This is a genomic window from Neisseria sp. 23W00296, assembly GCF_044772855.1.
In the GTDB taxonomy this organism is placed as follows: domain Bacteria; phylum Pseudomonadota; class Gammaproteobacteria; order Burkholderiales; family Neisseriaceae; genus Neisseria.
The window spans coordinates 1004969-1230716 of record NZ_CP173024.1; the positions used below are offsets into that span (position 1 = coordinate 1004969).

205 protein-coding genes, 8 tRNA genes, 4 pseudogenes and 1 riboswitch (2 of these 218 cut by a window edge) are annotated in these 225748 nt (G+C 60.0%); of the genes and pseudogenes, 109 read left to right on the forward strand and 108 right to left on the reverse strand.

All coding sequences use genetic code 11. The features are described from left to right. Together ACG2K1_RS05055 and ACG2K1_RS05060 are read left to right on the forward strand one after the other, a co-directional pair. On the forward strand, positions 1–219 hold the 3' portion of the coding sequence (locus ACG2K1_RS05055; RefSeq protein WP_395428411.1) for a U32 family peptidase. It extends 714 nt beyond the left edge of the window; the window shows 219 of its 933 coding nt (coding positions 715–933); the start codon falls outside the window, past its left edge; the stop codon is at positions 217–219. Further along, positions 206–646 carry an SCP2 domain-containing protein gene (locus ACG2K1_RS05060; protein ID WP_395428412.1) on the forward strand — a complete coding sequence of 147 codons (441 nt, stop codon included), beginning with the start codon at positions 206–208 and terminating at the stop codon, positions 644–646. Before ACG2K1_RS05055 ends, ACG2K1_RS05060 begins: the two co-directional genes overlap by 14 nt. Positions 647–886: 240 nt before the next feature. On the opposite strand, the gene ACG2K1_RS05065 is transcribed toward ACG2K1_RS05060, so the two are convergent. The 4 genes from ACG2K1_RS05065 to ACG2K1_RS05080 form a co-directional block, all read right to left on the reverse strand. After that, positions 887–1030, reverse strand: a complete 144-nt coding sequence (locus ACG2K1_RS05065; RefSeq protein WP_402838943.1) for a hypothetical protein — start codon at positions 1028–1030, stop codon at positions 887–889. A 215-nt stretch (positions 1031–1245) separates the two neighbouring features. Beyond that, positions 1246–3768, reverse strand: coding sequence for a prolyl oligopeptidase family serine peptidase (locus tag ACG2K1_RS05070; RefSeq protein WP_395428413.1), 2523 nt, complete (start codon positions 3766–3768; stop codon positions 1246–1248). A 123-nt stretch (positions 3769–3891) separates the two neighbouring features. Then, positions 3892–5082: a porin gene (locus ACG2K1_RS05075; protein ID WP_395428414.1), complete on the reverse strand. Its 1191-nt coding sequence runs from the start codon at positions 5080–5082 to the stop codon at positions 3892–3894. Between the two features lie 378 nt (positions 5083–5460). After that, a complete protein-coding gene (locus tag ACG2K1_RS05080; RefSeq protein ID WP_009426911.1) occupies positions 5461–6282 on the reverse strand; it encodes a CoA ester lyase in 822 nt (273 codons plus the stop codon). A gap of 185 nt (positions 6283–6467) precedes the next feature. On the opposite strand from ACG2K1_RS05080, the gene ACG2K1_RS05085 reads away from it, so the two are divergent. Next, positions 6468–6854: a RidA family protein gene (locus ACG2K1_RS05085; RefSeq protein WP_395428415.1), complete on the forward strand. Its 387-nt coding sequence runs from the start codon at positions 6468–6470 to the stop codon at positions 6852–6854. 49 nt (positions 6855–6903) lie between these two features. Here the strand turns inward: ACG2K1_RS05085 and ACG2K1_RS05090 are convergent, their stop codons facing one another. Further along, a complete protein-coding gene (locus tag ACG2K1_RS05090) occupies positions 6904–7662 on the reverse strand; it encodes a TatD family hydrolase (RefSeq protein WP_009426913.1) in 759 nt (252 codons plus the stop codon). 325 nt (positions 7663–7987) lie between these two features. On the opposite strand from ACG2K1_RS05090, the gene ACG2K1_RS05095 reads away from it, so the two are divergent. Further along, a complete protein-coding gene (locus ACG2K1_RS05095; RefSeq protein ID WP_009426914.1) occupies positions 7988–8623 on the forward strand; it encodes a glutathione S-transferase family protein in 636 nt (211 codons plus the stop codon). A gap of 202 nt (positions 8624–8825) precedes the next feature. On the opposite strand, the gene ACG2K1_RS05100 is transcribed toward ACG2K1_RS05095, so the two are convergent. From ACG2K1_RS05100 to ACG2K1_RS05115, 4 genes are all read right to left on the reverse strand, one after another. Then, entirely contained in the window at positions 8826–9728 is a 903-nt protein-coding gene (locus ACG2K1_RS05100; protein ID WP_009426915.1) for a Dyp-type peroxidase, read from the reverse strand. A 134-nt stretch (positions 9729–9862) separates the two neighbouring features. Further along, positions 9863–11554, reverse strand: a complete 1692-nt coding sequence (gene dld, locus ACG2K1_RS05105) for a D-lactate dehydrogenase (RefSeq protein ID WP_009426916.1) — start codon at positions 11552–11554, stop codon at positions 9863–9865. 86 nt (positions 11555–11640) lie between these two features. After that, positions 11641–13623, reverse strand: a complete 1983-nt coding sequence (tkt, locus tag ACG2K1_RS05110) for a transketolase (protein ID WP_009426917.1) — start codon at positions 13621–13623, stop codon at positions 11641–11643. A gap of 139 nt (positions 13624–13762) precedes the next feature. After that, positions 13763–14209, reverse strand: coding sequence for a c-type cytochrome (locus tag ACG2K1_RS05115; protein WP_395428416.1), 447 nt, complete (start codon positions 14207–14209; stop codon positions 13763–13765). Between the two features lie 86 nt (positions 14210–14295). Here ACG2K1_RS05115 and ACG2K1_RS05120 point away from each other — a divergent pair, with 86 nt between their 5' ends. Together ACG2K1_RS05120 and ACG2K1_RS05125 are read left to right on the forward strand one after the other, a co-directional pair. Then, positions 14296–15045, forward strand: coding sequence for an SDR family oxidoreductase (locus ACG2K1_RS05120; protein ID WP_395428417.1), 750 nt, complete (start codon positions 14296–14298; stop codon positions 15043–15045). A gap of 166 nt (positions 15046–15211) precedes the next feature. Beyond that, on the forward strand, positions 15212–15499 hold the full coding sequence (locus ACG2K1_RS05125) for a hypothetical protein (protein ID WP_009426921.1): 288 nt from the start codon (positions 15212–15214) through the stop codon (positions 15497–15499). A gap of 64 nt (positions 15500–15563) precedes the next feature. Here ACG2K1_RS05125 and ACG2K1_RS05130 read toward each other — a convergent pair whose 3' ends face one another. Further along, complete coding sequence (locus ACG2K1_RS05130) at positions 15564–16220, reverse strand: MarC family protein (protein WP_395428418.1); 657 nt, start codon at positions 16218–16220, stop codon at positions 15564–15566. On the opposite strand from ACG2K1_RS05130, the gene ACG2K1_RS05135 reads away from it, so the two are divergent. From ACG2K1_RS05135 to ACG2K1_RS05160, 6 genes are all read left to right on the forward strand, one after another. Continuing rightward, positions 16200–16376, forward strand: a complete 177-nt coding sequence (locus ACG2K1_RS05135) for a hypothetical protein (RefSeq protein WP_157058145.1) — start codon at positions 16200–16202, stop codon at positions 16374–16376. The genes ACG2K1_RS05130 and ACG2K1_RS05135 overlap by 21 nt on opposite strands. Before the next feature lie 9 nt (positions 16377–16385). Continuing rightward, positions 16386–17021: an alpha/beta hydrolase gene (locus ACG2K1_RS05140; RefSeq protein WP_009426924.1), complete on the forward strand. Its 636-nt coding sequence runs from the start codon at positions 16386–16388 to the stop codon at positions 17019–17021. Between the two features lie 373 nt (positions 17022–17394). After that, positions 17395–19026, forward strand: coding sequence for a Pycsar system effector family protein (locus tag ACG2K1_RS05145; protein ID WP_232304406.1), 1632 nt, complete (start codon positions 17395–17397; stop codon positions 19024–19026). Between the two features lie 88 nt (positions 19027–19114). Continuing rightward, positions 19115–20854: a bifunctional alpha/beta hydrolase/class I SAM-dependent methyltransferase gene (locus ACG2K1_RS05150; protein WP_395428419.1), complete on the forward strand. Its 1740-nt coding sequence runs from the start codon at positions 19115–19117 to the stop codon at positions 20852–20854. A 76-nt stretch (positions 20855–20930) separates the two neighbouring features. Beyond that, positions 20931–22232, forward strand: a complete 1302-nt coding sequence (locus tag ACG2K1_RS05155) for a phosphatase PAP2/dual specificity phosphatase family protein (protein ID WP_395428420.1) — start codon at positions 20931–20933, stop codon at positions 22230–22232. A 39-nt stretch (positions 22233–22271) separates the two neighbouring features. Then, a complete protein-coding gene (locus tag ACG2K1_RS05160; protein WP_009426930.1) occupies positions 22272–22652 on the forward strand; it encodes a hypothetical protein in 381 nt (126 codons plus the stop codon). A 337-nt stretch (positions 22653–22989) separates the two neighbouring features. On the opposite strand, the gene ACG2K1_RS05165 is transcribed toward ACG2K1_RS05160, so the two are convergent. Then, positions 22990–24018 carry an HlyD family secretion protein gene (locus ACG2K1_RS05165; RefSeq protein ID WP_395428519.1) on the reverse strand — a complete coding sequence of 343 codons (1029 nt, stop codon included), beginning with the start codon at positions 24016–24018 and terminating at the stop codon, positions 22990–22992. Between the two features lie 226 nt (positions 24019–24244). Here ACG2K1_RS05165 and ACG2K1_RS05170 point away from each other — a divergent pair, with 226 nt between their 5' ends. The 8 genes from ACG2K1_RS05170 to ACG2K1_RS05205 all read left to right on the forward strand — a co-directional run bounded on the left by ACG2K1_RS05170 (position 24245) and on the right by ACG2K1_RS05205 (position 32594). Further along, positions 24245–24841, forward strand: coding sequence for a phospholipid-binding protein MlaC (locus ACG2K1_RS05170; RefSeq protein ID WP_395428421.1), 597 nt, complete (start codon positions 24245–24247; stop codon positions 24839–24841). A gap of 154 nt (positions 24842–24995) precedes the next feature. Further along, entirely contained in the window at positions 24996–25610 is a 615-nt protein-coding gene (locus ACG2K1_RS05175; protein WP_036496534.1) for a bacteriohemerythrin, read from the forward strand. Between the two features lie 382 nt (positions 25611–25992). Beyond that, positions 25993–27111, forward strand: coding sequence for an ABC transporter ATP-binding protein (locus ACG2K1_RS05180; RefSeq protein WP_395428422.1), 1119 nt, complete (start codon positions 25993–25995; stop codon positions 27109–27111). Positions 27112–27124: 13 nt separating this feature from the next. After that, positions 27125–28099, forward strand: a complete 975-nt coding sequence (locus tag ACG2K1_RS05185) for an ABC transporter permease subunit (RefSeq protein ID WP_094031134.1) — start codon at positions 27125–27127, stop codon at positions 28097–28099. After that, positions 28092–28985: an ABC transporter permease subunit gene (locus ACG2K1_RS05190; RefSeq protein WP_009426942.1), complete on the forward strand. Its 894-nt coding sequence runs from the start codon at positions 28092–28094 to the stop codon at positions 28983–28985. The genes ACG2K1_RS05185 and ACG2K1_RS05190 overlap by 8 nt, the downstream gene beginning before the upstream one ends. Before the next feature lie 416 nt (positions 28986–29401). Then, positions 29402–30247 (forward strand): polyphosphate kinase 2, encoded by an 846-nt coding sequence (ppk2, locus tag ACG2K1_RS05195; protein ID WP_051040459.1) that lies wholly within the window; start codon positions 29402–29404, stop codon positions 30245–30247. Between the two features lie 121 nt (positions 30248–30368). Then, positions 30369–30983 (forward strand): hypothetical protein, encoded by a 615-nt coding sequence (locus ACG2K1_RS05200; protein ID WP_036496509.1) that lies wholly within the window; start codon positions 30369–30371, stop codon positions 30981–30983. A gap of 168 nt (positions 30984–31151) precedes the next feature. Beyond that, the gene (locus ACG2K1_RS05205; protein ID WP_009426947.1) at positions 31152–32594 is read left to right on the forward strand and encodes an efflux transporter outer membrane subunit; all 1443 of its coding nucleotides are present in this window, start codon (positions 31152–31154) and stop codon (positions 32592–32594) included. Positions 32595–33159: 565 nt separating this feature from the next. Here ACG2K1_RS05205 and ACG2K1_RS05210 read toward each other — a convergent pair. Continuing rightward, a complete protein-coding gene (locus tag ACG2K1_RS05210) occupies positions 33160–34230 on the reverse strand; it encodes a serine endopeptidase (protein ID WP_395428423.1) in 1071 nt (356 codons plus the stop codon). A 294-nt stretch (positions 34231–34524) separates the two neighbouring features. Between ACG2K1_RS05210 and dsbD the strand changes: the two genes are divergently transcribed. Further along, positions 34525–36318 carry a protein-disulfide reductase DsbD gene (gene dsbD / locus ACG2K1_RS05215; protein WP_395428424.1) on the forward strand — a complete coding sequence of 598 codons (1794 nt, stop codon included), beginning with the start codon at positions 34525–34527 and terminating at the stop codon, positions 36316–36318. A 199-nt stretch (positions 36319–36517) separates the two neighbouring features. Here dsbD and nusB read toward each other — a convergent pair whose 3' ends face one another. From nusB to ACG2K1_RS05235, 4 genes are all read right to left on the reverse strand, one after another. Then, positions 36518–36949 carry a transcription antitermination factor NusB gene (nusB, locus tag ACG2K1_RS05220; RefSeq protein ID WP_395428425.1) on the reverse strand — a complete coding sequence of 144 codons (432 nt, stop codon included), beginning with the start codon at positions 36947–36949 and terminating at the stop codon, positions 36518–36520. A 42-nt stretch (positions 36950–36991) separates the two neighbouring features. After that, a complete protein-coding gene (gene ribH, locus ACG2K1_RS05225) occupies positions 36992–37459 on the reverse strand; it encodes a 6,7-dimethyl-8-ribityllumazine synthase (protein WP_395428426.1) in 468 nt (155 codons plus the stop codon). A gap of 72 nt (positions 37460–37531) precedes the next feature. Then, on the reverse strand, positions 37532–37849 hold the full coding sequence (locus tag ACG2K1_RS05230; RefSeq protein WP_036496511.1) for a DUF2185 domain-containing protein: 318 nt from the start codon (positions 37847–37849) through the stop codon (positions 37532–37534). Positions 37850–37925: 76 nt separating this feature from the next. After that, positions 37926–38816, reverse strand: a complete 891-nt coding sequence (locus tag ACG2K1_RS05235) for a DMT family transporter (protein ID WP_395428427.1) — start codon at positions 38814–38816, stop codon at positions 37926–37928. Positions 38817–38969: 153 nt separating this feature from the next. On the opposite strand from ACG2K1_RS05235, the gene ACG2K1_RS05240 reads away from it, so the two are divergent. From ACG2K1_RS05240 to ACG2K1_RS05250, 3 genes are read left to right on the forward strand one after another with little or no spacing between them, the layout of a single operon-like run. Beyond that, a complete protein-coding gene (locus ACG2K1_RS05240) occupies positions 38970–39689 on the forward strand; it encodes an S-methyl-5'-thioinosine phosphorylase (protein WP_395428428.1) in 720 nt (239 codons plus the stop codon). Continuing rightward, the gene (locus ACG2K1_RS05245; RefSeq protein WP_395428429.1) at positions 39686–40513 is read left to right on the forward strand and encodes a segregation and condensation protein A; all 828 of its coding nucleotides are present in this window, start codon (positions 39686–39688) and stop codon (positions 40511–40513) included. Before ACG2K1_RS05240 ends, ACG2K1_RS05245 begins: the two co-directional genes overlap by 4 nt. Before the next feature lie 53 nt (positions 40514–40566). Next, positions 40567–40899 (forward strand): hypothetical protein, encoded by a 333-nt coding sequence (locus tag ACG2K1_RS05250; protein WP_009426959.1) that lies wholly within the window; start codon positions 40567–40569, stop codon positions 40897–40899. Between the two features lie 137 nt (positions 40900–41036). On the opposite strand, the pseudogene ACG2K1_RS05255 reads toward ACG2K1_RS05250, so the two are convergent. The 8 genes and pseudogenes from ACG2K1_RS05255 to ACG2K1_RS05290 all read right to left on the reverse strand — a co-directional run. After that, positions 41037–41810 (reverse strand): annotated as a pseudogene (locus ACG2K1_RS05255) (IS110 family transposase); the annotation flags it as partial. Position 41811: 1 nt separating this feature from the next. Further along, positions 41812–42198: a bleomycin resistance protein gene (locus tag ACG2K1_RS05260; protein ID WP_395428430.1), complete on the reverse strand. Its 387-nt coding sequence runs from the start codon at positions 42196–42198 to the stop codon at positions 41812–41814. An 11-nt stretch (positions 42199–42209) separates the two neighbouring features. Beyond that, on the reverse strand, positions 42210–42854 hold the full coding sequence (locus tag ACG2K1_RS05265) for an exodeoxyribonuclease III (RefSeq protein WP_395428520.1): 645 nt from the start codon (positions 42852–42854) through the stop codon (positions 42210–42212). Continuing rightward, a pseudogene (locus ACG2K1_RS05270) lies at positions 42772–42969 on the reverse strand (IS110 family transposase); the annotation flags it as partial. The gene ACG2K1_RS05265 and the pseudogene ACG2K1_RS05270, both read right to left, overlap by 83 nt. A gap of 567 nt (positions 42970–43536) precedes the next feature. Beyond that, positions 43537–44262 (reverse strand): hypothetical protein, encoded by a 726-nt coding sequence (locus ACG2K1_RS05275; protein WP_094031136.1) that lies wholly within the window; start codon positions 44260–44262, stop codon positions 43537–43539. Further along, complete coding sequence (locus ACG2K1_RS05280) at positions 44259–44837, reverse strand: hypothetical protein (RefSeq protein ID WP_395428432.1); 579 nt, start codon at positions 44835–44837, stop codon at positions 44259–44261. Before ACG2K1_RS05280 ends, ACG2K1_RS05275 begins: the two co-directional genes overlap by 4 nt. Continuing rightward, positions 44834–45871 carry a Rieske 2Fe-2S domain-containing protein gene (locus tag ACG2K1_RS05285; RefSeq protein ID WP_094031137.1) on the reverse strand — a complete coding sequence of 346 codons (1038 nt, stop codon included), beginning with the start codon at positions 45869–45871 and terminating at the stop codon, positions 44834–44836. Before ACG2K1_RS05285 ends, ACG2K1_RS05280 begins: the two co-directional genes overlap by 4 nt. Positions 45872–45936: 65 nt before the next feature. Beyond that, positions 45937–47499 carry a GH3 auxin-responsive promoter family protein gene (locus tag ACG2K1_RS05290; protein WP_395428433.1) on the reverse strand — a complete coding sequence of 521 codons (1563 nt, stop codon included), beginning with the start codon at positions 47497–47499 and terminating at the stop codon, positions 45937–45939. 173 nt (positions 47500–47672) lie between these two features. Here ACG2K1_RS05290 and ACG2K1_RS05295 point away from each other — a divergent pair. The 7 genes from ACG2K1_RS05295 to ACG2K1_RS05325 all read left to right on the forward strand — a co-directional run bounded on the left by ACG2K1_RS05295 (position 47673) and on the right by ACG2K1_RS05325 (position 53226). Then, a tRNA-Val gene (locus ACG2K1_RS05295) sits at positions 47673–47748 on the forward strand. Positions 47749–47783: 35 nt separating this feature from the next. Beyond that, positions 47784–47860 (forward strand) — tRNA-Asp (locus ACG2K1_RS05300). Positions 47861–47868: 8 nt separating this feature from the next. Further along, positions 47869–47944, forward strand: a tRNA-Val gene (locus tag ACG2K1_RS05305). 33 nt (positions 47945–47977) lie between these two features. Further along, positions 47978–48054 (forward strand) — tRNA-Asp (locus ACG2K1_RS05310). 208 nt (positions 48055–48262) lie between these two features. Further along, a complete protein-coding gene (locus ACG2K1_RS05315; protein ID WP_395428434.1) occupies positions 48263–50974 on the forward strand; it encodes an FG-GAP-like repeat-containing protein in 2712 nt (903 codons plus the stop codon). 320 nt (positions 50975–51294) lie between these two features. Continuing rightward, positions 51295–52350: a hypothetical protein gene (locus ACG2K1_RS05320; protein WP_395428435.1), complete on the forward strand. Its 1056-nt coding sequence runs from the start codon at positions 51295–51297 to the stop codon at positions 52348–52350. Between the two features lie 9 nt (positions 52351–52359). Next, positions 52360–53226, forward strand: a complete 867-nt coding sequence (locus ACG2K1_RS05325) for a hypothetical protein (RefSeq protein WP_395428436.1) — start codon at positions 52360–52362, stop codon at positions 53224–53226. Between the two features lie 441 nt (positions 53227–53667). Here the strand turns inward: ACG2K1_RS05325 and ACG2K1_RS05330 are convergent, their stop codons facing one another. The 4 genes from ACG2K1_RS05330 to ACG2K1_RS05345 form a co-directional block, all read right to left on the reverse strand. Next, positions 53668–54096, reverse strand: a complete 429-nt coding sequence (locus ACG2K1_RS05330; RefSeq protein ID WP_009426586.1) for a type II toxin-antitoxin system VapC family toxin — start codon at positions 54094–54096, stop codon at positions 53668–53670. After that, complete coding sequence (locus ACG2K1_RS05335; protein ID WP_036496308.1) at positions 54096–54350, reverse strand: type II toxin-antitoxin system prevent-host-death family antitoxin; 255 nt, start codon at positions 54348–54350, stop codon at positions 54096–54098. Before ACG2K1_RS05335 ends, ACG2K1_RS05330 begins: the two co-directional genes overlap by 1 nt. Positions 54351–54514: 164 nt before the next feature. Beyond that, positions 54515–56080: a glutamine-hydrolyzing GMP synthase gene (gene guaA / locus ACG2K1_RS05340; protein WP_009426584.1), complete on the reverse strand. Its 1566-nt coding sequence runs from the start codon at positions 56078–56080 to the stop codon at positions 54515–54517. A gap of 116 nt (positions 56081–56196) precedes the next feature. After that, entirely contained in the window at positions 56197–57720 is a 1524-nt protein-coding gene (locus ACG2K1_RS05345; protein ID WP_009426583.1) for an acetyl-CoA hydrolase/transferase family protein, read from the reverse strand. 278 nt (positions 57721–57998) lie between these two features. Here ACG2K1_RS05345 and ACG2K1_RS05350 point away from each other — a divergent pair, with 278 nt between their 5' ends. From ACG2K1_RS05350 to ACG2K1_RS05360, 3 genes are all read left to right on the forward strand, one after another. Next, positions 57999–58817: an FKBP-type peptidyl-prolyl cis-trans isomerase gene (locus ACG2K1_RS05350; RefSeq protein WP_009426581.1), complete on the forward strand. Its 819-nt coding sequence runs from the start codon at positions 57999–58001 to the stop codon at positions 58815–58817. 109 nt (positions 58818–58926) lie between these two features. Next, the gene (locus ACG2K1_RS05355) at positions 58927–59964 is read left to right on the forward strand and encodes a 2Fe-2S iron-sulfur cluster-binding protein (protein WP_009426580.1); all 1038 of its coding nucleotides are present in this window, start codon (positions 58927–58929) and stop codon (positions 59962–59964) included. Positions 59965–60243: 279 nt separating this feature from the next. After that, the gene (locus ACG2K1_RS05360; protein ID WP_395428437.1) at positions 60244–67926 is read left to right on the forward strand and encodes a YadA-like family protein; all 7683 of its coding nucleotides are present in this window, start codon (positions 60244–60246) and stop codon (positions 67924–67926) included. A gap of 372 nt (positions 67927–68298) precedes the next feature. Here ACG2K1_RS05360 and ACG2K1_RS05365 read toward each other — a convergent pair. The 10 genes from ACG2K1_RS05365 to rfbD all read right to left on the reverse strand — a co-directional run bounded on the left by ACG2K1_RS05365 (position 68299) and on the right by rfbD (position 74565). Continuing rightward, positions 68299–68388: transfer RNA gene (locus tag ACG2K1_RS05365), tRNA-Ser, on the reverse strand. 27 nt (positions 68389–68415) lie between these two features. Continuing rightward, positions 68416–68506, reverse strand: a tRNA-Ser gene (locus ACG2K1_RS05370). 59 nt (positions 68507–68565) lie between these two features. After that, positions 68566–69342, reverse strand: a complete 777-nt coding sequence (gene yaaA / locus ACG2K1_RS05375; RefSeq protein WP_395428438.1) for a peroxide stress protein YaaA — start codon at positions 69340–69342, stop codon at positions 68566–68568. A gap of 165 nt (positions 69343–69507) precedes the next feature. After that, positions 69508–70074: a dCTP deaminase gene (gene dcd, locus ACG2K1_RS05380; protein WP_395428439.1), complete on the reverse strand. Its 567-nt coding sequence runs from the start codon at positions 70072–70074 to the stop codon at positions 69508–69510. A 90-nt stretch (positions 70075–70164) separates the two neighbouring features. After that, on the reverse strand, positions 70165–70578 hold the full coding sequence (locus ACG2K1_RS05385) for a hypothetical protein (RefSeq protein WP_395428440.1): 414 nt from the start codon (positions 70576–70578) through the stop codon (positions 70165–70167). A 73-nt stretch (positions 70579–70651) separates the two neighbouring features. Next, positions 70652–71551 carry a recombination-associated protein RdgC gene (locus ACG2K1_RS05390; protein ID WP_036496303.1) on the reverse strand — a complete coding sequence of 300 codons (900 nt, stop codon included), beginning with the start codon at positions 71549–71551 and terminating at the stop codon, positions 70652–70654. Positions 71552–71891: 340 nt separating this feature from the next. After that, a tRNA-Glu gene (locus tag ACG2K1_RS05395) sits at positions 71892–71966 on the reverse strand. Between the two features lie 16 nt (positions 71967–71982). Further along, positions 71983–72059: transfer RNA gene (locus tag ACG2K1_RS05400), tRNA-Arg, on the reverse strand. 193 nt (positions 72060–72252) lie between these two features. Then, positions 72253–73596 (reverse strand): deoxyguanosinetriphosphate triphosphohydrolase, encoded by a 1344-nt coding sequence (locus tag ACG2K1_RS05405; protein ID WP_395428521.1) that lies wholly within the window; start codon positions 73594–73596, stop codon positions 72253–72255. A gap of 102 nt (positions 73597–73698) precedes the next feature. Beyond that, complete coding sequence (gene rfbD, locus ACG2K1_RS05410; protein WP_094031075.1) at positions 73699–74565, reverse strand: dTDP-4-dehydrorhamnose reductase; 867 nt, start codon at positions 74563–74565, stop codon at positions 73699–73701. Positions 74566–74799: 234 nt separating this feature from the next. On the opposite strand from rfbD, the gene ACG2K1_RS05415 reads away from it, so the two are divergent. The 5 genes from ACG2K1_RS05415 to ACG2K1_RS05435 all read left to right on the forward strand — a co-directional run bounded on the left by ACG2K1_RS05415 (position 74800) and on the right by ACG2K1_RS05435 (position 78308). Beyond that, positions 74800–75030 (forward strand): YdcH family protein, encoded by a 231-nt coding sequence (locus tag ACG2K1_RS05415; RefSeq protein WP_009426567.1) that lies wholly within the window; start codon positions 74800–74802, stop codon positions 75028–75030. 125 nt (positions 75031–75155) lie between these two features. After that, positions 75156–76007: a diaminopimelate epimerase gene (gene dapF, locus ACG2K1_RS05420; RefSeq protein WP_395428441.1), complete on the forward strand. Its 852-nt coding sequence runs from the start codon at positions 75156–75158 to the stop codon at positions 76005–76007. Positions 76008–76018: 11 nt separating this feature from the next. Further along, positions 76019–76609, forward strand: coding sequence for a hypothetical protein (locus ACG2K1_RS05425; protein WP_395428442.1), 591 nt, complete (start codon positions 76019–76021; stop codon positions 76607–76609). A 123-nt stretch (positions 76610–76732) separates the two neighbouring features. Next, positions 76733–77665, forward strand: a complete 933-nt coding sequence (cysK, locus tag ACG2K1_RS05430; RefSeq protein WP_009426564.1) for a cysteine synthase A — start codon at positions 76733–76735, stop codon at positions 77663–77665. A gap of 166 nt (positions 77666–77831) precedes the next feature. Further along, positions 77832–78308, forward strand: a complete 477-nt coding sequence (locus tag ACG2K1_RS05435) for a hypothetical protein (protein WP_009426563.1) — start codon at positions 77832–77834, stop codon at positions 78306–78308. Between the two features lie 349 nt (positions 78309–78657). On the opposite strand, the gene ACG2K1_RS05440 is transcribed toward ACG2K1_RS05435, so the two are convergent. Together ACG2K1_RS05440 and yccS are read right to left on the reverse strand one after the other, a co-directional pair. After that, the gene (locus tag ACG2K1_RS05440; protein WP_395428443.1) at positions 78658–79653 is read right to left on the reverse strand and encodes a pentapeptide repeat-containing protein; all 996 of its coding nucleotides are present in this window, start codon (positions 79651–79653) and stop codon (positions 78658–78660) included. A gap of 260 nt (positions 79654–79913) precedes the next feature. After that, positions 79914–82124 carry a YccS family putative transporter gene (yccS, locus tag ACG2K1_RS05445; protein WP_395428444.1) on the reverse strand — a complete coding sequence of 737 codons (2211 nt, stop codon included), beginning with the start codon at positions 82122–82124 and terminating at the stop codon, positions 79914–79916. 291 nt (positions 82125–82415) lie between these two features. Between yccS and pyrB the strand changes: the two genes are divergently transcribed. Next, positions 82416–83336 (forward strand): aspartate carbamoyltransferase, encoded by a 921-nt coding sequence (gene pyrB / locus ACG2K1_RS05450; RefSeq protein ID WP_395428445.1) that lies wholly within the window; start codon positions 82416–82418, stop codon positions 83334–83336. Positions 83337–83345: 9 nt separating this feature from the next. Beyond that, entirely contained in the window at positions 83346–83804 is a 459-nt protein-coding gene (pyrI, locus tag ACG2K1_RS05455; RefSeq protein WP_009426558.1) for an aspartate carbamoyltransferase regulatory subunit, read from the forward strand. A gap of 754 nt (positions 83805–84558) precedes the next feature. Here pyrI and ACG2K1_RS05460 read toward each other — a convergent pair. Together ACG2K1_RS05460 and ACG2K1_RS05465 are read right to left on the reverse strand one after the other, a co-directional pair. Further along, entirely contained in the window at positions 84559–84786 is a 228-nt protein-coding gene (locus tag ACG2K1_RS05460; RefSeq protein ID WP_009426554.1) for a CsbD family protein, read from the reverse strand. 169 nt (positions 84787–84955) lie between these two features. Beyond that, positions 84956–86749 carry a Na/Pi cotransporter family protein gene (locus ACG2K1_RS05465; protein ID WP_395428446.1) on the reverse strand — a complete coding sequence of 598 codons (1794 nt, stop codon included), beginning with the start codon at positions 86747–86749 and terminating at the stop codon, positions 84956–84958. 204 nt (positions 86750–86953) lie between these two features. Here ACG2K1_RS05465 and ACG2K1_RS05470 point away from each other — a divergent pair, with 204 nt between their 5' ends. Continuing rightward, the gene (locus tag ACG2K1_RS05470) at positions 86954–87400 is read left to right on the forward strand and encodes a four-helix bundle copper-binding protein (RefSeq protein ID WP_395428447.1); all 447 of its coding nucleotides are present in this window, start codon (positions 86954–86956) and stop codon (positions 87398–87400) included. Between the two features lie 121 nt (positions 87401–87521). On the opposite strand, the gene ACG2K1_RS05475 is transcribed toward ACG2K1_RS05470, so the two are convergent. The 3 genes from ACG2K1_RS05475 to ACG2K1_RS05485 form a co-directional block, all read right to left on the reverse strand. Beyond that, on the reverse strand, positions 87522–87785 hold the full coding sequence (locus tag ACG2K1_RS05475) for a YhjD/YihY/BrkB family envelope integrity protein (protein ID WP_395428448.1): 264 nt from the start codon (positions 87783–87785) through the stop codon (positions 87522–87524). A 135-nt stretch (positions 87786–87920) separates the two neighbouring features. Next, the gene (locus tag ACG2K1_RS05480; RefSeq protein ID WP_009426549.1) at positions 87921–88079 is read right to left on the reverse strand and encodes a DUF1328 domain-containing protein; all 159 of its coding nucleotides are present in this window, start codon (positions 88077–88079) and stop codon (positions 87921–87923) included. A 72-nt stretch (positions 88080–88151) separates the two neighbouring features. Further along, positions 88152–88346: a CsbD family protein gene (locus ACG2K1_RS05485; RefSeq protein ID WP_009426548.1), complete on the reverse strand. Its 195-nt coding sequence runs from the start codon at positions 88344–88346 to the stop codon at positions 88152–88154. A gap of 541 nt (positions 88347–88887) precedes the next feature. Here ACG2K1_RS05485 and ACG2K1_RS05490 point away from each other — a divergent pair. Next, positions 88888–90102, forward strand: a complete 1215-nt coding sequence (locus ACG2K1_RS05490) for a uracil-xanthine permease family protein (protein WP_395428449.1) — start codon at positions 88888–88890, stop codon at positions 90100–90102. Positions 90103–90162: 60 nt separating this feature from the next. On the opposite strand, the gene hflX is transcribed toward ACG2K1_RS05490, so the two are convergent. From hflX to ACG2K1_RS05515, 5 genes are all read right to left on the reverse strand, one after another. Then, on the reverse strand, positions 90163–91323 hold the full coding sequence (hflX, locus tag ACG2K1_RS05495) for a GTPase HflX (RefSeq protein ID WP_395428450.1): 1161 nt from the start codon (positions 91321–91323) through the stop codon (positions 90163–90165). Positions 91324–91374: 51 nt separating this feature from the next. After that, positions 91375–91524 carry a hypothetical protein gene (locus tag ACG2K1_RS05500; protein ID WP_395428451.1) on the reverse strand — a complete coding sequence of 50 codons (150 nt, stop codon included), beginning with the start codon at positions 91522–91524 and terminating at the stop codon, positions 91375–91377. Between the two features lie 222 nt (positions 91525–91746). Continuing rightward, positions 91747–93102, reverse strand: a complete 1356-nt coding sequence (yegQ, locus tag ACG2K1_RS05505; RefSeq protein WP_395428452.1) for a tRNA 5-hydroxyuridine modification protein YegQ — start codon at positions 93100–93102, stop codon at positions 91747–91749. A gap of 208 nt (positions 93103–93310) precedes the next feature. Continuing rightward, positions 93311–93688 carry a hypothetical protein gene (locus ACG2K1_RS05510; RefSeq protein WP_009426542.1) on the reverse strand — a complete coding sequence of 126 codons (378 nt, stop codon included), beginning with the start codon at positions 93686–93688 and terminating at the stop codon, positions 93311–93313. Positions 93689–93827: 139 nt separating this feature from the next. Continuing rightward, on the reverse strand, positions 93828–94595 hold the full coding sequence (locus tag ACG2K1_RS05515; RefSeq protein WP_094031077.1) for a ThiF family adenylyltransferase: 768 nt from the start codon (positions 94593–94595) through the stop codon (positions 93828–93830). 119 nt (positions 94596–94714) lie between these two features. Here ACG2K1_RS05515 and ACG2K1_RS05520 point away from each other — a divergent pair, with 119 nt between their 5' ends. Further along, positions 94715–95188, forward strand: a complete 474-nt coding sequence (locus ACG2K1_RS05520; protein ID WP_009426538.1) for a universal stress protein — start codon at positions 94715–94717, stop codon at positions 95186–95188. A gap of 335 nt (positions 95189–95523) precedes the next feature. After that, positions 95524–96339 (forward strand): undecaprenyl-diphosphate phosphatase, encoded by an 816-nt coding sequence (locus ACG2K1_RS05525; protein WP_009426535.1) that lies wholly within the window; start codon positions 95524–95526, stop codon positions 96337–96339. A gap of 229 nt (positions 96340–96568) precedes the next feature. On the opposite strand, the gene ACG2K1_RS05530 is transcribed toward ACG2K1_RS05525, so the two are convergent. The 7 genes from ACG2K1_RS05530 to rpe all read right to left on the reverse strand — a co-directional run bounded on the left by ACG2K1_RS05530 (position 96569) and on the right by rpe (position 104632). Next, on the reverse strand, positions 96569–97546 hold the full coding sequence (locus ACG2K1_RS05530) for a tRNA-dihydrouridine synthase (RefSeq protein WP_036496293.1): 978 nt from the start codon (positions 97544–97546) through the stop codon (positions 96569–96571). A gap of 426 nt (positions 97547–97972) precedes the next feature. Continuing rightward, complete coding sequence (locus tag ACG2K1_RS05535; protein WP_009426530.1) at positions 97973–98581, reverse strand: hypothetical protein; 609 nt, start codon at positions 98579–98581, stop codon at positions 97973–97975. A 120-nt stretch (positions 98582–98701) separates the two neighbouring features. Next, a complete protein-coding gene (purF, locus tag ACG2K1_RS05540; protein WP_395428453.1) occupies positions 98702–100240 on the reverse strand; it encodes an amidophosphoribosyltransferase in 1539 nt (512 codons plus the stop codon). 18 nt (positions 100241–100258) lie between these two features. Further along, on the reverse strand, positions 100259–100747 hold the full coding sequence (locus ACG2K1_RS05545) for a CvpA family protein (protein WP_395428454.1): 489 nt from the start codon (positions 100745–100747) through the stop codon (positions 100259–100261). A gap of 70 nt (positions 100748–100817) precedes the next feature. Then, positions 100818–102554, reverse strand: a complete 1737-nt coding sequence (locus ACG2K1_RS05550; RefSeq protein ID WP_395428455.1) for an SPOR domain-containing protein — start codon at positions 102552–102554, stop codon at positions 100818–100820. 18 nt (positions 102555–102572) lie between these two features. Beyond that, on the reverse strand, positions 102573–103889 hold the full coding sequence (gene folC, locus ACG2K1_RS05555) for a bifunctional tetrahydrofolate synthase/dihydrofolate synthase (RefSeq protein WP_009426673.1): 1317 nt from the start codon (positions 103887–103889) through the stop codon (positions 102573–102575). Between the two features lie 62 nt (positions 103890–103951). Next, positions 103952–104632 (reverse strand): ribulose-phosphate 3-epimerase, encoded by a 681-nt coding sequence (rpe, locus tag ACG2K1_RS05560; RefSeq protein ID WP_036496385.1) that lies wholly within the window; start codon positions 104630–104632, stop codon positions 103952–103954. A gap of 246 nt (positions 104633–104878) precedes the next feature. Here rpe and ACG2K1_RS05565 point away from each other — a divergent pair, with 246 nt between their 5' ends. Further along, positions 104879–105298, forward strand: a complete 420-nt coding sequence (locus ACG2K1_RS05565; RefSeq protein ID WP_009426675.1) for a Spy/CpxP family protein refolding chaperone — start codon at positions 104879–104881, stop codon at positions 105296–105298. Between the two features lie 82 nt (positions 105299–105380). Here the strand turns inward: ACG2K1_RS05565 and lipA are convergent, their stop codons facing one another. From lipA to ACG2K1_RS05580, 3 genes are read right to left on the reverse strand one after another with little or no spacing between them, the layout of a single operon-like run. Continuing rightward, positions 105381–106379 carry a lipoyl synthase gene (gene lipA / locus ACG2K1_RS05570; RefSeq protein WP_009426676.1) on the reverse strand — a complete coding sequence of 333 codons (999 nt, stop codon included), beginning with the start codon at positions 106377–106379 and terminating at the stop codon, positions 105381–105383. 24 nt (positions 106380–106403) lie between these two features. Continuing rightward, positions 106404–107018, reverse strand: a complete 615-nt coding sequence (gene lipB, locus ACG2K1_RS05575) for a lipoyl(octanoyl) transferase LipB (protein ID WP_395428456.1) — start codon at positions 107016–107018, stop codon at positions 106404–106406. Further along, entirely contained in the window at positions 107018–107287 is a 270-nt protein-coding gene (locus ACG2K1_RS05580; RefSeq protein ID WP_395428457.1) for a YbeD family protein, read from the reverse strand. Before ACG2K1_RS05580 ends, lipB begins: the two co-directional genes overlap by 1 nt. A 195-nt stretch (positions 107288–107482) precedes the next feature. Between ACG2K1_RS05580 and lon the strand changes: the two genes are divergently transcribed. Further along, positions 107483–109915, forward strand: a complete 2433-nt coding sequence (lon, locus tag ACG2K1_RS05585) for an endopeptidase La (protein WP_395428458.1) — start codon at positions 107483–107485, stop codon at positions 109913–109915. A gap of 191 nt (positions 109916–110106) precedes the next feature. Continuing rightward, positions 110107–110376: an HU family DNA-binding protein gene (locus tag ACG2K1_RS05590; RefSeq protein WP_036496375.1), complete on the forward strand. Its 270-nt coding sequence runs from the start codon at positions 110107–110109 to the stop codon at positions 110374–110376. Positions 110377–110543: 167 nt separating this feature from the next. Here the strand turns inward: ACG2K1_RS05590 and ACG2K1_RS05595 are convergent, their stop codons facing one another. Continuing rightward, positions 110544–110786 (reverse strand): glutaredoxin family protein, encoded by a 243-nt coding sequence (locus ACG2K1_RS05595; protein ID WP_395428459.1) that lies wholly within the window; start codon positions 110784–110786, stop codon positions 110544–110546. 144 nt (positions 110787–110930) lie between these two features. Here ACG2K1_RS05595 and ACG2K1_RS05600 point away from each other — a divergent pair, with 144 nt between their 5' ends. The 7 genes from ACG2K1_RS05600 to ACG2K1_RS05630 all read left to right on the forward strand — a co-directional run bounded on the left by ACG2K1_RS05600 (position 110931) and on the right by ACG2K1_RS05630 (position 117361). After that, positions 110931–112061 (forward strand): M14-type cytosolic carboxypeptidase, encoded by a 1131-nt coding sequence (locus ACG2K1_RS05600; RefSeq protein WP_395428460.1) that lies wholly within the window; start codon positions 110931–110933, stop codon positions 112059–112061. A gap of 99 nt (positions 112062–112160) precedes the next feature. Next, complete coding sequence (locus ACG2K1_RS05605; RefSeq protein ID WP_009426683.1) at positions 112161–113033, forward strand: DMT family transporter; 873 nt, start codon at positions 112161–112163, stop codon at positions 113031–113033. 494 nt (positions 113034–113527) lie between these two features. Further along, positions 113528–113959 (forward strand): ester cyclase, encoded by a 432-nt coding sequence (locus ACG2K1_RS05610; protein WP_009426685.1) that lies wholly within the window; start codon positions 113528–113530, stop codon positions 113957–113959. A gap of 155 nt (positions 113960–114114) precedes the next feature. After that, positions 114115–115197, forward strand: a complete 1083-nt coding sequence (gene pheA, locus ACG2K1_RS05615; protein ID WP_009426687.1) for a prephenate dehydratase — start codon at positions 114115–114117, stop codon at positions 115195–115197. 57 nt (positions 115198–115254) lie between these two features. Continuing rightward, entirely contained in the window at positions 115255–115893 is a 639-nt protein-coding gene (locus ACG2K1_RS05620; protein WP_395428522.1) for a TIGR00730 family Rossman fold protein, read from the forward strand. Then, positions 115890–116684 carry a GDP-L-fucose synthase gene (locus ACG2K1_RS05625; protein WP_395428461.1) on the forward strand — a complete coding sequence of 265 codons (795 nt, stop codon included), beginning with the start codon at positions 115890–115892 and terminating at the stop codon, positions 116682–116684. The genes ACG2K1_RS05620 and ACG2K1_RS05625 overlap by 4 nt, the downstream gene beginning before the upstream one ends. 146 nt (positions 116685–116830) lie before the next feature. Continuing rightward, positions 116831–117361: an SCP2 domain-containing protein gene (locus ACG2K1_RS05630; RefSeq protein WP_395428462.1), complete on the forward strand. Its 531-nt coding sequence runs from the start codon at positions 116831–116833 to the stop codon at positions 117359–117361. 240 nt (positions 117362–117601) lie between these two features. Here ACG2K1_RS05630 and ACG2K1_RS05635 read toward each other — a convergent pair whose 3' ends face one another. Together ACG2K1_RS05635 and ACG2K1_RS05640 are read right to left on the reverse strand one after the other, a co-directional pair. After that, entirely contained in the window at positions 117602–118924 is a 1323-nt protein-coding gene (locus tag ACG2K1_RS05635) for a paraquat-inducible protein A (protein WP_036496377.1), read from the reverse strand. A 139-nt stretch (positions 118925–119063) separates the two neighbouring features. After that, entirely contained in the window at positions 119064–119450 is a 387-nt protein-coding gene (locus ACG2K1_RS05640) for an MAPEG family protein (protein WP_009426693.1), read from the reverse strand. Positions 119451–119667: 217 nt separating this feature from the next. Between ACG2K1_RS05640 and ACG2K1_RS05645 the strand changes: the two genes are divergently transcribed. Beyond that, positions 119668–120627, forward strand: a complete 960-nt coding sequence (locus tag ACG2K1_RS05645) for a phosphatidate cytidylyltransferase (RefSeq protein ID WP_009426695.1) — start codon at positions 119668–119670, stop codon at positions 120625–120627. An 82-nt stretch (positions 120628–120709) separates the two neighbouring features. Here the strand turns inward: ACG2K1_RS05645 and recB are convergent, their stop codons facing one another. Together recB and serS are read right to left on the reverse strand one after the other, a co-directional pair. Then, positions 120710–124276, reverse strand: coding sequence for an exodeoxyribonuclease V subunit beta (gene recB, locus ACG2K1_RS05650; RefSeq protein ID WP_395428463.1), 3567 nt, complete (start codon positions 124274–124276; stop codon positions 120710–120712). A 438-nt stretch (positions 124277–124714) separates the two neighbouring features. Further along, the gene (gene serS, locus ACG2K1_RS05655) at positions 124715–126007 is read right to left on the reverse strand and encodes a serine--tRNA ligase (protein ID WP_009426157.1); all 1293 of its coding nucleotides are present in this window, start codon (positions 126005–126007) and stop codon (positions 124715–124717) included. Positions 126008–126224: 217 nt separating this feature from the next. On the opposite strand from serS, the gene ACG2K1_RS05660 reads away from it, so the two are divergent. Then, a complete protein-coding gene (locus ACG2K1_RS05660; protein ID WP_395428464.1) occupies positions 126225–126806 on the forward strand; it encodes a superoxide dismutase in 582 nt (193 codons plus the stop codon). A gap of 248 nt (positions 126807–127054) precedes the next feature. Here ACG2K1_RS05660 and ACG2K1_RS05665 read toward each other — a convergent pair whose 3' ends face one another. Beyond that, entirely contained in the window at positions 127055–127753 is a 699-nt protein-coding gene (locus ACG2K1_RS05665; protein WP_009426153.1) for a 7-cyano-7-deazaguanine/7-aminomethyl-7-deazaguanine transporter, read from the reverse strand. 10 nt (positions 127754–127763) lie between these two features. Beyond that, on the reverse strand, positions 127764–128237 hold the full coding sequence (gene queF, locus ACG2K1_RS05670) for a preQ(1) synthase (RefSeq protein WP_009426152.1): 474 nt from the start codon (positions 128235–128237) through the stop codon (positions 127764–127766). Positions 128238–128242: 5 nt separating this feature from the next. After that, positions 128243–128287: riboswitch (PreQ1 riboswitch) on the reverse strand. A 318-nt stretch (positions 128288–128605) separates the two neighbouring features. On the opposite strand from queF, the gene ACG2K1_RS05675 reads away from it, so the two are divergent. The 3 genes from ACG2K1_RS05675 to trxA all read left to right on the forward strand — a co-directional run bounded on the left by ACG2K1_RS05675 (position 128606) and on the right by trxA (position 131054). Then, positions 128606–128761: a hypothetical protein gene (locus tag ACG2K1_RS05675; protein WP_157058129.1), complete on the forward strand. Its 156-nt coding sequence runs from the start codon at positions 128606–128608 to the stop codon at positions 128759–128761. Next, on the forward strand, positions 128754–130352 hold the full coding sequence (locus ACG2K1_RS05680) for an isocitrate lyase (RefSeq protein WP_395428465.1): 1599 nt from the start codon (positions 128754–128756) through the stop codon (positions 130350–130352). The genes ACG2K1_RS05675 and ACG2K1_RS05680 overlap by 8 nt, the downstream gene beginning before the upstream one ends. A gap of 372 nt (positions 130353–130724) precedes the next feature. Next, positions 130725–131054 carry a thioredoxin TrxA gene (trxA, locus tag ACG2K1_RS05685; protein ID WP_395428466.1) on the forward strand — a complete coding sequence of 110 codons (330 nt, stop codon included), beginning with the start codon at positions 130725–130727 and terminating at the stop codon, positions 131052–131054. 103 nt (positions 131055–131157) lie between these two features. Here the strand turns inward: trxA and fabB are convergent, their stop codons facing one another. From fabB to ACG2K1_RS05735, 10 genes are all read right to left on the reverse strand, one after another. Beyond that, positions 131158–132372, reverse strand: coding sequence for a beta-ketoacyl-ACP synthase I (gene fabB / locus ACG2K1_RS05690; protein WP_395428467.1), 1215 nt, complete (start codon positions 132370–132372; stop codon positions 131158–131160). Between the two features lie 179 nt (positions 132373–132551). Beyond that, complete coding sequence (gene fabA, locus ACG2K1_RS05695; RefSeq protein ID WP_238747427.1) at positions 132552–133076, reverse strand: 3-hydroxyacyl-[acyl-carrier-protein] dehydratase FabA; 525 nt, start codon at positions 133074–133076, stop codon at positions 132552–132554. 269 nt (positions 133077–133345) lie between these two features. Beyond that, positions 133346–134206: a phosphoribosylaminoimidazolesuccinocarboxamide synthase gene (locus ACG2K1_RS05700; RefSeq protein ID WP_395428468.1), complete on the reverse strand. Its 861-nt coding sequence runs from the start codon at positions 134204–134206 to the stop codon at positions 133346–133348. Positions 134207–134278: 72 nt separating this feature from the next. Continuing rightward, positions 134279–134779 carry a DUF1841 family protein gene (locus tag ACG2K1_RS05705; protein WP_009426143.1) on the reverse strand — a complete coding sequence of 167 codons (501 nt, stop codon included), beginning with the start codon at positions 134777–134779 and terminating at the stop codon, positions 134279–134281. Positions 134780–134852: 73 nt separating this feature from the next. Further along, on the reverse strand, positions 134853–135311 hold the full coding sequence (locus ACG2K1_RS05710) for a hypothetical protein (protein ID WP_009426142.1): 459 nt from the start codon (positions 135309–135311) through the stop codon (positions 134853–134855). A gap of 147 nt (positions 135312–135458) precedes the next feature. Continuing rightward, positions 135459–136460 (reverse strand): DNA polymerase III subunit delta, encoded by a 1002-nt coding sequence (gene holA / locus ACG2K1_RS05715; RefSeq protein WP_395428469.1) that lies wholly within the window; start codon positions 136458–136460, stop codon positions 135459–135461. Positions 136461–136539: 79 nt separating this feature from the next. Then, the gene (gene lptE / locus ACG2K1_RS05720; protein WP_395428470.1) at positions 136540–137007 is read right to left on the reverse strand and encodes an LPS assembly lipoprotein LptE; all 468 of its coding nucleotides are present in this window, start codon (positions 137005–137007) and stop codon (positions 136540–136542) included. 299 nt (positions 137008–137306) lie between these two features. Beyond that, on the reverse strand, positions 137307–137897 hold the full coding sequence (gene scpB / locus ACG2K1_RS05725) for an SMC-Scp complex subunit ScpB (RefSeq protein ID WP_395428471.1): 591 nt from the start codon (positions 137895–137897) through the stop codon (positions 137307–137309). Continuing rightward, positions 137894–138700, reverse strand: a complete 807-nt coding sequence (gene recO / locus ACG2K1_RS05730) for a DNA repair protein RecO (RefSeq protein ID WP_395428472.1) — start codon at positions 138698–138700, stop codon at positions 137894–137896. Before recO ends, scpB begins: the two co-directional genes overlap by 4 nt. Positions 138701–138775: 75 nt before the next feature. After that, positions 138776–139483 (reverse strand): hypothetical protein, encoded by a 708-nt coding sequence (locus ACG2K1_RS05735; protein WP_395428473.1) that lies wholly within the window; start codon positions 139481–139483, stop codon positions 138776–138778. Between the two features lie 67 nt (positions 139484–139550). Here ACG2K1_RS05735 and ACG2K1_RS05740 point away from each other — a divergent pair, with 67 nt between their 5' ends. Further along, complete coding sequence (locus tag ACG2K1_RS05740; RefSeq protein ID WP_036495453.1) at positions 139551–139799, forward strand: NGO1151 family protein; 249 nt, start codon at positions 139551–139553, stop codon at positions 139797–139799. A 60-nt stretch (positions 139800–139859) separates the two neighbouring features. Continuing rightward, positions 139860–140666, forward strand: coding sequence for a basic amino acid ABC transporter substrate-binding protein (locus tag ACG2K1_RS05745; RefSeq protein ID WP_009425094.1), 807 nt, complete (start codon positions 139860–139862; stop codon positions 140664–140666). A gap of 137 nt (positions 140667–140803) precedes the next feature. Here the strand turns inward: ACG2K1_RS05745 and ACG2K1_RS05750 are convergent, their stop codons facing one another. Next, complete coding sequence (locus tag ACG2K1_RS05750) at positions 140804–141013, reverse strand: hypothetical protein (RefSeq protein ID WP_036495452.1); 210 nt, start codon at positions 141011–141013, stop codon at positions 140804–140806. 194 nt (positions 141014–141207) lie between these two features. Between ACG2K1_RS05750 and nrdG the strand changes: the two genes are divergently transcribed. Together nrdG and nrdD are read left to right on the forward strand one after the other, a co-directional pair. Next, positions 141208–141774, forward strand: a complete 567-nt coding sequence (gene nrdG / locus ACG2K1_RS05755; RefSeq protein ID WP_009425092.1) for an anaerobic ribonucleoside-triphosphate reductase activating protein — start codon at positions 141208–141210, stop codon at positions 141772–141774. 91 nt (positions 141775–141865) lie between these two features. Then, complete coding sequence (nrdD, locus tag ACG2K1_RS05760; RefSeq protein ID WP_395428474.1) at positions 141866–143647, forward strand: anaerobic ribonucleoside-triphosphate reductase; 1782 nt, start codon at positions 141866–141868, stop codon at positions 143645–143647. Between the two features lie 237 nt (positions 143648–143884). Here the strand turns inward: nrdD and ACG2K1_RS05765 are convergent, their stop codons facing one another. The 5 genes from ACG2K1_RS05765 to ACG2K1_RS05785 all read right to left on the reverse strand — a co-directional run bounded on the left by ACG2K1_RS05765 (position 143885) and on the right by ACG2K1_RS05785 (position 149826). Beyond that, positions 143885–144997: an ABC transporter permease gene (locus tag ACG2K1_RS05765; protein WP_395428475.1), complete on the reverse strand. Its 1113-nt coding sequence runs from the start codon at positions 144995–144997 to the stop codon at positions 143885–143887. 51 nt (positions 144998–145048) lie between these two features. Beyond that, positions 145049–146506: a TrkH family potassium uptake protein gene (locus ACG2K1_RS05770; RefSeq protein WP_009425089.1), complete on the reverse strand. Its 1458-nt coding sequence runs from the start codon at positions 146504–146506 to the stop codon at positions 145049–145051. A gap of 196 nt (positions 146507–146702) precedes the next feature. After that, a complete protein-coding gene (locus tag ACG2K1_RS05775; protein ID WP_395428476.1) occupies positions 146703–147227 on the reverse strand; it encodes a hypothetical protein in 525 nt (174 codons plus the stop codon). Positions 147228–147394: 167 nt separating this feature from the next. Continuing rightward, entirely contained in the window at positions 147395–148789 is a 1395-nt protein-coding gene (gene trkA, locus ACG2K1_RS05780; protein WP_395428477.1) for a Trk system potassium transporter TrkA, read from the reverse strand. Between the two features lie 164 nt (positions 148790–148953). Continuing rightward, on the reverse strand, positions 148954–149826 hold the full coding sequence (locus tag ACG2K1_RS05785; protein ID WP_395428478.1) for a YicC/YloC family endoribonuclease: 873 nt from the start codon (positions 149824–149826) through the stop codon (positions 148954–148956). Between the two features lie 95 nt (positions 149827–149921). Between ACG2K1_RS05785 and rph the strand changes: the two genes are divergently transcribed. Continuing rightward, a complete protein-coding gene (rph, locus tag ACG2K1_RS05790; protein WP_009425085.1) occupies positions 149922–150650 on the forward strand; it encodes a ribonuclease PH in 729 nt (242 codons plus the stop codon). A gap of 353 nt (positions 150651–151003) precedes the next feature. Here the strand turns inward: rph and argC are convergent, their stop codons facing one another. Together argC and adhP are read right to left on the reverse strand one after the other, a co-directional pair. Beyond that, positions 151004–152062 (reverse strand): N-acetyl-gamma-glutamyl-phosphate reductase, encoded by a 1059-nt coding sequence (gene argC / locus ACG2K1_RS05795; RefSeq protein WP_395428479.1) that lies wholly within the window; start codon positions 152060–152062, stop codon positions 151004–151006. Positions 152063–152191: 129 nt separating this feature from the next. Then, positions 152192–153229, reverse strand: a complete 1038-nt coding sequence (gene adhP / locus ACG2K1_RS05800) for an alcohol dehydrogenase AdhP (RefSeq protein ID WP_009425082.1) — start codon at positions 153227–153229, stop codon at positions 152192–152194. Positions 153230–153594: 365 nt separating this feature from the next. Here adhP and dut point away from each other — a divergent pair, with 365 nt between their 5' ends. Next, on the forward strand, positions 153595–154047 hold the full coding sequence (dut, locus tag ACG2K1_RS05805; protein ID WP_395428480.1) for a dUTP diphosphatase: 453 nt from the start codon (positions 153595–153597) through the stop codon (positions 154045–154047). 63 nt (positions 154048–154110) lie between these two features. Further along, entirely contained in the window at positions 154111–155187 is a 1077-nt protein-coding gene (locus ACG2K1_RS05810; RefSeq protein ID WP_009425079.1) for an AI-2E family transporter, read from the forward strand. Positions 155188–155265: 78 nt separating this feature from the next. Here ACG2K1_RS05810 and mltB read toward each other — a convergent pair whose 3' ends face one another. The 4 genes from mltB to ilvE all read right to left on the reverse strand — a co-directional run bounded on the left by mltB (position 155266) and on the right by ilvE (position 158286). Further along, complete coding sequence (gene mltB / locus ACG2K1_RS05815; RefSeq protein ID WP_395428481.1) at positions 155266–156345, reverse strand: lytic murein transglycosylase B; 1080 nt, start codon at positions 156343–156345, stop codon at positions 155266–155268. After that, positions 156342–156764: a protein YgfX gene (locus tag ACG2K1_RS05820; RefSeq protein WP_395428482.1), complete on the reverse strand. Its 423-nt coding sequence runs from the start codon at positions 156762–156764 to the stop codon at positions 156342–156344. The genes mltB and ACG2K1_RS05820 overlap by 4 nt, the downstream gene beginning before the upstream one ends. Positions 156765–156768: 4 nt before the next feature. Beyond that, entirely contained in the window at positions 156769–157128 is a 360-nt protein-coding gene (locus ACG2K1_RS05825) for a hypothetical protein (RefSeq protein WP_395428483.1), read from the reverse strand. Positions 157129–157287: 159 nt separating this feature from the next. Beyond that, the gene (gene ilvE, locus ACG2K1_RS05830; RefSeq protein ID WP_395428484.1) at positions 157288–158286 is read right to left on the reverse strand and encodes a branched-chain-amino-acid transaminase; all 999 of its coding nucleotides are present in this window, start codon (positions 158284–158286) and stop codon (positions 157288–157290) included. Between the two features lie 231 nt (positions 158287–158517). On the opposite strand from ilvE, the gene ACG2K1_RS05835 reads away from it, so the two are divergent. The 13 genes from ACG2K1_RS05835 (at position 158518) to ylqF (ending at position 169177) form a co-directional block, all read left to right on the forward strand. Then, complete coding sequence (locus ACG2K1_RS05835; protein ID WP_009425074.1) at positions 158518–158859, forward strand: lipopolysaccharide assembly LapA domain-containing protein; 342 nt, start codon at positions 158518–158520, stop codon at positions 158857–158859. Positions 158860–158866: 7 nt separating this feature from the next. Further along, a complete protein-coding gene (gene lapB, locus ACG2K1_RS05840; RefSeq protein ID WP_009425073.1) occupies positions 158867–160039 on the forward strand; it encodes a lipopolysaccharide assembly protein LapB in 1173 nt (390 codons plus the stop codon). A 110-nt stretch (positions 160040–160149) separates the two neighbouring features. After that, a complete protein-coding gene (locus ACG2K1_RS05845; RefSeq protein WP_009425072.1) occupies positions 160150–160635 on the forward strand; it encodes a DMP19 family protein in 486 nt (161 codons plus the stop codon). A gap of 67 nt (positions 160636–160702) precedes the next feature. Next, positions 160703–161326, forward strand: a complete 624-nt coding sequence (locus tag ACG2K1_RS05850; RefSeq protein ID WP_395428485.1) for an SgcJ/EcaC family oxidoreductase — start codon at positions 160703–160705, stop codon at positions 161324–161326. 205 nt (positions 161327–161531) lie between these two features. After that, complete coding sequence (gene pyrF / locus ACG2K1_RS05855; protein WP_009425070.1) at positions 161532–162269, forward strand: orotidine-5'-phosphate decarboxylase; 738 nt, start codon at positions 161532–161534, stop codon at positions 162267–162269. Between the two features lie 95 nt (positions 162270–162364). Then, positions 162365–163348 (forward strand): hypothetical protein, encoded by a 984-nt coding sequence (locus tag ACG2K1_RS05860; RefSeq protein WP_036495450.1) that lies wholly within the window; start codon positions 162365–162367, stop codon positions 163346–163348. Then, positions 163345–164094: a hypothetical protein gene (locus ACG2K1_RS05865; protein ID WP_395428486.1), complete on the forward strand. Its 750-nt coding sequence runs from the start codon at positions 163345–163347 to the stop codon at positions 164092–164094. The genes ACG2K1_RS05860 and ACG2K1_RS05865 overlap by 4 nt, the downstream gene beginning before the upstream one ends. Before the next feature lie 139 nt (positions 164095–164233). Continuing rightward, a complete protein-coding gene (gene rfaE1, locus ACG2K1_RS05870) occupies positions 164234–165175 on the forward strand; it encodes a D-glycero-beta-D-manno-heptose-7-phosphate kinase (RefSeq protein ID WP_094031086.1) in 942 nt (313 codons plus the stop codon). Positions 165176–165318: 143 nt separating this feature from the next. After that, the gene (locus ACG2K1_RS05875; protein WP_232304365.1) at positions 165319–165708 is read left to right on the forward strand and encodes a hypothetical protein; all 390 of its coding nucleotides are present in this window, start codon (positions 165319–165321) and stop codon (positions 165706–165708) included. Positions 165709–165889: 181 nt separating this feature from the next. Then, entirely contained in the window at positions 165890–166339 is a 450-nt protein-coding gene (ptsN, locus tag ACG2K1_RS05880) for a PTS IIA-like nitrogen regulatory protein PtsN (protein ID WP_009425064.1), read from the forward strand. Further along, a complete protein-coding gene (gene hprK, locus ACG2K1_RS05885) occupies positions 166339–167301 on the forward strand; it encodes an HPr(Ser) kinase/phosphatase (RefSeq protein WP_036495449.1) in 963 nt (320 codons plus the stop codon). Before ptsN ends, hprK begins: the two co-directional genes overlap by 1 nt. Then, a complete protein-coding gene (rapZ, locus tag ACG2K1_RS05890) occupies positions 167282–168127 on the forward strand; it encodes an RNase adapter RapZ (protein ID WP_009425062.1) in 846 nt (281 codons plus the stop codon). The genes hprK and rapZ overlap by 20 nt, the downstream gene beginning before the upstream one ends. Before the next feature lie 117 nt (positions 168128–168244). Then, complete coding sequence (gene ylqF, locus ACG2K1_RS05895) at positions 168245–169177, forward strand: ribosome biogenesis GTPase YlqF (protein ID WP_395428487.1); 933 nt, start codon at positions 168245–168247, stop codon at positions 169175–169177. 267 nt (positions 169178–169444) lie between these two features. Here the strand turns inward: ylqF and ACG2K1_RS05900 are convergent, their stop codons facing one another. After that, complete coding sequence (locus ACG2K1_RS05900; protein WP_395428488.1) at positions 169445–170764, reverse strand: murein hydrolase activator EnvC family protein; 1320 nt, start codon at positions 170762–170764, stop codon at positions 169445–169447. 158 nt (positions 170765–170922) lie between these two features. Continuing rightward, on the reverse strand, positions 170923–174132 hold the full coding sequence (gene recC, locus ACG2K1_RS05905; protein ID WP_395428489.1) for an exodeoxyribonuclease V subunit gamma: 3210 nt from the start codon (positions 174130–174132) through the stop codon (positions 170923–170925). A gap of 216 nt (positions 174133–174348) precedes the next feature. Between recC and ACG2K1_RS05910 the strand changes: the two genes are divergently transcribed. Both ACG2K1_RS05910 and ACG2K1_RS05915 read left to right on the forward strand, forming a co-directional pair. Then, positions 174349–174651 (forward strand): TM2 domain-containing protein, encoded by a 303-nt coding sequence (locus tag ACG2K1_RS05910; protein WP_009425056.1) that lies wholly within the window; start codon positions 174349–174351, stop codon positions 174649–174651. A 76-nt stretch (positions 174652–174727) separates the two neighbouring features. After that, positions 174728–175402, forward strand: a complete 675-nt coding sequence (locus ACG2K1_RS05915; protein ID WP_395428490.1) for a cytochrome b/b6 domain-containing protein — start codon at positions 174728–174730, stop codon at positions 175400–175402. Positions 175403–175658: 256 nt separating this feature from the next. Here the strand turns inward: ACG2K1_RS05915 and ACG2K1_RS05920 are convergent, their stop codons facing one another. Next, complete coding sequence (locus ACG2K1_RS05920) at positions 175659–176750, reverse strand: hypothetical protein (RefSeq protein WP_395428491.1); 1092 nt, start codon at positions 176748–176750, stop codon at positions 175659–175661. Between the two features lie 167 nt (positions 176751–176917). Here ACG2K1_RS05920 and ACG2K1_RS05925 point away from each other — a divergent pair, with 167 nt between their 5' ends. Next, positions 176918–178657, forward strand: coding sequence for a potassium/proton antiporter (locus ACG2K1_RS05925; RefSeq protein ID WP_395428492.1), 1740 nt, complete (start codon positions 176918–176920; stop codon positions 178655–178657). 322 nt (positions 178658–178979) lie between these two features. Here ACG2K1_RS05925 and ACG2K1_RS05930 read toward each other — a convergent pair whose 3' ends face one another. Together ACG2K1_RS05930 and ppx are read right to left on the reverse strand one after the other, a co-directional pair. Beyond that, the gene (locus ACG2K1_RS05930) at positions 178980–179666 is read right to left on the reverse strand and encodes a DUF6348 family protein (protein WP_009425051.1); all 687 of its coding nucleotides are present in this window, start codon (positions 179664–179666) and stop codon (positions 178980–178982) included. A gap of 42 nt (positions 179667–179708) precedes the next feature. Then, positions 179709–181214: an exopolyphosphatase gene (ppx, locus tag ACG2K1_RS05935; RefSeq protein WP_009425050.1), complete on the reverse strand. Its 1506-nt coding sequence runs from the start codon at positions 181212–181214 to the stop codon at positions 179709–179711. 341 nt (positions 181215–181555) lie between these two features. On the opposite strand from ppx, the gene ACG2K1_RS05940 reads away from it, so the two are divergent. The 9 genes from ACG2K1_RS05940 (at position 181556) to leuB (ending at position 188901) form a co-directional block, all read left to right on the forward strand. After that, the gene (locus ACG2K1_RS05940) at positions 181556–182452 is read left to right on the forward strand and encodes a BPSS1780 family membrane protein (protein WP_395428493.1); all 897 of its coding nucleotides are present in this window, start codon (positions 181556–181558) and stop codon (positions 182450–182452) included. Positions 182453–182684: 232 nt separating this feature from the next. Next, entirely contained in the window at positions 182685–184100 is a 1416-nt protein-coding gene (leuC, locus tag ACG2K1_RS05945) for a 3-isopropylmalate dehydratase large subunit (RefSeq protein WP_395428494.1), read from the forward strand. A 102-nt stretch (positions 184101–184202) separates the two neighbouring features. Next, entirely contained in the window at positions 184203–185000 is a 798-nt protein-coding gene (locus tag ACG2K1_RS05950) for a GIY-YIG nuclease family protein (protein WP_395428495.1), read from the forward strand. 106 nt (positions 185001–185106) lie between these two features. After that, entirely contained in the window at positions 185107–185469 is a 363-nt protein-coding gene (locus tag ACG2K1_RS05955) for a VOC family protein (protein WP_395428496.1), read from the forward strand. A gap of 125 nt (positions 185470–185594) precedes the next feature. After that, positions 185595–185816 (forward strand): hypothetical protein, encoded by a 222-nt coding sequence (locus ACG2K1_RS05960; RefSeq protein WP_009425043.1) that lies wholly within the window; start codon positions 185595–185597, stop codon positions 185814–185816. Positions 185817–185892: 76 nt separating this feature from the next. Then, the gene (gene leuD / locus ACG2K1_RS05965; RefSeq protein ID WP_009425042.1) at positions 185893–186534 is read left to right on the forward strand and encodes a 3-isopropylmalate dehydratase small subunit; all 642 of its coding nucleotides are present in this window, start codon (positions 185893–185895) and stop codon (positions 186532–186534) included. 256 nt (positions 186535–186790) lie between these two features. Then, positions 186791–187237: a YhcH/YjgK/YiaL family protein gene (locus ACG2K1_RS05970; RefSeq protein ID WP_009425040.1), complete on the forward strand. Its 447-nt coding sequence runs from the start codon at positions 186791–186793 to the stop codon at positions 187235–187237. A 71-nt stretch (positions 187238–187308) separates the two neighbouring features. Next, on the forward strand, positions 187309–187779 hold the full coding sequence (locus tag ACG2K1_RS05975) for a hypothetical protein (RefSeq protein WP_395428497.1): 471 nt from the start codon (positions 187309–187311) through the stop codon (positions 187777–187779). 51 nt (positions 187780–187830) lie between these two features. Beyond that, positions 187831–188901 carry a 3-isopropylmalate dehydrogenase gene (gene leuB / locus ACG2K1_RS05980; protein ID WP_395428498.1) on the forward strand — a complete coding sequence of 357 codons (1071 nt, stop codon included), beginning with the start codon at positions 187831–187833 and terminating at the stop codon, positions 188899–188901. Positions 188902–189028: 127 nt separating this feature from the next. Here the strand turns inward: leuB and ACG2K1_RS05985 are convergent, their stop codons facing one another. Then, positions 189029–189496: a type IV pilin protein gene (locus ACG2K1_RS05985; RefSeq protein ID WP_395428499.1), complete on the reverse strand. Its 468-nt coding sequence runs from the start codon at positions 189494–189496 to the stop codon at positions 189029–189031. 73 nt (positions 189497–189569) lie between these two features. Next, the gene (locus ACG2K1_RS05990; RefSeq protein ID WP_395428500.1) at positions 189570–189989 is read right to left on the reverse strand and encodes a type IV pilin protein; all 420 of its coding nucleotides are present in this window, start codon (positions 189987–189989) and stop codon (positions 189570–189572) included. 297 nt (positions 189990–190286) lie between these two features. Here ACG2K1_RS05990 and ACG2K1_RS05995 point away from each other — a divergent pair, with 297 nt between their 5' ends. From ACG2K1_RS05995 to ACG2K1_RS06005, 3 genes are all read left to right on the forward strand, one after another. Then, a complete protein-coding gene (locus ACG2K1_RS05995; RefSeq protein ID WP_395428501.1) occupies positions 190287–191462 on the forward strand; it encodes an efflux RND transporter periplasmic adaptor subunit in 1176 nt (391 codons plus the stop codon). Between the two features lie 73 nt (positions 191463–191535). Beyond that, positions 191536–193473 (forward strand): MacB family efflux pump subunit, encoded by a 1938-nt coding sequence (locus ACG2K1_RS06000; RefSeq protein ID WP_395428502.1) that lies wholly within the window; start codon positions 191536–191538, stop codon positions 193471–193473. A gap of 67 nt (positions 193474–193540) precedes the next feature. Beyond that, complete coding sequence (locus ACG2K1_RS06005; protein WP_395428503.1) at positions 193541–194923, forward strand: TolC family protein; 1383 nt, start codon at positions 193541–193543, stop codon at positions 194921–194923. A 522-nt stretch (positions 194924–195445) separates the two neighbouring features. Here the strand turns inward: ACG2K1_RS06005 and murB are convergent. From murB to glnD, 3 genes are all read right to left on the reverse strand, one after another. Then, a complete protein-coding gene (murB, locus tag ACG2K1_RS06010; protein ID WP_395428504.1) occupies positions 195446–196465 on the reverse strand; it encodes a UDP-N-acetylmuramate dehydrogenase in 1020 nt (339 codons plus the stop codon). After that, a complete protein-coding gene (locus tag ACG2K1_RS06015; RefSeq protein ID WP_395428505.1) occupies positions 196462–197844 on the reverse strand; it encodes an MATE family efflux transporter in 1383 nt (460 codons plus the stop codon). The genes murB and ACG2K1_RS06015 overlap by 4 nt, the downstream gene beginning before the upstream one ends. A 356-nt stretch (positions 197845–198200) precedes the next feature. Next, positions 198201–200732, reverse strand: a complete 2532-nt coding sequence (gene glnD, locus ACG2K1_RS06020; protein ID WP_395428523.1) for a [protein-PII] uridylyltransferase — start codon at positions 200730–200732, stop codon at positions 198201–198203. Between glnD and ACG2K1_RS06025 the strand changes: the two genes are divergently transcribed. After that, the gene (locus ACG2K1_RS06025; RefSeq protein ID WP_395428525.1) at positions 200616–200930 is read left to right on the forward strand and encodes a hypothetical protein; all 315 of its coding nucleotides are present in this window, start codon (positions 200616–200618) and stop codon (positions 200928–200930) included. The genes glnD and ACG2K1_RS06025 overlap by 117 nt on opposite strands. 129 nt (positions 200931–201059) lie before the next feature. Here the strand turns inward: ACG2K1_RS06025 and ubiE are convergent, their stop codons facing one another. From ubiE to ACG2K1_RS06045, 4 genes are all read right to left on the reverse strand, one after another. Continuing rightward, the gene (gene ubiE, locus ACG2K1_RS06030) at positions 201060–201797 is read right to left on the reverse strand and encodes a bifunctional demethylmenaquinone methyltransferase/2-methoxy-6-polyprenyl-1,4-benzoquinol methylase UbiE (RefSeq protein WP_009425028.1); all 738 of its coding nucleotides are present in this window, start codon (positions 201795–201797) and stop codon (positions 201060–201062) included. A 39-nt stretch (positions 201798–201836) separates the two neighbouring features. Further along, on the reverse strand, positions 201837–202265 hold the full coding sequence (locus tag ACG2K1_RS06035; RefSeq protein ID WP_009425027.1) for a gamma-butyrobetaine hydroxylase-like domain-containing protein: 429 nt from the start codon (positions 202263–202265) through the stop codon (positions 201837–201839). Positions 202266–202290: 25 nt separating this feature from the next. Continuing rightward, a complete protein-coding gene (locus tag ACG2K1_RS06040; RefSeq protein ID WP_395428506.1) occupies positions 202291–203214 on the reverse strand; it encodes an AEC family transporter in 924 nt (307 codons plus the stop codon). Positions 203215–203377: 163 nt separating this feature from the next. Further along, the gene (locus ACG2K1_RS06045; protein WP_395428507.1) at positions 203378–203551 is read right to left on the reverse strand and encodes a hypothetical protein; all 174 of its coding nucleotides are present in this window, start codon (positions 203549–203551) and stop codon (positions 203378–203380) included. On the opposite strand from ACG2K1_RS06045, the gene nadE reads away from it, so the two are divergent. From nadE to rep, 4 genes are all read left to right on the forward strand, one after another. Continuing rightward, complete coding sequence (gene nadE / locus ACG2K1_RS06050; protein ID WP_395428508.1) at positions 203550–204344, forward strand: NAD(+) synthase; 795 nt, start codon at positions 203550–203552, stop codon at positions 204342–204344. The two genes, ACG2K1_RS06045 and nadE, sit on opposite strands and share 2 nt — an antisense overlap. 174 nt (positions 204345–204518) lie before the next feature. Next, complete coding sequence (gshA, locus tag ACG2K1_RS06055) at positions 204519–205868, forward strand: glutamate--cysteine ligase (protein ID WP_395428509.1); 1350 nt, start codon at positions 204519–204521, stop codon at positions 205866–205868. 197 nt (positions 205869–206065) lie between these two features. Beyond that, positions 206066–209065, forward strand: coding sequence for a ribosome-associated ATPase/putative transporter RbbA (gene rbbA / locus ACG2K1_RS06060; RefSeq protein WP_395428510.1), 3000 nt, complete (start codon positions 206066–206068; stop codon positions 209063–209065). A gap of 133 nt (positions 209066–209198) precedes the next feature. After that, a complete protein-coding gene (gene rep / locus ACG2K1_RS06065) occupies positions 209199–211211 on the forward strand; it encodes a DNA helicase Rep (protein WP_395428511.1) in 2013 nt (670 codons plus the stop codon). 186 nt (positions 211212–211397) lie between these two features. Here the strand turns inward: rep and ACG2K1_RS06070 are convergent, their stop codons facing one another. After that, positions 211398–211595, reverse strand: a complete 198-nt coding sequence (locus tag ACG2K1_RS06070; protein ID WP_036495456.1) for a zinc-finger domain-containing protein — start codon at positions 211593–211595, stop codon at positions 211398–211400. A gap of 138 nt (positions 211596–211733) precedes the next feature. On the opposite strand from ACG2K1_RS06070, the gene queA reads away from it, so the two are divergent. From queA to ACG2K1_RS06085, 3 genes are read left to right on the forward strand one after another with little or no spacing between them, the layout of a single operon-like run. After that, positions 211734–212774 carry a tRNA preQ1(34) S-adenosylmethionine ribosyltransferase-isomerase QueA gene (gene queA, locus ACG2K1_RS06075; protein ID WP_395428512.1) on the forward strand — a complete coding sequence of 347 codons (1041 nt, stop codon included), beginning with the start codon at positions 211734–211736 and terminating at the stop codon, positions 212772–212774. Between the two features lie 57 nt (positions 212775–212831). Next, positions 212832–213710 (forward strand): DMT family transporter, encoded by an 879-nt coding sequence (locus ACG2K1_RS06080; RefSeq protein WP_395428513.1) that lies wholly within the window; start codon positions 212832–212834, stop codon positions 213708–213710. Positions 213711–213743: 33 nt separating this feature from the next. After that, on the forward strand, positions 213744–214103 hold the full coding sequence (locus ACG2K1_RS06085) for an STAS/SEC14 domain-containing protein (RefSeq protein WP_009425015.1): 360 nt from the start codon (positions 213744–213746) through the stop codon (positions 214101–214103). A gap of 79 nt (positions 214104–214182) precedes the next feature. On the opposite strand, the gene ACG2K1_RS06090 is transcribed toward ACG2K1_RS06085, so the two are convergent. Further along, positions 214183–214935 carry an endonuclease/exonuclease/phosphatase family protein gene (locus ACG2K1_RS06090; protein ID WP_009425014.1) on the reverse strand — a complete coding sequence of 251 codons (753 nt, stop codon included), beginning with the start codon at positions 214933–214935 and terminating at the stop codon, positions 214183–214185. A 170-nt stretch (positions 214936–215105) separates the two neighbouring features. On the opposite strand from ACG2K1_RS06090, the gene tsaD reads away from it, so the two are divergent. After that, the gene (gene tsaD, locus ACG2K1_RS06095) at positions 215106–216173 is read left to right on the forward strand and encodes a tRNA (adenosine(37)-N6)-threonylcarbamoyltransferase complex transferase subunit TsaD (protein WP_395428514.1); all 1068 of its coding nucleotides are present in this window, start codon (positions 215106–215108) and stop codon (positions 216171–216173) included. A 505-nt stretch (positions 216174–216678) separates the two neighbouring features. Here the strand turns inward: tsaD and ACG2K1_RS06100 are convergent. Then, positions 216679–217551, reverse strand: coding sequence for a DDE-type integrase/transposase/recombinase (locus ACG2K1_RS06100; RefSeq protein WP_402837154.1), 873 nt, complete (start codon positions 217549–217551; stop codon positions 216679–216681). 344 nt (positions 217552–217895) lie between these two features. Here ACG2K1_RS06100 and recN point away from each other — a divergent pair, with 344 nt between their 5' ends. From recN to ACG2K1_RS06120, 4 genes are all read left to right on the forward strand, one after another. After that, a complete protein-coding gene (gene recN, locus ACG2K1_RS06105; RefSeq protein WP_395429605.1) occupies positions 217896–219584 on the forward strand; it encodes a DNA repair protein RecN in 1689 nt (562 codons plus the stop codon). Positions 219585–219712: 128 nt separating this feature from the next. Beyond that, the gene (locus ACG2K1_RS06110) at positions 219713–220168 is read left to right on the forward strand and encodes a ProQ/FINO family protein (protein ID WP_009425174.1); all 456 of its coding nucleotides are present in this window, start codon (positions 219713–219715) and stop codon (positions 220166–220168) included. Between the two features lie 127 nt (positions 220169–220295). Then, entirely contained in the window at positions 220296–221066 is a 771-nt protein-coding gene (pssA, locus tag ACG2K1_RS06115) for a CDP-diacylglycerol--serine O-phosphatidyltransferase (protein ID WP_051040400.1), read from the forward strand. 61 nt (positions 221067–221127) lie between these two features. Then, positions 221128–221835, forward strand: coding sequence for an epoxyqueuosine reductase QueH (locus tag ACG2K1_RS06120; protein ID WP_395429604.1), 708 nt, complete (start codon positions 221128–221130; stop codon positions 221833–221835). Between the two features lie 69 nt (positions 221836–221904). Here ACG2K1_RS06120 and ACG2K1_RS06125 read toward each other — a convergent pair. Further along, positions 221905–224688: pseudogene (locus ACG2K1_RS06125) on the reverse strand (HsdR family type I site-specific deoxyribonuclease); the annotation flags it as partial. 40 nt (positions 224689–224728) lie between these two features. Here ACG2K1_RS06125 and ACG2K1_RS06130 point away from each other — a divergent pair. Beyond that, positions 224729–225381, forward strand: a pseudogene (locus ACG2K1_RS06130) (IS1595 family transposase). Between the two features lie 36 nt (positions 225382–225417). Here ACG2K1_RS06130 and ACG2K1_RS06135 read toward each other — a convergent pair. Further along, positions 225418–225748: the end of a class I SAM-dependent DNA methyltransferase gene (locus tag ACG2K1_RS06135; protein ID WP_395429603.1), read on the reverse strand. Its footprint extends 1271 nt past the window's final position; only the last 331 of its 1602 coding nucleotides appear in the window; its start codon lies off the right edge, out of view; its stop codon occupies positions 225418–225420.

Sequence of the window (225748 nt, forward strand, 5' to 3'; positions counted from 1 at the left end):
ATCGGCATCGACATCCTGCGCCTGTCGCCGCAGATGCACGGCATGGCCGACATCATCCGCCTGCACCGCGACGTGCTCGACGGCCAAACCGACCTGGCCGACGCCATGAAAGAACTCGACGCCCTGTCCACCGGCACACTGGTCGACGGCTACTGGCGCGGCCAGGCCGGCATCGCCGCCGTACAGAGCATCATGGAGGAAAACCATGCCGTTGCCTGACATCACCCTGCCCGTGTGGGCGGGGAAAATCGGCGGCATCCTGCCCGCAGCCCCGCCCCGCTTCGCCCTCGTCGCCACCCTCAACATCATGCTGAAAAAAGGACTGCTGCCCGCCGACATGAGCCTGTTTGACGGGCGCAAATTCGAAATCGACGTACTCGACGCGGGCGTCAAAGTCCGTTTCAGCGCCAACGGCGAAAAATTCACCGCCGGCGGCTTCGACGGCACACCCGACCTGCGCCTGGCCGCCAACGGCATCGACTTCATGCGCATGATGCTGCGCGAAGAAGACCCCGACACCCTGTTCTTCAACCGCAAACTGCAAATCGAAGGCGACACCGAACTCGGCCTGATTACCAAAAACCTGCTCGACAGCATCGAATGGCCGTTCGGCGAATGGTTTTTGCAACGGGGAACGGGGGCTTAGATTTCCGGCCGCCGTTTGACATAAAGGCCGTCTGAAAGCCTGTTTGGTGCTTTCAGACGGCCTTATTCCGTTTTCCGACAACGCGCACCTGCCGCCTTTCAGACGGCCTGCAACCGCAGCAAACGGTTTGAAGCCGTCTGAAAGGCGGAATTTGTACCGCGCATTTTTGCTGCCGCTTCGGTTTCCGTATCGGGAGCGGGCGGATAGGTTTTTTGGCTGCCGTCCGTCATTGTCCGCAGCTTAAAGAGGCCGTCTGAAAGCCTGTTTGGTGCTTTCAGACGGCCTTATTGCGTGTTCCGTCAACGTGCGCCTGATGCTTTTCAGACGGCCTGCAAGCGAGGCAAACGGGTTCAGGCCGTCTGAAAGGCGGAATTTGTGCCGCACATTTTTGCCGCCGCTTCGGTTTCTGTGTCGGGAGCGGGCGGATAGGTTTTTTGGCTGCCGTCCGTCATTGTCCGCAGCTTAAAGAGGCCGTCTGAAAGCCTGTTTGGTGCTTTCAGACGGCCTTATTGCATTTTCCGGCCATGCGTTCCGACGCCTACAAAAACGGCCTGAAACCGTTTGCTGCGGTTTCAGGCCGTCTGAAAGCAAGGGATACTTTATTTCTTTTCCTGCGCCTGAGGCTCTTTGTCGGGAACGGGCGGCAGTGACTTCACGCCCATTTCGTGCAGGATAAAGGCGAATTTTTCCTTCATCTCGCGCTTGGTTTCCGCACGGGTGTTGTCACCGTGGCCGTGGCGCTCGGCGGCATTCAGGAATACCGGCCGCATGCACGACTGCTTCTCCTGCAGGATGGCGGCGAATTTGTAGGAATGCGACGGTACCACGCGGTCGTCGCGTTTGGACGTCATTACCATGGTGGAGGGGTAGCAGACGCCGTCGCGCACGTTGTGATACGGCGAGTAGGACAGCAGTTTCTGGTACATCGCTTTGCTGTCTTCAGCCATACCGTATTCGTTGATCCAGTAGTCGGTGCGGTACATTTTGTCGTGGCGCAGCATATCGAGCACGCCGACTTCGGGAATGGCGACACGGAACAGGTCGGGACGCTGAACCATGGTCGCGCCGACCAGCAGGCCACCGTTGGAACCGCCGGAAATCGACAGGTAGTCTTTGGAGGTATAGCCTTCCTTAATCAGGAATTCACCGGCGGCGATAAAGTCGTCAAAAACGTTTTGCTTGTTGAGCTGCTTGCCCGCGTCGTGCCATTTGGAACCGTACTCCTTGCCGCCGCGCAGGCCGGCGGTGGCGTAAACGCCGCCGTTCTGCATCCAGGCTGCGGCTGCGGTGGTGAAGTTGCCCTGGTAGGCATCGACGTTGAAACCGCCGTAACCGTAGAGAATGGTCGGGTTTTTGCCGTCGAGTTTCAGCCCTTTTTTGTGGCTGATCACGATGGGCACCATGGTGCCGTCTTTGGACGGATAGGATACGGTGCGCATTTCGTATTTGTCGGCATCGAAAGGAATGGTATCGCGGCGTTTGACGCCGAAGAATTTGTCTTCTTCAACGTTGTAGCGGTAGGTGGTGGCCGGCGTTACCTTGTTTTGGTAGTAGAACCACACATAGCGCTTGTAGTCTTTTTCGTTGGCCGCGAGCGTGCCTTTGGGGCGGTTGTCTTCGGCGTCTTTGTCGCCGGAGTCGTAGGCGGTCAGGCTGCTGATGTTGCCGCCGGCAACCGGGGTGATGTCGCGGACGAATTTGCCGTTTTCGTCAAACAGTGCCAGCGAATCGTAACCGGCAGAGTAATACTGCATCAGATAGTGGCCGCTTTGGTACACGCCGGCAGTCAGACGGTGGTTCTCGCGCGCGGGAATCACCACTTCGCGTTTTCTCTGCGGGCTGCGGATGTCGATTTTCAGAAGTTCGCCAAACTCGGAATTATCTTCGGAAATCACATAGATATAATTGCCATCCAGGCGGACGAACTTGGCGGCGGTATAGTTGGTAAACGCATCCGCTTTGTTGATTTTGTCGTACATCTTGCGGTTGTGGATCTGAATCCAGCGGCCGGTTTTCAAATCCTTCAGCAGCAGGGTGTTGCTGATGCTGCCCAAAGAGCCCTGCACCATCAGATAGCGGTCGTCTTCAATCCAGAAGCTGTCGGGCGTCATGTCGTAGTCCGACGCCTTCATAATAATCGGGTCGTTGAACTCGTTTTTGTCCATCCGGTGCAGCATCAGATCCGTCCAGCCGCCGTGGGAGCGGACATAATACAGATTGTTGTTGTCTTTCCACTCCAGCGGGTAGCCATACGTGCCGCCGGCATCCACCACATGGATATTGGTGGTGATGTGGCGGGTTTTCAGGGTTTCGGTATCGAGCACATACAGCTCTTTGTGGTCGGTATCCGAAGCGCCGTCGCGGGTGGCGTAGGCGAAATATTTGCCGTTGCTGTTGAGTGCGTAGTTGGCAATCTGGGTGTAGCCGTCTTTGGAGAGTTCTTTTTCGTCGAGAATGACTTGGGATTTGCCGTCGGCGCCTTTTTTGCTCAGGCGGAAATAGCCGTCGGGGTAGCGGGCGTAATGGAGCTTGCCGTATTCGCGGTCGTAGTCGAAATACAGGTATTCGTAGTCCATCAGCTTGTCGATGCGTTTGCCGATTTCTTGGATATAGGGGATTTTGTTCAGATAGTTGTGGGTGGCTTCGTTTTGCGCGTTCACCCATTTATCCACTTCGCCCTGCTCGTTGCGCACGGTTTCCATGCCGGTGCGGCGTTTGTCGAGTTCGGGGTCTTCCCAGTTGGTGCCGAAGAGGTTGCGCTTGCGGTCTTCGCTGGTTTCGTAGCGGTGTTCGGGTTCGATGCGGTCAACATCTTCCAACCAGCGGTATTTGTCGACGTGGGTGTCGCCGTAGTAGCGGTCGATGCCGTCGTCGCGTTTGAGCTTGCGGATTTCGGGGTCGACGGTTTCGTTGCGGCTGTTGGTGCGCAGGCCGGGATCGCCGTATTCGCCGGTTTCAAAGCGGTCGGTTTCATCTTGGCTGACGCGGGTTGCGGGATAGCCGTATTCTGCGGCATAGGGGTTGGCGGGGCGCTCGCTGCTTTCGGCGGCTGAGGCCGTCTGAACAATCTGCGGGGCGGTCAGCGCCAGCGCCAGCAGCAGGGACAGTTTTGTTTTTTTCATGGTGTTCTCCGGTGTTCCTATCGCAGGCTGCGGGCGTGCGCCACAGTGTGCAAACAGGCCGTCTTGATGGTGTTCAGACGGCCTGCCTGCGTTTGCAGCCGGTGCGGGTGTATGCGGTGGCGGTTAGAAAGTCAGGGAAATGCCGCCGGTGAATTCGTTGCGGCGGCGTTTGGAGAACTCGCCGTCGTCGACGTAGTTTTTCACCGTTTCCACATCGGCGCGGCCGTAGAGGGTGACGTTTTCGCGCAGGTCGTAGTCGGCTTTCAGGTAGGCTTTGCGGCGTTTGATTTTCGGGAAGACGTATTCTTCGTTGGCGGCGATGAAGTCGGGCTGGTTCCATGCGGCGTTGGTGTTGAACGCGCCCAGCGAGCCTGCGGTTTTCTTGGTGTTTTTCACGCCGTAGCCTGCCGCCATTTTGAAGCGCGGTGTGAAGGCGTATTCGGCTTTCAGGCCGTAATAGCGCGAGCGGGCTTGTCCCAGTGTAGCGATGTCGATTTTCTCTTTTTCATAGCCGATGTCGCCGGCGATGGTGAAATCGCGGTATTTGTATTCGATCGAACCTGCGGCGGCGTGTTTCTTTTTCGATGCCCATTTGACGTTGTCGGCGGAATTGCGTTTGCTTTGGGTGTAGCCCGCGCCGAAGCGGATGCTGTGGTCGGGAGCGATGCGCAGGCGGTAGGTGGCGGAAATGCCGTTGCCTTGGATTTCGTTGACGTTGTCGGTTTTGCGCACGTCGTCCTGCGAGGGGAAGAGGTGGTAGGCGCTGACCTGCAACTCGGGCACGCCGGTGTAGTCGGCGCGGATGGAGGAGTTGCCGAAGTATTCGAGCGGGTAGTAGGTGCCGGTGCGGGTGACGTAGCCCGAGTGCAGGAACTGTTTGCCGAAGGAGATGCTGCCGACGTTGCGCAGGTCGAGGGCGACGTTGGCGGCGGTGAGGTTCAGGTCGTCTTTATAGTAGCCCAGCTGTACCGTGCCGGTGGCGCGCCAGTCCTGGTTGATGCGCTGCTGGCCACGGAACTGCAGCCAGGATGAACCGCGCTCGAAGCCGAGGCGGGAACGGCGGTCGGATGTTTCGATGTCGTGGTTGGTTTGGGCGTTTTCCCATTGCCTCAGGTCGTAGTTGTAGTAGTAGCGCGAAGAATCGTGCGTGTAAGTGAAACGGTTGTGCCGTTTGCTGAATTGGGCGGTGACGTTGCCGCCGATGTCGAGTGTCAGGCCGTCTTTGCTGTACACGTTGTAGGCGGCGTGTGCGGACAAAGGTGCGGTAACCGCTGCAGCGGCGATGAGGCAGGCATAAAGTTTGGTATGTTTCATCAAGATAATCCTCTGGTTTGTGATTCCGATTCACTTGTACTGTTAAGGTATTGCCGTTTTTTGCAAACCCGGCGCAAATATATCCGCAAGATTTGGTAAAACACAATAAGAAATTGCAAAATTTACATAGAAAACCGGCGTATATTGCCGCATGATAACTTTTATTAATCGGTATTAATAAAACAGGCAATTATGAATGGTTTATGGAATTTTATGTAAAACATGGTCTTAATCCGTCTGTGTATGAAAAAAGCCGTCTGAAAAACCGGTGCGCCGTGCGGCGGCGGGTTTTTCCAGACGGCCTTTGGCGTTGTGTTTTTCAGACGGCCTTGGGCGTTGTGTTTTTCAGACGGCCTCAGGGTTGATTGCCAACAGCCCCTACATCCTGCCGAGCAGCTTTTTCGCCCGCGCGATAACGGGCGCGTCCACCATCCGTCCGTCTACCTGAAACACCGCCGACGGGTTGCGTTCGGCTTCGGCCAGCACTTTTTCGGCGAAGGCGGTTTCCTCTGGCGCGGGCAGCATCATCAGCTTGGTAACGGCCACCTGCCTGGGGTGGACGCACAGCATGCCGCCGAAGCCCATGTCGCGCCAGAAACGGGTAAAGGTGCGCAGGCCGTCGTTGTCGGCAAGATCGGGGAATACGGTTTCTATCGGCGGGTGCAGGCCGTTGAGGCGGCTGTGCAGCAGAAGCTCGATGCGCAGATGGTTGAAAAAGGTGTCGGCGGCGGGGGTGCCGTGCGTCAGCCCCAATTCGCCGCACAAATCGAGGCAGCCGTAGGAAAGCGCGTGCAGCCCCTGCGCGAAGGCCAGCTGCGGCAGGTTGAGCATGCCTTTGGCCGTTTCGATGGCGGCGATAACCGGTTTGCCGCATTCGTGGTGCACCGCCGTGATGTCGGCGGGGCGCTCGGTTTTCGGCAGCACCACGCCCTTTACCGCGTCCAGCTGCGAGAGCGCGGCCAAATCGGCGGCAAAGCGGGGAGAGGAGGGCGCGTTGATACGCAGCCACACCGGACGGGCGGCGGGGTCGGCGCAATAGGCTTCCATATGGCGCACGGCATCGGCTTTTTCGTTTTCGGCCACCGCGTCTTCCCAGTCCACCACCACCTCGTCCGCACCGATGCCGAAGGCTTTGGGTATCCGCTCGGGCTTGTTGCCGGGAACGAACAGAAAGATTTTCGGTAGGGGCTGGTCCAGCATGGGCTTTCCTTTGTTGCGCGGAGCGTGCCGCCGCGTTTTGGCTTGGTTGGGGCTTTGTTTTCAGAAACGTCGTTCCCGCGTTGATGCCCGAAAGGGGTGCAGGCGGGAGCGGCCTGACGGCCGCTGTCTCGGTTTCGGTTAAAAAATGTTACTATACGCTACTTTTATGCGAAAGGATTTTAACGATGGCCAAACAAATCATCCACACCGACCAAGCCCCCGCCGCTATCGGCGCATACAGCCAGGCCGTGCGCGCGGGCGACACCGTTTACCTGAGCGGCCAGATTCCGCTCAATCCCGCCACCATGACCGTCACCGGCGGCGGCGATTTCCGCGCCGAGGCGCATCAGGTGTTCAAAAACCTGCGTGCCGTGGCCGAAGCGGCGGGCGGCTCGCTCGACCAAATCGTCAAACTCAACGCCTACCTCACCGACTTGGACAATTTTGCCGTGTTCAACGAAGTGATGGCCGAATATTTCGCCCAACCCTTCCCCGCCCGCGCCGCCGTCGGCGTGGCCGCGCTGCCCAAGGGCGTACAGGTGGAGGCCGAAGCGGTGCTGGTGCTGGCGTAAACAGCTGCCCGCAAGGATCGGAGGCCGTCTGAAAGCCCGTTTGGCAGTTTCAGACGGCCTTTGGGTTTTCCAGCAGCTGCGACGCATTGTTTTCCGCAGCCTCGGCAAGTTCCGTCAGGCCGATGCCGCGCAGGGTGCAGACGGTTTGGGCGATGGTGCGGATGTTGGCGGGGGTGTTGGCGGCGTCTTTGAGCATAAACGGGCTGTCGGTTTCCAAAACCAGCGAGGAGAGGGGCAGTTCGGCGGCGGCGCGGCGGGCTTTTTTGGCCGAAGGATTTAGCAGCAGCGAGCCGATGCCGATTTTCAAGCCTTGGCGGATAAAGGCGTGCGCTTCTTCGAGGCTGCCGGAAAAGGCGTGGACGGCGCCACGCCGTATGCCGTGTTTTTGCAACAGGCACAGCAGATCCGCGCCCGCGCGGACGTTGTGCAGCAGCACGGCGCGGCCGTGTTGCGCGGCCAGATCGAGTTGGGCGGACAGGATGGCGCGCTGCGTCTGCCGTGCGGCATCGTCGGCTGCGTGCCGGTAGTCCAAACCCGCTTCGCCGACGAGGGCGTGCGCGTGGCGGCTCAGCAGGGCGTCGAGCTGCGATATGTCCGCCGCGCCGTGGCTGTCGGCAAACCAGGGATGGATGCCGATGGCGGGGACGATGGCGGGTGCGGCCAGCGCGAGCACGCTCTGCCAGTCGCCACGGCCGGTGGCGGGCACGAAAAAGCGCGTGACGCCCGCCGCGGCGGCCTGCGCCAGCACGGCGGGAAGCCTGGCGGCCAGTCGGGAATCGGCAAGGTGGGCGTGGGTGTCGGTGAACATGGTTTCGCTATGGGTTGGCGGAGGCCGTCTGAACTGAGGAACGGAGCTTTCAGACGGCTTCTTGCATCTGAATAAGGCCGTCTGAAAACAGGCGGGTCGGCTGGGCATATTTGTCCTGCGCTTGGGAAAGGGCAGGGCAACGGTATGCGGAGGCCGTCTGAAAACAAATGGGGCGGCTTGGGCGCATTTGCCCGCTGTTTGAAGCCGATGCCTGTGTGTAAAAAGGCGGTGTGGCGGAACGGTATTTTCCCGAAAACGAAATCTGCGGGCAATGCCGACGTCCTGTCTGCTATCATCGCCGCTTTCCCACCACACACAGGAGCGCATGATGCCTAACCCCGAACTCACCCTTTACACCACTCCCTTTTCGCGCGGCACCTATGCCGTGTGGATGCTCAAAGAATGCGCCGCGCCGTGCACTATTGTGCCGCTGTCCTCCGCCAAGCTGCACGAAGCGGACTATCTGGCCGTCAATCCCTTGGGCAAAGTACCCGCACTCAAAGCCGGCGGCACCATACTCACCGAAACCATTGCCATCATCACCTATCTGGCCGAGCAGTTTCCCGAGAAAAACCTGATTCCCGCCGCCGGAAGCATCGAGCGCGGCGAATACTACCGCTGGCTGTGCTTCAGCATCCAGCTCGAATACGCCTGCATGGACAAATTCTTCGACCGCCCGTCGGACCATCCGAGATTCCACACCGGCATCGGCTACGGCAGCTTCGAGGAAGCCTTCGGCGTGCTGCGCAAGCATTTGTCCGAACACGACTATATTGTCGGCGGCCGCTTTAGCGCACTCGATTTGTACTATGCCGCCCTCCTGCTGCACTTTTCCCGCAACATGCAGGTGCTCGATGCCGATCCGGTGTTCGCCGCCTATATCGAACGCCACACCGCACGTCCCGCTTTCGCCGAAACCATGGCCTGGGCGCAGCAGACGGCGGCACAGTTGGGCGAATAGGCAGCCCGAATACCCTAAAGCAGCCTGAAAAGCGGTTTTACCGCGTTCGGGCTGCTTTTTATGTTTTCAGACGGCCTTATCCAAAACAAAAGGCCGTCTGAAAAGCGGAAGCGGCTTTCAGACGGCCTTCTGTATCTGAATGAGGCCGTCTGAAAACCCGTTTTGATGTTTTTCAGACGGCCTTTCGGGCTTTTTGCGCGTTTTACAAATCGGCCAGCCGCTCGATGCTCGGGGCGTAGTAGTAGGCGCTGCGTACGGCTGCGGACATGTGTTTCAGCAGCAGGTCGATTTTGCCGTCTTTGTCGCCGAACATGAATTTGAGCTGTTCGTCGATGTTGTGCAGGGTGGCGCAGTAGGCGATGAATTGCAGGCCGTGTTCGCCGCTGATGTAGCCGAAGGGCAGGCTGCGGCGGACGATTTTGAGGCCGGCGCCGTTTTCTTTGATGTTGGTGCGGCCGAGGTGGGAGTCGGGCAGGCGGTCGGCGCGGGCAAATTCGATGTTGTCGGCTTTGCTGCGGCCGACGGCCTGCTCTTGTTCGGCGACGCTGATGCCGCTCCATTTTTTGAGATCGTGCAGGTATTTTTGCAGGACGATGTAGCTGCCGCCCGCGTCGGGTTGGTCTTGGGCGATGGTGCCGATAGCGGCGATTTTTTCTTCGCCGTGCGGGTTTTCCGTGCCGTCGACAAAGCCGTCGAGGCCGCGCTCTTCGGGCATGCGGAAGCCGTGGGTTTCGTTTTCGATGCGGATGCTGTTGCCGAATGCGGCGGCAACCTGTTCGGCCAGCAGGTAGTTGAGGCCGGTGTGTTCGGACTGGATGTGGATCATGAGGTCGCACTGGGTGGCGGGACAGAGGCCGTTACCCAGGGGCATGAATGGGCGGATTTCGCGGCCTTCGTTTTCGTGGCCGAGGCTGTGCCAGAAATCGGCGCCGAAGGCGATGGTCATGCCGAGTTTGTGGTCGGGGAAGCGGCTGCGGCAGTCGTCGAGGGCGGCGAGGGCTTGGCGGCAGGCGGCTTTGGTCTGTTCTTTGTCGAGCACGTCCGCTTCTATATAGATGGCGGCGGTGATGGTGTCGGGGATGATGGCGGTTTGCGGGGTGCCCATATTGGTTTCCTTTTGCTTGGGTTTGTGGAAGCGGCGGCCGTCCCCGCCTTCGCGGGGATGACGTTTCTGAAAAAGGGGTTTTCCGTTTTCAGACGGCCTTTGGTTTGGCGGTGGAAAAAGGCCGTCTGAAAGCCTTACTCTGCCCAGTTTTTCTTTTTCGAGGTGTGGCCGATGCCGGGGTTGAAGCTGTTGGTGGGGTCGAGTTTGCGGTAGAAGGCTTTGAGTTCGGGCTTGGCTTCGTAGAGGTGGCCGACGTTGTGTTCGGCGGGGTATTGCGCGCCGCGTTTGTCCAAGAGGTGCAGCATTTCGTGTTCCAGTGCCATGCAGTCGTGGCCTTTTTTGACGATGTAGTCTTGATGGAAAACGTGGCACATAAAGTGGCCGTAGTAGAGCTTGTGGCTGATTTTGCTGTTGATTTCGTCGGGCAGGGTTTCAAACCAGTCTCTGTCGTCGCGGCGCAGGGCGATGTCGAGGGCGACGATGTCTTCGACTTCTTTATCGTGTACGGCTCGGTAGCGCACGGCGGCGGAGGCGGCGGCAAAGCGGTGCAGCATGGCGGCTTGGGTTTCTTCGGCGTTGCACTCGAAATATGCGCCGCTGTGGTTGGCGAAGTAATTTTTCAGAAACGCGCGGGCTTCTTCCACGCCTGCACCGCCCATTTTGAGAATCAGGTGGTGCTCATAGCGGTCGCGGTAGTCGCGCAGGGATTGCGGCAGGTGCTGCGGCATGAAGCGGCTGGCAAACTGCATGGCTTTGTCGGTGAAGTGTTTGGGCAGAAACGGGATTTTTTTGCCGATGCGGTCGGCGCGGGCTTTGAGGTCGAACAGTTTGGGCAGTTGGTGGGTGCCGAATTTTTTGATGGCGTAGAAGGTGTCTTTGCCATATACGGCGGCGATGTCGAACGCGTCGCGGTGGATGTATTCGCCGGAAACGGGCAGGCTCTGGAACTCGGAGAGTGCGGCGCGGCGGATGTCGGTGAGTTCGTTGATGTCGTTGGTGCCGATGTAGAACACGGCGGTATGGTTTTCCTGCGGGAAGGTGTCGAGGCGCACGGCAAACACCATCAGTTTGCCCGCGCAGCCGCTGGCTTCGTAGTGGCGGGCGGGGTCGGCGTTGAAGCGGGCGGCGGTGGGCGCGTCCACTTGGCGCACATGGTCGCAATAGGCGTGGTCGTGGCCTTTGCCGGCGTTGGGGTCGATGTCTTTTTGCTGGTAGTGCCAGCCTTGCAGGTTGTTTAAAATTTCTTCGGGCGTGCTGCCCAAATCGATGCCGAGGTGGTTGACGAGGTTCAGACGGCCTTCGCTGTCGATTTCGGCAAACAGTGCCATTTCGGTGTAGGCCGGGCCGCGCTGCACCAATGCGCCGCCGGAGTTGTTGCACACGCCGCCGAGTACCGATGCGCCGATGCACGACGAGCCGATAACGGAATGCGGCTCGCGCCCGAGCGGCTTGAGCAGCATCTCAAGCCGGTTGAGCGTGGCGCCGGGCAGGCAGACGACTTGTTCGTTGCCGTTAATCGGCTGGATGATGTCGATGCGCATGGTGTTGACGATGACGATGTCGCGGTCGTAATCGTGGCCGCTGGGAGTCGAGCCGCCGGTGAGGCCGGTGTTGGCAGCCTGGGTGATGACTATCACGTCGGCGGCGACGCATTCCTGCAAAATCTGCCACATTTCCAGCAGCGTGCCCGGCCGCACCACCGCCAGCGCCTGCCCTTCGCCGAAGCGGTAGCCCTGGCGGTATTGTTCGGTTTTGGCAGGGTCGGTGATGATGTGTTTTTGGCCGACGATGCGGGTGAGGTTTTCGATTAACTGCGTGGCGTTCATGATTTTTCCTGTGTTGAGGCCGTCTGAAAAGGTTCAGACGGCCTGTTGCTGCTTTGTTTAAACGGATTCGGACGTTTCAGACGGCCTCAGAGAACGGATTTCACCGTAGCAACCAGGTTTTCCGTGGTAAAGCCGAACAGTTTGAACAACTCGTCGGCAGGGGCGGATTCGCCGAAGCGGTCGAGGCCGAGTACTGCGCCGTTGGTGCCGACGTATTTGTACCAGCCGTCGGACACGCCTGCTTCTACGGCGACTTTGGGCAGGTTGTCGGGCAATACGGCGGCGCGGTAAGCCGCGTCTTGGCGGTCGAACACATTGGTTGAGGGCATGGACACCACGCGCACGGCGATGCCTTCGGCGGCGAGGGTGGCTTGCGCGTTCAGGGCCAATTCAACTTCCGAGCCGGTGGCGATAATCACGGCTTTGGCTTCGCCTGCCGCTTCGGAAACGACATAGCCGCCGCGTTTGATGTTTTCAAGCTGTTCGCTGCTGCGCGGCAGGAATTTCAGGTTTTGGCGGCTGAAAACCAGCGTGCTGGGGCGGTCGGCGGCTTTGGCGGCTTCGGCCCAGGCTACCAGCGATTCGGCGGTGTCGCACGGCCGCCATACGTCCATGTTGGGAATCAGGCGCAGGGTGGCGGTTTGCTCGATTGGCTGGTGGGTCGGGCCGTCTTCGCCTAGGCCGATGGAGTCGTGGGTGAACACGAAGATGGGGTTGATTCTCATCAGCGCGGCCATACGCAGGGCGTTGCGCTGGTATTCGCTGAACATGAGGAAGGTCGCGCCGAAGGGGCGCACGCCGCCGTGCAGCGACAGGCCGTTCATGATCGCGCCCATGCCGAACTCGCGCACGCCGTAGTGGATGTAGTTGCCGCCGCCGTTGCGGGTTACGGATACGCTGTTTGACCAGTCGGTGAGGTTGGACGGGGTCAAGTCGGCCGAGCCGCCCACCAGTTCGGGCAGCTCTTTGGCAAGGATTTCGATGCTGTTTTGGCTGGCTTTGCGCGTGGCGATGGTTTCGCCTTTGGCGCAGACTTCCTGCAAGGCCGTCTGAACGTAGGCATCGAAGTTGTCGGGCAGTTTGCGCTCCATACGGCGCACGAACTCGGCGGCCTCGGCGGGGAATTTGGCTTGGTATTGTGCAAACAATTCGTTCCACGCGGCTTCGAGTTTCGCGCCTTTTTCTTTGGCGCTCCAAGCATCGTAGATTTCCTGCGGGATTTCAAACGCGCCGTAGTTCCAGCCCAAATGTCGGCGCGTGGCTTCGATTTCGTCCGCACCCAAAGGCGCGCCGTGGGTTTTGTGGCTGCCTTCTTTGTTGGCACTGCCCTTACCAATCAGGGTTTTGCAGCAAATCAGCGAGGGCTTGCCGCTTTCGGCGCGGGCGGCTTCGATGGCCGTCTGAATCGCGGCAGTGTCGTGGCCGTTGACGTTGGGCACGACGTGCCAGCCGTAGCTCTCGAAACGCGCAGGGATGTTTTCGGTGAACCAGCCGTCGACTTTGCCGTCGATGGAGATGTTGTTGTCGTCGTAAAGCACAATCAGTTTGCCCAAGCCGAGCGTGCCGGCCAGCGAACAGGCTTCGTGCGACACACCCTCCATCATGCAGCCGTCGCCCATGAAGACATAAGTGTAGTGGTCGACGATGTTCAGGCCGTCTTTATTGAACTCGGCGGCGAGGATTTTTTCTGCCAAAGCCATGCCCACGGCGTTGGCAATGCCTTGTCCGAGCGGGCCGGTGGTGGTTTCCACGCCGTCGGTGTAGCCGTATTCGGGGTGGCCGGGGGTTTTGCTGTGCAGCTGGCGGAAGTTTTTCAAATCGTCGATGCCGAGGTTGTAGCCGGTAAGGTGCAGCAGGCTGTAAAGCAGCATCGAGGCGTGGCCGTTGGAGAGGATAAAGCGGTCGCGGTTATAGAATTTGGGATTGGCCGGGTTGTGGTTGAGAAACTGCGTCCACAATACTTCGGCCATTTCGGCCATGCCCATCGGCGCGCCCGGATGGCCTGAATTGGCTTTTTGAACTGCGTCGGCAGAGAGGAAACGGATTGCGTTTGCCAGAGGGGAAGTCATCGGAATACCTTTGTTTTTGCGGCGTGGAAAGGGCGCGATTATCCGCGTTTTCAGACGGCCTTTCAAGGATAGGAGGCCGTCTGAAAACGCAGCTCCAACGAAGTGAAAACGGCTTTCAGACGGCCTCTGTTTCGGATTTTTATTTCGGACGGCGGTAGCTGTCGTGGCAGGATTTGCAGCTTGCGCCGGCGGCGGAATAGGCGGCTTTGATATCGTCCAGACTGCCGCCCTGCGCTTTGGCGTTCAACTCGGCCACGGCGGCGAGAAAGGCATCCTGCTCGCGCTTGAAGGCCTCGGGCTGCTGCCACACGGCGGGCAGGGCGTCGCCGTTGCCCTGCGGGTCGTTTTGGAAGTGCTCGAAAGGTTTTTGCGCGGCATCGGCGAAGGCGGCGGCATCGGCTTGGAATTTGGCGGCGTTGTAGGTTTCGTCGCCCTTCACCATTTTGCCCATGGCCGAGAATTCGGGCATCATCCGTTTGAAGGCGGCGCTGCGCTCCTGCGAGGCCGGCCCTTTCGGTTCGCCCGCAGGCTGTCCGCCGCAGGCGGCGAGCAGGAGCAGCAGGGCGGCCGCTTTGAGTGGGTTCATGTTTGTTCCTTAATTATTTGATGTTTTTAGGGGCGCGCATGATACCTGAAAATCCGATTTAAATTGTTTATGAAGGAGTTGGGAAAATGGCGGTTTTGATTACCGGCGCGTCGGCCGGATTCGGCGAGGCGATGTGCGCGGCGTTTGTGCGCGCGGGTTATAAAGTGATCGGGGCGGCGCGACGTTTGGAGCGTTTGCAGGCGATACGGGAGAGTTTGGGCGCGGATTTTTATCCGCTGCAAATGGATTTGGCCGACAGATCTTCGATAGCCGCCGCGCTGGCGCAGCTGCCGCCGGAGTTTGCCGAAATCGACTGCCTGATTAACAACGGCGGCCTTGCCCTCGGCCTCGACGCCGCGCACGAAGCGGATTTTGCCGACTGGGAAACCATGGTTGAAACCAACATCCTCGGCCTGGCCTATCTGACGCGGCAGGTGCTGCCGCAGATGGTGGCACGGCGCGGCGGCTACGTCATCAATATCGGCTCGATTGCGGGCACGTATCCCTATCCCGGCGGCAATGTCTACGGCGCGACCAAGGCTTTCGTGCGCCAGTTTTCGCTGAACCTGCGGGCGGATTTGCAGGGCACGGGCGTGCGCGTGAGCAATATCGAACCGGGGCTGTGCGGCGGTACGGAGTTTTCCAATGTGCGCTTCAAGGGCGATAACGTGCGGGCAGAGCAGGTGTACGCGGGCACGCAGTATGTCAACGCGCAGGACATCGCCGACACGGCGCTCTGGCTCTACACGCGCCCGCCGCACATGAATGTGAACGCCATCGAAATCATGCCGACGGCGCAGGCTTTCGGTGCGCTGCCGGTGTGGCGGGAGAAGTAGGACATCAGGCCGTCTGAAAAGCCGTTTCGCGCTTTCAGACGGCCTCTTTGGTTCGGAAGCGCAAACGTTTACGCGCGGGCATGACAAGGCCGTCTGAAAAAAGCCGCGCTTTGGCCGCGTCTGCCGCTGCCGTATAATCGCGCTTTTTTCAGACGGCCTCAGCAATATGAGCAAAGAACTTCTCGGACTGTTTTTCCTGCCTGCGGGCGTGTTTGCCATGTGTGCCGCCGGTTTGTGGCAGATGTATGTGGTGATGAACGAGAGCTACACGCTCAACCGCTTCCAAGACCGCAGGCTGGTGTGGGTGGTGGCGGCGATGTTTTTCAGCTTCAGCCTTGCCGTTTATGTGTTCTGCCCGAACGCGCGCAAAAAGGGCATTGTGTTTTTCCTGCTCGGCGGCATCGGGCTGGCGATGTATGTGCTGGCGCGGCTGTGGCTGCCGTGGAAGGCATGAAGCATGGTGTGCAAAAAGGCCGTCTGAACGTTTTCAGACGGCCTTTTCCTTTGCGGATGCGCGTTCAGTTGAGCAGGGGAAACGCGCCTTTCAAGCCTGCAATCAGCATCTGCGTGCCGATAACGGCCAGTATCAGACCCATCATCCGCGTCACCACGTTCATCACGTTTTTGCCCAAGAGGCGGGTGATTTTCGGCGCGAAGACAAAAAGGGTGTAGGTAATCAGGCACAGCAGCGAGAAGGCGGCCACCACCACCACGGTGCCCGAGAGCGAGTCGCCCGCCGAGAGGTTCATGGAGGTGGCAATCGTGCCCGGCCCGGCCAAAAGCGGCGTACCCAGCGGCGAAATGGCTACGTTCATTTTGTCTTCGTAGCGCGTGTCCGCCGCAGGCGCGGGGTCGGCCGAGGCGGGCTGGCGGTGCATCGGCGAGCGGTTGCCCTGCACCATATGAAAGCCGATCAGAAAGACGAGGATGCCGCCGGCGATACGCAGCGCGGGCAGGGTGATGCCGAACATTTCGAAGATAAAGCGTCCGGCAAAGGCGAATACGGCCACGATGGTAAAGGCAATCAGCAGCCCTTTGCGTGCCACAGCCCGCGCCGTGCGGCGGTCGTCGCCGTCGGTGAGGCTGAGGTAGACCGGCAGGCTGGACACGGGGTTCATGATGGCGAAAAAGGCCATAAAGGAAAGGCCGAACTGATGCAGATAGTTTTCAAACATGGCAGACGGGTGTGCGTGAAAAAAACGGCGGATTATACCGTTTATCCGCCGCAGCGGGCGCGCGGCAAAACGGCGGCAGGCCGTCTGAAAGCCGCCGCCGCGCCCGATGGACAAACCCGCGCCGCCGCCCGTACAATCCCGCGCCCCGAACGATAAGGAACAGACATGACCCCTCCCGAAACCATCGCCATCCCCGGCCCGGCCGGCGTTCTCGAAACCATCTACCTGCCCGCGCAGGGGGCGGAGCAGGGCGTGGCCGTGATCAACCATCCCAATCCCCTGCAGGGCGGCACGAATACCAACAAAGTGATTCAGACGGCCGCCAAGGCGCTGGCGAAGCTGGGTTTCCACTGCTACCTGCCCAATCTGCGCGGCGTCGGCGGCAGCGGCGGCGGACACGATTACGGGCGCGGCGAAACCGACGACTGCTGCGCCGTTGTCTCGTTTGCCCGCAGCCGCCATCCGCAGGCGGCCAAGCTGGCGATTGCCGGTTTTTCCTTCGGCGGCTATGTCGCCCTGTTTGCCGCGCAAAAATGCCCGCCCGACCTGCTGCTGCTGATGGGGCCGGCCGTGCGCCATTACGAGCGCGAACGCGAACCCGACGCGCCGCATCCCGAACGCACGCTGCTGATACACGGCGAAACCGACGAAGTCGTCGCCCTGCAACAGTCGCTCGACTGGGCGGCGCCGCAGGACATTCCCGTGGTCGTGCTGCCGCAGGCCGGACATTTTTTCCACGGCAAACTGATCCAGCTGCGCGATGCCGTGCTGCGCTTCGCACCTGCCGTGTTAAGCCGCTGAACAGGAGTTGGGTGCATCAGAAGCCGTCTGAAAGGCATAAAGCCTTTTTCAGACGGCCTTTTTTGCGCCTGCTCCTTTTGAGGCCGTCTGAAAGGGCGTCTTTGCTTTTTGCCTACACTGTCCTGCAATAAGTAAATTATTCCCAACAAAGCCGGGAGTAATGTCGCAATCATTTAGAATCGGCCGCGCAGTTATGTTGTTACAGCCCCAAATTATTTCCCACAAATCATTTTGGAGAATCTGTATGAATACCGAATATCAGGACAACGCATTCCCCGCAGACAACGCCGTCAGCCCGTCCGGCGCAACAGTCGAAACCCCCGCCGCCGACATTCCCGAAACGGCGGATCTGCCGCCGCCCGCGCAGGATGAGATGCAGGAAGAGCCGTCTGAAAAGGCGGCCAAGCGCAAAAAAAGCAGGAAAAAAGCCAAAGCCGCCGACAATCCCGAAGCGCTTATGGGCACCAATAAAGGCGTGGAAACCATGTTCCGCAACGCCGTGCGTTCGGAAATGGAGCTTCTGGCGCTGGCGGCCACCAAAGCCAATATCATGATTTCCCTCAATGGTTTTATCGTTTCCGCGCTGATGATTTCCGGCGCGTTCATCTTCTCGTCTTCCCCCGAATTTCTGATTCCCGCCAGCACCTTTATGGTAACCGCCGCCGCGTCGATCGTGTTTGCGCTCTTGTCGGCCTCGCCCGAGCGCATCGGCCGTTTGCGCGCCATGCGCGAGTGGGTGAAAGACCTGTTCCGCCGCCGCGCGTCGCTGCGCGATTTCAAAACGCGCGTGTGGCGCGCCGAAACGCGTTTTTTCAGCGGCGAACCCAACGTGCTGATTTACGAAGACCGCGTGAAAATCCCGCGTGAAGAGCACTGGCAGAAAATGCAGGACGTGATGAACGACCGCAAACAGGTTTACCAAAAAATGAGCGACCACCTTTACTGGCTCGGCCTCTTGGCGGACAAACAGTTCAAATACATCAATCTCTCCTACGCCGTATTCCGCTGGGGGCTGCTCGCTTCGCTGGCGGCGTTTATCGGCGTGAAAACCATCCCTTCGCTCTCCGCCGCGCAGCAGAACGATTTGGCCGAACTGCGCACCATGGGCATCAATATGTTCAACGGCGTGTACGAGCCTTCCGCCGCCCAGCAGCTGCCCGACGGCCGCATCATGGTGGCCGAAGACGAACCCAACCACGCTTTCAGCATCTTAAGTATCGACAAAAACGGCAATTTCGTCGAAGACGAAGCGCTGGACACCCGCATCGTCAAAGGCTTCAAACGCAAGCTCAACGACCTCGAAGCCATGACCCGCGACGACGAAGGCTTTATGTACGCCATGACCTCGCACTCGCGCAACCGCAAAGGCCAGCGCTCGCCCGACCGCGAACACCTGATGCGCTTCAAAGTGCAGGGCGGCGAGATTGTCGGCCTCACCAGCTACGACGGCTTAACCGACGTGCTGGAGCAAGACCGCAATCTGCACGATTTGATCCGCGAACGCACCAGCGCGGAAATTTCCTTCGACGAAATCAACATCGAAGGCTTGGCGTTCGACCCCGTGAAAAAACGGCTGGTGTTGGGCTTCCGCGATCCCGAGTTCAACAACATGGCCTTGATCGCCTTTATCGCCAATCCGAAGGAAGTGATGGAGAAAAACGCCAAACCCGAGTTTGACGAAGTGGCCGTTCTCGATATCGACGGCGGCGGCATCCGCTCGCTCAACTACGATCCCGTGCTCAAAGCCTTTATCATCGCCAACGAAGTCAAAGGCGACACCGGCGAAAAATCCTCGACATTGTGGAAATGGAGCGGCAAACCGACGGACGAACCGCAGAAAATCAACCTGCCCAACCTGCACCACATGACCAACGTCGAAGCCGTCGATTCGGTGAACATCAACGGCCAGCAGCGTCTCCTGCTGATGTCCGACGAGGGCGACGCCAAGAAAAAAATGACCGCCAAATACATGCTGGTCGATTACAACCAGATCGGCCGCGACTGATGCGGCAGAAAGGCCGTCTGAAACTTCGCTTTCAGACGGCTTCCGTATGCCCGTATACTCTTTCTTTTCCGACAGGAGCCTTATTGCCATGGAACAGCACAACACCTTCACCACCCAAGACGGCACAGAGCTTTTCTACCGCTACCGCCCCGCCAAAAACGGCAGCAGCGGCAAAGCCGTCGTTTTGTTCCACAGAGGACACGAACACTCCGGCCGCATGATGTTTCTGGCCGACGAATTGGGTTTGGACGACTTTGCCTTTTTCGCCTGGGACGCGCGCGGCCATGGCCAAAGCCCCGGCGAACGCGGCGACAGCCCGGGCATCGGCACATCGGTAGCCGACGTTGACGACTTCATCCGCCACATCGGCACGCAATACGGCATCGCACCCGAAAACATCTGCATCATTGCCCAAAGCGTGGGCGCGGTGCTCGTGTCGGCCTGGCTGCACGACTACGCACCGAAAATCCGCTGCGCCGTGCTCGCCTCGCCCGCGTTCAAAGTCAAGCTTTATGTTCCCCTCGCCCGCAGCGGCCTCAAACTCATGCACAAATGGCGCGGCAATTTCTTTGTCAACAGCTACGTCAAATCGCATTACCTCACCCACAACAAAGCACGACAGCAAAGTTACGACAGCGACCCCCTCATTGCCCGCGCCATCTCCGTACGTATTCTGTTGGGGCTTTACGAAGCGTCCGAGCGCGTCGTTGCCGACGCACAGGCCGTTACCACGCCGGTACAGCTTCTGATTTCCGGCAGCGATTGGGTGGTGCACCACAAGCCGCAGCACGATTTTTACAACCGCCTCGGCAGCCGCATCAAAGAACGCCACATCCTCAAAGGCTTCTACCACGACACACTAGGCGAAAAAAACCGCGAAACCGCGTTTAAAGAAATCCGCCGCTTTATCCGCGAACGCTTCGACGCACCGCCCGACATCCCCGACCGCACCCGCGACCACCTGTACAGCGAAAGCCGCCGCGAAGCCGACGAACTGTCCACACCGCTGCCCGCCCTCTCGCTGCGCGGCCTCTACTGGCGCGCCTACCGCGCCATGCTCGATTTGGGCGCGCGCTGGAGCGAAGGGCTTAAAATCGGCAAAGCCACCGGCTACGACTCCGGCAGCACGCTCGACTACGTTTACCGCAACAGCCCGCAAGGCAGCAACATCATCGGCATCACGGCCGACAAACACTACCTTAACGCCGTAGGCTGGCGGGGCATCCGCCAACGCAAAACCAACATCGGCAAAGCCGTTCAGACGGCCTTTGCCATCTTGCGCGGCGCAGGCAAACCCGTACACGTACTCGACATTGCTTCCGGCCACGGCCGCTATGTGCTCGATGCACTCTCCGCCGATGCCCTGCCCGACTCCGTGCGCTTGCGCGACTACAGCCTGCTCAATGTCGAAGCCGGCCGCCGCCTTATCGCCGAACGCGGCCTGCAAGACACCGTCAGCTTCGATCAGCTCGACGCGTTCGACCGCGCCAACTACCAAAACCTCACGCCGCGCCCCACGCTGGGCATCGTCTCCGGCCTGCACGAGCTTTTCCCCGACAACGACCTCGTTATGCGCTCGCTGCGCGGTTTCGGCGACGCACTCGAAGACGGCGGCTGCCTCATCTACACCGGCCAGCCCTGGCACCCGCAGCTCGAAATGATCGCCCGCGCCCTCACCAGCCACAAAGACGGCAGCCCCAACTGGGTGATGCGCCGCCGCAGCCAGCAGGAAACGGATCAGCTTGTCGAAGCCGCCGGTTTTGAAAAAATCCGCCAATGGACTGACGACGACGGCATCTTCACCGTCAGCCTCGCCGTGAAAAAATAAGCCGCGCCGCCCGCGCAAAAAGGCCGTCTGAAAACCCCGTTTGTCCTTTCAGACGGCCTCAAACCTCGAAATCATCATGAAACCCGCCTTCCAAACCTCCGCCGCCAAACTCGCCCTCGCCGGCATTCTGTTTTACACCGGCTACGGCCTGGCAAACTTTCTCGCCTCGCGCCGCGCGTTTGTGCCCGAAATCGTGTTTGACTGGGAGCGGGGCATTCCGTTTTGGGCGTGGACGATTGTGCCGTATTGGTCGCTCAACCTGATGTATGCGGCGGCGTTTTTCCTGTGCCGCACCACGCGGGAGCAAAACCGCTATCTCGCGCAATTGGCGGTGGCGCAGATTGCGGCGGTAGGCTGTTTTTTACTGTTTCCCCTGCGGTTTTCATGGCCGAAGCCGCCTTCAGACGGCCTTTTCGGTGTTCTGTTTGCCTCGCTGGCCTCGTTTGACCAACCCTACAACCAAGCCCCGTCGCTGCACATCGCGCTTACCCTGATTGTCGGCGCATTTTATTGGCACAGGTTTCCCAAAATCCGCCTGCCGCTGGCGTGCTGGCAGAGCCTGATTGCGCTGTCGGTACTCGCCACCTACCAGCACCATTTCATCGACATCCCCACCGGCGCGCTGCTGGGTACGCTGGTGTTGTGGGCATGGCCGTATCGGGGGCAAAGCCCGTTCAGACGGCCTGATGCCGCAGGCCGTCTGAGAGACCGCCGCATCCGCGAACGGCAGCTCGGCGGCCTCTATCTCATTGGCGCTGCTGCCGCCGCCCTGCCCGCCTTATCCGGCGGCGCGTGGCTGTGGACGCTGTGGATAAGCGCGGCACTGCTGTTGTGCGCTTTCGCCTATTTTTCAGGCAATCCCGCCGCGTTGCAAAAACAGCCCTCCGGCAAATTTTCGCCCGCCGCCGCATGGCTGCTTCTGCCCTATCTTATCGGCGTGCGGCTCAACATGGCCTTCTGGCTGCGCGGCCGGGCGCGTTCGACGGAAATTTCAGACGGCATCCATATCGGCAGCCTGCTCGACGCACCGCATTTTCCCGCCGTACTCGACCTTTGCGCCGAATATCCCGCCCGCCACCGCGCCGCTTATCTCACGCTGCCGCTGTCAGACCTTGTTACGCCGTCTGAATCCGAACTCGTCCAAGCTGCCGAAACCGTCGAAAGCCTGCGCCGCCAACACGGCCGCGTATTGGTCTGCTGCGCGTTAGGCTACGGCCGCAGTGCCGCCGCCGCGCTGACCTGGCTCACCGCCTACGGCGGCCGCACACCCGAACAGGCCGCCGCGCTGCTGCAGGCTGCCCGCCCCCAAGCCCTTATCCGCCCCGATGCCGTTCAAGCCGCCGCAGCGGCCGCAGGCCGTCTGAAAAAGGCCGTCTGAACCGTTTTCAGACGGCCTCAATCCGGAGAAAGAACCGATATGCACGACGATAGCGCCGTTTCCCTCATTACCGCCCGCCTGCTCGCCACCGCTTCCTACACCGCCGCCGCCAACGCGCTGATTGCGGCGCTGTCCGCCTTTTACGGCGGCGGCTGGTTTGCCGTGCAGGCCGCTTTGGCCGCGGCGCTGGTCTTCTGCCATGTCCGCACCGCCTTTGACTGCCGCGTGTTTGCAGATTTCGCGCAAGGCCGCTACACGCCCGAAACCTTCGACCAAACCCTGCGCGAAACCGGCCTGCGCCGCCGCGTTTCAGACGGCCGCAGCATGGCGCACCGCGCGGCGGGCGCATTGTCGCTGTGGCGCACAACCCTGTACCTCACGGCAGCGCAGCTGGCCGTTCTGGCGGTACAGGCCGTCTGAAACCTGTCGGAACAACAGAGTCCCCTCTCCCGCTTGTACCCCTTCGGGGCATAAACGAAACGGCGAGGGCTGGGGTAGGGAGTTGCGCCGCTGCGGCAACTTCTGCGGAGCGGCGGAATAAAAGCAGTTCTGCGAACTGCCACCCCCACCCCAACCCTCCCCCGCGCTTGGGGCGCAGGGGAGGGAGTCAGGTATGCAGTGGGATTTTCGGTTTCAGACGGCCTTTTGCTTGCCTGCACGGTTTCCCGCGCGGCACACGCCTGATAAAACGGTAGAGGCCGTCTGAAAGCTCCGCTGCGGGGTTTCAGACGGCCTCAACGCGCAGGCGCGTGCAGTTTTATTGCGGCAGTTTCACGGCCAGATCCTGCGGCCAGGCGGCGGTTTCGTCGGTTTTGACGAAGCCGTTGCCGGTCATGCCGCCTTTGAGCAGGCGGTTGTGGCGCAGGGCGGTGTCGGCGGGGATTTTCAGTTTCACTTTGAACATCAGTTTGGCGCGTTCGTTTTCGGTTTCCACCGACTTGGGCGTGAACTGGGCTTCGGCGGCGATGAATGAGATTTTGGCGGGGAAGACGGCGTCGATGCCGTCGAGGCGGATACGTGCTTCGCCGCCGACTTTCAGGCGGCTCATGGCAGCGGCGGGCAGGAAGATGTTCATCGAGACGTCGGCGGGGTCGAGCAGGCTGGCGATTTTCGAGCCGGCGGCAACGACGCTGCCGACTTCGGCGATTCTGTATTCCAGCCGTCCGTCTATCGGTGCGCGGATGTTCATGTCGTCGTTGGCCGAACCGGCGGCCTTCACGGCGGCGGCGGCCTGTTGCGCGGCGGCCTGTGCTTCGCTTTCGGCAGCACGGCTTTGGGCGACGGCGGCCTGTGCTTCGGCGCGGGCGGCTTCGGCGGCTTTGACGGCGGCCGAAGCGCGTTCGTAATCAGCATGGCGGCGTTCGGTTTCGGCGGGGGAGACGAGTCCGTCGGCCTGCATTTTGCGCGCGTTGTCCCATTCCATTTTGGCGACGCGCTGCTGTTGGCGGGCGGCTTCGCTGTTGGCTTCGGCTTTGGTTACGGTGCGCAGGGTTTGTTCTTGGGCGGCGCGGGCGCGGCGGACGCTGCCTTGGCGCAGTCGTTCGGCGGCCTGTGCTTCTTCGAGGCGGCTGCTGCTGGTTTCGGAGGAGAGTTCGGCGAGGATGTCGCCCGCTTTGATGTCGGCGCCTTCGTCAAAGGGCATGGCACGGACGCGGCCGGGGTAGAGGGTGGCGACGTCGAGGCGGTTGAGTTCGAGGCGGCCGTTGGATTGGGCGATGCCTTGGGGCAGGGCGTCGCTCTGCCGGTGGTAATAGAGATAGGCGCCTGCGGCGAGGGCGGCGGCCAGGGCGGTCAGTAGGGCGGTTTTTTTCACGGGATGCGTCCATGCGCGGCAAAGGAAGCGCCGATAATATAACCGCCGCCGCAGCGGGGCAAGGCCGTCTGAAAGGCGGGATTGCCGTTTTTAACTTCGTTGAAGCTGCGTTTTCAGACGGCCTTTGCGCGGCGCGGCGCGGGCTGGTAGAGTATGCGGCGTTCCGGGTGTGCCCGGAAAACGGAAGAAAGGATAGCTTATGTTTGCATACCGTTATGCAGTATGCGCCGTTCTGGCCGCGGCGCCCGCCGTGCAGGCGGCGGAAAACCATCCCGCGCAGCAGCAGGTGCGCCGCAATATCGAGGATGTGTTGGGCATTGTGAAAAACGCGTCGCTGGACGAGCAGCAGAGAATCCGCAGCGTGGAGCAGTATGCCGACCGCTTTTTGGATTACGAGCGGCTCTCGGCAATGGCCGTCGGCCAGCCGTGGCGGCAGTTTGACGCGCGGCAGAAGCAGGAGTTTGTCCGTGCGTTTAAAGACATGCTGATCAGGATGTATGCCCGTTCGGCGATGATGGGCGCGCGCCGCGCCGAGGTGAAGGTGCTGCCGAAAATAACGGAACGCGGCGGCAAAACCGACGTTTATTCCGAAATCCGCACGCCCGAGGGCAAAAGATACGAGGTGGCCTACCAGCTCTATCCGAGCGGCGGGGTGTACAAACTCTACAATATCCAGGTGGACGGCGTGGGCATCGTCACCGTCTACCGCAACCAGTTCGGCGAGCTGATCGCGCAAAAGGGCATCGACGGCATGATCGAAACGGTGAAAAACAAGGGTTTGAAACGGGCGGATTAGCCGTGTTTCCCAAGAGGCCGTCTGAAATCCGGAAACCGGGTTTCAGACGGCCTCTTTAATTGCGCGGACGCATTGTTTGACCTGGATTAAGGGCGTTTTGCGCCATGCCGCTAGAATGGCGCGTTTTGAAAAACAACAACAACGGGAAAACGCCATGAACTTTTTCGACTGGACGTCGGATTTGGACACCGGCATCGGACAGGTGGACGAGCAGCACAAAATCCTTGTGCGCTGCCTGAACGAACTTTACGAAGCCAACCAAAACAAAGACACCGCCGCCGAAGGGCGGATTATCGGCGACCTGATACGCTACACCGTCGAACATTTCGCCGACGAAGAAAAACTGATGGACGACGCGGGTTACCCATTGAGCCGCCAGCACAAGCAGATACACCGCCGCTTCGTCGACAAAGTGGGCGAAATGCAGACCGCACACAGCCGCGGCGGAGACATCGGGCAGGAGCTGCTCGATCTGCTGCAATCCTGGCTGTTCACCCACATCAGCCACCACGACCGCGGCTTTATCCCCGTCGTGCAGAAATATCTGGCGCAGCGGCAGAAGGAGCAGGACGAATTGGCCGCCGAACGTGCCGTCAACGCCGCATTCGCCCAACCGCGCCGCCACGCCCATGCCGCGTTCGCCACCCTCGCCGACGACGCGCCCGCGCCCGATAAGGCTGCCGCCGCAGAAGGGCAGGGCGGCCGCGAAGACACCGACCTGTTCGCCAAAGCGCGCCGGAACATTCAGAACCTGAAAATCTGGCGCTGAAAACGGATGCAAGAGGCCGTCTGAAAGCGGGTAAACCGGCTTTCAGACGGCCTCAGTCTGCCGCGCTGTTGCTTTTCGGCTCACAAGGCGGCAATATCCGCAGCTTTGGCCGAATCCGTTTGCCCCCGCGCAAGGCCGCCCATATAATACGCCGCTTTTTTATAGCGAAACAAAACAGAAAATCTACGGCGTTGCTGCGCCTTGCCGTACTACTTGTACTGTCTGCGGCTTGCTGCCTTGTATCTTTCCCATTTTGTTTCACTATATTTCCGCAGCCGGACAATGCCGAACGGACAACCGCTTCACCCCCGCATTGCCGGTTTACACATCCACCTTTCGAGTTCCGTTCCAGCCGGTATCGAGTTTCTTTGGAGCATTCAAGATGACCACAGAATCCGCCGCCCAGCCTTATCTGCAAATCAGGGGGCTGGTGAAAAAATTCGGTGAAAACTTCGCCGTCAACCACATCAGCCTCAACATCGAACAGCACGAAATCTTCGCCCTGCTCGGCAGCTCCGGCTCGGGCAAATCCACCCTGCTGCGCATGCTGGCCGGCATGGAAACGCCCTCGGAGGGCAGCATCATCCTCGACGGACAGGACATCACCGCGCTCACCCCCTACGAGCGCCCCATCAATATGATGTTCCAAAGTTACGCCCTGTTCCCGCACATGACCGTGGAGCAGAACATCGCCTTCGGCCTGAAACAGGACAAAGTGCCGCCCGCCGAAATCCAAGAGCGCGTCGACGAAATGCTGCGCCTCGTGCAGATGACGAAATACGCCAAACGCAAGCCGCACCAGCTCTCCGGCGGCCAGCAGCAGCGCGTCGCCCTGGCGCGCTCGCTGGCCAAACGCCCCAAACTGCTGCTGCTGGACGAACCGCTGGGCGCACTCGACAAAAAACTGCGCCAGCAAACCCAGCTCGAACTGGTGAACACGCTGGAAAAAGTGGGCGTAACCTGCATCATGGTAACGCACGACCAGGAAGAAGCCATGACCATGGCCACCCGCGTGGCGATTATGTCCGACGGCGAACTGCAACAGGTCGACACGCCCAGCAATATCTACGACTACCCCAACAGCCGCTTCACCGCCGAATTCATCGGCGAAACCAACATTTTCGAGGGCAAAGTGGCGCACAAAGACGACGCGCATGCCCTGATCGACTGCCCCGAGCTGCCGAGCAAGGTCTACACCGACCAGAAATTCGAGGCCGAAACGGGGCAGACCATCTGGGTGAGCATCCGCCCCGAAGACATCGACCTGCACAAGGAAAAACCGGCGCACCGCGACACGCACAACTGGGCGAAGGGCACGGTGAAAGACATCGCCTACCTCGGCAGCTACGCCATCTACCACGTGCAGACCGACAGCGGCCGCATCGTCAAAAGCCAGGTGCCCGCGCCCTACTGGTATGTGCGCAACCTCACGCCGCCGACCTGGGGCGACGAGGTGTATCTCGACTGGCCGGAAAACCAGCCCACCCCGCTGACCCGCTAGGAGGCCGTCTGAAATGTCCGTCAATATCAAACGCCGCCTGCGCCCGGGGGGCAAATTCGTCATCGGCGTGCCCTATGTCTGGCTGCTGCTGCTGTTTCTCGTGCCCTTCTTTATTGTCCTGAAAATCAGCTTTGCCGAGCAGGACATCAAGATTCCGCCCTATACCGACCTGTTTGTCACCGACCCCGAAACCGGCAAACAAGCCCTGCACATCGTCACGCAGAACTACAAGGAAATCTTCCAAAACTTCGGCGGCACGCTGTCGCAGATGTTCGGCCTCTCGTCCGCCGACGGCAACAGCAATATGTATCTGCGCACTTATTGGTCGTCGGTGAAAACCGCCTGCCTCACCACGCTGATCTGCCTGCTTGTCGGCTATCCGATGGCCTACGCCATTTCGCGCGCCAAACCGGCCTACCGCAACGGCCTGCTTCTGGCCATCATGCTGCCGTTTTGGACGTCTTTCCTGCTGCGCGTCTACGCCTGGATGGGGCTGCTCAGCTCCAACGGCATCATCAACCACCTGCTGATGAAATACGGCATCATCAGCGAGCCGCTCGATATGTTTTACAACGCCTTCTCGCTGCAACTGGTGATGGTATACGCCTATCTGCCCTTTATGATTCTGCCGCTCTACACCCAGCTCATCAAACTCGACCACCGCCTGCTCGAAGCCGCATCCGATTTGGGCGCGGGGCCGGTGAAGGCGTTTTTCTCGATCACCCTGCCGCTGTCGAAAGCGGGCATTATCGCCGGTTCGATGCTGGTGTTCGTGCCCGCCGTCGGTGAGTTCGTCATCCCCGATCTGGTCGGCGGATCGGACAACCTGATGATAGGCAAAGTGCTGTGGATGACCTTCTTCGAGCAGAACAACTGGCCGCTGGCTTCCGCGCTGGCCGTCGTCATGGTATTGCTGCTGGTCTTCCCCATCACGCTCTACCACCGCTACGAAACCCGCCAGCTGGAAGAAGGAGGCAAAAATGGCTAAACGGCAAAACACCTCTTGGTTTCTGCGTGCCATGCTCTTCCTCGGCCTGGCCTTCCTCTACATCCCCCTGATTGTGTTGGTGGTGTATTCCTTCAACGAATCCAAGCTGGTCACCATTTGGGGCGGCTTCTCCACCAAATGGTACGCCAAGCTGCTGGACAACGACCAAATCCTCGAAGCCGCCTGGCTGTCGCTGCGCATCGCCGTCGCCTCCTCGCTGGCCGCCGTCGTCCTCGGCACGCTGGCGGGCTACGCACTCGCCCGCATCAAGCGTTTTCGCGGCAGCACCCTGTTTGCCGGCATGGTGTCCGCACCGATGGTGATGCCCGACGTCATCACCGGCCTGTCCATGCTGCTGCTCATCATCCAAGTGCAGGGCATGATTCAGGAAATATTCGGCCGCCAAGACTGGCTGGGCAACGGCTTCTTCACCATCTTCCTCGGCCACACCACCCTGTGCATGGCCTACATCACCGTCCTCATCCGCGCCCGCCTGAGCGAACTCGACCAGTCGCTGGAAGAAGCGGCGATGGACTTGGGCGCGCGGCCGCTGAAAATCTTCTTTGTCATCACCCTGCCGCTGATCGCCCCCGCCATCGCCTCGGGCTTTTTGCTCGGCATCACCCTGTCGCTCGATGATTTGGTGATTACCTCCTTCCTGTCCGGCCCCGGCTCGTCTACCCTGCCGCAGGTCATCTTCTCGCGCATCAAACTCGGCCTCGACCCGCAGATGAACGTTTTGGCCACCATCATCATCGGCGTTGTCGGCACACTCGTCATCGTCCTCAATTGGTACATGATGCGCCACGCCACCCGCCGCGAACGCGAGGCCGCCGAAGCCGAGAGGCAGGAAAAACTGGCACTCGAACAGGCCATCCACCACTAAACCTCCTTGGCGGCACGCCGCCGCAAACGGCACAGAGGCCGTCTGAAAGCCCGATAAGGACTTTTCAGACGGCCTCTTTTTGCAACGGAGTCCGCGCCCAAACGCCGCTTAACCTGTGCCCCAAGTTCGCCTGTACCGGCAAATATAGTGAGTCAAAATAAAAAAGATACAAGGCAGCAAGCCGAAGACAGTACAGATAGTACGGCAAAGCGCAGCAACGCCGTAGAGATAGTACGGCAAGGCGCAGCAACGCCGTAGATTTTTTATTTTGGCTCACTATAAAGGCCGTCTGAAACCCCGTCCCCATCTTTCAGACGGCCTCCTGCCGCTTGGGAGCAAAGCGCGGATATGCTATCTTCCGCCCCTTCCGGCGCAACCGCATACCCGCCGCAACCACCCGACAAAGGAGCATAAACATGAACGGCAAAACCAAGAAAAAAGCAAAAATCAGCCTGAAAAAATACCTGAAAGAACTCAAACACCTGCACGGCGAACTCGTCGCTCTGCAACGCTGGGTGCAGCACGAAGGACTCAAAGTCTGCATCATCTTCGAAGGCCGCGACGGCGCGGGCAAAGGCGGCACCATCAAAGCCCTCACCGAACGCGTCAGCCCCCGCATCTTCCGCACTGTTGCCCTGCCCACCCCCACCGAGCGCGAAAAAAGCCAAATCTACCTGCAACGCTACGTCCCCCACCTGCCTGCCGCCGGCGAAGTCGTCATCTTCGACCGCAGCTGGTACAACAGAGCCGGCGTCGAGCGCGTGATGGGCTTTTGCAGCGAAGACGACTGCCGCCAATTCCTCGCCATCATGCCCTTCTTTGAAAAAGCCCTCACCGACAGCGGCATCATCCTCCTCAAATACTGGCTGGAAATCGACATGGCCGAGCAGGAACGCCGTCTGAAAAACCGCATCGCCGACCCGCGCAAAATCTGGAAACTCTCACCGATGGACATCGAATCCTACCACCGCTGGTACGACTACTCGCAGGCGCGCGACGACATGCTCGCCGCCACCGACACCTCCTGGGCACCATGGTTCGTCGCCGACAGCAACGACAAACGCACCGCCCGCCTCAACATCATCCGCCACCTCCTCGCGCAAATACCCTACCGCCACCTGCCCGCCCCCGACGTCTCCTTCCCCCCGCGCGACAAAGCGGGAGACTACCGCGAACCCGAACGCAGCTGCCGCATGGTCGACGACTACTACGGCACACAGGCGCAGCGCGCCGCCGCGCAGGAAGACGGAGAGGCCGTCTGAAACAGCGTGAGAAGATTTCAGACGGCCTCCCAAATGCTAAAGAACACGTGCGTGGCAGAGCCACACACCTTACGGCATACGGGCTACGCTTGTTCCATTTAGGCAAATGCAAGGAGAAGTCATGCTAAAAAGAATTCAAAAGATTGAAGACCGAGTTTATTCAGTAAAACTGCGTGACAACCTTTATTCATTAGTGCAGCACAGACGCGAATATTTTTACGAGTTTTTTGATATATTTTTTACCGAACCAGAAAAAAATATATTTTTACCTACTGATTTAAATAATTTAAATATTTTAATGACACTCTGCTGCGCTCACAGCAGGCTAAAGGACTTCTTCTTGCGGGTAGAGAAAAATGTCATTCCTAATCGCAGACCTATGCAAGATAAATTTTTGAGTTCTACCCATATGATGATGGTTCATTTGGCTAACGGTACAAAAGGGAAAAAACCTTCGGAAGTTTCTTTGATAAAAGTTCCAGATGTATTGAAATTTCTTTCATATGAAGTAATCATTCAAGAGTTGGACGAAGACAGGGATAAAGAAGCCATATGCCTGTACGAATTTTCTGGCATGTGGGGTAATTCTGAAAAGCTAAAAAATAAACTTATCCGTTATGTGGAAACCGGAGTTCTTTGGGGAGAAGATAAAGAATTTTTCTTTCCAAACTCTGAACCTTTTAAAAAGGAGAAGCCTGTTATTTATCCGTTTTCAGAGTTGATGGGAATACGGTAATTGAAATAGATAGCAAGCGTAGCTTGGGTTGTTAAACCCAATACCTTTCAACAAGCGCAGCCCGCATACCGCAGGGCATACTGTCCCTAAACACACGCGTTCTTCAAGCCGAAAGGCCGTCTGAAACCTGTTCGGACGGCCTCCCCGATATTCGAAAGGAAACCCGCCATGCCCACGTTTAAATCCCAACCGTTTGCCGCCGCGCTCTGCACCGCTCTTCTGCTTTGCGCCTGCCGCAATACCGATATCGCTGCCGACAGCGGCATCCGTCTGCCCGAGCAATTCGGCCAAAACCAAGCCGCGCGCGGCAGCGCCGACATTGGCGCTTGGTGGCGGCAGTGGCGCGATCCCGTGCTCGACAGTCTGATAGAGCGTGCGTTGGCGCAGAATTTCGACATCAAAATCGCGCAAAGCCGTCTGAAAGAAGCGCGCGCCCAAGCCCGTTTGGCGCAGGCCGACTTGGGGCCTGCGGCGGGCTTGTCCGCCCAAGCAGCCGCAAGCCGTGGCCGCGTTGACAACCCGCTCGATAATCCTCTGCGCGCGCGTCTGCCGCAGCAGGCAGCAGACGACAGCTTCAAAACGCAAAGCAGCCTTGCGGCGGCAGGCTTCTCCGCTTCGTGGGAACCCGACATCTTCGGCCAAAAGCGCAGCGATGCCGATGCCGCCCGCCATGCCGCCGACGGATACCGCGAAGCCGTCTACGGCGCACGTCTTCTGGCTGCCGCCGACACTGCCGACCATTACTTCCAAGCCCGCGCCGCACAAGGCCGTCTGAAAACCGCCGAGCGCAGCACCGCCGCCCTGCAAAAACTGCTCCGATACGTCAGCGCCCGCTTCGCTGCAGGCCACGTCAGCGCCTACGAAGTCGAGCAAACCCGCGCCGCCCTCGCTTCGGCGCAGGCCAAACAAAGCACCATCGCCGCCGAATACGCCGCCCATGTCCGCGCCATCGCCGTGCTTACCGGACAAGTGCCGCAGAATTTCGTTTTGCCCGACAGCAGCGCCGACGTGCTGGCCGACCAACCCGACGCCCCGTCCGGCCAAACCCCCCAGGGGCTGCTCGAACGCCGTCCCGACCTGCGCGCCGCCGCCGCCGAAGTGCGCGCCTACGCGGCAAAACTTGCCTCTGCCAAAGCCGACCTGCTGCCGCGTTTTTCCATCCGCTTCCTCGGCCAAAGCGGCCGCATCGACCTCGACAGCACCGATCTCAAAGGCTGGAACAGCCTCGTTTCCGTCGGCATCCGACTGCCCCTGTTCACCAACGGCCGAATCAGTGCCAACATACAGGCCGCCGACGCCCGCCTGCAAAGCGCCCTGCTGCGCTACGACCGAACCCTCCTTACCGCGCTGGGCGAAGTCGACACCGCCTATCAGGGACAATCCGCCCTGACGCGGCAGAACGCCCTCCTGCAAACCGCCCTCGGCCGCTCCGAACAACAGGCCGCCGATGCGCAACGGCTGTTCCGCTACGGCAACATCACCCTCGACAGCGCCCTAAAAGCCGAACTGGCCGCGCAGGAAGCGCGCGAAAACCTGATCCGCTCGCAACTGGCACGCGCACAAGCCGCCCTCGGCCTCTACAAATCCCTCGGCGGCGGCTGGTCGGAGTAGGGCGTAGGCCGGGGGAATGTATACGGGGCGGTAACGATTTATCTGCGGCCGTCTGAAAACGGCTTGAAAGCTTCATGCAGCCGAAATGTAAAAGGCCGTCTGAAAAATGTTTTCAGACGGCCTTTTTATCGTTTTTCAGACGGCTCCGCGGTTTGGAAATAATGTCTGTCTGCGCGGTTTGGCGGAGCAGGGTAGGCATATAGAGGCTGTCTGAAAGCGGAACGGGGTTTTATAGTGAGCCAAAATAGAAAAGATACAAGGCAGCAAGCCGCAGACAGTATGGGTAATACGGCAAGGCGCAGCAACGCCGTATATTTTTTATTTTGGCTCACTATAGCTGAGCGAACCTGCGCCTTCAGGCAACCTTTTCGTCTTGACTGGCGTGTGGGACAAGTCGGAAGACGCGAAACCGAAAGCCTGATTTTGTAAGGCTGTAAGACAAATCAAAGACATCATTTGAGCACGGGAAATAGGGTTAAATCGCAAATGTAATTGCAACTTTCCAAGTATCGAAAAATAAAAAGGTTATCTGAAATTTTTCAGACAGCCTTAGCTGTAGAAAACCTTAGCACTTGTCCTGATCCGCATCTGCTCCGGCGGCGGGGGCGCCGCAGTGGAAGCAGTAGCGGTTGAAGACGCTTTTGCGGGTTTCGCATTGTTTGCAGCGGTCGAAGATATCGATGCCGCAATGCGGGCAGAAGTCCATTTCGGGGTGTTGGAAATCCAGCGTGCGCTCGCAGCCGGGGCAGATGCTTTTGGCGATGCGCTGTTGGGCGAGGTCGTAGTCGAGACGGCGGCTGCGTTCGGGTGCGGGTTGGGCTTCTTCGGTGCGTTTGCGTTCGAGGTAGCGGCTCATGGCGGTGATGGCGTAGCGGCCGATCAGGACGGTGGCAAAGATGCCGACGGCGTAGCGCACGTAGCCGCCGTAGCTGGGCAGGTAGGGGACGAGTTCGACGAAGAAGGCGAAGAGGGCGAAGTAGATGAAGCCCCAGACAAACGGCCACCAGCGAGACCGGCGTTTTTTGGCAAACAGCCAGCCGGCGGCCAGGAGCAGTGGCAGGGTGAGGACGAGGCGGTAGAGGAAGACGGTGAGTTCGGTGCGGCGGTCGTCGGCGTCTTTGGTTTTCTGCGCCCGCTCTTCCAATTCGTTCAGACGGCCTTCGTTGCGCGCGGCCTGTTGTTCGTTGTCGAGCAGGCGGCGGCGCAGGGTGTTGTGCTGTTGTTCCAGCTTCTGCTCTTTGGCTTTGAGGCCGTCGATTTTGCGCGTGCGCGCGAGCACTTCGGGATTTTGTTCGGACTGTTCGGTGGCGGAGCGGGTAGCCAGCCAGTTATCGAGGCTCTGCTGCTCGGCGGCGGTTTGTGCCCGCTGTTTGTCGAGCTCCAGCGCGACTTGGCCGATTTCGTCGTCGAGTTTGCCGTTTCCCGCCGCCAGCCGGTCTTTTTCCTCGCGCAGGGGGCGGGCACCGATGTCGTCCATGTAGTTTTCCAGCGTGCGGCTTTCGACGGTCATCGGCAAATCGCCGATGATTTTGCCGCCCAGGCCGATGAGGAAGGAGGCGAAAATCAGGGCAATCAGCCACAAGCCGCGGCGGAACCATTTTTCGGGCAGGCGGCTGCCCGCGGATTTGCTGCTCATGGTGCTTTCCTTTGTGGGACGGGGAGGGCGGCAGTATAGCCGCGCTTTCAGACGGCCTCAAAGGGCTTGGCGCAAAAGCGTTGGCGAAAGGCCGTCTGAAACGTTTGCCGCGCCGCGCCGCCGTGTGCCGTTTCCACCTGAAAATGCGGTTTTTATGCGGGTTGGCACGCAAACCGCGGCGGATAATGCCCGGCTTCTGCGCCTGCGCAAACTTTTCTGCCGCAGCGTTTGACAGCGTGGCGGGAAATGTCTATAAACCGCCCGCCGTTTCCGTTTCACCGAAAGCCATATCTTATGAAAAAACTGTTTTTCTTTTTTGCCGCCCTGTTTTCGCTCGGCAGCGCGTTTGCCGTCGACCCGTCGCAGCTGCTGCCGCCTGAGGAAGCCTTTGTGCCGCAGGTGCAGGCCACGGACAAGGGTGTGGAAATCGGCTTCAAAATCGCCGACGGCTACTATCTCTACCGCGACAAAATCAATATCGCCGCCGAACCGCAAACAGCCTTCGCCGCGCCCGTTTATTCGCCGGGCAAGGAGAAGGAAGACGAATTTTTCGGCAAACAGACGGTTTACTACCATCAGGCCGCCGTTTCCTATGCCTACACCGCCAAACCGCAGGACGGCTATAAGCTGACCGTGATGTATCAGGGCTGCGCCGACGCGGGCGTGTGCTATCCGCCGACGGAAACCTCGTTCGACATCAAAGGAGCGGGGCTGTATCAGGTGAACGCGCCCGCAGCGGAAAAACCGTCCGCCCGCTTCACCGAGCCTGCGGCCGCAACGCAGACGGAGGGACAGTCCGCCCCCGCCAAAATGCCCGACAGCAGCCGCTTCAAACTTTCGTGGGACACTTTGAACGCCAATCTGTTGGCGTTTTTTCTCGCGGGTCTCGGCCTGAGCTTCACCGCCTGCATGTATCCGCTGATTCCCATCGTGTCCAGCATCGTCGTCGGCGACAAAAACGCTTCCAAAGGCCGCGCCCTCGCGCTGACGCTGGTGTACACGCAGGGCTTGGCGCTGACCTACACGCTGGTCGGCGTGATTGCGGGCACGACGGGCGCGCTGCTGACCGTGTGGCTGCAACAGCCCGCTGTCGTCCTCGCCGCCGCCGCGCTGATGGTGGTGCTGGCGCTGTCGATGTTCGGCCTCTTCAACATCCAACTGCCTAATGCCGTGCAGAGCTATTTCCAAAACCAGAGCAACAAGCTCTCGGGCGGCAAAATCGCCGGCGTGTTCGGCATGGGCATGCTCTCCGCCCTGATTGTCGGCCCCTGCGTCGCGCCGCCGCTGGCCTTTGCGCTGGGCTATATCGGCCAGACGGGCGACGCGGTGCTCGGCGGCCTCGCCCTTTATGCCCTCGCGCTGGGCACGGGCGTGCCGCTGGTAATCATCGGCACCTTCGGCGGCCACGTCCTGCCCAAGGCGGGCGACTGGATGAACGGCGTCAAATACGCCTTCGGCTTTATCCTGCTGGCCGTTGCCGTCTACCTTGCCTCGTCCTTCCTGCCCTATGCCGCCGCAGCCGCGCTGTACACCGCGCTGCTGCTCGCGCCCGCGCTGCTGATGCTGGCGAAGCTGGGCGGCATGAGCGGCCGTCTGAAAACCTTTGCCGCCGTTTTGTCCGCCCTCCTGCTGGCGGGCGGCGCATGGTTCGGCCTGCAAAGCTGGCGCGGCGAAAGCACCGCCCTGCACGCCTTTTTAACCCTGCATCCCGCCGCCGTTTCAGACGGCCTCCACCGCAAATACGCCGATGCGGACGAGCTGAAAGCCGCGCTGGCCGACGCGCTGGCTGCCGACCCGTCCACACCCGTCATTCTCGATTTCTATGCCGACTGGTGCGTGTCGTGCAAGGAAATGGAGGCACACACGCTGAACACCGAACAGGTGCGCGCCGCCGTGCCGATGGAGCGTTTTTTCCAGGCCGACGTCACCGCCAACAATCCCGGCCATCAGGCGTTGCTGAAAGAATACGGCCTGTTCGGCCCGCCGGGCGTGTTCGTCGTCAAGGCTGACGGCAGCCGCAGCGAGGCGCTGTTGGGCTTCGCCAAGCCCGACGAGTTTGTCGCCTGGTATCGCAAACACGCACAGTAGGCGCGGGATTCATAAAAGGCCGTCTGAAAGTCCTGTTTCGGGGTTTTCAGACGGCCTTACGGTTGGAAAACCGCGTGCGTTGCCGCGTACCCTGCCTGTTATCCGATGGGGCTTATCCGCCGCAACCGTATCGGCAGACAAAAAGGCCGTCTGAAAGCCCGATGGGTTTTTCAGACGGCCTTTTGTGCCGCTTGCGGCGTCAGTTGCGTTTCGGATCGTTTGGCCGCAGCTGGGCGGCGAGTTTGTCGAGGATGCCGTTGACGAATTTGTGGCTGTCGGTGCCGCCGTAGGTTTTGGTGACTTCGATGGCTTCGTTGATGATCACGGGGTAGGGCGTTTCCGGCATGGCGGAAAGCTCGTGGCAGGCCATCAGCAAAACGGCGCGTTCGACGGGGTTGACGTCTTTTTCGTCGCGGTCGAGCAGGGGGCGGATGATCTGCATATATTCGCCGCTGTTGGCGTGCGCGCCGAAGAAGAGGGCGGTGAAGAGTTCGCCGTCGGCGCGGCGGAAGTCGGAGGCTTCGCGGATGTTTTGCGCGACTTCGGGCGCGGACGTGCCGTTGACGGCGGCCTGGTAAAGCGCCTGCACGGTGAATTCGCGGGCGCGGCGGCGGGGGCTGCTGGGTTTCATGGGTATCCTTTGCGGGCGGGATTCGGACGGTTTCAGACGGCCTCAGTCGTCCTGTTCGCCGAGGAAGAAGTTGATGAGGTTGCCGCATTCGACGGCAACGACGGCGGCGTCTTCGGCTTTTTCGACGATTCGCGCGTGCGCCTGTTCGTCGTTTTCGGTGGTGAGCACGGCGTTGGCAACGGGGATGCTGTAATCGAGGGTGGTGCGGGTGATGCCGGCGGCCGATTCGTTGGACACCAGCTCGAAGTGGTAGGTTTCGCCGCGGATAACGCAGCCCAGGGCGATGAGGGCGTCAAACTGCTGCGTGCCGGCCATCGATTGCAGCACCAGCGGGATTTCCAGCACGCCGGGCACGGTGGTTACGGTGATGTTGTCGTCGCGCACGCCGAGGGTTTTGAGTTTGGCCACGGCGGCCGCAAGCATGGCGGAGCCGACTTCGTTGGTGAAACGGGCTTGGACGATGCCGATGCGCAGTTGGCTGCCGTCGAGATTCGGTTCGATGATGTTCATGGGTTTTCCTTTTTAAAAAAACGGTTTCAGACGGCCTGATGAAGCACAGAGGCCGTCTGAAAAACGGGGATTTCAGTTTTGCGGCTGCCAGCCTTCGGCGGGAACGTAGGCCTCGCCGTCCCATTCCCACGCACCTTCGCGTTCTGCGGGCAGGGGTCGGATTTCGGGGCAGGCGGCGAGGATGTCGGCAAGCGGGCAGACGGCGAAATTTTCGGGGTCGGCGGCGTATTCGTCGCTTTCGTCGCCGCTGAAAAAGCGCCAGCCGCTGTCGTTGTCGAAAACGGGCGCTTCGCGGTAGAAGAAACCGGCGCTGCCGCCGTTTTCGGTGATTTCTTTCGAGGCGACGCACAACTCGAGCGCGGCGGACAGGGCTTGGGCAAAGGGGTTCATCGGGATGCTGCGGCTTTCAGACGGCCTTGAAAAAGGCGCGATTCTACACGAAACGGGCGGCACGCGCCCGCCGCGTTTAGCGCGCCGTTTTCAGCGAGCCGAGGTAGATGGAAAAGAGGGTGAGAGCGGCGCCGCACCACTGCACGGCGGCTATCGGTTTGCCCAGCAAAAAACAGTCGATCAGCAGCGCGGCCACGGGTTCGGAGAGCAGCAGCAGGCCGGTGAGCGAGAGCGACAGAAGCGGGATGGCGTAGGCAATCAGCCCCCAGGCGAAACACTGCATTACCACGCCGTAAACCAATACCAGCAGGATGTCGCGCGGCGTTTCGGGATAGAGCCGCCCCCAGTCGAACACCAGCGCGGGCAGGGTGAGCGCCAGCATGCCGCCCGCGCTCACCAGCATCATCACGGGAAACAGCGGCGCGGCTTCGGTCTGCTGGGTTTTGCGCACGAACACCATCGACAGCGCCAGCATTGCGCCCGAAACAATGCCGCTGACAAAGCCCCAGGCCGCTTTGGCGTTGCTGCCCGATTCGGGCGCGGCAATCATCGCCACGCCGCACACGGCCAACAGCAGCCCGGCCGTCTGAATGCGGCCGAGGCGCTCGTTGAAAAAGAAAAAGCCGATGGCGGTGAGGAAAAAGATTTGCAGGCTGTTGAGCAGGGTGGAGATGCCCGGGCCGACGGCGTAGATGCTTTCGTGCCACAGCGCCAGATCGAAACCCAGCGCCGCGCCGGAAATCAGGGCATGGCGTACCGCCGCGCGGCTTTGCGGCAGCTTCTGGCCGAAGCGGCGAGCGAGCAGCCAAAATACGAAGCCCGCCACCAAGAGCCGCCACCAGGCCACGGCATACGCGCCCACGGGCACGAAGCGGACAATCAGGCTGCCCAGTCCGAAAACCACGCAGCCGAGCACCAAAAGCGGCGCGGCGTGTCCGTTATCGTGATTGGAAAGAGACGGTGTCATGGCTAAGCTCCGCAGGATTGTTGTGGCGCGGGAGTATAGCGGAAAAGGCAGACGCAGTTGGCGGCCGTCTGAAAACCCGCCGGCCGCGTTTTTCAGACGGCCTTTGCGCTCTTCGTTTACAATGCCGCCTTTTTTATTCCGACGGACTTTGCCATGTTAGCCGTTATCGGAGGCAGCGGCCTCTCACGCATTCCCGAACTCGAAACCGCAGGGCGGCGCATCGTGCGCACGCCCTACGGCCTGCCTTCCGCGCCGCTGCTTATCGGCCGCGCACTCGGGCGCGACATCGTCTTTCTCGCCCGCCACGGCCTCAACCACACCCTCGCGCCGCACGAAATCAACTATCGTGCCAACATCTGGGCGCTGCACTCGCTCGGCGTTTCCGGCATCGTTGCCGTGTCCGCCGTCACCTCGCTTCATCCCGATCTGCCCGCAGGCACGCTGGTTCTGCCCCACGATCTGATCGACTACACCTGCGGCCGCGCCGCCACCTTTTTTGAAAACGACGCGTGCGGCGTGGTGCACACCGATTTCACCGAACCCTACGATGCCGCCCTGCGCGCCACCCTGCTCGATTTGGCCGCCGAAAGCGGCGAAGACATCGTGCCGCAGGCCGTGTACGGCTGCCTGCAAGGGCCGCGCACGCCCACCCGCGCCGAGATGCGCCGTCTGAAAAACGACGGCGTCGACGTGTTCGGCATGACCGGCATGCCCGAAGCCGTGCTCTCGCGCGAACTCGGCCTGCCCTACGCCCATTTGTGCGGCGCGGTGTCCTGTGCGGACGGCGCCTCCGACGAAACGCGCAACGCCGCCTCGCGCCAAACCATCGCCAAAATCCGCCGCCTGCTGGCCGGCGGCGGAGAGCGGCCGTGAACGCCGAAGCCGTGCAGAGGCCGTCTGAAAGCGCCGTCGCCTGGATATTCGGCCAGCCAGTCAGCGACGTGCCGCAGGATTTGTTCATCCCGCCCGACGCGCTGAAAATCGTCCTCGGCAGCTTCCAGGGGCCGCTCGATCTGCTGCTCTACCTTATCCGCAAACAAAACATCGACGTGCTCGACATCCCGATGGTGCGGATTACCGAGCAATACCTGCGCTACATCGCGCAAATCGAAGCGCAGCGTTTCGATTTGGCCGCCGAATACCTGCTGATGGCCGCCGTGCTCATCGAAATCAAATCGCGCCTGCTCCTGCCCGCGCCGCCTGAGGCCGAAGACGAAGAAGCCGCCGACCCCCGCGCCGAACTCGTCCGCCGCCTCTTGGCCTACGAACAAATGAAACTCGCCGCCCAGGGCTTGGACGCGCTGCCGCGTGCCGGACGCGATTTTGCCTGGGCGTATCTGCCGCTGGAAATCGCCGTCGAAACCCGTCTGCCCGAAGTTCAGACGGCCGACCTTACCCAAGCCTGGCTCGCCATCCTCTCCCGCGCCAGCCACAACAAAAGCCATCAGGTCGTGCGCGAAGCCCTGTCCGTGCGCGCGCAGATGAGCGACATCCTGCGCCGCCTGCAACACGCCCCCTGCCGCTTCTCCGAGATGCTGCGCCCCGAACAAGGCGCGGCCTACGTCGTCGTCAGCTTCATCGCCCTGCTCGAACTGGCCAAAGAAGGGCTGGTGCGCCTCAGCCAGCCGCAGGACTACGGCGAAATCGAAATCGCCCTGAACGACGGCGCAGGCGAAGAAGGCTTTCAGACCGACTAGGAGGCCGTCTGAAAGCCCGTTTGACAAACCGTATAGATAGAAAAGACATCACCATGAACACACTCCCCTTCCAAACCGACATCGCCGAACGCATGCTTGCGGGCACGGAGGGCGAAACCATCCACCCCGACGCCCGCTTTTTTCAGACGGCCAACGGCTACTGGATCGCCTGGCACGACGGCCAAGCCGCCGTCCTGCCGCCCGACGCAGCCGAGGGCGAACCCTGCTTCTGGGTCGAAGGCGCGCAGGATTTGGCCGAAGTCGCCGCGCTGGCGGAAAACGGAGATTTCGACGCAGCCGAAGACTTCGACGGCAGCGAAGACGAATGGCACGAAGCCCACGCCTGCGGCTGCGGCTGCGCCCACGGCGGGCACGAACACGGCTGACGCGGAGTCTGCTCCCGCCTACGCAGAAAGGCCGTCTGAAAAAACCGAAACAGGGTTTTCAGACGGCCTTTAACAAGCAACGCACACCGTAGCAACTGTATTTTTCACCCCGTCGGGCAAAAATACCAAAACTCAAATCAAGCCGTTTGGATACCGTTTTCGGTGGTACCGTTTTCGGCAAAATAATCACGCATCCGGGCATTCAATATCGTCAGCAGTTTGCGCATACATGCCGTAACGGCAACCTTATACGGCTTACCCTTGGACAGCAGGCGCTGATAGAAATCCCGAATAAGCGGTTCAAAACGTGTCGCCACCACGGTAGCCATATACAGCGCCTTACGCACCGCAGACCTTCCGCCGAAGCAGCGGCTTTTGAATTTGGTTTCCCCGCTCTCCCTCGGGTGCGGGGCAATACCGACCAGACTCGCTATCCGTTTGTGGCTCAGCCGTCCCAATTCGGGCAGCATCGCCATCAGCGTAGCCGTCGTTATCGAACCGATGCCTTTGATTTGTTCCGCCACTTGGGCTTTGCCGTCAAAATGCGTGTGGGTGTGGTCATCGATTTGTTTGTCCAAGTCGTCAATCAGCCGGTCAAAATGGGCAATCAGTTGTTTGACGCTTTTAACTTGCGTTTCGTGAACCTGATGCAGTCGGTTTTTCTCGGCAGTCCGCATCTCCACCAGCTGGTTGCGGCGGTTAACCAATGCTTCCAACACTTCTTCCGCTTCGGTGGGCGGCTGGTAGAGCATGGTTTGCCAACCTTCTTTCTGTGCCGTCATCTGTGCGAAGAAGGCGAGCATTTGGGCATCTTTGGCATCGGTTTTGGTCAGCGACTGCGATTGGACAAACTGATGCGTCTGACGCGGGTTGGCGATGATTACGGCTATGCCTGCGCGGTGGTTCGCTTTCTTATTCACTAAATCTTAAAAAATAACCATCTGGATCCAAAATCGAAAATTCATGGGGATATATAAAGCTATCTCCTACTCGAAATTCTCTTTTTGTCAGGGGACGATGGATAGGATAGTCAGCTTCCAGCAGTTTTTGGTGGAGCTGAGGAACATCCGCAATGCCAAAGGAAATATTGACACCGCGCCCGAAAGGATAGGTCAGCTGAGCTAATTCTTCTGCGCTGCCTTCTTCTAGCATAAGTTGGCAGTCTTCAAGCGAGAGAAAGAGAAATTTCTCCTCTCGACGCTCGTATTCGACAGAGAATCCTAGCAGGTCGCAGTAGAAGTGGCGTGATTTTTCGATGTCAGATACTACAAATTCAGGAATGACAGCTTGATAGTCCATTCGTTTTCTCCTTAGAGTTCAATCTCCATGACAATGGGTGTGTGGTCTTGGCGCGCACCGGAGTCAATCATATCAGACTTAGTCACCTTGTCAGCCACTCGGTTGCTGGTCAGCCAGTAGTCGATTCTCCAGCCTGTATTGTTGATTTTAGAAGTCTTGCTGCGCTGCGCCCACCAAGTGTATTGGTTGGGGATATCGCCGTGTAAGTGGCGGAAGGTGTCGGTGAAGCCTTTAGCCAGCAGGTTGGTGAAGCCAACACGTTCTTCGTCGGTAAAGCCTGGTGAACGGCGGTTGCTGGCTGGATTGGCTAAGTCGATTTCCTTGTGGGCCACATTATAGTCACCAGTTGCAAGTACTGGTTTTTGTTCATCTAGTGTTGCCAAGTATTCAGCGTATTTGGCATCCCAGACTTGACGGTCATCCAAACGTTTGAGGCCATCGCCAGCATTAGGCGTATAGACCTGTGTAACAAAGAAACCGTCAAATTCCAGCGTAATGATGCGACCTTCAACATCCATGGTTGACGGAGCGCCGATTTCTGGGAAGGTTACGGTTGGCGTCAGTTCTTTATGGCTTTGGCGGCGGAACTTTGAGACCGCCGGTGCTTTCCATGACGACGAGGGCGACCTTGTGTTTTTTAAGGTATTCGACGGTATGGGCGATACCTTTGGGGTTGTTGGTTTCGGTTTTGGTTTTAGACAAAGACGAAACGGCGATGACGAAGTTTCGTTTGGCGATGTCGATGCCTGCGTAATTGTGTTGGGTACTCATCATAAACCTGCCTTGCATTCGGTTGTGTTGTCTGGCAACTGTCCGGTTGTGTCGATGGGTTGCCCGACCGCTCCCTGAGCTACGCAACGGTTGTTTGCCTTGGTCGGATGCGGGCGGCGGCGGGCGGTTTGTTGCTAGGATACGGAAGTTCCGATATACAAGGTCGGATTCTCGAATCCGACGGCCGGCCGCAAGGGCGGCATGGGGCGGCAGCGGCGTGATGGAACGTGGATTTTCCCCTTGCGGGGAAACGTCGGATACGAGTATCCGACCTACAATCAGGCTGCGCGGGAATGACGTTGCTGAAACCTGTCGGAACAACAGCGTTCCCTCTCCCGCTCGCGGGGGAGGGCTAGGGTGGGGGCTCTCACCGCTGCGGTGACTTTTGCGGGCGGCGGTACAAAAGCAGTCCTGCGGCCTGCCACCCCCACCCCCACCCCAACCCTCCCCCGCGCTTGGGAGCGCAGGGGAGGGCGCGGATTGCCGTTGCCCCGAAGGCCGTCTGGAAAAGCCAAAACCGGCTTTCAGACGGCCTTTTCGTTGTCTGCACAGGCGGGTTGCGGTTGTTTACAAAGCGCCCTGCGCCAGTCCGTCGAGGAAGCCGCGCAGGGCGAAGGAGCGCAGGTTGTCGGTTTCGAGCAGGGTGAGGCAGACGAGTTCTTCGCCTTCGGCGTGGCGGGGGTTGCGGCGGCGGAAGTAGGCGGCTTCGGGGTGGGCGGCGGTTTTTTCGTTCAGCCATTCGCTTTTCAGGTGGCCTTGCGATTGCGGGTAGCGCACGAGGCCGCTTTCGGCGTGGTAGTGCGCGCCGAAGCGGTCGGCGGCGAGGCGGTCGATGAGCTCCTGCACGTCGGGCGGGGTGGGGTGGCGGCGGTTGGGGTAGTAGGTTTTGCTGAATACGTTGAGGTAGCGGTAGGTGCGGTCGCCTTTGACGATTAAGAGCCAGTAGAGCGGGGCGTCGGGCATTTGCGCTTTCAGACGGCCTGCCAGGGCGCACCAGGCCAGCGGCAGGGTTTGTTCGCCCCAATAGCGGTGGTCGATAACGGTGTCGCCGGAGAAAACGGCGCGGGCGGCTCGGCCGTTGTCGGTGAAGGGGATGGTTTTGAGGGTGGTGAAGCCGCGTATTTGTCCGTCGGTGTCTTCGAGCAGCAGGATATGGTCTTTTTCGCCGAGGTCGCGGCGGAAGAGTTCGGGCGTGGTGCCTCCGTAGTAGCGCCCGTAGAGGGCGTAGAGTGCGGCGGTTTGTTGCGCGGACAGGGTTTGCGGGGCGAGGGTGCGGGTGGTGAGTTTGTTCATGGCAGTTTGCGGGTCAGACGGATCAGCCAGAAGGCGAGGGCGGCGACGAGGAGGGCGGTGGCGGTTTGGTTGGCCAGATGCGGCGTTTCCCAGCCGATAAACCATACTTCGGCGTGCGGGTGGTGGCGGTGGAAGGCGGCGATGTAGGCGGCGAAACAGGTTTCGGCGGCGAACATGGCGGCGAGCACGGCAAGGTGGGCGGCGAGCGGGCGCGGGGTTTCGCGGCGGCACAGCCAGGCGGCGGGCAGGAGGATGGCGATGCTGAGCAGGTCGTGGGCGATGCCGTAGGCGTACTGCCAGCGGTTGAGGCTGTACATCAAAACGATTTCGGCGAGGGCGCGGGCGAGCATGGGCAGCCAGAAAAGGAGGTAGGCGGCTTTCAGACGGCCTGAAACGTGGCGGGAGCAGAAAACGAAGGGCGGCAGCACCAGCCAGAACAGGACGGTTGCGCCCAGCCACAGGGCTTTGGGCAGGGCGATTTGCCCGCCCGCTGCGGCGAAATGATTCTGCCAGACATAAAACATCAGCGAGGCGGCGAGCATGGCGAGGGAGGCCGTCTGAAAGGCGCGTTTCACAAATGCAGCTCCTGTTCGCGCACGATGCCTGCGGCTTCGGGTTCTCCGCCTGCGGCGAGAGTTTGCCGCCATGAGGTGATTTCGGGCATCAGGAGGTCGGCGGCGCTGTTGCAGAATCGCGCGCGGCCGCCGAAGCGGTCGATATTGTCGCGCTGCTGTTTCATCATGGCGACGTCCTGGCCGATGATGAAGTGCGACAGCGGCTCGAAAACGAGGCGGATAAGCGGGTTCAGACGGCCGAATTTGTAGCTGACGACGGTGTGCACTTCGGTGGTGTCCTCGTCCAGCGGCGTGCAGGAGGAGGTGACGATGTAGTGTTTGCCGTCGGAGAAGCGGTAGTCGACGCGCGAGGTGGCGGGGGAGATGAAGCGGTCGGTGTGCGACATTTCGGTATCGCTGTTTTGCAGCAGCTTCCACACCAGGCTTTTTTCGCGCGGCTCGTTTGCGTATTCGATTTGCGCGCCGTCGGCATTGCGCCGCAGCAGGGCACGCACGGGTTTGCCGGTGGGGGCGCGGAACCAGGAGTTGTGCACATACACCGCGTGCGGGCAGTCGAGGAAGTTTTCCAAGCACCAGTCGACGGGTGCGGCAAAGCGGGTTTTCATGCGGAAGGTGGTGTAGCCCGCCTCGTCCAGGCAGGCGAAGGGCAGCGGCGCGGGCGCGGCGGGCGTGCCGATACACAGCCAGACATAGCCGTCCTGCGCGGTGCAGTGTACGGCGGGCACGCGCACGTCGGGCGTGGCGCAGCCGCACAGGGCGGGAATCTCCGCCAGCCTGCCTTCGCCGTCGAACGACCAGCCGTGGTAGGCGCAGCGCAGGCAGCCGTTTTCCACTTTGCCGATCGACAGCGGCACGTTGCGGTGCGGGCAGCAGTCGACAAGCGCGGCATAGCGGCCGCCGCCCTGATGGAAAACGGCGTAGTGCCGCCCGAAAAGCCGCACGGCCTGCGGCTTTTTGCGCACGTCTTTTTCGCGCGCGGCGATGTACCAGTAATTGTGCAGGCCGTTGGCGGCGGGAGTGTCGGGAGTGTTCATGAGTTGTTCCTTTTTTCTTTGTTTTCTATGCGTTTTGAGGCCGTCTGAAAGCCTGACCGGCCTTTTCAGACGGCCTCTCCGCCTTCCGCCGCGGGCGGCAGCAGCAGCGGGATTTTGCGCACGGCAAAGCGCTGTTCCTCGCGGAAAAAACGCGCCGCGTAAGCCTGCGGGTCGGCGCAGAAGTGCACCCGCAGGGCGGCGAGCTGGCCGGTGCGGCGGGCGTAGGCGTATTGCGGGTTGGCGGCCAGCGCCTCGTCCAGCCGCGCCGCCAGAGCATGGTTCTGCATCGTTTCGGCATCGGCCGACAATAGGCGGTAATACGGCGGATTGTCCTGCACGCCCTGCAACAGGGCGCGTTGCGCCAAATCGGGCGACACGGTTTCCATGGCGGTGCGGACAAAGGCTTCGTTGAGCTTTTCGCCGCACAAATCACAGGACAGGCTGCCGCGTCCGACAAATTCGATTTCGGGTACGCCGCCGTGCAGCGCGTGCACGCGCACATAATCGCCCGTGTCGTAGCGGTACAGCCCGCCCTGGGTGGTGACAATCAGGCGGTAATTGCCGCCTGCGCGCGTCTGCCAGGCGGGCACGATGCCGTCGGCGCCGGCAAATTCGTAGAAATGGCTGTCTATGGCTAGAAGCGTGGGGAGGCCGTCTGAAAGGCCGTTGGCGTTTTCAGACGGCCTTTCAGACGGCCTTCCGTGCGGGGCAAAGGGAATGCTGCCCGCAAACTCCGTCGCCAGCAGCCCTTTGCCTTCAATAAATACATGGGGAAACAGCTGCCGCAGCGCATCGGCGGGCGCGGCGGCGGTGTGGCTTGTCCAGCAGCTGACGGTGTCGAGGCGCGGCCAGATGGCGCGGGTGTCGGGCGTGTCGCGCGACAGGGCGCGGGAGAGCAGGGCGCGGCGGCGCGGGTCGGTGATGTGCGGCAGAATGTCGTCCTGATGCGTCTGCATGGCCTGCACAAAAAGCAGCAGCATGGTCGGACTCCACACGGAAACAAAGCTCAAATCCGCCGCCCCCAGCAGCAGGCGGGCGCAGGCAAGCTGCCATTCCTGCGCGCTTTGCGCCGAAAGCAGCTCGGGCAGAAACAGCACGCGCGGCAGCAGCGCGGCAGCGGTTTCGCGGCCGAAATAGTCCAAATCGCTGCCGCTGCCGATGGGGATGCCGCCTGAGGTGTGCGTGCGGCCGCGCGCGGCGGGGCTGACGATAAAAAACAGCCTGCCCGCAAAGGCCGCAGGCCGCCGCCGCCGCACATCCGCCAGCCAGGGCAGAACGGCGCGGCGGAAGGCGGCATAGAGGCTTTCGGTATAGGGAACAAGTTTCGCGCCGCCCGTGCTGCCGCCCGTTTCCTCGAAGCAGACGGGGTTTTCCGTGGTGAGCACGCCCGCTTCGCCCGCCGCGGCGCGTTCTATCAGGCTGCGCAAGCCCTCATAATCCGATACGGGCACGGCGCGGGCGAAATCTTCGTAGCCGCCGATGCGGGAAAAACCGTGCCGCCGTCCGAAAAGGCTGCCGCCGCCCGATTGCACGATGTCGCGCAAAACGGCGCGCTGCGCCTCCTGCGGTTGCAATAAGGCCGTCTGAAAACGGGAAAGGGCGGCGGAAAGGGCGGGCAGTGTGGGCATAAGAGGCCGTCTGAAAAAAGCGGGAGACTACAATAAAGCGCGCCCCTCTGAAAGGGGCGCGGCAGGACGGTAAATTAAAAACACGATAATTCAACGCATTGAACAGAGCGCCGAAAATAGCGCTTGCGCCCCCTGCGCGGATTTGGTTTAATCCGCGCTTCGCTGAGAAGCACGGGTGATTAGCTCAGTTGGTAGAGCGTCTGCCTTACAAGCAGAATGTCGGCGGTTCGACTCCGTCATCACCCACCACAAGTTTCCTTTCATTGTCTTATTGACGGTGATGCGCGGTGGTAGCTCAGTTGGTTAGAGTACCGGCCTGTCACGCCGGGGGTCGCGGGTTCGAGCCCCGTCCGCCGCGCCAAAATCATCGGGTGATTAGCTCAGTTGGTAGAGCGTCTGCCTTACAAGCAGAATGTCGGCGGTTCGACTCCGTCATCACCCACCAAAGTTTCCTTTCATTGTCTTTTGACGGTGATGCGCGGTGGTAGCTCAGTTGGTTAGAGTACCGGCCTGTCACGCCGGGGGTCGCGGGTTCGAGCCCCGTCCGCCGCGCCAAACATTCGTTTTTCCTTTCTTCATTTTATATTTCCTTTCTTGATTTATTTTGCGGCCGGGTTTCCCGGCCGTTTTTCTGTCTGCCGTCTGTGCGGCTGCCGAGGTCGGGGGCGGCAAGGCCGTCTGAAACCCCGTTTTCAGACGGCCTTAATCTTGCGCCCCATGCGTTTGGGCTATAATCCGCCCCTTTTTCAGACGGCCTCTTTCCATGATTCCCTTAGACCGCGTTCCCGCGAAAAACGACCCCCGCCTGCCCGTTTTGCTGCTGCAATTCACCTTTGTCTTCTGCGGCATCACCTTTTGGGGCTTCAACCGCAGCCCCGCGCAGGTCGGCCTGATTTTGGCCGTGTGCGTCGCGCTCGACTGCACGCTGCATTATCTGTTGCGCAAAAAAACGCTGCTTGTTCCTATCAGCGGCCTGATTACCGGCTTCGGCCTCTCCGTGCTCACCAATTTTTCGCACGGCCTGTGGCTCGCCCTCGTGCCGCCGTTTTTCGCCACCGCCTCGAAATACGTGTTTACCGTCAACGGCCGCCATATCTACAACCCCGGCCTGTTCGGCGTGATTGCCGCGCTGGTGCTCAGCGACGGCATGATTACCCCCGCGCCCGCCTACCAGTGGGGCGGCGCGGGCATCACCGCCTTTTTCATCGCCACCGCCGCGCTGATGCTGTTTGCCCTCAACATCCGCCGCAGCGTTCTGATCGTGTCCTTCCTCGTGTTTTACGCCATGCAGCTCGCCCTGCGCGCCTGGCTGCTGCGCCACCACATCCCGCCGCAAACCCTGTTTATGGGCGCGTTTTCCTCGCCCGCCTTCTACCTCTTCACCTTCTTTATGATTACCGACCCGCCCACCTCCGCCGAATCGCGCAAAGGGCAGGTGTTCATGGCCTTTTTCATCGTTTTCGTCGATCTGCTTCTGCACAAATTCCAAAGTTTCTCGACGCTGTTTTACTCCGCCTTCCTGTATATGACTATGCGCGGCCTGTGGCTGGCGTGGCAAAACCGCGCCCGCTACCGCCATCCCGCCCCCGTTCTCAAACAACAGGCCAAAGCCCTGTTGCTCACCGCCCTGATCGGCCTTACCGGCTGGGGCGCCTACCGCGCCAACCACGCCTTTGCCGCCGACGACATCCGCTTCCGTTTCGCCGAAATCCCCGCCGCACAAAGCGGCATAGGCGGCGCGCAGGGCGACATCTGGGAGCGCACCGACCCGCGCATGCAGCACGTCGCCAAATGGCTGCTCTCCGTCGGCGATGCCGCCGCCGTGGCCGACGTCGACAACGACGGCCTGCCCGACATCTTCCTCACCCAACCGCTCAAATCCGAACAGGACCGCGCCCAACTGTTTTTAAACAAAGGCGGTTTCCGTTTCGAGCGTTTCGACATCCCCGCTCTTGCGCCCCACCGCAGCCATCCCGAACAACACGGCCTGATCGCCGCCGCCACCTGGTTCGACATGGACAACGACGGCGACCAAGACCTGCTGTTGGGCACGGGCTTCGGCAAAGGCCGCCTGCTGCGCAACGAACTCAAAGAAACAGGCCGTCTGAATTTCAGCGAAATCGGCCATGAAAGCGGCCTCGACCACTACCAAATCAGCGTCGCCACCAACGTCCTCGACCTCGACAACGACGGCCTGCTCGACATCTTCGTCGGCAACGTCATGCAAACCCACCTGCCCGGCTACCAACGCCCCGTACCCTACAACATCTTCAAACTGCCCGCGCCAGAATACGAAGGCGACCGGCGCATGTTCAACGTCATGCACCGAAGCTGGCACAACGCCGACAACGCCGACGAAAACCGCCTCTTCCGCAACCTCGGCGGCGGCCGCTTCGAGCGCGTGCCGCAAAAGCAAACCGGCTTCGAGGGCAGACGCTGGACCATGGCCGCCGCCACCGGCGACCTCAACGGCGACGGCTACGCCGACCTCTATATCGCCAACGACTTCGGCCCCGACGAACTCTATCTCAACCAACAGGGCAAAGGCTTCCAAGCCATTAAAGGCAGCTTCGCCGGCTCCGTCGGCCGCGACACCTACAAAGGCATGAACGCCGGCTTCGCCGACCTCGACGACAACGGTCGCCCCGACATCCACGTCTCCAACGTTCACGAAAAACTGCAGGCCGAAGGCAGCCTGCTGTGGATGAATTACAGCCAAAGCGGCCAAACCGACGCCACCGCCTTCCGCGACGAAGCCGCCCGCCGCAACGCCCTTAACGAGCGCCGCTTCGGCTGGGGCGCGGCCTTCGGCGACCTCGACCGCGACGGCCGCCTCGACTTCATCCAGGCCAACGGCATGGCCGACGACGCCTACGACAAAAAAGAAGCCGTCTGCCCCGATTACTGGTATTGGAACGCGCAAATCGCCCTCACCAACCCCGACGTACACGGCTACGCCGACCGCTGGGCCGACGTGCGCGGCCGCTGCGTCTTCGGCTTCGAGGCCAACCGCGTCTATATGAATAAAGGCGCCTACTTCGTCGACATGGCCGAACAGGCGGGCTGGACGAAAAAAGGCACCTCGCGCGGCATGATCCTCGCCGACTTCGACAACGACGGCGACCTCGACAGCCTCGTCACACACATGACCGCCGCCCCGAGCCTCTACCGCAACGACAGCCAACCCGCCAACTGGATAGGGCTGCAACTCGTTGGCAACGGCACAAGCTGCAACCGCGACGCCCAAGGCAGCACCCTCGTCCTCGCCGCCGAAAACAGCCCCACCGGCGCGGCGCAACACCGTGAAGTCTACGCCAACAACGGACTCGCCGCGCAAAACGACCGCCGCATCCTCTTCGGCCTCGGCAGCCGCCCCGACAAAGAAGCCCGCATCACCGTCCGCTGGTGCGGCTACGGCAAAGAGCAGACCTACACCCTGAAAACCGGGCAGTACCACCGCATCGAACAGCAGTAAACCCCTTTCAGACGGCCTTTGCGGTTACGCAGAGGCCGTCTGAAAGCAACAAGCCGCGTAAGTCGGGCATTGATGCCGTCTGAAACCGCCGATACCCCGCACACGCCGTTCCCTCTCCCGCTTGTGGGGGAGGGCTAGGGTGGGGGCTTATGCCGCTGCGGCAATTTTTGCAGGACATCAGCGAAAAGCGGTTCTGCCAACCGCCACCCCCTCCCCAACCCTCCTCTGCGCAAGCGCAGGGGAGGGAGCAGATTGCAGTTTCCCCGAAGGCAGCCTGAAACCCAGCCCCCCAACCGCCCCCAAACAGGATCCCCCCAACCATGAACAGCAAAACATTCCTCCGCCACCTCGCCGCTTACCTCAAAACCCACAGCCCCCACCCCGATGCCGTCTGGCAAAAAAACACCCTCCTGTTCCAACAAAACGGCGCAACCTACGGCGAAATCGCCTTCACCGACATGGGTTGGGAAAACAGCCTCAGCCTGTTCTGCTACGCCTACAACACCGAAATCGGCGGGCACATCGTCCAAACCCTGTCTCCCTATATGCGCCCCAACGAGCCCGACGAATTCAACCTTATCTTTCGGCAAGACGCCGTCAACTTCATCGCCCAACTGCCCGAAACGAAAGAGCAAGCCGAGCCGTATTGCGCCGACATCGCACGATACATAAAAGAGCAATGCCTGCCCGTTATCCTCGCCGTGCACCAAGCCCCCGCCGACCTGCTCCGATGCCTCGTCGAGCATCCCGGGCAATTCCGCTTCAAAGCGCTCGTCGCCGACTTTATCGTCCGCCGCCACCAACTCGCCGCCGACCATCCCCTCGTGCAAAACCTGTTTGCCCGCCCGTTTCCCGAACACACCGCGCCCAACGCCCCGTTTTCCACCCTCGACTGCATCTTCAAAGAACGCCTCACGCAGCCTGAAAACCAACGCACCGCCCACCCCGTTTACGACCCCATGCCCGATTTTGTCGACAGCACATACGGCAGCTACATGGACGACATCGCCGACATCTCGGCAGTGTTTGACTGCCGCTGGATGTTCGTGCGCCTGAACTACGTTCCCGACGGATGCGAAGCGCAGCGCGAATACTATCTGGAAGCGGGACAACGCGCCTTGCGCCAATACGAAGCCCTCTACCGCTTCTACGACGCGCACGGACTCTCCGCCAAACGCCTGAGCGGCGGCGACGGCAAAATCATCAAAGACCCCGTCTATCCCGCCGACCTCACCGCCGAAGGTCTGCGCTTCGCCCGCACCGCCCACCACTGGCAGGACACCAAAGGCGCGGCGAAAAACCCGCCCGATGTGAAATATTTGGAAAGAAAGTTGAAAGAGATGCGGGCGCAGGAAGGGGGCGGAGAGGCCGTCTGAAAGTTCTGTTTGGGATGTTCAGACGGCCTCAAAGCAGACGCATTTTTCATCGCACGCAAAACCGAAGTTTTCAAAACCAAGCACATCCGCCACAACGGCAAAGGCCGTCTGAAAGCCCGAAAATGTCCCTCACTCCCGAACAACTCCATCTCCCCTACCGCCAAACTGCCCTGCGTGCCCGACTCGACCGCGCGGGCGTTGTTTTCCAATTCGGCATCTGGCAAGCCGAACCCACGGCGACCCCCGAAGCCGTCCACGCCACCGCGCTTCATGCCCTGTTCGCGCACACCCTGCAAGAGTGGCACGATGCGCAGGCAGCGCGTGCCGGTGCGTTTGTGCGCGAACGTCTTGCCGCTGCCAAAAACGAAAGCGCGCGAAAAAATCCGTCGCGCCGTCGGACAAAACCCGTTTCCGCCGCTCACCTTCCATCCCGAAACCGCCCGCAGCGTGCCGCTCGATATCCGTTTCCTGCAAAGCACCGACAGCCTGCGCCCGCACCGCGACTATGCGCAAACCGTCCGTCCGCACAGCCGCGCCGCCGCCCAAAGCGAATTTGACCCGCAAAACTGGTTTGTCCGCCTTTACCGCGATTTCAACGAACCGCCCTACGGTTTGGGCGATTTGTCCGATACCGGCCGCCGCGCCCTGTGGACGGACTTCTGCACGCAAACGGGGCTGCTGCCCGATCGGGGCGTAAGCGTGCGCGACTGGGTGCGGCACAACGGTTTCGACAGTAAAGGCAGGGCACAATCGGCCCGCCATCCGCTGAGCAGTTATTTCGACGACAGTTTGGAATGGTGGGGCATCTGGTGTCTTACCGTGCACAATCCCCGCCGCGGGAAAGTCGCCGCCGTTGCCGCCAGCGTAACGGATTAAAACCGCTCCGCCCGCGCCGAAGCCGTGTTTTCAGACGGCCTTTGAGGCCGTCTGAAAACACTTATAGAGCGCGTAGGATGCCGCCCCGCGACGCACGCGGTTTATGCGGTATCGGCCGTTCACATTAAGGCCGTCTGAAATCCGTAGCAGGTGCTTTCAGACGGCCTTTGAGGCTGTCTGCGCAGCGTAAGGAAATGGCGAAGCGGAAAAACAAAGCAGCCTGAAAAGCCGGTTTGTCCGCTTTCAGGCTGCCTTGTTGTCTGCCAAACCCTAGGGCGTATTGACAATCAACATTTTGGCGGCTTTTCCGTCCTAAAACGGCATCTGCCGCGTTGAAAATACTCGCCTATGGGCGGCATAGGCTCGCATTTTCGCCTTCATCTGCCGTTTTATGCCGCAAAATCTGCTTCAAAAGTTGAATGTCAACACGCCCCAAGCCGCTTAAAGTCCGTCTGAAAACGGGTTCAGCAGCGGCACGTTCAGTTCGGCGAAATCGCGCGTGTTGCGCGTTACCAGTGTCAAATCGTTGCGGATGGCAGTGGCGGCAATCAGCGCGTCGTTGTAGGGGCGTTGGTCGGAAACGTGCAGGCGGGCGCAGATGCGGGCGGTGTGGCGGTCGATGGGCAGGATGCGGCTGTCGAAGGTGGGGACGACGGTGTCGTTCAGCCAGCGTTGCAGCCGCGCAAACTGCGCTTCGCCGCCGCGGTGGCGCACGCGCAAAATGCCCTGTTCGATTTCCAGCAGGGTGATAACGCTCAGGTAGCAGTCGTCCAAACGGATTGAGTCAAACCACGCCAAAAACTGCGGCGGCGTGTGGCTGCTTCGGATTTTGCGGATTTCGGACAACACGTTGGTATCCAGCAGATACATCAGAACAGTTCCTCACGGTCGGCAATCGGGCAGCGCGGAAACTCCACTTCGCCCACAAATTCCAAATCTTCCACGCTCATGCCGAGCCGCTCGGCATTGCTTTTCGGGTGTTTGTTCAAAGCACGGTACGCCGCATAGTTCATCAGTACATAGGCGGGCTCGCCGCGGTCGGTGATGCACACGGGGGCGGTGTCGCTCATGTTTTTGGCTTTGGCGACGTTTTGGTTGAATTCGCGGCTGCTGATGGTCTGCATAATGGTCTCCGTTTCAAATGTAGCAACGTGCGGATATTGTAGCAGGGCAAGGGGAAAACAGACAAAAAGGCCGTCTGAAAAAGTGCGAAGCACGTTTCAGACGGCCTTCTATCTTTTCAGACGGCCTCAGAGGCCGTCTGAAAAAGCAAAAGCGGGGCGCGGGTTTATTCCCACTCGATCGTGGCGGGCGGTTTGCCGCTCACGTCGTACACCACGCGGTTGATGCCTTTGACTTCGTTGATGATGCGGTTGGACACGCGGCCGAGCAGGGAGTAGGGCAGCTCGGCCCAGTGGGCGGTCATAAAGTCGCTGGTAATCACGGCGCGCAGGGCGACGACGTAATCGTAGGTGCGGCCGTCGCCCATCACGCCGACGGATTTTACCGGCAGGAATACGGCAAAGGCCTGGCTGGTGAGGTCGTACCATGAAGTGCCGTTTTCGTCGGTGGTGTTGCGCAGCTCTTGGATGAAGATGTCGTCGGCCTGGCGCAGGAGGTCGGCGTATTCTTTTTTCACTTCGCCGAGGATGCGCACGCCGAGGCCGGGGCCGGGGAAGGGGTGGCGGTACACCATTTCGCGCGGCAGGCCGAGGGCGACGCCCAACTCGCGCACTTCGTCTTTAAACAGGTCGCGCAGCGGCTCGAGCAGTTTGAGTTTCATGTTTTCGGGCAGGCCGCCGACGTTGTGGTGCGACTTGATGGCGTGGGCCTTGTTGGTTTTCGCGCCCGCGCTTTCGATAACGTCGGGGTAAATTGTGCCTTGCGCCAGCCATTTGGCGTTGGTGAGTTTTTTCTCTTCTGCGTCAAATACTTCAATGAATTCTGCGCCGATGATTTTGCGTTTTTGTTCGGGGTCGGTCACGCCGGCGAGTTTCGCCATAAACTGTTCGCTGGCGTCCACGTGAATCACGCGCACGCCCAAGTTGTCGGCAAACATTTTCATCACGTTTTCGGCTTCGTTCAGGCGCAGCAGGCCGTGATCGACAAACACGCAGGTGAGCTGGTCGCCGATGGCGCGGTGAATCAGCGCGGCGGCCACGGAAGAATCGACGCCGCCGGACAAGCCCAAAATCACTTCGTCGCTGCCGACCTGCTCGCGGATTTTGGCCACGGCTTCGTCGATGTAGTTGGGCATCGTCCAGCTTGGTTTGGCTTCGCAAATGTCCAAAACAAAGCGGTTGATGAGGGCGCGGCCTTGTTTGGTGTGGGTAACTTCGGGGTGGAACTGGATGCCGTAAAACTGCTTGGCGGCGTGTTCCATCATGGCGATGGGGCAGGAGGGGGTGTCGCCGATGATGCTGAAGCCTTCGGGCAGCTTGGAGACTTTGTCGCCGTGGCTCATCCATACGTCGAGGGTGTTGGGCTGGCCGTCTGAAATGCCGCGTGTGAGTTCGCTGTCGATGGTTTTGACTTGGGCGTAGCCGAATTCGCGCTGGTTGCCCGGCTCGACGTCGCCGCCAAGGTGGTAGGCCATAAACTGCATGCCGTAGCAGATGCCGAGCACGGGGATACCCAAATCGAAAATGCCGGTGTCGGCCTGATAGTCGGAGTTGTAAACCGAATTGGGACCACCGGAGAGGATAATGCCTTTCGGATTGAAGGCTTTGATGGCGTCAAGCGGCATATCGTAGGGGTGCAGCTCGCAGTAAACATGGGCTTCGCGCACGCGGCGGGCGATAAGCTGGGTGACTTGCGAACCGAAGTCGAGAATAAGGATTTTGTCTTGGGTCATGGCGGTTTCGAGTGGATTTTGGGTCAAAAAAACGGGGCGGATTTTAACATAAAAGGCCGTCTGAAAGCCTGACGCAGGTTTTCAGACGGCCTCCGATACCCGATGGGGCAGGGCGCTTATTTCACGCGCATATCGCCGGTTTCGACGAAACGCTGGTGCCACGACAGGGCTTCGTTCAGCAGGTGCGGCGTGTGCAGGCCGCCGCCGGATTTCTCGGCGCGGTCGAAGTAGTCGCGCAGCTGGTCGCGGTAGTCGGGGTGGGCGCAGTTTTCAATGATGAGGCGGGCGCGCTCGCGCGGGGCTTTGCCGCGCAAATCGGCCAGACCCTGCTCGGTAACCAGCACCATCACGTCGTGTTCGGTGTGGTCGTGGTGGGAAACCATCGGCACGATGCAGGAAATCGCCCCGCCTTTGGCTACCGACGGCGATACGAAGAAGGACAGGAAGGAATTGCGGGCAAAGTCGCCGGAACCGCCGATGCCGTTCATCATTTTGGTGCCCATGATGTGGGTGGAATTGACATTGCCGTAGATGTCGGCTTCGATCATCGCGTTCATGCCGATGATGCCGAGGCGGCGGATCAGCTCGGGGTTGTTGGTGATTTCCTGCGGGCGCAGGATGATTTTGCTGCGCAGCGCGTCGATGTTGTTGTTGAAGCGCTCGAGTGCGTCGGGGCTGAACGACAGGGCGGTGGCGGATGCGGAAAGCATTTTGCCGCTCAGAATCAGGTCGAGCATGCCGTCCTGCAATACTTCGGTGTAGCCGACCAAATCATCGAAGGGGCTGTCCTGCAAACCGGCCAGTACGGCGTTGGCAACGTTGCCGACACCCGATTGCAGCGGCAGCAGGTTTTTCGGCAGGCGTCCCATTTTGACTTCGTGCGAGAAGAAGTCGATGATTTGCGCGGCAATGCTCTTGGACATTTCGTCCGGCTCGGCGAATTTGCTGTTGCGGTCGGAGGCGTCGGTCAGCACGATGCCGACGACTTTGTCCAAGTCGCAAGTCATATAGGGCGAGCCGATGCGCTGGCCGGCTTCGGTCAGCATCAGCGGCTGGCGATTGGGCGGCAGGCCGAGGCTGTCGTAGATGTCGGCCATGCCTTCGAGTTTGGCATTTTGCTGCGCGTTGACTTCAATGATGATTTTTTTCGCGTATTGCAGCCAGGTAACGTTGGTGCCGACTGCCAGCGAGGGGATCAGTTTGCCGTCGGCGGTGATGCCCGCCACTTCGATAACGGCCACGTCCATGTCGCCGAAAAAGCCGGCGCGAACCTGCGGCTCGATGTGCGACAGGTGCACGTCTATGTAATAGGCGTCGCCTGCGTTAATCTGGTTGCGCATGGTGGGATCGGACTGGAAGGGGCTGCGGAAAGAAACGGCCTCGGCGCGGGCAAGCACGCCGTCGCATTCGTCGGCAGTAGAGGCACCGGTAATCATGCGGATTTTGTAGGGTTGTCCGGCCTGGTGGGCTGCCTGTGCTTTTTCGGCGATGGCAGTGGGAACGGCTTTGGGGTAGCCCGCGCCTGTAAAGCCGCTGATGCCGACGGTCATGCCGTTTTCGATAAAGGCGGCCGCCTGTTCGGCGGAAATGATTTTTTGGCGCAAGCCTTCGTGTTGCACACGTTCTGCTGCTTGGGTCATGAGGTTTTCTCCTTCAAATACATATAAGAAACCGCCCGTAAGGCGCGGGGTTGGAACAAATCCGGCCGCACGCGGGCAGGCCGGATGCTTCGGAATATATAGTAAAGGTTTGCCAGTGTAAAGTTTCCGCAAACATATGCCGCGCAGCATGGTTCGGCTTTAAAAAAACGCAAAGACTGCCGCCCTCCGCAGCCGATTTTTTCAGACGGCCTTTCTTTTGCCGGACAAGCTTGTATAATCCGCCCTTTCGTTTTTTCCGTTTCCCGCAAAGGAACTTTATGAAGCACACTCTGAAACTGAGTCTGACCGTATTGGCCGCCGCCTGCGCGCTGGCCGCCTGCAAACAGGAAACCGGCGCTCCCGCCGCCTCCGCCGCGCAAAGCGCTTCCGCCGCCCAATCCGGCGCGAAAGATCCTGCGGCATTGGGTACGCCCGAGCAGCAGGCCAGCTACGCCATCGGTATGGACATCGGCCGCAACCTCAAAAACCTGAAAGACCAGGGCGTGAGCCTCGATTTGAAAATGTTCAGCGAAGCCGTGCAGACTGTCGTAGAAGGCAAAGAAACCCGCATCAGCCCGCAGCAGGCCGAAGAAGTGCTGGTGGCATTCATTCAGAAAGAACAGGAAAAAGCCCAGGCCGCCGCTCAGAAAGAAGCGCAGCCCGCCTTGGAAAAAGCCAAAGCATGGCTGGCCGAAAACGGCAAAAAAGAAGGCGTGAAAACCACAGCCTCCGGCCTGCAATATAAAGTAATCAAAGAAGGCACGGGCAAACAGCCCAAGCCCGATTCCATGGTCAGCGTCACCTACACCGGCAAGCTCACCGACGGCACTGTGTTCGACAGCAACGCCGATGCCAAAGAGCCGATGGCCTTCCCGCTGCCCGTGATGATCAAAGGCTGGCAGGAAGCCTTGCCGATGATGAAAGAGGGCGCGGAATACACCCTCTACATCCCGCCCGAACTGGGCTACGGCGATATGCCCCCGCCCAACTCCAAAATCCCGAAAAACGCCGTGCTGGTGTTTGACGTGAAACTGGCGGCCACCGGCGAAATGCCGAAAGACGCGATGGTCGGCATGCCGCCGCCGGAAAGCAGATAAAGGCCGTCTGAAAAAACGTCCGGCTCCGTGCCGCAAAAGGCCGTCTGAAAGCCCCGCCGCGCTTTCAGACGGCCTCCCTTATCCGTTTTTCCCCGCGCACCATAACAACATGAAACACAACATTACCCTGTCTCCCGACAACGAAACTTTTGAGGCGGACGACGGCGAAAGCATACTCGCTGCCGCCCGCCGGCAGGGCTTCAACCTGCCGCACTCCTGCCAGAACGGTATCTGCGGCCAATGCAAAGCCCGCGTCCTCTCCGGCCGCTTCGACCAGGCCGAACACGCCGAACAGGCGCTGCCCGCCGAAGAGGCCGCGCAAAACCACATCCTCATGTGCTGCTGCTTCGCCCAGAGCGACATCAGCCTCGAAGTGCCCGGCTACCGCAGCGGCAAAACCCCGCCCGTCAAAACCCTGCCCGCCCGCGTCGCTTCCGTCGACTACATCGGCGACACCGCTATCGTCCGCCTCGACATGCCGAAAAAGCCGCCCTTTGTTTTTCTTGCCGGGCAATACATCGACATCCTGCTCAAAGACGGCCGCAGCCGCAGCTACTCCCTCGCCAACAGCCCCTCGCAAACCGCGCAGCTCGAACTGCACATCCGCCGCCGCGAAGGCGGCCTGTTCAGCGGCCTGCTGTTCGGCAACGACCCCGCCGTCCGTGAGAAAACCGTCATGCGCGTGCGCGGGCCGCTGGGCACGTTCGCCTTGCAGGAAGACGACGGTTCCCCGCTCATCCTCCTGGCTACCGGCACCGGCTACGCCCCCGTGCAAAGCATCCTGCACCGCCTGGCCGAACAGCAGTCGCCGCGTCCCGTCCACCTCTACTGGGGCGGCCGCACCGAAAGCGAACTCTACTTTGCCCGCGAAGCCGCAGCGCTTATAGGCCGTCTGAAAAACGCCCGTTTCACTCCCGTCCTCTCCCGCGCACCCGAAAACCGGCAGGGCGCGCGCGGTTACGTCTGGCAGCAGGCGCTGGCCGACTATCCCGACCTGTCCGGGCATCAGGTATACGCCTGCGGCTCCCCCGCCATGATTGCCGACGCGCAGCGCGTGTTATGCGAAAAAGGCCGTCTAAAAAGAGAAGCCTTCTTCTCTGACGCTTTTTCGCCCGCGCAGGCCGATACTGCCGCAGAGGCCGTCTGAAAGCGCAGCTTCGGCAAAACCGAAACCGCACGCACGTTTTTTCAGACGGCCTCCAAACCGCATAAGGCCGTCTGAAAGCATTTCTGACGCGGTAAAAATTGCCCGTCCTATGCGCTGCACCGCCACGCCCAAACAGGTATAATGCCGCCAACCCAATGATTCGGCGGATAAATGCTGCGATAAGCGTTTGCATCGCCCTCCCGCAAAGAGGCCGTCTGAAAGCACGGCACCCGATGCGGCCGCCCCGAACCGTTCAAATACAGACAGAAGGAAACCGAAATGAACCGTATCTATAAAGTTATCTGGAATCACGAAACCGCCACATGGGTGGCCGCTTCCGAGCTGGCGCACGCCAAAGGCAAAAGCAAGTCCAAATCGGGCAGGTTGAAAACGCTGGCAGTTTTTGCGGCAGTAGGCCTGGCAACGGCTTCGCCATCTTTGGCGGCAATCACAGAAGGATCGGCAACAGGCACAGATGCCGTTGCCATCGGTACGAATTCTCAGGCATCAAGCGATTCTGCCGTGGCCGTCGGTATGAACGCCAAAGCCAACGGCAACCGTGCTGTAGCCGTCGGCAGCGGCGCTTCTGCTGCAAAAGATGATGCCACCGCTTTCGGCAACGCTGCCGAAGCATCAACGCAGAACTCGGTTGCCATCGGCAAAGCCGCCGCTGTGCGTGAAGCGAAGCCGGAAGAGCTGACAGCCGCCGGTGTCAATGCGCAGACGGCAGGCACAACCACAGGCAGCGGCTCGGTAGCCATCGGTGCGAACAGTAAAGCCTTCGGAACAAACTCCACCGCCGTCGGCCAGTCGTCCAATGCTTTGGGACAAAATTCATTTGCGGGAGGACAAGCCGCCAAAGCCTACGGCAAGTCGAGCACCGCCGTGGGTGACGGCGCGTCTGCCACCAATGACGCAGCCGTGTCTGTGGGTGCATTCTCCAAGGCCACGGCAGGCGGCGCGGCTGCATTCGGTTACAACGCCAATGCCGGTGCATTCGCCGCAGTAGCTGTCGGCCGTCAGGCAGAGGCGCTGAATAACGACGACATTTCGATAGGTGACGGCGCAGGTAAAGGCCGCAAAGACCAGGGTACGAGCTACGGCGGCACAGGTTTGTATTATGCAGACGGCCAACTTGCTGCCACTCCTGCCGCATCCATCGCCACCAACACCAATATCGCCGTCGGCAAAGACTCGGCCGTCAATTCGCTCGGTCTGCGCAATATCGCCATCGGCAACGCCGCCGGCACGTCGCACTTTGGTGAAGACAGCATCAGCATCGGTACAAACGCCAACAATTTCAAAGCCAACGGCGCGGCCGACGGCACCAAAACCGACACGCCCACCCGTGCGCGGCACACCATCGCCGTCGGCCAAAACGCGATGACCTACGGCGAAAACTCCATCGCCCTGGGCAACGGCGCGAAAACCACCAATTTCAAATACAACACCGGCGCGGCCACTCCGTCTTACACCAGTGCCAGCCGGGCAATGGCCATCGGCGAATCCTCCGACGCCTCGGGTACGTTTGCCACCGCGTTCGGCTTCCAGGCCAAAACCGAGCGCAACGATTCCACCGCCATCGGCAAGCAGGCGAAAATCCTCGCCAATCCGGCGGGCAATGCCGCCACCCTCGGCAACCATCTGGCCATCGGCAACGAATCGCTGGTGGGTCAGAACGTCGGCAGCCGTGCGACAGTGGTCGGCTATCAGGCGCAGGCCGTCGGCGCGGGCAACAACAAGCTGGCCGTCGGCACGCAGGCCGTTTCCAGCGGCACGATTGCCTCCGCCGTCGGCGTGGGCGCGAAGGCGCACGGCGACACCACTTCGGCCTACGGCTCTTACACGCAGGTGAGCGGCGGCTTCGACAGCATGGCCACAGGCTCGTCAGCCGCCGTCGTCAAGGGCAGCGGCAACATCGCTTCTTCGCAGGCCGCCATCGGCTCGGGCAGCATCACCGCCGCCAAAGGCGCAGTGTCCGTCGGCACGGGCACGATGGTGTTCGGCGAAAACTCCGCCTCCATTGGTGCGAACGGCGGCGGCAGTGCCGCGCGCATGGTTCAGGCTCTGGCCAACGGCAAGATGGACGACACCGTGTTCAGCATCATCGGCGGCAAAAACAACCAGTCGGTCGGCAACCGCAACCTGATCGGCAGCACGTCCAACAACAACACAGTGTTCGGCAACGACATCAAAGTGGGCGCGAGCGCGGCCAGCGTTACCAGTGAGGAAGTGGAAATCGACACCGCCGACGGCAAAGTCAAACACACCAACTACAAACCCGCGTTTACCAACACCAAAAACATCGACAGCGCGGTTGCCGTCGGCAACGCGGCCAAAGTGGGCGACAGCAACACCGTCGCCGTGGGCAAAGCGGCCGAAGCGGCAGGTTTGTCGTCCACCGCCATCGGCGAAACCGCAACCGCCCTCAAACAAAACGGCATCGCCATCGGCAAAAACGCCAAAGCGGGCACGAGTGCCGCCACAGCAAGCAGCGACGCGGATGCCGTCGCCATCGGCACCGACAGCACGGCATACGAAAAAGACACCGTCGCCCTGGGCAACACCGCCAAAGCAACGGCGGACAGTGCCACCGCCTTGGGCAAAGGCGCGAAAGCCTCACAGGTTTACGCCACCGCCGTCGGCCTTGACACCGTCGCCGACGGCAACAGCGCGCTGGCGGCAGGCTCGGGCGCGGCGGCGAAAGCCGACAGCGCGACCGCCGTCGGCAACGATGCCAAAGCACTGGGCACCGACGCTTCGGCCTTCGGCCGCGACGCGCAGGCATCGGAAGAACACACGGTTGCCGTCGGCTCGTCCACCCGCGCCACCGCCGCCGGTGCAATTGCCGTCGGCAACGACGCGCAGGCCGCCGCCGCAGACGCGGCCGCCATCGGCAAACACAGCCGCGCTTCGTCCACCCGCGCCACCGCCGTCGGCAATTCCGCCAACGCGGCGGGCGTGTCGTCTGTTGCCCTCGGCGACAACGCGCAGGCTCAAAACGATTACGCCGTTTCCATCGGCGCGGGCTCGGCCGCTTCGGCCATCGCAGCCACCGCCATCGGCAACGACGCCAAAGCCAAGCATTGGAGCTCGGTTGCCCTCGGCCGCGCCTCGGAAACCGCTGACGCAGTCGCCACCACCGCCGCCACCGTCGGCGGCATCACCTACAACGGCTTCGCCGGCACCGCCCCCGAAGCCACCGTCAGCATCGGCAGCGACAGCGTCAAACGCACCCTCACCAACCTTGCCGCAGGCCGCATCGCTGCCGACTCCACCGACGCCATCAACGGCAGTCAGCTCTACGCCGTGGCCGACACTTTGGGCGGCAAGCTCACCCACTATTACAGCGTCAAATCCGCCGAAACAGGCGCAGGCAGCAACTACGACAACGACGGCGCGACCGGCAGCAACGCGCTGGCGGCGGGCGTGAAAGCCTCCGCCTCCGCCCTGAACACCGTCGCCGTCGGCTTCAACGCGCAGGCGGGCAAAGACGGCGCGGTATCCGTCGGCGCGGACACGCAGGCTTCCAACGCCTCTACCGCCCTGGGCAACAAAGCCACGGCGACGGGCGAAAATTCCACCGCACTGGGCTGGGGCGCGAATGCCGCCGGACGCGCCGACGTGTTCATCGGCAAACAGTCGGGCGCGGGTACGGAAAACGCCAATAATTTCAGCAATATCGGCATCGGCGAAGGCGCGGTGAAAGACGCGGGCAAAACCGCTGCGGTAACCAACATCGTCGGCATCGGTACGGGCGCAGCCGCAGGCATCGAAGGCAGCCACAACATCGCCATCGGCGCATACGCCAACGGCACGGGCAACGGAGCGGGCGCAGTCACCACCGACAACAACATCGCCATCGGCCAACGCGCTTCGGCAACCAAAGGCAACTCGATTGCCCTCGGCAACCGCGCAAGCTCGACAGGTTCGGGTGCGATTGCGCTCGGCGTCGGTTCGTCAGCTTCCTCCCAGCAGGCGTTTGCCGGCGGACAGTACACCACGGCATCCGCTTCCGGCGCCGTTGCCATCGGTGGCGCGCAAAACGTCGGCAAAGGCGCGGCGGCAACAGGCGTGCAGGCCGTTGCCCTCGGACAATTGAGCGCGGCCAAAAATACCGGCGCGCTGGCCTTGGGTGCGGAAGCCAAGGCGCAAAACGACAAAGCCGTCGCTTTGGGCTACGCATCCGAAACCGCCGCCGCCGTTTCCACCGACAACGCCACCGTCAGCGGCATTTCCTATTCCGGTTTTGCCGGCAACAGCGCGCACTCCACCGTCAGCGTCGGCAGCGGCAGCATCAAACGCACCGTTACCAACGTTGCCGCAGGCCGCATCGCCAAAGATTCCACCGATGCCGTCAACGGCAGCCAGCTTTATCTCACGCAAAACGTCCTTGGCAACCTCAGCAACTCCGCCGTCACGGTATTGGGCGGCGATGCGGCCATCCAAAAAGACGGCGATCAAGCGGGCACGCTCACCATGAGCGACATCGGCGGCACAGGAAAAGACACCGTTCACGACGCCATCAAAGCATCGAAAACCGAAGTCAAAGCAGGTACCAACATCGCCTCGGTAGACAAAACCGACGATAATTCAGACGGCCACAGCGTCTACACCGTCAATGCCAAAGGCACCACCGTATCCGCAGGCTCGGACAAAGTCAGCGTCACAAACAGCGCGAAAAGCGGCAACATCACCGATTACGCCGTCGATTTGTCCGCCGCGGCCAAAGCCAGCTTGGCGAAGGCCGACAGCGCCGTGCAGAACGTCGTTTCCGCCAATCCCAACTTAACGGCCGCCAAAAACGGCGATACCGTTACCCTGAACTTCTCATCGACGCCGACGTTTGACAAAGTCACCACCGGAAACACCGTCACCGACGGCAACGGCGTTACCATCAGCAAAGCAGGCGCATCGCCCGTCAGCCTTACTTCAGACGGCCTCAACAACGGCGGCAACAAAATCACCAACGTTGCCGCAGGTTCGGCCGATACCGACGCAGTAAATGTCAGCCAACTCAAAGCAGCGGGTGCAGCAGCCAAAAACAAAGTCGTAGCGGGCCAAGGCATCACCGTTGATACAGCCAACAACGCCGACGGCAGCAGCACCTACACCGTCAAGGCCGACACTGCCGCCATCACCACAACGGGCAACAAAGCTGCCACCGCAGGCAATGCCGGCCAACTGGCTACCGCGCAAGACGTCGTCAACGCCGTCAACAACAGCGGCTTCACCCTCAAAACCTCCGCCAACGGCGGCACAAAAGAATCCGGCAGCGACGAAGTCATCAATCCCGGCGACACAGTCGAACTGGCTGCGGGCAAAAACCTGACTGTCAAACAAGAAGCAAACGGCAAAATTACCTACGCCACCGCAGCCGAAGTCGGCTTTGACAAAGTCACCGTCGGCGGCGTCGTGCTCGACAAAGCCAAAGGCATCAACGCGGGCGGCAAACAGATTGCCAATGTTGCCGCAGGCATGGCCGACACCGACGCTGCCAACGTCGGCCAGCTCAACAATCTGAAAAACAGCCCGCTGACCTTCACAGGCGATACGGGCAGCGTCAGCCGCAAACTCGGCGAAACCCTTGCCGTGACAGGCGATAGCCGATTCGTCACCACCAAAGCGGAAAACGGCGGCATCAACATCGCCGTATCGGAAAACGCCGTCAAAGATGCCGCGCGCAAAGCAGTCGACGTACAGGGCGAAGGCGTTATCGGCGTGACCGCCAAACAGGACGAAACCAAGCACCAAACCACCTACACCGTCAGCTACGACGGCAGCAAAGCGGCGGCGGCGACCGACATCGCCTACAAAGCCAACGGCGGCGCGGCCAAGAAAACCCGTCTTTCAGACGGCCTCGACTTCCGCAACGGCACCAACACCACCGCCGAAATCGACGACAAAGGCGTCGTGAGATTCAACGCCGTCAGCGGCAAAATCAACGTCAGCGGCAACAAAGCCGCAGTGGCCGATGCCGACAAAACCAAGCTGGCCACCGCAGGCGACGTAGCCGATGCCGTCAACAACGCCGCCTGGACGGTGGGCGCCAAGGCCGACGGCGGCAAGCTGGAAACCGCCGCGACAGAAGAAACCGTCAAAGCGGGCGATCAGATGAATCTGCAAGTGGGCAAAAACCTGAAGCTCAAACAAAACGGCCGCAACTTCACCTACCGTCTCGACGACGCCCTTACCGACCTGACCAGCGCCTCCTTCGGCGGCGGCGCGGGCAAACCGGCTGCCGTAATCGACGGCACGGGCGTCAAAATCACCCCCGCAGGCGGCGGTAAATCCGTATCGCTCACTTCAGACGGCCTCGACAACGGCGGCAAGCAAATCACCAACGTTGCAAGCGGCGGCAACACCGACAGCAACGCCGCCAATATCGGCGATGTGAAAAAAGCCGCCGCCGCCGCGAAAAACACCGTATCGGCAGGCGACAGCAATGTCCTTGTCACGCCGAAAACCCATGCAGACGGCCACACCGACTATGCCGTCAAACTGGCCGACAAAGTGGCGCTGGGCAACGGCAAAGTCTCGCTCGACGGCACAACGGGCAATATTGCCGCCGCAGGCAACGTCACGGCGGGCAACACCGTCACCGCCGGAACGGGCGCAAACGCCGTCACTCTTGACGGCACGAAAGCGCAGGTGAAAGCGGGCAGCGTCGTCGTCGACGGCAAAGCGGGCACCGTCACCGGCTTGGGCAACAAAACCTGGGTCAGCGGCAGCACGCAGCCCGTCAGCGGCCGCGCCGCCACCGAAGACCAGCTCAAAGCCGTCGACAACCAAGTGGCGCAAAACAAAACCGACATCGCCAACCTCAGCGGCAATATCGGCAAGGGTCTCAATTTCGCGGGCAACACCGGTTCGACGAACAAAAAACTCGGCCAAACCGTAAACATCGTCGGCGAGGGTAAAAAAGACGACAGCCGCTATTCGGGCGAAAACATCAAAACCATGGTGGACGCGCAAGGCAATCTGGTCGTCAAAACCGACAAAGACCTGAAAGCCGAAAGCCTCACCATCGGCAAAGACGGCCAAACCGGCCTCACCCTGTCCGCCGACAACGGCGCGGGACAAATCACCGTCAACGGCAAAGACGGCGCCAAAGCCAGCATCGGCACAGCCAAAGGCCAAGCCGTGCTCGGCAACACACAACAGGCCGACCGTCTGCGCTATGCCGACTCCACCGGCACGCCGCGCGAACTGGCAACCATGGACGACGGCCTCAGCTACGGTGGCGATAATCTCGCCAGCGACGGCGCCATCGCCAAAAAACTCAACCAGCGCCTCGATATTGTCGGCGGAGCGGACAAAAACAAACTGTCCGACAACAACATCGGCGTCAACAAAGACAGCCAAGGCCGTCTGAAAGTGCAGCTGGCCAAAGAGCTGAACGGCCTGACTAGCGCGTCTTTTGCCGACGGCAGCGGTAACACCAACGTCGTCAACGGCGCGGGCCATACCGTGCGCGACAGCGCGGGCAACCAAACCGCCGTGAACGCGGGCGGCGTCACCGTTACCCCGTCAGGCGCGGGTAAAGCCCCTGTTTCGCTGACTGCGGGCGGACTGGACAACGGCGGCAACCAAATCAGCAACGTTGCCGCGGGCACGAAAGCCACCGACGCGGTGAATGTCGGCCAGCTCAATGCCAAACTCGGTGCGCTGACCGATGCCGCCAACCTGAACTTCAACGCCTTGGAGCGCAAAATCAACGATATCGGCGACAACGCCAATGCGGGCGTGGCCGGTGCGATTGCCCAAGGCTCGATTCCGCAGGTTACCCGCCCGGGCGCATCCGGCCTCGGCGTGGGCAGCGGCTACTACGGCGGTCAGTCTGCTCTGGCAGTTGGCATGTCCTCGATGAGCGACGGCGGCAACTGGATTGTGAAAGGCAATGTTTCCGTCAATACTCAAGGCCGCGTCGGCGCGGGCGCGGGCGCGCTGTACCAGTGGTAGGCGGAACGGGTTTTCAGACGGCCTGATGCCGTCTGAAAACCGCCCGCCCTCCATGCGGCGCATGGCAAAAGGCCGTCTGAAATGTTTCAGACGGCCTTTTTTGTTGCCGGTTGCAGGCGAAAAACCGTATTTTATAGTGAGCCAAAATAAAAAAGATACAAGGCAGCAAGCCAAAGACAGTACAGATAGTACGGCGAGGCGCAGCAACGCTGTAGATTTTTTATTTTGGCTCACTATACAAGGCAGCAAGCCGTAGACAGTACAAGTAGTACGGCAAGGCGCAGCAACGCCGTAGATTTTTGTGTTGGCCCACTATATGCGGCATAAAAAACAGGCCGGACAAAATGTCCGGCCTGTTTTCAAATATTCTCTTGGCGGAAACGGTGGGATTCGAACCCACGAAGGACTTGCGCCCTTAGCGGATTTCGAGTCCGCTGCATTCAGCCTCTCTGCCACGTTTCCTGTTATGCAAACAAAAAATTTCAAGACTGGCGGAAGCGGTGAGATTCGAACTCACGGAGGGCTATCAACCCTCGACGGTTTTCAAGACCGTTGCATTAAACCGCTCTGCCACGCTTCCGTTTCTTGAAAGACGCGCATCATAGCCAAAGTGCGGGGTTTTGGCAAGCGTTTCAGCCTTTATTTTCGGGCGTCGCGCAGGAAGACCCATTCGTTTTCCGACGAGGCGGCGGCGTTGTAGGCGTAGCCTTCGCTGTCGAAGTGTTTGAGCTGTTCGGGGTCGGTGATGCGGTGCTCTGCGGCGTAGCGCGCCATCAGGCCGCGCGCGCGTTTGGCGTGGAAGCTGATGATTTTGTACGCGCCGTTTTTTTCGTCTTTGAACACGGGGGTGATGATGCGGGCGGGCAGTCTGTCGGGCTGCACGGCTTTGAAGTATTCCTGCGAGGCGAGGTTGACGACGGTGTCGGCGTGTTGCGCGCGCAGGGTGTCGGCGAGCAGGGCTGTGATGTGGCCGCCCCAGTATTCGTAGAGGTTTTTGCCGCGCCGGTTGGCGAGGGGGGTGCCCATTTCGAGGCGGTAGGCTTGGATGAGGTCGAGCGGGCGCAGGAGGCCGTAGAGGCCGGAGAGGATGCGCAGATGCTGTTGCAGGTAGTCGAGGCTGTCGGGGGCGAGGGTGGCGGCGGCCAGTCCTTCGTAAACGTCGCCGTTAAAGAGGAAAACGGCCTGTTTGGCATTTTCGGGTGTGAACGGGATGTGCCAGACGGCGTTGCGTTCGGCGTTTAAGAGGGCGATTTTGTCGGAAACGTGCATCAGTTCGGCGATTTGCTGCGGGGCGAGTTGTTTTACTTCGTCCATCAGTTGCGCGGCCTGGTCGATCAGGGCGGGTTGGCTGTATTGCGGAACGGGCGCGGGGTCTTTTTCGTTGAGGTTTTTGGCGGGTGAGACAAGAAAGAGCATGGTGTTTCCGTTGATGGGTTTTCACTTTGTTGAAGCTTTGTTTTCAGACGGCCTTTATGCCGCGCTTTGCGGCCGTCTGAAAATTGTGCTGGGCGTTTCAGACGGCCTTTGAGCATCGGAGGCCGTTCCCGCCTACTCGGGAATGACGTTTCTGAAAATCGCGGGTCAGGTTTTCGGCAGGGTGACGCCGGTCTGCCCCATGTATTTGCCGTTGCGGTCTTTGTAGGAGGTTTCACAGACTTCGTCACTCTCGAAAAACAGTACCTGCGCCACGCCTTCGCCGGCGTAGATTTTGGCGGGCAGGGGGGTGGTGTTGGAAAATTCGAGGGTAACGTAGCCTTCCCATTGCGGCTCAAACGGCGTTACGTTCACGATGATGCCGCAGCGGGCGTAAGTCGATTTGCCCAGACACACGGTAAGCACGTTGCGCGGGATGCGGAAATATTCCACCGTACGGGCGAGGGCGAACGAATTGGGCGGGATGATGCAGCAGTCGTCTTCTACCGTGACGAAGTTTTTCGGGTCGAAGTTTTTCGGGTCGACGATGGTGCTGTTGATATTGGTGAATATTTTGAATTCGTTGGCACAACGGATGTCGTAGCCGTAGCTTGATGTGCCGTAGGAGATGATTTTTTTGCCGTCGGCTTCTTTGATTTGCTTGGGCTCAAACGGCTCGATCATGCCGAATTCTTCGCTCATGCGGCGTATCCATTTGTCGGATTTGATGCTCATCTCGTTGTCCTGTCTGGTGTTTTTTGATGTTGGGAAAGGAAGGCTTTCAGACAGCCTTTTGTGCGCGGGAATGGCGTTTCTGAAAGCGGCTTATTTTTTCTTTTTCGGCAGCTTGGCTTCTTTCATGATGCCTTTGTCGTAGGTGAGGGTGAAGATATGGTCGCTGTCTTCGTATGCTTGGATAATGCCGTTGGCGCGGCCGTTTTGGAAGCTGCCTTCCATGCGCATGCCTTTAAAACGGGAGCTGTATGCGCCGAAGGGTTCGAGGAAGACATTGTCAGCGCGGCTGACGGTGAATTTTCCTTTACCGTCGAATTTGCCGTGTTTAAACGTGCCTTCGTAGCGGTTGCCGTTGTCGCACGACCATACGCCTTGCCCCTGTGGCAAATCTTCTTTTACCGCGCCTTCGTAGCGGCAGCCTTTGCCCTGATAGGGATCAATCACTTCGGCGGCGGCGTGCGGCAGCAGCGCGGCCAGCAGGGCGGCGGCTAGAAATTTCGTCATATCCAATCCTTTCGTTCTCTTTTTATGTTTTCAGACGGCCTCTGTAACAAGAGGCCGTCTGAAAACGGCGGGCTTATTCCTGCCAGCCGCCCAGCAGGCCGACCAGCTCGTCCAGCATCGTGCCCAGCGATTCGGCCATCAAAACCTGCGACGCGAAGGCGAGGCTGGCGGCATCGTCGCCGTGGCTTTCCGCCTCTTCCTGCAAAACGTCGAGATATTGGATGCGTTTGAGCGTGAAATCCTGTGTCAGTACAAAAGCAATCTGTTCGCGCCATACCAAACCGAGCTGGGTGACGGTCTTGCCCATTTTCACATGCTGTACCACTTCGTCGGCGGTCAGATCCTGTTTCGATACTTTCACCACGGGCACAACATCGCCCGCGCCTTTGAGTTCGCAATCGCTGTCGAGCTCGAAGCCGCCGTCGCAATGCCCTTGCAGCAGCCATTGGGTCATCAGGCTCGAAGGCGACTGCTTGGTGTGCGGCAGCGAGGCTTCCAAGCCGCCCAAGGCTTCGCGCAGCTTGGTGAGTATGTTTTCCGCTTTGGAGGCGGAGGCGCTGTTCACCAAAAGATAGCCGTGCTTCGTGTCGAACACCGCCTGCGTGCGGCCGCTGCGGGTAAAGGCGCGTGGCAGCAGATCGTCGGTAATCTGCTTTTTTAATTCCTGTTTTTCCTTGCGGCCGACAGTGCGCGCTTCGTTATTCTGAATTTCGGCGACTTTCTCGTCCAAAATATCGCGGATAACGCCCGCGGGCAGCACTTTTTCCTCTTTTTTCAGCGCCACGCCCCAAGTGAAATCGGCGGGGAAAACCGCTTCCGGCGAAAACGGCACCGGCGCGGCGAAACCTTCGCTGAACCAGTCCAGCCCCTGACAGGGCGCGAACGGTAGTTCCGCCAGCTTGGCCGAGAGCATGTCCGCATCGGGCAGCTTGTTTTTGTCGAGCGGATAGAAACTGATCTGCTTAAACCACATAAAGCATTCCTTGCTGTAAAACCGCGGCATTATACATGAAACGCCCGCGCGGCCGAGGCCGTCTGAAAGCCCTTGCCGCGTGACGGAATGCGGTGTGTGGCAGAGTAGACGCGCTTTCAGACGGCCTCTGCTGCAACGGAGCGCCGCCTGCCCAAATGCCTGGCGGGAAAAGATGGGAGGCCGTCCCCGCCTGCGCGGGGATGACGTTTCTGAAAGCGGAGCTTCAACGAAGTCAGTAAAGCGTCAGGGTACAGAGGGCTTGTCTCAATGCATGTAAAAACGAAAATCTGACATACATAAAGAAAAAAACCCCCCGTTACAAAACGGAGGGTTTGAATATTGGCACGCCCACGGGGAATCGAACCCCGGTTACCGCCGTGAAAGGGCGATGTCCTAACCGCTAGACGATGGGCGCGGCGATTTGAGTTGTTTGGCGCACCCGGAGCGATTCGAACGCCCGACCCTCTGGTTCGTAGCCAGATACTCTATCCAACTGAGCTACGGGTGCGAGAAAAACGCGGATTATAGGGAGGCCGGCGGGTGGTGTCCAGCGTTTTTTGCCGGGAAAAACCGGGTTTGCGGCAGTTTGTTCAAAACACTGGAAATTATTTTTCAGACGGCCTGTGCTGTTTGCAGTTGCAGCGGCTTTGAGGCCGTCCCCGCCTTCGCGGGGATGACGTTTCTGAAAACTTCTGTCGGGGTCAGATCATGCCGATGCCGGAGAGTTCGCGTGCCATTTTGGCAGCGGTGTTGTCGGTCATGCCGCCGACGAAGTCGAGGATTTTCATGTAGGCGGTGTAGAGGGTGTCGTCGCGGCTGACGGGGTGGGCGTTTTTGAGCAGTTCGAGGGCGAGGCTCTGGCGGGTGCCGGTGCGGCCTTCGGTGAGGTATTGGCAGGCGGCGGGGACGAGCAGGCCGAGGATGGAGCCGAGGCAGGGGAAGGAGGCGATTTCGGTCATCAGTTTGCTTTGGTGGCGGAAGATGCGGGTGCGGGCGAGTTCTTTGGCGTTTTCGAGGGTGTCCTGCACTTCTGGGCTGCACAGGGCGAGGAGGTCGCGGCCTTTGAAGCTGCCGTTGAGGAGGTCGGCCTGGTGGGTGATGAAGGTTTGGGCGACGTCTTCGATGGCGCGGCCGATGGCGATGCCGCGCAGCATGGCGCAGCGCTGGCGGCTCGATTGGGCGTGGAAGGTGGGTTCGACGAAGGTAAGGCCGGAGAGGACGGTTTCGACTTCGGTGTCGCTGAGCAGTTCGAGGTCGACGGCGTCTTCGAGGTCGAGCAGGGCGTAGCAGATGTCGTCGGCGGCTTCCATGAGGTAGGAAAGGGGGTGACGCGCCCAGTGGTCGCGGCCGTGGCTGACGAGGCCGAGGGTGTCGGCGACGCGGCGGATGTAGGGCAGCTCGGTTTGGTAGATGTTGAATTTTTTTGTGCCGTTGGGGTGTTGCGTGGTCCAGGGGTATTTGAGCAGCGCGCCGATGGTGGCGGCGGTGAGGCGCATGCCGCCTTTGCCGGGGTACATTTCGAGGCTGGCGAGGATGCGCAGGCTGTGGGCGTTGCCTTCGTAGGTTTGCACGTCGTTGCGCTCGGCAGGGCTGAGGTTTTGCAGGTAGGCGGCGTGTTGCGGGTTGCGGAACCAGTCGCGCAGGGCGTCTTCGCCGGTGTGGCCGAAAGGCGGGTTGCCGAGGTCGTGGGCGAGACAGGCGACTTGGACGACGGCGCCGATGTCGCTCGGGGTGTTGTTTGCGGGGAGGAAGCCGCCTGCCTGCATCATGACGCCGACGCGGTTGCCGATGCTGCGGCCGACGCTGGCGACTTCGACGCTGTGGGTGAGGCGGTTGTGGGTGAGGTCGTGTTCGGCGAAGGGGTGGACTTGGGTTTTGCGGCCGAGGCGGCGGAAGGCGCCGGAGAAGACGACGCGGTCGTAGTCGATGTGGAAGTCGGTGCGCAGGGCGTCGGCGCCTTCTTGGGTGGAGGGGGTGACGGTGGGGACGATTTCGCCGTCTTTGCTGCGGAAGCGTTGGGTGCTCAGAAGCTGCGACCAGTTCATCTGTGTCATGTACGGGTTCTCCTTGTTTTTGATATGGTTTGAGGCCGTCTGAAAAGCCGCCGAGGCTTTTCAGACGGCCTTTGGGTGGCGTCCGGTTCGGGTTTATGCGCCGAAGTGCTGTTCCAAAACGGTGGCGGCGTGTTTGTGCCAGCTGCCGGGGATGAAGCCGAGGCTGCGGGCTTTGTCGCAGTTGAGCACGGAATAGAGCGGGGCGTTGCGCTCTTTGTGCAGCACAGACGAGGGAGTGGGAACAAGTGTGGGCATGACGAACGCGGGGTTGCGTTCGGCGGCGGTTTGCAAAACGGCTTGGGCGAAGGTGTAGTCGCTGAACGCTTTGCCGCCGCAGTAATGCAGCAGCCCCTGCGGGAAGCGCGGCAGTTGCAGCAGGCCGATAACGGTGTCGGCCAAATCGCCGGCAAAGGTGGGGCAGCCGGCGTTGTCGTCGGCCAGGGCGATTTCGCCGCCTTCGGCCGCGCGTTCGAGCAGGCCGGTGACGAAGTTGCGGCCGATGCCGCTGTATATCCACGAGCTGCGGACGACGACGGTGTCCGGTTCGGCCGCCAGCGCCAGCAATTCGCCCGCCAGTTTGGATTGGGCGTAGAGGTTTTTCGGATTGGGCGGATCGTCTTCGGTGTAGGGGATGCGGCTGTTGCCGCCGAAAACGTAATCGGTGGAGATGTGGACGAATTTCGCGCCCACGGCGTAGGCGGCCTGCGCCAGATTGCGCGTACCGGCGGCGTTGACGGCAAACACGCGCTCGGCGTTGTCTTCGGCTTTGGCCGCGCCGGTGTAGGCGGCGGTGTTGATAACGGCGTCGGGCTGGAAGTTTTCCGCCATGCTGAGCACGGCGTCGCGGTCGGTGATGTCGAGCGTTTTCGAGTCGGTGGCGATCAGTTCCCAATCTTCGGGCAGGCGGCTGCGGACGTATTGGCCGAGCTGGCCTTTCGAACCGGTAAGCAGGATGCGCATGGTTGTTCCTTTACGGTGGAATGTCGAAGGTGAAGCGGTTGCGCAGTTTACCTTGTCGGCGGCGGGTTTGAAAGACAAAAGGCCGTCTGAAAAAACGCCGTGCGGGCGTCTTGCGGTATGTCAAGCTGCGTTAAAATTTGTCTGCGGCGCGCGGAAGGTTTGTTATATAATCCGACCGAACCCGCAAAACGGGTTGTTCCCCCGTTAACCATCAATTAATTAAGAGGACGAGCTATGTTTCCCGAATACCGTGATCTGATTTCCAAACTGAAACAGGAAGACACCCATTTTGCCCGCCTGTTCGACGAGCACAACGAGCTGGATGACAAAATCTCCGGTTTGGAAAACGACCCCGTCGCCAGCGTGTCCGCGCAGGACGAAATCGACGCGCTGAAAATCAAAAAACTGGCGCTGAAAGACCAGCTTTTCGCTCTGCTGAAAAAAGCCGAAGCCGAAGGCAAATAAGCCGCGGTTTTGTCATATCAGGCCGTCTGAAAACGCTCCGCCGCCCCGCGGCAGCCGTTTTCAGACGGCCTTTTGTGCTACACTTGCCGCCTTTGGCAAACCGCAGCGCCACAGGACAAACGGACATGACCGCCCCTTTGAAATTCACCAAAATGCACGGCTTGGGCAACGACTTTATCGTGATCGACGGCATTTCGCAGCCCTTCGATCCCGCCGCCGCGCCGATTGCCGCGTGGGCGGACAGGCACACGGGCATCGGTTTTGACCAGCTTCTGCTGGTGGAAAAACCCTTGTCGCCCGCTGCCGATTTCCGCTACCGCATTTTCAATGCCGACGGCGGCGAAGTCGAGCAGTGCGGCAACGGCGCGCGCTGCTTTGCCCGTTTTGTTGTCGACCGCGGTCTGACCGGCAAGCGGGAAATCCGTGTGGAAACGGCGAAGGGCATTATCGTACCGAAGCTGGAAGAAAACGGCCTGGTAACGGTAAACATGGGCAGGCCGCGTCTGAGGCCGTCTGAAATCCCGTTTCTGCCGCAGGAAGGCGAAGCGGACGACGCTTTGGAATACGCCGCGCAGATCGGCGGCGAAACGGTGCGTTTCGGCGTGGTGAATATGGGCAACCCGCACGCGGTTTTACAGACGGCCGATACGGCTTCCGCCCCCGTCGGCCGCATCGGTGCGGCTTTGGAACCGCATCCGCAGTTTCCCGAAAAGGCCAATATCGGTTTTATGCAGGTGCTCGACAGCCGCCATATCCGCCTGCGCGTGTTCGAGCGCGGCGTGGGCGAAACGCAGGCCTGCGGCACGGGCGCGTGCGCGGCGGTGGTGCAGGGCGTGCGTTTGGGACTGTTGGATGCGGGTGTGCCGGTGGAAGTGTCGCTGCCGGGCGGCAGGCTGTCGGTTTCGTGGGACGGCAGCGGCGATGTGATGATGACCGGACCGGCGCAAACGGTGTTTGACGGCGAACTGGTTTATTGAGAAAGCGGCCGATGAATATCCGTCCCGATTTGTGCTGTGCCGCGGCCTATGCCGCGCTTTTTGCCGCCGCCGTCTGGCAGAGCCGCCGTATCGGCTGGCTGCTGGCCGCCGTGTTCTGCTGGCTGGCGGCGGGCTTTGCCGGAATGTGGCTGCTGCCGCGTATGCTGGCGCCGTTCAGCACGGTGATGCTGTATGCGCCGCAGCTGTATATCGTGCCCGCCTGCCTGCTGTTCTTGGCCGCCAACGCCCGCCGCACGGATGAGGCGTCTTATTATACGGCCGGCAACCGGGCGCTGCCGGTGCGTTTTGCCGCTGCCGCCGTGGCGATGGGCTTGGGACACGCGCTGGTGACCGGACTGGTGTGGCTGCGCTATCCCGAAGGAATGACGCCGCGCGCCCTGCCGTTTCTGGCCGACCTTATCCTGCTGCAACCCGTTTACTGGCTGGGTATGCAGCTGCTGCTGATGGCGCTGTTTTCCCTGCACAACCGCATCGCCGCGCGCGCGCCGTCGGTGTTCGGCATACGCCAGATACAGGGCGGTATGCTGGTAGTGATGCTGGCGCAGGCGGTTTACGCGGTGTCGATGATGCGCTGGCGCTGAAACTTAGTCCTTATAACTTTTAGTTTGCCGCGCCGTGCGGGGAAGTTATTTTGTTTTCAGACGGCCTTCTTTTAAGATGCCCGCCGTTCACGTCCAACCGTCCCTTCATCAAGGAAAAACACTATGAATATCGCAAAAAACATTACCGACCTGATCGGCAACACTCCGCTGGTCGAACTGAACCGCCTGGGCGAAGGGCTGCCCGGCCGCGTTGTCGCCAAACTCGAATTCTTCAACCCCGGCAGCAGCGTCAAAGACCGCATCGCCGAAGCCATGATCGAAGCGGCTGAAAAAGAAGGGAAAATCAACAAAAACACCACCATCGTCGAAGCCACCAGCGGCAATACCGGCATCGGCCTGGCCATGGTCTGTGCCGCGCGGGGCTACAAACTCGTCATCACCATGCCCGAAAGCATGAGCAAAGAGCGCAAAATGCTGCTGCGCGCCTTCGGTGCGGAACTGATTCTGACACCCGCCGCCGAAGGCATGGGCGGCGCCATCGCCCGCGCCAAAGCGCTGGTCGAAGAGCATCCCGACACCTACTTCATGCCCCGCCAGTTCGACAACCCCGCCAACGTCGAAATCCACCGCCAAACCACCGCCGAAGAAATCTGGCGCGATACCGACGGCCAAGTCGACATCTTCGTGGCCGGCGTCGGCACGGGCGGCACCGTTACCGGCGTGGGCGAAGTGCTCAAAGCGCGCAAACCAGGCGTGAAAATCGTTGCCGTCGAGCCCGATGCCTCGCCCGTATTGAGCGGCGGCGAAAAAGGCCCGCACCCGATTCAGGGCTTGGGTGCAGGCTTTATCCCCAGTATTCTCAACACCGGCATCTACGACGAAATCATCCGCGTCACCGGCGAAGAAGCCTTTGCCACCGCCCGCGCCTCTGCCGAAAAAGAAGGCATCCTTGTCGGCATCTCCTCCGGCGCCGCCATTTGGAGCGCCCTGCAACTGGCCGCCAAAGAAGAAAACCGCGGCAAACTGATCGTCGTGCTGATTCCTTCCTACGGCGAACGCTACCTCTCCACCCCCCTGTTCGCCGATTTGGTGTAAACGGGTTTCAACGACACGCGGGCAGCCGGTTGTTTCCGGTTGCCCGCGTTCGTTTGATAAAACTTGTAAAGAGCAGCCCGGTTATGGTATTTTCGCCGCCCTCAACCGGCCTGACGCCGCTGTACGAACTGCCGGAAAACCATCAAAAAAGGAATTTGCGCCCGCCATGAAAAAATACCTTCCCCTCCTGCTGGCCTGCGCCGCACTGTCTGCCTGCGAAACCGTTTCCGTTCCCGTTATCGGCACAGGCACAAAACCCGCAGCCGTCCGCCCCCAACAGGGCGCCTACCGCCTCGCCCCGAACCACTGGGCAGACGTGGCGAAAATCCGCGACGAAGCCACCCGCCTGAGCGACCAGGTAGGTCAGGGCAAAATCACCAAAGTGCAGGCCGCGCAGCAGCTCAACCGCTTCCGCATCCGCCTGGTCGGCAACAACCCCGTCGACGACAGCATTTACGACGTCTACCTGCGCTCCGCCGTAGACAGCCAGCGCGGCGCCATCAGCAGCGCCCAGTCCAAGCAGTATATCGGCAACGCTCTCAAAGGCTGGCAGACCCGCTGGCCGCATATGCAGAACAAACCGGCCAACCCCGCCTTCGCCAACTTCCTGATGGAACTGATGGGCTTGCAGCCGCTGAAATAAATGTCCGCCCGACACGAAAAGGCCGTCTGAAAACTGTTCGGACGACCTTTTTCTTTTGGTTTTGACCTTGTTATAGTGAGCCAAAATAAAAAATCTACGGCGTTGCTGCGCCTTGCCGTACTACCTGTACTGTCTGCGGCTTGCTGCCTTGTATCTTTTTTATTTTGACTCACTATAAAACTGCGCTTTCAGACGGCCTTAACCATTACAGATAGTGGGTGCCGCCTAAGCGGCGCACGTGCTTCCTGCGATACCCGCAATACCAAGAGGCCGTCTGAAATCTTGGATTCGACTTTCAGACGGCCTCTTATTTGCTGCTTATTTGCCGTAGGCTTTGGCGAAGCCGAAACTATTTCATGCGGCAGCCTGTGGCTTCGGCGGCTTGGCAGATGCAGTCGTAAAACAGGCGGCTGGTTTCGGCGTCGTAGTGTTTGGGCGATAGGGTCGCCAATTGGTCGGCATGGAATACGCCGTAGGGGGTTTGCGGATGCGGGCGGCAGTCTTCCGCTTCGTCCAACAGGCGGTCGGCATGGGAGGTTTTTTGTTGCCGAATCAGGGCGACGAGAGCTTGGTAAAACGCTTGGGTTTGGCGGACGATGCAGTTGCGCGGCGAGGGTTTGGCTGTGCCGAAGTCGTAATTGGCGATGGTGCAGACCAGCAGTTCGGCTTGGCTGAAATCGACGTTTTCCAGTGAGGTTTGGGCGTCTTGCCTGTCCAACGAAAATTCGCCTTGGAAAGAGCAGGCTTTCAGGCTGCCTGAAAAGGTGCAGTTTTTCATCGGCGTGGCATCGAAATCGGCTTTGCGGATGTCGCCCTCGAAAGTGCAGTTTTCCAGCAGGCTGTTGAGAAAGCTCAGGCGGCTGGATTTTTTGATGCGGGTGAAGCGGCAGTTTTGCAGGGTGGCGCGGGCGAAGGCGATGTTTTTGGGGAAGGCGCAGCCGTCAAAATCGCAGTCGGCAAGCTGTGCGCTGAGTCCGCCGAAGTTGGCGGCGTTTTTGGCTTTGAAGGTGCTGCCGTTGAAGCGGACGTTGTCAAAGCGCATGGTTTCGTTGTCGTTTTGGTGGGCGACGGACACGTCCGACCACAGCGAGCCTGAAAAGTCGGCATCGCGCAAAATGCCGCTGTGCGGGATAAGAAGGCTGGCGGGGAATTGCTCTATCGGCGGCAGTTTGGCGGTTTCTTCTTTGCTGCGCTCGTCGCCAATCAGTTGGATGCCGCGAAAGTCCAGCAGTCCGTATTCGGTGCTGCCGAAGGGGGAGACGGTGAGGTTTTGCGTGGCGGTGAGGATTTGGCGGATGTTGCCGAGGGCGTGCCAGCGTTTTTTGAGGGAGGCGGGGATGGGCATGAAGCGCTCCTTTTGAGATTGGAAATTCGGTTGCGGTGTGCAGGCTGCCTATCGCTTCAAATGCGCCGATTATCGTTGTTCAAAGCAAGCGTAGAGTTGTCTAAGCGATGCACGCGTTCCCTGTTGTTGGAAAGGCCGTTCCCGCCGGCACCCCTTCGGGACATAAACGCAGGAATGGCGTTTTTGAAACCTGAGGCCGTCTGAAAACCGGTGTCCGTAAGCGGAAACCGGTTTTCAGACGGCCTTTCGGCTTTCATATTTCAGACGGCCTCTGCCTTTGGAGCCGTCTGAACGGCGCTTTGTCCGCCGTCTTGGCCGTTTGTCGCGTCGGGGGCGGTTTCGGCACGTCCGTTAAGGGCGAGGTAGGCGGGTTCGAGGAGGTCGGCGGTGGCGGCGAGCTGCTGCCACAGGATGCTGCTTTGTTCGCCGCCTTCCTGCGGGCGCAGGTCTTTGATGGCGGCGCGGATGTCGGTGAGGCGTTGGCGGAAGGTGTCTTCGGGCAGTTCGGACATGTCTTCCATCAGGGCGCAGACTTGGGCGGCGGCGGGGAAGTAGCGTTGCAGGAAGGGTTGGTGTTCGGGGTCGCGGCGCAGGGTGTCGCGGTAGGCGCCCAGGGCAGAGATGTAGCCGATGAGGGAGTAGTTGATTTTGAGCAGGCGGAAGCCGTCGTGCAGGCGGCTGCCGTATTTTTTCGGTTCGCCCGACATGTCGGACAGGGTGCTGGAGAGGGTGGCGGCGCGTTCGTGGCTGAGGCGGCGGGCGGCGCGGTAGTCTACGTCTTCGCCGCCGCCGTGTTCGAGGCGTTCGAGCACGCTGCGCAGGTAGGAGGCATCGGCGGCAACGGCGGCGGCACCGGTTTTGCCCAGTTGCAGGTAGTGCCAGTCGGGCCAGAGGTAGGAGACGGCCGCCCAGGCGAGCAGACAGCCGATAACGGTGTCGGCCATGCGCATGGGCAGGGCTTGGGTGATGTCGTAGCCGGCGATGGAGAAGCTGATGAGTGCCTGGATGGTGATGAAGAAGGTGGAATAGCTGTATTTGTTGACGCGGAAGAGGAAGAAGAGGGTGACGCCTGCGGTCATAACCATCAGCTTGGCTTCGAGCGACTGGGTGAAGTAGGGCAGGAGGGAGCCGACGAGCACGCCGCCGAGGGTGCCGGTGATGCGCTGTTTCAGACGGCTTTGGGTGGCGGAGTGGTTGGGCTGGCAGACGAAAACGGCGGTGAGCAGTATCCAGTAGCCGAAGTTGAGGTCGAGCATTTCGACGATGAGGCCGCACACGACGACTATCAGCGCCATGCGTACGGCGTGGCGGAAGGTGGCGGAGCGGGTGTTGAGCTGGGAGAGGATGCTTTGGGCGGCGTCTTTGAGTTTGGCCGAGTCGTGGTGGGCGATGCGCAGGTCGCCTGCGGCGGCTTCGGGCAGGCCGCTGTCGAGGTTGGCGATTTGGTAGTTGATGTTTTGCAGGTTGTCGGCCAGACGTTGCAGCAGGGGCATTTCGGGTGCGGTGGGGTGTTCGGCGGCGTAGTGGGCAGCAGACTGTTTGAGCCCTTTGCCGGCGCGGGCGAGGCGGGGGTCGGGGGTGTAGGTGCGGCCTTCGCGCAGGCTGTCGGCGATGTCGCGGCAGGCTTGGCCTTGCAGTTCCATCAGGCGCAGGAAGCGGAAAATCAGGTCGCTGTTTTTCAGTTTGTCGGCCATTTGGCGGTAGCTGATGTGGCTGGAGCTGGCGCGTTCGTGGATGTCTTGGGCGGCGAAGTAGTAGCGCAGCATGCGGGTGGTGCGCGGGTGGCGGTGCTGGCCGCGCATGCGGTAGAAGAGGGCGCTGCGGCAGAGGTTGAAGGTGTGGATGATTTGGTTGTTTTTCATGGCCAGGGCGATTTGCCGCTCTTCGATACCGTCGGCTTCGTCGGGGTCGAAGAAGCAGGCTTTGGCGTCGAGATAGGCGCCCAGCGCGGTGTAGGCGTTGGCGACGCTCTCCTGTACGGGGCGGTGCGGCAGCAGGATGTGCAGGCCGAGGGTGATGAGACTGTAGAGCCCCGCGCCGCAGAGAATCATCAGCGGGTTGAGATACCAGGCCGAGGCGCTGTCGGGGTTGTAGGTGAGCGTGGTGTACACGGCCACGGCGAGCGTGCCGAAAGCGATGGTGCGGTAGCGCAGGCCGACGGCGCCTATCATGGTGAAGACGAAGGCCAAAAGCGCCATCACGGGCAGAAACAGCGCGGTGTTGCCCAGCGATGCCTGCACCGCCAGCGAAGAGGCGGCAAAGGCCGCCAGCGATACGGCGGTGTTTTTCAGACGGCCTGAGAGGGCGTTGTCCAAATCCACCAGTCCGCCCGCAATCACGCCCAACACCAACGGGATGGCGAGTTTTTCCAAATGGAAGCGGTAGACCAGCAGGGCGATGATGCCGACAGATAAAAGCGGCGGCAGGGTGGCGATGAATTTGCCGCTGACGGGCGGGGTTTTGAATTTCATGGCGGTGTTTTGGCGGTGTTTGTGCGGGCGAGATTGTACACCGCATCAGGCCGTCTGAAAGCAGGATTGAGGCCGTCTGAAACGGCGGAAAACGCGCTTTCAGACGGCCTCCCCTTATGCGATAATCGCGCCCGTTTTTTCTTCGGACACCGTTATGCAGAACCGCCCCGCCCGCCGCACCTTCCCCGCCGCCCGCAGCGGCTGTTCCGCTTTTCCCATCCCGCCCGCCCTGCGGGCTTTTTAGCGCTTGCGTGCCGCATGAAGGCCGCAAGTTCACGGAAAGGAAATCCTATGCCCAATCCGCTCTACCGCCAAAACATCATCTCCATTTCAGACCTTTCCACCGAACAGCTCGAACTGCTGCTTCAGACGGCCTTAAAGCTCAAAGCCGAGCCGCGCGGCGATTTGCTCGAAGGCAGGCTCATCGGCTCGTGTTTTTTCGAACCGTCCACGCGCACGCGGCTGTCGTTTGAAACAGCCGTGCAGCGGCTCGGCGGCAAAGTCATCGGCTTTGCCGACGGCGCGAACACCAGTGCCAAAAAAGGCGAAACGCTGGCCGACACCGCCCGCATCATTTCCAGCTACACCGACGCCATCATCCAACGCCACCCCAAAGACGGCGCGGCGCGCGTGTTGGCCGAGTTTTCCAAAGTGCCCGTGATTAACGCGGGCGACGGCACCAACCAGCACCCCAGCCAAACCCTGCTCGATTTGGTAACGATTTACGAAACCCAAGGCCGTCTGAACGGCCTCAAAATCGCCATGGCGGGCGATCTCAAATACGGCCGCACCGTGCACTCGCTTTGTCAGGCACTCAAACGTTGGGACTGCGAATTTGCCTTCGTCTCCCCGCCCAGCCTTGCCATGCCCGAATACATCACCGAAGAGCTGGAGGCGCAAGGCTGCGCGTATCAGACATTTGGCAGTCTCGAAGAAGCCGTCGAATGGGCGGATATTCTTTACATGACCCGCGTACAGCGCGAACGCTTCGACGAACAAGAGTTCGCCAAAATCCAAGGCAAATTCAACCTCAACGCCGCCATGCTCGCCGGTGCCAAACCCAATCTGCGCGTTTTGCACCCCCTGCCGCGCGTCGACGAAATCCATCCCGACGTCGACGCCACGCCGCACGCCTACTATTTCGAACAGGCGACCAACGGCGTGTACGCCCGCATGGCGATTCTGTCGCTGGTGTTAAACGAAGAAGTGTAAGGAGCAAACATGGAACAGAAAAAACTCAGCGTCGAAGCCATCGAAAAAGGTACAGTCATCGACCACATCCCCGCCGGACTCGGTCTCACCATCCTGCGCCAGTTCAAACTATTGCACTACGGCAGCGCCGTCACCGTAGGCTTCAACCTGCCGAGCAAAACGCAGGGCAGCAAAGACATCATCAAAATCGCCGGCGTTTCCTTCGACGATGCCGCCGCCAACCGCCTCGCCCTCTTTGCTCCCGAGGCGGTGGTAAACACCATCGAAAATTTCAAAGTGGTGGCCAAACGCCGCCTGCAACTGCCCGACGAAATCGCCGAAGTGTTCCGCTGCCCCAACGCCAACTGCGCCAGCCGCAGCGAGCCGGTGAAAAGCCGTTTTTATGTGAAAACGCAAAACGCGCAAACCAAGCTCAAATGCCACTATTGCGAAAAAACCTTCCCGCGCGGCGTGGTGTTGGAAGCGTAGGCTTGTCAGAACCGCAGCAGCAAAAAGGCCGTCTGAAAACCCTGAATCAGGGTTTTCAGACGGCCTTTAACAGACAACGCACACCGCAGGTCGGATTCTCGAATCCGACGGCCGGCCGCAAGGGCGTCATGGGGCGGCAGCGGCGTGACGGAACGTGAATTTTCCCCTTGCGGGGAAACGTCGGATACAAGTATCCGACCTACGGGATTCCTTTGAGGCCGTGTGAAACCTAAGGCAAAGGCCGTCTGAAAGCGCAGCTTCAACGAAGCCGCGTAGATCGGGCATTTATGCCCGACTCCCTCCCGTTCCATGTTTTTCAGGCATAAATGCCCGATCTGCCGAACTCTCGCCGCTGCGGCGACTTTTGCAGGGTATCGGCGAAATGCGGTTCTCCGAACCGCTACCCCCACCCCGACCCTTCCCCGCGCTTGGAGCGCAGGGGAGGGAGTCAGGTGTGCGGCGGGAATGACGGTTTCAGACGGCCTTTTGCCTGCCCGCACGGTTGTCAGCCAAACCACAAACCGCGTGCGTTACGGGACGGCAATCCTGCCGCCCGTCCGTAGGGTGTGTTGCTCGGCAACGCACGCGTTCCCTGCGATATCTGCCGTCTGTCCCGTTCGGTCTCCTGCAATCCGTCTGATCCGCTTCCGCTATACGCAAAGGCCGTCTGAAAGCGAAGTTCCAACGAAGTTAAATGAAAAAGGCCGTCTGAAAAAACCGAAAGAGAGTTTTCAGACGGCCTTTTTCAGACGGCCTAGAATTTGCTTTTGATGTCGTCAATCAGGCTTTCCGCTTTGGCCTTGGCTTCGTCGGCCAGGCGGCTTGTTTCGTCTTTGCCTTTTTGCAGCATTTCGGCGGCTTCTTCTTTTGCCTTGCCCGCGCCCTGTTGCAGCAGACCTTCGGCTTTCAGTTTGCCGTCGCCCAACACTTCGCCGGCGGCTTCTTTCAGTTTGCCGGTGATTTCGTCGAATTTGCCGTTCATATTGCTTTCCTTTTTTTGCGGTTAATCGGAGGCCGCAGTGTAGCCGTATGGCGGGAAAACGTCCGGCCGCCGCCGCCGCCGAAAGGCCGTCTGAACGCACCGGTCGGTGTCCGCAGGCTGTTTGAGCTCCGGTGCGGACATTTGTCGGACGGAAAACGGCAGGCCGTTTTCAGACGGCCTCCTGCGCCGCAAAGCCTTCGTCCGCCTGCGCCGTCTCTTCCGGCAGCGGGTTGCGCGAGGCGAGGATTTCGGCCAGGGCGCGGCCGATGCGGCGGGCGTAGGTGATGTCGTTGAGCAGCGAGGAGGCCTGCCAGCCGTTCAGTTCTTTGTTGCGCAGTTTCACCATCGCGCGGCCGCGCAGGGTTTCGAGCGTTTCGATATGGGCGTCGAGCTGGTGCGCCAGTTCGGCGCGGGCTTCTTCCGTGTCGGCGCCGTCGGTGCGGCGGAACAGCAGCAGGGTTTTGAAAACGTGGCGGCGCAGGCGCAGGTAGTCGCGGTTGGCGGGCGAGGCGCTGTCGGACAAATACTGCTGCATGTTTTTTTGCAGGTGCTGGCTCTCTTTCACTGTTTCGACGATCTGCCAAGCGGCGGTCTGTTCGGCGGCAAGCTGCCTTTGCTGCGTTTCGTCGGAGGGATCGAGCTTGCCGGCAAATTCGAGGATGCTGCTGAACAGCGGCTTGATCTGCCGCGCATACAGGCGGGTAACGTCGGCATCGAGCGGCGGCGCGGGGTCGGGAAGATTGCGGTCGTCGGCCGTTTCGTCATAGAGCAGCGGGGGCGGCAGGAAGAGGGCGTGGCAGACGGTTTCGACACCCGCTTTGTCGAGGTGGCGCACTTCTTTGCCCAGCGCCGCCAGCGCGGTATCGGGCGAGAGCAGCATATTGGCGTTGAGATACTGCGCTTCGAGCGCGGCCGTTTCTTCGGGCAGGCTGCCGGCGTCGGCCGCATCGGGCAGGCGGCGGGTGAGTTCGCGGGCGAGGCGGTCTTGGAATTTCCAGAACACGGCGATGCCCAGCACGTTGAACAGGGTGTGGAAGAGCGCCAGTTGCAGCAGCGCCCCCATGCCCAGCCATTGCCCGGCGAGGATAACGACCTGCGTCAGCGGCAGCCACACGGCCAGCGACAGGGCGGCGGTGACGACGTTGAACAAAACGTGCGCCACCGCCAGCCGCCGCCCGCTGCAGTCGCTGCCGAGCATGCCGACCAGCGCGGTGGACACGCTGGTGCCGACGCACGAGCCGACGGCAACGGCAAAACCCTGCATCAGCGTGAGCTGTCCGCCCGACAAGGCCGCCAGCGCCAGCAGCAGCGTGGCGTGCGACGACTGCAAGACGACGGTGAGCAGAAATCCGACAGTGAAAAAGAGCAGGGTTTCGGCCATGCCGCCTATCTGCGTGCCGGAAAAATCGATGTCCGCACCGAAAGCCTGAAAGCCGTCTTTGATTTCGTCCACGCCGAGGAAAATCAGCGCCACGCCCACCAGCACGCGGCCGAGGGCGCGGCTGCGGCCGCCGAAAAAGCCCAGAAGGATACCGAACACCAGCATCGGCAGCGCGGCAGGCGACAGGCTGAGGTTCTGCCCCGCCAGCGCCAGCAGCCACACGCCGCCCGTCGCGCCGAGATTCGTGCCGAGAATGATGGCGATGCCGCCGGGCAGCGTAATCATGCCCGAGCTTAAAAACGCCATCGCCAAGAGCGCCACCAACGTGCTCGACTGCAAAATAAGCGTCGCACCCGTGCCGAAGAGCACGCCTTTGAGCGGCGTGGCCGTGGACTTGCGCATCCAACCTTCCAGCCGTCCGCCCGCCGCGTTGCGCAGCCCTTCTTCGATGTTCTGCATGCCGAATAAAAACAGCGCCAGCCCGTAACACAGGCGCAGCCACGGCGGGCTGTAGGCAAAGCTCGCCGCCAGCGCCAGCAGCAGCACGGCGAACAGAAAATATTTCTGAATCAGTTTGGCCATCCGTTTTCTCCTTGTGCTTTTATATGTTAGCGGCCGGGCGTTTCCGACAAGGCCGCATTCTAACCGAAAGGCCGTCTGAAAACAGGCGGCGCGGCCGTTTGCCGCCTGGCGCTGCAACATGTTAATATCGGCCGCAGCCAACGTTTCTTAACAAAAGGCTGTTTTCCGTTTAACCTTTCCTGCAAACCAAACAAGGAGAATACTGTGAACCGACGCCAATTCATCGGCAGCACCGCCGCGGTTTCCCTCGCCGCCGCCGCTTCGCTGGCCAAAGCCCACGACCACCATGCCCACCACCACGCCGCACCCGCCGCCGCCAATCCCTACGACGAAGCGCGTTTGGCTGCCGGCCACTGCCTTGCCGCAGGGCAGGTCTGCCTTGCGCACTGCATCGCCCTGCTCAATCAGGGCGACACAAGCATGAAAGACTGCTCCGTGGCCGTGAACCAGATGCTCGCCCTGTGCGGCGCGCTGCAAAACCTCGCCGCGCAGAAATCGCAGCTCGTGCCCGCGCTGGCCAAGCTGTGCGCCCAAGCCTGCAAACAGTGCGCCGCCGCCTGCAAAGCGCACGCGGGACACCACGCCGAATGCAAAGCGTGCTACGAATCCTGCACCGCCTGCGTCAAAGCCTGCGAAAAAATCGCCGCCTGATGCGCGTGTGAAAACGAAAAAAGGCCGTCTGAAAACCCTGTTTTGGGTTTTCAGACGGCCTTTTTTCAGACGGCCTTTTTCAGGTTCTGCCCGATAGCCTGCCAATGTTCAAACCACGCTTTCAGACGGCCTCTTCCCGCGTGGCATCAAGCGAGGCGGCGAGCACTGCGCCGGAGAGCAGCATCGTCCACAGCAGATTGATCCACAGCAAAAAAAGCAGCACGGCGGCAAAGCGTCCGTACACCGCCGCATAGCCTGCGGCCAGCGTAGCATTGTACCGGGCGAAGGCGTAGCCCGCGGCTTTGAGCAGCAGCGCGGCGGCAGCGGCGGCCGTCCAGGCGGCGCGGCGGGAAACGGGCGCGCCGGGCACGAAGCGGTAGAGCATATAGCTGCTTTTGGACTCCGATTTAGCCCATCTCTTATCAAGAAATGAATAAAACAATGGCCATCTGAAAATTTCAGACGGCCATTGTGTTAGAGAATACTTATTCATGAAGATTGCATTGCAATCGTTTTGCTTTTATTTCTTCCTACCAAAAATCAGTGACAACACCGATAAAATCAGGAAACCGACAAACAAGATTTTGGCAATACCTGCAGCACTACCTGCAATACCGCCAAAACCCAATACCGCTGCAATAATGGCGATTACGAAAAAAACCACTGCATAATGAAGCATAATTTTTCCTTTAGCAAATGTACAAACGGCCGGCAGAGCCGACCGTCTCCCTAAATCAAATCATTTAACGACTTAATCGTTCAACCAGTCATCAATCTCTTTTTCAGCTTCTTCCTTGGTGCGGCCATAACGTTCTTGGATTTTACCAACCAACTGATCACGTTTGCCTTCAACGATATCCAAATCGTCATTGGTCAGTTCGCCCCATTTTTCTTTGGCTTTACCTTTAAGCTGTGTCCATTTACCTTTGAAAATATCTTCATTCATATTACACCATCCTTATCTTAATTGATTAATAGAAGGGTACTCACGGTCTTTTCATGACTGCTTGTGTCAAATCTTATCTGATAATTTCTTAATTGGCAAATTAAAAGCATGATATTTTTTGATAAAAAAGCAATTTATTGCGGTATTTTTTTAATTTTTACATATTTTAAATTTAAATTGAAGATTTTTAGTAAATTTTATTTACTAACAAGCAAGTCAGCCCTGCGGCGGTAAGCGGCACGCGGGCATGGGCGAAGGCGGCGCGGAAACGGCCAAGCCACAGGGTAGTGTTTTCAGACGGCCAAAACGGTCAGGGCATGGGCGGTGCTCCAAAACGGGGAGGGGCGATTGTATAGCGGCGGCCGTCTGAAAGCGAAGTTCCGGCAAAGGGCAAACGGGCGGCGGTTGTCGGCAACTTCATTCCTGCGTTTATGCCCCGAAGGGGTACCGGCGGAACGGCCTTTGCGTTCTGTAAAGGCGCTTAGCAAAGCCTGTGGCAAACCGTTATAATCTGCGCGTTTTATGTAAAGAAAGCGTAATCATGCAATATCTGAAACAGGCGGTGGCGGGGGCGCAGATTCTCTTCGTCGCTTTCGGTGCGATGGTGCTCGTGCCGCTGCTCACCGGCCTCAACCCTTCTATGGCCTTGCTCGGCGCGGGCATCGGCACGCTGCTGTTCCAGCTTTGCACGCGGCGCAAGGTGCCTATTTTCCTCGGCTCGTCCTTCGCCTTTATCGCGCCGATTATTTACGCGATGCAGGAATGGGGCATGGGCGGCACGATGTTCGGCCTGTTTGCCGCCGGTTTTATGTATTTCGTGTTCGCCGCGCTGATTAAATGGCGCGGGCTGGACGCGGTGAACAAGCTGCTGCCGCCCGTGGTAATCGGGCCGGTGATTATGGTGATCGGCCTGTCGGTGGCGGCGGTGGCCAGCCAGATGGCGATGGGACAGGCGGGCGGCGGGCAGAAATACGACTATGTGCAGTCGCTGCTGCTTTCCGGCTTTACCTTTGCCGTGACCGTTGTCGTTGCCGTGTTCGGCAGCAAAATGATGAAGCTGATCCCGATTCTGATCGGCGTGGCGGCGGGCTATCTCGCGGCTTGGGCGCTGGGCATCGCAGATACCGCTGCCATTGCGCAGGCCGACTGGTTTACCGTACCCGAATTCCACCGCCCCGAAGTGAACTGGCAGGCGGCGTTGTTTATGCTGCCCGTGGCCGTCGCGCCCGCCATCGAGCACATCGGCGGCATCATGGCCATCGGCAAGGTAACGGGGCAGGACTACGCCGCCGACCCCGGCCTGCACAAAACGCTGGCGGGCGACGGCTTGGGCGTGTGCGTGGCCGGCCTGATCGGCGGCCCGCCCGTCACCACCTACGGCGAAGTGACCGGCGCGGTGATGCTGACGAAAAACAGCAACCCCGCCATCATGACCTGGGCGGCGCTCTTTGCCGTCTGCATGGCCTTTTTCGGCAAATTCAACGCCTTCCTCGCCTCGATTCCGCTGCCGGTGATGGGCGGCGTGATGATTCTGCTGTTCGGCACCATCGCCTCGCTCGGCCTGAAAACGCTGATCGACGCGCAGGTGGATTTGATGAGGCCGAAAAACCTGGTGATCGCCAGCTCGGTGCTGACCACGGGCGTCGGCGGCATGGTGTTCAAAGTCGGCAGCGTCAGCTTCGCCGGCGTCGGCCTGTGCGCCGTGCTGGCGATTGTGCTGAATCTGGTGCTGCCGGACAGGGCGGAGCAGGAATAAGCGGATCGGTATAAAAAGGCCGTCTGAAAAAAGCGGGTTCGTTAGGGAAACGGCGGCGGTTTACGGCTTGTAAAGGCCGTCTGAAAGGGCGAGTTCGATCAGGGCTTGGCGCAGTCCGTCCAGCCCTGCGCCGGTTTTGACGGAAATATTGACGGCGATGGGGCGGCCTTGGGCATTACGCAAGATGCCTGTGGGGCGGGTGTCGGGCGGCAGGAGGTCGGTTTTATTGTAGACCAAGAGCTGAGGGATGTCGCCCGCGCCGATTTCGGCGAGGACGCGGTTGACGTCGTCGGTTTGCCGCTCGTGGTCGTCACGCGAGGCGTCGATAACGTGGATGATAAGGTCGGCGAGGGCGGTTTCTTCGAGGGTGGCGGAAAAGGCGGCGACAAGGCCGTGCGGCAGGTCGCGCACGAAGCCGACGGTGTCGGTGAGGATAACGCTGGCTTCGGGCGAGAGATAGAGGCGGCGGGCGGTGGTGTCGAGGGTGGCGAAGAGCTGGTCTTTGGCGAAAACGTCGGCTTTGGTGAGGCGGTTGAACAGGCTGGATTTGCCGGTGTTGGTGTAGCCGGCAAGGGCGAAGGTGGGCAGGCTGCCGCTTTGGCGGGCTTTGCGGCGGGTGGCGCGCCCCCGTTTGACGGCCTCGAGGCGTTTTTTCAGGGCGGTGATTTTTTGGCCGATGAGGCGGCGGTCGGTTTCGAGCTGGGTTTCGCCCGGCCCTTTGAGGCCGATGCCGCCTTTTTGGCTTTGCAGGTGGCCGTAGCCGCGCACGAGGCGGCCGGAAAGGTGGGTGAGTTGGGCGAGTTCGACCTGCAAACGGCCTTCCTGGCTTTGCGCGCGTTGGGCGAAGATGGCGAGGATGAGGCCGACGCGGTCGAGCACGCGGCATTGCAGGATTTTTTCGAGGTTGCGCTCCTGCGTGGGGCTGAGTTCGTGGTTGAACACGGCCAGTTCGATGTTGTCGGCGGCGACGGCGGCGGCAAGTTCTTCGGCTTTGCCGGTGCCGACAAAAAGGGCGGTGTGGGCGCGGGCGCGTTTGGCGGTTTCGCAGCGCACGAGTTCGCCGCCGGTGGCGCTGACGAGTTCGGCGGCTTCGTCGAAGGCGGCGCGGAAGGCGCGTTCGCGGGTTTCGTTGGCGCCGCTGTAGTCGGCTTCGAGCATGACGCCGACGAGCATGATGCGTTCGGGTTTGCCCAGGGTTTTGTCGGGTCTGCGTTCGGACATGGGGTTTCCTTTGTTTAGGCCGTCTGAACGGGTTTCAGACGGCCTTTGCCGTTATTGGAAGGCGGCATACGCGCCGATGGCGGCGAGCACGCTGATGCCTATCCAAAGCGTGAGCTTGACGCTTGCCCACTGGTCTTCGTGCCAGCGGCCGAGCAGGGCGCTGAAGATATCGGGGTGAACGAGAGTTTGATGCTGTCCCACAGCTCTTCCCAATCGCCAAAGAGCAGCAGAAACAGCAGGTAGGCGGTAACAAGACCCGCGGCGATGGCTGCATATAAGGCCATTTTTCTTCCTTCGGACGAAGATACGGATGCGGCGGATTATATACGGAATGCTCTGTTTGCCATGCCGAGGCCGTCTGAAAAGGTTTTCAGACGGCCTTTGCTTTCAGACGGCCTTTTGCCGTTGCGGACGGCGGCGCGGTTACGGGTTGATGATTCTGGCCACCAGCGCCTTGTCCTGCCCCTGCATTCCCGGAATCTGCACCTGGATGCCGTTACCCGGGGCGACGTCGGCCGCTTCGCCGCCGCGTTTCATCGCCTGCAAGATAATGGTTTGGTTGCCCTGCGGGTGGATGATTTCCAGCGTGTCGCCGACGGCAAAGCGGTTTTTCACGTCCACCGTGGCCCAGCCGTCGGCGTCGATGGCGCTGACCTGGCCGACGTACTGGCTTTGCTTGGAGAGCGAATGGCCTTCGAGATAGTTTTGGTATTCCTGCGTTTGGTGGCGTTCGAGAAAACCGGTGGTGTAGCCGCGGTTGGCCAGGCCTTCGAGTTCGGCCAAGAGGCCGTAGTCGAAGGGGCGGCCGGCGACGGCGTCGTCGATGGCTTTGCGGTAGGCTTGGGCGACGCGGGCGACGTAGTAAACCGATTTGGTGCGGCCTTCCACTTTCAGGCTGTCCACGCCGATTTTTGCCAGTTCGGCCACCTGCTCGACGGCGCGCAGGTCTTTGGAATTCATAATATAGGTGCCGTGTTCGTCTTCCATAATCGGCATGTATTCGCCCGGGCGGTTGGACTCTTCGAGCAGGAAGATTTTGTCGGCTTTGGGGTGGCGTTTTTGGCCGTTGATGCCTTCAAAGGCCTGGTTGGCTTCTTCCTGCGCTTTGTTGAAGTCGAAGCCTTCGAGTAGTTTGGCATCGCCCATATCGTCGATTTGCGCGTCGTGGACTTTGTAGTCCCAGCGGCAGGAATTGGTGCAGGTGCCTTGGTTGGGGTCGCGGTGGTTGAAGTAGCCCGAAAGCAGGCAGCGGCCGGAATAGGCGATGCACAGGGCGCCGTGTACGAAAACTTCCAGTTCGATGTCCGGGCATTCCTGGCGGATTTCGGCGATTTCTTCCATCGACAATTCGCGCGACAGGATGATGCGTTCGACGCCGATTTTTTGCCAGAATTTCACGCCCCAATAATTGGTGGTATTGGCCTGCACGGACAGGTGTATCGGCATCTCCGGCCAGCGTTCGCGCGTAACCATAATCAGACCGGGGTCGGCCATAATCAGCGCGTCGGGCTTCATGGCGACAAGGGGTTCCATGTCGGCGACAAAGGTTTTGAGCTTGGAGTTGTGCGGCAGGGTGTTGCAGGTGAGAAAGAATTTTTTGCCGCGGCGGTGGGCTTCTTGGATGCCGTCTGAAAGCACATCGAGCTTGGCGAATTCGTTGTTGCGGGCGCGCAGCGAATAGCGCGGGCTGCCGGCATAAACGGCATCCGCGCCGTAATCGAAGGCGGTGCGCATGCGCTCGGGGCCGCCGGCGGGCAGCAGGAGTTCGGGAGATTTCATGGTGTTTGTGCTGTGTTTGGTGTGGTGAAACGGTTTTCAGGCTGCCTTGGGATGTGAAGGCAGCCTGAAAGGTTTGAAAACGTCTGAAAACAAGGATTTCAAGCGGGGCGGATTATCCGCGCTTTCGCCGGCGGCGGCAAGGTTCAGACGGCCTTTGAGGCCGTCTGAAAAAGGGTTGTTTAAAAGGAAGGCGGGCTTTCAGACGGCCTCACCACCACCAGGGCCCCCACGGGCGCGGGCCGTACCACCAGTCGTCGTAGTAGCTGTAGCGGCGCAGGTCTGCCAGGCGCTGCTCGGCGGTGTAGGTCTGCCAGGCCATGCGGTAGCAGGCTTGGAACATTTTGTCTTCCACTTTGTCGATGTAGGCGAGGCGGAAGGCCTGTTTTTCTTTGGCGTTTGCACCGGTTTGCCCGTCGAACTGGCGGCGCATCAGGGCGGCGGTGCCGGGGTCGCACTGGGCGGCGAGGGCGACTTGCAGGTTTTGCCGGGCGCGGATTTGCGCGGCTTCGCGCTCGGCGCGCTGCTCGGGGGTGAGGGCGCAGGCGGCGAGGAGGACGAGTGCGGCGGCGGGGAGGATGGGTTTCATGCGGCTGCTCCTTTGCGGTTGGGTGGAAAAACGGCGGGCGGTTTGTGTTTTTGCTTTTAACTTCGTTGAAGCTGCGCTTTCAGACGGCCTGTTTCTGTGTGTCCATTATCGCGCTTTGCGCCTTGGCGGCAAAGGGTGTTTACGGTTTTTGCGACACGATGTGCTCGACAGCGGCTTGGGCGCAGTAGAGGCCGAAGGCGGCGGTCACCAGCATGCTGGCGCCGTAGCCCGCGCAGGAGAGTCCCTGCGGCGCGGTGTCGCAGGCGGCTGCGGTTTGCGGCGGAGTGGTGTTTTCGAGGGAATAGACGCAGGGGACGCGCATTTTCTGTTTGGGGTCGCGCGAAAAGCCGTAGCGGCGGCGCAGGGTGTAGCGCAGGTTGGCTAAGAGCGGGTCGTGGGTGACGGCGGAGAGGTCGGCAGTGCGGATGTGGGCGGGGTTGCGTTGTCCGCCCGCGCCGCCGCTCAATACGAAGGGCTGGCCGCTGTGCACGAAATGGGCGGCCATGGCGGCTTTGACGCGCACTTGGTCGATGGCGTCGATCACGAAGCCGAAAGGCCGTCTGAAAATCTCGTGCAGGTTTTCTTCGGTGACGAAGTCTTCGATTTCGCTGACGCGGCAGGCGGGGTTGATTTGGCCGATGCGTTCGGCCAGGGCGGTGGTTTTGGCTTTGCCGAAGTTGTCGGTAAGGGCGTGGAGCTGGCGGTTGACGTTGGACTCGGCGACGTTGTCCAAATCGATCAGGGTGAGCGCACCGACGCCGGATCGGGCGAGGGCTTCCGCCGCCCACGAGCCGACGCCGCCGAGGCCGACGACGCAGACGTGCGCCTGCGTCAGGCGTTGCAGGGCGGGTTGGCCGTAGAGGCGGGCGATGCCGCCGAAGCGGCGGGAGGGTGGGGAATCGGTCATTGCGTGAGGTCAAATCAAAACGGAAAAAATGCGCATCTTGCGCGCGGGCTGGATTATACTGCGCGTCCTGCGGCCTGTCCGCAGGACAAAGTCCTATATCAACGTCAAGGAGAGTTTTTATGTATAAGCATCTGGTGGTAGCGGTAGACGGCAGCGAAACTTCTGCCAACGCCTTGAAACACGCATGCAGCGTGGCGGCTGCGGGCAAGGCCCGTCTGACTTTGGTACACGTTGCCAATCCCGCCGAATACATGGCGCTCGCGCCGGAGTTTTTGCAGCAGGACAGCTATGAGGAGGCTGCCATTGCCAACGGCAACGAGGTGCTTTCGGCCGCTTTGGAAATCACCAACGGCGCGGAAGCGGGCATTGCGGGCGTGAGCACGCACCTGCTTTTGGCGAACAAGGGCGCGCGCGAGATGGCGCAGGAGCTGGTGGATTATGCCGACCAGCAGGGCGCCGACCTTTTGGTTTTGGGTACGCACGGCCGCACGGGTCTGATGCACCTGTTGATGGGCAGCTTCGCGGAAACCGTGATGCGCCAGAGCCATCTGCCGCTTTTGATTATCCGCAGCGAGCCGACCGACGAGGAATAAGGCGCGGCGCCTGTCTGCCGTATCAAAGTTAAAGAGGCCGTCTGAAAACCGCCGCCGCGTGCGGAGGGTTTTCAGACGGCCTTTGTACGCCTAAGGATGTGCAGGCCATCCGTTTCAAAAGCCAGATGCCGACATATAGTGAAACAAAATAGGAAAGATACAAGGCAGCAAGCCGCAGACAGTACAAGTAGTACGGCAAGGCGCAGCAACGCCGTAGATTTTCGTGTTGGTTCACTATACTCTGAGGCCGTCTGAAAGGCGCGGCTGTCGTTTTCAGACGGCCTCTTTGCCGAAATCGGGTAGAATCCGCCCTTTTTTCCGTTTGCGAGTGTTGTATGTCAGATATTTTGAAAGCCGCGCTGTTCGGCATTGTGGAGGGCATTACCGAGTGGCTGCCCGTCAGTTCCACCGGCCATATGATTCTGCTGGACGAGTTTGTGCGGCTCGATGTGTCGCCCGAATTTTGGAAAATGTTCCTCGTCGTGATCCAGCTCGGCGCGATTGCGGCGGTGGCCGTTTTGTATTTCGACAAGCTGTGGCCGTTTGCGCGCGGCCTGCGCCTGAAACGCGAAGCCGTGCCGCTGTGGAGCAAAATCCTCCTCGCCTGCGTGCCCGCCGCCGTGGTCGGCCTGTCGCTGAACGACTGGATAGACAGCCATTTTTACAATCCGTGGACGGTGGCGGTGATGCTGATTGTGTTCGGCATCGCCTTTATCGTTGTCGAAAACCGTAACAAACACCATAGGCCGAAAACCGTCGATCTGACAGGCATTTCCTACACGCAGGCGCTGTGGGTGGGGCTGTTTCAGGTGATTGCCGCCGTGCTGCCCGGTACCAGCCGTTCGGGGGCGACAATTTTGGGCGGCATTGCCGTCGGCCTCAGCCGCGAAGTGGCGGCGGAATTTACCTTTTTTCTCGCCGTGCCCGTGATGTTCGGCGCCAGCCTGCTGAAAATCGCCAAACACGGCCTGTCGTTTACCGCGCACGAAGCGGGAGTTTTGGCCTGCGGCATGATTGTCAGCTTCGTCGTCAGCATTCTCGCCATCAAATTCCTGATGGCCTATATCAAGCGGCACGATTTCAAAATCTTCGGCTGGTACAGAATCGTGCTCGGCGCTTTGGTGCTGCTGTATTTCGCCGCTTTGAAATAAGGCCGTCTGAAAAAGGCTTGAGGCCGTCTGAATGGTTTTCAGACGGCCTCTTTATGTTTGGCGGACTTAGGGTCTGTTTACAATTGGTATTGCGGCGGCTTTAACGCCATAAAACGGCATCTGCCGCGTTGAAAATACCCGCCTATGGGCAGCATAGGCTCGCATTTTCGCCTTGCATCTGCCGCTTTCTGACGCAAAATCCGCTACGCAAACCAATTGCAAACAGCCCCTAATCCTGCGCTTGAAAATCCGCCAGCGCCGCCTGCACCGCCGCCGCGTCTTTAAGCGTGCGCAAAACGGCAAACAGCCGCTCCGCCTGCGGCTCGGCCTGTTTCATCATGCCCAGCCACTGTTTCAGGCGGGCGACGGCGTATTTTTCGCTGCCGCCTGCCGCATCCAGACACAGGCCGACAAACAGCCGTATCCAGTTTAGCGTTTCGGCAAAGGGCATTTCCGCCGCCGCTTGGCCGTTTTCGTAAGCCTTAATCTGCCGCGCCAGCCCGGGGCGGATCACTGCGCCGCGCCCGATCATGATGCCGGTGCAGCCGCTTTCGCGTTTGATGTCGAGATAGTCTTGCAGCGTGAACACGTCGCCGTTGGCCGTGACGGGAATGTCCACCGCCGAGGCGATTTTCTTTACCCAGCCCCAATGCGCGGGCGGCTCGTAGCCTTCGACCTTGGTGCGGGCGTGGACGGTGAGGGCGCAGGCGCCGCCTTCTGCGATGGCCTGCGCGTTTTCCAGCGCCAGCGATTTGTCGTCGAAACCGAGGCGCATTTTGCCGGTGAGCGGGATGTGCGCGGGCAGGGCGCGGCGCAGGGTTTTGACGATGTGGTGCACGCGCTCGGGTTCTTTGAGCAGCACCGCGCCGCCCTGGTGTTTGTTGACCGTGGGCGCGGGGCAGCCGAAGTTGAGGTCGATTTTTTCCGCGCCGAAGCGCACGGCTTCCAGCGCGTTGGCCGCCATGTTGTCCGCGTCGCTGCCCAAAAGCTGGACGGTGCAGGGCACGCCCGAGGGGGTGCGGTTGCCGTGCGCCATTTCGGGCGCGTGTTTGAGCCAGGTGGCGCGGGAGTGGACGGTGTGCGTGATGCGGACGAACTCGCTGACGCATTCGTCGAAGCCGCCGATGCGGGTGAGCAGGTCGCGCATCGGCGCGTCGGCCAGCCCCTGCATGGGGGCGAGTATCAGGTAGCACGGATTGTCGGTCATGGCATTGGGCGGGAGTCGGAAAAAGGGGCGGATTATAGCCCGATTGGCGCACGGCCGCGCCGCAGGTTTGCCGCGCAGACCATGAAGCGGGTTGAGGCCGTTCCCGCCAGTGCGGAAATGATGTTTCCGAAAGTGGGAAACGGCGGTACCTGCCGCACCGCGCGGTATTTTCAGACGGCCTCAATCTGTTTTGTCTGCGGCACGGAGGTTTGGAACAGAGAGGGCTATGAGGCCGTCTGAAAACGGAAAATGGCGGTAGGCGCTGCGATACGCGGCATTTTTCAGACGGCCTCTGTCCGTCGGCGGAGCGGCGGGGACGTTCCCGTCTTTGTGATAGTGTCGTTTCTGAAAGCGGAGTTTCGACGAAGTGAAAAAGAGGCCGTCTGAAAGCGCTTGGCGGTTTCAGACGGCCTTTCGTGTTGCACTCTAGCGCGTGCGTTTGTAGAAGGCCATGTTCTGCTCGGCGGCGTCTTGCGCCAGCTCGCGGTTTTGGCGGTAGAGGTCTTTGTATTTTTCCTGGAGCTGTTCGTCGCTGAGGCCGTTGTCCTGTTCTTTGATTTGGATTTCGAAGAGTTCGATGTCGGTTTTGAATTTTTTAATCCATAGGTCGCGCAGGGCGGAGGTTTCTTTGTCCTGCACTTTCAGATCTTGCAGCTTGGCAACGGCGTCTTGGTAGACTTGGATGTTGCTGCGGTAGATTTCGACGGTGAGGCGGTTGCGGCGGGCTTTGTCGGCGGTTTTGCGGATTTCTTCGACTTTGCGGCGCATGTCGTCGGAATCGAGATACAGCGAGCTTTGTGTGCCGATTTCTTCTATGGTTTTGAGCAGCAGCAGTGCGTCGGCTTTGAAGGCTGGGTCTTCCTGTTTGCCCGCGGATGCTGCGGACGGTGCGGAGGCGCCGTGCGGCGTGGCTTCTGTGGGGGCGGGCGACGAGGCCGGCGCAGCGGGAGCGGCGGGCGTGTCGGCCGGTTGCGGCTGGCAGGCGGCCAGGGCGATGGCGGAGAGTAAAGCGCTGAGGGGCAGGGCGGGTTTCATTTTTTGTTTTTTCTCTTTCTGTCGTTAGGTTGCGGGGGAAGGGAAATCCGGCATTGCGCCTTGACGAAGCCTGAGGCCGTCTGAAAAACGCGCTATGCCGGGGCTGGGGTTTCAGACGGCCTATTCTTCATTGCCGTCTTCGACGCGCACGCTGTGGTCGATCAGGCCGGAGCGGACGAAGGCGGCGGCGCCGGAGGATTTGCTGTCGGAGAGGCGTTGCAGATAGGCTTCGTCGATGTCGCCGGTGAGGTAGCGGCCGCTGAAACAGGAATCGTCGAAGCCTTCGATGGCGGGATTCATGCCGAGGATAACGTTTTCGAGGTCGGCAAGATTTTGGAAGACGCAGCCGTCGGCGCCGATTTCTGCGGCGATTTGGGCGGCGCTGCGGCCGTTGGCGATGAGTTCTTCGCGGGTGGGCATGTCGATGCCGTAGACGTTGGGGTAGCGCACTTCGGGGGCGGCGGAGGCGAAATAGACTTTTTTCGCGCCGGCGGCTTTGGCCATTTCGACGATTTCGCGGCTGGTGGTGCCGCGTACGATGGAGTCGTCGACAAGGAGGATGTTTTTGCCTTTGAATTCGCTGTCCATCGGGTTGAGTTTCTGGCGCACGGATTTTTTGCGCGTGGCCTGGCCGGGCATGATGAAGGTGCGGCCGATGTAGCGGTTTTTGATGAAGCCTTCGCGGTAGGGTTTGCCGAGGTGGGCGGCCAGCTCCATCGCGCTGGGGCGGCTGGTGTCGGGGATGGGCATGACGACGTCGATGTCGGCCGGGTCGATTTCGCTTTTCACTTTTTCGGCAAGGGCGACTCCCATGTTGACGCGCGCCTGGTAGACGGACACGCCGTCGATAACGGAATCTGGACGGGCGAAGTAGACGTATTCGAACAGGCAGGGGGCGAGCTTGGGTGCGTCGGCGCATTGGCGGCTGTAGAGCCTGCCGTCGTTGCTGATGAAGACGGCTTCGCCGGGGGCGATGTCGCGCACAAGTTCGTAGGCGAGGCTGTTGAACACGACGGATTCGGAGGCCACCGCCCAGTCGGTCTGCCCTTTTTCATTGATATTTCTGCCCAGGGCGAGCGGGCGGATGCCGAAGGGGTCGCGGAAGGCGAGCAGGCCGTAGCCGGCAATCAGGGCGACGACGCCGTAGGCGCCGCGCACGAGTTTGTGCAGGCTGGAAACGGCGTTGAAGATGTGATCGACGGACAATTCGTGGCTGCTCGACGCGGTCACTTCGCGGCGCAACTCGTGTGCCAGTACGTTGAGCAGCACTTCGGAGTCGGAGCCGGTATTGACGTGGCGCAGGTGTTTGTCGCACACGCTTTGGTAAAGCTCGTCGGTGTTGGTGAGGTTGCCGTTGTGCGCCAGCACGATGCCGAAGGGGGAGCTGACGTAAAACGGCTGCGCTTCGGCCGTGCTGCCCGCATTGCCTGCCGTGGGATAGCGGACGTGGCCGATGCCGGTGTTGCCGGTCAGCTCGCGCATGTTGCGGGTGCGGAACACTTCGCGCACCATGCCTTTGCCTTTGTGCATGTGGAAGGTCTGGCCTTCCAGCGTGGCGATTCCCGCCGCATCCTGCCCCCTGTGTTGGAGCATTTGCAGGCCGTCATACAATAATTGGTTTACCGGTTCGTGGGCCACCAGGCCGAAAACACCGCACATCGCTTCGTCTCCAAAAAGTTAGTATTTGATTTTGCCCGCCAGATAATCGGGCAGATAGGGCACGGCCAATTCGGCCGCGCTCTCGAAAAAGGGGGCGCTTTGCGCGCTGCGCCAATCCTCGCTCTGCGGCAGGTCGGTGAAGGCGCACGCCAGTACCGCCAGCGTCACCAGCACGCCGCCGCGCAGTGTGCCGTAGAACGTGCCGAGCAGGCGGTTGATGCCGCCCAGCCCCACCGCTTTCGCTCCGCCGGTCAGCAGCGGGCGCAGCAGCGACATCGCCAGCATCACGGCAATAAAGGCGGCGACAAAGCCGGCGGCCGTAGCCAGAACGGGCGGCTGTATCACCGACAAAACCGATGCGCCCAGCGGGGCGGCGGCGATTTTGGCAACGGCCAGCGCCAGCAGCCAGGTGATAAGCGACAAAAGTTCGCTGATGATGCCGCGCACGGTGGCGGACACCGCCGACAGGGCGATGACGGACAGGGCGAAAATATCGAATAGGGACATAGGGACAAATCGGAAAAACGGGGAAGAGGCCGTCTGAAAAGGCGCTTGGCTCTTTCAGACGGCCTCTCGGTCATTTGCCCAGCACCACCGCGCCGTCCAAACCCTGCATTCTGATGCGGGCCAGTGCTTTTTGCGCGGCTTCCTGATTGGGGAATGAGCCTGTACGGACGCGGTAGACTTTGCCGTTTGCGGTGTCCGCTTCGCTGATGGAGGCGCTGTATCCGGCGTCGGCCAGGCGCTGCTGGATTTTTTTCGCCTGCTCCTGCGAGCGGTAGGCGCCTGTTTGAATCATGGCGCGGCGGCCTTTTTGGTTTTCCAAAACCGCCTGCGGATCGGACTTGGCGGACTTGCCTTTGTTGTCGAGAGCCTGCTGTGCCCGGTTGTCGGCCTTTTTCGCCTCGGCCTGTTTTTTCTTCTGCTCGGCAATGCGTTTTTCTTCGGCTGCTTTTTTCGCTTCGGCCTGCTGCTTCTCGACTTCCTGACGTTTTTTCTGCTCGGCCAGGCGTTTTTCCTCAGCCTGTTTTTTGGCGTCCTGCTGCTTTTTCTGTTCGGCCAAACGTTTTTCTTCGGCGGCCTTTTTCGCTTCGGCCTGTTTTTTCAACTCGGCCTGACGTTTGGCTTCGGCATGCTGTTTTTCGGCTTCCTGCCGTTTTTTCTGTTCGGCCAGACGTTTTTCTTCGGCGGCCTTTTTCGCTTCGGCCTGTTTTTTCAACTCGGCCTGACGTTTGGCTTCGGCCTGCTGTTTTTCGGCTTCCTGCCGTTTTTTCTGTTCGGCCAGGCGTTTTCCCTCAGCCGCCTTTTTCGCTTCGGCTTGTTTTTTCAACTCGGCCTGACGCTTGGCTTCGGCCTGCTGTTTTTCGGCTTCCTGACGCTTTTTCTGCTCGGCAAGACGTTTCTCCTCAGTCTGTTTTTTGGCTTCCAGTTGCTTTTTCTGATCGGCCAGGCGTCTTTCTTCGGCCTGTTTTTGTTCTTCCCGGCGTTTTTTCAGTTCCGCCAAACGTTTTTCCTCGGCGGCCTGTTTGGCTTCTTCGCGTTTTTGCGTTTCGGCAAGGCGTTTTTCTTCGGCGGCTTTGCGTGCTTCGGCACGTTTTTTCAATTCCGCTTCTTTGCGCGCTTGGGCAAGCTCTTCCTGTTTCAGGCGGGCCTCGCGATCGGCGGCGCGTTTTTCTTCGGCGCGGCGTTTGCGCTCTTCTTTGCTGCGTTCTTCAGCCAGTTTTTGTTCCCGAACGGCTTTTTCTTCGGCGGCAATGCGCTCGGCTTCGGCGCGGCGTTCCGCTTCTTCGCGCTGTTTTTCCTGTGCCAGCCGTTTGGCTTCGGCGGCTTTCTCGGCTTCTTTGCGTTTGGCTTTTTCCGCTGCCTGTTTGTTGGTGTTGTTGATGGTAACGACGGGTTCGCTGCCGCGGTCGTAGCGGGCGGGTTCGGCTTTTTTGACGACGGTGCGCACCGAGCCGTCGGCATCGGTCTGTTCGACGGTTTCCTGCCCTTCTTTCAATTCGTATACGGGTTTGGCTTCTGCCGGTTTGGCTTCGGGGACGGGATCGGACGGCATCTCGAAAGTGTCGTTGGCCGAATCGTCCTGTTCGGCAGGTTCTTCGGGCTGGTCGGGCGGCAGCGTCAGGGGTTCGGGTTGGGGAGCGGCGGCAACGGTTGCGGGTTCGGCGGGAGCGTCTTCGCTGCCGCTGCCGACTGCCGCACCGAATACGATGCCTGCGACGACAACCATGGCCGATGCGCCGACCAGGCGGCGGCGGTTTTTGCGTTTGAGTTGCTCGTATTCGTTCATGCTGTCCAGTCGTTTGTCTGCCATTTTGCTTCCCGTTGTGTGTTATTCCGCTGCGTGGCGGCCTGTCGGTTTTTCGCTGAGGTTCATCACTTCGGCTACGGTGTGGAAGGAGCCGAAGGCGGCGATTCTATCATTTTCCGTACTGTCGGCAAACGCCGCGCGGTAGGCGTCGGCAACGCTGTCGAAGGTGCGGATTTCGGTGATGCCGTGCGCTTGAAGTTTGGCGGCAATGTCTTGGGCGCTCATGCCGCGCGGCAGGTGCAGGGGGGCGGCGTACCAGATGTCAAACTGGTCTTTGAGGATGTCGATGACGCCGTCTATGTCTTTGTCGGAGAGCATGGAAAATACGGCGGTGCGTTTTTGCGCGAAGGGCAGGCCGATCAGGCTTTGGCGCATGGCGCGGGCGGCGTGGGGATTGTGGCCGACGTCCCACACGGTGAGCGGGCGGCCGGGCAGCACTTGGAAGCGGCCGGGGTTTTCCGCCATCAATAGGCCGCGTTTGATGGCGCCGATGTCGATGGGCAGTTTGCCGTTGAGGCATTCGACGGCGGCGAGGGCGGCGGCAGCGTTGGCAAGCTGGTAGCCGCCGCGCAGGGCGGGCATGGGCAGGGCGTTGCGGTTGCGTTTGAGGCCGTCTGAAAACAGACTGCTGTTTTCGGGATGGAAGCGGAACGACCATTGCTGGTTTTCCAGTTTGACAAAGCCGAAGTCGCGCTTGGCGATAAGCAGGTCGGTGTTTGTTTGGCGTGCGTGTTCGATGAGGGACTGCGGCGGTGGGTTTTGGCTGATAACGGCGGGGCGGCCGTTGCGGAAGATGCCGGCTTTTTCGTAGCCGACCTGTTCGACGGTGTCGCCGAGAAAGGCCTGATGGTCGAGATCGATACTGGTAACGACGGCGACGTCGCCGTCAAAAACATTGACGGCGTCCAAGCGGCCGCCGAGGCCGACTTCGAGAATCATGATGTCGACCTGTTCGCGGATGAAGATGTCGATGGCGGCGAGGGTGTTGAATTCGAAATAGGTGAGGGAGATGTCGCCGCGTGCGGCTTCGATGCGCTCGAAGGATGCGGTGATGAGGCCGTCTGAAACGGGCTCGCCGTTGAGGGCGATGCGCTCGTTGTAGCGCAGCAGGTGGGGACTGGTGAGGGTGCCGGTTTTGAAACCGGCTTCTTTGTAAATGTGCGTGAGAAAGGCGCAGACCGAGCCTTTGCCGTTGGTGCCCGCCACGACGATGACGGGGCAGGCGGGGTTCAGCGCCATGCGCCGTTTCACTTCGCCGACGCGATCCAAGCCCATGTCTATCGGGCCGTTGCTGTGGGCGGTTTCCAAGTGGGCAAGCCATTCGGTGAGGGTTTTCATAATCTGCTTTCGTGTTTGATAAAAGGACGTCTGAAAAGCTTTGCTCAGGCGGCGGAAGTTTTTCAGACGGCCTTAGCCAGCTCTGCGCGCATGTCGTCGATAACGGCGCGGTAGTCGGGTTGGCCGAAAATGGCCGAACCGGCGACAAAGGTGTCTGCGCCTGCTGCGGCTATTTCGGCAATGTTGGCGGTTTTGACGCCGCCGTCCACTTCGATGGCGATGTGCCGCCCGCTGCGTTCGCGGTAGCGGTCGAGCAGGGCGCGGGTTTGACGGATTTTTTCCAGCGTGTGCGGGATAAAGCTCTGGCCGCCGAAGCCGGGGTTGACCGACATCAGCAGCACCATATCGAGGCGGTCGAGCACGTTTTCCAATACGGAAACGGAGGTAGCGGGGTTGAGTACCAGCCCGGCTTGGCAGCCGTGTTCGCGTATCAGGCTGAGGCTGCGGTCGACATGGCGGCTGGCTTCGGGGTGGAAGGTAATGATGCCGGCGCCCGCTTTGGCGAAGGCATGAATCAAATCGTCCACCGGTTCTACCATCAGGTGGATGTCTACCGGCACGGAGGCGTAAGGCTTGATGGCGGCGCAGACCATCGGGCCGAAGGTGAGGTTGGGCACGTAATGGTTGTCCATCACATCGAAATGGATCAGATCCGCTCCCGCTTCGATAACGCGGGAAACTTCTTCGCCCAAGCGGGCAAAATCGGCCGACAAAATGCTGGGAGCGATACGGAATTTGTACATGGGTTCCTCTGTTTTCGGGCACAGCCCGTTTAAAATTTTCAGACGGCATAAAAAGCGGTGCGATTGCATTTTTGCAACATAAAATTCTGCCACTCGGCATTTTGCGGGCACAATTGCCATAGTATTCAGTCAATCACGGTTTGTTTTACGCAAGTTTACGGCTATTATACCGCGATTGACGGGCTGCTCCTTTATATTTCCACCCTGATTTTCCCCGCCTGTCAGACCAAGCCGAGAAAGAACAAAGTGCTTACCTATCTATCACGCCGAACGCTCTGTGCCGCTGCCGTTTCCGGTTTTCTGTGCGGCCTCCCTCCCGCCGCTTTCGCGCTGAACATCCAAGATTTCCACACCAACTGCGACATCCGCCAACTCAATCTGTCCCGCGAACAATACGACGAGCTGCGTACCCTGCGCGGCGAATACAAGCAGGCGGCGGAACGCCTGGTTCAGGACAACCGCCGTTCCGAACGCAGCCGGCGCGACAGCCTGCTGAGGATTCTGTCCGCGCCGCAGTTCGACGAGCGTCAGGCGCACCGCTATGTTGTCGAACGTTACGAAGCCGGCTTGCAGTTTGCCGTTGACGAGATGGCCGTCCAGCATAAGTTTTACCAGTTGCTTAATCCCGCCCAGCAAAGGCTGTGGATTCAGAAGTGCCTGCACTGAACGGTTCGCGCCGATGAGGTCATTCCCAATCCGAACAAAAAGCCCGATTGTTATCGGGCTTTTCTGTATCTTGCACCTATCGTCAATGATGGCCGCAGGGTGTGGATTTGCTTTGTTCGCGTAGGGCTTCGGCGGCCTGTTCGTCGGCGTGGTAGCTGGAGCGCACCATCGCGCCGCAGGCGGCGTTTTGGAAACCTTTGCCGTAGGCTTCGCGCTCGAACTGTTTGAACATGTCGGGCGTAACGTAGCGCAAAACGGGCAGGTGGCCGTCTGAAGGCTGCAAATATTGGCCGATGGTAATCATTTCGACATTGTGTGCACGCATGTCGTCCATGATTTCGCGCACTTCGTCGTCGGTTTCGCCCAAGCCGACCATGATGCCCGATTTGGTGGGAACGCCGGGCTGCATTTCCTTGTAGCGGCGCAGCAGTTCGAGCGAGTGTTTGTAGTCCGCGCCCGGACGCGCCATTTTGTAGAGGCGCGGATGGGTTTCGAGGTTGTGGTTCATCACGTCGGGTGGGGTTTCGGCTAGGATTTTGAGGGCGATGTCGAGACGGCCGCGGAAGTCGGGTACGAGAATCTCGATTTTGGTGTGCGGGCTGGTCTGGCGGATGGCGGTGATGCAGTCGGCAAAGTGTTGGGCACCGCCGTCGCGCAAGTCGTCGCGGTCGACGGAAGTAATGACGACGTAGCGCAAATTCATCGCGCGTACGGAGTTGGCGAGGTTTTGCGGCTCTTCGGGATCGAGCGGGTTGGGGCGGCCGTGGCCGACGGCACAGAAGGGGCAGCGGCGGGTGCACATGTCGCCCATAATCATGAAGGTAGCTGTGCCCTTGCTGAAACATTCGCTGATGTTGGGGCAGGCGGCTTCTTCGCAGACAGTGTGCATTTTCTGTTCGCGCAGGATGTCTTTAATCTCAAAGAATTTTTTCGGATTGGGCAGCTTGGCGCGTATCCATTCGGGCTTTTTCAGCTTCTGCTCGGGCTGGACGACTTTGATGGGAATGCGGGCGGTTTTCGCCGCACCGGTATGTTTGACGCCTTGTCGGTTGTCGAGGGGATTGGTGGTTTCGGTACTCATGGTGTGTCTTTCGTTTTTTGGTTTTCAGACGACCTCAGCCGCCAGATTTTTGTTCAGCAGTGCGGTCAGTTTGCCGGCCACGTCGGCAAGGGCGGGGCAGGGGCTGACGTGGTCGGCGATTTGCGTCATTTGCAGTCCGGCATAACCGCAGGGATTGATATGGGCGAACGGAGCCAAGTCCATGTTCACATTGAGGGCGAGACCGTGGTAAACCGAGCCGTTTTTGATGCGCAGGCCGAGGGAGGCGATTTTTTTGCCGTCTACATAAACGCCGGGGCGCTGGGGATCGGCAGCCGATTCGATGCCGTAGTCGGCGAGGGTGGCGATGATGCTGTTTTCCAAAGCGGAGACGATGTTGCGGACGCCGGTTTTGCGCCGTTTGAAATCGATCATGGTGTAGACGACGAGCTGGCCGGGGCCGTGGTAGGTAATCTGGCCGCCGCGGTCGATTTGGACGACGGGGATGTCTGCGGCATCCAGCAGGTGTTCGGCCTTGCCCGCCAGCCCCTGCGTGAAAACGGGGTTGTGTTCGACAACCCATAATTCGTCTTCCGTATCGGCGCTGCGGTTGCTGTTGAAAGCTTTCATGGCTTCAAAAACGGGCAAATAGTCGCGGCGGCCGAGTTCTACGGTTTTCATCACAACACCACTTTCACCAGCGGGTGCGCGGTCAGGCTGCGGTAGATGTTGTCGAGGTGTTCTTGGTTTTGCGCCTGCACGGTAACGGTGGCGGAGAGGTAGTTGCCGCCGCTGCTGGGGCGGCTTGTGATATGCGCTTCGCCGGTGTCGGGCGCGTGTTCCTGCACGGCTTTGAGGATTGCGGGCAGGAAGTCGGGGTGTTGCGCGCCCATGACTTTGATGGGGAAGGCGCAGGGGAAATCGATGAGTTTTTCTGTTTGCGGCGTCATGGTTTTATCCTGGTTTGTTTTCAGACGGCCTGTGCGGGATGCGGAGGCCGTCTGAAAAACAGCGGGGCGTATTCTAACGCAATCGGGGTGCAAAGTCTGCCGCGAGATAAGTTTCAGACGGCCTCTTTTCAAGTCTTGAAAAAAACGCCGCCAGCCCAATTTGGCGGCCTTGAATTTGGTAAAGGAAGAAAAACTATGGCTAAAACACAATTCTCAGAAGATTACCGCGCCCTGGCACTGCTGCCGCTGCGCGATGTGGTGGTGTATCCGCATATGGTGCTGCCGCTGTTTGTCGGCCGTGCGAAATCGATTGCGGCTTTGGAAAAAGCAATGGAAAACGACGAGCCGGTTTTCCTTTTGGCGCAGAAAAACCCCAACGACGAAGAGCCGCAGGCCGCCGATCTCCACAAGATGGGCACGATTGCCAACATCCTGCAAGTATTGAAACTGCCGGACGGCACGGTAAAAGTACTGGTGGAAGGCATCAGCCGCGCCCGTGCACTGTCGGTGGAAAGTAACGGCGACTATTTCTTCGCCCAAGTGGAAGCTGCCGAAGAAGGCGTTTCCGAAGGCCGCGATATGGAAGCCCTGCGCCGCACGCTGCTGAACGAGTTCGAGCAGTTTGCCAAGCTGAACAAGAAAATCCCCGCCGAAGTGCTGGGCACGATTTCGGGTATCGAAGACAACGGCCGTCTGACCGACACCGTGGCCGCGCATCTGCAACTGAAACTGGAATTGCGCCAGGAGGTGCTCAACCGCGTGGATGTGGCCGAAAGGATGGAGTTCCTGCTCGGACAACTCGATGCCGAGCTGGACATTCTGCAAGTGGAAAAACGCATCCGCGGACGCGTCAAACGCCAAATGGAGAAATCGCAGCGCGAGTATTACCTGAACGAGCAGGTCAAAGCCATCCATAAGGAATTGGGCGAGGAAGACGAGCGTGCCGAACTCGACAAACTCGAAACGCAGATACGCGAAGCGGGCATGAGCAAGGAAGCGGAAGAAAAAGCGCTTTCGGAGTTGAAAAAGCTGCGGATGATGCCGCCGATGTCGGCCGAGTCAACCGTGGTGCGCAACTATATAGATACGCTGCTCGAATTGCCGTGGAAGAAAAAAACGCGCGTTATCAAAGATATTGCCAAAGCCGATTTGGTGTTGGATGCCGACCACTACGGTTTGGAAAAAGTGAAAGAGCGCATCTTGGAATACTTGGCCGTGCAAAAACGCAGCGACAAGCTCAAAGGGCCGATTTTGTGCCTCGTCGGCCCTCCGGGCGTGGGCAAAACCTCGCTCGGCCAGTCCATCGCCAAAGCCACCGGCCGTAAATACGTGCGCATGGCCTTGGGCGGCGTGCGTGACGAGAGCGAAATCCGCGGCCACCGCCGCACTTACATCGGCTCGATGCCTGGCAAAATCATCCAAGGCATGATTAAGGCCGGTGTGAAAAACCCGTTGTTCCTGCTCGACGAAATCGACAAACTCGGCAACGATTTCCGCGGCGATCCGTCCAGCGCGCTGCTGGAAGTGCTCGACCCCGAACAAAACAGCGCTTTCGCCGACCACTTCGTCGAAGTGGACTACGACTTGAGCGACGTGCTCTTTATCGCCACGTCCAACAGCATGAACATTCCGTCGGCGCTGCTCGACCGCATGGAAATCATCCGCCTGTCGGGCTACACCGAAGACGAAAAAGTCAGCATTGCCATGCAGTATCTCGTACCCAAACAGATGGAACGCAACGGCGTGCGCGAGGGCGAAATGGACATCCGCGAAGAAGCCGTGCGCGACATCGTGCGCTACTACACCCGCGAGGCGGGCGTGCGTTCGCTCGATCGCGAAATCGCCAAAATCTGCCGCAAAGGCGTGATGGCGGCGCAGCTGGCGGAAGATGCGGGCAAGGGTGCAGGCAAGCCCGAAGCCATTGTGGTGGACTCGCAAAACCTGAGCAGTTATCTAGGCGTGCGCCGCTTCGATTTCGGCGTCGCCGAAAGCGAAAACCGCATCGGCCAGGTAACCGGCCTTGCCTGGACGGAAGTCGGCGGCGAACTGCTCACCATCGAAGCCGTCGCCCTCAAAGGCAAAGGCAACATCGTGCGTACCGGCAAACTGGGCGACGTGATGCAGGAATCCATCACCGCCGCATGGAGCGTCGTCCGCTCCCGCGCCGAAGCACTCGGCCTTGCACCCGACTTTTACGAAAAAAGCGACATCCACGTCCACGTTCCCGAAGGGGCGACACCAAAAGACGGCCCGAGCGCGGGCATCGGCATGACGCTGGCGATGGTTTCCGCCTTCACCAATATTCCCGTGCGTGCCGACGTAGCCATGACCGGCGAAATCACCCTGCGCGGCGAGGTGCTGCCCATCGGCGGCTTGAAAGAAAAACTGCTGGCCGCTCTGCGCGGCGGTATCAAACATGTGCTGATTCCGCAGGGCAACGTGAAGGATTTGGAGGAAATTCCCGCCAATGTGAAGGAAGGTTTGGAAATCCATCCCGTCAAATGGATAGACGAAGTGCTGGAGCTGGGTTTGGAATACCGTCCCGAGCCTTTTAAAGCGGAAGCGGCGGCAGATGCTGCAACCAATGCTTCCGAGGCAAAGTCAAGCGTAAAAGCGCGCAAACACTGACGCAGGCGGCGTTTTGTTGCAAAACGCCGCAACGGCGGGCGATTAGGCCGGAAATGTCCGCCGTTTGTGCGTTTTGCCTTGACACGGCAAATTCAGCCTTGCTATAAAGGCGCGTCATATCCATCCGCATTCCGATGCCGTCCGGGTTTCGGAATTCTTCATTTTCTCAAAACGACAGAAAGGGACTTATCGTGAACAAGTCTGAATTGATCGAAGCAATGGCTCAAGAGGCCGACATCTCCAAGGGCGCCGCCGCCAAAGCTCTGGACGGTATGGTAAATGCCATTACCGAAGCCCTGAAAAAAGGCGACACCGTCACATTGGTCGGTTTCGGTTCTTTCTACGTCGGCGAACGCGCCGAGCGCCAAGGCCGCAATCCCAAAACCGGCGAGCCGCTCACCATCGCCGCTGCCAAAACTCCGAAATTTCGTGCCGGCAAATCCCTGAAAGACGCGCTGTAAACCATAGGCAGGATGCCCGAATCCAGACAAGAGGCCGTCTGAAAAACCCGGTTCCCAAAAACCGGTTTTTCAGACGGCCTTCTTTATGTCTGCCGTATTGGATCACATAAAACCCATGCCGCCCTGTCACAAAGGGCAGGGCGGTTTAACCCGTCGAAACCGCGCTTTCAGACGGCCTTTGCCGCCAGATGCGCGCGCAGCTTCGCTTCGTCCAAATGCCAGTGGCAGATTTCCGTTTCGCCGTCGAGCAGCACGGGCACAAGTTCGTTGTATTTCTCTTCCAACAGCGGATCGTCGTCGACATCGAAAATTTCCAAGGCGAAGCCGTATTCTTCCTGCAAAGGCTTGAGCGCGTCGCGCATGGCGTGGCACAGGCTGCAGTATTCGCGGAACATCAGGGTCAGTTTCATGGCGGTTTCCTGTTTTAACTTTATTGAAGCTGTGCTTTCAGACGGCCGCGATTATACAGGCCGCCTGAAAGGCCGAATATGGCGGCACAGCGCGGGAAAACCTATAATGCCGCCTTTTGCCAACCGCCCTCCACGGGATATGCCATGCTGAAAATCTCCACCCGCTTCCACGCCGGTTCGGTCATTGTCAACGACCTGTCCGACCCGCAAAACATCCGCCTCGCCCTGCGTCCCGACAACGCCGCCGCCTTCGCCCAATGGTTTTATTTCCGATTGCAGGGCGCGGCCTACCAAAACTGCGTCATGCATTTTGAAAACGCCGCCTCCGCCGCCTATCCCGAAGGCTGGCAGGACTATCAGGCGCGCGCCTCCTACGACAGGCAAAACTGGTTCTGCGTGCCGACAAGCTACGAAAACGGCGTGCTCACCATCAACCACACCCCCCTGTCCAACAGCGTCTACTACGCCTATTTCGAACCCTATTCCGGCGAGCAGCACCTCAACCTGCTGGGCGATGCGCAGGGCAGCGGCCTGTGCCAGATTGACGATCTGGGCAGCACCGTCGAAGGGCGCGACATCAACCTGCTCACCATCGGCAACCAGGTCGAAAGCGATTTGAAAATATGGATCACCGCCCGCCAGCACCCCGGTGAAACCATGGCTGAATGGTTTGTCGAAGGGCTGCTCGGCCGCCTGCTCGACCCGCAGGACCCCACCGCCCGCGCCCTGCTCGATCAGGCGACGTTTTACATCGTGCCCAATATGAATCCCGACGGCGCGGCACTGGGCAACCTGCGCACCAACGCCGCCGGCGCCAACCTCAACCGCGAATGGGCCGACCCTTCGGCCGAGCGCAGCCCCGAAGTGTTTTACGTGCGCGAAAAAATGCTGGAAACCGGCGTCGACCTCTTTCTCGACATCCACGGCGACGAAAGCCTGCCCTATATCTTCGTTGCCGGTACGGAAGGCGTGCCGACGTATAACGTGCGCATCGCCGGACTGGAAAACCGTTTCAAAGCCGCCTTCGCCGCCGCCAGCCCCGATTTCCAAGACGAGGAGGGCTATCCGAAAGCCGCGCCGGGCGAGGCTGATTTGAGTTGGGCGAACAACTGGGTCGGCAACCGCTTCCAATGCCTGTCGTACACGCTGGAAATGCCGTTCAAAGACAATGACAACCTGCCCGACGACGATTTCGGCTGGAACGGCCAACGCTCCCTGCGCCTGGGCGAGGCCGTACTCTCGGCGGTGCTGAACGTGCTGCCCGATTTGCGTTAAACATCAAAAAACCGCACGCTAGGCCGTCTGAAAGCCGTCGGTATACTTTCAGAAACGTCATCCCCGCGAAGGCGGGAACGGCCTTATTCAGGAAAAAACATGCACTATCTCATCATCAGCATCTGTTGCAGCGTCGCCGTGTCCGTCCTGCTGAAAATGGCGCGCAAACAGAAAATCGACATCGGCCAGGCCGTCGGCGTCAACTACATTGCCGCCGTCGGCCTCACCGTCTGGTTTTTGCAGCCCGACACCGCCAACTGGCGGCAATACCTGCCGACCTGGTGGCTGTTTGCCGCGCTGGGCGTGCTGCTGCCCTCGGTGTTCGTCGCCATGGGGCGGGCGGTGGACGCGGCGGGCATCGTCAAATCCGACGCGGCGCAGCGGCTGTCGCTGTTTCTGCCCGTGCTGGCGTCGTTTGCATTGTTCGGCGAAAAATTGGGCGAAGGGCGGCTGATCGGTTTGGTGCTGGCCTTTGCCGCGCTTGCCTGCCTGCTGTGGAAACAGGAAGGCGGCAAAAAGGGCGCGTCGTGGCAGGGCGCGGGGCTGCTGCTGGCCGTTTGGGCGGGCTACGGCGTGATCGATATTCTGTTCAAACAGCTTGCCAAAAGCGGCACGGCTTTTGCGGGCAACCTGTTGGTGGCCTTCGCGCTGGCAGGCGTGCTGATGTTCGGCTGGCTTTTCGCGCAACGCACCAAATGGACGGGCACGGGCATAGTCGGCGGCCTGCTGCTGGGCTGCCTGAATTTCGGCAACATTCTGTCCTATATCCGCGCCCATCAGGCACTGGCCGACAGCCCGACGCTGGTATTCGCGGGCATGAATATCGGCGTTATCGTCTGCGGCACGCTGGCGGGCGCGCTGCTGTTCAAGGAAAAGATTTCCACCGTCAACGCGGCGGGCATCGCGCTGGCCGTCTGCGCCGTCGCCTGCCTGTTTTACTGGCCGCAGTTCTCGGCGCTGTTGGGCAGATAGGCCGTCTGAAATGCGTTAAGGCCGTCTGAAAAACACTTTTCAGACGGCCTCTGCCTTTGCAAAACCCGTTTCCGTCCGACCCGTTTCAAAAAGACAGAAAGGCCGTCTGAAATGTGTCGAGGCCGTCTGAAAAATGTTTTTTCAGACGGCCTTCAAGTTTCCCCGCCGCACAACAGGCAGGCAAAAAAACGGTGTGGCGGTTTTGCCTGCCACACCCAAACACACACACATCAAGAGGAAAGGAAAGAAAAATTTATCCGGCGGTTGAAACGGCGTTGTTCGTCGGATGGGCGCATTATAGGGACTTTCGCCGTGCGGGCTTTGACGCAGGTCAAGGTTAGTCGCGGCAAAGTGCAAATTCACGGCGCGCGGGCGTTTATTCCTACGGTATGCCGTTTTTGCGTGGCCGGTTTTTCCGACTACATCCGATTACAAAAGAGCGCTTTCGCGGTATGATGCGCGCCGACCGACAAAGGATAAGATAAGGAGAAACCATGAGCCAGATCGGCAACCATGCCTTCATGTGCAGATTCGCGGAGCTGCTGAACACCGCCTCGCCCAAGCTTGCCTGCGATCTGATTGCGCCCGATGCCGCCTTCGATTCCGTTATCACCGGCAAATCGCATATCGGCGCGGAAGGCTATCTGGAAATCCTCGCCGCGTTGAAAACCGGTTTTCCTGACGCGTATTGGGATTTGCAGGAAGTGGTGGGCGAGGGCAACGTGTTTGCCGCCCGCTTCAATATATCCGGCACGCATTCGGGCGTTTTTCAGGGTATAGCCCCCACGGGCAGGGAAGTGCGCATCTGCGCCACCAATATCTACCGCCTCAAACACGGAAAGCTGGTGCGCGAGTTCGACCAGTTCGACAACCTGTCGCTGATGTGGCAGATGGGCGTTTACCCGCCGATGCCCGGCGCGCGTTAGGCCGGCGCCGGCGCAAGAGGCCGTCTGAAACCTGCCGCAGGGCTCCGGCTCTGTCGGTCTTCGTTTTCAGACGGCCTTTTGTTTGTGGAGGCCGTCTGAAAATTTTTACGGTAGAATACGCCGCTTCGCGCAACCGTCCGAAAGGAGTTTTCCGAATGAATGCCGAACAGGAAAAACAGCTTTTGCCGCACCGCAACGCCATCGACGAAATCGACGACGCCGTGCTGGAACTGTTAAACCAACGCGCCGTCCACGCCCGCGCCATCGGCGAACTCAAAGGCACGGGCGTGGTATACCGCCCCGAGCGCGAAGCGCAGGTGCTGCGGCGGATCAAAGAATTGAACCGGGGGCCGCTGTCCGACGAAGGCGTGGCGCGGCTCTTTCGCGAAGTGATGAGCGAATGCCTCGCCGTCGAACGCCCGCTTACCGTCGCCTACCTCGGCCCGGAAGGCACCTTCACCCAGCAGGCCGCCGTCAAACACTTCGGCCACGCCGCCAACACCGTCGGCTGCGCTTCCGTCGACGAATGTATGCGCCAGGCCGAAGCCGACCAGGCTGACTACGCCGTCGTGCCGGTGGAAAACTCCACCGAAGGCTCGGTCGGCCGCACCCTCGATCTGCTCGTTTCCTCGCCGCTCAAAGCCTGCGGCGAAGTCGTTTTGCGCATCCACCACCAGCTGCTGCGCAAACGCGAAGGCTGGGAGGGCGCCGACACCGTCTACGCCCACGCGCAGGCGCTGGCGCAGTGCCACGACTGGCTGAACAAACACCTGCCGCCGCACATCCGCCGCGTCGCCGTGTCGAGCAACGCCGAAGCCGCCCGCATGGCGGCGGAAGACGGCGGCTCGCTGGCCATCGCCGGCGCCGCTGCCGCCGAACGCTACGGCCTCGTCGCCCTCGCCCGCAACATCGAAGACGAACCCGACAACACCACCCGCTTTCTTGTCCTCGGCAAACAGTCCACCTTCCCCAGCGGGCAGGACAAAACCTCGCTGCTCTTTTCCACGCCCAACCGCGCCGGTTCGGCCGCCGCCCTGCTTGCGCCGTTCAGCGAAGCGGGCATTTCCATGAGCAAATTCGAAAGCCGCCCGAGCAAAACCGGCCTGTGGGAATACGTTTTCTTCATCGACATCGAAGGCCACCGCGACGACGAACGCGTCCGCGCCGTGCTCGAACGCTTCGCCGAACGCAATGTTTTCGTCAAAATCATCGGCTCGTATCCCGTGGCCGTGCTATAGGGGCTGTTGGCATCCCAACCTTTCAGACGGCCTAAACCCGACAACACCATGAACCCAATGAACAACATTACCGTCTACTGCGGCTCGAACTACGGACAAATCTCCGACTACTTCCGCGCTGCCCGCGAGCTGGGCGCGCTGATTGCCCGCCGCGGCTCGCGCCTCGTTTACGGCGGCGGCCGCATCGGCCTGATGGGCGCGGTGGCTGATGCCGTGCTGGCAAACGGCGGTGCAGCCGTCGGTGTTATTCCCACCTTTCTGATAGAAAAAGAAATGGCGCACCGCGGCCTGACCGAACTCATCGAAACGCCCGATATGCCGACTCGCAAAAACAAAATGATCGAATTGGCCGACGCCTTTGTCGCACTCTCCGGCGGCATCGGCACATTTGAAGAACTGTTTGAAGTCCTCTCCCTCGCCCAACTGCGTCAGCACCAAAAACCCGTCGGCCTCGTCAACACCGCCGGTTTCTACGACCCGCTGCTGACCCTGCTCGAACGCGCCGCAGAACAAGGCTTTATGCCGCAGGCCAACCTCGGCCTGCTGTGCGTCGCCGACACCCCCGCCGCGCTGCTCGAACAAATGGCCGCGTGGCAGCCGCAGGCGGCGCAAAACGTCCGCAAATGGATAGAGCCCGACTGGCTGGCGCACGAAATGCCGTCTGAAAACCCCGCCGCAGGAGCGGCGCAGCCGTGAACGTCCCCGCCTCCTGCGCCATCCTCGGCCTCGGCTACCTCGGCCGCCCGCTGGCCGAAACCCTCTGGCAGCACGGCAGCCGCGTGTCCGCATGGAAAAAAACCGTCACTTCCGACGACATCAACCTGCCGATAGACCTGGCAAGCGGCGATATCGCCGACTTCTTGGCAAACGGCTTTCAGACGGCCTTTGCCCGCTGGCAGGACGCGCAAACCTGGGTCTGCCTGCTGCCGCCGTCGGCCTGCGCGCACGCGGGCGAAAACGCCTATGCCGACACCGTCCGCGCCTGGGCGCAGACCGCCGCGCAATACGGCGCGCAGCACCTGATATTCGCTTCCAGCATCGGCGTTTACGACGGCCACACCGGCAAGGTCGACGAAAACACCGCCCTCGTCAGCCGCCGCGGCCGCCTGCTTGCCCAAGCCGAAGAAGCCGTTTTGTCCGCCGCCGTGCCGCACCGCGACATCCTGCGCCTCGGCGGCCTTTATTGCGCCGAACGCCACCCGCTCGCCGCCGTCCTTGCCCGACGAAAAACCGTCGCCGCCGCCGAGCCCGCCAATATGCTGCACCGCAGCCGCGCCGTCGCCGCCCTGTTTCAGACGGCCTGCACCCCGAACGGCCGCCGTCTGCGCAATGCCGTCGAATACCCGCAGCCCGACAAACGGCAGTTTTACACCGCCGAGGCCGCCAAACTCGGCCTGAACCCGCCGCCCTTCGCCGCGGGCGGCGCAGGCAAAACCGTGCACACCCTGTACGGCGATTTCGCCGCCATCCTGAATGTGAACGGATAAAGAGGCCGTCTGAAATGCCGCCAGCCCCTTTTCAGACGGCCTCCGACAAACATTCCCGCCTGCCGTTCCCCGCAGCAAACGGCAGACGGCATAACAACCGATAAAAACAAGCCGCCTGTATTTTCAGACGGCCTTTGAAAGCAACCATGCCCCTGATTTCCCTTACCAACCGCATCATCCGCCAGAATCCCGCCGTGCGGGACACGCTGGCCGGTTACAACGGCCTGGTTTTCGCCGTGCGCGCCGGCAGCCTGCAACTGCGCGGCCGCTTCACCGCCGACGGCCGGCTGGAAGCGTGCGGCCGCCCCGCCGATGCCGTTCTGGTTTTGCGCCCAAGCCTGATAGACGCCGTTTTCGCCGGACGCCGCCCCGGTTTCGGCGACATCGCCGTCGAAGGCGATTTGCCGCTGGGTTTCAAGCTCCTTGCCGCCTTTTCCGGCCTGCGCCTGTCTGCCGCCGACCTGCGGCAGATACTGGCCGAAGCCGCCGCCTCGCCGTCCGCCGAACGCGCCGCTGCCGCCGTGAAACAGGCCGCCGGGCGTTTCGCCGCGCCGTGCCAGACGGCCGCTGTTTCCCGCGCCGAGCTCGACGAAGCGGTGGCCGAAATCGCCCGCCTGCGCCGCGAGCTCGAATGTGTGCAGGCGCGTTTGCGCGGCTGGGAAGACAAGGGGAGATAGAGGCCGTCTGAAAGAAACCCAAAGGCCGTCTGAAAAGCAAAGCTGCTTTTTCAGACGGCCTTTTTGTGTGCGATTGCAGTCTGAGACTTTGGCAAGCATCCGCAAACGGCGTTATGCCCACGCGGGCGGGAATCTTTTTAGAACTGCGGCGATATAGGGGTTGGTCAAAATCTGCCGATCAGAAAAGATCCCCACCTGCGCGGGGATGACGGAGTTGTTTGTTTTCCGTCCTTCTGTTTTTCAGACGGCCTCAGAGGTTTTAGCCGTGTGCCTGCCGCAGGTTTCGCCCGCTTCGTATTTGTCCCACAACAGGCGCGGGTCGAAAAAGTGGGCGGACAGCATGGTAAGCAGGACGACGAGGCAGAAGTAGAGCGAGGCGGGGCCGGGGGTGACGCGGGCGATGGGGGTGTGGAAGGCGCTCATCAGGATGATGACGACGAAGATGTCGATCATCGACCAGCGGCCGATTTTTTCCGTGATGCGGTAAAGCAGCGACACTTTGGCGATATTGGCCGGCACGCCGCAGCGCACGCACAGCAGCAAAAAGGCCATGATGCAGATTTTCAGCACGGGAATCATGATGCTGGCGCTGAAAATAATCGCCGCGATGGCGCGGTCGCCGCTGTCCCACATAAAGAGGATGCCGCCCATGATGGTGCTGACTTCGGTGACGGTGGGGTTGGACGAAATCATGATGGGCAGGGTGTTGGCGGGGATGTAGAAAACGGCGGCGGCCAAGAGGAAGGCCAGCGACAGGCGCAGGCTGCCGGGGCGGCGGGCGAAGAGGGCGGTACCGCAGACGCGGCAGCGGCTTTCTTCCGACGGCCCGAACCAGCGGCAGCGGCTGCAACAGGTTTTGCCGCCGGTATCGTCATGGACGGTGGTGTGGCCGTGCAGGCGGTGGATTTGGTAGTAAACCCAGTGTTCGGGCACGGCCTGCGTGGTACGCAACAGCAGCAGCACCATCGGGAACATCAGCCAGAAGGCCGCGCCGAAGGCAACGTTTACCACGTCGCCCAGCTTGATGTAGGCCACCAGCGTGGAAATCAGGAACACGTCGGCCATCACCCATTCGCGCAGGCGCACCATGGTGCGCGTGGCGGCGATCAGGCCGGGCAGCGGGCGCTTGATCTGCAAAGCAGCGTAAACATACAGGCACAGCAGCAGAAACAGCAGCGGCAGGCCGAAGGTGAAGACAAACATTACTTCAGCGAGAAAGCCGAAATCCTGCAAAACCAGCACTTCGAGCATAAAGGGCAGGGTCAGGCGCTCGTTCACACCTATCATCGACACGGTCATGAACATACTGCCGTACACGCACAGCAGCAGCACCAGCGCGGCAGAGGCCAGTGCCAGCGGCGTGACGAAGGGGCGGTTTTCCACCCGCACCAGCTCGTGGCCGCAGCGCGGGCAGTCGGCCTGATGCCCCTGTTTGAGCTCCGGCACGGCGGTACGCAGGCCGCATTCGGGGCAGTCTACCGTGTGGGCGGGCAGGGTGATGCGGCGCAAAAAGGGGCGTTGCCGCCAGCGGCGCAGGTTTTTCGGAACGGAACGGGCGTGCATATCGGACGGAGGAAAAAGGAAAGGGGCGGATTATACGGATTTTGCGGGCAAAAGGCCGTCTGAAAGCAGCATCCGCTTTCAGACGGCCTTTGTGTTTTCAAACTCCGTTAAAGCGTTGTCCGCAAGATTCCAGACGGCCTTAGGCCGCCGCGACAAACAGCGCGAGCACGCAGACAAAGCCTGCCGCCCACATCATCGAGCGCAGGCGCGCTTCACCGGCGATGTAGCAGAGGGTGAACAGCACGCGGAACACGACAAACAGCACCGCCCAAATATTGACGACGGTTTGCGAAGCGTTGCCCGTGGCGTGGGCGATGATGACGGCGGCGGCAAAGGGGGCGAAGGCTTCGAAACCGTTTTTCTGCGCCGCATCGGCACGCGCCGCCGCGCCCCGGGTTTTGGCGAGGAAGGCGCGCGGGTCGCCGTTGTCGCGGGCAAAGTCAAAGCCCGCCGCTTTTTTGGCGTAGATGGCGCAGGCCAAAGGCAGCAGCGCGGCGGCGAGAACGCACCAGTAGGCAAGAGTCATGTTTGTTTCCTTATCTTCACAATCAAACGGGCGGGCATTATAGCCGCTAATCTGCGTAAAAAACAGGCAGCAAAAAAATCTTCCCCCGCATCAAGGGCAAAGGTGGTTTATCCACAAACTGTCCACGCCGTTTTTCAGCGCGGCGGTGGACAATGCGCCGTTTTTCCCGCGCCTGCTTCGGCTATAATCCGCCGCTTTTGTACAAGGGGACGACATCATGGCCGCACACGCCGCAGCCGCCGGGCTGGTTCCGCAGGCGGGTTATATTTTCGCCGCCGTTTTCGCCGTTTTGCTGCTCGCTTCGTTTGTCGGGCAGTGGCTCAAACGCAAAAAAGGCGCGGGCAATGCCGCCATCGCCAATCTGAACGCGCGCATCTATGCCTGGTGGCTGATGACGCTGGTGCTGCTGGCGGCTTTTTGGTTCGGCAAAACGGGGACGGTGGTGCTGTTTTTCCTCGTTTCCTTCGCCGCCCTGCGCGAATTCATGACGCTGATCTACCGCCGCCGCAGCGATTATTACAGCATGGCGGCCTGTTTTTATGTGCTGCTGCCCGTGCAGTATTACTTGGTGTGGAAGGAGTGGTACGGCCTGTTTGCCATTTTTATCCCGATATACGGCTTTCTGCTGCTGCCGATTATCGCGGGCATGAGCGGGCAGACCGACGATTTTCTGGCGCGTGCCGCGAAAACGCAGTGGATGGCGATGATCTGCATTTGCTGCCTGTCGCACGTGCCGGCGCTGATGTTTTTGCAGCTCGACGGTTTCGACAGCGGCAACAATATCCTGCTGCTGATGTTTCTGATTGCCGTGGTGCAGGCGTCCGACGTGTTGCAATACGTTTGGGGAAAACTCGTCGGCGGCGCGAAAATCATGCCCTCGCTCTCGCCCTCGAAAACCGTGTCCGGCACGGTGGGCGGCATCGCTTCGGCCACGCTGCTTGCCGCGCTGATGGCGCCGATTACGCCTTTCAACGGCTGGCAGGCGGCGGGACTCGGCCTCATCATCTGCCTGATGGGCTTTTTCGGCGGACTGGTGATGTCGGCCATCAAGCGCGACTACGGCGTCAAAGACTGGGGCAATATGATCAGCGGCCACGGCGGCATGCTCGACCGCGTCGACTCGGTCTGCTTCGCCGCGCCGGTGTTTTTCCATTTCGTGCGCTATTTTTGGAGCTGAACGGCGCCTGCCGTTTCGTGAAAAGGCCGTCTGAAAACAGGTTTCAGACGGCCTTCTTGCTTTCAGACGGCCTTTGGCAGGTTTACAGCCAGGGGGCGAGGTGTTCCGCAGCAATGTCCCACTGCCAGATGCCGTTGCGGTTTTCCGTGTTCAGGCCGCGCAGGAAAAGATAGCGGACGCGGACGGTTTGCACGGGACGGCCGCGCTGTTTGAGGTAGCGGGCGACGGCCAGCGCGTAAATCCAGGCTTGCAGGTAGTAGTGGTGTTCGGCCACGGCGGCATCGAGGGCGGCGGGGGCGTAGTCGTCGGGGTGGTTGCCGAGGTGGTTGGATTTGTAGTCGATCACGCAGGGTTGGCCGTCTGAAAGCAGGCAGGTCATGTCGATAAAGCCGTTGAGAAAGCCTTGCAGGGTGTCGAAGTCGAGGTGTTCTGCGGCGGCAAGGCAGACGGGGGGCAGCCCGGCAGCGGTAAGGCTGTTTTTCAGACGGCCTAAGTCGAGGCGCTCGAAGTGCATGACGAAGCCCATTTCGGCGAGGCGGTTTGCGGCGGGCAGGGCGGCGAGGGTGTCGCCCGCGCCGAGATCGGCGGCGGCGGTTTGGTCGGCGGCGGCGCAGGCGGTTTCCAGCCATTGCTCGGGGAAGCCGTAGCGCTCGAGGGTGTCGGCAATGCGGGTGCTTTGTTCGGCGGCGGGGCGGGAAAAGTCGTGCTGTTCGAGGATTTCGTGCAGGCAGACGCCCGCTTCCGTGCCGCGAGGGAAGTGGAAAAGGTCGAGCATTCCGCTTTCGTCCGACGCGGGGGCGGCGGGCGGCGCGGCGGCCGATTCGGCCTGATCGAGGGCGGGTTGGAGTTCGTCGCCTGCGGCGCGGTGATGGGACAGGCGGCGGGTGAGGCCGGTGAAGCTGGTGAAACGGACGAGTTCGAAGCGGCGCGACGGGTATTCGGCGGCGCGGTAGGTGTGCGTGCCGCGGCCGCGGCTGTCGGCGGCGGCGCTGACGGGCGCGCCTTCGTGCCAGAGGATGCCGCTGTCGGCGGGGGCGCTTTCTGTCCAGCGCAGCCAGTTGCGGCGCAGCATGGCGCTTTGGCCGTCTTTTTCTTCTTCGTAGGCCGTCTGAACGGCGGCGCGGCTGCTGTCGGGCGAACCTTCGAGCAGGTAGGCAAAGGTGTTGCGCGGCGTGCTGCGGCAGCGGGCGGCGTAGACGGTGAGCTGCTCTTCGGCGCGGGTGAGGGCGACGTAGAGCAGGCGCAGGCGCTCGCCCAAATCTTCGTCGGCCAGTTGGTTTTGGTCGGCTTCGTCGAGCTGGCTCAGTTCCAGAAGTTCGCTGCCGTCTGCGCGGTGAAGAACGTGCCATCTGTCGGCGGGCGCTTCGCTGGTGTCCCACGAGAAGGGGCAGAAAACGAAGGGATATTGCAAACCCTTTGAGGCGTGGATGGTGACGATTTTGACAAGGGCTTCGTCGCTTTCGAGGCGCAACAGGTGGTGTTCGGCAGCGTTGTCGTCCTGCATCGTTTGCAAGAGCCATTGGTGGAGCGAGGCAGGGGTGTGTCCGGCTTCGTCTTCGGCGGCGAGCAGTTCGGCCAGCTGCCAGAAGTTGGTGAGGCTGCGTTCGTTGCCCTCCCGCAGCAGGCGCGTTTCGATGCCGTGTTGCGCGGCAAAGGCGGCGAGGGCGGCGAAAATGCCCTGCCGCTGCCAGGTTTCGCAGGCGGCGGCTGCGGCGGCGGTGTGTTCGGCCAGTTGCGCTTCGCTGCGGTTGAGTTCGGCGATTTGGGCGGCGGTATGGCCGAACAGCACGCCACCGAGCACGAAGCGCAGCAGGCCGGTGCGCTGCGGTTCGAGCCAGAAGGCCAGAAGGGCGGCGAGGGCTTGGGCTTCGTGGCTTTTGAAAACGGATTCGCGCTGCATGGCAACGGCGGCGATGCCGCGTGCGGCAAGGGCGCGTTTGATAAGCTGGCCTTCTTTGTGGCTATGGACGAGGACGGCGATGTGCCCGGGCAGCACGGGAGCGCCGCGGTAGTTCAGACGGCCTTCTGCACCCGCGTTGATGAGGGCGGCGGCTTCGTCGGCGCAGTAGTCGGCGGCGCGTTGGCGCAGGAGGGCTTTGTCGGGCGCGTCTTCGCCTTTCTCGTGCAGCCAGCGGATGTTGAGGGCGGCCTGCGGCGGGCTGAGGCGGCTGTCGGCGCGGTTGGCTTCGACTTGGGGATAGCCGATGCGTTCGAGCACGAAGGGACGTTTTTTTTGTGTGAACAGGCGCGCCGTCGCCTCGGTCAGGCGGCGGTGGCTGCGGAAGTTGCGCGCCAGCGTGTAGTGCTGCGGCGTGTCGGCGGCGGCCTGCAGATAGGCGTAGATGTCGGCACCGCGAAAGGCGTAAATCGCCTGTTTGGGGTCGCCGACTAGAAACAGCGGCCGCCGCCGCTCGATAAAGATGCGGCGGAAGATTTCGTATTGCAGCGGGTCGGTGTCTTGGAATTCGTCGATGAGGGCGACCGGCCAGTTGTGCGCCACGGTGTCGGCCAGCGTTTCGGCGTGTGTGCCTGCGGTGAGGGCGTGGTAGACGTCGAGCAGCAGCTCGTCGGGGCTGCGGCCGGTGCGCGTGCGGCGTTTTTCGGCGGCGCTTTCGCGCACGTATTGCAGAAAGTCCAGTTGCAGGGCGATCAGCGCCTGATGTTCGGCGGCCAGCAGGTTTTCTGCGGCTTGGTGGGCGCCGTGCAGCAGGGTGAGGTCGGCAAGGTCGGCGGCGGCGGGGTTTTGCCCTTTTTTGACGGCGGCTTCGAGGTATTCGGGGGCGAAAACGCTGATGCCTTTGGTATTAGCCAGCAGCTGCGCCAGTTTTTCAGACGGCATCTCTTCGCTTTCGGCCAGCGCGGCCAGTTCGGCGAATTTGGTTTCGTAAAGCGCTTTTTTGAATTTGCTGCCGCTTAATGACGGATGCACGCGCCAGAAGGTGGCGGTGAGCTCGGGGAGTTTTCCGCGTAGTGTGCGCCATGCCGATTGCGCCTGTTTTTCTGCTTCGGGCAGGATGTTGTCGTCAGGCCGTCTGAACGTGAGGGCGGGGCGGGCGAGGTAGGGCGAGAGTTCGTCCAACAGCGCGTCGGGCAGGAGTTTGGCGCGGAAGACGAGGCGGGCGAGGCGCCCGTTATCGGCGACGCGCAGCCGCCAAAAGTCCTGTGCGTAGGTGTACAGTTCGCGTTTGCCGTTTTCGTCGAGTTCGGTGTCGAAGGGGACTTGGCAGAAGAAGGCGTAATCGCCGAGCAGGCGGCGGCAGAAGCCGTGGATGGTGTAGATGGCGGCGCTGTCGAACTGCGACAGGGCGGATTTAAGGCGCAGTTGCAGGCGCTCGCGTGGCTCTTGTTCCAGCGCGCGTTGCAGCAGGCCGCTCATGAATTCGTCGGCCGCTTCGGGCAAATCCGTTCCCTGCAAACGGCGCAGGGCTTCATCCAGCCGCGCACGCAGGCGGGTTTTCAATTCGGCGGTGGCGGCTTTGGTGAAAGTTACCACCAGCACTTTGTCTACCGACATTTTTTCCAGCAGGATCAGGCGGGCAAACAGGGCGGCGATGCCGTAGGTTTTGCCTGTACCGGCCGAGGCTTCGATCAGGGAGGTGCCGGAAATCGGAATGTCGAGGGGGGAGAAGGGAAGGGCGGTTGGGTTCATGGCGCGCTAGGATTTGGATGGAGGCCGTCTGAAAAGCGAAATGTGTTTTTTCAGACGGCCTTTATAGTGAAACAACACGGAAAGATACAAGGCAGCAAGCCGCAGACAGTATGAAAAATACGGGGCTGGTTTTCTTGGTATTTCCAATGCCGTAGAAAACCGCCCTCTTTGGGCTAGGGCGTGTTGACATTCAACATTTTGGCAGCTTTTCCGTCCTAAAACGGCATCTGCTTCGTTAAAAACACTCGCCAATGGGCGGCATTGGCTCGTGTTTTCGCCTTGCATCTGCCATTTTATGCCGAAAAATCCGCTTCAAAAGTTGAATGTCAACACGCCCTAAGGCGCAGCAACGCCGTAGATTTTCGTGTTGGTTCACTATTACGATGCTTTTGAGGCCGTCTGAAACCCTGTTTCAGACGGCCTCCTGCGATGCCCGGCTCAAACGGACAGCTTGTCCGCGCCGCCGAGATACGGGCGCAGGGCGGCGGGGATGTTGATGCTGCCGTCGGCGTTTTGGTGGTTTTCCAATACGGCGACGAGGGTGCGGCCGACGGCGAGGCCGGAGCCGTTGAGGGTGTGGACGAGGCGGTTTTTGCCGTTTTCGTCTTTGAAACGCGCTTTCATGCGGCGGGCTTGGAAGTCTTCGCAGTTGGAGCAGCTGGAGATTTCGCGGTAGGTATTTTGCGCGGGCACCCACACTTCCAAGTCGTAGGTTTTGGCCGCGCCGAAGCCCATGTCGCCGGTGCACAGGGTAATCACGCGGTAGGGCAGTTCGAGTGATTTGAGGATGTTTTCGGCGTGGCCGACCATTTCTTCCAGCGCGTCGTAGGAGGTTTCGGGGCGGACGATTTGTACCATTTCTACTTTGTCAAACTGGTGCTGGCGGATAAGGCCGCGCGTGTCTTTGCCGTGCGAACCCGCTTCGCTGCGGAAACAGGGCGAGTGGGCGGTGAGTTTTTGCGGCAGATCCTGTTCGGCCAAAATGCTGTCGGCCACGGTGTTGGTGAGCGTTACTTCGGCGGTGGGAATCAGGTATTGCGTGGTTTTGCTCTCGTCGCCGCCACGGGTAACGTGAAACAGGTCTTCACCGAATTTGGGCAGCTGGCCTGTGCCGAACAGGGCGGTGTCGTTGACGATGTAGGGGGTGTAGTGTTCGGTGTAGCCGTGCTGCTGCGTGTGGGTGTCGAGCATGAATTGGGCGAGGGCGCGGTGCAGGCGGGCGATTTGGCCTTTCATCACGGTAAAGCGTGCGCCGGAAAGTTTCGCGCCGCCTTCAAAATCCAGCCCCAAGGGTTCGCCCAAATCAACGTGGTCTTTGATTTCAAAGTCGAATTGGCGCGGTTCGCCGACACGGCGCACTTCGACGTTTTCGCTTTCGTCGCGACCGACGGGCACGCTCTCGTGCGGCAGGTTGGGAATCGCCATCAGCCAGGCATCCAGTTCGGCCTGCACGGCTTCCAAATCGGCGGCGGCCTGCTCCAAATCGGTTTTGATTTGCGCGACTTGGTTCATTGCCGCCTGCGCTTCGTCGTGTTTGCCCTGCCCTTTGAGCGCGCCGATTTTTTTGGAAATGCTGTTGCGCGAGGCTTGCAGCTCTTCGGTTTTGACCTGCAGATCTTTGCGGCGGTTTTCTAGGGTTTCAAAACGTGCGGTGTCAAAAGCAAAGCCGCGTTGGGCGAGGCGGGCGGCAACGGCGGCGGTGTCGCCGCGCAGAAGTTGGATGTCGAGCATGGTTCGGGCTTTCTTCGGATAAACAAAACGGGGCGCATTGTAAACGATTTTAAAGGGCGGAAAAACGGCGCGGCCCGGCTTTCAGACGGCCTCTGCCGTAAACGGCGCCTATGGCGGGCGGAGAAAAATCCAATCGGTGCGGCGCATGGTGTCGGGTAGAATCGCCAAGCCGTTTTCAGAAGGCCTTATCCATAAAACACATAACAGGAGTATCAAAATGGAACACAAACTGCCCGAACTGCCGTATGCCTTGGACGCGCTCGAACCGCATCTGTCCAAAGAAACTTTGGAATACCACTACGGCAAACACCACCAAACCTACATCACCAATCTGAACAACCAAATCAAAGGCACGGAGTTTGAAAACGCCACGCTGGAAGAAATCGTGAAAAAAGCGTCCGGCGGCGTGTTCAACAACGCGGCGCAAACCTGGAACCACACTTTCTACTGGCTCGGTTTCACCCCCAAAGGCCAGGGCAAACCTTCGGGCGGGCTGGCCGCCGCGATTGACGCCAAATGGGGCAGCTTCGAAGCCTTCCAAAAAGCTTTCAACACCTGCGCCGCCGGCACGTTCGGTTCGGGCTGGGCATGGCTGGTGAAAACCCCGTCGGGCGAGTTGGACTTGGTGTCCACTTCCAACGCCGCCACGCCGCTCAACAGCGACAATGTGCCGCTTTTGACCTGCGACGTGTGGGAGCACGCCTACTACATCGACTACCGCAACAGCCGCCCCAACTATCTGAACGGCTTCTGGGAAATCGTCAACTGGGACGAGGTTGCCCGCCGCTTCTCCGCCTGATTTTGGCTTTGCACTTGGGCGTGTCGCTAATCAACCCGCCCTAAGGACAAAGAGGCCGTCTGAAAACCCGAAACAGGGTTTTCAGACGGCCTCTTTCTGCTTTGGCCTGCTTTTGTCGGCTGAGGCCGTCTGAAAGCGGGATGGCGGCAGGTTTGGCGGGAGAGAAAACAAAAGGCAGGCCGTCAGAACAGACAAAAGGCCGTCTGAAAAGCCCTTTGCTTTTTCAGACGGCCTCTGTGCCGCAGCCGCTACTGCGCCTGATGCGCGGGAGACGGGGCGGGTTCTTCCACTTTTTCCAACGTGGTCAGGCGTTTGGTGAGGATGTTCAGAATCACGCCGTAGGCAGGCAGGAAGAAGAGGGTGCAGATGGCGAGTTTGAACAAGTAGTCGACAAAGGCGATGTGCGGCCAATGTTCGGCCATATAGGCGTCGCTGCCGGCGTAGAAGGCGATGGAAAAGAATAGCACGGTATCGATGGCGTTGCCGAGGAAGGTGGAGGCGGTGGGCGCAATCCACCACGATTTCAGGCGGCGCAGTTTGTTGAACACAAAGATGTCGAGTATCTGGCCGACGGCATAGGCGGCGAAGCTTGCCAGAGCGATGCGGAAGACGAAGCCGTTAAACTGCGCCAGCGCCGCCCAGCCCGTCCAGCTGCCGTCTTGGAAGACGACGGAGAAGACGTAGGAGAGGATAAGGGCGGGGAACATGACGAAGAAGATGATGCGCCGCGCCAGCCGCTGGCCGAAGATGCGCACGGTCAGGTCGGTGGCAAGAAAGATAAAGGGGAAGGTAAACGCGCCCCAGGTGGAGTGCACCTGATAGCCGTTGGGCAGGGTGACGGTGAAGGGGAACTGCACCAGATAATTGCTCGATGCGATAACGGCAATATGGAAAACGACGAGCCAGCGCAGGGCTTTTTGCTGTTGTTGCGGGGTAAATTCGTACATGCCGGTCTCCTCAGTCCATATCGTGTCGCATCAGGCGTTCGCGCGCGGTTTGTTCGAAAGGCGTGCCGGGGCGTCCCCAGTTGGCGAAGGGGTGGATGGCGATGCCGCCGCGCGGGGTGAAGATGCCGTGCACTTCGATGTAGCGCGGCTGCATCAGGGCAATCAGGTCTTTCATGATGATGTTGACGCAGTCTTCATGAAAATCGCCGTGGTTGCGGAAGCTGAAAAGATAAAGTTTCAGCGATTTGCTTTCCACCATTTTGATGTCGGGAATGTAGCGGATAACGATGGTGGCGAAATCGGGCTGGCCGGTCATCGGGCAGAGGCTGGTGAATTCGGGACAGACGAATTTGACAAAATAATCGTTGCCGGGATGTTTGTTGTCGAACGCTTCCAAAACTTCGGGAGCATATTGGCTTTGATACTGCGTATGGCCGTTGCCCAACAGGCTGAGGCCGTGCAGTTCTTCTGAAGAACGGGACATTGAAGGTTTCCTTAGTTTTTTATTGTGGGGGGATTGCGAACCACAGTTTGCGAAAAGGCGAGGATTGTAAGGCAAAGCGGCGAAAGCGCAAAAGAAAATCGCGTTTTGTCGTGCAATGCCGGGCTTTTTCGCCTCTACACCATCGTTTTCAGACGGCCTTTATGTTTAATACTACAAAAGATTACAAAAATACGAATGTTTTATTCGTTTTAAATCAAAATGTTTTTTCGCAGACTGCTTCCAGTAATATCTAAATAGCCACTAAATTTCTTAAAACGGCCTTTGTCGGGCATAAAATCCGCGCAAAACGGCGCGTGCGGCGAAAAAATTTTAAAAAGCAGCCTGATTTTTGCCTGCAAGGCGGCTGTTTGAGGCAGAAAATCCGTTTGCGGCGCTTGGCAAGCAGCGTAAACGCAGGTAAATTCCCGTTCACGCCAGCCGACTACATGGAACTACAAATGCAGCAGGCGGCGGATTATCCGAAAAATCAGATGAGAAAAAAAGGAGCATTGCAAAATGGCTAAGTATCAGGAAGAAATCAAAGCGGCAGAACAAACCAAACAGGCAAACGGCAGCGGCTGGGCAGCCATCACGCCCGAATACGTTGCCCGTATGCGTCTGCAAAACCGTTTCAAAACCGGTTTGGACATCGCCAAATACACGGCCGACATCATGCGCCGCGATATGGCCGAATACGACGCAAACCCGGCCAATTACACCCAATCTTTGGGCTGCTGGCACGGCTTTGTCGGCCAACAGAAGCTGATTGCAGTGAAAAAACACCACCAAACGCCCAACAAACGCTATCTCTACCTTTCCGGCTGGATGGTTGCCGGTATGCGCTCCGAGTTCGGCCCGCTGCCCGACCAGTCCATGCACGAAAAAACCTCCGTGCCCGCGCTGATTGAAGAGCTCTACACCTTCCTGAAACAGGCCGACGCCCGCGAGCTTGACCTGCTGTTTACCGCGCTCGACGAAGCCCGCGCCGCAGGCGACACCGCCAAGGCCGCCGACATCCAAAACCAAATCGACAATTTCCAAACCCACGTCGTGCCGATTATCGCCGATATCGACGCCGGTTTCGGCAATGCGGAAGCCACCTACCTGCTGGCGAAAAAAATGATCGAAGCGGGCGCGTGCTGCATCCAGATTGAAAATCAAGTGTCCGACGAAAAACAATGCGGCCACCAAGATGGTAAAGTGACCGTGCCGCACGTCGACTTCCTCGCCAAAATCAACGCAGTGCGCTACGCGTTCTTGGAATTGGGCGTGGACAACGGCGTGATTGTTGCGCGCACCGACTCCCTCGGCGCGGGTCTGACCAAGCAAATCGCCTTCTCCAGCCAACCGGGCGATTTGGGCGACCAATACAACAGCTTCCTCGAAGGCGAAGAAATCACCGACCTGAGCCAAGTGAAAGCAGGCGACGTTATCGTCAACACCAACGGCAAAACCATCAAACCCACCCGCCTGCCGAGCAACCTGTTCCAGTTCAAAAAAGGCACCGGCGTCGACCGCGTGGTACTCGACTGCATCACTTCCCTGCAAAATGGCGCCGACCTTTTGTGGATCGAAACCGAAAAACCGCATATCGGCCAGATTAAAGAGATGATTGACCGCGTGCGCCAAGTCATCCCCAACGCCAAGCTGGTGTACAACAACAGCCCGTCGTTCAACTGGACGCTGAATTTCCGCCAGCAGGTGTTCGACGCTTGGCAAGAAGCAGGCAAAGACGTATCCGCATACGACCGTGCCAAACTGATGTCGGCCGAATACGACGACACCGAGCTGGCCAAAGAAGCCGACGAGCGCATCCGCACCTTCCAGCGCGACGCCTCCGCCCAGGCCGGCATCTTCCACCACCTGATAACCCTGCCGACCTACCACACCGCCGCCCTATCCACCGACAATCTGGCCAAAGGCTACTTCGGCGACGAAGCCATGCTGGCCTATGTCAAAGGCGTGCAGCGTCAGGAAATCCGCCAGGGTATCGCCACCGTGAAACATCAGAACATGGCGGGCTCCGACATCGGCGACAATCACAAAGAATACTTTGCCGGCGAAGCCGCTTTGAAAGCGGGCGGCAAAGACAACACCATGAACCAGTTCCACTGATTCGTGACGCCACAGGGTTTTCAGACGGCCGCAAAGGCCGCAGTGGAAAGAGCCGTTAAGGCCGTCTGAAAACCGACCGTCTTTGTCCGTGCGAAGTTGAGTCGAACGGACAGAGTGCAGGCTTAGCCTGTATGTTTGTGAAGCGTAAATCTCTGATTTGAGGTATTCGGCAACCTGCAAAGGTTGCCGCTTTTTTTACGCAATTACGACACCGTGTCATACCGAAACGACCGTTTTCAGACGGCCTCCTTGCCACAGAAAAAAGTATCGCCGCCATACCGCAAAACTATCACCCTGTGCGGGACTTGAAATCGGCGGAGGCAGACACTATTCTGTGCACCGTATCTTTCCAACCCTTAAAAAGGACAAAAAATGAGCAGCGAATTAATCGTACATGCCACCGATGCCAGCTTCGAACAGGACGTATTGAAATCCGACGTGCCCGTATTGCTTGACTTCTGGGCGCCTTGGTGCGGCCCGTGCAAAATGATCGCTCCGATTTTGGACGACATCGCAGCCGAGTTTGCAGGCCGTCTGAAAATCGTCAAAATCAATATCGACGAAAACGAACAAACCCCCGCTCAATTCGGCGTGCGCGGCATTCCGACCCTGATGATATTCAAAGACGGCAAAAACGTCGCCACCAAAGTCGGCGCTCTGGCAAAAGGCCAGCTGACTGCGTTTATCAACGCGTCGATTTAAGTCACGGAAAAAAGAAAACGGTATGCCCGCAGGCATACCGTTTTTACTTTTGAGGCCGTCTGAAAAGCCGCATTGCACAAACAATGCGGCTTTTGGCTGCCCTTTATTCGACCTTACTGAAAACCAGCGTGGCATTCGTTCCGCCGAAGCCGAAGCTGTTGGACATCACGGCGTTGAGTTTCAGGCTGCGGTTTTCGCGGACGATGGGCAGGTCGGCGGCGTGTTCGTCGAGGGTTTCGATGTTGGCGCTGGCGCAGACGAAGTCGTTTTGCATCATCAGGATGGAGTAGATGGCTTCGTTGGAACCGGCGGCGCCGAGGGCGTGGCCGGAGAGGGATTTGGTGGAGCTGATCAGCGGGATGTCCCGGCCGGCGAAGGATTCGCGGATGGCGCCGAGTTCTTTGGTGTCGCCGACGGGGGTGGAGGTGCCGTGGGCATTGATGTAGTCGACGCTGCCGCCGTGTTGGGCGAGTGCCATCTGCATGCAGCGCACGGCGCCTTCGCCGGAGGGCTGCACCATGTCGTAGCCGTCGGAGGTGGCGCCGTAGCCGGTGAGTTCGCACAGGATGTTGGCGCCGCGTGCTTTGGCGTGTTCGTACTCTTCCATGACGAGGATGCTGCCGCCGCCGGAAATCACGAAGCCGTCGCGGTTGGCATCGTAGGCGCGGCTGGCTTTTTCGGGTGTGTCGTTGTATTTGCTAGACAGCGCGCCCATGGCGTCGAACAGGCTGCTCATCTGCCACGACACTTCCTCGCCGCCGCCGGCAAAGACGATGTCTTGTTTGCCCAGCTGGATGAGTTCGGCGGCGTGGCCGATGCAGTGGGCGGAGGTGGAGCAGGCGGAGCTGATGGAGTAGTTGACGCCTTTGATTTTAAACGGGGTGGCCAGACAGGCGGCTACGGTGGAGGCCATGGTTTTGGTAACGCCGTAGGGGCCGACGCGTTTGACGCCGCTTGCGCGCAGGGTGTCGGCGGCTTCGACTTGCGATGCCGATGAGGCGCCACCGCTGCCGGCGACGATGCCGGTGCGTATGTTGGAGACTTGGTCTTCGGTCAGCCCGGCGTTGGCGATGGCTTCCTGCATGGCGATGTAGGCGTAGGCGGGGGCGTTGCCCATAAAGCGCAGGATTTTGCGGTCGATATGCTCTTTGGGGTCGATGCCGATGTTGCCGGCGACGTGGGAGCGCATGCCCATTTCACGGTAGCTTTCGTCGAAGCTGATGCCGGATTTCAGGTTTTGCAGGGCGGCGAGGACTTCGCGGCAGTTGTTGCCGAGGCTGGATACGATGCCGATGCCGGTTACGACGACTCGTTTCATGGTTCAAACTCCGGTGGGGTGGCAGCCTGAAAGGTTTTCAGACGGCCTGGGTTGATGTGGCGGCTTGCGGGTGGTTTTCAGGCTGCTTTGGCTTTGTTTGGGATGGAGGCCGTCTGAAAAGCGGTTTTTTGTGTTTTCAGGCTGCCTGTTTGGGATTGGGGGCAGCCTGAAAGGGCGGTTTAGAAGTCGTCGGTGGTGGTGAACAGGCCGACGCGCAGGCCGTTGCCTTCGTAGATGGTGCGGCCGTCCACGCTCATTTCGGCGTCGGCAATGCCCAGCACCAGTTTGCTGTTCATCACGCGTTTGATGTGGATGTGGTAGCGCACGGTTTTGTGTTTGGGCAGCACCTGGCCGCTGAATTTCACTTCGCCGCAGCCCAGCGCACGGCCGCGTCCGGGCGCGCCCGTCCAACCCAAAAAGAAACCGACCAGCTGCCACATGGCATCCAAACCAAGACAGCCGGGCATCACGGGGTCGCCCTGAAAATGGCAGCCGAAGAACCACAAGTCGGGGTTGATGTCGAGTTCGGCGATGATTTCGCCTTTGCCGTATTTGCCGCCGGTGTTGTTGATTTCGACGATGCGGTCGATCATCAGCATGTCGGGCAGCGGCAGCTGGGCGTTGCCCGCGCCAAACAGTTCGCCGCGCCCGCAGGCGAGCAGTTCTTCTTTGGTGTAGCTGGATTGGGGGGTGAAGGTGGTCATGGGGTTCCTTTGCATCGGATGTTGTGATTCGAGTTTAGAGACTAAGCTCTAAAAGAGGCGAATTCTATTGCAGCGCGGGCAATCCCGCAATGCGCTGCCGAGGTATTTAGCAGAATTTACATGTGGCGGTGTGCTGGTAGAAAGGGAAGCGCGAAACGCCTCCCGTAAAGGGAGGCGTTGCGTGTATCCAAAGCCTGTTGGGTCTTTGAAAACTCGGCTTTCAGACGGCCTCTTGCTGCAGGCGGAGGCCGTCTGAAAGCAGTGCGGGTTTACTCGGTGAGCAGGCGCAGGGCTTCGCGGTATTTGGCGGCGGTTTTTTCGATGATGTCGGCGGGCACTTGCGGCGCGGGCGGCTGTTTGTTCCAGCCGCTTTGTTCCAGCCAGTCGCGCACAAACTGTTTGTCGAAAGAGGGCGGGTTGCTGCCGGGACGGTAGTGTTCTTTCGGCCAGAAGCGGCTGGAATCGGGGGTGAGCACTTCGTCCATCAGGGTGAGCGTGCCGTTTTCGTCGAGGCCGAACTCGAATTTGGTGTCGCAGATGATGATGCCGCGCGTTTCGGCGTAGGCAGCGGCTTCAGTATAGAGGGCGACGGCTTTGTCGCGCACTTGGGCGGCGAGTTCTTTGCCGATGATTTTTTCGCATTCGGCGAAGCTGATGTTTTCGTCGTGGCCGCCGACTTCGGCTTTGGTGGACGGGGTGAACAGCACTTCGGGCAGTTTGTCGGCTTCGCGCAGTCCATCGGGCAGGCGGATGCCGCAGACGGTGCCGTTTTTTTGGTATTCCTTCCAGCCGCTGCCGGCCAGATAGCCGCGCACGATGGCTTCGATTTTCACGGGCGTGAGGCGTTTGGCAACGACGGCGCGTTGTTCGACGGCGCGGGCTTCGTTTTCGGGCAGAACGTCGTAAACGGTGTCGCCGGTGAAGTGGTTGGGCATGATGTGCTTGAGTTTTTCAAACCAGAAGTTGGAAATCTGCGTAAGGATTTCGCCTTTGCCGGGGATGGGTTCGGGCAGGATAACGTCGAAGGCGGACAGGCGGTCGGTGGCGACCATCAGCATACGCTTGTCGTCGATTTCGTAGAGGTCGCGGACTTTGCCGGAGTAGGTTTTTTTTAGGCTGATGTTGTTCATGCTGCTCTTTCGGGTTGCGTTGAAGGGTGGAAGGCCGTCTGAAAAAAGGTTTCAGACGGCCTTTACAGGATTTCAGCGGCCGCTGATTTTGTCGGACAGCGGCACTTCGTGCGGGTTGATGCGGGCGTTTTCTTCCTGGCCGAGGCCGACGAGGCGGCGCAGGCGGGTGATGTAGGCGTTGACGTCCAAGCCTTTGCCGTAGCGCTGCGCTTCCCACACGGTTTCGGCCAGCGCTTCCATCATTTGGTGTTCGGCGGCGACCCAGTCGCCGTTGTGTTTGGCGGTGAGGCTTTGGTGGATGGCGCGGATGCCGGGCGGCTGGTCGATGGCGGCCTGCTCTTGGATGGAGAGGTGCAGCGAGAGATGGAGGAAGGGGTTTTCGCGGCCGTTTTCCGGTTTCCATTCGGTGTCGAGGTAGTTTTCGACGTGTTCGAGGTATTCGGCGTATTCCTGATGGGCTTCGATGATGCGCAGGGCTTTTTGCTGCAAACCGTCGAGGGCGAGGGGGTTGAGCCGTTCTTTCCATACGTTGGCGAAGAAGCGGCGCACGTCGTGGGTGTTTACGTCGTACATGGTCTGCTATGGGCTTTTTGCGGTTTGAGGCCGTCTGAAAACCGGAAATCCGTTTTCAGACGGCCTATGTGGTTTAGCGGAAGCGGCCGCCTTTACCCTTGCCTTTTCCTTTGCGCTGCTGCGCCTGCATTTCCTGCATGGCTTTGATTTGCGCCTGACGGTTTTTGGCGTTGAAGGGCGAGGTTTCTTTGAAGAATTTGTGCGCTTCTTCGGGCGGGCAGTTGTTGTTGGCCATGCAGTAGATGAGCACGGCGTCTTTCTGCGCCTGTCCGCCGCTGTTGTACATGCGGCGCAGGTCGGCGGGATTGATGCGGCCGCTTTCGGGGTCGATGTTGAAGGATTTGAGGCGGTCGGCAAACTGTTTGCGCTGGCGTTTCACGGCCCACACGGCGAGCAGGGCAATGATAGCGGCGGCAAGCAGCACGCTTAACACGGCCACCCACCAGCGCACGCCGAAGAGGATGAGGATGCCGGTGATGACGGCGGCGATGATGGAGATGCGGATGGCGGGTTTGACAAACATCGGGTTCATGGCGTTTCTCTTTATTGGTGTTTTGCAAAGGGCGGATTGTAAACCGAAACTGACATTCGGCGCATCTTTCTTAACGCGGCGCGAAGCGGTTTGCCATGCGTTTCAGACGGCCTCAGCCGGTGCGGCGATGGCGGGCATCAATGCGCTCTAAGCGGCCAAAGCGCAAACCATCTGGCGAAAGGCCGCCCAGGCGTCGCCCGTTTCCGCGCCTTTGATGATGCGGTCGGTGCGGGCGCATTCCTGTAAGGCGGCGATGAGGCGGGTGATGCCGATGCGGCGGGCGGCCTGCGGCGCGAGGGTTTGTTTGTCGCCCCACAGGCGCAGGCTGCCGCGCACGGCCTGCACGCTCTGCCCCTGTTTCAGGGCGGCGGTGAGGCGGATGAGGGTGCGGATGTCTTCAGCCAGCACCCACAGCAGCAAAACAGGTTCTTCGCCTTCGGCTGCCAAACCTTCGAGCAGCCTGACGGTGCGCGCGGCGTCGCCGCCCATCCATGCGGCCGACAGTTGGAAAACGTCGAAACGGGCGACGTTGGCCACGGCCTGTTCCGCTTCGGCCATACCAACGGCGTGTCCCGGCGGATAGAGCAGGGCGAGTTTGTCGATTTCCTGTTTGGCGGCCAAAAGGTTGCCTTCGACGCGTTCGGCGAACAGGGCGAGGGCGTCGGCTTCGATGTCGAGATTTTGCGCTTTCAGACGGCCTTTGATCCACGCGGGCAGGGCGTGGCCGGACACGGCTTTGGCTTCGTAGACGCTGCCGTGTTTGGCGAGGGCGGCAAACCATTTGGCCTGCGTCTGCGCTTTTTCCAGCTTGGGCAGCAGAACGAGGGTAACGGTGTCCTCGGGCAGGTTTTCCGCCAGCTTTTGCAGGGCGTCGCCGCCCGCTTTGCCCGGTTTGCCGTTCGGAATGTGGATTTCCAGCAGTTTCAAATCGGCGAAGAGGCCGATGCTGTTGGCGGACGACAGGATTTCGTCCCAGTCGGCGGCGGTTTCCGGCGTGTATGACTCGCGGTTGAGATAGCCCTGTTTTTTCGCGGCGGCGCGCAGGGTGTCGAGGGCTTCGACGCGCAGCAGATCTTCTTCGCCGTGGATAACGCAGAGGGGCGGCAGGGGGGTGTCGGGGGTGAGGGTTTCGATGTTTTGTACGGGCATGGCGCAAATCGGATGTGCTTTCAGACGGCCTCCGAAGAAAGAAGGCCGTCTGAAAAACGGGAAAAACGGAAAATGGCGCTCAATGGGGCAGGAAGGAGAGGCGGCGGACGATCTGCTGCGCCGCGTCTTCGGCCATTTCGTTGCGGATCATGGTTTCCTCTTCCTGTTTGCCCAGTACTTCGCTGTCGGCATATTCGAGGGTGCGGCGCACTTCCACCACGATGGGCGAGCCTTCGGCCTTGCCGTTGCGGTAAACCTGTGCCTGCGCTTTGAGTGCCAGGCGGTATTCGCTGACGAGGGCGGCACGGGTGATGGTGAGCACGTCTTTTTGCGTTTCGACGTTTTCCACTTTCAACACGGCCTGCGCGGCGGCGGCGGAAGCGGGCGTGCCATCGGCGCGGCGCAGGGCGTTTTCCAGCGGGCGTTGCAGCTCTGCGCCTTCGATGTGCCAGGTTTGGTAGGGCAGGCGGTCGTAGGCTTGCGTGCCTTTGAGGTGGAAGCCGCAGGCGGCGGGAAGCAGGGCGGCGGCGAGCAGGAGTTTTTTCATCGTTGTTCCTCGGCGGCGGCACAAAGGCCGTCTGAAAGCGGAGGCCGTCTGAAAACAGGCGGCGTTGCGGTATGCGCGTTTGCGGGTATGGCGGCGGGAGGCCGTTGCCGCCTATGCGGGATGGGGTTTCTGAAAAAGCGGACGGGGTTTGCGGGTCGGGCGCAGCAGCCGTTTCAGACGGCCTGCGGCGCAAGGCGGCATTCTACCGCAGAATGCGGCGGACGGCTGAGGCCGTTTCCGCCTGCGGAATGGCGTTTCTGAAAGCGAAACTAAAACGGGGCGGACAGGGAAAAGCGGTTTCAGGCGTCTTCCGTTTCTTCTTCCGCACCGTTATCCGCACCGGCCGCCTGCGGCAGTTCGGGCAGGACGAGTTCGCCCAATTCGGTGAGCGGCGGGAGCTGTTCGAGGGAATCGAGCTGCAAGTCGGCGAAGAAGGCGGGCGTGGTTGCCCACAGGGCGGGGCGGCCGACGGTGTCGCGGTGGCCGATGGTTTCTATCCAGCCGCGGTCGAGCAGGGTCTGCATCACGTTTTGCGAAACGGCAACGCCGCGTATGTTTTCGATGTCGCCGCGCGTGACGGGCTGCTGGTAGGCGATGATGGCCAGGGTTTCCATCACGGCGCGGGAGTAGCGCGGGCTGCGCGTTTCCTGCAAAGCGCCCAGGCGCGCGAAGGCGGCGGGGGCGATTTGGAAGCGCCAGCCCTCGCCGCTGTGGACCAGTTGCAGGGCGCGGTTCTGCCAGCGGGCTTTGAGGCTGCCGAGCACGTCGATGAGTTTGTCCTGCGACAGGGGCGGGTCGCACAGTTGGCGCAGGGCTTTTTCGCCGAGCGGTTCGGACTGGGTGAGCAGGGCGGCTTCGATGAGGGCGTCGGGCGGGAGGGTGTCGGTCATGGCTGTGTGTCGGTGTCGGCGGTTTTTTCAGACGGCCTTTCGGGCTGCGGGAGGCCGTCTGAAAAGGCGGTTTGGAAGGTTTGCAGCTGTTGCAGGACGCGGCGCGACTGTATGCCTTCGGGCAGGCGGAAGTCGAGCAGCAGACGGGTGATTTTCAGCGCCTGCTGCTGTGCGGCGCCGCTGTCGAACACGCCTTCGCGCAGCTGCAACAGGGCGCTGCCTGCGGCGGTGACGGCGGTTTTGCCGTCGGCGCGGGTGTCGGGCGGAACAATCTGCGGCGGCTGTTCGGGTTCGATAAGGTAGTGCGCCTGTGCGCTGACGGGCTTGCCGCCGATGTCGTATTCGAGATCGGGCGCGTAGCCCAGTTCGCTTAAAAGCTGCCACTCGAAGCGGCGCAGGGCGGCTGTGTGGACGGCTTGGGTGCAGACGGCGGCAAGGGCTTGGTCGAGGGCGTCGTAGAGGCGCGGGTGCGGGTCTTCGCGGGCGGTGAGTTTGAGGACGAGTTCGTTGAGGTAGAGGCCGCTGAACAGGGCGCGCCCCTGCGGCTGCGGGCGGCCGCCCAGCCATTCGGCGCGGTGCAGGGTTTTGAGTTCGGCGCTGCCGTACCACGATACGCTGACGGGCACGAAGGGAACGAGTACGCCGCGCAGCTCGCTCTGGCGTTTGCGCGCGCTGCGGGCAATCAGGGCGACGCGGCCGTAGCGGCGGCTGTACATTTCGAGCCGCAGGCTGCTTTCGCGCCACGGGGCGGCTGAGAGCAGGAAGGCGGGTTCGTGGTTGATGCGGCTGTTTTTGTCGGACATGGCGGGGAATGCGAGAGGCCGTCTGAAAAAGCGCTGCCGGTTTGGGCAGGCGCTTTTTCAGACGGCCTTTGCCGTTTATTTTTTGCTGTATTTGACGTCGTATTTCAATTCGGTCAGCACGTTTTTCAGGTTGTAGTCGAGGATGTCTTTCACCAAATCGGGCATTTCGCTCTGCACGGCCTGATAAAGCTGCTGGTTGAGATTGGCGGCCTGGCGGGTGATGGCGGTGCGTACCAGGCCGTTGACGGCGTCGGTCAGGTGCGGCATCAGGCGGTGCAGCAGGCGCTCCACCAGCTCCTGTTCCGAAAGGCAGAACACGGGGCGGGAGGCGGGCACGCCCTGCGGGTCGAGAACGTTGACGCTGACGGGGATGTCCTGCGGGCTGAATGCAGCGATGGTTTCGCCGTCTTTGTCGCCCTCTGTGTCGCTTTGCGCCTGCGGCGCGGCATGATGTTTCGGGTTGAACCAGACGGTTTGTCTGTCGAGCACGTTTTGCGTTTTGACATTGCCCTGCAGGGCATTTTGCGCGTTCAGCCAGTCTTCTTCGAGCAGCACGGTGGCGTCGGTTTCCGTCAGCTCGCCCGCCAGCGCCGCGTTGTGGCGGTTTTGCCAGTTTTTCAGATAGTTTTGCAGGATTTGCTTTTTGTATTCGGCATGCGCACGGTGGTTTTTCGGCGCGGCATTCTGCACGGGCGCGGCGGCTTCGCCGGCAGGAGCGGGTTTGCCGCGTTTGGCGCGCATCTGCTCCAGTTTTCTTTCCCATTCGGGCTGATTGTTCGACATGGTTATCTTCGGCGGTACGGCTTATAATGCGCGCCATTTTAACAGAAAACCGCGAAAGGTTCGGACGATGGCAGACATCGAACAGCGTTTGGAATATTTGGAAGAAGCCAACGAGGCGCTGCGTATGCAGAACCGCGTTTTGGCCGTGGCCTTCAAAGGCCTGCTGCGCGGCCTGCCGGCGGAAACGGCGCAAAACGTGGTCGAATCCGTGCAGCTTGCCTTTGAAGACGAACTCGACCGCCTGGCCTACGAAGACAGCCCGCATGTGGATTTGTTCCACGATGTGACTTATGCCTTTTTCCGTGAAAAAGAGTAAATTCGTGATAAACTCGCGCCCTAATCAGAAAACGACCGAAAAATCGAAAGGAACCGGATTATGAAACCCGCAAAAACCAAACTTTTCGCAGCCGTGCTGGCCTGCGCGGCTCTGCTGGCCGGCTGCGGCGGCAGCCAGACTCAAGACCAAAGCCAGGCTTCCGCCACCGCAGGCGGGCAGGATGCCGGCAAAGTCTACCGCGTTGCTACCAACGCCGAATTTGCCCCGTTTGAGTTTATGGACAGCAATAACAATATCCAAGGTTTCGACATCGACCTGATGAACGCCATGGCCAAAGAAGGCGGCTTTAAAGTCGAATACAAACACCAGCCGTGGGACAGCCTGTTTGCCGCGCTGGGCAACGGCGACGTGGACATCCTTGCCTCCGCCGTCACCATCACCGACGAGCGCAAGCAGGCGATGGATTTCTCCGATCCTTATTACAAAATCACCCAAGTGATTCTTGTGCCGCAGGGCAAAAACATCAAATCGGCGGAAGACTTGAAAAACGTCAACAAAGTCGGCGTGGTGACCGGCAACACAGGCGACTTGGCCGCAGGCAAAATCCTCGGCGCCGACAGCAGCAAAATCGCCCGCTTCGAGAACATTACCCTCGTTACCAAAGAGCTGGAAAACGGCGGCCTCGACGCCGTGATCAGCGACAGCGCGGTGGTGGCCAACTATGTGAAAAACAACGGCAGCAAAGGCTTCACTATGGTTTCCGTGCCCGATTTCACTGAAGAAAACTACGGTTTTGCCGTGCGCAAGGGCGATACGCAGACCCAAGCCATGCTCAACGGCGCACTGAAAAAAGTGCGCGAATCGGGCGAGTACGATCAGATTTCTGCCAAATACTTCGCCAAATAAACGGGTTTTCCAAACATCAAAAGGCCGGATGCAACGCATTCCGGCCTTTTTTCTGTGCGGCAGATACGGATTCGGGGATTCGTGCCAGGAGGCCGTCTGAAACCTTTTCAGACGGCCTCCGCCAGCATTTCGCGGGCTTAACGCCCGAACAGCTCCGCCACCATCTTCGCCTCCTCCTCCGTATAGCCCGCGCCGTTGAGTTTGGCGGCGAGGACGAATTCTCCGGTCAAGCCCTGATCGGCGCAGGTTTCCCGCCAGATACGCAGGCGCTCCTTATCGTCGACCTTGTTTTTCAGACGGCCTATCGCGCGTGCGGCCTGTGCCGCCTGTTCTGTTTTTTTGTCCATATCTGTTTTCCGTGTCATTCGGATGCGCCGACACCGCTTTCAGACGGCCGCAAACTCTTTATCAATAAAAATAAGCAAATTATAAAATTTACAATCGCTATGGTTGCACCTGCCGATGATGCCGACTAGAATACTACATATAGTATTCAAATAAGCAAATTCATACTATATATAGTATTTTAAGGACAACCGTTATGCAGACCCTGAAATTCACCATCGAGCAAATCGTATGGCAGGAAGTGCCGGGCGAAGTGTCGCTGGCGTTTCTGTTTTCAGGCTGCCAGCTGCGCTGCAAGGGCTGCCATAGCGCGGATACTTGGAAAGTGGGCTTGGGGCAGGAATTGACTGTTGAATACCTTAAAGGCCGTCTGAAACGCTATACGGGCTTGATCAGCTGCGTATTGTTTATGGGTGGCGAATGGGTGCCCGATATGCTGGAAAAAATGCTGCAAACCGTGGCGGCGGCGGGCTTGAAAACGTGTTTGTACACCGGCTTGGAGCGCGAGGAGCTGGAAGCGGTTTCAGACGGCATCATCCCGCTTTTGACCTATCTGAAAACCGGCCGCTGGGTGATGGAATTGGGCGGCTTGGACAGCCCGACGACCAACCAGAAATTTACCGATTTGCGCACAGGCGAGGTGCTCAACCATTTGTTCGTTAAAGACAAACCCGCGCCCAACAAAGTGATTCCGATTGCCGCCCCCGCGGCGGCAGCGGCAGGCTTGGCGGAGAACCGCGAAGCCCTTCTTCAGACGGCCTGAACCGTCTGTTTTCCCCCGTTTTCAGGCTGCCGTCTGAAACCCGCAAAGGCAGCCTGAAAACCATTCCAACCCAACTTTAGGAGGATTTAACATGATTCGGCTGCATCCCGAACAGTTAAACGGCAAACTGCAGTTCATGCACGACTATATTTCCGCCCACAACGCGGCCGACGGCTCGAAGATGGACGCCAACGCCAACGTTACGCAGAAAAACATCGCCACGATGGAAGCGGAAATCATGAAAGACTTTTTCGTGCAGATGAACCGCGCCCAAGTATCGCGCAAAATCGCCGAGATTTTCGACGAAGACACCGCGCGCGAATACATCCGCCAAATCGAGGCGCACGAAATCTATGTGCACGACGAAACCAGCCTGAAACCCTATTGCGTGTCGGTAACGCTGTATCCGTTTTTGCTCGACGGCCTAAGTAAGCTCGGCGGCGAATCGAAAGCGCCCAAGCATCTGGCGTCGTTCTGCGGCTCGTTTATCAATCTGGTGTTTGCCATCAGCGCCCAGTTTGCCGGCGCGGTCGCCACCGTGGAATTTCTCACTTATTTCGACTACTTCGCCCGCAAAGACTACGGCGAAAATTATCTTGAAACCCACGCCGCCGAAGTCTCCAACCATCTGCAGCAAGTGGTGTACAGCATCAACCAGCCCGCCGCCGCACGCGGCTATCAGAGCGTGTTTTGGAATATTTCGCTGTACGACCAATACTATTTTGAAGCCATGTTCGGCGATTTCGTCTTCCCCGATTTTGAAAAACCGGTGTGGGAAAGCGTTGCCAAGCTGCAAAACTTTTTCCTGAAATGGTTTAACCAAGAGCGCACCAAAGCCGTATTGACCTTCCCCGTGGTAACCGCCGCCATGCTCACCGACGGCGGCAAGTGCAAAGACGGCGTGTTTGCCGACCAAATGGCCAAAGAGTTGGCAGAAGGCAACTCGTTTTTCGTGTATTTGTCGGACAACCCCGACTCGCTCGCGTCCTGCTGCCGCCTGCGCAACGCCATCGAAGACCGCACTTTCAGCTACACGCTCGGCGCAGGCGGCGTGGCCACCGGCTCGATTAACGTCATCACCATCAATATGAACCGCTTGGAACAAGACGGCCGCGATTTGGCCGCCGAAGTCGCCAAAATCCATAAATACCAATACGCCTACCGCAAGCTGATGGAAGAGTACCAGGCCGCCGGTATGCTGCCCGTGTACGACGCCGGCTTTATCACGCTCGACAAACAATTCCTGACTATCGGCATCAACGGCATGGCCGAAGCCGCCGAAGCCAACGGCATCACCGTCGGCTACAACGACGACTACATCCAGTTTGTCCAAAGCCGTCTGAAAGTGATTTTTGACGCCAACCAAGCCGCCAGCCGCCACTACGGCGTGAAATTCAACACCGAATTTGTGCCCGCTGAAAATCTCGGCGTGAAAAACGCCAAATGGGACAAAGCCGACGGCTACAAAGTCAGCCGCGACTGTTACAACTCCTATTTCTACGTGGTGGAAGACGAGCAAATCAACGCGCTCGACAAATTCCTGCTGCACGGCAAGGAACTGGTGGACTGGCTCGACGGCGGCTCTGCGCTGCATTTGAACCTAGACGAAGCCCTGCCCGAAGCCGGCTACCGCTCGTTGCTCGACATTGCCGCACGCACCGGCTGCAACTACTTCTGCGTCAACGTGCGCATCACCATCTGCAACGACTGCGGCCATATCGACAAACGCACCCTGCAAGCCTGCAGCGGCTGCGGCTCGCACGACATCGACTACGGCACCCGCGTCATCGGTTATCTCAAACGCGTGTCCGCCTTCAGCAGCGGCCGGCGCAAAGAACACGCGCTGCGGCATTACCACCGCGAAGCCGCTTAGACACATAATGCAGGCAAAAGGCCGTCTGAAAATCCAAAACACGTGTTTTCAGACGGCCTTTTTTGCCCCCGACGGAGCGGGCGAGTAAGACGGCAGGTTTTGGGACGGTTTTATAAAGCTTGCAGGCCGGTTAGACGGCCTTTTGCCTTTTGGCGGCCATCTGAAAAAGCGCGGGAGCAGATTTCAGACGGCCTTTCTTTCAGGCTGCGAATGTTTCCGAAAAAACGGCAGACGGGGTCAGCCCTGCTGTTCCAGCATTTTGCGGAAACGCAGCAGCGCCAGGACGAGGAAGGCGGTGCCGATCAGCGCCATCACCAGCATCTGGCTCCACACGGTTTCGATGCCCGCGCCGCGGAAAACGATGTTTTGCGAGAATTTCATAAACTGGGTGAGCGGCCAGTATTCGCTGGCGATTTGCGCCGCGCGGGGCATATTGTCGCGCGGCGACGAGCCGCCTGCGAAAAGGTTCATCACGATGTAGACGGGCAGAATCAGCATGCCGAACTGCCCCATGGTCGGGGCGAAGGTGGAAATCATGATGCCCAGGGCGGCGGCGGAAAACATAAAAAGCGCCATGCCCGCCGCGTAGAGCAGGAGCGAGCCCTGTATCGGCACGCCGATGCCAAAATGGACGACAAACCACAGCGAGCCGAGGGCGGCAAGCATAATCACCGTGCCGTTGGCGAAGATTTTGCCCATCATCAGCTCGAAAGCGCTGACGGGCATCACCAGCAGATGTTCGATGGTGCCGCGTTCGCGCTCGCGGATCACGGCCGCACCCGCCAGCAGCATCAGCAGCATCAGCGCCATCGTGCCGATTTGCGAGGTGGGCATAAACCATGAGCTTTCGCCGTTGGGATTGAATTCGGCGGTGATAACGGGTTTGACGATCACCGGCAGTTCGCGTCCGGCAAAGGCGTTGGTTTCGCGGCTGAAAATCTGCGACAGATAAGACGCGCCGACGCCCGCCTGCGTGACGGCGGTGGCATCGATAAGGAGCTGCGCCGAGGGGCTGCGTCCCAAGAGTACGTCGCGCTCGAAATGCGGCGGGATTTCGAGGATGAAGGTGTATTCGCCCTTGTCCATCGCTTCGGCGGAGTCTTCGCGCCGCACGTCGCGCACGGTTTTGAAATAGGGCGGCTGCACGGCATCGCGGATGCGCATCGACAGTGCGGAGCGGTCGAGGTCGATGATGGCGACGGAGGCGTTTTTCACATCGGTGCTCACCTGCGCCATCTGGTAGATGGTGGCGGTGAAGATGTAGGCGATGAGCAGCATCAGCACGGGATCGGTGAGGACGCTGCGGAATTCTTTCAGCGTCAGGGTGAGGATGTTTTTCAGGGTACGCACGGTTTTCTCCCTTTCAGACGGCCTTTTGCCGAAACTCCGCTTTCAGACGGCCTATTTGCGCCAGTAGTCGGGCGTGAACAGGATGAATACGGTGAAGATTTCCAGCCGCCCCAAGAGCATCACGGCGCAGCAGATCCATTTTTGCAGGTCGCTGAGGGCGGCATAGTTGTAGGCCGGACCGACGGTGCCCAAGCCGGGGCCTGCGTTGGTGATGCAGGCGATGGCGGCGGAGAGGGCGGTCACCAAATCCATGCCGCTTGCCATCAGGCCGAGGGTGGCGGCGACGACGGTCATGAAATAAACGAAGATAAAGGCCATCACGGCCATCGCCGTGCGGTCGGACACGGAGCGTTTGTTGAGTTTGACGGTGCGCACGGCGTTGGGGTGCAGCAGCAGCGACACTTCGCGCAGGCTGAATTTGGCAAGGACGAGGGCGCGGGCGAGTTTGATGCCGCCACCCATCGAGCCGGTGTTGGCCAGCACGTTGGCTAGAAAAAACATCCACAGGGTGACAAACAGCGGCCACACGGCAAAATCGGTGTTGGCAAAGCCGCTCGCCAGTCCGGTGGAAATGAAGTTGAAGCCGACGTAGCGCAGCGCTTCGGGCAGGGAATAGAAGCCTTTGTACCACATATACAGGCTGGCGGCGGCGATGCTGGCGGCCAGCACGACAAGCATGATGCGCGATTCTTCGTCGCGCCAGTAGGGACGCGGCGATTTTTCCTGTGCGGCGGCGAAGTGGTTGGCGAAATTAATGGCGCCCAGCACGGTGGCGGCGGCGATAACGGCTTCGATGGCGGGCGATTTGTAGAAGGCGATGCTGGCGTCGTGGGTGGAAAAGCCGCCCAGCGAGAAGGCCGACATGGCATGACACACCGCGTCGAACCAGCCCATGCCCGCCCATTTGAGCGCCATGCAGGTGATGAGGGTGAAGGCGAGGTAGACCAGCCACAGGCGTTTGGCCGTCTGCGAAATGCGCGGCGCCATTTTGCTGTCTTTGTCGATGCCGGGGATTTCGGCTTTGAAAAGCTGTGTGCCGCCGACGCCGAGCATGGGCAGGATGGCGACGGCCAGCACGATGATGCCCATGCCGCCGAACCAGTTCATCATGTGTCGCCAGAAGTTCACCGACGGGGCGAGGGTGTCGAGGCTGGAAATAACCGTTGCGCCCGTGGTGGTGAGGCCGCTCATGGCTTCGAAAAAGGCGTCGGTGTAGCTGGCAGACGGGTAGTGGAAATAAAAGGGCAGGGCGGAGATGGCGGCGAAGCCGAGCCAGAGCAGGAAAACGAGGGTGAAGCCGTCGCGCGGGCGCAGCTCGCGGTGGTGCTTGCGCGTCGACGCCCACACGGCCACCGAGCCGGCCAGCGTTACCAGCGAAGTGCTGGCGAAAGCGGGGAAGGCGGAATCGTGGTAGAGGTAGGACACCAGCGTCGGAATCAGCAGCAGCAGCGCGTAGAGCGCGGCCAGCTTGGAGAGGACGTGGATAATCGGGGCGATTTTGTAATACATGGTGTTTGTGTTGCCGTTTTGTTGTTGGCCGCGCGGCAGCGGCGTTTTGGAAGCGGTATTTCGGTTTTCAGACGGCCTTTTGCGGCTTGTAGGCCGTCTGAAAAGGGGTTTGCGGCGTGGCGGAGAACGTGTGCGCCGCCTTGGGGCGGTACACCCTACCGGTTTGCCGCCTTTGGTTTTGGCTTTTCAGACGGCCTCAATAAACATAAAGCCTGCCCGATGCCCAGCCGCAGGGCAGGTGTCCGGTGTTGAGAACGGCGAGCAGGTCGAGATGGAGGGAAACGGCCGCCCCGCTTTTCGTGTGTTCTGCGGCCGCGTATTCCAAGAATGCACCCAAAACGATGGCATAGAGGGCGTCGCAGATGTCCTGTGTTTTCAGTTTGCAGCGTTTGGCCGCCGCTTCCCACTGCGGCCTGCGGGCATGGAAAAACGCGGCGGCGGCCGGGCCGAGGCGGTTGGCCTGTGCGCCGAGCACGGCCGGCACTTCGTTTTGCGCTTCACGCTGCACGCCTTCCCACAATTCGTCGTCGTCCAGCCATTTTCCGGCTTTGGACAAGGTGTCGGCCCGCACGCAGTCAAACGGGGCGAAGGCGGCATCTGTGTCAAACGGCAGGCCGGCCTGTGTCAGCCAGCGGCCGGTATCCGGCATTTTGTCGGCGGCGAAACGGTCAAAAAGCGCGGCGGCCTGCGGTTCGGGGCGGATGGGTTTGAGTGGTTTCATAAACGGAAATCTTTGTGTCCGGCGGTTTGAGGCCGTCTGAAAACGGGCTTGGGGAGGCGTTGTTCTTACTGTGCTGTGTGTGATGCGGCAGAAACCGCGTGCGCGGCTGCGCCGCACACCTTGTTTGTCGGTTTTTAACTTCGTTGAAGCTACGCTTTCAGACGGCCTCAACCGAAGAAGCCGACTTTCACCTGTATCAGTTTTTCCAACTCGCGCAGGACGCGGCGGCGGGAGACGAAGAAGATAAGGTGGTCGCCGTCCTGCATTTTCACGTCGTCTTTGTGCCCCATCACCACTTCGTCGCCGCGCACGAGGCCGGCGATGTGGCAGCCGGGCGGCCATTTGATGTCGGACACGCGGCGGCCGACGAGGGCGGAGGTGTCTTTCGTGCCGTGGACGACGACCTCGATGGCCTCGGCGTGGCCGCGCCGCAGCGGGTGCACCGCCGCCACGTCACCCGGGCGGATGTGGGTGAGGATGTTGCCGATGGTGATCATGTGCGGCGAAACGACGATGTCGATCTGGTTGCCTTCGAGCAGGTCGACATAGCGCGAGCGGTTGATGATGGTGATCACGCGCTTGGCGCCGAGGTCTTTGGCCAGCAGGCTGGCCATGATGTTGTTTTCGTCGTCGTTGGTGAGGGCGAGGAAGACGTCGATTTCGTCGATGTATTCGTGTGAAAGCAGGTTTTCGTCGGTGGCCGAGCCTTGCAGCACGAGGCTGGTGTCGAGGTGTTCGGCCAGCCATTCGGCGCGCTGCGGGTTGTGTTCGATGATTTTGATGTCGTAGGTTTTTTCGATTTGTTTGGCCAAGCGGTAGCCGATGTTGCCGCCGCCGGCGATCATCACGCGGCGGGTGCGTTGTTCGAGCGGGCGCAATTCGCGCATCACGGTTTTGACGTGGCGGCTGTCGGCGAGGAAAAACACTTCGTCGCCTTCGATAACGACGGTTTCGGCGGTGGGGACGATGAGGCGGTTGTTGCGGTAGATGGCGCAGATTTGGCAGTCGACGCCTTCGGGCAGGTGTTCGCCGATGGTAGCGATGGGGCGGTTGACGAGCAGGCCGCCGTTGTGCGCCTGGACAACGGCCATGCGGGCTTTGTCGTCGGCAAAACGCAAGACCTGCAAGGCGCTGGTGTAGCTCAACAGGGCGGACAGGCGTTCGGTCACGAGTTGTTCGGGGTGGATGGAGTCGGTAACGGCGAAGGCTTCGAGCACGCTGTTGTCTTCGTCGCCGCCGTATTCGAGGTAGTCGGCCAGGCGCACGCGGGCGATGCGGTTGGGGATGTTGAAGAGGTCGGCGGCGATGCGGCAGGCGGCCAGGTTGGTTTCGTCGTGCCGCGTCAGCGCCAGCAGCATGTCGCTGTCGCCCGCGCCCGCCGCCGCCAGCAGGCTGGGCGAAGCGCCGTTGCCGACGATGGTCTGCACGTCCAGCTGCGTGCCGATGCGGCGCAGGGCGTTTTCGTCGGTGTCGATGATGGTGACGTCGTTGTTGGGCATGGCGGCGAGGTTTTGCGCGATGGTCGAGCCGACCTGGCCGCTGCCGAGGATGAGGATTTTCACGTTGTCTGCCGGTTTGCGGGAAAGGCGGCATTTTAAACCAAATCCCGCGCCGACACCCGCTTGCGGGATGCCGCAAAACGTTTCGGCTCCGCCTGAAGATGCGTTTTCAGACGGCCTCTTAATATGGAGGCCGTCTGAAAACGGGTTTAGGCCGTCTGAAACGGCTATTCGATATTCTGTACCTGTTCGCGCATCTGCTCGATCAGCACTTTCAGCTCCACCGAAGCCTGCGTGCATTCGGCGGCTATCGCCTTGCTGCCGATGGTGTTGGCTTCGCGGTTGAGTTCCTGTATCAGAAAATCCAGCCGCTTGCCGATGCTGCCTTTGGCTTCGGTAACGATGCGGCGCACTTCGCCGATATGCGTTTTCAGGCGGCTGAATTCCTCATCCACATCCGCTTTCTGCATGAACAGGGCAAATTCCTGTTTCAGACGGTCTTCGTCGATATTGGCCACCGCCTCCGCCAGCCGCGCACGGGCTTTGTCCAAATGCACCTGCACCAGCGAAGGAAACTGCCCCGCCAGCGCATCGACGATGCCGTCCATCGCCGAAAGCCGCTCCAGAATATGCGCTTTGAGCTTTTCGCCCTCGCGCGCACGGGCGGCGGAGAACTCGGCCAGCGCGTCGTCCAACAGCGACTGCACGGCCAGAACAAAGGTTTCTTCGTCTTCCGACTGCGCCGCCAGCACGCCGGGGAAGTGCAGAATGTCGGCCACCGTCAGCTTGCCCAAACCGCCGAACTCACCGCGCCATTTGTCGTTCAAGGCCGCCAATTCGGCCGCCAGCGCATGGTTGACCGACAAAGCCGCCGCGCCCGCCGCGGCCGTCTGAACCTGAATGCGGCACTCGATTTTGCCGCGCGCAGCCGCCGCTGCGATTTTCTCGCGCAGGCTGCCTTCCAAATGCCGCAGATCATCGGGCATTTTGAACTGCACGTCGAGATAGCGGTGGTTTACCGCGCGGATGTCGAGATTGATGCGCTTGCTGCCGCATTCGCCGGCGGCGTTGGCAAAGCCCGTCATGCTGTGGATGGTCATGTTTTTACTCCGTTTCGTTAAAGACGAGTGAAATCGGGCGGCAATATAGCACATTTGCCCGTGCTATAATTTGCATTTTTTAACAGAGGGAAACCATGCAAACCTATGCCCGCACCGGCCGCGCCGCCGACCAACTGCGCCCCCTGCGCATCACCCCGCACTTTCTCCCGCACGCCGACGGCTCGGCGCTGATCGAATGCGGCAGCACCCGCGTTATCTGCACCGCCAGCATCGACGAAAACGTGCCGCCCTTTTTGCGCGGCAAAGGCCAAGGCTGGGTTACCGCCGAATACGGCATGCTGCCCGCCTCCACCGCCTCGCGCATGCGCCGCGAAGCCGCCGCGGGCAAACAGAGCGGCCGCACGCAGGAAATCCAGCGCCTGATCGGCCGCTCCCTGCGCGCCGCCGTTAACATGGAAAAACTCGGCGAACGGCAGATTCTGATCGACTGCGACGTGATTCAGGCCGACGGCGGCACGCGCACCGCCTCGATTACCGGCGCCTACGTCGCCCTCGCGCTGGCCGTGCGCAAACTGCTTTCAGACGGCCGTATCGCCGAAAACCCGCTGGTGTCGCAAATCGCCGCCGTGTCTGCCGGCATCGTCGGCGGCGTGCCGCTTTTGGATTTGGACTATCCCGAAGACTCCGGCTGCGACAGCGATGTGAACATCGTGATGAACGCCGACGGCGGCATCATCGAAATCCAGGGCACGGCCGAGGGCGCGGCTTTCTCGTTTGACGAACTGGCCGAACTCGTGCGCCTGGCGCAAAAAGGCATAGTCACACTGGCCGCCGAGCAGAACAGGGCGCTGGCGGCCGTCTGAAAACAACGCTTCGGCAAAGTTATAGTGAGCCAAAATAGAAAAGATACAAGGCAGCAAGCCGCAGACAGTACAGGTAGTACGGGGCAGGTTTTCTTGGCATTTCCAATGCCTTAGAAAACCGCCCTCTTTGAGCTAAGGCGCAGCAACGCCGTAGATTTTTTATTTTGGCTCACTATAAAACACCGCCCCGACAAAACCGCCCGCACGGCTAATCCGCATCGCGGGCGGTTTGCGTAAAACAAGCGGCGGGCTTGGTAAAAAGGCCGTCTGAAAACCGAAAAAGGGGTTTTCAGACGGCCTTTGCACTCTTGCCGCGTACGGACGGGAACGGTTTGTACGGTGAGGTCGGTGCTTTACGGCAAGAGGGCGGTGCGCGGCAGGCCGGTGTCTTCGGCGAAGCCGAACATCACGTTCATATTCTGCACCGCCTGCCCGGCCGCGCCTTTGACGAGGTTGTCCTGCACGCTCATCAGTATCCACAAGTCGCCGCTGTCGGGCGCTTTCTGCGCAGCGATGCGGCAGACGTTGGCGCCGCGTACGCTGCGGGTTTCGGGCGTGCTGCCTGCGGGCATCACGTCGGCGAAGGGGCTGGCGCGGTAGGCGTTTTCCAGCAGCGTTTGCGGGTCGGCGCCGCTTTTCAGGTGGACGTAAAGCGTGGCGTGCATGCCGCGTATCATCGGCGTAAGGTGCGGCACGAACACCAGGCCGTCGGCTACGCCGCTTTGCAGGGCGGACAGGGTTTGCCGGATTTCGGGCAGGTGGCGGTGTCCGGCCACGCCGTAGGCTTTGAAATTGCCGCCCGCCTCGCAAAAGAGCGTGCCCACGGCCGCTTTGCGCCCCGCGCCCGACACGCCCGATTTGCAGTCGGCAATCAGCGGCATGCCCTCGCGCAGCGCGCCCTCCTGCAGCAGGGGAACGAGTGCCAGCGACACGCAGGTGGGATAGCAGCCGGGGTTGGCGACCAGACGCGCTTGGGCGACGGCGTCGCGATTGAGTTCGGTCAGCCCGTACACGGCCTGCGCCGCCCAGGAGGGGCTTTCGTGTTTCATGCCGTACCATTTTTCCCATTCGGCCAGGTCTTTCAGGCGGAAGTCGGCCGACAGGTCGATCACGCGCACGCCGCTCTCGAGCAGGGCTGGTGCTTCCTTCATCGCCACGCCGTTGGGGGTGGCGAAAAACACCGCGTCGCATTCGGTCAGCGGCGCGTCTTCGGGGGCGGCAAAGCTCAGGCCGTCGTACACGCCGCGCAGGTTGGGGAAATAGTCGGCCAGTTTCACTCCCGCCTCGCTGCGGCTGGTGACCGCCGCCACTTCGGCGTAAGGGTGTGCCGCCAACAGGCGCAGCAATTCGACGCCGGTGTAACCTGTTGCGCCGACGATGCCGATTTTGATTTTTTTCTGTGCGTGGTTCATTGCCGTGTCCTTTGCAGAGTGGGGAAGGGGCGCAGTGTAAACCCATTCTTTACATGGGAAAAGGCCGTCTGAAAAGCCATGCGGCGGGTTTTCAGACGGCCTCTGAGCCTTTGGGCTGTGCTTTACGCTTTATACGGTGCAGCCGCAGCTTTTCATATCTATCACCATGCGGCCTTGGATTTTGCCGTCGCGCATTTCTTGGAAGATGTCGTTGGTTTCGTCCAAGCGGCGGGTTTGCACCACGGGAACGACCAGCCCTTCCGCGCCGAAGCGGAAGGCTTCGGCCAAATCTTCGCGCGTGCCCACCAGCGAGCCGACCACTTCGATGCCGTCGAGCACCATGCGCGGAATCGACAGATCCATGGTTTCGGGCGGCAGGCCGACGGCGACGACGCGCCCGCCCGCGCGCACGGCGTCCACGGCGGAATTGAAGGCGGCGCGGGACACGGCGGTAACGACCGCCGCATGGGCGCCGCCGGTTTTTTCCTGTATGACTTTGGCCGCGTCTTCCTTGGCGGCATTGACGGTGATATCGGCGCCGACTTCTTTGGCAAGCGCCAGTTTGTCGTCGTTAACATCGACGGCGATAACGTGTGCGCCGAACACTTTTTTCGCATACTGCACGGCCAGATTGCCCAAGCCGCCCGCGCCGTACATGGCGATCCACTGGCCGGGACGCACGCCCGAGACTTTGGTGGCCTTGTAGGTGGTGACACCGGCGCAGGTAATGCTGCTGGCCTGCGCGGGATCGAGGCCTTCGGGCACTTTCACCGCGTAATCGGCGTCGACGATGCAGTGCGTCGCCATCGCGCCGTCGGCGGTGTAGCCTGCATTCAAAACGGTGCGGCACAGGGTTTCGCGGCCGGAAACGCAGTATTCGCACGAGCCGCAGCTTTTGAAGAGCCAGGCGATGCTGACGCGGTCGCCCGCTTTGAGCTTGGTAACGCCCGGCGCCACTTCCTTCACGATGCCGATGCCTTCATGGCCGAGCACGCGGCCGGGTTTTTCGCCGTAATCGCCGGCGGCAACGTGCAGGTCGGTGTGGCACACGCCGCAAAATTCCACTTCCACCAGCGCTTCGCCGTATTCCAGCGCGCGGATTTCCTTTTCGACGATGTCTACGTTGCCGTTGCTGTTTTGGGTGACGACTGCTGCTTTCATTTTCATGTTTCTTCTCCTTGTGGTCGGTTGGAAAGGAAGGGCGAGTATTACCGGCTCGGTGGCGGAGGGTCAAGCAATGGATTTTTGCCAAATCATTGAAACGGTTAAATTTGTTATGGTATAGCAAGTTTGAATGGTGGAAATGTCGGTGTTTTAAAGTATGAAAAAATCTGTTTATGAATGATTTAACGTGTAGGCGTTTTTTCAATGAAGAATCGTCATGTGTAAATTTTCTTTACATTTTACCGCAAAACGGGCAAAGGCCGTCTGAATATCCTGTTTCAGACGGCCTTTACGCCTTCGCCGCGCCGTTTGTGGAAACGGCGGCCGCTCCGTATAATCCGCGTCCTTTGTATTCAGGAAACATTGCCATGCAGACCGAAGTCGAACTGAAAATCCTCAACCCGAAAATGGCGGACGCCCTGCCGGCCTATGCCACGCCCGGTTCGGCCGGTTTGGACTTGCGCGCCAGCATTGATGCGGCAATTACCGTCGCCCCCGGCGAAACCGTGCTGATCCCCACCGGCATCGCCGTCCACCTTGCCAACCCCGCCTACGCCGCCGTGATCCTGCCGCGCTCGGGTTTGGGACACAAACACGGCATCGTGCTGGGCAATCTGGTCGGCCTGATCGATTCGGACTACCAGGGCGAATTGAAAGTGTCGCTGTGGAACCGCAGCGGCGTAGCGTTTGTTATCGAACCGATGGAGCGCATTGCCCAGATGGTGATCGTGCCGGTGGTGCAGGCGGCGTTTAAAGTGGTGGACGAATTTGCCGCCAGCGAGCGCGGCGAAGGCGGCTTCGGCAGCACGGGTAAAGCCTGATTTTCAGACGGCCTCTGTGTTTTCAGACGGCCTATTTTCCCAAAATACCGCCACGGTCACGCCATGCAGACTCCGCTTTTCCCCACACCCTCCGCCGCCAAGCTGCGCAACGCCTCTTACATCCTGATGGGGCTGGCGCTTTGGGCGGTGCTTTATTTCCATTTCCTGCCGCTCTTGCTGGCGGTGCTGCTCACCTACGTCTTTATTGCCAAAACCAACGGCCTGCTGCTGTGGCTGCGCCGCCGCCTGCTCTCGCGCGGTCATTTCCTGCACAAAGTTCTCACCGCACACAACATCAACCTGATTTCCGCCACCCTCGCCATCGGCATGGTCTGCCTGATGATTTTCCTGCTGTCGCTGGGCGTGTACCACCTGATACACGGCGGCCATATCACAGTAATGCTGGGCAAGCTGGCGGCGATTTTGGAAGATACGAAAAACAGCAAAGAGCTGCCCGCCGCCCTCTTGAACATGCTGCCGAACAACATTGCCGAAATCAAAGCGCAGGGCATCCGCCTGATTAACGAATACAGTGCCGCGCTCACGCGCATCAGCAAAAACAGCATCACATCCTTTGTGTACATCCTGATCGGCATCATCATCGGCGCGATGCTCAGTTTCCACCGCCTCAACATGCGCCGCAGCCGCCGCAAAATGCCGATCTTCAAGGCCGAACTCGTGCAGCGGATACGCAATTTCGAAACCAGCTTCGAGCGCGTGTTTATCGCCCAGGCGAAAATCTCGCTGGTGGACACGCTGCTGACCGCGGTTTACCTCTATCTGATCCTGCCGCTTTTCGGTGTGGATCTGCCTTTCCGTTTCACCGTGCTGGTGATCGCCTTTGTCGTCGGCCTCATCCCTGTGGCGGGCAACCTGATTTCCAACACCGTTATCATCATCCTGAGCCTGGGCACCTCGCTTTACGTCGCCGCCGCCTCGCTGGTGTTTCTCGTCGTGATCCACAAGCTCGAATATTTTTTGAACGCCAAAATCATCGGCTCGGAAATCGAATCGAGCGCGTGGGAACTTTTGGTGGCGATGGTCGTGTTCGAGCGCATCTTCGGCGTCGGCGGCATCGTCGTCGCGCCGGTTTACTACGCCTATCTGAAAAACGAGTTGAAGCGGCAGGCTTTAATTTAATCCGCCGACAGCAAACATAAAGAGGCCGTCTGAAAAACAGTTTTCAGACGGCCTCTTTATGTTTGCGGAGCAGGGTGTTTACAGATTGCCTGCGCCGATGCCGTTAGCGATGTCGCGCACGGCGGTGACATACATGCGGCTGTGGTTGTACTGCCAGACGGTGTAGAAATTGTTCAGGCCGATGTAATACTGGTACAGGCCGGGCGACACTTCCAGGCGGTAGAGCACGGCGCGTTCGTGATCGGGCAGCGGCTCTTGGATGTCCACGCCCATTTTGCGCAGTTGGCCGACGGTGTATTTCAGCTCGGTTTTCTCTTCGATTACGGCCAAAAGCTGCGGTGTCGGCTCGAGCAGCACGGGCATGATCATTTTGCCGCCCGTTTTCCAGCCGTGCGCTTTCAGGTAATTGGCCACCGAGGCGGCAACGTCGGGCACGCTGCCCCAGATGTCGCGGCGGCCGTCTCGGTCGTAGTCCACCGCCCATTTGCGGTAGCTCGAAGGCATGAACTGCGGCATGCCCATCGCGCCGGCGTAGCTGCCGGCAAACCAAAACGGGTCTTGGTTTTCCTCTTTGCTCATCAACAGCATTTCGTGCAGCTCTTTTTGGAAGAAGTCGGCGCGGCGCGGGTAGTCGAAAGCGAGGGTGGAGAGCGAGTCGGCCAGACGGAAGCTGCCCATATTGCGGCCGTAGTTGGTTTCGATGCCGACGATGGCGACGATGATTTCGGCAGGTACGCCGTATTCGCGCGCCACTTGGTCGATGACCTGGCGGTGTTTCATATAGAAGTTGCGGCCGTCTGAAATCTTGGCCGCGCCCGCGTTGCCTTTTTGGAACTCGTACCACGGGCGCGAGGTACCCGGGCGGCTCATGATGTTGATAATGTTGCTTTTATAAACGGCATTGTTGAAAAAGGCCTGCAAATCGGCGCGGCTGTAACGGCCGTTTTCCGCTTCGCGGGCGATGAAGCGCTGCACGTTGTCGTTGCCGTTGAAGCCCACCTGCGACACGGGCGCGGCGTTTGGGTCGAAAGGCAGGGCGGTGCTTGGCGGCAGGGGGGCGACGGTTTGCGGCGCGGCGCGGCTGTCGGCGGGCTGTTCGGTCGTGCACGCGGCAAGCAGCAGCGCGGCGGCAAGAAGGGGGTAGCGTTTTTTTATCATCGGGTTTCCTGTTTTGGCTGCCCGTAGCGCGCCCACACGCTCAGGCGGCGGTAGGCTTCGCTCTCGGCGGCATCGGCGGGCAGGCATTGGCGGAAGGTTTTTCCGCCCGCGCGCCATTTTAAAAAGCAGACATAGGGGTGGATGAGGCTGTCGTCGAGCAACTCGGCTTCCTGCACTTCGCCGCGCAGCAGCAGCGAGGCGCGGCCGCGGGTGTCGATGCGGATTTCCCGCACAGCCTGCCGGTTTGGCGACGCGCTGCGCAGGCCGTGCGCGAGGGACAGCGCCAAGGCGGCCAGTCCGGCTATGCGCAAAACGCCGTCGAAACAGGCGGCGCAGAGGGCGAACGAGGCGGCGTGCGCCAAGAGGACGGCGGCAGGCCAAAGGCGCGACGGGCGGATGCGGACGGTAAAAGCCTGCACGGCGCTACATCATGTTGTCCACCACCGGCTCGACTTTGATGCTTTCGTCGTCAAGGTCGAACACGGAATCGTGGATTTCGACATCGAAAAATTCCCAAAAAGCCTGCAAGCCCATGTCTTGCGGCCAGTCTTTTTTCTCCACTTCCCAAGCAGAAATCTCGGCTTCGAAGATTTGGCGGTAGCGCTCGTCGAAATAGGCCACCACCGCTTCAGGCGTGTCGAACTCGGGCACGAGGAACACCGAGCAGTTGCTGCGCATCTGTTCCAAAGTGAGTTCGGGCAGGTTGTCGTCGGTGGATTTGAGCCAGTCGAGAAAGCGCTGGGTCGGTTTGAGCACCACGGCGGTGCGGTCTACGAAATACATGGTTTTCCTTTCGGCGAAGGCTGCGGATTGTAATGGATAACAGGCCGTCTGAAAACGCAGGCGGCGGCGTGCCGCAGGGGTTTCAGACGGTCTTATGCGGACGAAAGGCCGTCTGAAAAACCGGCCATGCGGCTTTCAGACGGCCTCTTGGCTGCGGACTCAGCACACCCGCAGCAGCCAGCCGTGTTTGTCTTCGGCCAAGCCGTATTGGATATCGGTCACCGCCTTGCGCAGCGCGTAGCCGCGTTCCGTTTTCTGCACGGGCACTTCTTCGCCGCCGATAACGAAGGAGGTGACGGGCGAAACAACGGCGGCCGTGCCGGTAAGTACGGCTTCGGCGCCGTTTTCCACCGCCGCGCGCAATTCGTCCACCGTGAAATTGCGCTCGCTGACGGTGTATCCCGCATCGCGGGCGACGGTGAGCACGGTGTCGCGGGTAACGCCGTGCAGAAATTCGTCGGTCAGCGGCTTGGTGATTAATTCTTTGTCTTTAATCAGAATAAAGTTGGACGCGCCGGTTTCCTGAACGTCGCCGCCCGGGCAGAACAGCACCTGGCTGGCGCCGTGTTCGGCTTTGGCTTTGAGCACCCAGGGCATGGCCGAGGCATAGTTGCCGCCGCATTTGACGCGCCCCATATGCGGCGCGCAGCGGATGTGTTCGGTTTCCACCAGGATTTTTACGGGCGAACCGGCTTTGAAATAGTCGCCGACGGGCGAGGCGAGAATGTAGAGCAGCGCGGTTTCGGAAGGCGCACCCGCTTTGCCGATAACGGGATCGGTGCCGATCAGGGTGGGGCGCAGGTAGAGCGCGGCGGGGGCATCGGGGATTTCGTCGGCGGCACGTTTCACCAGTTCGACCAGTGCGGCAAGAAAGGCGTCGGCATCGGGCTGCGGCAGATTGAGGATTTCCGCACTCTGGCGCATACGGGCGATATTGGCCTGCGGGCGGAAGAGGACGATGGCGCCGTCTGCCTGACGGAAGGCTTTCAGCCCTTCAAAACACTCGCTGCCATAATGCAGCGCGTGCGCTCCGGGCGCGAGGGACAGGTCTTGCGAACTTTGCCAAACCGTCGGCTGCCAGGCTTGGTTTTGATAGGCGATAACGGGCATTTGGGCGTGGAAAACGCTGCCGAATACGGCGGGAACGGGTCTGCTCATGATGTGGATACTCTCAACCGGTTTTTAAAAAACGTAAAGATACGCTCCCGCACGCAGGTTTGGCAAGACGCTGCGCCGCGCGGCGGATGCGGCGCAAAGCGCCGTGCAATATGCAAACGCGGGCTAAATCGTTTACACTAGCGCCTGTTTTGCGGCCTGCTTTTATAGTGAGGCCGTCTGAAAAACGGTTTTACAAACCGCCCGTGCGCGGCGCGGTTTACGGAGCGATAAATGAAAGCAGTTTCCCTGATTGTCAAAGTTTTGATTTTGCTGGTGTTCGCCGTTTTGGCGGTGATTAACGTCCAAAGCGTGCAGTTTCATTACCTGCCCGGCCAGGCTGTTGAATGGCCGCTGATTGTGGTGCTGTTCGGCGCCTTTTTAATCGGCGCGCTGTTCGGCCTCTTTGCCCTTTTCGGCCGCCTTTTGGTGCTGCGTTCGGAAAACGGCCGCCTGCGCGCCGAGGTGAAAAAGGCCGCCCGCCTGAACAACACCGACATCGCCGCCCCCGCCGCCGCGCCCGTTCCGGCTGCCGTGCCCGCGCCCGCCGGCGGGGCGGCAGACAAAAAAGACTGAGGCGCAGATGGAAAACGAACTCTCCGCCTGGTGGCTGCTGTTCGCCCTCGTTCCCTTCCTCTGTTTCGCCCTCGGTTGGCTGGCCGCCCGCATCGACATGAAAACCGTGCTGAAACAGGCCAAAAGCATTCCCGCCGGTTTTTATTCCGCCCTTGATGCGCTGGTGGACAGAAACAGCGGCAAGGCTGCACGCGAGTTGGCCGAAGTGGCCGATATGCAGCCGCAGTCTTACGAGCTGAGCCTCACCCTCGGCAAGCTCTACCGCTCGCGCGGCGAAAACGACAAAGCCATCCGCCTGCTGCAAAGCCTGTCCGAAGCGCCCGACACCGTCGGCGACAAAAAAGAGCGCGCCCTCTTCGAGCTGGGGCAGACCTACCAGAGCGCCGGGCTGGTCGACCGCGCCGAACAGATTTTCCTCGCCCTCGAAGACGGCAACATGGCCAAAGGCGCGCGCGAGCACCTGCTGCACATCTACCAGCAGGACAGGGACTGGGAGCAGGCCGTCGATACCGCCCGCAAACTCAGCCGCGACGAGCAGACCTACCAGTTTGAAATCGCCCAGTTCCATTGCGAAATGGCGCAGGCCGCCCTGTTCCGTTCCGATTACGACGCCGCCCGCCGCCACATTCAGACGGCCTTGTCCGCCAACGGCAAATGCAGCCGCGCCAACATCATACTCGGCGATCTCGAACAGAAACTCGGCAACCACGCCGCCGCCGCCGAAGCCTACGGCGCCATCGAAAAGCAAAACCACGCCTATCTGGGCATGGCCGGCGAGCGCATCTACGACGCCTACGACGCGCAAAACCGCGCCGAAGAAGGCTTGGCCGTCTTAATCGGCTACATGAAAACCTTCCCCCATCTCGACCTGCTCAACGTCGTTTACGACAAATCCCTGCTGCTTTACGGCGAGCAGAAAGCCAACGAAATTCTGGCCGAACTCGTGCGCGCCAAGCCCGACCTCAACGGCGTCTACCGCCTGCTCGGCCTGCAAATTTCCGGCCTCAACCCCGCTTGGAAAGCCGATGCTGACATGATGCGCGGCGTCGTCGGCCGCCAGTTGCAGAAAAACTGGATGTACCGCTGCCGCAACTGCCACTTCAAATCGCAAGTCTTCTTCTGGCACTGCCCCGCCTGCAACAAATGGGAAACCTTCACCCCCAACCGCATCGAAGTCTGAACCCGTTTTCGGAAACGCCATGCCCGCCCGTGTGGGTAATGGCGTGTCCGCAAGCAGAATGTCAACGAAGCAGACAAAACATATCCGATTCGCCTGAGGCCGTCTGAAACATGAACATCCCGCCGATTCCCGTCGACACCGAAGCTGCCGCCTTCCTCTACACCCTCGCCGACCATTGTTTCGCCTGGCTCGAACAGCACGGCGAAGACGCCATCGGCCGCCTCACCGACGAACAAAACACCCTGCTGGCCTACGTCTACCTCGACAGCCAGATGGAAGAAGGCGGCTTCATCCGCCTGATAGCGGGCGGCTACGGCGGCTACATCTTCGACAACCCGCTCACCGACAGCCTGCGCCGCTGGAAAATCAAAGCCACAGCGCGCGTTCTCGACGCCGCCGCCGCGCTCTACGCCGAACACGGCGCCGCCATCGAAGAAGCGGCGGAACACGGAGCCGACGACGATACCCTGCGCAAACGCTTCCCCCACTTTGAAGAAGTCGACGGTGACTATTACGACGCCGCCGAAACCGACCTCGAAACCGCCGCCGCCTACGTCCGCAGCCATTGGGACAAGTTTTCCGTCCTGCCCGACTGAGCTTTCAGAAACGTCATTTCCGCGAAACGAAAACCCAAAGTCCAAGCGCAACCGCCAGAGAAAACCCATGACCCGCACTGCCGTCCTCCTCCTCGCCCTGCTGGCCGCCGCTCCCGCGTTTGCCGCCACGCAAACCGACACCGCCGTGCAAACCGCACAGAGCGCCGATACCGAAGCGCTGCACAACGAACTGCGCACCCTGCGCGACACCATGCAGCAAGCCCTCAACCGACGCGACCTCAACACCCTGCTTGCCCACGTCGCCGACGACGTCGTCTTTACCACCATGAACGGCGACCGCGTCCACGGCAAAGACGGCATCCGCGCTTACTACGACAAAATGCTCGGCGGCGCGAATCCCGTCGTACAAAGCATAGAAGCCGAATTCAGCGTCGAGGAACTCTCCCACCTCTACCACGGCAACACCGCCGTCGCCTTCGGCAGCAGCAGCGACCGCTACCGCCTGACGGGCGGCGAAACCTGGACGGTCGAACCCAAATGGAGCGCCACCCTCGTGCGGCAGGACGGCCGCTGGCTCATCGCCGACTTCCACTACTCCGTCAACATGTTCGACAACCCCGTCCTCGCCGCCCAACGCAAACTGCTCCTCGGAGGCGGCGCGGCCGCCGCACTGGCCGCCGCTGCGGCAGGCTTCCTGCTCGGACGGCGCGGCCGCAAAAAGGCCGTCTGAAACGCAGCCCGACCCTCTTTCAGACGGCCTCCACCGTAGGGCGTATGGCGCAGCCACGCACGCGGCCTATGCCGGAAAACAAACAACAGGCCGTCTGAAAATGCAGCCCCAACCCTCTTTCAGACGGCCTCCATGTAGGGTACACCGGCAAGCGAATAACAGGCCGTCTGAACCTCCAAAAAACCCGCCAAACAAGGAATTCCCCGTGAACCCCCTGATTACCGACCCCGCCCCCGCACCAAGCCGCACGCCCGTTATCGTTGCCCTCGATTTTGCCACCGAAGCCGAAACCGTCGCCTTCGTCCGCCGCCTCGATCCGACGCTGTGCCAACTGAAAATCGGCAAAGAACTCTTCACCGCCACCGGCCGCAGGCTGGCGGAAAACCTGGTCAACCAAGGCTACAAGCTCTTTCTCGACCTCAAATACCACGACATCCCGAATACCGTCGCCCAAGCCTGCAAAGCCGCCGCCGACATGGGCGTGTGGATGGTCGACATGCACGCCTCGGGCGGGCGGCGGATGATGGAAGCCGCCGCCGAAGCCCTCGCCAACCGCAGTACCAAACCCCTGCTGATCGGCGTCACCGTCCTCACCAGCATGGAAGAGGCCGACCTGGCCGAAACCGGCATCACCGTCCCCGTCGAACAGCATGTGTTGCGGCTGGCCGCGCTGGCCGAAGATTCCGGCCTCGACGGCGTCGTCTGCTCCGCCCGCGAAGCCGCCGCCCTGCGCTGTGCGCGCGGCGCGGATTTCGTCCTCGTCACCCCCGGCATCCGCCCCAATCCCGACGGCAACAGCGACGACCAGCGCCGCATCATGACACCCGCCCAAGCCCTTGCCGCCGGTTCGACCTATCTGGTGATGGGACGACCGATCACCCAAGCCGCCGCCCCCGCCGCCGTGCTGCGCGACATCAACAGCCGGGTGCAGGAGGCCGTCTGAAAGCGGAATTGCAACGGAGCCAGAGCATATACAGGCCGCCTTTCAGAAACGTTATCCCCGCGAAGGCGGGAACGGCCTGAATCAACGGAGATTTTGTGAACCGCCCCGCCCGCATGATTTTGCTGCTGCTAACCGCCGTTTTCGCCCTGGCCTCGTTTCAGACGACCAACGGTTTTTTCAGCGACCGCCGCATGGCGCGCAAAATGCTGCGCGACACCGTCGACGCCCTGCGCCTGCGTCTGCCCGCGCCCGACGATCCCGATTTGGTCGCAGCCATGCCGCGCGGCCTGACTGGGCTGCGCGACGGTTTTCTTTATTATCCCGAACGCAATGCCTACAAATACACCTTCACTGGCAACGCGCCGCAGCATTTGGAGCGGCGCAGCATCTGGCTGGCGCCGCGCGAGGGCCGCTGGCTGTGCTGGGCGGGCGTCAAAGACAGCGTGGCGGCGGCGGACTGCGGCGACCGCGAAATCGTCAAAGGATTGAAAGAAGAAGAGCATTTTCAGGCGCAGACGCGGGCGCATTTGTATTCCGACTGGTGCAACAGAGCCCTGCCGCCGCCCGATTGGGAAAACGCGCCCGTTTATGTGGTGTACAGCCCGCAACAGAGCGTATGGGAAAACGGCAAACCGAAATGGCCGCAGGCACGCGTGCACGCCGAACATTTCGCGGGCGCGCATCTGGTGCTGTTTGCGGCGGACAAACAGACGGACTGGCTGCTCGATCTGCCCGAGCGGCCGAAAAGCCTGACCCTGATCGGCGCGGCGGCAGACAGCCAGCTCACCGTCAACCCCGCGCCCGCAGACGGGCAGGGCGTCTATCTCTTCAGCTACGAAACAACCAAAAAAGCCTGCGAAAAGATCGGGGGCGGCCGCTACGACACGCCGGCCGAATATTACGAAAACGAAACCTGGCAGGAGCAGGCGGTGGCGCACCTGTTCCGCAACAAAGCCGTGCGCCCGCTGCTGACCGTGCTTGACGAAGCGCGTCCCGAAGCGGTGTTGGATGCGGCGGAACAAAAAGGCCGTCTGAAAAACGGCGGATCGGCTGCGGCAGACGGAAAACCGGGAGAATGACGATGCCCTTATTTTTCGGCGGGGCGATAGGGCTGATTGTCTTTACGCTCGGGCTTGTTATCCTGTTGCTGGCCGCCCGCTTTGTTTTTTCTGCGTCGGCGTGGGGCATCACATCCTTGGGCACTGTGTTCAGACGGCCTCCGTCCGCCCGCCATCCGCTGATGTGGCTTTATGCCGCCATGCTCGGCTATCTGCTGTTCGGCGTGCTGTATGCCGACTTTGCCGCCGTGCCCGCGCTGGTTGCACACAGGTGGCACGACGCTTACGCCCTGCGTACCCTGAACAACACACTGCTTTTCGCCGTGCTGGCCGCCGCCAACCTGCCGCTGCTGCCCCTGCTGCGGCGCAAGGCGGAGCAGGACAGCGTCTGGCTCGGCACGGTCTGGTGCGTGTGGCGGGTATTGTGGGGCGTGTTTTTCGCCGCGCTGCTTCTGTCGCTGCTCGCGAAAAATTCCGTTTTCGGCGGTTACTACGCCGCGTTTGCCGACGCGCTGTGGCCGTGGCGGCAAAGCGTTTTGACCCTGCTCGAAGCCGACGGCGCGCACACCGCCCGCCTGTTGGCTCAGCCGCAACTGCGCAACGGCCTAACCGCATGGGCGGACGGCCTGCTGATGTCGGCCGCCAACCTGCCGTTTTTCCTGCTTTACGCGGAAACCCTGCCGCCTTCGCACGACGCGGCAAAAACCGGCCGCCACCGCATCGACATTCTGGCACGGCGGCGCAGGCCGTCTGAAAAGCCCGAATAACCGCCAAACCAAGCTTTCAGACGGCCTCTGCCGTAGGGTGTGTGGCGCAGCCGCGCACGCGGTTTACGTTGGCAAACAAGACAACAGGCCGTCTGAAATGCAGCCCCAACGAAGTCAAAACACAACAAGGAGTGGATTTATGAACACCGCAACCCTGAAAACCCGCCTGCAACAGGCGCGCGTGCTGATAGCGGGCGACGTGATGCTCGACCGCTACTGGTTCGGCGACGCCGCCCGCATCTCGCCCGAAGCGCCTGTTCCCGTGGCGAAAATCGAGCGCACCGAATACCGCGCGGGCGGCGCGGCCAACGTCGCCCGCAACGTCGCCGCGCTGGGCGGACAGGCCGTGCTGCTGTCGGTGATCGGCGACGACGAAGCGGGCGACAGTCTGGAAAAACTGATGGAAGAATGCGGCGTGAAAAGCGCCCTGATGCGCGACAAAACCATCTCCACCACCGTCAAAACCCGCGTCGTCGCCCGCAACCAGCAGCTCTTGCGCATCGACTTCGAAGATGCGCCCGCGCACGAAGTGCTCGACAGCGTGCAGCAGGCCTTCCGCGACCGACTCTCGGGTTGTGACGTCGTTATCCTCTCCGACTACGGCAAAGGCGGCCTCACGCACGTTGCCTCCTTTATCGAATGGGCGCGGCAGGCAGGCAAACCCGTGCTCGTCGACCCCAAAGGCGGCGACTATGCCAAATACGCCGGTGCCACGCTGCTCACGCCCAACCGCGCCGAATTGCGCGAAGTGACGGGAAGCTGGCAGGGCGAAGACGACTTGGCCGAAAAAGCGCAAACCCTGCGCCGCAACCTCGGCCTCGAAGCGCTGCTGCTCACCCGCAGCGAAGAGGGCATGACCCTGTTCCGCGACGGCGGCGCATACCACCGGCCGACGCGCGCGCGCGAAGTGTTCGACGTTTCCGGTGCGGGCGACACCGTTATCGCCACGGTGGGCTTGGCGGCGGCCGCGGGCTTGGAGCTGACCGAAGCCGTGCGCCTGGCCAACGCGGCGGCGGGCGTGGTGGTCGGCAAGCTGGGCACAGCGGTGTGCACGTTTGACGAACTGGCGCAATCATTGTAAAGTAGCGTAATAACTTGGTATGTTCATGTTGCGAAAGCCTATGTTTTGTTTAAGAATTTTCAAGAATAGGCAAGGCGCGGCAGAAAATTGCCTTATAACACAACTGCTTTGAAATTTTTTAAGGGGACGACATGGCCGTGAGCATGACCCGCCTAGAACTGAACTGGGACGACAGCGAAAGCCGCAACAAACTCGACATTACCTCCGTGCAGGCGGTTGCCGCCGTGTGGCTGGCCGATACTAAAGCCAGCCGCCATGCCGCCATGGACATAGAAACCGTGGTTGACGAGCCTTTCTCTTTCGCCTTCAATGGCTTGGATGCGGCCACCGTTATCGGGCTGTTCGACGAAATCGCCCGCCAGTTTCCGACCGTCCGCTTTTACGTGCGCGGCATCGGCGAAGATTTCAGCAATATGTGGCTGCGCGAGTATTTCGGCGGCGCCACCGTGTTTGCCGCAGGCCCCTTCGATCACAAAGTGTCGGAACATTTGAGCAACAAGGGCAAAAGCTGGTTCAGCCGCTGGCTCAAGTAAAGCCGCAAAAAGGCCGTCTGAAAGCGTTTTTTGCAGGCGTTTTTCTGCCCGCAGCCGTTTTCAGACGGCCTGATTCCTTGCGCTGCGCCGTCTGTCCGGCCATGCAAACCCTCTGCCGCTGATTGAGATTGCCGCCTTGTGGCGGTACAATCCGCGGCGTTTTATTTTGTAAAGAAATATTATGAACCTGATTGGCGACATCCTTCCTTTAACGCATATCCTGCTCGATTCCGATGCGGGCAGCAAAAAACGCCTGTTCGAACAGGCCGGACAACTGCTGGAAAACGAAGCGGGCGTGCCGCGTTCGGAAGTGTTCGACTGCCTGTTTGCCCGCGAAAAACTCGGTTCGACCGGACTGGGGCAGGGCGTGGCCGTGCCGCACGGCCGTTTGGCCTCGCTGCAAAAAGCCGCCGGCGTGTTTATCCGCACCAAAGAGCCCGTTCCCTTCGATGCGCCCGACGGCAAACCGGTGTCGCTGGCCGTTGTTCTGCTCGTGCCCGAAGACGCGGCTTCCACGCATTTGGAAGTGCTCTCGAAGCTGGCCGGACGGTTTTCCGACAAAAGCGTGCGCGAGCGCCTGATGCAGGCGCAGGATGCCGCCGAAGTGCAGCGCATACTGACGGAGGAATGATGCCCAGCATTTCCGTGCGCCGTCTGTATCAGGACAACCGCGACAAGCTGCGGCTGGCTTGGGCGGCCGGCGCGGCCGGTGCGGACAACCGCATCGGCGTCGAGGCCGACAAGCCCGTGCTGGCGCTGGTCGGCCATCTCAATTTCATCCATCCCAACCAGGTGCAGGTACTCGGCGTGGCCGAGGTCGACTACCTCTCGCGCATGGAATCGGGCGATCTGGCCTACAATTTTGAGCAGCTTTTCGAGCTGCCCATGTCGCTGGTGATTGTGGCCAACGATTTGGACGTGCCGCAAATCCTGCGCGACTACTGCCACACCAACAACGTCCCCCTGCTCACGTCCAGCCTGGAAAGCCCGTATCTGATGGACGTGCTGCGCATCTACCTGCAACGCACGCTGGCCGTGTCCACCGTCAAACACGGCGTGTTTCTCGACGTTTTCGAAATCGGCGTGCTGCTTACCGGCCAGTCAGGCCTCGGCAAAAGCGAGCTGGCATTGGAGCTGATTTCGCGCGGACACAGCCTGGTGGCCGACGATGCCGTCGAGCTGCACCGCACCGGCCCCGAGCTGCTCGAAGGAAGTTGCCCGCCCATGCTGCGCGACTTTCTCGAAGTGCGCGGGCTGGGCATACTCAATATCCGCCACATCTTCGGCGAAACTTCCATCCGGCCGAAAAAAACCCTCAACCTCATCATCAACCTCGTGCCCGCCGACGACGACTACATGAAACAGATCGACCGCCTGAGCATACGCACCGAGACCGAAACCATCCTCAACGTTACCGTCCGCTCCGTCACCCTGCCCGTGGCGGCCGGACGCAACCTCGCCGTCCTTGTCGAAGCCGCCGTACGCAACTACATCCTGCAACTGCGCGGCAAAGACAGCATGCGCGAATTTCTCGAACGCCACCAAAACATCATGAAAGAGCAGGGCATGCAGCATGAAGATCATCCTGATTAGCGGCCTTTCCGGCTCCGGCAAATCCGTCGCCCTCAAACAACTCGAAGACGCAGGCTACTACTGCGTCGACAACATGCCGATGGAAATGCTGCCCCAGCTCGTGCTGCACCACATCCGCGGCGGCGGCGTCGAAAATCTTGCCGTCAGCGTCGACATCCGCTCCCGCATCAAAATGAGCGAAGTCGAAAAACAGCTCGACTATCTCGCCAAACAGGGGCATCAGGCCGAAATCCTCTTTCTCGAAGCCGACGAAGCCACCCTCGTGCGCCGCTTCTCCGAAACCCGCCGCAGCCACCCCCTCTCCTCCCTCAACCAAGCCCTCACCGAAAGCCTGCGCCAAGAGCGGCAGACCCTCGCCCCGCTGCGCGAAAAAGCCTACTGCATCGACACCTCCAAAATGAACGCCCAGCAGCTGCGCCACACCGTGCGCCGCTGGCTCGGCGCCGAACACAGAGGCATGATGCTCGTGTTCGAATCATTCGGCTTCAAATACGGCACGCCCACCAACGCCGACTTCATCTTCGACATGCGCAGCCTGCCCAACCCCTACTACGACCCCGCCCTGCGCCCCTTCAACGGCATGCAGCCCGAAATCCGCGCCTACCTCGACGCCGAACCGCTCGCAGGCGAAATGGCCGCCGACATCGCCGCCTTTCTCGAACGCTGGCTGCCGCGCATGCAGATAGAAAGCCGCAGCTACGTCACCGTCGCCCTCGGCTGCACCGGCGGACAGCACCGCTCCGTCTACATCGCCGAACGCCTGGCCGACCGTTTCCGCGGCCGCTACCCCGTCCTCGTCCGCCACCGCCAGCTCGACACACAATAAAACGCCCGTGCAGACCGCCCGAAAAGGCCGTCTGAAACCCCGTTTCCCTTCCGACAAACAGGCCGTCTGAAACCCGCAACCCTTTCAGACGGCCTCCACACAAAAAGGCACAGCAACATGGCAATCCAATGGTATCCCGGCCACATGCACAAGGCCAAAAAAGCCATCGCCGAACGCCTCAAAAGCGTCGACATGGTGATCGAAGTCCTCGACGCCCGCATGCCCGCATCCGGCGAAAACCCCCTGCTCGGCCAACTCTCCGCCGGCAAACCCAAACTCAAAATCCTCAACAAACAAGACCTCGCCGACCCCGAACGCACCCGAATCTGGCTCGACGATTTCAACAGCCGTCCCGACACCCGCGCCATCGCCCTCGACGCCTCCGACCGCCAAGCCGCGCAGAAGCTCATCGCCGCCAGCCGCGCCCTCGTTCCCAACAGAGGCGGCATCGACAAACCCCTGCGCGTCCTTATTTGCGGCATCCCCAACGTCGGCAAATCCACCCTCATCAACGGCATGCTCGGCAAGAAATCCGCCAAAACCGGCAACGAACCCGGCATCACCAAAGCCGAACAGCGCCTCTTCCTCGCCGACGACTTCTGGCTCTACGACACCCCCGGAATGCTGTGGCCGAAAATCATCGTCGAAGAAGCAGGCTACAACCTCGCCGCAGGCGGCGCCGTCGGCCGCAACGCCCTGGACGAAGAAATCGTCGCCCTCGAACTTCTCGACTACCTGCGCCGCCACTACCTCCCCCTGTTGCAGGAGCGCTATCAGGCCGACAAAAACGAAAGCAGCCACTGGCGCGACAACCAATGGCTCGAATGGATAGGCCGCAAACGCGGCGCCCTTCTCCCCGGCGGCCGCATCAACCACCAAAAAGCCGCCGAAAACACCCTCACCGACTTCCGCGACGGCCACATCGGCCGCATCACCCTCGAAACCCCGCACCAATGGGCGCAATGGCTCAAAACCGCCCGTCAAAAAGAAGCCGAACTCAAAGCACAGCGCGAAGCGAAAAAAGCCGAACGCAAAGGGAAGGCCGTCTGAAAATACGGTTCCGACAAACCGACACCTGCTTTTTTCAGACGGCCTCAGCACATCAGAGGCCGTCTGAAACGCATAAATTGTCCATTCTCCCGCTCAGGCGGGAATTTTTTCGGCAGCTGCACCGGCTGTTCTGCGGACACAAACGGCAAAAGGCCGTCTGAAAGCGCAGCTTCAACGGAGTTAAAACCGTATTTCAGACGGCCTTTTGCGTTTTAGCTTCGTTGAAACCGTACTTCGGAAACGCCATTCCCGCACGGGCGGAGTAGCTCAACGCAGCCAGGAGGCGGGGTTCATGGCGCTTTGGCGGTAGCGGATTTCGAAATACAGGCCTTCTTCGCCCGAGGCAGTGCTGCCGCTGGTGCCGACGGTGCTGCCGCTTTTGACGCTGCTGCCTGCGGCGGCGGCGAGGGAGGAGAGGCCGGTGTAGATGCTGGTGTAGCCGTCGCCGTGGTCGATGACGACGGTGTTGCCGTAGCTGCCGAGGCTGCCGGCGAAGGCGACTGTGCCGTCGGCGACGCTGCGCACGGGGGCGGGGGCGGTGGCGAAGAAGAGGCCGCGCCAGACGCCGCCTTCGGGGCGCGGGCGGCCGAAGTGTCCGGTGATGCTGCCGCCGACGGGGCGGGGCAGGCTGCCCTGTAAGCGTGAGAAGCCGCTGCTGCCGGCATATTCGCCTTGCAGGGCGCGGTCTTCGGCGGTGAGGGTGGAAACGGGAGCGGCGGGTTTGTTTTTTTCTTCGGATGCGGCGGGCGGGGCGGGTTTGTTTTCGGGTTTGCCGTCGGCGGGTGCGGGTTTGCCCTGTTTGCGCACTTTGGCGGCCTGTTTTTCCGCTGCCAGGCGCTCGCGGGCGGCTTTGGCGCGGGCGGCGGCTTCCTGTTTGCGTTTGGCGGCGTTGCGGCGGGCGATTTCGGCTATGAGGTAGTTGAGGCGGGCTTCGTCGGTTTTGAGGCGGGCGAGGTTTTGGCTCTGTTTGTCGATTTCGGCGGCGAGGCGGCTGTTTTCGCGTTCGGCGGCGGAACGGGTTTTGCCGAGTTTGCCGAGGGCGGCCTGTTTTTCGGCTTTGAGTTTGTCGAGTTTGGCCAGTTCGGCGTCGATTTCGGCTTCGCGCTGTTGCAGCTCCTGCTGCTGGCGGGCGAGGTCGGCGACGACTTTTTGGTTGGCGAGGCCGATTTGGCGGGCGTATTCGAGGTAGCGGGCTTTGCGGCCGGGTTCGGCGTTTTTGAGGAAGAGGATGACGGCGTTGCTGCGGCGGTTTTTGTATTGGCCGCCGAGCAGGCGGGCGAGCTGGGCTTTGCCGGAGGCAATTTCGGTTTTGAGGCCGTCGAGTTCGTTTTGCAGGGTTTGCAGTTTCTGCCAGGTGTCGCGCTGGCGGCGGGTGAGGGCGGCGAGTTCCTGCTGCGCTTTGGCCAGGGCGGCGCGGGTTTTGTCGAGGGTCTGCTGCGTCTGCTGCCGTGCCTGCTGTTTTTTTTGCAGGTCGTTCTGCGTGTCGCTGATGGCTTGGCGGATGCTGTCGAGACCGCCGTCTTCGGGAGCGGCACTGAGGGCGGCAGAGAAGAGGAGGGTACAGAGGAGCAGGGGGCGCAGGTTCATGAAGCGGGTTGTCCGGCGGTTGGAAAGCGGTGGATTATAGCGGAATTTTTCTGCGGGGCGGGGCGGGACGTCGGCCTTGACGCCGATGTGTTTTCAGACGGCCTCATGCATTTGTCGGCTTTGCCGCCGCCGTGTTTCTACTGCGGGAGCTTCGTCTTTCAGACGGCCTCTTTGGTGTCGGACAGGGCAGCGAGCAGGGGGGCGGCGAGGTTTTCCGCCAGCAGCCAGAAGGTTTCGCCGTCGACGGGCGGGGTGTCGTTGCGGCCGAAGACTTGGGCGACTTCGGCGTAGTCGCACTGGCCGGTGCTTTTTTTGCCGCCGAAGTAGGCGGTGGCGGCGGCTTTGTAGGCGGACAGGCGCCGCTCTTCTTCTGTTTTTTTGCCGTCGGGCAACAGGGCTTCGGCGGCGGCGAGGGTGGTTTTGGCAAAGAAGGGCAGGGGGCGGCTTTGGCCGGTGCGCCACCAGGCGAGCCAAGCGGCAAGCAGGGTGCGCGCCTGTTGCTGCGGGATGGGGGGGAGAGTGGTGATTTGGTCGGGCTGCACCCAGTGGCTGCGCAGGTCGGCGGCGCTGTCGGGGCGCACGGCGTTGTAGATGAGGTGTTCGAGCAGGAGGACGGTTTTTTCGGGGGCGTTGGGGGCGTGGTCGAGGAAGCGGATGCGGCCGTCGCGGTGCAGGCTGTCGAGGCTGCCGTAGAGGGTGAGGCCGTCTGAAACGAAGGTGTAGGGGGCGGCGGGTAGGGGCGGGCTGGCGATGAGGTCGGAGTCGAGGGATTTGGCGGCGGTTTCGCAGCGTTCGCGCCAGAGTGTGCCGATTTCGCCTGCGGGCAGCAGGGAGCGGGCTTCGAGGACTTGGGCGGTGTCGGCGAAGTCGCGGCGGTTGAGGCGGGCGTCGAGGTAGGCGGCGGCGGTGTCGCGCGGGCACGGCGGCTCGAAGGGTTCGGCGGTTTCCCATGCGCCGCCGAGATAGGGCGCCTGCCAGTCGAGTGTGTGCGAGAGCCAGTGTTTGACGGGGTTGCGCCAGAAGTCGAGAAAGGCTGCGTGGCCGACTTCGGTGGAAATGCCGGCGCCGCCGTCTGCGTTTTCCGATTCAGTGCCGCAGAAGGGGGCGGGTTTGGCGGGCGGGGCGGACAGGGCGGCGGCGTAGTCGGCGCGGGTAGAGCTGAGTCTGCCGCCGTCGAAGTAGCGGGTGGAGAAGGCTTGCAGGGGGTGGTTTTCGACGAGGGCGGCGTTTAACTCTTCCACGCTTTGCCCGGTCATGTCGGCGAGGCAGTCGGCCAGTTCGCCGACGAGGGCGGAGGGGGCGAGGGCTTCGTTGGTGCGGATGTCGCGGCCGACGTAGGAGAGATAGAGGTGTTCGCGGGCGCTGATGAGGGCTTCGAGGAAGAGGTAGCGGTCGTCGTCGCGGCGGGCGCGGTCGCCTTTGCGCGGGTGGCGGGCGATGAGGTCGAAGGCGGCGGCGCGGGTATCGCGCGGGAATTTGCCGTCGTCGAGGCCGATGAGGCACAGGACTTTGAAGGGCAGGGAGCGCATGGGCACCATGCCGCAGAAGGTGATGCCGCCGCGCAGGAAGCCGGCGTCGCTGCGGCTGCCGAGAAAATTCGACAGGTGCAGGCTTGCAATGCTGCCGGAGAGTTCGCCGATAAAGCCGGCGAGGGCGGCTTCCTGCTGCCAGCGGGCGAGTGCCTGCGCGAGCTGCTGGGCGGCGGCGCGGTCTGCTTCGGACGGTTCGCATATGTCTTCGGCAAGGCTGCGGATACGCTCCGCCCATCCTGCGATGTCTGCGGGCCGCTGCCAGATGGCGTGCCAGTGTTTCAGACGGCCTATGAAGGCGGCGAAGCGGGCGTAAACGGCGGTGTGGCCGGGGTCGGCGTGCCACGGGCTGACGCCCTGCCACAGGCTGCCGTTGTCGGGCAGCATCCAGCCGAGGGCGATTCTGTCCAGCCCCTGCTGCCAGGTGAACAGGGCGCTGCCGCCGCCGCGCATGGCTTCGTCGGCGCCCCAGCGGATGTTGAGGCGTTCGGCGGTGTCGCGCAGCAGCGGCAGGTCTTCGAGGGTGAGGCCGAAGCGGGCGAGGACGGTTTCGTTTTCCAAGAGGGCGAAGATTTTGTCGGCTTCGAAGCGGCTGTCGAAGATGTCGGCCAGCTGTTCGAGCGCAGAAAGCAGCGGGCGGCGGCGGCCGAGTTTGACGTCGGACACGGAATAGGGCAGCGGCTGCGGGCTTTCGCGGCCGAACACGGCTTCGAGGAAGGGGGCGTAGGGTTCGATGTCGGGGGTGAGGACGGCGATGTCGTGCGGCTGCAGGTCGGGATGTCCGGCCAGCAGGGCGAGCAGGTGTTCTTTGAGGATTTGCAGTTCGCGCAGGGGGCTGTGGGCGGCAACGATGCGGATGCTGTCGTCGGTGCGGGCGCTTCCGTCGGGCAGGGCGAGGGTTTGCAGGCCGTATTGCAGGCGGTGCAGGAGGCCGTCTGAAAGGGCTTCGTCGCGGTAGACGGAAAGGTCGGCGGCCAATTCGCTGTCGGCCAGGGCGTTGAAAAAGTCACGCCCCTGTTTGCCCAACGAGGCGAGCAGGGGGTGGCCTGCGGCGGCGGGATCGGCATCGTTCTGTTGCAGCATCTGCGCCGGTTCGATGATGTTGCCCCAGTATTCGGCCGAGGGGTTGAGGGCGAAGATGTGCACTTCGCAGTGTTGTGCGAGTTCCTGTAAGAGTTGCAGGTACATCGGCGCGAGGGTGGCGATGCCGAACACGCACAGGCGATCGGGCAGCACGCCTGCGGGCGGCGCGGCAAGGGCGGCGCTCAGGCGGCGGCGCATTTCGACGCGGTGCGGCGCGCTTTGGCGGCCGTCGTCGAGAAAGCGCCACAATTCGGCCTGCCAGGCTTCGTCGCCGCCCAGCCCGATCGGTTTGCCGCGCTGCCAGGCGTCTATCCAGTCGGGACGGTAGACAAGGTATTGGTCGAAAATGTCGGCGATCTGCCCGGCAAGCCGGTAGGCCGCCGTTTCGCCGCCCGCAAGATAGCCCGACAGCACCTGTTTGGCCGACGCCAGCTCGGGGGCATTGAGGCCGTCTGAAACAAACAGACCCAATAGCCGCCAGCGCATCACTTCGGTGTCGAAGGGGCTCAGTTCGGGAATGCCGGGCAGCAGGTCGCGCATCAGCCGCCAGGCGAAACCGGCAGGCAGGGAGAAGCGGATGTTGGCCGCGATGCCGTCCTGCTTCGCCAGATAGCGGGCGACAAAGCGGCGCATGCCCTGGCTCTGCACCATCACTTCCTCCGCCGCAAACGCCTGCGGCAGCGGGCGGCTCTGCTGCACTTTGTGCATCATGGCGGCCAAATCTTCGAGGCGGTTGGACTGGTAGAGGTTAAGCATGGCAATCTTTCGCAGACGGGAAAGCCGCGCATTATATAGAGAGCGGCGGCCGATGGCAGCGGGAGGCCGTCTGAAAGCGCGTTTTGCGCTGCAAATGATAATTTATGCAAACTTTATGGCGGTTTGTTATAATCCGCCGCCGCAGATTTTGATATTTGTTTATGTGCAAACCGGTTTTCCGGTTTGTTTTGACTGACCTGTAATGGAGAGAAAACCATGTCTGAAAACACCCCGCAACAACCCGCACCGCAACAGAGCGCTCCCGCCGGCACCGACAAACGCATCATCGCTTCCGTTTTGGCCTTTTTCCTCGGCGGCCTGGGCGTGCACAAGTTCTACCTCGGCGTGAACAAAGTCGGCGTTATCTACCTGCTTATCAGCATTTTGGGGTCGTTTGCGTTCGGTATCGGCCCGCTGGTTGTCTTCGTGTTCTGCATCATCGACATCGTAAAATACATGAAATGCACGCCCGAAGAGTTCGAGCAGACCTACGTTATCGGCAAGAAAGAATGGTTCTGAGCGCGCGAGCCGCAGCCAAGCCCATTCGCAACAGCCCGTCCGACGGGCTGTTTTTCCGTTTCGGGAGGAACAAAACATGATTAAGGACACACGGCAGGGCATCAAAATCTGGGATCTGCCCACCCGCCTGTTCCATTGGACGCTGGCCGCCGCGCTGGCCTTTATGTTTTTCAGCGCCAAAAGCGGCGGCCTGTGGCTGGTGTGGCATCTGCGCTGCGGCCTGCTGGTGGCGGCGCTGATTATCTTCCGCCTGTGCTGGGGGCTGTGGGGCAGCGACACCGCGCGTTTTGCCCGCTTCGTGCGCCCGCGCGGCGTGCCCGCCTATCTGCGCGGGCAGTGGGACGAAAACCGCCATCCCGGCCACAACCCGCTCGGCGGCCTGATGGTGGTGTTGATGCTGGCCGCCGTGCTGTTTCAGACGGCCACCGGCCTCTTCGCCGCCGACGGCAACACCTTTATCAACAACGGCTATCTCAACGGCTGGATCGGCGCGGACGCGGGTGAAACCGTGCGCGCCGTCCATATCCGCTTCTCCCGCCTGCTCGCCGCGCTGGCGGTGCTGCACATTGCGGCGGTGCTGTTTTACCGCGTGGCGAAAAAACGCAATCTCGTCACGCCGATGATTACCGGCCGCCAAACGCAGGCATCTGCCGACGCGGTGCGGCCGCATTTTGCCGGACGCTCGGCCTTCTGCGCCGCCGCCCTGATGGCGGCGGCAAGCGTGGCGCTGGTGTGGCTGCTGCGCCGTTAGCCGTGTGTCAAACGGCGCGGCAAAAGGCCGTCTGAAAGCAGGATTTGCTTTTCAGACGGCCTTTTTGTTGCGGCAGGCAAACGGACAACAACCTTAGGGGCTGTTGACAATCAGCCTTGCGGCGGTATTTTTGGTAAAAATCCGCGCCTGCCGCGTCAAAAATGCTCGCAAGGTGTCCAATCTTGCTGTGCTTTTTTCCTTGCATCCGCGGATTTTTCCTCAAAAATCCGCTTCGCAAGCTGAATGTCAACAGCCCCTACAAAGCCCCCGCTTCGATATACGGCACGCGGCCGTCGAGATCGGGCGGTTCGCCGAGGGAAACGGCAAACAGGCGGCCGCCTGCGGCGATGTGCGGATAGGCCGCCAGCTCGGGCAGCAGGGGATCGTTTTCGTGCAGGCCGCCGACCATATAGTGCCAGCCGCGCCGCCTGCCCGCGCGGTAGAGCGCACGCAGCAGCAGGCGGAAAACGGCGGGGTCGTCGTTTTCCACGGCAAGGGCGGCGATGTAGCCGTGGCGCATCTGTCCGCCTTCGGGCGGCAGCGGCGGCAGGCGCAGCAGGCGGGCGGCGGCGTTGTACAGCGGTTTGCCGATGCGCCATGCGCCGTTGTAGCGCTCGACGTGGATTTGGCGGAAGGCGTGCTGATCCCAGCCCGCCAGTGCGCCGACGAGACGGCTTTGTTTGAAGGCCAGCAGGAAATCGCCGATGCCCAGCCCTTTCAGACGGCCTTGTGCCAAATCTTCGGCGCGATAGTGCGGGGCAAACTGCCGCCGCGCGTGTTCGCGGTTGAGAAAGGCAAACAGCGCCGATGCATCCTGCGGCACGGCCGCGCGGATTTCGATATCGGGTGCATCGAGGGCACGGCGCGGCAGGGTCAGCCCGATTACGGGGGTGTGCACCATGCCCAGCGGCGTGTAGCGCGGCATGCCCGCGCGGTTGGCGGCGATGGTGGAGAGCGCGGCGGCGTTGTCGTGCAGAATCATGGTGATTTCGGCGGCCAGCGGTTCGGCTGCCATTTTTTCCGCCAGCACGCGGTAGCCGCGGTAGAGGTGCAGGCCGTTGCGGTGGCATTTGTCGATGCGCAAATCGGCCAGATAGCCGGTGTCGCACAGTGTGCCGTTGAGGTAGGCAGGCCGTCTGAAACGGCTGCCGAGCATGACGATTCTGCCGTCGGCATCACAGCCTTTGTAAATCTGCGCCCTTTCGCCCTGAACGGCCGCGGCGGCGAAATAGGAGGGTTCGCGGCGGAAGCTGACGCTGATGCCGCCTTCCATGACGTTGCGTGCGAGCAGGGCGCGCAGTTCGGCGTCGTCGGCGGGCGTAACGGGGGAAAAAACGATTCTGCTCATGATGGGGCCGTCTGAAAAAAGGGCGTGTGCGAAAGGGCGGCATTATAGGCCGTCTGAAAGCGTTTCAGACGGCCTTCTGCCGCGTAAAACGCGCCGCCTGTGTTAAAATCCGCCGTGTTTTTCCGCCGATTTTTCCTTCTGTTTTCCTATCGAGAAAGCCCGCCTCCGTGGACGCCGTCAATACCCTGTTTCTGATTATTGCCCTGCTGCTGTTTATCAGCGTTGTCGCTTCGCGCGTATCGACCCGTTTCGGTATGCCGCTGCTTTTGGTGTTTCTCGGCGTCGGCATGCTGGCGGGCGACGAAGGGCCGGGCGGCATCGGTTTCGACAGCTTCGCCGGCGCGAATATGATCGGGCAGATGGCGCTGGCGGTGATTCTGCTCGACGGCGGCCTGCGTACGCGCTTCGACAGCTTCCGCCTGGCGCTGAAACCGGCGGCGGTGCTCGCCAGCTGGGGCGTGGTGGCGACGGTGGGTCTTTTGGGCGCATTTGCCACGTTTTTCCTCGGTACCGACTGGAAAATGGGGCTGCTGATGGCGGCCATCGTCGGCTCGACCGACGCGGCGGCGGTGTTTTCCCTGATGCGCAGCAGCGGCGTGCGCCTCAATTCGCGTATTCTGGCGACGCTGGAACTCGAGAGCGGCTGCAACGACCCGATGGCGATTCTGCTGGTGAGTGCGCTGATCGGGCTGATTATGAACCCGGCCGAAACGGGGGCGGCGCAAATGCTCACCCTGTTGGCCAAACAACTCGGACTGGGGCTGCTCTTCGGCTATCTGGCGGGCAAGGTGCTGGCGCGGATTTTGGAGCGCATCAGCCTGGCCGAAGGGCTGTACGCGATACTCATCGCCTCGGGCGGCCTTTTGGTGTTTGCCACCACCAACCTTTTGGGCGGCAGCGGCTTTCTCGCCGTGTATCTGGCGGGCGTGTTCATCGGCAACTCGCGCAACAGCTCCACCGAGCACGTTTTGAATGTGATGGACGGCCTGGCCTGGCTGGCGCAGGCGTCGATGTTTCTGGTACTCGGGCTGCTGGTCAGCCCGGCGCGGCTGTTGGAAAACTGGACGAATGCGCTGGTGATCGCCGCCTTCCTGATTCTGGTGGCACGGCCGCTTGCCGTGTGGACGTCGCTGAAATTCTTCCGCTACAACCCGCGCGAAGTGGCCTATATCAGCTGGGTGGGGCTGCGCGGCGCCGTGCCGGTGACGCTGGCCATCACGCCGCTGATGGCCGGCGTGCCCGATGCGCTGAAACTGTTCGACGTGGCTTTTGCCGTGGTGATTCTGTCGCTGCTGATACAGGGCACGACCATCCCCTTTTTCGCCCGCCTGCTCAAAGTCGTGCTGCCGCCCAAGCCCGAGCCGCTGGCGCAGCGGGAAATCTGGCTGGCCGACAAACTGGCGGTGTCTTTGCAGTCGTTTAAAGTGGAAGCGGGATCGGACGCGGAAAACAGCCACCCTTCGGCCATGACGCGCGACCGCTTTTCAGACGGCCAAATCTTCGCCCTGCTGCGCGGCGACCAAACCGTTGCCGTGCTGCCCAGCACGCAGATGCAGGCGGGCGACGTGGTGTGGTTTATCCTCGACGAAAAACTGGGCGACGATTTTGCCAAACAGTTTGCCGCCGCCGCAGGCGAAGAACAGAGCTTTTTCGGCGCGTTCAACCTCAACCCCGAAGCCGTGGTGGGCGATTTGGCCGAAGTGTACGGCCTGCCCGTCGGCGAACACGAACGCGGCCTGCGCTTGGACGATCTGTTCCGCGAACGTTTCGGCGACATGCCCGTGGCGGGCGACCGCATCAATCTGAACGGCTTTGAAATCACGGTGAAGGAACTCGACAACAAAGCCCGCATCCGCCTGCTCGGTTTGAAAATGCCGCAGGAAGGCGCGGCGGTGCACGCGGCTTAGACGCGCAGATAAAGCAAAGAGGCCGTCTGAAAGCAAAGCTTTCAGACGGCCTTCTTTTCAGCGGCAGGTAGCACGCGGTTTTCCCAAACCGCCTGATCACAAACCGCGTGCGTCGCAGAGCGACACACCCTACAACCGTTTTTTCAGACGGCCTCCCGCTTTCAGGCGGCCTTTTGGTTTAACAACAGGTAGGGTGTGTTGCGCAGCAACGCACGCGGTTTCGGGTTTTCAGACGGCCTTTTGTGGTGCGCGGCGGATGAGGGCTGAAAAGTGTCGGATACAAGTATCCGACCTACAAGACTTTCAGACGGCCTCAACGCTTTCAGACGGCCTCTTGCGGCATCAGTATGATGAATTGGCGCAGGCTGTAGAAGTGTTCGCGGTGCGGCCAGTCGAGGCGGGCGAGGGCGGTTTCGGCGAAGGCTTGGTTTTCGTTGTCGATGAGAAATTCGACGCAGTCGGTCTGTCCCGCGCTCTGGCTGTAATAGAAGCGGACGAAGTGGATGCGTTTGTCGGGGCGGGCGCGGCGCAGGGCTTCGCGGATGGCGTTTTGCAGGGCGTCGGCGGGCAGATCGGGTTTGTCGCCCGCGTATTTGGTGACGGTGTTGCCGGTGTAGGCGTCGAAGAAGATGCCGTTGAGCGTCAGGCTTTGCGCTTTGCTGCGGCGGCGGTTGAAGGCGTCGAGGATGGTGTGCAGGGCGCTTTCCTGGAAGTTTTCCCAGTTGCCGCTGAGGGCTTCTTCGACGGTGGCGCCGACATCGCCGTAGGCTTCGTAGAGCAGGCGGCCGTCGGGCAGGGCGGTTTCGACGTCGAGGCGGGTGACGACGGCGTTGTCGTGGCGTTGGCTGACGTAGGCGAGGGTGTCGAAGGAGGCGGGAACGGCGAAATCGGGGATGAGTTTGCCGTCTTCTTCGCGCACTTGGTGGCCGTGGGCGGTAAGGGCGGCGTGGAGGATTTGGTTGAGGGTGTAGTCGTCGCTGTCTTGTGTGTCGGGGATTTGGTCGGTCATGGCGGTTTTCGTCGGTTTGCGGGGTGTTTCAGACGGCCTTTTTCAGACGGCCTGTACTTCGAAACGGATTTGGGTTTTCGCCCATTGCTCGCTTTCGTCGTTCAGGGCGCCGGCGGTGAGGGGGTTTTCGTCCAGCCATTGTTGGGCGATGCGCAGGACGATGGTGTTGTTTTCGGGGCTGCTCAGGCGGGTGTGGCGGGGCAGTTCGAAGGGGAGGCGGGCGCGGTTGAAGAGGACGGACAGGCGCAGGGCGAAGAGGGCGTACCACATGATGTTGCCGCCTTGGATTTGGTCGGCGACTTTGCGCACGTCGCCGCGCTGGCCGAGGGCGAGGGCGGCGAGGATGTTTTGTTCTTTGCGCGAGAAGCCGGGCATGTCGGCTTGGGCGAGGATGTAGGCGGTGTGTTTGTGGTAGGCGGTGTGGGCGATGTCGGTGCCGATTTCGTGCAGTGCGGCCGCCCAGCGCAGGTATTGCCGCCAGTGTTTGAGCTCCTGCACGGAGACGTTTTGCGCGAGGCTTTCGAGCAGGTGGTCGGCGGTGCGGGCGACGCGTCCGGCCTGGCTGCGGGAGACGTGGTAGCGTTCCTGGAAGCGGACAACGGTTTGTTCGCGCATGTCTTCGTTGAGGCTGCGGCCGATGAGGTCGTAGAAAACGCCGTCGCGCAGGGCGGCGTCGGTGACGTTCATGGTTTCGACGCCGAGTTCTTCGAATACGGCAATCATCACGGCCAGGCCGCCGGCGAAGACTTCGACGCGCTCGGCTTTGAGTCCTTCGAGTCTGGCTTTTTTGACGCTGCCGGCTTCGGCGATACGCTGCGCGAGTTTTTTCATGCCGGCGTAGGTGATGGTTTCTTCGGTGTTGCCGGTTTCGGCGGCGAGAACGTCGCGGATGGATTTGGCCGAGCCGGAGGTGCCGACGGCGAAGTCCCAGCCGGTGCGCTTGTATTTTTGCGCGATGCGCTGGATTTCGGCGCGGGCGGCGGTGACGGCCGTCTGAAAGTCTTTTTCGCCGGTTTTGTTTTTGAAAAAACGCATGGTGTAGGTAACGCAGCCCAGGGGCAGACTTTCGGCGCAGGCGGGCTGGGCTTCCGAGCCGATGACGAATTCCGTCGAGCCGCCGCCGATGTCGACGACGAGCATGCGGTCGCCGTTGGGCGGCAGGGTGTGGATGACGCCGGTGTAGATGAGGCGGGCTTCTTCGCGCCCGGCGATGACTTCGATGGGAAAGCCCAGCGCAGCTTCGGCCTGCGGGATAAAGGCGGCGATGTTTTTGGCGACGCGGAAGGTGTTGGTGGCAACGGCGCGGACTTGCTCGGGGGCGAAACCGCGCAAGCGTTCGCCGAATTTGGCGAGGCAGGCGAGGGCGCGCTGCTGCGAGGCTTCGTCGAGGTTTTTCTGTTCGTCCAAACCTGCGGCAAAGCGCACCATTTCTTTAATGGAGTCGACGACTTGGAGCTGGCCGTTGTCGTTTTGGCAGATTTGCAGGCGGAAGCTGTTGGAACCGAGATCGACGGAAGCGAGCATTTGCGGGGCGTTGGGGCTGTTCATGCGGGGAGGGGGCGGAAAAACGGAAAGGCGGCATTGTAGTCAGGCCGTCTGAAAACCGCAATTTCAGACGGCCTCGGGCTGTGGCGGAACAAGAAGCCGTCTGAAATTGCGGTTTTGATTTGTTTTGCGGCCGTCTGAAAAAACGGAATCGTGGTTTTTCAGACGGCCTTTCTCTTGCACAAGCGTTCAAAAGCCGTCTGCCTTCGAGTATGCAGGTGTGTTGTTTCTAAAAAACAGGCAGGCAGAAAAAAATCGCCTGCGGCGGCGGCTTTGGTTAAAATATGTCAGCTTTATTAACTGTATCAACCGTTTTGTCCGAGCAATTTTTAACAGGAGTATTTATGAATCCCTACGAACCTTCTTCCCAGACGCCCGAAACGCCGTTTTCCCCGCCACCCGCCAAGCAGCCGCCGCTGCTTTTGGCCGAACCGCGCAAAGTGGCGTGGGGCGAGGGCGCTGCCTGGATCAGTCAGGCGTGGCGGATATTCAGGCTGCGCCCGTGGATGTGGCTGGGCATGATGTTTGTGATGGGACTGATCAGCATGCTGGTGCAGCTTGTTCCCTTTATCGGCGGCCTGATCGGCGCGCTGATTCCGTTTTTCTTCACCGGCGGCCTGATGCTTTCATGCGATGCGCTGGAAGAGGGCGGCGAATTGCAGTTTGATTATCTGTTTTCCGGTTTCAAATACAAATTCGGCGAACTGGCGGTGCTGACGCTGCTTTATATCGCCTTTATCATCGTCGGCCTGATTGTGGTCGGCATTCTGTTTGCCATATTTGTCGGCGGTTTCAACCCCGGCGAGTTTGCCGCCGCCATCAATTCCGGCTCGGGCGATGCGGGTGACGCGCTTCTGGTTATCCTGTTTATGCTGATTATTATGATGCTGTATATCCCGCTGGTGATGATGGTTTGGTTTGCGCCCGCGCTGATTGTGCTGCACGACGTGCGGCCGTTCGAGTCGATGAAAATGAGCTTCAAAGCCTGCCTGCGCAATATCGGCGCGTTTATCGTCAACGCGCTGGTGTGGTCGGGTATGGCCTTGGCTGCGGCTTTGGCTGTTGTCTTGGTCGGCCTGCCCTTCGGCTTGCTTTCCAACAGCGCCGAACCGGCCTATTTCGTGGTCGGCCTGATGACGCTGCTGATGATTCCGCTGTGGCTTGTTTTTGCCTGCATGATGCAGATCGGTTACTACACCGCCTACCGCAGCATTTGGACAGACCCGCCGCTGAAACGTTAAACACACCATCCGAACATGCCGTTCTGTTTTTCAGACGGCATGTTTTTTGCGGCGGCGGCAGGCCGTCTGAAAGCCTGTTTCAGACGGCTTGATAAGACAATTTGTCTAAAAATAAAATAAAAATCCGAATCAGGCTCTCCATTTTGAAAATTTTTAGACATTTTGCTTGCGCCATGCTCTGTTCGCCGCTACCATAGCCGCCGTTTTTCCCTATGAACACAAGAAAAAAACCATGAACACCCAAGCACAAACCCTTTACGACAAACTCTGGAACAGCCACGTCGTACGCGAAGAAGAAGACGGCACCGTGCTGCTCTACATCGACCGCCATCTGGTGCACGAAGTTACCAGCCCGCAAGCCTTTGAAGGCTTGAAAATGGCCGGCCGCAAGCTGTGGCGCATCGACAGCGTGGTTTCCACCGCCGACCACAACACCCCCACCGGCGATTGGGACAAAGGCATCCAAGACCCGATTTCCAAGCTGCAAGTGGACACTTTGGACAAAAACATCAAAGAATTCGGTGCGCTGGCGTATTTCCCGTTTAAAGACAAAGGCCAAGGCATCGTGCACGTGATGGGCCCCGAACAGGGCGCGACGCTGCCCGGCATGACCGTCGTCTGCGGCGACTCGCACACCAGCACTCACGGCGCGTTCGGCGCGCTGGCGCACGGCATCGGCACCAGCGAAGTGGAACACACCATGGCCACCCAGTGCATCACCGCCAAGAAGTCCAAATCCATGCTGATTGAAGTGCAAGGCAATCTGAAACCCAACGTAACCGCCAAAGACGTGGCGCTCTACATCATCGGCCAAATCGGCACGGCGGGCGGAACGGGCTATGCGATTGAGTTCGGCGGCGAAGCCATCCGCAGCCTGAGCATGGAAGGCCGCATGACCCTGTGCAATATGGCCATCGAAGCGGGCGCGCGCTCGGGCATGGTGGCGGTGGACCAAACCACCATCGACTATGTGCACGGCAAACCCTTCGCGCCCAAAGGCGAAGCGTGGGACAAAGCCGTCGAATACTGGCGCACGCTGGTATCCGACGAAGGCGCCAAGTTCGACCAAACCTACACCTTCCGCGCCGAAGACATCGAGCCGCAGGTAACTTGGGGTACCTCGCCCGAAATGGTGCTCGACATCAGCGGCAAAGTGCCCAACCCCGCCGACGAAGCCGACCCCGTCAAACGCAGCGGCATGGAGCGCGCCCTCGAATACATGGGCTTGGAAGCGGGCACGCCGCTGGCGGACATTCCGGTGGACATCGTGTTCATCGGCTCGTGCACCAACAGCCGCATCGAAGATTTGCGCGAAGCTGCCGCCGTCGCCAAAGGCCGCAAAAAAGCCGACAACGTCTCGCGTGTGCTGATCGTGCCCGGCTCGGGCTTGGTGAAACGCCAGGCCGAAGCGGAAGGCTTGGACAAAATCTTTACCGACGCAGGATTTGAATGGCGCGAACCCGGCTGCTCGATGTGTTTGGCGATGAACGCCGACCGCCTCACCCCCGGCCAGCGCTGCGCGTCCACTTCCAACCGCAACTTTGAAGGCCGCCAAGGCAACGGCGGGCGCACGCATCTGGTCAGCCCGGCGATGGCGGCAGCGGCGGCGGTTACCGGCCATTTCACCGACGTGCGCACGATGGTGTGATGCCGAATCCGATCAAGGCAGCCTGAAAGGCGTTTTGGAGAAATCTTCTGTTTTCAGGCCGCTCAACACACCATTAAATCAAAATTTATGTAAGGAAATACAATGAACAGGCTGCTGGAGATAGGCTTTGAAAAAGCGGGATACTGGGTTTTGAATGAAGCCAATGAGCTTTCTTATGAATTAACAAAATTTTCTAAATATAAAAATATACTTTATGCATTTATTTGCGGTAGGGATATAAAATATATAGGAAAAACAGTGCGGACTTTAGATGTGCGCATGTATGGTTATAAAAGTCCTAAAAGTACTCAAACGACAAATGAACGTAATCATGAATTAATTAAACAGTTATTACTGAAAAATAAGGAAATAGAGATTTTTGCCTTACCTGATAACGGATTGTTTCATTATGGACAATTCCATATTAATTTAGCTGCGGGACTTGAAGACGATTTAATTGGAAAAATTCAACCCGAATGGAATGGACAAAGAAAATCTTCTCAGTCTACTGAAACACCAAAATACAATCTTGACTCTAAGTCTGATGAAGAATTGTCAAATATCAACGAATATAATTTAATCAAGGAACGTAAGTCAGTTGTAAATTATGAAAGAACTCTTGAAAATAAATATTATAACGAAGGTTTTTTTAATGTTGTAAGGGCTTATGAGAACTTTTTTGGCAAGGATGGAGAAAGTATTAAAATTTTTCTAGGAGATAAAGATGAGCCAATTATTGGTCAAATAAATAGAAGATGTAACACGAACTATACTCCTCGTATTTTTGGATATGTACCACTAAGGAAGTGGATTCAAGAAAACTTTGTACAAGGGGAAACAATGTTGGTATCTATTTTATCTCCTACAGAAATTTGGCTTCAAAAAATGCCCAAACAATAAATATTGCTGTTTTAAATAGGTAGCTTTTAGGGTTAGAAAGGCTGCCTGAAAATGTAAAACTCCGGTTAAAAAACCGTTAATCCCGTTTAAAAAAGGAAAAAATGCTATGCACAATCCCGTTGGTTGGTTCGGCATTCATGCGCAGGATATGGCGCGGGCGAAAGCGTTTTACGAAGGCGTGTTCGGCCTGCCTTTGCAGGAAATCGCCGGAGGCCGTTTCTACCTCTTTGGCGCAGACTGGCAGCGTTACGGCGTCAGCGGCATGATCTGGCAGGATGCAGGCGCCAATCCCGCCGCATACGGCGGCTGCACGCTGTTTTTCAGCTGCGAAGACTGCGAAGCGGCGGCGCAAACCGCCCTCGCGCACGGCGGCAAACTGCCGCAGGAAAAATTCCCCATCGCCAACGGTTTCGCCGCCTTTGTGGCAGACAGCGAAGGCAACCGCATCGGCCTGCATTCGCAGAAATAAGCGCCGTGTAAACGCCGCCCGCCGTCCCGCCCCGCGGTTTGCGCCGGCCGCGTTTGCCGATATAATCGGCGGCACATGGTTTCGGCCGTGTGTCTGTTTGACCAACCCCATATAAGGAAAGCAATATGAAAAAAGTATTCGCACTGGCACTCGTATCCTTCGGCTTGGCCGCCTGCTCCAGCACCTGGCACGGCATGAAGAAAGACACCAGCAACAACGTTGAAAAAACCGAAAACGGCCTGGAAAGAGGCTGGGACAAAACCAAAGAAGCCGTCCGCAAAGGCGGCAACGCCGTCGGCCGCGGCATGAGCCACGTCGGCGAGAAAATCGAAAACGCCACCGAATAAACGGCGTACCCGGGCAGCCTGAAACGCTTTCAGGCTGCCTGAAAACCAAAAAAACCGAACAGACCGCAGGAACACCATGAAATCGTTTACCACCCTCACCGCACTCGTCGCCCCGCTCGACCGCGCCAACGTCGACACCGACGCCATCATCCCCAAACAATTCCTCAAATCCATCAAACGCAGCGGCTTCGGCCCCAATGCCTTTGACGAATGGCGTTATCTCGATCACGGCGAGCCGGGCATGGACAACAGCAAACGCCCGCTCAACCCCGATTTTTCGCTCAACCAACCACGCTACCAAGGCGCGCAGGTTTTGCTCACGCGCAAAAACTTCGGCTGCGGCTCTTCGCGCGAACACGCCCCTTGGGCGCTAGACGACTACGGTTTCCGCGCCGTTATCGCTCCCAGCTTTGCCGACATTTTCTTCAACAACTGCTACAAAAACGGCCTGCTGCCCATCGTGTTGAGTGAAGAAAGCGTCGAACAATTATTTCGCGAAACCGAAGCCAACGAAGGCTACCGCCTCGACATCGACTTGGAAAAACAAACTGTTACCACCCCGTCGGGCGAATCTTTCCCTTTCGACATCACCGAACACCGCAAACACTGCCTGCTCAACGGCCTCGACGAAATCGGCCTCACGCTGCAACACGCCGACGAAATCAAACATTTTGAAGCGAAGCGCCGCCAAAGCCAGCCCTGGCTGTTTAACGGCTGAACACGCAAAAGGCCGTCTGAAACCCGCCTCAGACGGCCTTTGCCTGCCTGAGGCCGTCTGAAAAACCATCCCGACCTTCCCGCCCCCACCATGTGCCAACACCACGAAACCCTCGTCAGACAATCCCGCCACCGCTAAGAGCGGCTGCTGTTTGCCATCGCCGCCATCCGCCAAAACCGCCACGGCGATTTGTTTTGGGCGAAAAAAAACCGAAACCGTAACCAAACAGGCCGTCTGAAACCCACCGGCACAACACATGATTACCGACACCATCGCCAACGCCGCCCGTTACGCCGCGCTGCATCCCGATTTTCCCGACGCCGTCCGCCTGCTGCAAAACACGGATTTCGCCGCGCTGCCCGACGGGCAACACGACACCGGCAATCCCAACATCCGCCTGTTTATCGGCAGCGAACCCATGCGCACGCGCGAAGCGGCCCAACCCGAAGCGCACCTGCGCCACATTGACATCCAAGTGCCGCTCAGCGGCACGGAAACCTACGGCTGGGCGGACAGAGGCCGTCTGAAAAACGGCACAGGCTACGACGAAGCGCGCGACATCGAATTTTTCGACTGCCCCTGCGAAACCTGGCTCGACATCCGTGTCGGCGAGTTCGCCCTGTTTTTCCCCGCCGACGGCCATGCGCCGCTGGTCGGCAGCGAAGCCGCCATCCGCAAAGCCGTGTTCAAAATCCGACTGTAAGTTTAAATGTCCCGACAAACATGCCCGACTCACACTAAATATATAAACATTTAATTTAAAATGAGAAACTTATGATTATCGGCGTGATTGATTGCCTGTCTACGGAAGCCACATATAGAAATCCCCAACCTGATATTGACCAATACAAACAAGTTTGTCAGATTGTGGATGCTTTTCAAAATGACTGCCTCCAGCCTGATGTCTTACATGTTGTCCCGCCTTCGATGGCTAATTTTTACGGAGGCACGAAAGTAAGCTTCACTTTGGATTACAAACACAGCTACTATCCATGGATTAACACCAATATCATTGAAGCATTAGAAGATTTAATGAATCTTTTACCTTTTCACAAAGCCGTACTCTATGCTGAAAATGCCAGTTGCGTTATAGAATGGCATCTGGTTGACGATATGAAAGAAAACCTATCAAACACCATCAGTGAGTCTTCCAAATATGCACATATCTGCAGAGTAGCGTATGGCAGGATTGATGAGTTACCCCCTTGCCGCCCTACCGATAAAGACAAATTATTTATTGCTTGAAATGCTTCAAAGCCAATCTGCATCAATATTTACCCACCTAGGAAACCCCTTATGACTTACCAAATCGCCATTCTGCCCGGCGACGGCATCGGCCCCGAAATCACCGCCCAAGCCGTGCGCGTACTCGACAAACTGATTTCAGACAGCCTCAATGCCGCCTATTCCTACGCCCCGCTCGGCGGCGCGGCCTACGACGAATACGGCAGTCCCTATCCCGAGTTCACCCAAAAGCTGTGCCGCGCCGCCGATGCCATGCTGCTCGGTGCCGTCGGCGGGCCGCAGTACGACAATCTTGACCGTCCGCTGCGCCCCGAGCGCGGCCTTTTAGCAATCCGCAAAGATTTGAACCTGTTTGCCAACCTGCGTCCGGCCGTGCTGTATCAAGAGCTGGCCAACGCGTCCACGCTCAAGCCCGAAGTGGTGGCCGGTTTGGACATCCTGATTGTGCGCGAGCTTACCGGCGACATTTATTTCGGCGAACCGCGCGGCATCCGCGCGCTGGAAAACGGCGAGCGCGAAGGCTACAACACCATGCGCTACAGCGAAAGCGAAATCCGCCGCATCGCCAAAATCGCCTTTGAAGCGGCGCAAAAACGCGGCAAGAAACTCTGCTCGGTCGATAAAGCCAATGTGCTGGAAACCACCGAGCTGTGGAAAGAAATTTTCAACGACGTCGCCAAAGACTATCCCGACGTAACGCTCACCCACATGTACGTGGACAACGCCGCCATGCAGCTGGTGCGCGCGCCCAAGCAGTTTGACGTGATCGCCACCGGCAATATTTTCGGCGACATTTTGAGCGACCAAGCCTCGATGCTTACCGGCTCCATCGGCATGCTGCCCTCGGCTTCGCTCAACGAAAGCGGCAAAGGTCTGTACGAGCCCTCGCACGGCTCCGCGCCCGATATCGCCGGTCAAAACAAAGCCAACCCGCTGGCCACCATCCTGTCGCTGGCGATGCTGCTGCGCTACAGCCTGAACGACGAAAAGCGCGCCCGCCAAGTGGAAAACGCCGTGCAAAAAGTTTTGCAGCAGGGCATCCGTACCGCCGATATTTTTGAAGAAGGCTGCAAACTGGTTTCCTGCTCGCAAATGGGTGACGCGGTATTGGCGGCGTTATAAAGCCGTCTGAAAAGCCGGGAGGCCGTCTGAACGCTTTTCAGACGGCCTCTTGCTTATCCCTTGCAGCCGGAATAAAACAGCGGCCGGACATTCTTTGTCCGGCCGCTGTTTTTCGGGTTCAGACGGCCTATTCGTAAACCGTGCAATCCTTATCCGTGCCGTTGGCATTGGAGAAATAGGGCGAAGTATCGGAACAGGACGAATTGCTGCTCTCGCAGATGGTGAGGATATGGTCTTGGTTGATACGCAGGACACGCGGCTCGTTGTCTTTGTCCAAGGCCACGGCTTTGACGGTGAAGCTGTCGGTCAGCGCACCGCGGGCGTCGCCCTGCATTTTGAAGCAGAAATGTCCGTTGCGGGTGAAGGGGATGTCTGCCCAGGTGGTGGAATCGGCTTTAAACGAGCGGTTGCGCGCATAAAACTGTTCGAGCGCGCGGGCGTTGTCGAATAAAACGGCGGAAGCCTGTTTCATGCGGGCGTTTTTGACGTGGCGTTGGTAGGAAGGGTAGGCGATGGCAGCCAATACGGCCAATATGGCTGCAGCAACCATGACTTCTATAAGGGTAAAGCCGGAAAAGGAAAAATGCCGCTTCATGGTCGGACTCCTGGTTGGGAATGCAGATGAAGCGGCAGTATTCGGCAAACTGGGGATTTTGTAAAGATAGGAATCAGTACATTTCGCAGTCTTTGTCGGCACCCGCCCCGGTGCAGACGGTGACAATGCCGTCGTCGTTAAGCTGCATATAGCGCTTTTCGTTGGTATTGTTGGCTTTGGGCGTGGCGGTAAGCAGGTAATGGCCGACATCGGGATCGGTCATGTTTTGATTGTCGTCATTGTAGACGTAGGTGATCTCGAAATATTTGTTGTCGTTTTTCAAATCATTGAATTTGTTGAACGTGCGGTTGCGCGCGTAGAAACGCTCCAAGCGCTGGGCATTGTTGAGCAGATCGCCGCGCGCGTTTTCCAAACGGGTTTTGCGGATAAAGTTGTCGTAGGACGGATAGGCGATGGCGGCAAGAATGGCGACGATGGCAATGGCAATCATCAGCTCGATCAGGGTAAAGCCGCGTTGGTTGTGATGTTTCATGGTATTCCGTTCTGTAATGTGTGCCGCCTGACGGGCGGCGGATTATTGTGGAAAGACGGTCGGATTATAGCGGATTTTTCCGCCTTATGCGGTTGTCACGGCTGATTTGCCGCAGGCTTGTGTAAAATCGTTCTTTTTCATGTAAACGGCAAAGCAAAAAACCGTTTTCCAATCAAATATCTGAATTCCGTTCTGCCGTCTACCCCCGCTTGGCGCCCATGGGGCTTTACAGTAAACTCGCCGCCGTTTGTGCGTTGAAGACGCATTGTTCCCCGATTTCCGAAAGAGAATCAGCCGATGAAAAAAGCCTTGAAGTGGGGCGCCGCCCTGATTGCCGCCGCAGCCGCTGCCTTTGCGGTCTGGTCGTATTTCCAACCCAAAAACGAAGTGAACTACCTCACCGAGCCGGTAACGCGCGGCGACATCAGCCAAACCGTGTCGGCCACGGGCGAGATTTCTCCGTCGAATCTGGTGTCTGTGGGCGCGCAGGCTTCGGGGCAGATTAAAAAGCTGTACGTAACGCTGGGGCAGCAGATTAAAAAAGGCGACTTGGTGGCGGAAATCAATTCGACCACGCAGGTGAACGCGCTGAACACGGAAAAATCCAAGCTGGAAACCTATCAGGCCAAGCTGGTTTCGGCGCAGATTGCCTTGAACACCGCCGAGAAAAAATACAAACGCGAAGCCGCGCTGTGGAAAGAAGAGGCCACGTCCAAAGAAAACCTCGAAAGCGCGCAAGATACCTTAGCCGCCGCCAAAGCAACGGTGGCCGAACTCAAAGCCTCGATTAATCAAACCAAAATCTCCATCAACACCGCCGAATCGGATTTGGGCTACACGCGCATTACCGCGCCGATGGACGGCACAGTCGTCGCCGTGCCGGTGGAAGAAGGCCAAACCGTGAACGCGGTGCAGTCCACCCCCACCATCATCCAGCTTGCCAATCTGCAAACCATGCTCAACAAAATGCAGATTGCCGAGGGCGACATCACCAAAGTCAAAGCGGGGCAGGACATTTCGTTTACCATTTTGTCCGAGCCGGACAACCCGATTAAAGCCAAGCTCGAAAGCGTTGATCCCGGCCTGACCACCATGTCGCTGGGCAGCTACACCACCAGCACCGACACCACTTCCAGCGCGATTTACTACTACGCCCGCGCACTTGTGCCCAATGAAGACGGCAAACTCTCCATCGGCATGACCACACAAAACACCATCGAAATCAGCGGCGTGAAAAATGTGCTGACTGTGCCGACGATGGCCGTGAAAAAACAGGGCGGCAAATCTTATGTGCGCGTGTTGGGCAAAGACGGCAACGCCGTGCAGAAAGAAGTGAGCGTCGGCCTCAAAGACGGCACGCGCACCGAAATCAAAAGCGGCGTGAGCGAGGGCGAACAGGTGATTCTTTCCGAAATCAGCGCGGCCGAGCAGGCGCAAAACAGCGAACGCGCCATGATGGGCCCGCCGCGATAAAGCGTGAAAAGGCCGTCTGAAAGCCTTTCAGACGGCCTTGAATCTCTCAAACCATGCTTTATCAGGAAACACCATGAGCTTGATCGAATGTAAAAACATCAACCGCTACTTCGGCAGCGGCGAAAACCGCGTTCATGTTTTGAAAAACGTGAGCCTTTCCATCGAAAAAGGCGATTTCGTCGCCATCATCGGCCAGTCCGGCTCGGGCAAGTCCACGCTGATGAACATCTTGGGCTGCCTCGACACCGCCACATCGGGTTCGTATCAGATCGACGGCATCGAAACCTCGAAAATGAATCCCGACGAACTGGCGGGGCTGCGGCGCGAACGCTTCGGCTTTATCTTCCAGCGTTACAACCTCTTGGGCTCGCTGACCGCCCGCGACAACGTCGCCCTGCCCGCCGTGTATATGGGCGCGGCGCACAAAGAGCGTTCCGAACGCGCCGAAAAACTGCTGCACGATTTGGGTTTGCAAAGCAAAGAAAACAACAAACCCAACGAACTCTCCGGCGGCCAGCAGCAGCGCGTGTCCATCGCCCGCGCCCTGATGAACGGCGGCGAAATCATCTTCGCCGACGAACCCACCGGCGCGCTCGACACCGCCAGCGGCAAAAACGTGATGGAAATCATCCACAAGCTGCACCAAGACGGGCATACCGTGATTATGGTAACGCACGACCCCGGCATCGCCGCCAACGCCAACCGCGTGATCGAAATCCGTGACGGCGAAATCATTTCCGACACCGTGAAAAACCCCGACATCCCGCCCAGCAGCGTCGAGCGCGTGAAAGAAAACGCCTCGTGGTCGTTTTATTACGATCAGTTTATGGAAGCCTTCAAAATGTCGGTGCAGGCTATTACCGCGCACAAAATGCGCTCACTGCTCACCATGCTCGGCATCATCATCGGCATCGCCTCGGTGGTGTCCGTTGTCGCCTTGGGCAACGGCTCGCAGCAGAAAATCCTTGAAGACATCAACTCGATGGGCACCAACACCGTGAGCATTTTCCCCGGGCGCGGCTTCGGCGACCGGCGCAGCGGCCGCATCAAAACGCTCACCATCGCCGACGCGCAGGCCATCGCCAAACAAGGCTACGTCGCTTCCGTTACCCCGCAAACCTCATCCAACGGCACACTCACCTACCGCAACACCGACCTCACCGCCATGCTCTACGGCGTGGGCGACCAGTATTTCGACGTGCGCGGCCTCAAACTCGCCTCGGGTCGGCTGTTTGACGAAGACGACATCAAACAGGACGCGCAAGTGGCTGTGGTGGACGACAACGTTAAAACCAAACTCTTCGGCGACGGCGTTGACCCGCTGGGCAAAACCATCCTGTTCAAAAAACGCCCGCTCACTGTGATCGGCGTGCTGCAAAAAGAAGAAAACAACTTCGGCAGCTCCGACTCGCTGATGGTGTGGTCGCCCTACACCACCGTGATGCACCAGATTACCGGCGAAACCTACGCCAGCTCGATTACCGTGAAAATCAAAGACGACGTGAGCAGCCAAGTGGCCGAAAAAAGCCTGACCGAGCTTTTGAAAGCGCGGCACGGCACGGAAGACTTCTTCATGAACAACAGCGACAGCATCAAGCAGATGGTGGAAAAAACCACCGGCACGATGAAGCTTTTGATTTCCAGCATCGCCGTGATTTCGCTGGTGGTCGGCGGTATCGGCGTGATGAACATCATGCTCGTGTCCGTAACCGAGCGCACCAAAGAAATCGGCGTGCGCATGGCCATCGGCGCAAGGCGCAGCAACATCTTGCAGCAGTTTCTGATTGAAGCCGTGCTCATCTGCCTCATCGGCGGCCTCATCGGCGTGGGCATTTCGCTGGCTATTGGTGTGTTGTTCAACCAGTTTGTAACCGACTTCCCGATGACCTTCTCCACGCTTTCCATCGTCGGCGCAGTGGTCTGCTCCACCGCCATCGGCGTGGCCTTCGGCTTTATGCCCGCCAACCGCGCCTCCAAACTCAACCCGATCGACGCGCTGGCGCAGGATTAAACTTTTTCAGACGGCCTTTTGGGTTTGAATATCAAAAGGCCGTCTGAAACTTAAACGGAATCACATTATGCAAACCAAACCCCTCTTTCAGACGACCTCCGTCCTCATCCTTGCCGCTGTATTGAGCGGCTGCGCCGTGCACAGCACCGAGCAGGCACTCACGCTTGAATCCACGGGCAAAGTGATGTCTGCTGCCGAAGCCGCTGAGCGTTACGACGTAAACGGGAACTGGTGGGAAATCTACCAAAGCCTGCAGCTTAACGCGCTGACCGAGCAGGCTCTGGCCAATAATATCGACCTGAAACAGGCCGCCATCAGCGTCAACAAAGCCCTGTATCAGGCCAATATTCTCGGCGCGGACTTAGTGCCCAAATTCAGCGGCGCACTCAACGCCTCCACCTCTAAAAACCTCAAAACCGGCGATCGCGGCAGCACCTACGGCAGCCAGCTCGGTTTGAGCTACGAGCTGGATTTGTGGCGCAAACTCAGTGCCACCGCCGACGCGCAAGTGTGGGAATATCAGGCCACGCAGCAGGATATGGCCAACACGCGGCTCACGCTGGTGAACAATGTAGCCGACGCTTATTTCAACATCGCCTACCTCAACGAAGCCATGACGCTGGCCGAAAAATCCGTCAAGCAATATCAGGAAATCGCCCGCATTGCCGACGCAAAATTCCGCCTCGGCCGCACCGATTCCAGCGAGCCGACGCAGGCGCGCCAATCGCTGCTTTCCGCGCAAAACAGCCTGATTACGCTGAAAAACAGCCGCGAGGCGCAAATCCAAACCCTGCGCAACCTGCTGAATTTGAAACCAAACGAAACCATCGCCGCCGATCCCGCCGCCTACCGCCTGCCGGGCGTCAAAGGCGTGGATTTGAACGTGCCCATCACCGTATTGGCCAACCGCCCCGATTTGCGCGCCGCCGAATACCGAGTGCAGTCTTCCCTGCAATCGCTCACCGCGCAAAAACGAAGCTGGTATCCGAGCATCACACTGGGCGCGACTTTGAGCACATCGTCAAACCAAGCCAAAAGCACGTTCAACGTGCCCATGCTGGGCGGCACGGTGGCGGTAAACCTGCCGTTTCTCAACTGGAACACATTGAAATGGAACGACAAAACCGCACAGGCCAACTTCGACAATGCCCGCCTCTCGTTTGAGAAAGCCCTCACCACCGCGCTCAACGAAGTCAACACCAATTATCTGGCCTACCAAAACGCCCAAGCCCAGCTTGCCAACCAAGAGCAGCGTTACACACTCGACCGCAAAAACAGCCGCTACTACCAAGTGCGCTACCAACACGGCAAAAACGAGCTCAAAGACTGGCTCACTGCACTCAACAGCGAATACGGCACAGCGCAAAACGTGCTGAACCAGCGTTACGAAACCCTGAAATACGAAAACATGGTCTATAAAGCCATGGCCGGACGCTACACGCCCAAATAGGCCGTCTGAAAACGGAGAAAACACCAAAGGCCGTCTGAAAACAGGTTTCAGACGGCCTTTTCTGCTTTTGCCGCAGGGCAGGGCGCTTGTATGGGGCTGTTGGGTGTGTTGGCTGCAACGCACGCACGCCCTGTTATGCCCGCTGCCTGCCGACCCCAACCGACTTTTCAGACGGCCTTTTGTCTGCCGCACACAGATTCCTGCAAGCTCCCGAATCCGCGGGTGTTGCCGCGCGACCCGGCCGCCGCATCCGAGGCCGTCTGAAAACGGAGCTTCAACGAAATGTTCCGTCCCAAGACGGCGCACGTGTTCCCTGCCATATGCCTGCGGCAAAAAGGCCGTCTGAAAGTTTTCAGACGGCCTTTTTGCCGCAGGGCAGGGCGCTTGTATAGTGAGTCAAAATAAAAAAGATACAAGGCAGCAAGCCGAAGACAGTACAGGTAGTACGGCAAGGCGCAGCAACGCCGTAGATTTTTTATTTTGGCTCACTATATAGTGAAACGGGTTCAGGCCGTCTGAATATCAAACCCAGCCCGGCTCGGCTTCCAGTTCGACGCCGAAACGTGCCCGAACCTGCCCGCGCACTTCGTCGGCGAGGGCGGCAACGTCGGCTGCGGTGGCGCGGCCGGTGTTCACCAAAACCAGCGCCTGTTTATCGTGCACCGCCGCGCCGCCGACGGTGCGGCCTTTCAGACCGCATTGGTCGATAAGCCAGCCTGCCGCAAGCTTTACCGAGCCGTCGCCCTGCGGGTAGCGCGGCATATCGGGGAAGGCGGCGGCAAGACGGTCGGCTTGTTCTGCCGCAACGACGGGGTTTTTGAAGAAGCTGCCGACATTGCCCTGCACCTGCGGGTCGGGCAGCTTGGCGCGGCGGATGCGGCAGACGGCTTGTGAAATGTCGGCGGCGCAAGGGCTGCGGCCGCCGCAGATTTCCGCCAGCACGGCGGCCAAATCACCGTAGCCCGTTTTCGCCTCGAAGCGCTCGGACAGGGCGAAGGTAACGGCGGTAATGACGTAGCGGCCGCGGCCTTCCTGCTTGAACAGGCTGTCGCGGTAGGCGAAGCGGCATTGCGCATTGTCCAGCGTGACGAAGCGGCCGGTGTCGAGATCGAAACAGCGCACCGAGCGGATCAGGTCTTTCACTTCGACGCCGTAGGCGCCGATGTTCTGCACGGGCGCGGCACCGACCGTGCCGGGTATCAGGCTGAGGTTTTCCAGCCCGTTCAGGCCGAGGGCGACAGTGTGCCGCACGAAGTCGTGCCAGATTTCGCCCGCCTGTGCTTCGACAAGCACGGTGCCGTCGGAACGGGCGGTTTCGCGGATGCCTTTTACCGCCATTTTCACCACCAGGCCGGGATAGTCGCCGCGCAGCAGGATGTTGCTGCCGCCACCCAGCCACAGCACCTTGGCGCGGTTAAAGCAGGGCAGGGCGCACACGTCGGGCAGGGCGGCGGCATCGTCCAGCTCGACAAAAAAACGCGCCCGTGCGTTCAGGCCGAAGGTGTTGAAGGGGCGCAAATCGACGTTTTCGAGTATTTTCATGGCAACAGGCCTTTATCGTTCGACAGGTTTTTGCTGTGTTTTTCCAAGAGCCACACAAGCAGCACGGCGGCGGCGGCCAGCGACACAATCAGCGCCGTCCAGAAGCCGTAAATCTTCATGTCGGCGAGATTGGCCAGCAGCCAGCCGGGCAGCAGGCCGAAGCCCCAAAAGGCAATGCCGTGTACCAGCATCGGCGCTTTGGTGATTTTGTAGCCGCGCAGGGCGTAGGAAGAAATGCACTGGGTGAAATCAAAAAGCTGGAACAGCGCGGCAAACAGCAGCACGGAAGCGGCCAACGACAGCACGGCGGAATCGTCGGTGTACATCGACGCCAGCGGCACACGCAGCAGCATCAGCAGGCTCATCGTGCACAGCGCCAAGCACAGTCCGAGCACGATGCCGACGCCCGAGATATAACGCGCCCGCCGTCGCTGCCGCCTGCCCAGCGCAAAGCCGACGCGCACGGTAACCGCCGCGCCCAAAGCCTGCGGAATCATGTAGATAATCCCCGTCAGGCTGATCACGACCTGCTGCGCGGCCACATAGTCTTCGCCGAATTTGGCAATCAGGAACATGATGAAGGTAAACAGGCTGGCTTCGAGAAAATACGACAGCCCCGACGGCCAGCCCAGCTGCCAAAACTGTTTCTGCACCGCCCAATCGGGCTTGGAAAAGCCGCCTGCCATGCCGAAGCGGCGGAAATAATCCGCTTTTTTCACATAAAGCCACAAAGCCGCCGCCTGAAACCAGCAAACCAGCATCGTCGCCAGCCCGCAGCCCGCGCCGCCCAATTCGGGCATGCCGAATTTCCCGTAAACAAACATATAGTTGAGCGGAACATTCAGCGCCAGAGCCGCCCAACTGATCCACATCAGCGCCTGCGTTTTATTCAGGCTCGACGTGTAGGCGTGCAGGGCGCGGTGCAGCATCATCGCCGGCATCGCAGGCGCAGTGAACCACATATACTGCGCCAGCATTTTCTCCACCCGCGGCGGCAGGTCGAGATAGGCCAAAAAGGGCGGAACCGCCGCCAGCAGCAGCACCATGCCCGCCATTCCGAGAAACAGGCCGAACCACAAACCCTGCCGCCCCGTTTCGCCGACTTCGGCATATTTTCCTGCGCCGTTGAGCTGCGACACAATCGGATTGAGCGCCGCCATCACGCCCATCCAGGTGATGAACACCGTGGCAAAGGCCGAGCTGCCCAGCGCCACCGCCGCCAGGTCTTCCTTGCCTGCGCCGCCCGCCATCACCGTATCGACGAAGCCCAGCCCCACCGCCGCAATCTGCGCCAGCATCATCGGCCAGGCCAGCACGGCCAGCGCTTTGGCTTCTTTGAGAAAAACGGCGGGGGAGTAACGGTTTGCATCGAGCAACATAAAGATTCCAAAGTTTCAGACGGCATCAGGGGTGTAGTGACATTCGGCTTGCGAGACGGTTTTTTGAGTAAAAAATGCCCGAATGCAAGGAAAAAAGCACAGCAAGGTTGAACACCTGCAGGTATTTTAAAGGCCGTCTGAAAAACAAAACGGTTGCGGAAAAAACACAAGCCGGAGGCATCCGGCAGGGCGCGCATTTTAGCAAACAATGGCGCTGCCGCCGCAAGGTAAAAGACAGAGGCCGTCTGAAAGCCTGCGGTGTTTTTTTCAGACGGCCTCCGTCCGCCGCCATGGCAAACGCAAAAAGGCGGAGTGGTTTTCAGACGGCCTGCAAAAGATTTGGAGCAGAACGGCTTTCAGACGGCCAACACGCCGCGCAAATCTTTTTTCAGCGCCACTTGGCGGTTCGGGTCGGCCAGCTGCGGCGCGTAGAGCAGGAAGCTGTCTTCGGCGCGCTCGTCGGAGGTATTGATTTTGGCGTAACGCAGGCTGATGGCGTGGCGGTTGAAGATGTCGGCGGTGTCGGCGAGCAGGCCGGGGCGGTTGACGGCGGTGAGGGTGAGGGTATACCAGCCGGGCTGTTCTTCTTCCGCCTGGATGTCGATCAGCGGGGCGATGGGCAGGTGGCGGGCGCGGCGGCTGGGAATGCGCCCGGCAGCGGGTGCGGGCGCAGGGCTGCCGTGGAGGAAGGCTGTGAGATCGTGCATCAGCGCGGCTTCGATGCGGCCGCGGTCGGCATCTGTGCTGCCTTCGGGCGGGCGCACGGCGAAGGTGTCGAGGACAAAATCGTGGTCGGTAACAAAGGCGCGCGCAGCGGCGATGTCGAGATTGTGGCGGGCGAGGATGCGGCACAGACCCGAGAAAATGCCGTGTGCGTTGGGCAGATAGGCGGCGATTTGCAGCATGCCGGGGTCGGCGGGGTGGGGGCGGATACGGGCAAAGGGGGCTTCGGGATCGGCGGCGACGGCGGCGGTGTGCCAGAGGATTTCGCTTTCCTGATGGCGCACGAAATAGGCTTCGCCGAGGGCTTTCCACAGGCGGCGGCGCTGTTTTTCGTCGTATCCGGCTTGGGCGAGGGCGGCTGCGGCGGCACTTTGGCGGCGGCCGGTAACGGCTTCGCGGCTATCGGGATTTCCGGAGAGATGGCGGGAGGCCGTCTGAAAAAGAGTGTGTAAGAGACCCGCTTTCCACGAGTTCCACAGTTTGGGGCTGGTGCCGCGGATGTCGGCAACGGTGAGCAGATACAGGGCGGACAGGCGTTCGGCCGTCTGAACGCGGCGGCAGAAGCGGGCGACGACTTCGGGGTCTTGGATGTCTTCTTTCTGCGCGGTAAGCGACATTAAAAGATGGTTTTCCACCAGCCAGCAGAGCAGTTCGGCATCTTCAGACGACATGAAGTGGTCAGCGGCAAAACGGCGGGCGTCGGCCACGCCTTCGCGGGAGTGGTCGCCGCCGCGTCCTTTGGCGATGTCGTGGAAGAGGGCGGCGAGATAGAGAACGTAGGGCTTGGCAAACGCGTGCATCAGGGAAGAGGCGAAAGGCAGCTCGTGCAGGTGCTGCTCCATCGCCAGCCGCCGCATATTGCGCAGGACGGTGAGGATGTGGTCGTCGACGGGGTAGATGTGGAAGAGGTCGTGCTGCAACAGGCCGACGATGTTTTCCCACGCGGGCAGGTAGCGGCCGAGCACGCCGTAGAGGTTGAGAAAACGCATGGTGTGGGTGAGGCCGCTGCCGTAGCGGAAAAAGCCGATAAAGCGGCGGCGGTTGGTTTCGTCGGCGTAAAACGCGGCATCGATATGGCGCGTGGCCGCCCACCAGGCGCGCAGGGTTTTCGGCGCCAATTCGCTCAAATCGCTGCGCGTCTGCAAAATCTCCACGGCGCGGAAAATGTGTTCGGGCTGCCTGCCGAACAGGTTTTTGTCGCGCACGGCCAGCTGGTTGCCGATTTGGTAATAGTCGGCGTCGATGTCGCGCACGATACGCGGCAGCGGCGAATACACGCGGCCGCGCAGCATCGGCAGGATAATGCCGTTGAGCTGCTTTACTGCCTTGGCGGCGCGGTAAAAGCCGCTCATCAGCCGCTCGTTTTTTTTCAGACGGCCTCTGCCGGGCGCATCGGGCATACCGTCCGCCAAACGGTTTTGCAGATCGAAAACCAGCCGGTCTTCCTCGCGCCCGGCCGCCAAGTGCAGATCGATGCGGATGGCAGCCAGATTGCGGTGGCTGCGTACCAGAAGCGCGGCTTCGGCGCGCGTGAGGATGCGGCGGCGGAGCAGGGCGGCGATGCCGGCGTCCAGCCCCTGCGCTTTGGCCAGCCACAGCATGGTATGGATGTCGCGCAGCCCGCCGGGGCAGGTTTTCACATTTGGTTCGAGCAGCGCGCCCGCTCCCTGCTGCCTGCCGTGGCGCTGACGCATTTCCAGCAGCTTGCCTTCGACAAAGGCCGCCGGATTGCGCTGCGCGTCCAAAGCGGATATGAATTTTTCAGATAACGCCTTATCGCCGCAGAGAAAACGCGCTTCGAGAAAGGCCGTGTCGGCGGTCAGATCGTCACGCGCGGCGGCACACAGCTCTGCCGCCGTGCCCGATTTCACGGCGGGCGCCAAACCGATGTCCCACAAAGCCTGCACCAGATCGGCTATCCGCTCCTGTTGCGCTTCGTCCGGCGCCTCGGCGCAAACCAGCACCAAATCGGTGTCCGAAAACGGATAAACCTCGCCGCGCCCGTAACCGCCTGCCGCCAGCAGACAGCTGCCGCCGTCGGGAAAAAAATGCGCCCACGCGCAGCAAACTGCCTGATCGACGGCCAAAGCCCAACGGCTGAAAAATCCTTCGGGGCGCCGCCGCAGCGCATACGCATCGGCTGCCTGCTGTTTCTGCCGCCGCAGCCGGGCAGCCGTATCGGAAACAAAATCGGTGTTCATCACGAGAAAGAAGCAAAACAAAGCGGCCTGCCGCCGCAGAAATCAAAATTGCGGAAGCAGGCCTTTTACAAGCGAGGCTTCAATGAAGGGTTGTATCGGATTTATCGTGAAAGGGGATATTCAAAAAGCAGCCTTACTCAGGTTATTTTACATATACTATAAAAATTTAACATAATATAATTTATGCGAAATTAAACTCACAGTATGCAAACCTGTTTTAACCGATTCTTCCGTTTTCACTTCGTTAAAGCGTGCTTTCAGACGGCCTGACAACCGCAGAGCTTGTCACAATCAGAATTTCACGCCTTTGTGCAAGGCAACGATGCCTGCGCTCATGTTGTGGTAATCGACACTGTCGAAGCCTGCGTCGAGCATCATCTGTTTGAGCGTTTCCTGATCGGGGTGCATACGGATGGACTCGGCGAGGTATTGGTAGCTGTCGGCATCTTTGGCGATGAGTTTGCCCATCAGCGGCAGCAGTTTGAACGAGTAAATGTCGTACGCGCCTTCCAGCGGCTTATAGACTTTGGAAAACTCGAGCACCAAAAGCGTGCCGCCGGGTTTGAGCACGCGGTACATTTCTTTGAGCGCGGCATCTTTGTGGGTCATGTTGCGCAGGCCGAAGGCGACGGACACGAGGTTGAAATAATTGTCGGGAAACGGCAGCTTTTCCGCGTCGGCCAGCGATACGGGCAGAATCACGCCTTCGTTGAGCAGGCGGTCGCGGCCGACGGTAAGCATGGAGGAGTTGATGTCGGTGAGCCACACTTCGCCCTCTTTGCCCACGCGTTTCGCCCAGCCACGCGACAAATCGCCCGTGCCACCTGCAATGTCGAGCACTTTGTCGCCTTTTTTCAGACGCGCGGTGTTGATGGTGAAGTGTTTCCACACGCGGTGCAGGCCGCCGGACATCACGTCGTTCATGATGTCGTAGTTTTTGGCAACGGAGTGAAACACTTCGGCCACTTTGCCGGCTTTTTCGTTTTCGTTGACGGTGGAGAAACCGAAGTGGGTTTTTTGCTCGCTCATGGGTATTTTTCTTTCTGTAACAGGGGTTTCAGACGGCCTTCAATGCCCGCCGCAGCCTCCGCCGCCGCAGCCGTGTCCGCCTTTCTTTTTCGGTGCGGGGGCGTCGGCGGCGGACGGGGTGCGCGAGGCGCCGGCGACTTGAAGGCGGGCGAGGTAGTCGCGCCACATTGTATCGTATCCGTGTGCCAGTTTATACAGATAGTCCCAGTCGTAGAGGCCGCTGTCGTGGCCGTCTGAAAAGACGATTTTCAGGGCGTAATGGCCGACGGGTTCGAGGTCGTTAATCAGGACGCCGAGTTTGCCGGTCTGCAAAACTTCCTGGCCGGGGGCGTGGCCGCGTACTTGCGCGCTGGGGGAATAGACGCGCAGGTATTCGGCGGGCAGCTCGCGCGTTTGGCCGCCGTAAACCAGGGCGAGGACGGCGCGGTCGGGGCGCAGGCGGATTTCTTCGGGAACGGGGTTTTGCATATTGTCGGTTCTTTGTGTTTAGGGTTTAGCGGCCGAACAGCAGCACCAGCGAGATGCTGGCGAAAGACAGCACGGTGGTCAGCAGCATGATGGCGGCGCCGCGCTGTTCGTGGCCGTATTGGCTGTGGACGATGGCTACCATGCTCGCCATCGGCACACAGGAAAGCAACGCACCGGCAAACAGCATGTCCCTGCCCGCGCCCAAAAGCAGCAGGAACAACACGGTCAGCAGCGGGAACACGGCCAGTTTCAGCAGGGTCAAGATCAGGATGTCGGCCAGTTTGCCGCCGAGTTTCAGTCCGACGAGGCTGCCGCCGATAACAAACAGGGCAACGGGCGCGGCGCCTGCGGCAAGGACGGAAGAGGTTTTCAGCAGCGCCGCAGGCAGCGGCAGCCAGCCCAGGGCGAAGGGCAGCGCGGCAAACTGGGCGAGGATAATCGGGTTTTTCAACAGGTTTTTCGCCACGGGCAGCAGCGTTTTCAGACGGCCTCCACCCTGCCCGCCCGCCGAGTCGGCCAACAGGAAAAACAGCGGAATCAGAAACATATTTTCCACCAGCACGTTCATGGCGAAATACGGCGCCGCCGCCTCGCCGATCACCATCGCCAGCAGCGGATAGCCGATGAAGCCGGTGTTGGAAAACGATACGGAAAAGCCGCCCAGCGCCGAAAGCGTGCCGTCACCGCCGCGCAGGCGCACCACAAGCGCGCCGAGGGCAAACAGCGCCAGCGTCGCGCCGCCGTAGCCCAAGAGATACACCACATTGAACACCTCGCGGAACGGTTTGCCCGCGATGGCGAAAAACACCAGCGCGGGCAGGCCGATTTTCATCACGAATTTCGCCGCGCCACGCAGCTCCTCGAAACGGAACACGCCGCCGCGCACCGCTGCCCAGCCCAGGCCGATAATCAGGAAAATCGGCGCGGTGATATTGAAAACTTCCAGCATGGCGGTCTCGGTTCGTGCGGTGAAAACGGAAAGCGCGGATTCTAGCAGAAGCGGCAGGCCGTCTGAAACCGCCCTGCCCTGCTTTCGGATTGTAAAGCCCGCAGGCGCGGGTTATAGTGACGCCCGTTTTCCCGCCCTCCCCTGCCCCTGGGGCTGTTGACAATCAGCCTTGCGGCGGTGTTTTTGGTAAAAAATACCCGCCTGCCGCGCCAAAATGCTCGCAAGATGTCCAATCTTGCTGCGCTTTTTTCCTTGCAGGCGCGAATTTTTCCTCAAAAAACCGCTTCGCAAGCTGAATGTCAACACGCCCTAGGCCGTCTGAAAAAGGATTTCCCATGCAAACACAAGCCGTAGCCGGACACATTGTCCGCTGGTTGCAGGACTACGCCGCCTCCGCCCGCGCCAAAGGCTTTGCCGTCGGCATTTCCGGCGGCGTCGATTCCGCCGTCGTCTCCGCCCTCGCCGCCCGCAGCGGCCTCAACGTTCTGCTGCTGGAAATGCCCATCCGCCAGCAGGCCGACCAGGTCAGCCGCGCGCAGGAGCATATCGCGCGCCTGCAAAGCGCGTTTGCCAACGTCAAAAGCCTGCGCGCCGACCTCACGCCCACCTTCAACCTGTTTGCCGATACCGTCAACGTAGACGAAGCCGAATACCCCGCTAAGCAGCTCGCCCTTGCCAACAGCCGCGCCCGCCTGCGTATGCTCACCCTCTATTACTACGCGCAAATCAACGGCCTGCTCGTGGCGGGTACGGGTAACAAAATCGAAGATTTCGGCGTCGGCTTCTTCACCAAATACGGCGACGGCGGCGTCGACCTCAGCCCGATTGCCGATCTCACCAAAACGCAGGTGTACGAACTGGCCGCCTATCTCGACATCCTGCCCGCCATCCGCCAAGCCGTGCCGACCGACGGCCTGTGGGACACCGAGCGCACCGACGAAGCGCAGATGGGCGCGAGTTACCCCGAACTCGAACGCGCCATGGCCGCCGCCGAAGCGGGCAAAACGCGCGACGATTTCAGCGGCCGCGAGCAGGAAGTGTTCGACATCTACACCCGCCTCAACCGCGCCGCCCAGCACAAAATCCGCCCGATACCCGTGTGCGAAATCCCGCCGCAAATGCTGGCCTGAGTTTCAGACGGCCTCTCCGCCAAACACACGACAGGCCGTCTGAAAACCTACCTGCCTTTTCAGACGGCCTGCAAAGAACTTCGGGCAATAAGGATAAAAACGGGCGTTACTTGTACAGGCCGTCTGAAAACCCTATCATGCGCGGATTTTCAATCCAGCAGACAGGTAAACGAAATGCCCCTAGCCGTGATGTCCGAAACATATCTGAGCGAACTTCAAGCCTTCGAGCGCAAAATCCTGGCCAAACAGCCGCAGATCGAAGCTTGGTTCCGCGCCAAATGGAAAGAACACACCCCGCCCTTTTACGGCTCGGTCGACATCCGCAACGCCGGTTACAAAATGGCCTCCATCGACATGAACCTTTTCCCCGGCGGCTTCAACAACCTCAACCCCCAATTCGTCCAACTCGCCGCCCACGCCGCGCAGGATGCCGTCGAGCGCTCCTGCCCGCAGGCCAAATCCGTGCTCATCGTGCCGGAAAACCACACCCGCAACACCTTCTACCTGCAAAATGTCCACGCCCTCAGCACCATCCTGCTCACCGCAGGCTTTGAAGTGCGCCTGGGCAGCCTCAACCCCGAAATCACCGCTCCGACCGAATTTGAAACCGCCCTCGGCGACAAAATCACCCTCGAGCCGCTGCAACGCACGCGCGGCCGCGTCCATCTGGCCGACGGCTTCTCGCCCTGCCTCATCCTGCTCAACAACGATCTCTCTGCCGGTGTGCCCGACATCCTCAAAGACATCAGCCAAACCGTGCTGCCGCCGCTGCACGGCGGTTGGACGACACGGCGCAAAACCGCGCATTTCGCCGCCTACAACCGCATCGCCGCCGAGTTTGCCGAACTGGCCGGGCTCGACGAATGGCAGATCAATCCCTACTTCGAGCAGATTTCCGGCCTCAACTTCCAAGAGCGCGAGGGCGAAGACGCGCTGGCCGACGCCGTGGACAGAATGCTGGCGAAAATACAGGCGAAATACGACGAAAAAGGCATCACCGACCAACCTTTTGTTATCGTCAAAGCCGACGCGGGCACTTACGGCATGGGCGTGATGAGCGTCAAATCCGCCGACGAGGTGCGCGGCCTCAACCGCAAAAACCGCAACAAAATGGCCAAAGTCAAAGAGGGTCTGGAAGTGAGCGAGGTCATTGTGCAGGAAGGCATTTACACCTACGAAACCGTTAACGGCTCGGTGTCCGAACCCGTGGTGTACATGATCGACCGCTTTGTTGTCGGCGGCTTTTTCCGCGTCCACGAAGGCCGCGGCACCGACGAAAACCTCAATGCCACCGGTATGTCCTTCGTCCAGCTCAACCACATCATCCCCGTTGCCGAAGACGGCGGCGCGCAGGAGCAGGACGACGAACCGAACAAGCGCGTGTTCGAGCAGTGGCAGGAATTGGGCTTGCCGCAAACCAACGCCGCCGATCCCGACTGCGGCTGCAACCGCCTCTATGTCTACGGCGTGATGGCGCGTCTGTCGCTCTTGGCCGCCGCCGTGGAACTCGAACAAACCGCCTGATGCCGCAAAAGCGGCAGAGGCCGTCTGAAAACCCTCCCGCGTTTTCAGACGGCCTCTTTCCTTTGCCGCCGCAGCGGCGCGGCGGTTGGCTCGGCGCGTTTTTTTCGCTATAAAGGCCGTGCAGCGCACGCCGCCTTTTTCAAACGGCCTCAAACAGGCCGCCGCCCTTTCCGAAAAATCCCCTGTAAAGTTTTCCCATGAACGCCGTTTCCATTTCCCGTCTCTCCCACCGTTTCGGCAAAACCCAAGCCCTCGACGATGTGTCGCTCGACATTCCGCGCGGCGCCACCGTCGGCCTGATCGGGCCGGACGGCGTGGGCAAATCGACGCTGCTTTCGCTGATTGCGGGCGTGCGCGTGATTCAGGGCGGTCGGGTGGAAGTGCTCGGCGGCGATATGGCCGACAAAAACGTGCGGCTGCACATGTCGCACCGCGTCGCCTTTATGCCGCAGGGTTTGGGGCGCAATCTTTATCCCACGCTCACCGTGGCCGAAAACATCGATTTCCATGCGCGGATGTTCGGCCTGAACGCCAAACAGCGGCAGGAGCGCATCCGTCGGCTCACCGAGGCCACGGGGCTGCTGCCGTTTGTGGACCGTGCGGCGGGCAAGCTCTCGGGCGGGATGAAGCAGAAGGCCAGCCTGTGCTGCGCACTGGTGCACAGCCCCGATTTGCTGATTCTCGACGAGCCGACCACAGGCGTTGACCCGCTCTCGCGCCGCCAGTTTTGGGCTTTGGTGGACGACTTGCGGCAGGAACACGCGGGCATGACGGTGATTGTCGCCACCGCCTATATCGAAGAGGCGCAGCAGTTTGAACGGCTCTTGGCGATGGATGCGGGGCGGCTGCTGGAAAACAAGCCCACCGCCGAGGTGCTGCGCGAATACGGCACGGACAACCTCGAAGAAGCCTATATCAAAATGCTGCCGCCGGAAAAACAGCAGGGCTCGGGCGGCTTGGAACTCACGCCTTTCGTGCCCGTGCCCGACGCGCCGCCCGCGATGGAGGCGCACGGCCTGACCAAGCGTTTCGGCAGTTTCACCGCCGTGGACCATGTGAGTTTCACCATCCAAAAGGGCGAGATTTTCGGCTTTTTGGGCAGCAACGGCTGCGGCAAGTCCACCACCATGAAAATGCTCACCGGACTGTTGGAAGCCACCGAGGGCACGGCAGAGATTTTGGGGCGGCCGGCCAGCGCTGGCGGCATCGAAACCAAAATGCGCGTCGGTTATATGTCGCAGGCGTTTTCGTTGTATGAAGAATTGAGCGTGCGGCAAAACCTGCAACTGCACGCCGAGCTTTACGATATGGGCGGCAGGGGCGCGGCGGCGGTGGCCGAAGCACTCGAACAGTTCGACCTCGCCGACGTGGCCGACACCGCGCCCGCCTCGCTGCCCTTGGGCATCCGCCAACGCCTGCAACTGGCCGCCGCCTGCCTGCACCACCCCGAAATCCTGATTCTCGACGAGCCGACATCGGGCGTTGATCCCGCCGCCCGCGATATGTTCTGGCGGCATCTGCTGAAACTGTCGCGGCAGGACAAAATCACCATTTTCGTGTCCACCCACTTTATGAACGAGGCCGAGCGCTGCGACCGTATTTCCTTTATGCACAAAGGCCGCGTGCTGGCCGTCGGCGCGCCGCAGGAGCTGGTGCAACGCCGCCGTGCTCCCGATTTGGAAGAGGCGTTTGTGCGGTATCTGATTGATGCGGAAGCGGAGGAAAACGGCGGGAAGGCGGTTTCAGACGGACTTCTTGAAAGGCCGTCTGAAACTGTCGAACCCGCGCGGCAAAGCGTTTCTGCCGAAACGCCACCCCCACCCCGGCCCTCCCCCGCGCAGGCGCAGGGGCGGGAGAGTGAAGCGGCAGGCGTTTCAGACGGCCTTTCAGAAGGCAGAAGGCCGTCTGAAAACGTCGAACACACCGCCAATCTGCCCCCTCTCCCGCTCGCGGGGGAGGGTTGGGGTGGGGGCAAACCGCCTGCCGATTCCCTGTACGGTGTTTCAGACGGCCTCAAAGCCGAAAGGCCGTCTGAAAACCCCGCTCCGCAGTTCGACACATCCTCCTTCGCCTACTGGTTTTCCATGGTGCGCACCTTTGCCGTGCGCGAGGCCAAAGAGCTGCTGCGCGACCGCATCAGGCTGTTTTTCGCCGTGTTCGGCCCGCTGATTATGATGGCGGCGGTATCGTGGGGCGTGTCGTTTGACGTGCAGAACCTCAAATTCGCGGTGTACGACCAAGACCGGTCGGTGCAGAGCCGCCAACTGGTCGAATACTTCGCCGGCTCGCGCTACTTTATCCAGCAGCCGCCGATACGGTCGGCCGGGCAAATCGATGCCGTGCTCCAAAGCTCGAAGGCGGTGCTGGTGATCGACATTCCGAGCGGCTTCGGCCGCGATTTGGAACGGGGGCAAAAGCCCGAAGTGGGCTTTTATATCGACGGCGCGATGCCGTTTAACGCCACCAATATACGCGGCTACATCGGCAGCCTGATGGCGGCCTACACCAAAGACCGCATCGCGGCAACAGGGCTGCCCGTACCGCTCGATCCCCCCGCCGCCGTCGAGCCGCGTTTTCTCTACAACCAGGATTTCGACAGCATCAACGCCGTTTCGCCCGGCGTGATGATGATGGTGCTGATGATGATTCCGGCGATGATGGCGGCGGTGGGCGTGGTGCGCGAGCGCGAAACCGGTTCGATCGCCAATTTCTACGCCTCGCCCGCCTCGACGGCGCAATACCTGATCGGCAAACAGCTGCCCTATATTGCCGTGGGCATGGTGAATTTCGCCGCCTCGTTCCTGATGATGGTCTTGTGGTTCGGCGTGCCGCTCAAAGGCAGCTTTGCCGCGCTGGCGGCGGGCACGCTGCTGATGGTGGCCGCGTCCACCGCGCTGGGGCTGCTGGTGTCGTGTTTTGTGAAATCGCAGCTGGCGGCGCTGTTTGCCACGTCCATCATCGCCATGATTCCCACCATGAACTATTCGGGCTTTCTCTACCCGATGTCCACCCTCTCCGGCGGCGGCTACGCGATGGGCAAAATCTTTCCCGCCTCGTGGTATCTCACCGTCAGCCTCGGCACTTTCGCCAAAGGCCTCGGCCTGCGCGACCTGCTGCCGCAATACGCCGCCATCGCCGCCTTCGCCGCAGGCTGCATCGCCCTGTCCTGCCTGCTGTTGAAAAAACAGGAAAAATAGCCTTGTCCCTCTTTCAGACGGCCTCCCGCGACAAAAAGGCCGTCTGAAAGGTTTTCAGACGGCCTCCGCCGCAGCCGCTATAATCCGCCCCCTTCCCCATCCCGTTTCCCGACCTTTCAGACGGCCTCACACCATGCAGCTCAACCCCCAGCAACAGGAAGCCGTGCGCTATCTCGGCGGCCCCCTCTTCGTCCTCGCCGGCGCAGGCAGCGGCAAAACCCGCGTCATCACCGAAAAAATCGCCCACATGATACGCAACGCGGGCTACTCCCCCCGTCACATCGCCGCCATCACCTTCACCAACAAAGCCGCGCGCGAAATGCAGGAGCGCATTGCCGCCATGCTCGGCCGCCGCGAAACGCGCGGCCTCACCGTCTCCACCTTCCACTCCCTGGGCATGAAAATCCTGCGCGAAGAAGCCGCACACGCCGGTTTGAAAAAAAACTTCTCCATCCTCGACGCCTCCGACAGCGCGAAAATCATCGGCGAACTGCTCGGCAGCAGCGGCCGCGAACAAATCTTCGCCGCCCAACACCAAATTTCCCTGTGGAAAAATGACCTGCAAACCCCCGAACAGGCCGTGCAGGCCGCCGACAACAACTGGGAAAAACAAATTGCCCGGCTTTACGCCTCATACGCGCAAACCCTGCACAGCTACCAGGCCGTCGACTTCGACGACCTCATCCGCCTGCCCGCCCTGCTGCTGCGCAACTCCGACGACATCCGCCTGCGCTGGCAAAACCGCCTGCGCTACCTGCTCATCGACGAATGCCAGGATACCAACACCTGCCAATACGCCCTCATGCGCCTGCTCTGCGGCGCCGAAGGCATGTTTACCGCCGTCGGCGACGACGACCAGTCCATCTACGCCTGGCGCGGCGCCGACATGGAAAACCTGCGCCGCCTGCAAACCGACTACCCGCAAATCAAAATCGTCAAACTCGAACAAAACTACCGCTCCACCGCCCGCATCCTCAAAGTCGCCAACCAAGTCATACAAAACAACCCCAAACTCTTCCCCAAAACCCTGTGGTCGCACTACGGCATGGGCGACATCGTCACCGTCGCCGCCTGCCAAAACGAACAACACGAAGCCGAATGGGTCGCCGGCGAAATCGCCCGCCGCAAAACCGTCTCCGAAGGCCGTCTGAAATACGCCGACTTCGCCATCCTCTACCGTGGCAACCACCAAGCACGCGTCTTCGAAGAAGCCCTGCGCGCCGCCCGCATCCCCTACCGCCTCTCCGGCGGCCAAAGCTTCTTCGACAAAGCCGAAATCAAAGACATCCTCTCCTACATCCGCCTCATCGCCAACCGCGAAGACGACCCCGCTTTCCTGCGCACCGCCACCACCCCCAAACGCGGCATCGGCGACACCACCTTAGGCCGTCTGAACGACTACGCCAAATCCCATGCCGCCTGCCTCAGCGACGCCGCCAAAAGCCCCGCCGCCCTCGAACCCATGCCCGAACGCAATCGCCAAAGCCTGGCCGCCTTCACCGACCTTATCGACACCTACCGCCGCCGCGCCGCAAATGAAGACGCCGGCGCCCTCATGCAAAACCTGCTCGCCGACATCGGCTATGAAGCCCACCTGCTAGGCAGCGAAGAAGGCAAAGCCGGCGAAATCAAATGGCGCAACGTGCAGGACCTGTGCGGCTGGCTGGCAAAAAAAGGCGAAGAAGACGGCAAAAACCTCCTCGAACTGGCGCAAACCCTCGCCCTGATGACCCTGCTCGAAGGCCGCGAAGACGAAGAAACCGACGCCGTAAAAATGTCCACCCTCCACGCCTCAAAAGGACTCGAATACCCCGTCGTCTACCTCGTCGGCTGCGAAGAAGGCCTGTTCCCCCACGCCGACAGCGTCGAAGAAGGCAACATCGAAGAAGAACGCCGCCTGATGTACGTCGGCATCACCCGCGCTAAACAAACCCTCACCCTCACCCACTGCACCAAACGCAAACGCCAGGGCACATGGCAGTTTCCCGAACCCAGCCGCTTCATCGCCGAAATGCCGCAGGAAGATTTGCGCATCATCGGCCGCAAAGGCGGCGCCCCCCTCGTCAGCAAAGAAGAAGGCCGCAGCCGCCTCGCCGGCCTCAGCGCCATGCTCGCCGAAAAAAGCGCAGGCAAAAAAGGCATCTAGGCCGTCTGAAAGCACCGAAACGGTTTTTTAACTTCGTTGAAACTTCGCTTTCAGAAACGTCATTCCCTCGTAGGCGGGAACGGCCTCAAAAGCAGCCTGCAAATAAAAGGCCGTCTGAAACCTAAGGAACAGGTTTCAGACGGCCTTTTGCATCCGCACGGGCGCTGATTTTGTTTTCAGACGGCCTCAGGAATGATGGTGGCCGATTTCGCCGTCGAGTTTGTAAATCGTGCCGCAGTAGGGGCATTCGATTTCGGAGTTGGATTGGATGGCGAGGAAGACGCGCGGGTGGCCGTTCCAGGTTTCGTGGCGCGGGCCGCTGCAATGCAGCGGCAGCTCGTGCGGTTTGATAACGACGGTGTCGTAGTGGGGCGTGGTGTTCATGGCATATCCTTTTTTCGGCGTTTTGTCGGCAATGTGTTCAGACGGCCGCCATTTTACGGCATCGCCGCGCGATAACAAAGCGGGCGGCGGCTGCCGCTTTGGCGATATAATCGCGCCTTTTTTCAGACGGCCTCCACCATGCAGCTTTCCGACTTCGATTTCGACCTGCCCGAACACCTGATTGCCCAGCAGCCGCCTGCCGAGCGCGGCGCCAGCCGCCTGCTGGCGGCTTTGCCCGGCGAGCCTCTGCGCGACGAGACCTTTGCCTTCCTGCCGCAGCTGGTGTCGGCGGGCGATGTGCTGGTGTTCAACAATACCAAAGTGATGAAGGCGCGGCTGTTCGGGCAAAAGGAGAGCGGCGGGCGCATCGAGGCGCTGATCGAGCGCGTGCTCGACGGACACACAGCGCTGGCGCACATCCGCGCGTCGAAATCGCCCAAGGCGGGCACGCGGCTGCTGTTTGACGGCGGCCTGACGGCGCAAATGGTCGAACGCGCGGGCGAATTGTTCGTGCTGCGCTTTGACGGTGAAGAGAGCGTGTACGCGCTGCTCGAGTGCCACGGCAAGCTGCCGCTGCCGCCCTATATCGAACGCGCCGCCGACGCAGCCGACGACGCGCGTTACCAAACCGTGTACGCCAAGCATCAGGGCGCGGTGGCCGCGCCGACGGCGGGTCTGCATTTCACCGATGCCCTGCTGGCCGCGCTAAAAGACAAGGGCGCGGAGCTGGCGGAAGTGACGCTGCACGTCGGCGCGGGCACCTTCCAGCCGGTGCGCGTCGAGAACATTGCCGATCACAAAATGCACAGCGAGTGGTACGAAGTGCCGCAGGCAACGGCCGACGCGGTGGCTGCGGCCAAGGCGCGCGGCGCGAAAGTGTGGGCGGTGGGCACAACCTCGATGCGCGCGCTGGAATCGGCAGCGTGGGAAACAGGCCGTCTGAAAGCCGGATGCGGCGACACCGACATTTTCATCACACCGGGCTACCGCTTCCGCGTCGCCGACCGTCTGATTACCAATTTCCATCTGCCCAAATCGACGCTGCTGATGCTGGTGAGCGCCTTTGCAGGCACGGAGGAAATCCGCCGCATCTACCGCCACGCCATTGAACGGGAATACCGTTTTTTCAGCTACGGCGACGCGATGGTGTTGGGTTTGCAAGAACATAAGGCCGTCTGAAAACCCCAAAACACCGGTTTCAGGCTTTCAGACGGCCTCCCACCTCGGAACAATGCCATGACACACCCCGCCACACGCAGCAAAGAGCGGCAGGAGCTTTTGGGCTCGGCCTGGATGATCGCCGCCGCGCTGTTTTTCACCCTGATGAACCTCTGCATCAAAGCCGCCCATCAGCAATTCGCCATGGGCAGCGGCGAACTCGTGTTCTGGCGCATGGTGTTTGCCGCCACCGTGCTCGGCGCAACGGCGAAAATGCAGGGTAAAACCTTCGCCACGCCCAATTGGAAAAGCCATCTCAACCGCAGCGTCAGCGGCACGGTAGGCATGACCTGCGGCTTTTACGCCGTGATGCACCTGCCGCTGGCAACGGGCGTGACGCTGGCCTATACCTCGTCGATATTTCTGGCCGTGCTGTCGGTTGTCGTGTTGCGCGAACGCATTTCCGCCTACACCTTCGCCGTGCTGCTGACGGGCTTTGCCGGTGTAGTGCTGCTTTTGAAACCCTCTTTCGCCTCTGGACAGGAATGGGCGGCGGCCGTGGGGCTGTTCGGCGGGCTGGCGGCGGGCTGGGCGTATATGCAGGTGCGCGAACTCTCGCTGTTGGGCGAACCGGCCTGGCGCGTGGTGTTTTACCTGTCGCTGGTCGGCATGGCGATGGGCGCCGCGCTGGCCACGCTCACGGGCTGGCACAGCATTTCGCTGCAATCCGCGCCCTATCTCATCGGCATCGGTGCGTCGGCCGTGCTGGCGCAGCTGGCGCTGACGCACGCCTACGCCGTCGGCCGCAAATTCACCGTCGCCGCGCTGGCCTATCTCACCGTGGTGTTTTCCACGCTGGCGGGCATTTTCCTGTTCGGCGAGCAAATCGGCTGGCAGGAATGGCTGGGCATCGGTATCATTGCCGCAAGCGGCATCCTGAGCGGCTTGAAGAAATAATCCCGACAACCAGAGAAAAGAAAGGCTGAAACCATGATTTCCATCCGCGAACAACACTACGGCTTGAACGTCGCCCTCTACAACGAGTTCACCCTTGCCGATTTCCGCGAACTGGAAGAGGCCGTCAAGGCCTCCCTCACCCGCGTCCACCGTCCCGACCTGCTGCTCGATCTCTCCATGCTCAAAGACTTCACCATCGACATGGCTTGGGAGCAGCTCAAATTCGTCAGCAGCCACGATCAGGATTTCGGCCGCATCGCCGTGGTGGTGGACGACATCTGGATCAAATTCGCCGCCCACGTCTCCGACCTCATCACCCGCACCCACCCCAAATATTTCGACACCGCCGCAAAAGCCCAAGCCTGGCTGCTGGAAGCCGGAGAGGCCGTCTGAAACCCGCCGGATAAAAAACGAAACCGCCTGCCCGTATCAAAAAACGGGGCAGGCGGTTTTTTCAGACGGCCTAACCATATCAGCGCGGGCGCACGGTGGCCGACAGCGGCAGATGGTCGGACAGATAAAGCCAAGGCTCGCCGCTGTGCAGCCTGGCATCGAGGATTTCGAGGTGGCGGGTGTAGATGCGGTCGAGACTGAACACGGGCAGGCGGGCGGGAAAGGTTTTGGGCAGGCTGCCGCGTTTGTCGAGGAACACTTCCGTCAGACCGAGGGCGCGGCCGATATTCAGCGGCGATTTGTGCCGCCAGTCGTTGAAGTCGCCCGCCAGTATCAGCGGTGCGTCGGGGCTGATGTAGGTGGTGACGTATTCGAAGATGGCGACGTATTGTTTGACGCGGTCGCGCTCCAAAAGGTTGAGGTGGGCGCAGAGGCAGACGATGGGCACGTCCCAGCCTTCGGGCAGGATTTCGCAGTGCAGCACGCCGCGTTTTTCCAAACGGTTGACCGTAATGTTCAGATTGCGCCGCTCCCGTATCGGCAGGCGGCTGAGGATGGCGTTGCCGTGGTGTTTTTGCGGGAAAACGGCATTGCGCCCGTAGCTGGTGTGGAAATCGAGGCGCTCGGCGATGATGTCGTGCTGCGGCACGGCGGGAAAATCGGGCAGTTTCGCCTCGCGCGCCAGATGCAGCCCCTGCACTTCCTGCAAAAACAAAATGTCGGATTTCAGGCTGTCGAGCGCCGCCGCCATGTCCGCAATCTGCACTTTGCGGTTCAGCGGCGACATGCCTTTGTGGATGTTGTAGGTGGAAACGGTAATCGGCAGGGTCATAGCGGTTCGCCATCGGAGGAATGACGCATTATTAAGGCTGCGGCTGCCTTATTCAAGCGCCGGGGTGCATTTTCGCTGTTTCAGACGGCCTCAAACGGGACAGGCCGTCTGAAAGCCCGAACCGCCCGCTTTGCGTTAAAATGCGCCCCTTTTTTATCGGACACCCGCCCATGTTGGTACTCGGCATCGAATCATCCTGCGACGAAACCGGCGTCGCCCTCTACTGCACCGAACGCGGCCTGCTCGCCCACGCCCTGCACACACAAATGGCGATGCACGCCGAATACGGCGGCGTCGTGCCCGAACTGGCCAGCCGCGACCACATCCGCCGCCTCGTCCCCCTCACCCGCGCCTGCCTCGCCCAAGCGGGCAAAACCTACGCAGACATCGACGCCGTCGCCTACACCCAAGGCCCCGGCCTCGGCGGTGCCCTGCTGGCCGGTTCGTCCTACGCCAACGCCCTGGCCTTCGCGCTGGGCAAACCCGTTATCCCCGTCCATCATCTCGAAGGCCACCTGCTCTCGCCGCTTCTGGCCGACGACAAACCCGAATTTCCCTTCGTCGCCCTGCTTGTCTCCGGCGGCCACACCCAATTTATGGCCGTGCGCGGCATCGGCGACTACACCCTCCTGGGCGAAAGCCTCGACGACGCGGCGGGCGAAGCCTTCGACAAAACCGCCAAACTGCTCGGCCTGACCTACCCCGGCGGCGCGAAACTGGCCGAACTGGCCGAACAGGGGCGCGACGGGGCATTTGAGTTCCCCCGCCCCATGATCCATTCCAACGATCTGCAAATGAGCTTCTCCGGCCTGAAAACCGCCGTGCTCACCGCCGTGGAAAAAGTGCGCGCCGGACACGGCGGCCGAGTGCCCGAACAAACGCGCAACGACATCTGCCGCGCCTTCCAAGACGCCGTTGTCGACGTATTGTCCGCCAAAGCACAAAAAGCCCTGCTCGACACAGGCTTCCGCACCCTCGTCGTCGCCGGCGGCGTCGGCGCAAACAAACAACTGCGCCAGCGCCTGAGTACCCTCACCGTCCGCCCCCCTGCCAAAGGCCGTCTGAAACCGCCTGCCGAAGCCGTCAAAACCTACTTCCCGCCCCTCGAATACTGCACCGACAACGGCGCCATGATCGCCTTCGCCGGCGCCATGCGCGTCCAAGAAGCACAGCCCGCCGCCGCCTTCAACGCCAAACCGCGCTGGCCGCTGACGGACATCGTGCGGGAGGCCGTCTGAAACCGAAAATCCCGCCGCGCATCTGCTCCCTCCCCCGCGCTTAGGTGTACAGACCGGACACAAAGGTAACACCTGTGCGGGGACATGGGTAACAGTTTTTCGGGCAGTTTGGCAGAAGTCGTTCAGGTCAATCCGGCCGAGGCGGTAGAAGCAGAAACAGATTTCGTACACACCGTCTTCGCTTTGTACCGGACGGCAGGCTACGGCTTGTCCGACCAGCCCTTTGCCGATGCGTACCTGCCGACCCGGCAGGCTGATGTGGCCGTTGGTGTCCGTTTTGCGCACCAAGTCTCCCGGCAGGTATTCGACCGGTGCCAAGTGTTCGGGAAATTCCCTCGGGCTGCTGCGGTAGTGTTGCGAAGGGGTGTCCGGTCCCAGTGCTTCATGCGGCCTTTCGTGGTTGTAGCAGTGCCGCCGGCTGTCAAACGCCTGCTGTGCCTGCTCCGGGGGCTGTTGGCAACCGGCCTTGCGGCGGTGTTTTTGGTAAAAATCCGCGCTTGCCGCGTCAAAAATGCTCGCAAGGTGTCCAACCTTGCTGTGCTTTTTTCCTTGCATTCGCGGATTTTTCCTCAAAAAACCGCTTCGCAAGCTGATTGCCAACAGCCCCGCCGAAGGTTCTGCCTTTGAGCACTTCGGCTTTCAGGCTGCGGTGGAAACGTTCGTCTTTGCCGTTGGTCTGCGGGTGCAGCGGACGGCTGCGGCCGGGACGGATGCCCAGTCGGATAAGCCAGGCGGCCAGGCGGGTCAGTCCGCCTTGCGCGCTGTCGCCCCGGGGTGTGCCGTTGTCGGTGTTGATTCTGTCGGGCAGTCCGTATTGTCTGAATGCTTCGGTCAATGCTGCCTGTACGCCTTCCCTGCGCTCGTTTGCCGGGGCACGCAGGATGATGTTGTAGCGCGATCGGTCGTCGATAACGGTCAGCGGGTGGCAGCGGCCGCCGCCGGTGGCGAAATGGCCTTTGAAATCCATCTGCCGCAATGCGTTGGGATAGGGATGTTCGAAACGCTGCCGGTTGTGTGCCGCATGGGTGTTTTCGTGAATGATGCGTCCGTTGCGGTGCAGTATGGAGGTGATGGTGCCGGGGGCGATGCGTATGCCGTGTTCGCGCTGCAGTATGCGGGCGATTTTGCGGCCGCCCCATGCGGGATGTTCGTCGCGTACGGCGAGTACCTGCTGTTCGGTTCGGCTGCCTGTCTGCTTCGGGCTGTTGTGCGGACGGCGGGATTGTTCTTGGGTGCTGTCGCGTTTGAGCCATTTGTAGGCGGTTTTGCGGCTGATGCCGAATTGTCGGCACAGACGGCTGATGTTGCGGTCGGGTTGTCGGGCTAGGGTTAAAAATTCCTGTCGTTCTCGGGACACGGTGGTTTCTCTCCAAGGCATGGTAGGGATTCCGTCTGTTGGGACGGGGAAGTGTTACCTATGTCTTCGTACGGGTGTTACCTTTGTGTCCGGTCTGTACACCCCAAGCGCGGGGGAGGGACGGGGTGGGGGTGGCGTTTCGCAGAACTGCTTTACCATTGTCCCGCAAAAATTTCCGCAGCGGCACGAACGGATTCGGGGAGTTGCGGCAAACCGTGCGGGCGGACGAAAGGCCGTCTGAAACGGTTTTCGCAGGTTTCAGACCGTTTCGCAACCAAGCCGCAGACACAGCGCCGCGCAGGCAGGAAAATCCGTTCCGCTATATAATCGCCGCCTTTCAGACGGCCTCCCGAAAAAGGATACCCATGCTGCTGGCGCTCTCCCTCAACGACTTCGTTATCGTCGATAGCCTCGACCTCCAATTCCAACCCGGCTTCACCGTGCTCACCGGCGAAACCGGCGCGGGCAAATCCATCACTCTTGACGCCGTCGGCCTCCTGCTGGGCGACAAGGCCGACTACGCCCAAGTTCGCGGCGGCGCGAAAGAAGCCCGCCTCTCCGCCCTCTTCGACCTCTCCGAAATGCCCGAGCTGCAAAACGAATTGCGCGAGCAGGGCTTTTTGGCCGACGATGCCGACGAATTGTCCGTGCGCCGCATCATTGACGCCAAAGGCAAAAGCCGCAGCTACCTCAACGGACAGGCTGCCACCCTCGCCCAACTCAAAAGCATCGGCAGCCGCCTGATCGACATCCACGGCCAAAACGCCCACCAATCGCTCAACCGCGAAGCCGCCCAGCGCGAACTGCTCGACGCCTTCGCCGGCTGCCTGCCGCTGGCGCAGGAAGTCGCTGCCGCCTACCGCGCCCGCCAGTCGGCGCTTGCCGCACTCAAAGCCGCCGAAGAACAGCGCGAGCAGCTGCAAATCGAACGCGAACGCCTCGAATGGCAGCACGGCGAACTCTCCCGCCTCGCCCCCGCCCCCGGCGAATGGGAAAGCCTCAGCCAAAGCCACGACAGCCTCGCCCACGCCGCCGAGCTGGTGCAGACGGCGCGCGAAGTGGAAGACATCATCGACGGCGAACACGGCCTGCAATACCACGTCTACCGCTGTCAGAAAAACCTCGAAAGCCTCAGCGGCATCGAACCGCGCTTTGCCGAAGCCCTCGAACTGCTCGCCAGCGTCGAAGCCGAGCTGGGCGAAGCTGCCGCCGCCGTGCGCGGCGTCGCCTCGCGCACTGAACTCGACCCCGCCGAACTGGCCGCACAGGAAGAGCGCATGGGCGAACTCATGTCCATGGCGCGCAAATACCGCATCGAGCCGCAGGAACTGCCCGCCAAGCTCGAAGAAACCGAGGCCGCGCTGCAACACCTCGAAGCCGCCGCCGACCCCCAAGCCCTCGAAGCCGCCGCCCGCGAGCGCGACCGAGAATACACCGAAGCGGCGGAGCGCCTGTCTGCCGAACGCCGCGCCGCCGCCCTGCGCCTGGCCGAAGAAGTCACCGAAAATATGCAGCATCTGGCAATGAAAGGCGCGCAGTTTGCCATCGAACTCGTGCCCGCCTCCCCCACCGCCCACGGCCTCGAACACGTGCAATACCAAGTGTCCGCCAACAAAGGCAGCCCGCTGCGGCCGCTGAACAAAGTGGCATCGGGCGGCGAACTCGCCCGCATCAGCCTGTCGCTGCAAGTGGCCGCCGGCCGCCACACCCGCATCCCCACCCTGATTTTCGACGAAGTGGACACCGGCATCGGCGGCGGCGTTGCCGAAACCGTCGGCCGCGCCCTGCGCCGCCTCGGCGCCGCGCACCAAGTGCTGGCCGTCACCCACCTGCCGCAGGTGGCCGCCTGCGGCGAACACCACTGGCAGGTCAGCAAAAACAGCGACGGCGAACAAACCGTCAGCAGCATCCGCGTACTCGACGAAGCAGGCCGCACCGGCGAAATCGCCCGCATGCTCGGCGGCGAAACCATCACCGCCACCACCCTCAGCCACGCCGCCGAAATGCTTGCCAACGCAGCGGAGCGGCCGCATTCCGGCACAGAGGCCGTCTGAAAAAAGGCCGGCCGCCCGCGCCGCACGTTTCAGACGGCCTACTGCTGCGAAAGCGCTTAACCAAAACACACCTTTGGGCTACAATGCCGCCCGTTTTGATCCGCCGTTTATTTTAGGAATACAAAAGCATGACACATGAAACCGCTTTGGGCGCGGCACTCCGTTCCGCCGTGCAGACCATGAGCAAAAAAAAACAGACCGACATGATCGCCGACCACATCTACGGCAAATACGCGGTCTTCAAACACTTCAAACCCCTCGCGCTGGGCATAGACCAAGACCTCGTCGCCGCCATGCCGCAATACGATCCCGCCCTCATCATGCGCGCGCTGGCCAACCACTGCCGCCGCCCGCGCTACCTCAAATCGCTGGCGCGCGGCGGCAAACGCTTCGACCTCAACAACCGCGTCAAAGGCGAAGTGAGCGCCGAAGAGCAGGCCGTTGCCGCACAAAACCCGATGGTGAAAGAAGCGCTCGAAAAACAGGCGCAGCGCCGGGCCGAACGCGAAGCGCAGGCAGCCGCAGAACCGGCCGCCGCCCAAGCCCCGGCAGCGGAAGCCATACAGGAAGCCGCCGCAGAATAAAACCGCCGCAGCGCATCCCGTGAGGCCGTCTGAAAACCTTTCAGACGGCCTCACGCACGTTCGGACGCCCAAAGGCAAATCGGTTATAATCGCGCCCGTTTTGCAACCACCCCCACGGGAATCCCACATGGCAAACGCCCCGCAGCCGGACAACCGCACCGCCATCCGCCGCCGCATCCGCGAAAACGGCATCTACGTCCTGCCCAACTCCTTCACCATCGCCGCCCTCTTCTCCGCCTTCTTCGCCATCACCCAGGCCATGCACGGCCTGTTTGAAAACGCCGCCATCGCCGTTTTCATCTCCATGATGCTCGACGGCATGGACGGCCGCGTCGCCCGCTGGACCAACAGCCAGAGCGCCTTCGGCGAACAGCTCGACAGCCTTGCCGACATGGTCAGCTTCGGCGTCGCCCCCGCCCTCATCGCCTACAAATGGCAGCTGTTCCACTTCGGCCGCATCGGCTACACCGCTGCCTTCATCTACTGCGCCTGCGCCGCTCTGCGCCTTGCCCTCTTCAACACCCTTATCGGCAGCGGCAAAGCCGACAAACGCTGGTTTATCGGCGTGCCCAGCCCCACCGCCGCCGCCCTCATCGTCGGCCTCATCTGGGTAAACCACAGCGTCGAAAACTTCCCCGGCGTCAAATGGTGGGCGCTCTTCATCACTCTTTTTGCCGGCCTCTCCATGGTCGTGCAAATCCCCTTTTGGAGCTTCAAAGAAATCAACGTGCGCCGCAAAGTGCCGTTTTTCGTGCTTATCCTCGTCATGCTCGCCCTCCTGGCCATGACCCTCAAACCCGCCCTCGCCCTCTTCCTCCTCGCCCTCGGCTACAGCCTCTCCGGCTACATCCACTACGGCTGGCGGCATTGGCGAAAACGGCAAAAACACAGCGCATAAACCCTTTCAGACGGCCTGAGGCCGTCTGAAACCCTTCCGAAAACCACAAAACCAAAACGCCATGAACACAACGCAAACCCCAGAAGTCACCCCCATCGACCGCTCCATACTCGTTCCCCCCGGCGGCCACAAAAAAGTCTTGCTCCATTCCTGCTGCGCTCCCTGTTCGGGCGAAGTGATGGAAGCCATGCTCGCCAGCGGCATCGACTACACCATTTATTTCTACAACCCCAACATCCACCCGCTCAAAGAATACATGCTGCGTAAGGAAGAAAACCTGCGCTTTGCCGAAAAATTCGGCATCCCCTTTATCGACAAAGACGATGACTACGAAAACGACCGCAAAGAATGGTTTGCCAAAGCCAAAGGCATGGAGTTCGAACCCGAACGCGGCATCCGCTGCACCATGTGTTTCGACATGCGCTTTGAAAAGGCCGCCCAATACGCCCACGAACACGGCTTCCCCGTATTCACCAGCTCGCTGGGCATCTCGCGCTGGAAAAACATGGCGCAAATCAACGACTGCGGCCACCGCGCCGCCGCACCGTATGACGGTTTGGTCTATTGGGATTTCAACTGGCGCAAAGGCGGCGGCAGCGCGCGTATGATAGAAATCAGCAAACGCGAACACTTCTACCAGCAGGAATACTGCGGCTGCGCCTACTCCCTGCGCGACTCCAACGCCCACCGCAAATCGCAAGGCCGCATCCCCATCAAACTCGGCGTGCTGTATTACGGTGACCCGTCCACCGAATACGAAAACCGCTGAGCCGATAAAACAGAAGGCCGTCTGAAACCCAATACAGGCTTTCAGACGGCCTCTTTTCGAAATCTCCCCTTACTCTTTATCCAAGCTGCCGCCCACGCCTTTAAACTTCTCCACAAACGCGGCAATTTTTTCAAACACGTTTTGCTTTTTCGTGCGGTATTGCGGATTGAGCGGACTCATTTTCGGCAACACGTCATTCAAATCCGTGCCGTTTTCGCTGGCGTACTCCCGTTTGAGCGACACGGCAAGGTAGCGTTTGGCCGCCGCTTCGTTCAAACTCTCCGATGTGATTAATTCCGCCGCTTCCTGCTGCTGCACTTGTCGGGCGTATTGGTAAAACGCTTCGATAACGGCGGGCGCGTCGGCCATGGCATCCAAATCGGTTTCATTGATGAAATCCACAATCAGCCCTTCTTTGGCGCGGCTGCTCACGCTGGCGCGGATGATGCGGCGGATGTCTTCCACCCATACGGCTTTGTCTTTGGTTTTTTTGTTATGCTCAAAAATCAATTCCAAAATGTAATCCAGATTGATTTCCTGCGATTTGAGCAAATCCACTTCAAAAACCACATCGCCCCAATCCACCTGTGCCGTTTCGCTCTGCCCGTTATCGCGGTTGCACCGCTGCCATTCGCGGATGTCGTTGTAGGCGGAACGGTAATCCTGCACCGCTCTTTCAGACGGCACTTCAACCGCCTGCATCTCTTTAATATCTTCATCGCTCAAGCCATACCGGTTTTTCAGGCTGTCTATCGCTTCGAGGTCGTCTGAACCGATTTTCTGCAAGGCTTGCAGCGCGGCAAATTCGTCGTAGTTTTGCAAAACGTTTTCCGCGCGCAGATATTCGCCGAAGAGCTTGGCAAAGTCTTTTTTGTCTTTTTCCGTCTCAATCGCGGCAGGGTCGGGAAAACGCTCGCGCAACTCTTCCACCACATCGAGATAACCGCGCCGCGCTTCGCCGGTAAGGGCATCGGTGTAGCCTTCCATGTATTCCCGGTAGCTTTTTTCCAATATCACGTTTTTGGTGTTTTTGTTGCCAAAGAGCGTAATCGCGTCGATGGTGGCCTGCTCCAAATCGCGGAAAGTAACGATGTTGCCGAAGGTTTTGCTTGCATCAAAAATGCGGTTGGTGCGTGAAAACGCCTGTATCAGGCTGTGGTAGCGCAGGTTTTTATCGACAAACAGCGTATTGAGCGCGGGCGCGTCGAAGCCGGTTAAAAACATGCCCACCACAATCAGCAAATCCACTTCCTGCTTTTTCACGCGCTGCGCCAAATCGCGGTAATAGTTTTGGAACGATTTGCTGTCCACGCTGTAATTGGTATGGAAATGCGCGTTGTAATCGGCAATGGCGGCAGACAGAAACTCTTTCGCGCTGCTTCCCATCGCTTCGGGATCGAAATTTTCATCGGCAATATCGCCGACCGCGTCTTGCGTTTCATTGGCGGCAAAGGAAAAAATCGTTGCCACTTTCAAAGGTTTCAGACGGCCTTTCTGCTGCTCTTTAAACGCCTTGTAATACAGCTTGGCCGCTTCCACGCTGCTTACGGCGAACATGGCGTTGAAACCTTTGCCCGTTGCATTCATGCGGTGGGTTTTTTGGCGGAAATTGTCCAAAACATACTGCGTGATTTCACGGATGCGCTCGGGGTGCAGCAGCGCTTGGCGGTTTTCAGCGGCGGAAAGTTTCTGCTCGTCCTGCTCCTGCTCCAAAGATTTGAACTGCGGCCGCACATCATTGTAGTCCACCTTGAATTTCAACACTTTTTCATCGCGGATGGCATCGGTAATCACATAATCGTGCAACTGCCGGCCAAACACGCCGGCGGTGGTTTCCGCGCCCAGCGCGTTTTCAGGGAAAATCGGCGTGCCGGTAAAACCGAACTGGCAGAAATATTTGAACTTGCATTTCAGGTTTTTTTGCGCCTCGCCAAATTGCGAGCGGTGGCATTCATCGAAAATAAACACCGTTTTCTGCCGGTATGCCGGCAAATCCGCTTCGCTTTTCATCAGATTGTTCAGCTTTTGGATGGTGGTAACGATGATTTTATTGTCGTCTTTTTCCAGATTGCGTTTCAGCCCCGCCGTACTGTCCGAACCGTTGACGCTGTCGGGCGAAAAGCGTTGGTATTCCTTCATCGTCTGATAATCGAGGTCTTTTCTGTCCACCACAAAAAACACCTTGTCGATAAAATCCAATTCCGTTGCCAGCCGCGCCGCTTTGAAGCTGGTGAGCGTTTTGCCCGAGCCGGTGGTGTGCCAGATATAGCCGCCGCTTTCGGTGTTGCTCCAATTTTTCGCATTAAAAGAGCTTTTGATTTTCCACAAAATCCGCTCCGCCGCCGCAATCTGATACGGCCGCATAATCAGCAGCGTATTGCTGACATCAAACACCGAATAGCGCAGCAACACCGCCAACAGCGTTTCTTTTTTCAAAAACGTCGCCGTAAAGTCTTTTAAATCCTTGATAGGCTCATTGTTTGAGCGCGCCCAGTTCATCGTAAAGTCGAAGCTGTGTTTGTCGCGCTTGGTGGTATTGGCGAAATAACGCGTGTCCGTGCCGTTGGAAATCACAAAAATCTGCAAAAACTTAAACAGCGAATGCTCCGCGTTAAAACTCTCTTTCGTATAACGGTGCACCTGGTTAAACGTCTCGCGTATCGCCACACCGCGCTTTTTCAACTCAATCTGCACCAGCGGCAGCCCGTTTACCAACACCGTTACATCATAGCGGTTACGGTGTTTGCCCTGCTGCTCAAACTGATTGATCACCTGCACCTTGTTATTCGCCAAATTCCGCTTGTCCAGCAGGCGCACGTTTTCAATCCGTCCGTCGTCAAACGTAAAATCATAAGGGGCTGACGTAGATTAGCAGTTATGCTAGGCTACGAAAATGCAGATAACCAATTGTAAATTAAGCAAGATGGTTCAAAAGAAACTGCTTGAATTTTTTGTACTCCAAGTTACCGCCCGTTCCGCTGCCGATATTTTGGGCATTCAGCCCAACTCTGCTATTCTGTTCTACCGCAAAATTCGTATGGTTATCAGCCATTATCTGGCCTTGGTTGCCGATGAGGTTTTTGAGGGCTCTGTCGAGTTGGATGAAAGCTATTTCGGCGGACGGCGTAAAGGCAGACGCGGTCGCGGTGCGGCAGGAAAAGTGGTTGTCTTCGGCATTCTGAAACGCAACGGACGGGTCTATACCGTTGTTGTAGATAATGCCAAGTCTGAAACGTTACTCCCTGTCATCAAAAGGAAAATCATGCCGGACAGTATTGTTTATACCGATAGTCTGAGCAGCTACGACAAGTTGGACGTGAGTGGTTTTATCCATTACCGCATCAACCATTCCAAGAATTTGCCGACCGCCAGAACCACATTAACGGCATTGAGAATTTTTGGAATCAGGCAAAACGCGTCTTACGCAAATACAACGGAATCAATCGCAAATTTTTCCCGCTGTTTTTGAAAGAATGCGAATTTCGGTTTAACTTCGGCACACCGTCCCGACAGCTAAAAATCTTGCGGGATTGGTGTGGAATTTAGAGCTAATCTAGTACAGTCCCTTATGCAAACTTGCGCTTACCCGTTAAATTTCAGCGTTTGCAGCTTTTCTTTAATCTCTTTTTCCAATTCGGCAGATTCCGTGAAGAGTTTGTCCAAATCCGCCGAAAATCCCGCCATTTTCTGCGCAAATTCATCGGTAGAAATATCCACATAATCAATCTTTACCTCGAAATACTGCCCCGCCGACAGGCTGTAGTTTTTGGCTTTGATTTCATCGTAGCCGACCACCACGCTGAAATCTTCCACAGCCTGTTTGTTCGTGAAGGTATTGCAGATTTTTTGTTCTTCTGCGCGGGAAAGTACGGTTTTTTGGTTTTTGCCGTCTTTGATTTTTTCGCCCAAGCCC

What these genes read in the sequence shown, in the direction of transcription:
- pheA (WP_009426687.1), top strand. Translation starts at nt 114,115, where the DNA reads ATGAATGCCGAACAGGAAAAACAGCTTTTGCCGCACCGCAACGCCATC.
- ACG2K1_RS05705 (WP_009426143.1), bottom strand. Translation starts at nt 134,779, where the DNA reads ATGTACGACGTAAACACCCACGACGTGCGCCGCTTCTTCGCCAACGTA.
- adhP (WP_009425082.1), bottom strand. Translation starts at nt 153,229, where the DNA reads ATGAAAATGAAAGCAGCAGTCGTCACCCAAAACAGCAACGGCAACGTA.
- holA (WP_395428469.1), bottom strand. Translation starts at nt 136,460, where the DNA reads ATGCCCGTACAAAACATCGAAACCCTCACCCCCGACACCCCCCTGCCG.
- dcd (WP_395428439.1), bottom strand. Translation starts at nt 70,074, where the DNA reads ATGAGCATCAAATCCGACAAATGGATACGCCGCATGAGCGAAGAATTC.
- ACG2K1_RS05390 (WP_036496303.1), bottom strand. Translation starts at nt 71,551, where the DNA reads ATGTGGTTTAAGCAGATCAGTTTCTATCCGCTCGACAAAAACAAGCTG.
- ACG2K1_RS05285 (WP_094031137.1), bottom strand. Translation starts at nt 45,871, where the DNA reads ATGAACACTCCCGACACTCCCGCCGCCAACGGCCTGCACAATTACTGG.
- ACG2K1_RS05345 (WP_009426583.1), bottom strand. Translation starts at nt 57,720, where the DNA reads ATGACCCAAGCAGCAGAACGTGTGCAACACGAAGGCTTGCGCCAAAAA.
- ACG2K1_RS05785 (WP_395428478.1), bottom strand. Translation starts at nt 149,826, where the DNA reads ATGACCATCCACAGCATGACGGGCTTTGCCAACGCCGCCGGCGAATGC.
- ACG2K1_RS05160 (WP_009426930.1), top strand. Translation starts at nt 22,272, where the DNA reads ATGCACGACGATAGCGCCGTTTCCCTCATTACCGCCCGCCTGCTCGCC.
- ACG2K1_RS05990 (WP_395428500.1), bottom strand. Translation starts at nt 189,989, where the DNA reads ATGAAACATCACAACCAACGCGGCTTTACCCTGATCGAGCTGATGATT.
- ACG2K1_RS06080 (WP_395428513.1), top strand. Translation starts at nt 212,832, where the DNA reads ATGACACACCCCGCCACACGCAGCAAAGAGCGGCAGGAGCTTTTGGGC.
- lipB (WP_395428456.1), bottom strand. Translation starts at nt 107,018, where the DNA reads ATGAAAACCGTAGAACTCGGCCGCCGCGACTATTTGCCCGTTTTTGAA.
- ACG2K1_RS05735 (WP_395428473.1), bottom strand. Translation starts at nt 139,483, where the DNA reads ATGTCGAACAATCAGCCCGAATGGGAAAGAAAACTGGAGCAGATGCGC.
- ACG2K1_RS05405 (WP_395428521.1), bottom strand. Translation starts at nt 73,596, where the DNA reads ATGAACTGGTCGCAGCTTCTGAGCACCCAACGCTTCCGCAGCAAAGAC.
- ACG2K1_RS05070 (WP_395428413.1), bottom strand. Translation starts at nt 3,768, where the DNA reads ATGAAAAAAACAAAACTGTCCCTGCTGCTGGCGCTGGCGCTGACCGCC.
- queF (WP_009426152.1), bottom strand. Translation starts at nt 128,237, where the DNA reads ATGTCCCGTTCTTCAGAAGAACTGCACGGCCTCAGCCTGTTGGGCAAC.
- ACG2K1_RS05550 (WP_395428455.1), bottom strand. Translation starts at nt 102,554, where the DNA reads ATGGCAGACAAACGACTGGACAGCATGAACGAATACGAGCAACTCAAA.
- ACG2K1_RS06085 (WP_009425015.1), top strand. Translation starts at nt 213,744, where the DNA reads ATGATTTCCATCCGCGAACAACACTACGGCTTGAACGTCGCCCTCTAC.
- ACG2K1_RS05875 (WP_232304365.1), top strand. Translation starts at nt 165,319, where the DNA reads ATGACCCGCCTAGAACTGAACTGGGACGACAGCGAAAGCCGCAACAAA.
- ACG2K1_RS06045 (WP_395428507.1), bottom strand. Translation starts at nt 203,551, where the DNA reads ATGGGAAATCCTTTTTCAGACGGCCTAGGGCGTGTTGACATTCAGCTT.
- ACG2K1_RS05520 (WP_009426538.1), top strand. Translation starts at nt 94,715, where the DNA reads ATGTATAAGCATCTGGTGGTAGCGGTAGACGGCAGCGAAACTTCTGCC.
- ACG2K1_RS05970 (WP_009425040.1), top strand. Translation starts at nt 186,791, where the DNA reads ATGATTACCGACACCATCGCCAACGCCGCCCGTTACGCCGCGCTGCAT.
- rfbD (WP_094031075.1), bottom strand. Translation starts at nt 74,565, where the DNA reads ATGCGCATCCTGCTTACCGGTTCGAAAGGCCAGCTCGGCCAATACGTC.
- ylqF (WP_395428487.1), top strand. Translation starts at nt 168,245, where the DNA reads ATGGCAATCCAATGGTATCCCGGCCACATGCACAAGGCCAAAAAAGCC.
- ACG2K1_RS06100 (WP_402837154.1), bottom strand. Translation starts at nt 217,551, where the DNA reads ATGCCTTGGAGAGAAACCACCGTGTCCCGAGAACGACAGGAATTTTTA.
- nusB (WP_395428425.1), bottom strand. Translation starts at nt 36,949, where the DNA reads ATGAAACCCAGCAGCCCCCGCCGCCGCGCCCGCGAATTCACCGTGCAG.
- nrdG (WP_009425092.1), top strand. Translation starts at nt 141,208, where the DNA reads ATGCAGACCCTGAAATTCACCATCGAGCAAATCGTATGGCAGGAAGTG.
- cysK (WP_009426564.1), top strand. Translation starts at nt 76,733, where the DNA reads ATGAATATCGCAAAAAACATTACCGACCTGATCGGCAACACTCCGCTG.
- ACG2K1_RS05080 (WP_009426911.1), bottom strand. Translation starts at nt 6,282, where the DNA reads ATGCTGGACCAGCCCCTACCGAAAATCTTTCTGTTCGTTCCCGGCAAC.
- trxA (WP_395428466.1), top strand. Translation starts at nt 130,725, where the DNA reads ATGAGCAGCGAATTAATCGTACATGCCACCGATGCCAGCTTCGAACAG.
- ACG2K1_RS05995 (WP_395428501.1), top strand. Translation starts at nt 190,287, where the DNA reads ATGAAAAAAGCCTTGAAGTGGGGCGCCGCCCTGATTGCCGCCGCAGCC.
- ACG2K1_RS05850 (WP_395428485.1), top strand. Translation starts at nt 160,703, where the DNA reads ATGACCCGCACTGCCGTCCTCCTCCTCGCCCTGCTGGCCGCCGCTCCC.
- ACG2K1_RS05535 (WP_009426530.1), bottom strand. Translation starts at nt 98,581, where the DNA reads ATGAAACCCGCCCTGCCCCTCAGCGCTTTACTCTCCGCCATCGCCCTG.
- tkt (WP_009426917.1), bottom strand. Translation starts at nt 13,623, where the DNA reads ATGACTTCCCCTCTGGCAAACGCAATCCGTTTCCTCTCTGCCGACGCA.
- lapB (WP_009425073.1), top strand. Translation starts at nt 158,867, where the DNA reads ATGGAAAACGAACTCTCCGCCTGGTGGCTGCTGTTCGCCCTCGTTCCC.
- fabB (WP_395428467.1), bottom strand. Translation starts at nt 132,372, where the DNA reads ATGAAACGAGTCGTCGTAACCGGCATCGGCATCGTATCCAGCCTCGGC.
- dut (WP_395428480.1), top strand. Translation starts at nt 153,595, where the DNA reads ATGCAGACCGAAGTCGAACTGAAAATCCTCAACCCGAAAATGGCGGAC.
- ACG2K1_RS05185 (WP_094031134.1), top strand. Translation starts at nt 27,125, where the DNA reads ATGTCCGTCAATATCAAACGCCGCCTGCGCCCGGGGGGCAAATTCGTC.
- ACG2K1_RS05465 (WP_395428446.1), bottom strand. Translation starts at nt 86,749, where the DNA reads ATGGCCAAACTGATTCAGAAATATTTTCTGTTCGCCGTGCTGCTGCTG.
- ACG2K1_RS05150 (WP_395428419.1), top strand. Translation starts at nt 19,115, where the DNA reads ATGGAACAGCACAACACCTTCACCACCCAAGACGGCACAGAGCTTTTC.
- folC (WP_009426673.1), bottom strand. Translation starts at nt 103,889, where the DNA reads ATGAAAACCCTCACCGAATGGCTTGCCCACTTGGAAACCGCCCACAGC.
- ACG2K1_RS05750 (WP_036495452.1), bottom strand. Translation starts at nt 141,013, where the DNA reads ATGGACAAAAAAACAGAACAGGCGGCACAGGCCGCACGCGCGATAGGC.
- ACG2K1_RS05910 (WP_009425056.1), top strand. Translation starts at nt 174,349, where the DNA reads ATGTCTGAAAACACCCCGCAACAACCCGCACCGCAACAGAGCGCTCCC.
- recN (WP_395429605.1), top strand. Translation starts at nt 217,896, where the DNA reads ATGCTGCTGGCGCTCTCCCTCAACGACTTCGTTATCGTCGATAGCCTC.
- rbbA (WP_395428510.1), top strand. Translation starts at nt 206,066, where the DNA reads ATGAACGCCGTTTCCATTTCCCGTCTCTCCCACCGTTTCGGCAAAACC.
- purF (WP_395428453.1), bottom strand. Translation starts at nt 100,240, where the DNA reads ATGTGCGGTGTTTTCGGCCTGGTGGCCCACGAACCGGTAAACCAATTA.
- ACG2K1_RS06035 (WP_009425027.1), bottom strand. Translation starts at nt 202,265, where the DNA reads ATGCAAAACCCCGTTCCCGAAGAAATCCGCCTGCGCCCCGACCGCGCC.
- ACG2K1_RS05480 (WP_009426549.1), bottom strand. Translation starts at nt 88,079, where the DNA reads ATGCTTCATTATGCAGTGGTTTTTTTCGTAATCGCCATTATTGCAGCG.
- ACG2K1_RS05775 (WP_395428476.1), bottom strand. Translation starts at nt 147,227, where the DNA reads ATGAAACCACTCAAACCCATCCGCCCCGAACCGCAGGCCGCCGCGCTT.
- yaaA (WP_395428438.1), bottom strand. Translation starts at nt 69,342, where the DNA reads ATGCTCTTTCTTGTCTCACCCGCCAAAAACCTCAACGAAAAAGACCCC.
- ACG2K1_RS05865 (WP_395428486.1), top strand. Translation starts at nt 163,345, where the DNA reads ATGACGATGCCCTTATTTTTCGGCGGGGCGATAGGGCTGATTGTCTTT.
- ACG2K1_RS05620 (WP_395428522.1), top strand. Translation starts at nt 115,255, where the DNA reads ATGAACAACATTACCGTCTACTGCGGCTCGAACTACGGACAAATCTCC.
- ACG2K1_RS05975 (WP_395428497.1), top strand. Translation starts at nt 187,309, where the DNA reads ATGATTATCGGCGTGATTGATTGCCTGTCTACGGAAGCCACATATAGA.
- ACG2K1_RS05510 (WP_009426542.1), bottom strand. Translation starts at nt 93,688, where the DNA reads ATGAAACCCATCCTCCCCGCCGCCGCACTCGTCCTCCTCGCCGCCTGC.
- ACG2K1_RS05320 (WP_395428435.1), top strand. Translation starts at nt 51,295, where the DNA reads ATGAACAGCAAAACATTCCTCCGCCACCTCGCCGCTTACCTCAAAACC.
- ACG2K1_RS06110 (WP_009425174.1), top strand. Translation starts at nt 219,713, where the DNA reads ATGACACATGAAACCGCTTTGGGCGCGGCACTCCGTTCCGCCGTGCAG.
- ACG2K1_RS05290 (WP_395428433.1), bottom strand. Translation starts at nt 47,499, where the DNA reads ATGCCCACACTGCCCGCCCTTTCCGCCGCCCTTTCCCGTTTTCAGACG.
- ACG2K1_RS06005 (WP_395428503.1), top strand. Translation starts at nt 193,541, where the DNA reads ATGCAAACCAAACCCCTCTTTCAGACGACCTCCGTCCTCATCCTTGCC.
- ACG2K1_RS05460 (WP_009426554.1), bottom strand. Translation starts at nt 84,786, where the DNA reads ATGAACGGCAAATTCGACGAAATCACCGGCAAACTGAAAGAAGCCGCC.
- mltB (WP_395428481.1), bottom strand. Translation starts at nt 156,345, where the DNA reads ATGATAAAAAAACGCTACCCCCTTCTTGCCGCCGCGCTGCTGCTTGCC.
- recO (WP_395428472.1), bottom strand. Translation starts at nt 138,700, where the DNA reads ATGTCCGACAAAAACAGCCGCATCAACCACGAACCCGCCTTCCTGCTC.
- ACG2K1_RS05920 (WP_395428491.1), bottom strand. Translation starts at nt 176,750, where the DNA reads ATGAGCAGAATCGTTTTTTCCCCCGTTACGCCCGCCGACGACGCCGAA.
- rapZ (WP_009425062.1), top strand. Translation starts at nt 167,282, where the DNA reads ATGAAGATCATCCTGATTAGCGGCCTTTCCGGCTCCGGCAAATCCGTC.
- ACG2K1_RS05835 (WP_009425074.1), top strand. Translation starts at nt 158,518, where the DNA reads ATGAAAGCAGTTTCCCTGATTGTCAAAGTTTTGATTTTGCTGGTGTTC.
- ACG2K1_RS05385 (WP_395428440.1), bottom strand. Translation starts at nt 70,578, where the DNA reads ATGACGAAATTTCTAGCCGCCGCCCTGCTGGCCGCGCTGCTGCCGCAC.
- ACG2K1_RS05275 (WP_094031136.1), bottom strand. Translation starts at nt 44,262, where the DNA reads ATGAACAAACTCACCACCCGCACCCTCGCCCCGCAAACCCTGTCCGCG.
- ACG2K1_RS05075 (WP_395428414.1), bottom strand. Translation starts at nt 5,082, where the DNA reads ATGAAACATACCAAACTTTATGCCTGCCTCATCGCCGCTGCAGCGGTT.
- ACG2K1_RS05125 (WP_009426921.1), top strand. Translation starts at nt 15,212, where the DNA reads ATGAGCAAAGAACTTCTCGGACTGTTTTTCCTGCCTGCGGGCGTGTTT.
- rfaE1 (WP_094031086.1), top strand. Translation starts at nt 164,234, where the DNA reads ATGAACACCGCAACCCTGAAAACCCGCCTGCAACAGGCGCGCGTGCTG.
- pyrI (WP_009426558.1), top strand. Translation starts at nt 83,346, where the DNA reads ATGGAACAGAAAAAACTCAGCGTCGAAGCCATCGAAAAAGGTACAGTC.
- ACG2K1_RS05660 (WP_395428464.1), top strand. Translation starts at nt 126,225, where the DNA reads ATGGAACACAAACTGCCCGAACTGCCGTATGCCTTGGACGCGCTCGAA.
- lon (WP_395428458.1), top strand. Translation starts at nt 107,483, where the DNA reads ATGGCTAAAACACAATTCTCAGAAGATTACCGCGCCCTGGCACTGCTG.
- ACG2K1_RS05205 (WP_009426947.1), top strand. Translation starts at nt 31,152, where the DNA reads ATGCCCACGTTTAAATCCCAACCGTTTGCCGCCGCGCTCTGCACCGCT.
- pssA (WP_051040400.1), top strand. Translation starts at nt 220,296, where the DNA reads ATGGCAAACGCCCCGCAGCCGGACAACCGCACCGCCATCCGCCGCCGC.
- ACG2K1_RS06040 (WP_395428506.1), bottom strand. Translation starts at nt 203,214, where the DNA reads ATGCTGGAAGTTTTCAATATCACCGCGCCGATTTTCCTGATTATCGGC.
- argC (WP_395428479.1), bottom strand. Translation starts at nt 152,062, where the DNA reads ATGAACCACGCACAGAAAAAAATCAAAATCGGCATCGTCGGCGCAACA.
- tsaD (WP_395428514.1), top strand. Translation starts at nt 215,106, where the DNA reads ATGTTGGTACTCGGCATCGAATCATCCTGCGACGAAACCGGCGTCGCC.
- ACG2K1_RS05950 (WP_395428495.1), top strand. Translation starts at nt 184,203, where the DNA reads ATGAACAGGCTGCTGGAGATAGGCTTTGAAAAAGCGGGATACTGGGTT.
- ACG2K1_RS05745 (WP_009425094.1), top strand. Translation starts at nt 139,860, where the DNA reads ATGAAACCCGCAAAAACCAAACTTTTCGCAGCCGTGCTGGCCTGCGCG.
- recB (WP_395428463.1), bottom strand. Translation starts at nt 124,276, where the DNA reads ATGAACCCAACCGCCCTTCCCTTCTCCCCCCTCGACATTCCGATTTCC.
- ACG2K1_RS05960 (WP_009425043.1), top strand. Translation starts at nt 185,595, where the DNA reads ATGAAAAAAGTATTCGCACTGGCACTCGTATCCTTCGGCTTGGCCGCC.
- lptE (WP_395428470.1), bottom strand. Translation starts at nt 137,007, where the DNA reads ATGAAAAAACTCCTGCTCGCCGCCGCCCTGCTTCCCGCCGCCTGCGGC.
- ACG2K1_RS05665 (WP_009426153.1), bottom strand. Translation starts at nt 127,753, where the DNA reads ATGTACGAATTTACCCCGCAACAACAGCAAAAAGCCCTGCGCTGGCTC.
- ACG2K1_RS05810 (WP_009425079.1), top strand. Translation starts at nt 154,111, where the DNA reads ATGCAGACTCCGCTTTTCCCCACACCCTCCGCCGCCAAGCTGCGCAAC.
- leuC (WP_395428494.1), top strand. Translation starts at nt 182,685, where the DNA reads ATGAACACCCAAGCACAAACCCTTTACGACAAACTCTGGAACAGCCAC.
- pyrB (WP_395428445.1), top strand. Translation starts at nt 82,416, where the DNA reads ATGCCCAATCCGCTCTACCGCCAAAACATCATCTCCATTTCAGACCTT.
- ACG2K1_RS05315 (WP_395428434.1), top strand. Translation starts at nt 48,263, where the DNA reads ATGATTCCCTTAGACCGCGTTCCCGCGAAAAACGACCCCCGCCTGCCC.
- ACG2K1_RS05240 (WP_395428428.1), top strand. Translation starts at nt 38,970, where the DNA reads ATGTTAGCCGTTATCGGAGGCAGCGGCCTCTCACGCATTCCCGAACTC.
- ACG2K1_RS05095 (WP_009426914.1), top strand. Translation starts at nt 7,988, where the DNA reads ATGATGCCTAACCCCGAACTCACCCTTTACACCACTCCCTTTTCGCGC.
- ACG2K1_RS05115 (WP_395428416.1), bottom strand. Translation starts at nt 14,209, where the DNA reads ATGAACCCACTCAAAGCGGCCGCCCTGCTGCTCCTGCTCGCCGCCTGC.
- ACG2K1_RS05060 (WP_395428412.1), top strand. Translation starts at nt 206, where the DNA reads ATGCCGTTGCCTGACATCACCCTGCCCGTGTGGGCGGGGAAAATCGGC.
- nadE (WP_395428508.1), top strand. Translation starts at nt 203,550, where the DNA reads ATGCAAACACAAGCCGTAGCCGGACACATTGTCCGCTGGTTGCAGGAC.
- ACG2K1_RS05900 (WP_395428488.1), bottom strand. Translation starts at nt 170,764, where the DNA reads ATGAACCTGCGCCCCCTGCTCCTCTGTACCCTCCTCTTCTCTGCCGCC.
- ACG2K1_RS06090 (WP_009425014.1), bottom strand. Translation starts at nt 214,935, where the DNA reads ATGACCCTGCCGATTACCGTTTCCACCTACAACATCCACAAAGGCATG.
- ACG2K1_RS05120 (WP_395428417.1), top strand. Translation starts at nt 14,296, where the DNA reads ATGGCGGTTTTGATTACCGGCGCGTCGGCCGGATTCGGCGAGGCGATG.
- ACG2K1_RS05515 (WP_094031077.1), bottom strand. Translation starts at nt 94,595, where the DNA reads ATGACCGATTCCCCACCCTCCCGCCGCTTCGGCGGCATCGCCCGCCTC.
- leuB (WP_395428498.1), top strand. Translation starts at nt 187,831, where the DNA reads ATGACTTACCAAATCGCCATTCTGCCCGGCGACGGCATCGGCCCCGAA.
- dapF (WP_395428441.1), top strand. Translation starts at nt 75,156, where the DNA reads ATGACCGCCCCTTTGAAATTCACCAAAATGCACGGCTTGGGCAACGAC.
- ACG2K1_RS05100 (WP_009426915.1), bottom strand. Translation starts at nt 9,728, where the DNA reads ATGGGCACCCCGCAAACCGCCATCATCCCCGACACCATCACCGCCGCC.
- yccS (WP_395428444.1), bottom strand. Translation starts at nt 82,124, where the DNA reads ATGAAATTCAAAACCCCGCCCGTCAGCGGCAAATTCATCGCCACCCTG.
- ACG2K1_RS05135 (WP_157058145.1), top strand. Translation starts at nt 16,200, where the DNA reads ATGCAGATAGTTTTCAAACATGGCAGACGGGTGTGCGTGAAAAAAACG.
- guaA (WP_009426584.1), bottom strand. Translation starts at nt 56,080, where the DNA reads ATGACCCAAGACAAAATCCTTATTCTCGACTTCGGTTCGCAAGTCACC.
- ACG2K1_RS05330 (WP_009426586.1), bottom strand. Translation starts at nt 54,096, where the DNA reads ATGTATCTGCTGGATACCAACGTGTTGTCCGAAATCCGCAAAATCCGA.
- ACG2K1_RS05130 (WP_395428418.1), bottom strand. Translation starts at nt 16,220, where the DNA reads ATGTTTGAAAACTATCTGCATCAGTTCGGCCTTTCCTTTATGGCCTTT.
- ACG2K1_RS05260 (WP_395428430.1), bottom strand. Translation starts at nt 42,198, where the DNA reads ATGGACTATCAAGCTGTCATTCCTGAATTTGTAGTATCTGACATCGAA.
- ACG2K1_RS06070 (WP_036495456.1), bottom strand. Translation starts at nt 211,595, where the DNA reads ATGAACACCACGCCCCACTACGACACCGTCGTTATCAAACCGCACGAG.
- ACG2K1_RS05525 (WP_009426535.1), top strand. Translation starts at nt 95,524, where the DNA reads ATGTCAGATATTTTGAAAGCCGCGCTGTTCGGCATTGTGGAGGGCATT.
- dld (WP_009426916.1), bottom strand. Translation starts at nt 11,554, where the DNA reads ATGAACGCCACGCAGTTAATCGAAAACCTCACCCGCATCGTCGGCCAA.
- serS (WP_009426157.1), bottom strand. Translation starts at nt 126,007, where the DNA reads ATGCTCGACATCCAACTTCTGCGCGGCGACACCGCCGCCGTTGCCGCC.
- ACG2K1_RS05930 (WP_009425051.1), bottom strand. Translation starts at nt 179,666, where the DNA reads ATGACCGACCAAATCCCCGACACACAAGACAGCGACGACTACACCCTC.
- ACG2K1_RS05190 (WP_009426942.1), top strand. Translation starts at nt 28,092, where the DNA reads ATGGCTAAACGGCAAAACACCTCTTGGTTTCTGCGTGCCATGCTCTTC.
- ptsN (WP_009425064.1), top strand. Translation starts at nt 165,890, where the DNA reads ATGAACCTGATTGGCGACATCCTTCCTTTAACGCATATCCTGCTCGAT.
- ACG2K1_RS05605 (WP_009426683.1), top strand. Translation starts at nt 112,161, where the DNA reads ATGCACTATCTCATCATCAGCATCTGTTGCAGCGTCGCCGTGTCCGTC.
- ACG2K1_RS05710 (WP_009426142.1), bottom strand. Translation starts at nt 135,311, where the DNA reads ATGAACCCGATGTTTGTCAAACCCGCCATCCGCATCTCCATCATCGCC.
- yegQ (WP_395428452.1), bottom strand. Translation starts at nt 93,102, where the DNA reads ATGAAATCTCCCGAACTCCTGCTGCCCGCCGGCGGCCCCGAGCGCATG.
- ACG2K1_RS05770 (WP_009425089.1), bottom strand. Translation starts at nt 146,506, where the DNA reads ATGTATTACAAAATCGCCCCGATTATCCACGTCCTCTCCAAGCTGGCC.
- ACG2K1_RS05180 (WP_395428422.1), top strand. Translation starts at nt 25,993, where the DNA reads ATGACCACAGAATCCGCCGCCCAGCCTTATCTGCAAATCAGGGGGCTG.
- gshA (WP_395428509.1), top strand. Translation starts at nt 204,519, where the DNA reads ATGCCCCTAGCCGTGATGTCCGAAACATATCTGAGCGAACTTCAAGCC.
- ACG2K1_RS05580 (WP_395428457.1), bottom strand. Translation starts at nt 107,287, where the DNA reads ATGACGCCGCAAACAGAAAAACTCATCGATTTCCCCTGCGCCTTCCCC.
- rpe (WP_036496385.1), bottom strand. Translation starts at nt 104,632, where the DNA reads ATGTACAAATTCCGTATCGCTCCCAGCATTTTGTCGGCCGATTTTGCC.
- ACG2K1_RS06015 (WP_395428505.1), bottom strand. Translation starts at nt 197,844, where the DNA reads ATGTTGCTCGATGCAAACCGTTACTCCCCCGCCGTTTTTCTCAAAGAA.
- ACG2K1_RS05175 (WP_036496534.1), top strand. Translation starts at nt 24,996, where the DNA reads ATGAACTTTTTCGACTGGACGTCGGATTTGGACACCGGCATCGGACAG.
- ACG2K1_RS05360 (WP_395428437.1), top strand. Translation starts at nt 60,244, where the DNA reads ATGAACCGTATCTATAAAGTTATCTGGAATCACGAAACCGCCACATGG.
- ACG2K1_RS05545 (WP_395428454.1), bottom strand. Translation starts at nt 100,747, where the DNA reads ATGTCCCTATTCGATATTTTCGCCCTGTCCGTCATCGCCCTGTCGGCG.
- ACG2K1_RS05415 (WP_009426567.1), top strand. Translation starts at nt 74,800, where the DNA reads ATGTTTCCCGAATACCGTGATCTGATTTCCAAACTGAAACAGGAAGAC.
- ACG2K1_RS05645 (WP_009426695.1), top strand. Translation starts at nt 119,668, where the DNA reads ATGGCCGCACACGCCGCAGCCGCCGGGCTGGTTCCGCAGGCGGGTTAT.
- ACG2K1_RS05825 (WP_395428483.1), bottom strand. Translation starts at nt 157,128, where the DNA reads ATGTATTTCGTAGACCGCACCGCCGTGGTGCTCAAACCGACCCAGCGC.
- ACG2K1_RS05090 (WP_009426913.1), bottom strand. Translation starts at nt 7,662, where the DNA reads ATGTTCACCGACACCCACGCCCACCTTGCCGATTCCCGACTGGCCGCC.
- ACG2K1_RS05140 (WP_009426924.1), top strand. Translation starts at nt 16,386, where the DNA reads ATGACCCCTCCCGAAACCATCGCCATCCCCGGCCCGGCCGGCGTTCTC.
- ACG2K1_RS05235 (WP_395428427.1), bottom strand. Translation starts at nt 38,816, where the DNA reads ATGACACCGTCTCTTTCCAATCACGATAACGGACACGCCGCGCCGCTT.
- ACG2K1_RS05940 (WP_395428493.1), top strand. Translation starts at nt 181,556, where the DNA reads ATGAATCCCTACGAACCTTCTTCCCAGACGCCCGAAACGCCGTTTTCC.
- ACG2K1_RS05530 (WP_036496293.1), bottom strand. Translation starts at nt 97,546, where the DNA reads ATGACCGACAATCCGTGCTACCTGATACTCGCCCCCATGCAGGGGCTG.
- rph (WP_009425085.1), top strand. Translation starts at nt 149,922, where the DNA reads ATGCAAACCTATGCCCGCACCGGCCGCGCCGCCGACCAACTGCGCCCC.
- leuD (WP_009425042.1), top strand. Translation starts at nt 185,893, where the DNA reads ATGAAATCGTTTACCACCCTCACCGCACTCGTCGCCCCGCTCGACCGC.
- ACG2K1_RS05335 (WP_036496308.1), bottom strand. Translation starts at nt 54,350, where the DNA reads ATGCAGACCATCAGCAGCCGCGAATTCAACCAAAACGTCGCCAAAGCC.
- ACG2K1_RS05085 (WP_395428415.1), top strand. Translation starts at nt 6,468, where the DNA reads ATGGCCAAACAAATCATCCACACCGACCAAGCCCCCGCCGCTATCGGC.
- ACG2K1_RS06120 (WP_395429604.1), top strand. Translation starts at nt 221,128, where the DNA reads ATGAACACAACGCAAACCCCAGAAGTCACCCCCATCGACCGCTCCATA.
- ribH (WP_395428426.1), bottom strand. Translation starts at nt 37,459, where the DNA reads ATGAACATCATCGAACCGAATCTCGACGGCAGCCAACTGCGCATCGGC.
- ACG2K1_RS05170 (WP_395428421.1), top strand. Translation starts at nt 24,245, where the DNA reads ATGTTTGCATACCGTTATGCAGTATGCGCCGTTCTGGCCGCGGCGCCC.
- ACG2K1_RS05350 (WP_009426581.1), top strand. Translation starts at nt 57,999, where the DNA reads ATGAAGCACACTCTGAAACTGAGTCTGACCGTATTGGCCGCCGCCTGC.
- ACG2K1_RS05490 (WP_395428449.1), top strand. Translation starts at nt 88,888, where the DNA reads ATGCAATATCTGAAACAGGCGGTGGCGGGGGCGCAGATTCTCTTCGTC.
- ACG2K1_RS05155 (WP_395428420.1), top strand. Translation starts at nt 20,931, where the DNA reads ATGAAACCCGCCTTCCAAACCTCCGCCGCCAAACTCGCCCTCGCCGGC.
- ACG2K1_RS05635 (WP_036496377.1), bottom strand. Translation starts at nt 118,924, where the DNA reads ATGCACGCCCGTTCCGTTCCGAAAAACCTGCGCCGCTGGCGGCAACGC.
- ACG2K1_RS05425 (WP_395428442.1), top strand. Translation starts at nt 76,019, where the DNA reads ATGAATATCCGTCCCGATTTGTGCTGTGCCGCGGCCTATGCCGCGCTT.
- ACG2K1_RS05845 (WP_009425072.1), top strand. Translation starts at nt 160,150, where the DNA reads ATGAACATCCCGCCGATTCCCGTCGACACCGAAGCTGCCGCCTTCCTC.
- ACG2K1_RS05680 (WP_395428465.1), top strand. Translation starts at nt 128,754, where the DNA reads ATGGCTAAGTATCAGGAAGAAATCAAAGCGGCAGAACAAACCAAACAG.
- ppk2 (WP_051040459.1), top strand. Translation starts at nt 29,402, where the DNA reads ATGAACGGCAAAACCAAGAAAAAAGCAAAAATCAGCCTGAAAAAATAC.
- ACG2K1_RS05485 (WP_009426548.1), bottom strand. Translation starts at nt 88,346, where the DNA reads ATGAATGAAGATATTTTCAAAGGTAAATGGACACAGCTTAAAGGTAAA.
- rep (WP_395428511.1), top strand. Translation starts at nt 209,199, where the DNA reads ATGCAGCTCAACCCCCAGCAACAGGAAGCCGTGCGCTATCTCGGCGGC.
- scpB (WP_395428471.1), bottom strand. Translation starts at nt 137,897, where the DNA reads ATGACCGACACCCTCCCGCCCGACGCCCTCATCGAAGCCGCCCTGCTC.
- ACG2K1_RS06000 (WP_395428502.1), top strand. Translation starts at nt 191,536, where the DNA reads ATGAGCTTGATCGAATGTAAAAACATCAACCGCTACTTCGGCAGCGGC.
- ACG2K1_RS05435 (WP_009426563.1), top strand. Translation starts at nt 77,832, where the DNA reads ATGAAAAAATACCTTCCCCTCCTGCTGGCCTGCGCCGCACTGTCTGCC.
- ACG2K1_RS05230 (WP_036496511.1), bottom strand. Translation starts at nt 37,849, where the DNA reads ATGAACCCCTTTGCCCAAGCCCTGTCCGCCGCGCTCGAGTTGTGCGTC.
- ACG2K1_RS05700 (WP_395428468.1), bottom strand. Translation starts at nt 134,206, where the DNA reads ATGAACAACATCAGCCTAAAAAAAACCTACTCCGGCAAAGTCCGCGAC.
- ACG2K1_RS05955 (WP_395428496.1), top strand. Translation starts at nt 185,107, where the DNA reads ATGCACAATCCCGTTGGTTGGTTCGGCATTCATGCGCAGGATATGGCG.
- dsbD (WP_395428424.1), top strand. Translation starts at nt 34,525, where the DNA reads ATGAAAAAACTGTTTTTCTTTTTTGCCGCCCTGTTTTCGCTCGGCAGC.
- ACG2K1_RS05250 (WP_009426959.1), top strand. Translation starts at nt 40,567, where the DNA reads ATGAACACACTCCCCTTCCAAACCGACATCGCCGAACGCATGCTTGCG.
- ACG2K1_RS05355 (WP_009426580.1), top strand. Translation starts at nt 58,927, where the DNA reads ATGAAACACAACATTACCCTGTCTCCCGACAACGAAACTTTTGAGGCG.
- ACG2K1_RS05200 (WP_036496509.1), top strand. Translation starts at nt 30,369, where the DNA reads ATGCTAAAAAGAATTCAAAAGATTGAAGACCGAGTTTATTCAGTAAAA.
- ACG2K1_RS05440 (WP_395428443.1), bottom strand. Translation starts at nt 79,653, where the DNA reads ATGCCCATCCCCGCCTCCCTCAAAAAACGCTGGCACGCCCTCGGCAAC.
- ACG2K1_RS05145 (WP_232304406.1), top strand. Translation starts at nt 17,395, where the DNA reads ATGCAGGAAGAGCCGTCTGAAAAGGCGGCCAAGCGCAAAAAAAGCAGG.
- ACG2K1_RS05210 (WP_395428423.1), bottom strand. Translation starts at nt 34,230, where the DNA reads ATGAGCAGCAAATCCGCGGGCAGCCGCCTGCCCGAAAAATGGTTCCGC.
- hprK (WP_036495449.1), top strand. Translation starts at nt 166,339, where the DNA reads ATGCCCAGCATTTCCGTGCGCCGTCTGTATCAGGACAACCGCGACAAG.
- ACG2K1_RS05610 (WP_009426685.1), top strand. Translation starts at nt 113,528, where the DNA reads ATGAGCCAGATCGGCAACCATGCCTTCATGTGCAGATTCGCGGAGCTG.
- fabA (WP_238747427.1), bottom strand. Translation starts at nt 133,076, where the DNA reads ATGACCACCTTCACCCCCCAATCCAGCTACACCAAAGAAGAACTGCTC.
- ACG2K1_RS06025 (WP_395428525.1), top strand. Translation starts at nt 200,616, where the DNA reads ATGCGCCCACGCGCAGCAAACTGCCTGATCGACGGCCAAAGCCCAACG.
- lipA (WP_009426676.1), bottom strand. Translation starts at nt 106,379, where the DNA reads ATGAGTACCGAAACCACCAATCCCCTCGACAACCGACAAGGCGTCAAA.
- nrdD (WP_395428474.1), top strand. Translation starts at nt 141,866, where the DNA reads ATGATTCGGCTGCATCCCGAACAGTTAAACGGCAAACTGCAGTTCATG.
- ACG2K1_RS05740 (WP_036495453.1), top strand. Translation starts at nt 139,551, where the DNA reads ATGGCAGACATCGAACAGCGTTTGGAATATTTGGAAGAAGCCAACGAG.
- ACG2K1_RS05985 (WP_395428499.1), bottom strand. Translation starts at nt 189,496, where the DNA reads ATGAAGCGGCATTTTTCCTTTTCCGGCTTTACCCTTATAGAAGTCATG.
- ubiE (WP_009425028.1), bottom strand. Translation starts at nt 201,797, where the DNA reads ATGAGCGAGCAAAAAACCCACTTCGGTTTCTCCACCGTCAACGAAAAC.
- ACG2K1_RS05475 (WP_395428448.1), bottom strand. Translation starts at nt 87,785, where the DNA reads ATGCTCTACCGCTTCGTGCCCGGCGCGCCCGTTTCCCGCCGCGCCGCC.
- ACG2K1_RS05630 (WP_395428462.1), top strand. Translation starts at nt 116,831, where the DNA reads ATGCCCCTGATTTCCCTTACCAACCGCATCATCCGCCAGAATCCCGCC.
- ACG2K1_RS05640 (WP_009426693.1), bottom strand. Translation starts at nt 119,450, where the DNA reads ATGACTCTTGCCTACTGGTGCGTTCTCGCCGCCGCGCTGCTGCCTTTG.
- ilvE (WP_395428484.1), bottom strand. Translation starts at nt 158,286, where the DNA reads ATGAGCAGACCCGTTCCCGCCGTATTCGGCAGCGTTTTCCACGCCCAA.
- recC (WP_395428489.1), bottom strand. Translation starts at nt 174,132, where the DNA reads ATGCTTAACCTCTACCAGTCCAACCGCCTCGAAGATTTGGCCGCCATG.
- murB (WP_395428504.1), bottom strand. Translation starts at nt 196,465, where the DNA reads ATGAAAATACTCGAAAACGTCGATTTGCGCCCCTTCAACACCTTCGGC.
- ACG2K1_RS05595 (WP_395428459.1), bottom strand. Translation starts at nt 110,786, where the DNA reads ATGAAACTGACCCTGATGTTCCGCGAATACTGCAGCCTGTGCCACGCC.
- ppx (WP_009425050.1), bottom strand. Translation starts at nt 181,214, where the DNA reads ATGAACAGCCCCAACGCCCCGCAAATGCTCGCTTCCGTCGATCTCGGT.
- ACG2K1_RS05915 (WP_395428490.1), top strand. Translation starts at nt 174,728, where the DNA reads ATGATTAAGGACACACGGCAGGGCATCAAAATCTGGGATCTGCCCACC.
- queA (WP_395428512.1), top strand. Translation starts at nt 211,734, where the DNA reads ATGCAGCTTTCCGACTTCGATTTCGACCTGCCCGAACACCTGATTGCC.
- hflX (WP_395428450.1), bottom strand. Translation starts at nt 91,323, where the DNA reads ATGTCCGAACGCAGACCCGACAAAACCCTGGGCAAACCCGAACGCATC.
- ACG2K1_RS05600 (WP_395428460.1), top strand. Translation starts at nt 110,931, where the DNA reads ATGCTGAAAATCTCCACCCGCTTCCACGCCGGTTCGGTCATTGTCAAC.